This window comes from Rhodoferax koreense (genome assembly GCF_001955695.1).
Classification (GTDB): Bacteria; Pseudomonadota; Gammaproteobacteria; order Burkholderiales; family Burkholderiaceae_C; genus Rhodoferax_B; species Rhodoferax_B koreensis.
Genome location: NZ_CP019236.1, coordinates 5366891 through 5594092, shown reverse-complemented (window position 1 = coordinate 5594092; position 227202 = coordinate 5366891). Strand labels below are relative to the sequence as shown.

200 protein-coding genes, 1 tRNA gene and 1 pseudogene (2 of these 202 only partly in view) are annotated in these 227202 nt (G+C 67.4%); 104 read left to right on the top strand and 98 right to left on the bottom strand.

Annotated features, from left to right (window positions below; genetic code table 11):
- Positions 1-1020, bottom strand: the 5' portion of a protein-coding gene (locus tag RD110_RS25850) for a mechanosensitive ion channel family protein (RefSeq protein ID WP_076203671.1). 69 nt of this gene lie to the left of the window's left edge; the window shows 1020 of its 1089 coding nt (coding positions 1-1020); its start codon is at positions 1018-1020; the stop codon falls past the left edge of the window.
- Positions 1021-1068: 48 nt separating this feature from the next.
- Positions 1069-2271: a formate-dependent phosphoribosylglycinamide formyltransferase gene (purT, locus tag RD110_RS25845; protein WP_076203668.1), complete on the bottom strand. Its 1203-nt coding sequence runs from the start codon at positions 2269-2271 to the stop codon at positions 1069-1071.
- A 112-nt stretch (positions 2272-2383) separates the two neighbouring features.
- Between purT and RD110_RS25840 the strand changes: the two genes are divergently transcribed.
- The 4 genes from RD110_RS25840 to RD110_RS25825 all read left to right on the top strand — a co-directional run bounded on the left by RD110_RS25840 (position 2384) and on the right by RD110_RS25825 (position 6848).
- Positions 2384-3229, top strand: coding sequence for a DUF72 domain-containing protein (locus RD110_RS25840; RefSeq protein ID WP_239467127.1), 846 nt, complete (start codon positions 2384-2386; stop codon positions 3227-3229).
- Positions 3230-3307: 78 nt separating this feature from the next.
- On the top strand, positions 3308-5032 hold the full coding sequence (locus RD110_RS25835) for a tannase/feruloyl esterase family alpha/beta hydrolase (RefSeq protein WP_394329428.1): 1725 nt from the start codon (positions 3308-3310) through the stop codon (positions 5030-5032).
- 62 nt (positions 5033-5094) lie between these two features.
- Positions 5095-6039: an ATP-binding cassette domain-containing protein gene (locus tag RD110_RS25830; protein WP_076205713.1), complete on the top strand. Its 945-nt coding sequence runs from the start codon at positions 5095-5097 to the stop codon at positions 6037-6039.
- Positions 6036-6848 (top strand): ABC transporter permease, encoded by an 813-nt coding sequence (locus tag RD110_RS25825; protein WP_076203664.1) that lies wholly within the window; start codon positions 6036-6038, stop codon positions 6846-6848. Before RD110_RS25830 ends, RD110_RS25825 begins: the two co-directional genes overlap by 4 nt.
- A gap of 67 nt (positions 6849-6915) precedes the next feature.
- On the opposite strand, the gene RD110_RS25820 is transcribed toward RD110_RS25825, so the two are convergent.
- Positions 6916-8307, bottom strand: a complete 1392-nt coding sequence (locus RD110_RS25820; RefSeq protein WP_076203662.1) for an aminotransferase-like domain-containing protein — start codon at positions 8305-8307, stop codon at positions 6916-6918.
- Between the two features lie 399 nt (positions 8308-8706).
- Here RD110_RS25820 and RD110_RS25815 point away from each other — a divergent pair, with 399 nt between their 5' ends.
- Genes RD110_RS25815 through RD110_RS25780 form a run of 8 tightly spaced genes read left to right on the top strand, consistent with a single transcriptional unit; the run spans position 8707 to position 15631 of the window.
- Entirely contained in the window at positions 8707-9189 is a 483-nt protein-coding gene (locus RD110_RS25815) for an MSMEG_0572/Sll0783 family nitrogen starvation response protein (RefSeq protein ID WP_076203660.1), read from the top strand.
- Positions 9189-10241: a Nit6803 family nitrilase gene (locus tag RD110_RS25810; protein WP_076203657.1), complete on the top strand. Its 1053-nt coding sequence runs from the start codon at positions 9189-9191 to the stop codon at positions 10239-10241. The genes RD110_RS25815 and RD110_RS25810 overlap by 1 nt, the downstream gene beginning before the upstream one ends.
- Positions 10204-11274 carry an MSMEG_0568 family radical SAM protein gene (locus tag RD110_RS25805; RefSeq protein WP_076203654.1) on the top strand — a complete coding sequence of 357 codons (1071 nt, stop codon included), beginning with the start codon at positions 10204-10206 and terminating at the stop codon, positions 11272-11274. Before RD110_RS25810 ends, RD110_RS25805 begins: the two co-directional genes overlap by 38 nt.
- A 10-nt stretch (positions 11275-11284) precedes the next feature.
- Positions 11285-11842, top strand: coding sequence for an MSMEG_0567/Sll0786 family nitrogen starvation N-acetyltransferase (locus tag RD110_RS25800; protein ID WP_076205711.1), 558 nt, complete (start codon positions 11285-11287; stop codon positions 11840-11842).
- Positions 11839-12840, top strand: coding sequence for a sll0787 family AIR synthase-like protein (locus tag RD110_RS25795; protein WP_076203652.1), 1002 nt, complete (start codon positions 11839-11841; stop codon positions 12838-12840). The genes RD110_RS25800 and RD110_RS25795 overlap by 4 nt, the downstream gene beginning before the upstream one ends.
- Positions 12833-13990 carry an MSMEG_0565 family glycosyltransferase gene (locus RD110_RS25790; protein WP_076203650.1) on the top strand — a complete coding sequence of 386 codons (1158 nt, stop codon included), beginning with the start codon at positions 12833-12835 and terminating at the stop codon, positions 13988-13990. Before RD110_RS25795 ends, RD110_RS25790 begins: the two co-directional genes overlap by 8 nt.
- A 13-nt stretch (positions 13991-14003) precedes the next feature.
- Complete coding sequence (locus tag RD110_RS25785) at positions 14004-14288, top strand: MSMEG_0570 family nitrogen starvation response protein (protein WP_076203648.1); 285 nt, start codon at positions 14004-14006, stop codon at positions 14286-14288.
- A gap of 29 nt (positions 14289-14317) precedes the next feature.
- Positions 14318-15631 carry an MSMEG_0569 family flavin-dependent oxidoreductase gene (locus RD110_RS25780; protein WP_076205708.1) on the top strand — a complete coding sequence of 438 codons (1314 nt, stop codon included), beginning with the start codon at positions 14318-14320 and terminating at the stop codon, positions 15629-15631.
- A gap of 12 nt (positions 15632-15643) precedes the next feature.
- On the opposite strand, the gene RD110_RS25775 is transcribed toward RD110_RS25780, so the two are convergent.
- From RD110_RS25775 to RD110_RS25740, 8 genes are all read right to left on the bottom strand, one after another.
- The gene (locus RD110_RS25775; protein ID WP_076203646.1) at positions 15644-17116 is read right to left on the bottom strand and encodes an aldehyde dehydrogenase family protein; all 1473 of its coding nucleotides are present in this window, start codon (positions 17114-17116) and stop codon (positions 15644-15646) included.
- Between the two features lie 10 nt (positions 17117-17126).
- A complete protein-coding gene (locus tag RD110_RS25770; RefSeq protein ID WP_076203644.1) occupies positions 17127-18911 on the bottom strand; it encodes a thiamine pyrophosphate-binding protein in 1785 nt (594 codons plus the stop codon).
- A 38-nt stretch (positions 18912-18949) separates the two neighbouring features.
- Positions 18950-19927, bottom strand: a complete 978-nt coding sequence (locus RD110_RS25765; protein WP_076203641.1) for a Bug family tripartite tricarboxylate transporter substrate binding protein — start codon at positions 19925-19927, stop codon at positions 18950-18952.
- A 90-nt stretch (positions 19928-20017) separates the two neighbouring features.
- The gene (locus RD110_RS25760) at positions 20018-21304 is read right to left on the bottom strand and encodes a citrate/2-methylcitrate synthase (protein WP_239467126.1); all 1287 of its coding nucleotides are present in this window, start codon (positions 21302-21304) and stop codon (positions 20018-20020) included.
- A 37-nt stretch (positions 21305-21341) separates the two neighbouring features.
- On the bottom strand, positions 21342-22286 hold the full coding sequence (locus tag RD110_RS25755) for a DMT family transporter (RefSeq protein WP_076203638.1): 945 nt from the start codon (positions 22284-22286) through the stop codon (positions 21342-21344).
- A gap of 10 nt (positions 22287-22296) precedes the next feature.
- Positions 22297-23289 (bottom strand): substrate-binding domain-containing protein, encoded by a 993-nt coding sequence (locus RD110_RS25750; protein ID WP_076205703.1) that lies wholly within the window; start codon positions 23287-23289, stop codon positions 22297-22299.
- Positions 23290-23297: 8 nt separating this feature from the next.
- Entirely contained in the window at positions 23298-24287 is a 990-nt protein-coding gene (locus RD110_RS25745) for a Bug family tripartite tricarboxylate transporter substrate binding protein (RefSeq protein ID WP_076203636.1), read from the bottom strand.
- Positions 24288-24330: 43 nt separating this feature from the next.
- Complete coding sequence (locus RD110_RS25740; RefSeq protein ID WP_076203633.1) at positions 24331-25692, bottom strand: Rieske 2Fe-2S domain-containing protein; 1362 nt, start codon at positions 25690-25692, stop codon at positions 24331-24333.
- A 165-nt stretch (positions 25693-25857) separates the two neighbouring features.
- Between RD110_RS25740 and RD110_RS25735 the strand changes: the two genes are divergently transcribed.
- Genes RD110_RS25735 through RD110_RS25725 form a run of 3 tightly spaced genes read left to right on the top strand, consistent with a single transcriptional unit; the run spans position 25858 to position 28606 of the window.
- Positions 25858-26868 (top strand): PDR/VanB family oxidoreductase, encoded by a 1011-nt coding sequence (locus tag RD110_RS25735; RefSeq protein WP_083686594.1) that lies wholly within the window; start codon positions 25858-25860, stop codon positions 26866-26868.
- On the top strand, positions 26868-28067 hold the full coding sequence (locus RD110_RS25730) for a Gfo/Idh/MocA family protein (RefSeq protein WP_076203631.1): 1200 nt from the start codon (positions 26868-26870) through the stop codon (positions 28065-28067). Before RD110_RS25735 ends, RD110_RS25730 begins: the two co-directional genes overlap by 1 nt.
- Entirely contained in the window at positions 28067-28606 is a 540-nt protein-coding gene (locus RD110_RS25725; protein WP_076203628.1) for a MarR family winged helix-turn-helix transcriptional regulator, read from the top strand. The genes RD110_RS25730 and RD110_RS25725 overlap by 1 nt, the downstream gene beginning before the upstream one ends.
- Before the next feature lie 34 nt (positions 28607-28640).
- On the opposite strand, the gene RD110_RS25720 is transcribed toward RD110_RS25725, so the two are convergent.
- Entirely contained in the window at positions 28641-29798 is a 1158-nt protein-coding gene (locus tag RD110_RS25720; RefSeq protein ID WP_076203625.1) for a hypothetical protein, read from the bottom strand.
- Positions 29799-29810: 12 nt separating this feature from the next.
- On the bottom strand, positions 29811-30815 hold the full coding sequence (locus RD110_RS25715; RefSeq protein WP_076203623.1) for a Bug family tripartite tricarboxylate transporter substrate binding protein: 1005 nt from the start codon (positions 30813-30815) through the stop codon (positions 29811-29813).
- Between the two features lie 181 nt (positions 30816-30996).
- Here RD110_RS25715 and RD110_RS25710 point away from each other — a divergent pair, with 181 nt between their 5' ends.
- Positions 30997-31755 (top strand): GntR family transcriptional regulator, encoded by a 759-nt coding sequence (locus tag RD110_RS25710; RefSeq protein WP_076203620.1) that lies wholly within the window; start codon positions 30997-30999, stop codon positions 31753-31755.
- On the opposite strand, the gene RD110_RS25705 is transcribed toward RD110_RS25710, so the two are convergent.
- On the bottom strand, positions 31756-32703 hold the full coding sequence (locus tag RD110_RS25705) for a LysR family transcriptional regulator (RefSeq protein ID WP_076203618.1): 948 nt from the start codon (positions 32701-32703) through the stop codon (positions 31756-31758).
- Between the two features lie 164 nt (positions 32704-32867).
- Between RD110_RS25705 and RD110_RS25700 the strand changes: the two genes are divergently transcribed.
- The 3 genes from RD110_RS25700 to RD110_RS25690 are packed head-to-tail and all read left to right on the top strand — an operon-like array spanning position 32868 to position 36548.
- Positions 32868-33593 (top strand): class II aldolase/adducin family protein, encoded by a 726-nt coding sequence (locus RD110_RS25700; RefSeq protein ID WP_076203615.1) that lies wholly within the window; start codon positions 32868-32870, stop codon positions 33591-33593.
- A gap of 20 nt (positions 33594-33613) precedes the next feature.
- Positions 33614-34585: a Bug family tripartite tricarboxylate transporter substrate binding protein gene (locus RD110_RS25695; protein WP_076203612.1), complete on the top strand. Its 972-nt coding sequence runs from the start codon at positions 33614-33616 to the stop codon at positions 34583-34585.
- 28 nt (positions 34586-34613) lie between these two features.
- Positions 34614-36548, top strand: a complete 1935-nt coding sequence (locus tag RD110_RS25690) for an FAD-binding monooxygenase (RefSeq protein ID WP_076203609.1) — start codon at positions 34614-34616, stop codon at positions 36546-36548.
- 18 nt (positions 36549-36566) lie between these two features.
- Here RD110_RS25690 and RD110_RS25685 read toward each other — a convergent pair whose 3' ends face one another.
- From RD110_RS25685 to RD110_RS25635, 11 genes are all read right to left on the bottom strand, one after another.
- The gene (locus RD110_RS25685) at positions 36567-37085 is read right to left on the bottom strand and encodes a hypothetical protein (protein WP_157900330.1); all 519 of its coding nucleotides are present in this window, start codon (positions 37083-37085) and stop codon (positions 36567-36569) included.
- Between the two features lie 86 nt (positions 37086-37171).
- Positions 37172-37837: an outer membrane beta-barrel protein gene (locus RD110_RS25680; RefSeq protein WP_076203603.1), complete on the bottom strand. Its 666-nt coding sequence runs from the start codon at positions 37835-37837 to the stop codon at positions 37172-37174.
- Positions 37838-38094: 257 nt separating this feature from the next.
- Positions 38095-38451 carry a RidA family protein gene (locus RD110_RS25675; RefSeq protein ID WP_076203601.1) on the bottom strand — a complete coding sequence of 119 codons (357 nt, stop codon included), beginning with the start codon at positions 38449-38451 and terminating at the stop codon, positions 38095-38097.
- Positions 38452-38507: 56 nt separating this feature from the next.
- On the bottom strand, positions 38508-39665 hold the full coding sequence (locus tag RD110_RS25670; protein ID WP_076203598.1) for an NAD(P)/FAD-dependent oxidoreductase: 1158 nt from the start codon (positions 39663-39665) through the stop codon (positions 38508-38510).
- Positions 39655-41070: an FAD/NAD(P)-dependent oxidoreductase gene (locus RD110_RS25665; RefSeq protein ID WP_076203596.1), complete on the bottom strand. Its 1416-nt coding sequence runs from the start codon at positions 41068-41070 to the stop codon at positions 39655-39657. Before RD110_RS25665 ends, RD110_RS25670 begins: the two co-directional genes overlap by 11 nt.
- Entirely contained in the window at positions 41060-41437 is a 378-nt protein-coding gene (locus RD110_RS25660; protein ID WP_076203593.1) for a (2Fe-2S)-binding protein, read from the bottom strand. Before RD110_RS25660 ends, RD110_RS25665 begins: the two co-directional genes overlap by 11 nt.
- On the bottom strand, positions 41427-42572 hold the full coding sequence (locus RD110_RS25655) for an NAD(P)/FAD-dependent oxidoreductase (protein ID WP_076203590.1): 1146 nt from the start codon (positions 42570-42572) through the stop codon (positions 41427-41429). The genes RD110_RS25660 and RD110_RS25655 overlap by 11 nt, the downstream gene beginning before the upstream one ends.
- A gap of 11 nt (positions 42573-42583) precedes the next feature.
- Positions 42584-43381 carry an ABC transporter permease gene (locus RD110_RS25650; protein WP_076203588.1) on the bottom strand — a complete coding sequence of 266 codons (798 nt, stop codon included), beginning with the start codon at positions 43379-43381 and terminating at the stop codon, positions 42584-42586.
- A gap of 25 nt (positions 43382-43406) precedes the next feature.
- Positions 43407-44327 (bottom strand): ABC transporter permease, encoded by a 921-nt coding sequence (locus RD110_RS25645; protein WP_239467125.1) that lies wholly within the window; start codon positions 44325-44327, stop codon positions 43407-43409.
- Positions 44320-45387, bottom strand: a complete 1068-nt coding sequence (locus RD110_RS25640) for an ABC transporter ATP-binding protein (protein ID WP_076205698.1) — start codon at positions 45385-45387, stop codon at positions 44320-44322. The genes RD110_RS25645 and RD110_RS25640 overlap by 8 nt, the downstream gene beginning before the upstream one ends.
- Before the next feature lie 79 nt (positions 45388-45466).
- Positions 45467-46510: an ABC transporter substrate-binding protein gene (locus RD110_RS25635; RefSeq protein ID WP_076203585.1), complete on the bottom strand. Its 1044-nt coding sequence runs from the start codon at positions 46508-46510 to the stop codon at positions 45467-45469.
- Positions 46511-46712: 202 nt separating this feature from the next.
- Here RD110_RS25635 and RD110_RS25630 point away from each other — a divergent pair, with 202 nt between their 5' ends.
- From RD110_RS25630 to RD110_RS25610, 5 genes are all read left to right on the top strand, one after another.
- Complete coding sequence (locus tag RD110_RS25630) at positions 46713-47624, top strand: LysR substrate-binding domain-containing protein (protein ID WP_076203582.1); 912 nt, start codon at positions 46713-46715, stop codon at positions 47622-47624.
- A gap of 90 nt (positions 47625-47714) precedes the next feature.
- Positions 47715-48422, top strand: coding sequence for a TetR/AcrR family transcriptional regulator (locus RD110_RS25625; RefSeq protein WP_076203579.1), 708 nt, complete (start codon positions 47715-47717; stop codon positions 48420-48422).
- Positions 48419-49816, top strand: coding sequence for an efflux transporter outer membrane subunit (locus tag RD110_RS25620; protein ID WP_076203559.1), 1398 nt, complete (start codon positions 48419-48421; stop codon positions 49814-49816). Before RD110_RS25625 ends, RD110_RS25620 begins: the two co-directional genes overlap by 4 nt.
- Before the next feature lie 13 nt (positions 49817-49829).
- Positions 49830-51011 (top strand): efflux RND transporter periplasmic adaptor subunit, encoded by a 1182-nt coding sequence (locus RD110_RS25615; RefSeq protein ID WP_076203556.1) that lies wholly within the window; start codon positions 49830-49832, stop codon positions 51009-51011.
- Between the two features lie 9 nt (positions 51012-51020).
- Positions 51021-54149 carry an efflux RND transporter permease subunit gene (locus RD110_RS25610; RefSeq protein ID WP_076203553.1) on the top strand — a complete coding sequence of 1043 codons (3129 nt, stop codon included), beginning with the start codon at positions 51021-51023 and terminating at the stop codon, positions 54147-54149.
- A 5-nt stretch (positions 54150-54154) separates the two neighbouring features.
- Here RD110_RS25610 and rfaE2 read toward each other — a convergent pair whose 3' ends face one another.
- Complete coding sequence (rfaE2, locus tag RD110_RS25605; protein ID WP_076203550.1) at positions 54155-54661, bottom strand: D-glycero-beta-D-manno-heptose 1-phosphate adenylyltransferase; 507 nt, start codon at positions 54659-54661, stop codon at positions 54155-54157.
- Positions 54662-54760: 99 nt separating this feature from the next.
- Here rfaE2 and RD110_RS25600 point away from each other — a divergent pair, with 99 nt between their 5' ends.
- Positions 54761-55966, top strand: a complete 1206-nt coding sequence (locus RD110_RS25600) for an HD-GYP domain-containing protein (protein WP_076203548.1) — start codon at positions 54761-54763, stop codon at positions 55964-55966.
- A gap of 7 nt (positions 55967-55973) precedes the next feature.
- Here RD110_RS25600 and RD110_RS25595 read toward each other — a convergent pair whose 3' ends face one another.
- On the bottom strand, positions 55974-56846 hold the full coding sequence (locus tag RD110_RS25595) for a ferritin family protein (RefSeq protein ID WP_076205693.1): 873 nt from the start codon (positions 56844-56846) through the stop codon (positions 55974-55976).
- 142 nt (positions 56847-56988) lie between these two features.
- On the opposite strand from RD110_RS25595, the gene RD110_RS25590 reads away from it, so the two are divergent.
- From RD110_RS25590 to RD110_RS25555, 8 genes are all read left to right on the top strand, one after another.
- Positions 56989-57525 (top strand): glutathione peroxidase, encoded by a 537-nt coding sequence (locus RD110_RS25590; protein WP_076205690.1) that lies wholly within the window; start codon positions 56989-56991, stop codon positions 57523-57525.
- A 313-nt stretch (positions 57526-57838) separates the two neighbouring features.
- Positions 57839-59170, top strand: a complete 1332-nt coding sequence (locus RD110_RS25585) for an NAD(P)/FAD-dependent oxidoreductase (RefSeq protein ID WP_239467124.1) — start codon at positions 57839-57841, stop codon at positions 59168-59170.
- On the top strand, positions 59167-59940 hold the full coding sequence (locus tag RD110_RS25580; RefSeq protein WP_076203545.1) for a DUF1365 domain-containing protein: 774 nt from the start codon (positions 59167-59169) through the stop codon (positions 59938-59940). The genes RD110_RS25585 and RD110_RS25580 overlap by 4 nt, the downstream gene beginning before the upstream one ends.
- A 16-nt stretch (positions 59941-59956) precedes the next feature.
- Positions 59957-61216: an SAM-dependent methyltransferase gene (locus tag RD110_RS25575; protein WP_076203543.1), complete on the top strand. Its 1260-nt coding sequence runs from the start codon at positions 59957-59959 to the stop codon at positions 61214-61216.
- Positions 61217-61272: 56 nt separating this feature from the next.
- Positions 61273-61779 carry a chalcone isomerase family protein gene (locus tag RD110_RS25570; protein ID WP_239467123.1) on the top strand — a complete coding sequence of 169 codons (507 nt, stop codon included), beginning with the start codon at positions 61273-61275 and terminating at the stop codon, positions 61777-61779.
- The gene (locus RD110_RS25565) at positions 61776-63110 is read left to right on the top strand and encodes an MFS transporter (RefSeq protein ID WP_076203540.1); all 1335 of its coding nucleotides are present in this window, start codon (positions 61776-61778) and stop codon (positions 63108-63110) included. The genes RD110_RS25570 and RD110_RS25565 overlap by 4 nt, the downstream gene beginning before the upstream one ends.
- The gene (locus RD110_RS25560) at positions 63107-63634 is read left to right on the top strand and encodes a DUF3833 domain-containing protein (RefSeq protein ID WP_076203537.1); all 528 of its coding nucleotides are present in this window, start codon (positions 63107-63109) and stop codon (positions 63632-63634) included. The genes RD110_RS25565 and RD110_RS25560 overlap by 4 nt, the downstream gene beginning before the upstream one ends.
- Before the next feature lie 6 nt (positions 63635-63640).
- The gene (locus RD110_RS25555; protein ID WP_076203534.1) at positions 63641-64423 is read left to right on the top strand and encodes an SDR family NAD(P)-dependent oxidoreductase; all 783 of its coding nucleotides are present in this window, start codon (positions 63641-63643) and stop codon (positions 64421-64423) included.
- A gap of 1 nt (position 64424) precedes the next feature.
- Here RD110_RS25555 and RD110_RS25550 read toward each other — a convergent pair whose 3' ends face one another.
- From RD110_RS25550 to RD110_RS25540, 3 genes are all read right to left on the bottom strand, one after another.
- Positions 64425-65051, bottom strand: a complete 627-nt coding sequence (locus RD110_RS25550) for an ABC transporter ATP-binding protein (protein ID WP_076203531.1) — start codon at positions 65049-65051, stop codon at positions 64425-64427.
- 354 nt (positions 65052-65405) lie between these two features.
- Positions 65406-65672, bottom strand: coding sequence for a hypothetical protein (locus RD110_RS25545; protein WP_076203528.1), 267 nt, complete (start codon positions 65670-65672; stop codon positions 65406-65408).
- 105 nt (positions 65673-65777) lie between these two features.
- Positions 65778-66257, bottom strand: a complete 480-nt coding sequence (locus tag RD110_RS25540; protein ID WP_076203525.1) for a hypothetical protein — start codon at positions 66255-66257, stop codon at positions 65778-65780.
- A gap of 545 nt (positions 66258-66802) precedes the next feature.
- Between RD110_RS25540 and RD110_RS25535 the strand changes: the two genes are divergently transcribed.
- Positions 66803-69622: a TrlF family AAA-like ATPase gene (locus tag RD110_RS25535; RefSeq protein WP_083686586.1), complete on the top strand. Its 2820-nt coding sequence runs from the start codon at positions 66803-66805 to the stop codon at positions 69620-69622.
- 419 nt (positions 69623-70041) lie between these two features.
- On the opposite strand, the gene RD110_RS25530 is transcribed toward RD110_RS25535, so the two are convergent.
- Entirely contained in the window at positions 70042-78747 is an 8706-nt protein-coding gene (locus RD110_RS25530) for a glycoside hydrolase family 94 protein (RefSeq protein ID WP_239467122.1), read from the bottom strand.
- A 3-nt stretch (positions 78748-78750) separates the two neighbouring features.
- Positions 78751-78993 carry a hypothetical protein gene (locus tag RD110_RS25525; RefSeq protein WP_076203522.1) on the bottom strand — a complete coding sequence of 81 codons (243 nt, stop codon included), beginning with the start codon at positions 78991-78993 and terminating at the stop codon, positions 78751-78753.
- A 370-nt stretch (positions 78994-79363) separates the two neighbouring features.
- On the opposite strand from RD110_RS25525, the gene RD110_RS25520 reads away from it, so the two are divergent.
- The 4 genes from RD110_RS25520 (at position 79364) to RD110_RS25505 (ending at position 84832) form a co-directional block, all read left to right on the top strand.
- Entirely contained in the window at positions 79364-80089 is a 726-nt protein-coding gene (locus RD110_RS25520) for a Crp/Fnr family transcriptional regulator (RefSeq protein ID WP_076205677.1), read from the top strand.
- A gap of 238 nt (positions 80090-80327) precedes the next feature.
- Complete coding sequence (kaiC, locus tag RD110_RS25515) at positions 80328-82070, top strand: circadian clock protein KaiC (RefSeq protein ID WP_076203520.1); 1743 nt, start codon at positions 80328-80330, stop codon at positions 82068-82070.
- Entirely contained in the window at positions 82071-82364 is a 294-nt protein-coding gene (locus tag RD110_RS25510) for a circadian clock KaiB family protein (RefSeq protein ID WP_076203517.1), read from the top strand.
- Positions 82361-84832, top strand: coding sequence for a sensor domain-containing protein (locus tag RD110_RS25505; protein WP_076203515.1), 2472 nt, complete (start codon positions 82361-82363; stop codon positions 84830-84832). The genes RD110_RS25510 and RD110_RS25505 overlap by 4 nt, the downstream gene beginning before the upstream one ends.
- On the opposite strand, the gene RD110_RS25500 is transcribed toward RD110_RS25505, so the two are convergent.
- Positions 84790-85599, bottom strand: coding sequence for a ProQ/FINO family protein (locus RD110_RS25500; RefSeq protein ID WP_076205674.1), 810 nt, complete (start codon positions 85597-85599; stop codon positions 84790-84792). The genes RD110_RS25505 and RD110_RS25500 overlap by 43 nt on opposite strands.
- A 215-nt stretch (positions 85600-85814) precedes the next feature.
- Between RD110_RS25500 and RD110_RS28200 the strand changes: the two genes are divergently transcribed.
- Positions 85815-85976: a hypothetical protein gene (locus RD110_RS28200; RefSeq protein ID WP_157900327.1), complete on the top strand. Its 162-nt coding sequence runs from the start codon at positions 85815-85817 to the stop codon at positions 85974-85976.
- Between the two features lie 73 nt (positions 85977-86049).
- Here RD110_RS28200 and RD110_RS25495 read toward each other — a convergent pair whose 3' ends face one another.
- Both RD110_RS25495 and argE read right to left on the bottom strand, forming a co-directional pair.
- Positions 86050-88113: a molybdopterin-containing oxidoreductase family protein gene (locus RD110_RS25495; protein ID WP_076203512.1), complete on the bottom strand. Its 2064-nt coding sequence runs from the start codon at positions 88111-88113 to the stop codon at positions 86050-86052.
- 30 nt (positions 88114-88143) lie between these two features.
- Positions 88144-89301, bottom strand: a complete 1158-nt coding sequence (gene argE, locus RD110_RS25490) for an acetylornithine deacetylase (RefSeq protein ID WP_076205671.1) — start codon at positions 89299-89301, stop codon at positions 88144-88146.
- A 148-nt stretch (positions 89302-89449) separates the two neighbouring features.
- Here argE and RD110_RS25485 point away from each other — a divergent pair, with 148 nt between their 5' ends.
- Both RD110_RS25485 and RD110_RS25480 read left to right on the top strand, forming a co-directional pair.
- On the top strand, positions 89450-90640 hold the full coding sequence (locus tag RD110_RS25485) for a M20 aminoacylase family protein (protein ID WP_076203510.1): 1191 nt from the start codon (positions 89450-89452) through the stop codon (positions 90638-90640).
- Between the two features lie 19 nt (positions 90641-90659).
- Positions 90660-91751, top strand: a complete 1092-nt coding sequence (locus RD110_RS25480; RefSeq protein WP_076203507.1) for a M14 family metallopeptidase — start codon at positions 90660-90662, stop codon at positions 91749-91751.
- A 115-nt stretch (positions 91752-91866) separates the two neighbouring features.
- Here RD110_RS25480 and RD110_RS25475 read toward each other — a convergent pair whose 3' ends face one another.
- Entirely contained in the window at positions 91867-92634 is a 768-nt protein-coding gene (locus RD110_RS25475) for a type III pantothenate kinase (protein ID WP_076203504.1), read from the bottom strand.
- Between the two features lie 236 nt (positions 92635-92870).
- On the opposite strand from RD110_RS25475, the gene RD110_RS25470 reads away from it, so the two are divergent.
- Both RD110_RS25470 and RD110_RS25465 read left to right on the top strand, forming a co-directional pair.
- On the top strand, positions 92871-93635 hold the full coding sequence (locus tag RD110_RS25470) for an SDR family oxidoreductase (RefSeq protein ID WP_076203502.1): 765 nt from the start codon (positions 92871-92873) through the stop codon (positions 93633-93635).
- A gap of 6 nt (positions 93636-93641) precedes the next feature.
- Positions 93642-94925 carry an MFS transporter gene (locus RD110_RS25465; RefSeq protein WP_083686582.1) on the top strand — a complete coding sequence of 428 codons (1284 nt, stop codon included), beginning with the start codon at positions 93642-93644 and terminating at the stop codon, positions 94923-94925.
- A 7-nt stretch (positions 94926-94932) separates the two neighbouring features.
- On the opposite strand, the gene RD110_RS25460 is transcribed toward RD110_RS25465, so the two are convergent.
- On the bottom strand, positions 94933-98001 hold the full coding sequence (locus RD110_RS25460; protein ID WP_076203499.1) for a response regulator: 3069 nt from the start codon (positions 97999-98001) through the stop codon (positions 94933-94935).
- A gap of 368 nt (positions 98002-98369) precedes the next feature.
- On the opposite strand from RD110_RS25460, the gene RD110_RS25455 reads away from it, so the two are divergent.
- Together RD110_RS25455 and RD110_RS25450 are read left to right on the top strand one after the other, a co-directional pair.
- Positions 98370-98840, top strand: coding sequence for a (2Fe-2S)-binding protein (locus tag RD110_RS25455; protein ID WP_076203496.1), 471 nt, complete (start codon positions 98370-98372; stop codon positions 98838-98840).
- Between the two features lie 17 nt (positions 98841-98857).
- Positions 98858-101041: a xanthine dehydrogenase family protein molybdopterin-binding subunit gene (locus RD110_RS25450; protein WP_239467121.1), complete on the top strand. Its 2184-nt coding sequence runs from the start codon at positions 98858-98860 to the stop codon at positions 101039-101041.
- 27 nt (positions 101042-101068) lie between these two features.
- Here RD110_RS25450 and RD110_RS25445 read toward each other — a convergent pair whose 3' ends face one another.
- The 5 genes from RD110_RS25445 to RD110_RS25425 all read right to left on the bottom strand — a co-directional run bounded on the left by RD110_RS25445 (position 101069) and on the right by RD110_RS25425 (position 106766).
- Positions 101069-101671: a TetR/AcrR family transcriptional regulator gene (locus RD110_RS25445; RefSeq protein WP_157900326.1), complete on the bottom strand. Its 603-nt coding sequence runs from the start codon at positions 101669-101671 to the stop codon at positions 101069-101071.
- A 92-nt stretch (positions 101672-101763) separates the two neighbouring features.
- Positions 101764-102735, bottom strand: coding sequence for a response regulator (locus RD110_RS25440; RefSeq protein ID WP_083686580.1), 972 nt, complete (start codon positions 102733-102735; stop codon positions 101764-101766).
- Complete coding sequence (locus RD110_RS25435) at positions 102732-104000, bottom strand: hybrid sensor histidine kinase/response regulator (protein WP_083686578.1); 1269 nt, start codon at positions 103998-104000, stop codon at positions 102732-102734. Before RD110_RS25435 ends, RD110_RS25440 begins: the two co-directional genes overlap by 4 nt.
- On the bottom strand, positions 103993-105330 hold the full coding sequence (locus RD110_RS25430) for a sensor histidine kinase (protein ID WP_076205666.1): 1338 nt from the start codon (positions 105328-105330) through the stop codon (positions 103993-103995). Before RD110_RS25430 ends, RD110_RS25435 begins: the two co-directional genes overlap by 8 nt.
- Before the next feature lie 11 nt (positions 105331-105341).
- Positions 105342-106766, bottom strand: coding sequence for a methyltransferase domain-containing protein (locus tag RD110_RS25425; protein ID WP_338053070.1), 1425 nt, complete (start codon positions 106764-106766; stop codon positions 105342-105344).
- A gap of 257 nt (positions 106767-107023) precedes the next feature.
- Here RD110_RS25425 and RD110_RS25420 point away from each other — a divergent pair, with 257 nt between their 5' ends.
- Positions 107024-107506 (top strand): nuclear transport factor 2 family protein, encoded by a 483-nt coding sequence (locus RD110_RS25420; protein ID WP_076203486.1) that lies wholly within the window; start codon positions 107024-107026, stop codon positions 107504-107506.
- Between the two features lie 17 nt (positions 107507-107523).
- Here the strand turns inward: RD110_RS25420 and RD110_RS25415 are convergent, their stop codons facing one another.
- Complete coding sequence (locus RD110_RS25415; RefSeq protein ID WP_076203483.1) at positions 107524-108372, bottom strand: UPF0149 family protein; 849 nt, start codon at positions 108370-108372, stop codon at positions 107524-107526.
- 105 nt (positions 108373-108477) lie between these two features.
- Between RD110_RS25415 and RD110_RS25410 the strand changes: the two genes are divergently transcribed.
- Positions 108478-110136, top strand: a complete 1659-nt coding sequence (locus tag RD110_RS25410) for an FMN-binding glutamate synthase family protein (protein WP_076203481.1) — start codon at positions 108478-108480, stop codon at positions 110134-110136.
- On the opposite strand, the gene RD110_RS25405 is transcribed toward RD110_RS25410, so the two are convergent.
- From RD110_RS25405 to argS, 8 genes are all read right to left on the bottom strand, one after another.
- On the bottom strand, positions 110117-110530 hold the full coding sequence (locus tag RD110_RS25405; protein ID WP_239467120.1) for a putative toxin-antitoxin system toxin component, PIN family: 414 nt from the start codon (positions 110528-110530) through the stop codon (positions 110117-110119). The two genes, RD110_RS25410 and RD110_RS25405, sit on opposite strands and share 20 nt — an antisense overlap.
- Complete coding sequence (locus tag RD110_RS25400) at positions 110527-111771, bottom strand: THUMP domain-containing class I SAM-dependent RNA methyltransferase (RefSeq protein WP_076203475.1); 1245 nt, start codon at positions 111769-111771, stop codon at positions 110527-110529. The genes RD110_RS25405 and RD110_RS25400 overlap by 4 nt, the downstream gene beginning before the upstream one ends.
- Positions 111772-111798: 27 nt before the next feature.
- Positions 111799-113391, bottom strand: a complete 1593-nt coding sequence (gene rpoN, locus RD110_RS25395) for an RNA polymerase factor sigma-54 (protein ID WP_076203473.1) — start codon at positions 113389-113391, stop codon at positions 111799-111801.
- Positions 113392-114183: an LPS export ABC transporter ATP-binding protein gene (lptB, locus tag RD110_RS25390; RefSeq protein ID WP_076203470.1), complete on the bottom strand. Its 792-nt coding sequence runs from the start codon at positions 114181-114183 to the stop codon at positions 113392-113394. It lies immediately after the preceding gene.
- Positions 114183-114806 carry a lipopolysaccharide transport periplasmic protein LptA gene (gene lptA, locus RD110_RS25385; RefSeq protein ID WP_076203469.1) on the bottom strand — a complete coding sequence of 208 codons (624 nt, stop codon included), beginning with the start codon at positions 114804-114806 and terminating at the stop codon, positions 114183-114185. Before lptA ends, lptB begins: the two co-directional genes overlap by 1 nt.
- A gap of 98 nt (positions 114807-114904) precedes the next feature.
- Entirely contained in the window at positions 114905-115573 is a 669-nt protein-coding gene (locus RD110_RS25380; RefSeq protein ID WP_076203450.1) for a thiol:disulfide interchange protein DsbA/DsbL, read from the bottom strand.
- A 69-nt stretch (positions 115574-115642) separates the two neighbouring features.
- Entirely contained in the window at positions 115643-116359 is a 717-nt protein-coding gene (locus RD110_RS25375; protein ID WP_076203447.1) for an SPOR domain-containing protein, read from the bottom strand.
- Between the two features lie 7 nt (positions 116360-116366).
- Entirely contained in the window at positions 116367-118064 is a 1698-nt protein-coding gene (argS, locus tag RD110_RS25370) for an arginine--tRNA ligase (protein ID WP_076203444.1), read from the bottom strand.
- 128 nt (positions 118065-118192) lie between these two features.
- On the opposite strand from argS, the gene RD110_RS25365 reads away from it, so the two are divergent.
- A complete protein-coding gene (locus RD110_RS25365; protein ID WP_076203442.1) occupies positions 118193-118495 on the top strand; it encodes a PsiF family protein in 303 nt (100 codons plus the stop codon).
- 82 nt (positions 118496-118577) lie between these two features.
- On the opposite strand, the gene RD110_RS25360 is transcribed toward RD110_RS25365, so the two are convergent.
- From RD110_RS25360 to RD110_RS25345, 4 genes are all read right to left on the bottom strand, one after another.
- Positions 118578-119030 (bottom strand): DUF2214 family protein, encoded by a 453-nt coding sequence (locus RD110_RS25360; RefSeq protein WP_076203439.1) that lies wholly within the window; start codon positions 119028-119030, stop codon positions 118578-118580.
- A 23-nt stretch (positions 119031-119053) separates the two neighbouring features.
- Positions 119054-119989 carry a LysR family transcriptional regulator gene (locus RD110_RS25355; protein WP_076203437.1) on the bottom strand — a complete coding sequence of 312 codons (936 nt, stop codon included), beginning with the start codon at positions 119987-119989 and terminating at the stop codon, positions 119054-119056.
- 79 nt (positions 119990-120068) lie between these two features.
- Positions 120069-121259: a CaiB/BaiF CoA transferase family protein gene (locus tag RD110_RS25350; protein WP_076203434.1), complete on the bottom strand. Its 1191-nt coding sequence runs from the start codon at positions 121257-121259 to the stop codon at positions 120069-120071.
- The gene (locus RD110_RS25345; RefSeq protein WP_076203431.1) at positions 121252-122184 is read right to left on the bottom strand and encodes a hydroxymethylglutaryl-CoA lyase; all 933 of its coding nucleotides are present in this window, start codon (positions 122182-122184) and stop codon (positions 121252-121254) included. Before RD110_RS25345 ends, RD110_RS25350 begins: the two co-directional genes overlap by 8 nt.
- Before the next feature lie 175 nt (positions 122185-122359).
- Between RD110_RS25345 and RD110_RS25340 the strand changes: the two genes are divergently transcribed.
- The 8 genes from RD110_RS25340 (at position 122360) to RD110_RS25305 (ending at position 133503) form a co-directional block, all read left to right on the top strand.
- Complete coding sequence (locus RD110_RS25340) at positions 122360-123112, top strand: FadR/GntR family transcriptional regulator (protein WP_239467119.1); 753 nt, start codon at positions 122360-122362, stop codon at positions 123110-123112.
- 675 nt (positions 123113-123787) lie between these two features.
- A complete protein-coding gene (locus RD110_RS25335; RefSeq protein WP_076203429.1) occupies positions 123788-125683 on the top strand; it encodes an ABC transporter substrate-binding protein in 1896 nt (631 codons plus the stop codon).
- 18 nt (positions 125684-125701) lie between these two features.
- Positions 125702-126706 (top strand): ABC transporter permease, encoded by a 1005-nt coding sequence (locus RD110_RS25330; protein WP_076203426.1) that lies wholly within the window; start codon positions 125702-125704, stop codon positions 126704-126706.
- Between the two features lie 4 nt (positions 126707-126710).
- A complete protein-coding gene (locus RD110_RS25325) occupies positions 126711-127568 on the top strand; it encodes an ABC transporter permease (protein WP_076203423.1) in 858 nt (285 codons plus the stop codon).
- The gene (locus tag RD110_RS25320; RefSeq protein ID WP_076203420.1) at positions 127565-128596 is read left to right on the top strand and encodes an ABC transporter ATP-binding protein; all 1032 of its coding nucleotides are present in this window, start codon (positions 127565-127567) and stop codon (positions 128594-128596) included. Before RD110_RS25325 ends, RD110_RS25320 begins: the two co-directional genes overlap by 4 nt.
- The gene (locus RD110_RS25315; RefSeq protein ID WP_076203417.1) at positions 128593-129432 is read left to right on the top strand and encodes an ABC transporter ATP-binding protein; all 840 of its coding nucleotides are present in this window, start codon (positions 128593-128595) and stop codon (positions 129430-129432) included. Before RD110_RS25320 ends, RD110_RS25315 begins: the two co-directional genes overlap by 4 nt.
- 25 nt (positions 129433-129457) lie before the next feature.
- Positions 129458-131005, top strand: coding sequence for an arabinosylfuranosidase ArfA (gene arfA / locus RD110_RS25310; protein ID WP_076203414.1), 1548 nt, complete (start codon positions 129458-129460; stop codon positions 131003-131005).
- 323 nt (positions 131006-131328) lie between these two features.
- Complete coding sequence (locus RD110_RS25305) at positions 131329-133503, top strand: malate synthase G (RefSeq protein WP_076203412.1); 2175 nt, start codon at positions 131329-131331, stop codon at positions 133501-133503.
- A gap of 51 nt (positions 133504-133554) precedes the next feature.
- Here RD110_RS25305 and RD110_RS25300 read toward each other — a convergent pair whose 3' ends face one another.
- Positions 133555-134259 (bottom strand): hypothetical protein, encoded by a 705-nt coding sequence (locus tag RD110_RS25300; RefSeq protein ID WP_076203409.1) that lies wholly within the window; start codon positions 134257-134259, stop codon positions 133555-133557.
- A 244-nt stretch (positions 134260-134503) separates the two neighbouring features.
- Here RD110_RS25300 and RD110_RS25295 point away from each other — a divergent pair, with 244 nt between their 5' ends.
- The 5 genes from RD110_RS25295 to RD110_RS25275 all read left to right on the top strand — a co-directional run bounded on the left by RD110_RS25295 (position 134504) and on the right by RD110_RS25275 (position 139017).
- Positions 134504-134743, top strand: coding sequence for a cysteine-rich CWC family protein (locus RD110_RS25295; RefSeq protein WP_076203406.1), 240 nt, complete (start codon positions 134504-134506; stop codon positions 134741-134743).
- 36 nt (positions 134744-134779) lie between these two features.
- The gene (locus RD110_RS25290; protein ID WP_076203403.1) at positions 134780-134977 is read left to right on the top strand and encodes a 4-oxalocrotonate tautomerase; all 198 of its coding nucleotides are present in this window, start codon (positions 134780-134782) and stop codon (positions 134975-134977) included.
- A 33-nt stretch (positions 134978-135010) separates the two neighbouring features.
- Positions 135011-135772, top strand: a complete 762-nt coding sequence (locus tag RD110_RS25285; RefSeq protein ID WP_076203400.1) for a class II glutamine amidotransferase — start codon at positions 135011-135013, stop codon at positions 135770-135772.
- A 156-nt stretch (positions 135773-135928) separates the two neighbouring features.
- Complete coding sequence (locus RD110_RS25280; protein WP_076203397.1) at positions 135929-137674, top strand: ABC transporter permease; 1746 nt, start codon at positions 135929-135931, stop codon at positions 137672-137674.
- Positions 137675-137682: 8 nt separating this feature from the next.
- Positions 137683-139017: an ABC transporter ATP-binding protein gene (locus RD110_RS25275; protein ID WP_076203393.1), complete on the top strand. Its 1335-nt coding sequence runs from the start codon at positions 137683-137685 to the stop codon at positions 139015-139017.
- Positions 139018-139032: 15 nt separating this feature from the next.
- Here the strand turns inward: RD110_RS25275 and RD110_RS25270 are convergent, their stop codons facing one another.
- Genes RD110_RS25270 through RD110_RS25260 form a run of 3 tightly spaced genes read right to left on the bottom strand, consistent with a single transcriptional unit; the run spans position 139033 to position 141834 of the window.
- Positions 139033-139641 (bottom strand): glutathione S-transferase, encoded by a 609-nt coding sequence (locus RD110_RS25270; RefSeq protein ID WP_076203390.1) that lies wholly within the window; start codon positions 139639-139641, stop codon positions 139033-139035.
- A gap of 9 nt (positions 139642-139650) precedes the next feature.
- The gene (gene gshB / locus RD110_RS25265; protein WP_076203387.1) at positions 139651-140619 is read right to left on the bottom strand and encodes a glutathione synthase; all 969 of its coding nucleotides are present in this window, start codon (positions 140617-140619) and stop codon (positions 139651-139653) included.
- Positions 140620-140643: 24 nt separating this feature from the next.
- Positions 140644-141834 (bottom strand): benzoate/H(+) symporter BenE family transporter, encoded by a 1191-nt coding sequence (locus tag RD110_RS25260; RefSeq protein ID WP_076205659.1) that lies wholly within the window; start codon positions 141832-141834, stop codon positions 140644-140646.
- 173 nt (positions 141835-142007) lie between these two features.
- Between RD110_RS25260 and katG the strand changes: the two genes are divergently transcribed.
- Positions 142008-144245 carry a catalase/peroxidase HPI gene (gene katG / locus RD110_RS25255; RefSeq protein ID WP_076203384.1) on the top strand — a complete coding sequence of 746 codons (2238 nt, stop codon included), beginning with the start codon at positions 142008-142010 and terminating at the stop codon, positions 144243-144245.
- A gap of 80 nt (positions 144246-144325) precedes the next feature.
- On the opposite strand, the gene ssb is transcribed toward katG, so the two are convergent.
- Entirely contained in the window at positions 144326-144862 is a 537-nt protein-coding gene (gene ssb / locus RD110_RS25250; RefSeq protein WP_076203381.1) for a single-stranded DNA-binding protein, read from the bottom strand.
- Between the two features lie 114 nt (positions 144863-144976).
- On the opposite strand from ssb, the gene RD110_RS25245 reads away from it, so the two are divergent.
- Positions 144977-146314, top strand: a complete 1338-nt coding sequence (locus RD110_RS25245) for a chloride channel protein (protein WP_076203378.1) — start codon at positions 144977-144979, stop codon at positions 146312-146314.
- 1 nt (position 146315) lies between these two features.
- On the opposite strand, the gene RD110_RS25240 is transcribed toward RD110_RS25245, so the two are convergent.
- Complete coding sequence (locus RD110_RS25240; protein ID WP_076205656.1) at positions 146316-147521, bottom strand: MFS transporter; 1206 nt, start codon at positions 147519-147521, stop codon at positions 146316-146318.
- Positions 147522-147737: 216 nt separating this feature from the next.
- On the opposite strand from RD110_RS25240, the gene uvrA reads away from it, so the two are divergent.
- Complete coding sequence (gene uvrA / locus RD110_RS25235) at positions 147738-150773, top strand: excinuclease ABC subunit UvrA (protein ID WP_076203375.1); 3036 nt, start codon at positions 147738-147740, stop codon at positions 150771-150773.
- Positions 150774-150813: 40 nt separating this feature from the next.
- Here the strand turns inward: uvrA and RD110_RS25230 are convergent, their stop codons facing one another.
- The 3 genes from RD110_RS25230 to RD110_RS25220 all read right to left on the bottom strand — a co-directional run bounded on the left by RD110_RS25230 (position 150814) and on the right by RD110_RS25220 (position 151905).
- Positions 150814-151143 (bottom strand): YqjK family protein, encoded by a 330-nt coding sequence (locus tag RD110_RS25230; RefSeq protein ID WP_076203373.1) that lies wholly within the window; start codon positions 151141-151143, stop codon positions 150814-150816.
- Entirely contained in the window at positions 151124-151498 is a 375-nt protein-coding gene (locus RD110_RS25225) for a phage holin family protein (protein ID WP_076203370.1), read from the bottom strand. Before RD110_RS25225 ends, RD110_RS25230 begins: the two co-directional genes overlap by 20 nt.
- Positions 151499-151587: 89 nt before the next feature.
- Positions 151588-151905 (bottom strand): ElaB/YgaM/YqjD family protein, encoded by a 318-nt coding sequence (locus tag RD110_RS25220; protein ID WP_076203367.1) that lies wholly within the window; start codon positions 151903-151905, stop codon positions 151588-151590.
- 220 nt (positions 151906-152125) lie between these two features.
- Here RD110_RS25220 and RD110_RS25215 point away from each other — a divergent pair, with 220 nt between their 5' ends.
- Positions 152126-152578, top strand: coding sequence for an acyl-CoA thioesterase (locus RD110_RS25215; RefSeq protein WP_076203366.1), 453 nt, complete (start codon positions 152126-152128; stop codon positions 152576-152578).
- Between the two features lie 51 nt (positions 152579-152629).
- On the opposite strand, the gene RD110_RS25210 is transcribed toward RD110_RS25215, so the two are convergent.
- Genes RD110_RS25210 through RD110_RS25190 form a run of 5 tightly spaced genes read right to left on the bottom strand, consistent with a single transcriptional unit; the run spans position 152630 to position 157957 of the window.
- Positions 152630-153391 (bottom strand): 5'-methylthioadenosine/adenosylhomocysteine nucleosidase, encoded by a 762-nt coding sequence (locus RD110_RS25210; RefSeq protein ID WP_076203363.1) that lies wholly within the window; start codon positions 153389-153391, stop codon positions 152630-152632.
- Positions 153392-153393: 2 nt separating this feature from the next.
- The gene (locus RD110_RS25205; protein ID WP_076203361.1) at positions 153394-155070 is read right to left on the bottom strand and encodes a long-chain-fatty-acid--CoA ligase; all 1677 of its coding nucleotides are present in this window, start codon (positions 155068-155070) and stop codon (positions 153394-153396) included.
- Complete coding sequence (locus tag RD110_RS25200; protein ID WP_076203358.1) at positions 155067-156494, bottom strand: NAD(P)(+) transhydrogenase (Re/Si-specific) subunit beta; 1428 nt, start codon at positions 156492-156494, stop codon at positions 155067-155069. The genes RD110_RS25205 and RD110_RS25200 overlap by 4 nt, the downstream gene beginning before the upstream one ends.
- A complete protein-coding gene (locus tag RD110_RS25195) occupies positions 156491-156811 on the bottom strand; it encodes an NAD(P) transhydrogenase subunit alpha part 2 (RefSeq protein WP_076203356.1) in 321 nt (106 codons plus the stop codon). Before RD110_RS25195 ends, RD110_RS25200 begins: the two co-directional genes overlap by 4 nt.
- Positions 156812-156826: 15 nt before the next feature.
- Positions 156827-157957, bottom strand: coding sequence for a Re/Si-specific NAD(P)(+) transhydrogenase subunit alpha (locus RD110_RS25190; protein WP_076203353.1), 1131 nt, complete (start codon positions 157955-157957; stop codon positions 156827-156829).
- 137 nt (positions 157958-158094) lie between these two features.
- Between RD110_RS25190 and RD110_RS25185 the strand changes: the two genes are divergently transcribed.
- Positions 158095-158595, top strand: coding sequence for an NUDIX hydrolase (locus tag RD110_RS25185; RefSeq protein WP_076203350.1), 501 nt, complete (start codon positions 158095-158097; stop codon positions 158593-158595).
- Here RD110_RS25185 and RD110_RS25180 read toward each other — a convergent pair.
- On the bottom strand, positions 158589-160190 hold the full coding sequence (locus RD110_RS25180; protein WP_394329427.1) for an OpgD/OpgG family glucan biosynthesis protein: 1602 nt from the start codon (positions 160188-160190) through the stop codon (positions 158589-158591). The two genes, RD110_RS25185 and RD110_RS25180, sit on opposite strands and share 7 nt — an antisense overlap.
- 127 nt (positions 160191-160317) lie before the next feature.
- On the opposite strand from RD110_RS25180, the gene mnmA reads away from it, so the two are divergent.
- Together mnmA and RD110_RS25170 are read left to right on the top strand one after the other, a co-directional pair.
- Entirely contained in the window at positions 160318-161463 is a 1146-nt protein-coding gene (gene mnmA / locus RD110_RS25175; protein WP_275425858.1) for a tRNA 2-thiouridine(34) synthase MnmA, read from the top strand.
- A 21-nt stretch (positions 161464-161484) separates the two neighbouring features.
- On the top strand, positions 161485-162645 hold the full coding sequence (locus RD110_RS25170) for an alginate lyase family protein (protein ID WP_157900325.1): 1161 nt from the start codon (positions 161485-161487) through the stop codon (positions 162643-162645).
- A gap of 82 nt (positions 162646-162727) precedes the next feature.
- Here the strand turns inward: RD110_RS25170 and RD110_RS25165 are convergent, their stop codons facing one another.
- The 4 genes and pseudogenes from RD110_RS25165 to RD110_RS25150 form a co-directional block, all read right to left on the bottom strand.
- Positions 162728-163786 carry an ABC transporter ATP-binding protein gene (locus RD110_RS25165; RefSeq protein ID WP_076203323.1) on the bottom strand — a complete coding sequence of 353 codons (1059 nt, stop codon included), beginning with the start codon at positions 163784-163786 and terminating at the stop codon, positions 162728-162730.
- On the bottom strand, positions 163783-165342 hold the full coding sequence (locus RD110_RS25160) for an ABC transporter permease (RefSeq protein WP_076203320.1): 1560 nt from the start codon (positions 165340-165342) through the stop codon (positions 163783-163785). The genes RD110_RS25165 and RD110_RS25160 overlap by 4 nt, the downstream gene beginning before the upstream one ends.
- Positions 165343-165560: 218 nt before the next feature.
- Positions 165561-166382: pseudogene (locus RD110_RS25155) on the bottom strand (iron ABC transporter substrate-binding protein); the annotation flags it as partial.
- Between the two features lie 176 nt (positions 166383-166558).
- Positions 166559-166915: a hypothetical protein gene (locus RD110_RS25150; RefSeq protein ID WP_076203315.1), complete on the bottom strand. Its 357-nt coding sequence runs from the start codon at positions 166913-166915 to the stop codon at positions 166559-166561.
- 60 nt (positions 166916-166975) lie between these two features.
- Between RD110_RS25150 and pyrF the strand changes: the two genes are divergently transcribed.
- Positions 166976-167803, top strand: coding sequence for an orotidine-5'-phosphate decarboxylase (gene pyrF, locus RD110_RS25145; RefSeq protein ID WP_076203314.1), 828 nt, complete (start codon positions 166976-166978; stop codon positions 167801-167803).
- 15 nt (positions 167804-167818) lie between these two features.
- On the opposite strand, the gene RD110_RS25140 is transcribed toward pyrF, so the two are convergent.
- Positions 167819-168019, bottom strand: coding sequence for a hypothetical protein (locus RD110_RS25140; RefSeq protein ID WP_157900324.1), 201 nt, complete (start codon positions 168017-168019; stop codon positions 167819-167821).
- A 152-nt stretch (positions 168020-168171) separates the two neighbouring features.
- Between RD110_RS25140 and RD110_RS25135 the strand changes: the two genes are divergently transcribed.
- From RD110_RS25135 to RD110_RS25120, 4 genes are all read left to right on the top strand, one after another.
- Complete coding sequence (locus tag RD110_RS25135; RefSeq protein ID WP_076203309.1) at positions 168172-169074, top strand: LysR family transcriptional regulator; 903 nt, start codon at positions 168172-168174, stop codon at positions 169072-169074.
- A 118-nt stretch (positions 169075-169192) separates the two neighbouring features.
- A complete protein-coding gene (locus tag RD110_RS25130) occupies positions 169193-170179 on the top strand; it encodes a Bug family tripartite tricarboxylate transporter substrate binding protein (RefSeq protein WP_076203306.1) in 987 nt (328 codons plus the stop codon).
- Positions 170176-171168 carry a M14 family metallopeptidase gene (locus RD110_RS25125; RefSeq protein ID WP_076203304.1) on the top strand — a complete coding sequence of 331 codons (993 nt, stop codon included), beginning with the start codon at positions 170176-170178 and terminating at the stop codon, positions 171166-171168. Before RD110_RS25130 ends, RD110_RS25125 begins: the two co-directional genes overlap by 4 nt.
- Before the next feature lie 62 nt (positions 171169-171230).
- Positions 171231-173003 (top strand): sensor histidine kinase, encoded by a 1773-nt coding sequence (locus RD110_RS25120; protein WP_083686573.1) that lies wholly within the window; start codon positions 171231-171233, stop codon positions 173001-173003.
- Here RD110_RS25120 and RD110_RS25115 read toward each other — a convergent pair.
- Complete coding sequence (locus RD110_RS25115) at positions 172949-173929, bottom strand: LysR family transcriptional regulator (protein ID WP_076205650.1); 981 nt, start codon at positions 173927-173929, stop codon at positions 172949-172951. The two genes, RD110_RS25120 and RD110_RS25115, sit on opposite strands and share 55 nt — an antisense overlap.
- A 128-nt stretch (positions 173930-174057) precedes the next feature.
- Between RD110_RS25115 and RD110_RS25110 the strand changes: the two genes are divergently transcribed.
- Positions 174058-175092: a Gfo/Idh/MocA family protein gene (locus RD110_RS25110; protein WP_157900323.1), complete on the top strand. Its 1035-nt coding sequence runs from the start codon at positions 174058-174060 to the stop codon at positions 175090-175092.
- On the opposite strand, the gene RD110_RS25105 is transcribed toward RD110_RS25110, so the two are convergent.
- Positions 175089-175931 (bottom strand): amidohydrolase family protein, encoded by an 843-nt coding sequence (locus tag RD110_RS25105; RefSeq protein WP_076203299.1) that lies wholly within the window; start codon positions 175929-175931, stop codon positions 175089-175091. The genes RD110_RS25110 and RD110_RS25105 overlap by 4 nt on opposite strands.
- A gap of 170 nt (positions 175932-176101) precedes the next feature.
- On the opposite strand from RD110_RS25105, the gene RD110_RS25100 reads away from it, so the two are divergent.
- From RD110_RS25100 to RD110_RS25055, 10 genes are all read left to right on the top strand, one after another.
- Entirely contained in the window at positions 176102-177031 is a 930-nt protein-coding gene (locus RD110_RS25100) for a ketopantoate reductase family protein (RefSeq protein ID WP_076203296.1), read from the top strand.
- 17 nt (positions 177032-177048) lie between these two features.
- A complete protein-coding gene (locus RD110_RS25095) occupies positions 177049-177462 on the top strand; it encodes a VOC family protein (protein WP_204250007.1) in 414 nt (137 codons plus the stop codon).
- Between the two features lie 4 nt (positions 177463-177466).
- Positions 177467-178249 carry a sugar phosphate isomerase/epimerase family protein gene (locus tag RD110_RS25090; protein ID WP_076203294.1) on the top strand — a complete coding sequence of 261 codons (783 nt, stop codon included), beginning with the start codon at positions 177467-177469 and terminating at the stop codon, positions 178247-178249.
- A gap of 19 nt (positions 178250-178268) precedes the next feature.
- Positions 178269-178748, top strand: coding sequence for a MaoC family dehydratase (locus RD110_RS25085; protein WP_076203291.1), 480 nt, complete (start codon positions 178269-178271; stop codon positions 178746-178748).
- Between the two features lie 192 nt (positions 178749-178940).
- Positions 178941-179762 (top strand): shikimate dehydrogenase, encoded by an 822-nt coding sequence (aroE, locus tag RD110_RS25080; RefSeq protein WP_076203288.1) that lies wholly within the window; start codon positions 178941-178943, stop codon positions 179760-179762.
- Between the two features lie 73 nt (positions 179763-179835).
- Positions 179836-180888, top strand: a complete 1053-nt coding sequence (locus RD110_RS25075; protein ID WP_076203285.1) for a Gfo/Idh/MocA family protein — start codon at positions 179836-179838, stop codon at positions 180886-180888.
- A 31-nt stretch (positions 180889-180919) separates the two neighbouring features.
- A complete protein-coding gene (aroQ, locus tag RD110_RS25070; protein ID WP_076203283.1) occupies positions 180920-181366 on the top strand; it encodes a type II 3-dehydroquinate dehydratase in 447 nt (148 codons plus the stop codon).
- 20 nt (positions 181367-181386) lie between these two features.
- Positions 181387-183297, top strand: a complete 1911-nt coding sequence (locus tag RD110_RS25065) for a bifunctional sugar phosphate isomerase/epimerase/4-hydroxyphenylpyruvate dioxygenase family protein (RefSeq protein WP_076203280.1) — start codon at positions 181387-181389, stop codon at positions 183295-183297.
- 28 nt (positions 183298-183325) lie between these two features.
- Positions 183326-184159, top strand: coding sequence for a shikimate dehydrogenase family protein (locus RD110_RS25060; protein ID WP_076203278.1), 834 nt, complete (start codon positions 183326-183328; stop codon positions 184157-184159).
- Positions 184160-184279: 120 nt separating this feature from the next.
- A complete protein-coding gene (locus tag RD110_RS25055; RefSeq protein WP_076203275.1) occupies positions 184280-185242 on the top strand; it encodes an AEC family transporter in 963 nt (320 codons plus the stop codon).
- Positions 185243-185255: 13 nt separating this feature from the next.
- On the opposite strand, the gene RD110_RS25050 is transcribed toward RD110_RS25055, so the two are convergent.
- Together RD110_RS25050 and RD110_RS25045 are read right to left on the bottom strand one after the other, a co-directional pair.
- The gene (locus RD110_RS25050; RefSeq protein WP_076203274.1) at positions 185256-186710 is read right to left on the bottom strand and encodes a GGDEF domain-containing protein; all 1455 of its coding nucleotides are present in this window, start codon (positions 186708-186710) and stop codon (positions 185256-185258) included.
- Between the two features lie 82 nt (positions 186711-186792).
- Complete coding sequence (locus RD110_RS25045; protein ID WP_076203271.1) at positions 186793-188223, bottom strand: MFS transporter; 1431 nt, start codon at positions 188221-188223, stop codon at positions 186793-186795.
- Between the two features lie 162 nt (positions 188224-188385).
- Here RD110_RS25045 and RD110_RS25040 point away from each other — a divergent pair, with 162 nt between their 5' ends.
- Positions 188386-189165: a ParA family protein gene (locus RD110_RS25040; protein WP_076203269.1), complete on the top strand. Its 780-nt coding sequence runs from the start codon at positions 188386-188388 to the stop codon at positions 189163-189165.
- Between the two features lie 62 nt (positions 189166-189227).
- On the opposite strand, the gene RD110_RS25035 is transcribed toward RD110_RS25040, so the two are convergent.
- On the bottom strand, positions 189228-189542 hold the full coding sequence (locus RD110_RS25035) for a hypothetical protein (protein WP_076203266.1): 315 nt from the start codon (positions 189540-189542) through the stop codon (positions 189228-189230).
- A 119-nt stretch (positions 189543-189661) separates the two neighbouring features.
- Here RD110_RS25035 and RD110_RS25030 point away from each other — a divergent pair, with 119 nt between their 5' ends.
- The 4 genes from RD110_RS25030 (at position 189662) to RD110_RS25015 (ending at position 193811) form a co-directional block, all read left to right on the top strand.
- A complete protein-coding gene (locus RD110_RS25030) occupies positions 189662-190414 on the top strand; it encodes an SDR family NAD(P)-dependent oxidoreductase (RefSeq protein ID WP_076203264.1) in 753 nt (250 codons plus the stop codon).
- Positions 190415-190522: 108 nt separating this feature from the next.
- Positions 190523-191554: a ligase-associated DNA damage response exonuclease gene (locus tag RD110_RS25025; protein ID WP_204250006.1), complete on the top strand. Its 1032-nt coding sequence runs from the start codon at positions 190523-190525 to the stop codon at positions 191552-191554.
- The gene (locus RD110_RS25020; protein WP_076203261.1) at positions 191551-193224 is read left to right on the top strand and encodes an ATP-dependent DNA ligase; all 1674 of its coding nucleotides are present in this window, start codon (positions 191551-191553) and stop codon (positions 193222-193224) included. The genes RD110_RS25025 and RD110_RS25020 overlap by 4 nt, the downstream gene beginning before the upstream one ends.
- 200 nt (positions 193225-193424) lie before the next feature.
- Positions 193425-193811, top strand: coding sequence for a response regulator (locus RD110_RS25015; RefSeq protein WP_076203258.1), 387 nt, complete (start codon positions 193425-193427; stop codon positions 193809-193811).
- Between the two features lie 2 nt (positions 193812-193813).
- Here the strand turns inward: RD110_RS25015 and RD110_RS25010 are convergent, their stop codons facing one another.
- The 3 genes from RD110_RS25010 to RD110_RS25000 all read right to left on the bottom strand — a co-directional run bounded on the left by RD110_RS25010 (position 193814) and on the right by RD110_RS25000 (position 195986).
- Complete coding sequence (locus RD110_RS25010) at positions 193814-194344, bottom strand: TPM domain-containing protein (protein ID WP_076203256.1); 531 nt, start codon at positions 194342-194344, stop codon at positions 193814-193816.
- Positions 194345-194346: 2 nt separating this feature from the next.
- Positions 194347-195303 carry a TPM domain-containing protein gene (locus RD110_RS25005; RefSeq protein WP_076203253.1) on the bottom strand — a complete coding sequence of 319 codons (957 nt, stop codon included), beginning with the start codon at positions 195301-195303 and terminating at the stop codon, positions 194347-194349.
- 83 nt (positions 195304-195386) lie between these two features.
- The gene (locus RD110_RS25000; RefSeq protein WP_076203251.1) at positions 195387-195986 is read right to left on the bottom strand and encodes a LemA family protein; all 600 of its coding nucleotides are present in this window, start codon (positions 195984-195986) and stop codon (positions 195387-195389) included.
- A 150-nt stretch (positions 195987-196136) separates the two neighbouring features.
- Between RD110_RS25000 and RD110_RS24995 the strand changes: the two genes are divergently transcribed.
- The 4 genes from RD110_RS24995 to RD110_RS24980 all read left to right on the top strand — a co-directional run bounded on the left by RD110_RS24995 (position 196137) and on the right by RD110_RS24980 (position 200125).
- Positions 196137-196583: a YybH family protein gene (locus RD110_RS24995; RefSeq protein ID WP_076203249.1), complete on the top strand. Its 447-nt coding sequence runs from the start codon at positions 196137-196139 to the stop codon at positions 196581-196583.
- A gap of 2 nt (positions 196584-196585) precedes the next feature.
- On the top strand, positions 196586-197581 hold the full coding sequence (locus tag RD110_RS24990; RefSeq protein WP_076203246.1) for a YheT family hydrolase: 996 nt from the start codon (positions 196586-196588) through the stop codon (positions 197579-197581).
- A gap of 130 nt (positions 197582-197711) precedes the next feature.
- Positions 197712-199496: a methyl-accepting chemotaxis protein gene (locus RD110_RS24985; protein WP_076203243.1), complete on the top strand. Its 1785-nt coding sequence runs from the start codon at positions 197712-197714 to the stop codon at positions 199494-199496.
- Positions 199497-199570: 74 nt separating this feature from the next.
- Entirely contained in the window at positions 199571-200125 is a 555-nt protein-coding gene (locus RD110_RS24980) for a DUF2946 family protein (protein ID WP_076203241.1), read from the top strand.
- Positions 200126-200183: 58 nt separating this feature from the next.
- On the opposite strand, the gene RD110_RS24975 is transcribed toward RD110_RS24980, so the two are convergent.
- The 4 genes from RD110_RS24975 to RD110_RS24960 all read right to left on the bottom strand — a co-directional run bounded on the left by RD110_RS24975 (position 200184) and on the right by RD110_RS24960 (position 206839).
- Complete coding sequence (locus RD110_RS24975) at positions 200184-200825, bottom strand: c-type cytochrome (RefSeq protein ID WP_076203238.1); 642 nt, start codon at positions 200823-200825, stop codon at positions 200184-200186.
- A gap of 127 nt (positions 200826-200952) precedes the next feature.
- The gene (locus RD110_RS24970) at positions 200953-202395 is read right to left on the bottom strand and encodes an efflux transporter outer membrane subunit (protein WP_076203235.1); all 1443 of its coding nucleotides are present in this window, start codon (positions 202393-202395) and stop codon (positions 200953-200955) included.
- A complete protein-coding gene (locus RD110_RS24965) occupies positions 202388-205555 on the bottom strand; it encodes an efflux RND transporter permease subunit (protein ID WP_076203232.1) in 3168 nt (1055 codons plus the stop codon). Before RD110_RS24965 ends, RD110_RS24970 begins: the two co-directional genes overlap by 8 nt.
- 12 nt (positions 205556-205567) lie before the next feature.
- Positions 205568-206839 (bottom strand): efflux RND transporter periplasmic adaptor subunit, encoded by a 1272-nt coding sequence (locus tag RD110_RS24960; RefSeq protein WP_076203230.1) that lies wholly within the window; start codon positions 206837-206839, stop codon positions 205568-205570.
- Between the two features lie 168 nt (positions 206840-207007).
- On the opposite strand from RD110_RS24960, the gene RD110_RS24955 reads away from it, so the two are divergent.
- On the top strand, positions 207008-207667 hold the full coding sequence (locus RD110_RS24955; protein ID WP_076203227.1) for a TetR family transcriptional regulator: 660 nt from the start codon (positions 207008-207010) through the stop codon (positions 207665-207667).
- A gap of 82 nt (positions 207668-207749) precedes the next feature.
- Here the strand turns inward: RD110_RS24955 and RD110_RS24950 are convergent, their stop codons facing one another.
- A complete protein-coding gene (locus RD110_RS24950; protein WP_076203225.1) occupies positions 207750-208232 on the bottom strand; it encodes an Lrp/AsnC family transcriptional regulator in 483 nt (160 codons plus the stop codon).
- 118 nt (positions 208233-208350) lie between these two features.
- Here RD110_RS24950 and hppD point away from each other — a divergent pair, with 118 nt between their 5' ends.
- From hppD to phhA, 4 genes are read left to right on the top strand one after another with little or no spacing between them, the layout of a single operon-like run.
- Positions 208351-209436: a 4-hydroxyphenylpyruvate dioxygenase gene (gene hppD, locus RD110_RS24945; RefSeq protein WP_076203222.1), complete on the top strand. Its 1086-nt coding sequence runs from the start codon at positions 208351-208353 to the stop codon at positions 209434-209436.
- A 9-nt stretch (positions 209437-209445) separates the two neighbouring features.
- The gene (gene hmgA, locus RD110_RS24940) at positions 209446-210753 is read left to right on the top strand and encodes a homogentisate 1,2-dioxygenase (protein WP_394329426.1); all 1308 of its coding nucleotides are present in this window, start codon (positions 209446-209448) and stop codon (positions 210751-210753) included.
- Positions 210750-212024 carry a fumarylacetoacetase gene (fahA, locus tag RD110_RS24935; RefSeq protein ID WP_076203217.1) on the top strand — a complete coding sequence of 425 codons (1275 nt, stop codon included), beginning with the start codon at positions 210750-210752 and terminating at the stop codon, positions 212022-212024. Before hmgA ends, fahA begins: the two co-directional genes overlap by 4 nt.
- 25 nt (positions 212025-212049) lie before the next feature.
- The gene (phhA, locus tag RD110_RS24930; RefSeq protein WP_076203214.1) at positions 212050-212949 is read left to right on the top strand and encodes a phenylalanine 4-monooxygenase; all 900 of its coding nucleotides are present in this window, start codon (positions 212050-212052) and stop codon (positions 212947-212949) included.
- Here the strand turns inward: phhA and RD110_RS24925 are convergent.
- The 3 genes from RD110_RS24925 to RD110_RS24915 all read right to left on the bottom strand — a co-directional run bounded on the left by RD110_RS24925 (position 212935) and on the right by RD110_RS24915 (position 216504).
- On the bottom strand, positions 212935-214050 hold the full coding sequence (locus RD110_RS24925) for a YihY/virulence factor BrkB family protein (protein ID WP_083686567.1): 1116 nt from the start codon (positions 214048-214050) through the stop codon (positions 212935-212937). The two genes, phhA and RD110_RS24925, sit on opposite strands and share 15 nt — an antisense overlap.
- 129 nt (positions 214051-214179) lie before the next feature.
- Complete coding sequence (locus RD110_RS24920; protein WP_076203211.1) at positions 214180-215334, bottom strand: iron-containing alcohol dehydrogenase; 1155 nt, start codon at positions 215332-215334, stop codon at positions 214180-214182.
- Positions 215335-215412: 78 nt separating this feature from the next.
- A complete protein-coding gene (locus tag RD110_RS24915) occupies positions 215413-216504 on the bottom strand; it encodes an alkene reductase (RefSeq protein WP_076203209.1) in 1092 nt (363 codons plus the stop codon).
- A 164-nt stretch (positions 216505-216668) separates the two neighbouring features.
- On the opposite strand from RD110_RS24915, the gene RD110_RS24910 reads away from it, so the two are divergent.
- Positions 216669-217577 carry a LysR family transcriptional regulator gene (locus RD110_RS24910; protein WP_076203206.1) on the top strand — a complete coding sequence of 303 codons (909 nt, stop codon included), beginning with the start codon at positions 216669-216671 and terminating at the stop codon, positions 217575-217577.
- Between the two features lie 36 nt (positions 217578-217613).
- On the opposite strand, the gene RD110_RS24905 is transcribed toward RD110_RS24910, so the two are convergent.
- Both RD110_RS24905 and RD110_RS28195 read right to left on the bottom strand, forming a co-directional pair.
- Positions 217614-217689, bottom strand: a tRNA-Arg gene (locus tag RD110_RS24905).
- 45 nt (positions 217690-217734) lie between these two features.
- A complete protein-coding gene (locus tag RD110_RS28195) occupies positions 217735-218406 on the bottom strand; it encodes a helix-turn-helix domain-containing protein (RefSeq protein WP_076203204.1) in 672 nt (223 codons plus the stop codon).
- Between the two features lie 153 nt (positions 218407-218559).
- Here RD110_RS28195 and RD110_RS27635 point away from each other — a divergent pair, with 153 nt between their 5' ends.
- Positions 218560-219744: an NAD(P)/FAD-dependent oxidoreductase gene (locus RD110_RS27635; protein WP_076203201.1), complete on the top strand. Its 1185-nt coding sequence runs from the start codon at positions 218560-218562 to the stop codon at positions 219742-219744.
- Between the two features lie 13 nt (positions 219745-219757).
- Here the strand turns inward: RD110_RS27635 and rsmI are convergent, their stop codons facing one another.
- On the bottom strand, positions 219758-220678 hold the full coding sequence (gene rsmI, locus RD110_RS24890; RefSeq protein WP_076203198.1) for a 16S rRNA (cytidine(1402)-2'-O)-methyltransferase: 921 nt from the start codon (positions 220676-220678) through the stop codon (positions 219758-219760).
- Between the two features lie 85 nt (positions 220679-220763).
- Here rsmI and RD110_RS24885 point away from each other — a divergent pair, with 85 nt between their 5' ends.
- From RD110_RS24885 to RD110_RS24875, 3 genes are all read left to right on the top strand, one after another.
- Entirely contained in the window at positions 220764-221159 is a 396-nt protein-coding gene (locus RD110_RS24885) for a YraN family protein (protein ID WP_076203196.1), read from the top strand.
- A gap of 86 nt (positions 221160-221245) precedes the next feature.
- Positions 221246-221845 carry a phosphoheptose isomerase gene (locus RD110_RS24880; protein WP_076203193.1) on the top strand — a complete coding sequence of 200 codons (600 nt, stop codon included), beginning with the start codon at positions 221246-221248 and terminating at the stop codon, positions 221843-221845.
- Positions 221842-222471 carry a BON domain-containing protein gene (locus tag RD110_RS24875; RefSeq protein WP_076203191.1) on the top strand — a complete coding sequence of 210 codons (630 nt, stop codon included), beginning with the start codon at positions 221842-221844 and terminating at the stop codon, positions 222469-222471. The genes RD110_RS24880 and RD110_RS24875 overlap by 4 nt, the downstream gene beginning before the upstream one ends.
- Before the next feature lie 43 nt (positions 222472-222514).
- Here the strand turns inward: RD110_RS24875 and RD110_RS24870 are convergent, their stop codons facing one another.
- The 4 genes from RD110_RS24870 to RD110_RS24855 form a co-directional block, all read right to left on the bottom strand.
- Positions 222515-223429 carry an NAD(P)-dependent oxidoreductase gene (locus RD110_RS24870; protein ID WP_076203188.1) on the bottom strand — a complete coding sequence of 305 codons (915 nt, stop codon included), beginning with the start codon at positions 223427-223429 and terminating at the stop codon, positions 222515-222517.
- Positions 223430-223610: 181 nt separating this feature from the next.
- On the bottom strand, positions 223611-224747 hold the full coding sequence (locus tag RD110_RS24865) for a PilT/PilU family type 4a pilus ATPase (RefSeq protein ID WP_076203185.1): 1137 nt from the start codon (positions 224745-224747) through the stop codon (positions 223611-223613).
- 17 nt (positions 224748-224764) lie between these two features.
- Complete coding sequence (locus RD110_RS24860; RefSeq protein ID WP_076203182.1) at positions 224765-225397, bottom strand: cyclic nucleotide-binding domain-containing protein; 633 nt, start codon at positions 225395-225397, stop codon at positions 224765-224767.
- Between the two features lie 40 nt (positions 225398-225437).
- Entirely contained in the window at positions 225438-226481 is a 1044-nt protein-coding gene (locus RD110_RS24855; RefSeq protein ID WP_076203180.1) for a type IV pilus twitching motility protein PilT, read from the bottom strand.
- 35 nt (positions 226482-226516) lie between these two features.
- On the opposite strand from RD110_RS24855, the gene RD110_RS24850 reads away from it, so the two are divergent.
- Positions 226517-227202, top strand: partial view of a YggS family pyridoxal phosphate-dependent enzyme gene (locus RD110_RS24850; protein ID WP_076203178.1) — the 5' portion only. It continues 34 nt past the right edge of the window; 686 of the gene's 720 nt are visible here — the first part of the coding sequence; its start codon is at positions 226517-226519; its stop codon lies beyond the right edge, outside the window.

The following is a 227202-nucleotide window of genomic DNA, read 5'->3' as shown; positions in this document are numbered from 1 at the left end:
GTACTGCGGGTATTCGCGCTGCACGAAGTCCACCATCGCCTCGCGCACTTCGCAGCGCAGGTCCCAGCTCTGGCCGGAACTGGCCGAAGTGACGAGCCAGCGCAGCTGCATCGCGCGTTCACCGGCCTCCACCACCTGCAGCAGGCACAGCCGGCCATCCCAGTGCCGCGACGCCTGGCACGCGGCCAGCGCGGCCTCGCGCAGCGGCGCCAGCGGCATGCGGTAGTCGACCCACATGAACACCGTGCCGATGATCTCGGCGCTCTTGCGCGTCCAGTTCTGGAACGGGTTTTCGATGAACCACTGCAGCGGAATGATGAGCCGGCGCTGGTCCCAGATCGCCAGCACCACATAGGTGCCGGTGATCTCCTCCACGCGGCCCCATTCGCCCTGCACGATGAGCACGTCGTCCAGCCGGATCGGCTGCGCCAGCGCGATCTGCAGACCCGCGATCAGGTTGCTGAACACCGGCCGTGCGGCGATGCCGGCCACCAGGCCCACCACACCGGCCGAGGCCAGCAGGCTTGCGCCGAACTGGCGCGCGCCGGGAAAGGTCATCAGCATCAGCGCCAGGCCGGCCAGCAGCACGATGAACATCGCCGTGCGCGCCAGCAACTGCGTCTGCGTCTGGATGCGGCGTGCGTTGAGGTTGTCTTCCACCGTGACCGGATAACGGCTCATCACACCCCGGGCCGCGCCGCGCACCGCGCGCACGCCGAGCCAGGTCAGCGCCGCCAGCAGCAACAGGCCGCTGGTGTGGCGGATGCCGCCGATCATCGGAAACGTGTCCGGCGCCGCCTGCCACACCGCCTGCAGCGCCACCAGCGGCAGCAGGAACTGCGCGGGCGAGCGGCACTGCTCGACCACGGCCGAGGCCACCGGCGAAGACCGCGTCAAGCGCCGCAGCACGATCGTGCCCGCGCGGTGCAGCACCAGTGACAGCAATACCGCCACCGCGGCCGCGATCAAGATGCGGGAGGCCGATTCGTCGGCCCAGTTCACCCAGTCGAAATTGTGCATGTGAGCCATCCTAACGGGATGGCCAACGCCCGCACAGGCGATCCGGCCTTAAGCCAGGCGCGGCTTCACCTTCGATGCCGCGAGCTTGGCGTTCTTGCGCGCCACTTCCACGTCCGCATCGAAGGCCAGCGCCACGCCCATGCGGCGCTTGACGAAGCTCTCGGGTTTGCCGAACAGGCGGATGTCGGTGTTGGGCACCCGCAGCGCCTCGTCCACACCGTCGAAGACCAGGCCCTTGGCGTCCGCGCCGCCATAGATCACGGCGCTTGCGCCGGGGCTCTTGAGCGCGGTGTTGACCGGCAGGCCGAGGATGGCGCGGGCGTGCAGTTCGAATTCGTTCTGCCATTGCGTGGCCATGGTCACCATGCCGGTGTCGTGCGGGCGCGGGCTGACTTCGCTGAACCACACGTTTTCGCCCTTCACGAACAGCTCCACGCCGAACAAGCCCTGGCCGCCGAGGTTGTCGGTCACGGCCTTGCAGATCTGGCGGCATTTCTCGAGCGCGGCCGGGTGCATCGGGTGCGGCTGCCAGCTTTCCACGTAGTCGCCGCTGACCTGGATGTGGCCGATCGGCTCGCAGAAATGGGTTTCGATCTCGCCGTTGGCGCCCAAGGCACGCACGGTGAGCTGGGTGATCTCGTAGTCGAAGTCGATGAAGCCTTCGACGATGACGCGCCCGTGGCTCACGCGGCCGCCGGCCATGGCGTAGTCCCAGGCCTTCTGCACGTCGGCCGGGCCGTCGATCTTGCTCTGGCCCTTGCCCGAAGAACTCATCACCGGCTTGACCACACAGGGGTAACCGGTGGTGCTGTCGATGGCGGCCTGCAGCTCGGCCAGCGAATCGCAGAACACGTAGGGGCTGGTCGGCAGGCCCAGGGTTTCGGCGGCCAGGCGGCGGATACCTTCGCGGTCCATGGTCAGGCGCGCGGCGCGGGCCGTGGGGATGACGCGCACCGTGCCGGCGGCCTCAAGTTCTTCGAGCATCGGCGTGGCGATGGCTTCGATCTCGGGCACGACCAGCATCGGCCGCTCGGCTTCGATCAGCGCCTTGAGCTGGGCCGGGTCGCTCATGGTGATGGTGCGCGCGTGGTGCGCCACCTGCTGGCCGGGCGCGTTGTCGTAGCGGTCGACGGCGATGGTCTCCACGCCCAGGCGCTGCAGCGCGATCAGCACCTCCTTGCCCAGCTCGCCGGAGCCGAGCAGCATGACTTTGGTTGCATGGGGGGAGAGGGGGGTGCCGAGGGTGGTCATGACGATTTGCCGAAAAAAAGGAAGACCGGGCACTGTAATCCATTGCCGCGACTTGCTGCGGCGGGCCATGCCGCTGGTTAAAGTGTGCCCTGGTGACTTCGAGGAGATGGGCATGGCGGCGGCTTCCAAAAAACGGGCGGCGGGCATTCGGGTCGGCGTGGGCGGCTGGACCTTCGCGCCGTGGCGCGACAACTTCTACCCCAAGGGCCTGGTGCAGAGCAAGGAGCTGGTCTATGCGAGCCGCCAGCTCAGCGCCATCGAGATCAACGGCACCTACTACAGCACGCAGAAGCCGGAAAGCTTCGCCAAGTGGCGCGACGAGACGCCGGACGATTTCGTGTTCTCGCTCAAGGCCACGCGTTACGCGACGAACCGGCGTGTGCTGGCCGAGGCGGGCGAGTCGGTGCATCGCTTCATCCACAGCGGCATTGCTGAGCTCGGGCCGAAGCTCGGCCCCATCGTCTGGCAGTTCATGCCGACCAAGGTATTCGATGCCGAGGACTTCGAGGCTTTCCTGCAGCTGTTGCCGGACAAGATCGACGGCCTGCCGCTGCGCCACGTGATGGACGTGCGCCACGAGAGTTTCATGGTGCCCGAATACCTGGCGCTGGCGCGCCAATACGGCTGTGCCAGCGTGTTCACCGATTCCGAGAAATTCCCGTCCTTTGCCGACCCCAGCGCCGACTTCATCTACGCCCGGCTGATGCGCAGCCGGGAAGACCTTCAAGCCGGCTACCCGCCGAAGGAGCTTGCACAGTGGGCGGCGCATGCGCAGACCTGGGCCGCAGGCGCCACGCCCGAGGGTCTGCCGCTGATCGAAGCCAAGCCGCCGGCGAAATTCGCCAAGGCCGCTCCGCGCGACGTTTTCATGTTCTTCATCAACGGCGCCAAGGAGCGCGCGCCGGCGGCTGCCCAGGCGGTGCTGAAGAAGCTCGGCTTCGTGCCGGAGGCGATCTAGGTGCACAGGTATTCCAGCTTGACCATGCGGCGCACGGCCCGGAAACTGACCCACGCAAAAAACAAAGAGGAGACCATCTTGCCCATCGAATTCCCAGTTTCCCCGCAGCCCACCCGCCACGGCACGGCCTGGGCCGCGTGCATCGCCCTGGCCGCCACCGCGCTGCTGGCCGGCTGCGCCAGCGCTCCCAAACCGGTGGCCTGCGCCGACCTGAAAGGCGCGACCGTACCGGCCTCCGCCATCGGCCTGCCGACCCAGGGGGCCGCGGTCGTGACGGCCGAAGTCGTGGCACCCGCCGGCAGCGGCATGGCCGCCACGGGCGCCTATTGCAAGCTCAGCGCCGACATCCTGGCCGCCGACCCGCAGGCGCCGCGCATCAATCTGGTGCTGAACCTGCCGGTGGACTGGAACCGCAAGGGCCTGATGTTCGGTGGCGGCGGCTTCAACGGCACGGTGCCGCCGACCAACGGCAACATCCCCGCCGGTCCGGACAACGTGCCCGTGCCGCTGGCGCGCGGTTACGCCACCTTCTCCAGCGACTCGGGCCACCAGGCCAACGCGCTCGCGAGCCAGGACGGCGCCTTCGGCATGAACGACGAAGCCGTGCGTAACTTCTCGGGCGACGCGTTGAAGAAGGTGCACGAAGTGGCCATGGCCCTCATCACCCGGCACTATGGCGTGAAGAAGCCGGAACGCATGTACTTCGTCGGCGGCTCCACCGGCGGGCGCGAGGCCCTGGCCGTGGCGCAGAAATGGCCCGACGACTGGGATGGCGTGGTCGCGCTCTACCCGGCCTGGAACGCCGCCAGCCTGGGCCTTCAGTTCGGCCGCATCACGCGGGCCTTCGCCGCGCCCGGTGCCTATCCGAACCAGGCCAAGCGCCGGCAGCTGTATGACGCGGCCATGCAGGCCTGCGACGGGCTCGATGGCGTGGCGGACGGCCTGATCAGCAACCCGCGCGCCTGCAACGCGCGCTTCGATCCCGCCACGGCCACGGTGCGTGGCCAGCCGCTGCGCTGCCCCGGCGGCGCCGAGTCGGGCGACACCTGCCTGTCGGACGCGCAGATCGCCGCGCTGAACGTCTTCAACACGCCGATCGCCTTCGGCTATCCGCTGGCCAGCGGCGAAACCCAATACCCCGGCTTCAACACCTGGGGCTCGGACCTCGGCATGGCCGGCAGCCAGCCGCTGCAGGCGCGCGTGACCTTCCTCGCCCTGGGCACGGCGCAACCGGCCCAGCCCATGCCCACCGGCGCCAACACGGCACCTTACGGCAGCGTGTTCTGGGACCAATGGGTGAAGTATTTCGTGACCCGCACGCCGGGCTACGACAGCCTGAGCCTGGACCCGCAGAACCCCGGCCCGTGGCAGGCGCGCATCAGCACGCTCACCGGCTTGCAGGACATCAACCGCACCGACCTCTCGGCGTTCCAGGCGCGCGGCGGCAAGCTGCTGATGGCCCATGGCGCGGCCGACGTGCTGGTCAGCACGCGCGCCACCGCGCAGTATTACGAGCGCCTGCAGGCCACCATGGGCGCAGCCCGGGTGCGCGAATTCGCGCGGTATTACGAGATCCCCGGCTACGGCCATGCCGCGAGCACGGTGTTCAACGCCGCCTGGGATTCGCTGGGCGCACTCGAGGCCTGGGTCGAGCGCGGCCAGCCGCCGCAGGCGCCGGTGGTGGCCGACAGCATCGGCGTGCCCGGCCGCACCCGGCCGCTGTGCGACTACCCGGCCTGGCCGCGTTACAGCGGGAGTGGCGACGTGAACCAGGCCGCCAGCTTCGCCTGCGCCGCGCCTTGAGCACGGCGATCGACATGGCCCCGCCAGGCGCGGGGCTGGCGCCGGGCCAGCACAATGACCCCATGCAAGCCCCACTCTTCGAAGCCCGGCACCTGTTCAAGCGCTACGGCGATAACACCGTGGTGGACGATCTCTCCTTCGCCATCGCTCCCGGCGAATGCCTGGGCGTGATCGGCCCCAACGGCGCGGGCAAAACCACCACCATCCGCATGTGCCTGGGCCAGACCGTGCCCGACCGCGGCGAAGTGCAGGCCTTCGGCCTGGCCATGCCGCAGGACGAACTGGCCATCAAGGCCCGGCTCGGCGTGGTCACGCAATTCGACACGCTCGATCCCGACTTCACCTGCACCGAGAACCTGCGTGTGTTCGGCAGCTACTTCGGCCTGCGCGACGCCGATGTGCGTGCGCGCATTCCGCAACTGCTCGAATTCGCTGCCCTGTCCAGCAAGCACAACGCCAAGCCCGGCGAACTCTCGGGCGGCATGCGCCGACGCCTGAGCCTGGCGCGCGCGCTGGTCAACGATCCGCAACTGCTGCTGCTCGACGAACCCACCACCGGCCTCGACCCACAGGCGCGCCACCTGATGTGGGAGCGGCTGCAGCGCCTTTTGCAGCAGGGCAAGGCCATCCTGCTCACCACGCATTTCATGGACGAGGCCGAGCGCCTGTGCTCGCGCCTGCTGGTGTTGGACCACGGCAAGAAGATCGCCGAGGGCAAACCGCGCGAACTCATCGAAGAACACCTCGAGCCCGAGGTCGTCGAGGTCTACGGCCAGGGCGCGCTGGCGCTGGCCAACGACGCGGAACACGAGGCGCTGCGCACACTCGCGGCACGTGTCGAGGTGAGTGGCGAAACCGTGTTCTTCTACACCCGTTCGGCGCGAGAAGTCCTGGCCGCACTCACCGGTGCCGCCACGCTCGGCCACCTGCGCACGCTGCACCGGCCGGCCAACCTGGAAGACCTGTTCCTCAAACTCACGGGCCGGCAGATCCGGGAAGACGCATGACCAAGGCCGCATCGGTATGGAGAAGACCTTCGTTGTCGGGACGCTGGTGGCCCGTCTTCATGCGCAACCTGCTGGTCTGGCGCAAGCTCGCCATCCCGAGCCTGGTCGGCAATATCGCCGAGCCCTTGATGTGGCTGGTGGCCTTCGGCTACGGCATGGGCGCGCTGGTGGGCCAAGTCAGCGTGGGTGGCGACGCAGGCACCAAGGTGCCCTACATCCTGTTCCTCGCCAGCGGCTCGATCTGCATGAGCGCGATGAACGCCGCCTCGTTCGAAGCCCTGTACTCCGCCTTCTCGCGCATGCACGTGCAGAAGACCTGGGACGGCATCATGAACGCGCCGGTGAGCCTGGACAACGTGGTGCTGGCCGAGATGCTCTGGGCCGCGTTCAAGGCGCTGTTCACCGTGAGCGCCATCCTGTGCGTGATGCTGGCCCTGGGCATCAGCCACAGCTGGAAACTGCTCGTGGCCTGGCCGGTGCTGCTCGGCGTGGGCATCATGTTCTCCAGCATCGCGCTGATCTTCAACGCGCTGGCCAAGGGCTACGACTTCTTCACCTACTACTTCACCCTGGTGCTCACGCCGATGATGTTCCTCTCCGGCGTGTTCTTCCCGCGCGAACAGCTGCCGCCGGTGGTGCGCGCCATCTCGGACTGGCTGCCGCTGACCAACGCCGTGGAGCTGGTGCGGCCCTTGTTCATGGACCAGTGGCCGGCGCATCCTTGGCGGCATGGGGTGGTGCTGGTGGTGACGACGGTGGTGGCGTTCTGGGTGGCATTGGCGTTGACGCGGAAGCGGTTTCGGAGCTGATGCTGCGCCCTGGATCAAATCCCCGTTCGCCCTGAGCCCGTCGAAGGGCCGTCAGATGTGATGCCCTTCACCGCACCGTCGCATGCGGATGCTGCGGATGGTCCAGCGTATCGCGCACCAACCGCAGCGCCGCATCGCATTCGTCGCGCGACATCGGCCCGCCCAGGCAGATGCGCACCGCGTCCGGCGGCGCGCCGTCCGTCGAGAATGCCGCGCTCGCCACCACCCCCACGCCTTGCGTGCGCAGGTAGCCCGCGAACTCGACCACGCTCCAGTCCGAATCCAGCGGCAGCCACAGGTGAAAGCCCTCGGGCTGGGGCGCGGGTGCGTGGTGGCCGAGGTGTCTGGCCGCGAGCGTCTGCCGCGCCAGCGATTCCTGCCGGACCGCCTGCACCATGGCGTCGGCCATGCCGTTCAAGGTCCAGCAGGTGGCCAGCGCATTGGTCACGGGGGAGGACATCACGGTGGTGGCGCGTAGCGCGCCGGCCAGGCGCTGGGCCTGGCGCGCGCCCGGGGCGTGCACATAGGCCGTGCGCAGGCCGGCGCCGATGCATTTCGAAAGTCCCGTGACGTAGTAGGTGAGCTCGGGCGCGAGCGTGGCCAGCGGCGGCGGCGCCTGGCGCGACAACATGCCGTAGGCGTCGTCCTCGATGATGGGCACGCTGTAGCGCAGCGCCACGTCGGCCAGCGCTTCGCGGCGCGCGCGCGACACGGTGGCGGTGGTCGGGTTCAGCAGCGTCGGGTTGCAGTACAGCGCCTTGGGCTGCAGGGTGCGGCAGGCGTGTTCGAAAGCTTCGGCGTCCGGTCCTTCGTCGTCGAGCAGCAGGGCGTGCAGTTGCACGCCGAGTTGCGCGGCGATCGCTTTCAGCCCCGGGTAGGTGAGCGACTCCACGCAGATCAGTTCACCCGGCCGCGCGAGCAGCGAGAACAAGGCCGTCAGCACGCTGTGGATGCCGGGGCAGACCAGCACCTGGTCCATGCGGCAGTCTGGCAGGTGCGGGCGCAGCCAGCGGAGGGCGGCCTCGCGGTCCTGGGGGGCGCCACCGAAGTCCTGGTAGCGCATCAGGTCGTAGAGGCTGGCGTCGGCCATCAGGCGCGCGGCGCTGTCGCGCAGGCCCGCCAGCAGGTTGATGTCTTCGGGCTCGGGCGGCATGTTCATGGTCATTTCGGCGCCGCTGCCGCCGCGCAGCTGGATGGCCGGGCTGCTGCCGCGCACGTAGGTGCCCATGCCGGTGTGCGAGTCGATCAGCCCGCGCTTGCGCGCCTCGGCATAGGCGCGCGCCACGGTGGTGTAGTTGAGCTGCAGGTCGGCCGCGAGGTCGCGCAGCGTGGGCATGCGGTCGCGCGGTGAAAGGCGGCCCACGCGCAGGTCTTCCGCGATCAGGTCGGGCAGCAGCAGATAGGCCGGCTTGGTGCTGGCGGCGAGGCGCTTGGCCCATTGGCGCGTGAGGGGTGTCATGTGGGAAACCGTTCTCCTGATCGCATGGATTGATCGCATCGGATGATTGCATCGAGGCCTTGGATGACGTGCACGAAGCGTGCCCGCCACGGACGGCCGCGTCGGGCGGGTCGGCATGCCGATGGTGCGTGGCCTGCGGTTTATCGGGTGCATTGATCGCACGTGCAGTGCTTCATTGCGGTGCAGAGGTGGTCCCGGCCGGCCACCTGGCCTCGCCTTGGCGAAGCTTCGAAATTTTTTTGAACGCCCGGATCGCAGCACCGCATTGCTTGATCGGGTCTTGATCGCATGGCAGGCCGTTCCCTGTGGCACGTTGCGTGCGAAACACAGCGGGTGCAGCCGATCAAGCCTTGACCGACCGCACCGCAGGCCATCCGTTCAACCCCATTGGAGTACCCCATGCCCAAAGTCACCAAGCCCGCCAACGCCAAGGGCGACTACCTCGTCGATTACGAAGAAAAGGTTTTCGAGGACGTGCAGGCCGAGCCCGGCGAGAAGGCGCTGGTCACCTTCCACACCGTGGCCTTCGAGGGCTCGATCGGTTTCGTCAACCTGCTGCAGGCCACGCGTCTGCAGCGAAAGGGTTTCGAGACCTCGATCCTGCTGTACGGCCCAGGCGTCACGCTCGGCGTGCAGCGCGGTTTCCCGACGCTCGGCGACGAAGCCTTTCCCGGCCACCAGAACTTCAACAACCAGATCACCAAGTTCATGGCCGAGGGCGGCAAGGTCTACGCGTGCCGCTTCGCACTGCAGGCGCTGTATGGCCACGGCGAAGGCTCGCTGATCCCCGGCATCCGCCCGATCGCGCCGCAGGATGTACTGGACATCGTGCTGCTGCACCGCAAGGCCAACGGCTTCATCCTGGACACCTGGACGTTGTAATGAACGCCGCCCGCACCACCAACACCGTGCGCGCCGCAGCGGTCCAGATCAGCCCGGACTTCGACAACCCCGAAGGCACGCTGATCAAGGTCTGCGCGGCGATCGACGAAGCCGCGGCGCGCGGCGCGCAGATCGCCGTGTTCCCCGAGACCTTTGTGCCCTACTACCCGTACTTCTCGTTCGTGCTGCCGCCGGTGCTGCAGGGCGAGCCGCACATGCGGTTGATCGAACGCGCGGTGGTGGTGCCCGGCCCGGTCACGGAGGCGGTGAGCGCGAAGGCGCGCGAACGCGGCGTGGTGGTGGTGCTCGGCGTGAACGAGCGCGACCACGGCAGCCTTTACAACACCCAGCTGGTCTTCGATGCCGACGGCAGCCTGCTGCTCAAGCGGCGCAAGATCACGCCCACCTACCACGAACGCATGGTCTGGGGCCAGGGCGACGGCGCGGGCCTGAAGGTGGTGGACACGGCGGTGGGCCGCGTCGGCGCGCTCGCCTGCTGGGAACACTACAACCCGTTGGCGCGCTACAGCCTGATGGCGCAGCATGAGGAGATCCACTGCGCGCAGTTCCCGGGTTCGCTGGTCGGGCCGATCTTCGCCGAGCAGATGGAAGTCACGATCCGCCACCACGCACTCGAATCCGGCTGTTTCGTCATCAATGCCACGGGCTGGCTCACCGATGCGCAGATCGCTGCCGTCACGCCGGATGTGGGCCTGCAGAAGGCACTGCGTGGCGGCTGCCACACGGCCATCATTTCGCCAGAGGGCAAACACCTCGCGCCGCCGCTCACCGAAGGCGAAGGCCTGGTGGTGGCCGACCTGGACATGCGCCTCATCACCAAGCGCAAACGCATGATGGATTCGGTGGGCCACTACGCGCGGCCCGAGCTGCTGAGCCTGGCCCTGAACGACGCGCCCGCCACCACCACCCGGCCGATGTTCGCCCCTGCCATTCAAGCCTCCACCCCAAGGACCCAAGATGACCACGACCGAAACACTCTCCAGCCGCCAGTTGATGACCGAGTTGCAGTCCTCCGGGTTGCGGCTGGCTGACACCACGGCGGGGGCGTCAAGCCGTCGCGGTGGCGCCGGGCCTTCCGACCACAAGGCCGTGACGGTGGACGGCCACACCATCATGGTGCCGGTGCACACCTCCGGCGCCTGGAGTTCGCCCTTCGTGGCGCAGGCGCCCGACGCCTCGGGCCGCAGCACGGTGATGCGCGGCAGCATCCCGATCGCCAGCATCAGCTTTCCCAGGCAGCCGCGCTTCTACGGCATGCAGACCTTCGACGGCGTGCCGTACTCGCACATCGCCACCCTGCACGGCAGCGACGTGCTGGCTACCACCGTGCTGCAGACCTGCATCCGCTACGAGAGCCGCAAGAAGACCTGCCAGTTCTGCGCCATCGGCCAGTCGCTCGCGGCCGGCCGCACCGTGGCCCGCAAGACGCCCGAGCAACTCGCAGAAGTGGCGCGCGCCGCCGTGCTGCTCGACGGCGTGAAACACATGGTGCTCACCACCGGCACGCCCAACGCCACCGACCGAGGCGCGCAAATACTTTGCGAAAGCGCGTTCGCCATCAAGGCCGCGGTGGACCTGCCGATCCAGGGCCAGTGTGAACCGCCCGACGACGACCGCTGGTTCGAGCGCATGAAGGCCGCCGGCATCGACACGCTGGGCATGCATCTGGAAGCCGTGACGCCGACCGTGCGTGCGCAGATCATGCCGGGCAAGGCCACGGTGCCGATCAGCCGCTACATGGAAGCCTTCGAAGCCTCGGTGCGCGTCTTCGGCCGCGGCCAGGTCAGCACCTACATCCTGGCCGGCCTGGGCGACACGCGCGAGGCCATCCTCGCCATGTGCGAACGCGTGCTGGCGCTCGGCGTGTACCCGTTCGTCGTGCCCTTCGTGCCGATCAGTGGCACGCCGCTCGAAGACCATCCGGCGCCATCGGCCACGTTCATGCGCGAACTGCTCGAGCCGCTGAGCGTGATGGTGGCCGCGGCCGGGCTGCGCTCTACCGACATCAAGGCCGGCTGCGGCAAGTGCGGTGCCTGTTCCACCCTGTCTGTCTACGAAAACTGAGGTGCCCGCCATGCATGCCGTTGAAGCCTACTGCGACCTGCCGCAAGATTTCGTGCCCAGCGAGTTCCGCATCAAGTGGGCCGATGGCACCTGGGAGCGGCAGGAAGCGCATCGCCTGCGCCGCGACGTGTTCTGCACCGAGCAGCGCTTGTTCGACGGTGACGACATCGACGTGATCGATGCCAGCGCCCAGCCGATCGTGGCCCGTGCCTGCATCGGCGGCATGGCCGACCAGGTGGTGGGCTGCGTGCGGATCCATGAGGCCGAGCCGGGCTTGTGGTGGGGCTCGCGACTCGCGGTGGACGCCGGCTTTCGCCGCAACGTGGGCCTGGCCACCACCTTGATCCGCCTGGCCGTGAGCAGCGCCCATGCCCGCGGCGCACAGATCTTCCTGGCCCATGTACAGAGCCAGAACCTCGCGCTGTTCGAACACCTGCACTGGTCCGCGCTGAAGCAGGAAATGCTGCATGGCCGCTCGCACCACCTGATGCAGGCCGACCTGGCGTTCTACCCGCCGTGTTACGACGTGATGACCGGCTACGTCGTGCGGCCGAAGGTCAAGGCATGAACGCCGCTGCATTGGCCGAAGCCCTGCGCGCGAGCCGCGGCTTCGCGCACAAGACCGACATCGCCGACGTGGTCTCGGCACTCGCCAGCTACCAGCCCGCCGCCGCCACGACCGCGGTGGCCGTCGGGGACGACTGCGCGGCGATTCCGTTCAACGACGCCGATGGCGAAGGCTACCTGCTGTTCGCCATCGAAGGCCTGGTCGAGGACTTCATCGCCCGCATGCCGTGGTTCGCCGGCTACTGCAGCGTGATGGTCAACGTGAGCGACATCTACGCCATGGGCGGCCGGCCGCTGGCCGTGGTCGATGCGCTGTGGAGCAAAGGCATGGACCCGGCCGCGCAGGTGCTCGAAGGCATGGCGACGGCTTCGCAACGCTACGGCGTGCCCATCGTCGGCGGCCACAGCAACAACCGCGCGATGCACGGGCAGCTTGCAGTCGCCATCCTCGGCCGCGCCCGTCGCCTGCTCACGAGCTTCAACGCGCGGCCTGGCGACCGGTTGGTGATGGCGGTGGATCTGCGAGGCGCGTACCAGGAGCCCTATCCGTACTGGAACGCATCGACAAGCGCGCCCGCCAGCCGCCTGCGTGCCGACCTGGAACTGCTGCCCGAGTTGGCCGAAACCGGCCTGTGCGATGCGGCCAAGGACATCAGCATGGCGGGTGTGGTCGGCACGGCGCTGATGCTGCTCGAATGTTCGAAGGTCGGCGCGCGCATCGACATCGGCGCGGTGCCGCGGCCGGCCGAGGTGCAGACCGAAGCGGAGTTGCTGCGCTGGCTCTGCGCGTTCCCGAGCTACGGCTTCGTCCTGAGCGTGCGGCCTGAACACACAGCGCAAGTGCTCGCGCGGTTCACCTCGCGCGGGCTGGCTTGCGCGGTGATCGGCGAAGTCACCGAAACCCCCGAGGTGTTGTTGACTCACGAAGGCGAACACGCCTTGTTGTGGAACGTGGCCGAACAAACCTTCATCACCGCGCGCGAGGCCTTGCATGCCTGAATCACTGCGCATTGCTTTGCTCACCCATTCCGTGAATCCACGCGGCGGCGTGGTCCATACGCTGGAGCTGGCCGAGGCGCTGCAGGCCGCAGGCCACGTGGTCACGGTGTTCGCGCCGGCCACGGCCGGCCAGCGGATGTTCCGTCCGGTGGCGTGCGAGCTGGTGCTCGTGCCCACGGCCCAGACCCTGCCCGGCGTGGAGGCCATGGTGGCGTCGCGCATCGCGGCTTTCGTCGCTTATTTCAGCGAACTGCTGCAGCACCGCAGCTTCGACCTGTTCCATGCGCAGGACAGCATCAGCGGCAACGCGTTGGCCAACCTGCGCGACCAGGGCCTGATCGAGGGCTTCGTGCGCACCGTGCACCACCTCGACGTGTTCGACAACCCGCGCCTCACGGCTTGGCAGCACCGGGCGTTCGCCGAGGCGCGGCAGGTCCTGTGTGTGAGCCGGGTCTGGCAGGACTTCCTGCGCGATGAACACGGCATCGAGGCCGGCCTGGTGCACAACGGCGTCAACCTGCGGCGCTACAGCCCGCGGCCCGAGCCCGGCGATGCGCGGGTGGCGGTGCGGCACGGCCTGCGTCCCGGGGGCGCCGTGGTGCTGGCCGTGGGTGGGGTGGAAGAGCGCAAGAACACCCGGCGCCTGCTCGCGGCCTTCGCCGCGCTGCAAGTGCGCCGGCCCGACACCCAGCTCGTGATCGCCGGCGGCGCCAGCCTGCTCGACCACGACGCTTATGCCCGGGCCTTCCAGGCCGACCTCGCCGCCAGCGGCTTGCGCCAGGGAACTGGCGAAGACGTCGTCCTGACGGGCCCGGTGCGCGATGCCGACATGCCGGCGCTGTTCCGCCTCGCCCGTGTGGTCGCCATGCCTTCTTTGCGCGAGGGCTTCGGCCTGGTGGTGCTGGAGGCGCTGGCCAGCGGCACACCGGTGGTCGTCTCCAACATCGCGCCGTTCACCGAATACCTGGGCGATGCGCCGGTCGCCTGGGCCGACCCGCTGGACGTGCCGTCCATCACGGCTGCGCTGGACACCGCGCTGCAGCGTGCGCCTTTCGCGCTGCCCGCCGTGTGCCGCCGCTTCTCGTGGCCGGCCAGCGCCGCCCAGCATCTCGCGCACTACCGCGCCCAACCTGTCCATTGCCAAGCCTGAACCGAGGAGCCCCATGCCTTCCATGCACTACATCCTGCGCTGGCCCGACCAGACCGAGACCACCTGTTATTCGCCTTCACTGGTGATCAAGGACTTCTTCACCACCGGCACGGCGTATCCGCTCGCCGAATTTTTGCCGCGTATCCGCCAGGCCACGCAGATCGCGTCCGACCGCGTCGAGGCCAAGTTCGGCTTCGCCTGTTCGCGCGCCAACGACCAACTGGCCGACATCGAACAACGCGCCGCGCGGTTCGACCCGCTGGCACCGGTCGAGATGCTGGCGTTCGAAGACGCCTGACCCCCCAATCCATCTTGAAGGACTTCGCCATGCCGACCCTCTCGCCCTCCCAACTCCCCAGCCACAGCAGCGTCGCCATCGTGGGCGGCGGCCAGGCCGGCCTGTCGCTGAGCTACCACCTGCAGCAGCGCGGCATCGACCATGTCGTGCTCGAAAAGCACCATGCCATGCATGCTTGGCAGAACCAGCGCTGGGACAACTTCTGCCTGGTCACGCCGAATTGGCAGTGCAAGCTGCCGGGCCATGAATACAGCGGTAGCGACCCGCACGGCTTCATGAAGAAGGACGAGATCAACGCCTACCTGGCCGGCTTCCGTGCCAAGGTGGATGCGCCGCTCATCGAAGGCGTCACCGTGCGCCGTGTCGCGCCTCGCGCGCAGCAGGCGGGCGGCGGCTTCGGTGTCTCCACATCGGCCGGCGACTTCACGGCCGACCAGGTGGTGGTGGCCAGCGGTGGTTACCACCTGCCGATCATTCCGCGCCTGGCCGAACGGCTGCCGGCCGGCATCACACAAGTCCACTCTGAGCAATACCGCAATGCGGCCTCGCTGCCCGAAGGCGCGGTGCTGGTCGTGGGCTCGGGCCAGTCGGGCTCGCAGATCGCCGAAGACCTGCACCTGGCCGGCCGCAAGGTCTTTCTTGCCGTCGGCAATGCGCCGCGCTGTGCCCGCTTCTACCGCGGCAAGGACGTGGTCGACTGGCTGGCCGACATGCACTACTACGACATGCCGGTGCACGAACATCCGCTGCGCGAAGGCGTGCGCGACAACACCAACCACTACGTGACCGGCCGCGACGGCGGGCGCGACATCGACCTGCGCCGCTTTGCCAGCGAAGGCATGGAGCTCTATGGCGTTTTGAAGGGCCTCGAGGGCACGACGCTGCAGTTCGCCTGCGACCTCGCGCGGAGCCTGGACCAGGCCGACCAGGTCTACAACGGCATCAATGCCTCCATTGATAAATACATCGAGAAGAATGGCATCGCGACCACCGAGCCAGCTTCCGTCTACCAGGCTACCTGGGTACCCGCGCAGGAGCGCGCCACGCTGGACCTGGCGGCGGCCGGCATCACGGCCATCGTCTGGTGCATCGGCTTTCAGCCCGACTTCCGCTGGGTCGAGGCGCCGGTGTTCGATGGCCGCGGCCATCCGGGCCATGTGCGTGGCGTGACGCAGCAGCCGGGCCTGTATTTCCTTGGCCTGCCCTGGCTCTACACCTGGGGCTCGGGCCGCTTCTCGGGTGTGGCGCGCGACGCGCTGTACCTGGCGGAGAAGATCGACGCACTGCGGCTCAGGGAGGAAGAGCCGAATGAAAGCGCAGAGGACATGCCGGCCTATTCGTGATCGGCGCGCACTTCAACCAAGCTTCAGGTTTACGTTCTTGGTGTAGGTGAACTCCAGCAACTCGGCGAAACACTCCTCGCGGCCGATGCCCGACTGCTTCACGCCGCCGAACGGCGCGCCCATGAAGTGCTGGCTCGCGTTATTGATCCACACATAACCCGTCAGGATGCGTTTGGCCGCGCGGTGGGCGGTGTTGAGATCCCGCGTCCAGATCGAGCCGGTGAGGCCGAAGTCCACACCGTTGACCTGGTCGAACAAGGCGTCCTCGTCGCGCCACTTGAAGACCGACATCACCGGGCCGAACACCTCTTCGCGCGCGAGCCGCATGTGCGGCTGCATGTCGGCGAAGACAGTGGCCTCGTAGAAGAAGCCGTCCTTCAGCGCCGGGTCATCCGGTTGCCGGCCACCGCAAACCAGGCGGCCGCCGTCCTCCAGGCCGGCGGCCACGTAGCGCTGCACCTTCTCGAGCTGCGCCCGGCTCACGAGCGAGCCCATGGTGGTTTTCGGGTCCGTGGGAATGCCGGGCCGGTGCCGCTCGGGCAGCAGCTTCACCACGCGGGCCAGCACTTCGTCGTGCAGTGACTCGTGCAGGAAGACGCGGCTGGTGGAGCCGCAGCTCTGGCCCGACCAGGTGAAGTTCATGCCAGCGATGATGCCGTTCACGAGCTTGTCGATGTCGGCGTCCGGATATGCAATGAGCGCGTTTTTGCCGCCAAGCTCGAGCAGCACCGGCTTCAGGCTGTCGGCCGCGGTCTTCATCACCGCCTTGCCCGTGGGCACGCCGCCGATGAGCGTGATCTTGCGCACCAGCGGATGGCGTCCCAGCGCTTCGCCGCAATCGCGGCCGCCGCACAGGAAGTTGGCCACGCCGGGCGGGAACACATGCCCCACCAGCTCGGCCAGCCGCAGCGTGGACAGCGGAGCCTGGTCGGGCGCCTTCACCACCACGGTATTGCCCGCCGCCAAAGGCGCGGCCAGGCGGGCCGCGGCGAACATCAGCGGGTGGTTGTAGGCCACGATGCGGGCGACCACGCCCAGCGGCTCCTGCAGCGTGTAGTTGAAGTTGCCGTCGCCCATCGGAATGGTTTCGCCCTTGATCTCGGTGGCCAGGCCGGCGAAGTACTCCAGGCAATCTGCCGCGAAGCCCGCGTCCATGGCCAGCGCCGAAACGGGGTTGCCGTTGTTCAACGCATCGAGCTGGGCCAGGGGCTGGCCATGTTCGCGCAGGATGGCGGCGGCGCGGCGCAGGTAGCGGCCGCGCTCCACCGGCGGTGTCGCGGCCCAGGCGGGAAACGCGGTATGCGCGGCCTGCACCGCAGCGTCCACGTCGTCGGCATCGGCCAGCGGGGCCTGGGTGATGGCTTCGTCGTAGCAGGGGTTGATGGTGTCGGCAAAGGCGCCGGCCTTGGGGGCGTGCCAGGCGCCGCCGTAGTACAGGCCGCGCTGCGTGGGCAGGATGCCATCGGGAATTTCGTGTCTGCGCATCGTGGGCTCCTCAATCCTTGGAACGTGTCATGCCGGCGGTCATGGCCGGGCTGTAGCCGGTCTGCACCACCACGTCGATCACCACCGTCTCGCCCTGTTGCACGGCGGCGATGGCACCGGGCAGCAGGCTGGCGAGTTCGGCCGCGTCCTGCACCGGGCCGAAGCCGGTGAGGCCCTGGCCGCGCGCCATCATGGCGAGATCGGGCGCCGGGTCGCTGATGCGCTGGCCGATCCAGCGGTTTTCCACCGGCCGGTGGCGCTGGCGCGCCACGCGTTCCTGGTGCAGCTCGTCGTTGAAGAAGGAGCGGTTGTTGCACACGATCACCAGCATCGGGATGCGCGCGTTGGCCGCCGTCCACAGCGCGTTCACGCCCATCATGTAGTCGCCGTCGCCGATGATGGCCACCGGCAGCCGGTCGCTGCCCTTGAGCGCCAGCGCCGAGCCGATGGCCATGCCCGGGCCGGAACCGATGCCGCCGCCGCCGTCGTAGCCGAGGAAGTCCAGCGGGTGCCGGAAGTCCCACATCTCGCCGCTCCAGCTCAGCGGCAGGCGCATCAGGCAGACCTTGCGCTCGCCCACGGCCTCGCGCACCGTGGCGGCCAGTGTGGCCACCGACATCAGGCCCGGCCCGGCCGCCGGTGCCGCGAGTGCAGGGCGTGGGCTCACTTCGAGCCTGGGCCTTGGCTGGACCAGCGGGTTCAGCAAGGCCACGGCCGGCTCCGGCTCGCACAGCAGGAACAGGTCCACCGGCGGCAGCCCCTGGTGGTCCATGCTCCAGCCGTTGTGGATGTAGTGGTCGACCGACACCTGGATGACCTTGCTGCCCACGGGCTCGTCGCCCCAGGCCTGTTTGAGCGTGCCGGCCAGGTCGAGCCAGTCCAGGCTCAGCACCACGTCGGCGCGGCGCAGAACTTCCTGCGACGTCGGGTTCAGGAACGCCCCGCTGGGCGCGGCGTGCAGGGGATGGTCGGTCGGGAAGGCCGCGCCGACCTTCAGGTCGGTGAGCACCTCGGCCTGCAGCGTCTCGGCCAGTTGCACACGCTGTGCCCAGGCCTGCTCGTCGCGGTTGACGCGGCCCATCAGGATCACCGGACGGCGCGCGCCGGACAACCAGTCCGCGGCTTGTTTCAGCAGCTCGTCCGAAGGCCGGGCAGGTGGCGGCGCGAGATAACGCGAGGGCGCTGGCAGCGCCGCCTTGCCGGGCAGCCTGGATTCCTGCAGCGCCGCGTCGAAACACACATAGACGGGGCCCTGCGGCGCGGTGGTGGCGATCTGACGCGCGCGCAGCAGGGCTTCTTGCGCCGCCGGGATGGACGCGGGCTGCGCGTCCCATTTGGTGAAGTTGCGCACCAGCGCGCCCTGGTCCTGCGCGGTGTGGATCCAGTCGATCCAGGGGCGCCGCTTGTGCGCGTCCACCGGGCCGGTGGCGCCGAGCACGATCACCGGCACACGGTCGGCCCAGGCGTCGAAGATGGCCATGCTGCCGTGCATCAGGCCCACGTTGCTGTGCAGGATGGCGATCAGCGGCTTGCCGGTCACCTTGGTGTAGCCGTGGGCGATGGCCACGGCGTGTTCCTCGTGCAGCACCACCACCATCTGCGGCTTCTCGTTGCCGAGGTGGTTGACCAGGCTGTCGTGCAGGCCGCGGAAGCTGGCCCCCGGGTTGAGCAGCACGTAGGGAATGTCCATCGCGCGCAGCATCTCGGCGATGGCGTCGCTGCCCCAGACGGTGTCGTCCGGCTCGGAGGGGTGCGGGATGTCGCGGCGCACGGCCGGCGTGGAAAGAGACGTCATGGTGTTCCTGAAGGGAAGGTGAGGAAAGGGCGCCGCGCTTATTCGGGCACGATGTTGGCGGCCTTGATCACGGCGGCCCAGCGCTTCTGGTCGCTGGCGATCAGGGCGCTGAATTCGGCTGGCGTGCTGGTCTCGGCATAGATGCCCTGCTCTGCCAGCTTGGCGCGCACGTCGGGCAAGGCCAGTGAGCGGCGCAACTCGGCGTTGAGCTTGGCGATGATGGGCTGCGGCGTCTTCGCCGGTGCCACCATGCCGATCCAGATGTCGCTCTCGTAGTTGGGCACGGTCTCGGCGATGGTCGGCACGCCGGGCAGCAGGGCTTCGAGCCGCTGGGTGCCGGTGGTGCCGAGCGCGCGGATCTTGCCGCTGCGGATGTGCGGCAGCGCGGAGTTGATCGGGCAGAACATCACGTCCACCGTGCCGCCGAGCACATCCACCAGCGCCGGCGCGGAGCCCTTGTAGGGAATCTGCGTGAGCCGCGTGCCGGTCATCGACTTGAACACCTCCGCCGCCATGTGCTGCGGGCTGCCCGCGCCGGCCGAGGCATAGGTGAACTTGTCGGGTGCGGCCTTGGCCTGGGTGATCAGGTCGGCCACCGAGGTCGCGCTGACCTTGCTCGACACCACCAGCACCATCGGGACGCGGCCCATCATCGAGATGCCCTGCAGGTCACGCTGCACGTCGAATGGCAGCTTGGGGTAGAGCACGGGGTTCACCGCCACCGTCTGGTTCGGCGCCACCGCGATGGTGTAGCCGTCGGCCTCGACACGCGACATGAATTCGGTGGCGATGTTGCCGGCCGCGCCTGGCTTGTTGTCCACCACCACGGGCTGCCCGAAGGCCTCGGCCATCTTTTGGCCCAGCACGCGCGCGAGCACGTCGTTGGAGCCGCCCGGCGGCAGCGGCACGACGATGTGGATGGGCTTGTTCGGAAAGTCCTGCGGCTGGGCCTGGACAGCCGTCGCCGTGGCGAACACACAGGCCGCGATGGCCCATGCGCGATGGTTGAGTTTCATGTCTGTCTCCGATGTTTTGACGAGCGCCAGCGCATCCTAGGGAGACGTTCAAGAACATTCAATCTTGAACTTTGAATCAATGTGACCGTTCTACGGCGACGCTGGTTCCTCCACGAACTTGGCGCGGGGGCGCAGCAACGTGCCGGAGGCGCGCTGCTCCTGCACGTGCGCCACCCATCCTGCGATGCGGCCCAGCGCGAAGAGCGCGGCCGGGGCCTGCGGCGGCAGTTCCATGGCGCGGGCCAGCACCACCAGCGCGAACTCCTGCCGCGGCAGCAAGCCCGTGCTGGCGTGGATGTCTTCGAGGAAGCGGAAGATGGAACGCAGCTCCCGCGTCTGCTGGCCGCGTGCGCGCGCGAGGGCCAGCAGCTGCGCCGCGCGCGGGTCGCCCTGCGGGTAGAGCGGGTGGTCGAAACCCGGCACGCTCTGCCCTTGCGCATGCAGCCGCAGTGCGCGGTTGAGCAGCACGGTGCGCGTCTGCGGGCGGCCGAGGAAGGCCTCCACGCGTTCGTACATCCGTCCCACTTCGACACCCGAGGTGGCGCACAGCGCCGAGGCCAGGCAACTGTGCAGCGTACCGCCGGCCGAGGCCACCACCCGCGCGCCCAGGGTGCCGGGTGGCAGTTCGTGGTCGGCCATCAGGATCAGGATGTGGCGCAGTGCCGCGCGGTTCTCATCGGTCGAAGACATGCCGAGCGCGGCGATCAGCCCTTCGACGATGTCCTCGCCGGCCTGCATCGGCCGGTAGCGGCGCGCGGGCCCGAGGAAGCCGCAACTGGCGACCACCGCCTGCATGATTTCGCGCGCCGCGGGCAGCGTGCGTCCTTGCTGCAGCCGTTCCGCCACCGGGCCGCGGCGCATGCCCAGCATCAACACCACCAGGGCGAAGGTCTCGAGGATGTTGTCGCGCGCCTGCAGCGCGCCCAGTGTCTCGGTGAGGCCCAGCAGTTCCGCGCCGGGCGGCTGCACCGGCCATGGCGGCCGTTCGTGCAGGACACCCGACCACAACAGTTCGGCCACCGTCTCGAACGACGCCGTGCTGCGCGCCAGGTCGGCGGCGAGGTGGCCGCGGTAGCGCGGCCCCTGCGGCGTGATCTCGGTGATCGAGGTGGGAAAGATCGGCTCGCCCCAGTTCATGGCCGCGGCGGCCACCGCACCATGTCCGGCGCGCGCGGCCGAGCGCATGCCCACGCGGGCGATGTCGTCGCGCAGGTAGAGGTGCGACTTCTGGCCCTTCTGCGGCACGCTGCGGATCCAGCCCCGGCTGACGTAGGCGTACAGCGTCTGCTGCCGCACGTTCAGCAGTTGCATCGCTTCGGCCGCGCTGGCATAGGCGCTGCGCGGCTCGGGCGGGGGCTGTGGCTTGTCGGACTTCACTTCATGGCAAAAGCAGCGGGCGGCCGGTGACGGCACTTCAGCGCAACACGATCACGCCGATGCCCAGCAGGGTCATGCCGCAGCCGGCCAACGTGCGCGGCGTGATCGGGTCATGATTCTGCCGCAGCCAGTGGCTCAGCGGGAACACCAGCAGCGGCGTGCACAGCGTGATCAGCGTGGCAATGGACAAGGGGATGTAGCGCATCGAGGCGATGCTGCACATCTGGGCCGAGATGGTGGTCACGCCCAGCAGCGCGAAACAGCCCAGGCCGCCGCGGCTGGCGGTGCAGAGGCGGCGCAGCAGGCCGGCCTTGTCGCGCATGAACAGCAGGTGCAGCGCCAGCCCGCACAGGGCGCCGACGAGCGCACCGAGCACCGGCTCGTTCCATCGGCGGATGCCCATGCCGCGCAACACATTGCCTGCCGCGTAGGCCAGCGAACTGCACAGGCCCAGGAACAGCACCGACTGCAGCAGGCGCGTGCGCCGGTCCAGGGGCGGCGAGGCGGGTGCGTCGGCTTCGGCCACGATCGCTTTCGCCACGCCGGGCTTGAGGCTGACCAGCACCAGGCCGGCCACCGTCAGCAGCATGCCGGTGGCCACGGCGGGGCTGAGCGATTCGCCCAGCAAGGCCCAGGCGATCAGTGCCGTGAACAACGGGCTGCTGACCTGGAACACGCTGGCCTTGGCCGGGCCGAAGCGCACGACCGATTCGTAGAAGAACCAGCGCCCCAGGTAGGTGGCGAAGAAGCCGGCCAGTGCGAACAGCCAGAAAGCCATGGCGTTCCAGGTGACGGCCTCGCCGCGCAGCAGCCACTGCACGCCCAGCACCGCGGCGGAGAACACCACGTTGACGAAAGTGGCCACCACGAAGCCCAGCCCGAGGTCGAGCCGCTTCGCGGCGGCCTTGGTGACCAGTGTCCCGGCGGTGAAGAGCAGCAGCGCGGCGCTGGCGAGCGCGAGGCCCAGCGTGGTGTCGGACATCGGCGCGCGCTCAGATCTTGAACGACTCCAGCGACTCCGGCGCAAACAGCTCTTTCGGCTCCAGCAGCCGTTTCGACAGTCCCTGCTCGAAGTGGTAGCGCAGGAAGGTGCGCAGGGTCGCCTCGTTCTTCTCGAAGCCATAGGGCCAGAAGTCGGCGCCCATTTCACGCTTGACCTGTTCGACATGCGAGGTGAGCCAGGGCAGCATGGCTTTCAGCGCGGCGGTCTCATACAGGTCCTCGTAGGTGCGGCGCTGCGATTCCTCCAGCGCCTTCATGAGCGAACGCGCGATCCAGCGGTTGGCCTCGTACACGTCGCGGCGCATGGCGATGGTGTGCATGATCGGGAACATCTTCGTTTCCTGGAAGTAGTTGCGCTCGACCTGCTCGTAGTCCTCGAACAGGCGTTTCACGCGGCCGCCCCCCTTGAGGAAGCTCGACGGCATGCGGGCCGTGTAGAGCGCGTCGATCTCGCCGTCCAGCAGCATCTGCGCCAGCGTCTGGTCGGGGCCGATGCTCTGCACCTTGATGTTGGGCGGCAGGTCGAGCTTGACCTTCTCGGAACGGCCGGGCTCTTCCTCGCCGCCGGTGAAGTAGGTGACGCTGTCCACCGGCACGCCGTAGTGGTCAGACAGGATGCCGCGGATCCAGACCGGCGCGGTCATCTGGTACTCGGGGTTGCCCACGCGTTTGCCGATCAGGTCCTTCGCCTCGCGGATGCCCGCGTTGGCGTTGACGTAGATGCACGAGTGCCGGAAGAAGCGCGAGGGGAACACCGGGATGGCGACGAAGGGCCGCTCGGGCTTGTGCATCTGCACCGAGAATGACGACAGCGACATCTCGGCCACGTCGAATTCCTGGTGCCGCAGCATGCGGAAGAAGGTTTCCTCCACCGGCATGTTGAGGTAGTTGAGGTCGATGCCGTCGGGCACGACGCTGCCGTCCATGAGCGCACGCGTGCGGTCGTAGTTCCAGCAGCCGAAGGTGAGTTTCAGTTTGGACATGGTGGGGTTCATTCGGTCTTGATGCCGGCCGCGGCGATGGCTTTGGCCAGACGTTCGTTTTCGCCAAGAATGGCCTTGTTGTATTCGGCCGGCGTGCCGCCGATCGGGTCGATGCCGGCGTTGTTCAGCGTCGTCACCACGTCGGGCAGCTTCGCGATCTGCGCCATCTCGCTGCTGATGCGCTCGATGGCCTCGGCCGGCGTGCCCACGGCGGCCAGCACGCCCACGATGGGCGCGAAGTCGAAGCCGGGGATGATTTCGGCGATGGCCGGCACGTTCGGCGCCTGGGCCGAGCGCTGCGCGGCGTTGGTGGCGAGCAGCTTCACCTGGCCGCTCTTCACGAAACCCGACAGCGAGGGCAGGGCCGAGAACAACACGTCGACCTGGCCGCCGATCAGCGCCGGCACCGACTGCCCCGAGCCCTTGAACGGCACGTGGGTGAGCTCGATGCCGAGCGTGTGTTTCATGGCCTCCATGGTGAGGTGGTGCGTGCTGCCGATGCCGGACGAACCGTAGTTCAGCGCGCCGGGCTTGGCCTTGGCCAGCGCCACGAATTCCTGCAGCGTGTTGGCTGGCACCTTGGGATTGACCGCCAGGTACAGCGGTGCGCGCGCGGCCAGCGACACGGGCAGCAGGTCGCGCTTGTAGTCGTAGCCGAGGTTCTTGTACATCGCGGGGTTGATCGAGAACATCGAGCCGTCGGTGACCAGGAAGGTATACCCGTCGTGCGGCGCCGTGGCAATGGCCTGCGCCGCCACCACGCCGTTGGCGCCGGGCTTGTTGTCGACGACGACGGCCTGGCCCAGGCGTTCGCCCAGGCGCTGCGCGAAGATGCGGGCCACCGTGTCGGGCAGGCCACCGGCCGAATACGGCACGACAAAGCGGATCGCACGGTTCGGATAACCGGATGCGGCGCCCTGGGCCTGGGCCGGCAGGGCGATGAGGAAGCTGCTGGCGGCGAGCGCTGCGGCGGCGATGAGCGTGGTGCGACGGTTCATGGGGTTGTCTCTTCGTTGTGTTTGGGGACGCTCTCACACCTTCTCAGGCGGAGGTGGCCACCGGTGGTGGTACCGGCTGCGGCGACTCGGCGGGGGCGCCGGTGGAATAGGACGGCTCGAGTTCGGGCTCCTTGCCGTCCCAGACGTAGTGGGCCTTGTAGGCCCGCCAGTCGGTGGTCTTGGGCACGATCGCCTGAAACGCCACCACCTCGGCGGGGATGCGCGCGTCGCCGGTGCCGATGGCCGGGGCGCCGGCCTGGAAGGCCTTCACCGCCTCCAGCATCTGTTTCCTGAACTCGACCACGGCGATGTCGCTCGCGCCCAGGCGCTCGTGCGTGCGGTCGGCGATCGGGCCCATGGTCACCCACATGGCGATGTCCTGGTTCGGAAAGCCGGTGATGCCGGTGAAGTTGCCGGCCTTCATCGCGCCACGGTCCTGCCAGAACATGTTGGCGCGGCTGCGCAGCGGCACGTAGCCGGGCGCGAGGTCCACGCCGGGCTGCTGGCCCAGGAACTTGCGCCAGGTGGCGGTGTCCGGGGTCTGGTCCTTGTGTCCCCAGGCGATGAAGTAGAACGCCGTATTGGTGTCGTCCATCGGCACGTTGATGTTGGCTACGTTGTAGAGGTTGTTGGGTGGGATCAGCGCCGTGGCCGGCGCCACGAACACGGTCGAGCGCACGTAGTCGTTCGCGGCGGCGTTGGCGATGGGCCGCCGGATCGCCGCATAACGGAAGCCGTAGCCGCCGCGCTCCACCTGCATGCGCGGCGCCTTGTCGGTGGACGGGCGCAGCCAGGTCGTGTCGGTGGCCTCGGCGCCGGCCACGCGGGCCGGGACCATGTCCGACGAATGCAGGCTCGAACTGTGGGCCGAGTCGATCGCCCCCTCCAGGATCTGCGCCCAGTTGCAGGGGATCACGGCCTTGGCGATGGTGACCTGCGCGTCGGCCGTGGGCGCCCAGGCCGGCGGCACGAACGCCGGCTTTGTGTCCGCAGGCCCCATATAGGCCCAGACGAAGCCGCCCCATTCCTGCGTGGGATAGGCCAGGTGTTTCGTCTTCTGGGCCATGCCGCTGGCAGCGGGCTCGGACACCATCTCCACCACGTTGCCGTCCACGTCCATCTTCCAGCCGTGGTAGAGGCAGCGCAGGCCGCAGTTCTCGTTGCGCCCGAACACCAGCGACACGCGGCGGTGCGGGCAGTACTCGTCCATCACGCCGACGCGTCCGTTGGTGTCGCGGAACACCACCAGGTCTTCGCCGAAGACACGCGCCTTCACCGGCGTGCCGTCGGGTTCGCTCACCTCTTCGATCAGGCAGACAGGGGTCCAGTGGCGGCGCATGAGCTGGCCCATCGGGGCCTGGCCTTCGACGCGGCACAACAGTTCATTTTCCTCGGCAGTCAACATTTCGGGGCCTCCTGGGGCGGTGAGTTTCGGGTGGGGATCGGACAACCGGGCGGCGTTTGCAAGCCGGTTCGAAATCGCTTGCCAATTGCGCTTGGAACAATTATTCTTAGATGACTAAGATTATCCCGAATTTGACATTTGTCAAGAATTTCAACGGAGACACGAATGAGCGTTTACCCTGAGGATGGAGTACCGAACACGACCGTGGCGCCCGAACACGCCGCCGGCAGCGATCCCGATTTCTTCGAGGTGGAGGTGGTGCGCAAGGAAGCGGTGGCCCAGGGCATCTATCTCTTCGAGCTGCGCCGTCCCGACGGTGCGGCGCTGCCCGCCTTCACGGCCGGCTCGCACCTCACGGTGCAGGTGCCCGTCGGTGTGCGGCGCAACTACTCGCTGTGCAGCGACCCGGCCGACACCAGTCGCTACGAGATCGCGGTCAAACGTGACGAACGCGGCCGTGGCGGCTCGCTGAGCATGGCCGACGAGGTGCACGCGGGGCAGCGGCTGCTGGTGAGCGCGCCGCGCAACAACTTCGAGCTCGACGAACGCGCGAGCGATTTCATCTTCATCGCCGGTGGCATCGGCATCACGCCGATCCTGTCGATGATGCGGCAGCTGAAGCGGCTTGGCCGCGGCTTCCATCTCTACTACTGCACGCGCGACCCGGGCACGACCGCCTTCATGGCGCAGCTCGAGTCTGACTTCCCCGGCCAGGTGCAGATCCACCACGACCACGGCGACATGGCGCAGGCGCTCGACCTCTGGCCGATGTTCGAAAAGCCTGGAGCAGCCCATGTCTACTGCTGTGGACCGCGCGGGCTGATGGACAGCGTGGCCGACATGTCGGGCCACTGGCCATCGGGCACAGTGCACTTCGAGAGCTTCGGCGTGGACGCCAGCCTTCAGTCCGAGAACAAGCCCTTCCAGGTGCGCCTGGCCCGGACCGGCAAGACGCTGGAAGTGCCGGCCGAGCAGACCCTCCTCGAGGCCCTGCGCGCGCAAGGCCTGCGAGTGGCGAGTTCGTGCGAGAGCGGCACCTGCGGATCGTGCAAGACGCGGCTGCTCGCCGGCGAGGCCGAGCACCGCGACATGGTGCTTTCCATTGAGGAGAAGACCGACCACATCATGGTCTGCGTCTCGCGCGCAGTGTCCCCCGAACTGGTGCTGGACCTGTGATGGCCGGGGCACGAACCCTGCGCATCGGGGTGGCCGGCCTGGGCCGTGCATTCACGCTGATGCTGCCGACCTTTCTCGCCGACAGTCGCGTGCGCCTGGTCGCCGCCTGCGATCCCATCGCCAGCGCCCGGGCCCGGTTCGAGAGCGATTTCGGCATGCCGGCTTACACCACGGTCGAAACCCTGTGCGCCGATCCCGCCGTGGACTTGGTCTACGTGGCCACGCCGCACCAGTTCCACGCCGCGCACGTGGGCGTGGCGGCGGCCTTCGGCAAACACGCCATGGTGGAAAAGCCGATGGCGCTTTCGCTCGACGAATGCACGGCGATGATCGACGCCACCCGCAAGGCGGGCGTGCACCTCATCGTCGGCCACAGCCACAGCTTCAATACGCCGGTGCGGCGCACGCGGGAACTCATCGACAGCGGCGCTTACGGCGCGGTGAAGATGATCACGGCCCTGAATTTCACCGACTTCCTGTACCGCCCGCGCCGACCCGAAGAGCTCGTCACCGATGCCGGTGGCGGCGTCATCCACAGCCAGGCCACGCACCAGATCGACGTCGTGCGCCTGCTCGGCGGCGGCCTGGTGCAGAGCGTGCGCGCCCATACCGGCGCCTGGGACCCGCAACGCCCCACCGAGGGCGCCTACAGTGCACTGCTGGGCTTCGAGGGCGGCGCCTTCGCATCGGCCACCTACAGTGGCTACGGCCACTTCGATTCCGACGAGTTCATGGGCTATGTCGGTGAGATGGGGCAGGCCAAGAACCCGGCCGACCATGGTGCCGCGCGCAAGCGCCTGGCCACCGCCGCTTCGGCCGCGGAAGAAGCTGCGCTGAAGGCCGCGCGCAACTACGGCGGGGCGCTCTACCAGGCGCCTTCCGCACCGGCCGTGCCCTTGGCCCATCAGCACTTCGGCCCGTTGATCGTGGGCTGCGAAAAGGCGGACCTGCGACCCGTGGCCGATGGCATCCATGTCTATGCCGATGGCGAACGCAGCTTCCTGCCGCTGCCGCCTCCACCCGTGCCCCGGCAGGAGGTGATCGACGAGCTGATCGCCACCGTCGTCGATGGCCGACCGGCCAGCCACAGCGGCGAATGGGCGCGCGCCACCACGGCGGTCTGCCTGGCCGTCCTCGAGTCGGCGCGTAACGGCCGGGAGTGCCGGCCGGCGCACCAGGTCGGTCACAATCCGGCGTGATGAAAAACGACACCCAATCGATCATTCGCCACTGGCGCGAGGCCGTGCCCAACGACCGGCTGGCTCATCTGGTGCGCGATGCCGCGCGGGCCTTCCACAAGGCGCTGCAGGTGCGGCTGGCGGAGCATGGCGTGCCCTTCGGCCAGTGGACCTTCCTGCGCATCCTGTGGGAGGCCGACGGCCTCACGCAGAAGGAGCTCAGCGAACGCGCCGGCGTGATGGAGCCCACCACCTTCGCCGCGATGAAGGCCATGGAGGCGCAGGGCTACATCGAACGCCGCCAGTTGCCGACCAACAAGAAGAACATGTACGTGCACCTCACCGACGCGGGCCGTGCGCTCAAGGAAAAGCTGGTGCCGCTGGCCGAGGAAACCAACCACGTGAGCGTGAACGGCATTTCGCCGGCCGATGTGCGCACCACGCGGCGCGTGCTGCTGGCCATGATCGAAAACCTGGCGCAGGACGAACTGCTGCTGGACGCGCGGGATGCGCCGGTGGCGAAGGCTGGGCCACGAAGCCGGGCCAAGTCGCGTCCCTGAGCCGAAGCGAAGCGCCTGGCGCGGCGCCGAGGCGTTACAGCACCACGGCTTCGAGCAATTCGACCGGGTCGCCGTAGCGGCTGGCCAGTTCCACTACGCGGGCATCGCGCAGCGCGCACAGGAAACCGCGGTCCACCAGCAGCTTGTCGCCGGCGGTCACGGTCGCGTCCAGCGTGATCAGGTCCATGTGCACCGGCGGTTCTTCCCAATCGGGCATCACGCGGCGGATGTAGTCCGAGGGCTTGGCCAGGTCGATGCCGAAATGCATCGCACCGGGTGCATTCGAGCCTGCGGGGTAGACCGTGTGGCGCGGCGCCTTGGGATTGAAGCCGCAGCCGCCGCCTTCGATCATGCGACCTCCCACCAGCATCTCGCGCAGGATGCTGGCCTCCTCCGACTCGCCGTGCACCGCGCTGATGTATTCGCCTTCGAACACCACGCCGATTTTTTCCTCGAAGGGGCGCGCGAAGCCGACCGCCCACTGCGGATACAGCACGCCGGACATGTCCACCTTGACCCGCATGTCGTTCTTCACCGAGTTGTGGTCCCACAGGTTGGGGCCGTGCGTGGCCAGGTAGTGCACGTAGCAGCCGTCTTCCTCGGCCGTCATCTTGCCGCGCCAACGGTTGGTGGCGAGCTGGTTCTCGCGCATCTCGGGTGTGAAGCCGATGCGGAAGTCGCTGCCGCGCGTATCGGTGAAGCGCAGGTCGAAGGCCTCGCCCTTGGGGAAGCGCTCGGCGGTGGCGCGGATGATCTCGCCGATGACCTCGATCGGGAAGCGTGCCTGCGGTGTGTGCAGCAGGTCCAGGTCGCGGAAGTAGGTGATCTTCACCCAGCGCTGGCCTTCGCGGCGCAGCTGGATGCACAGCGGGTCCAGGATCGAGCAGAACCAGGTCGAGACCACGAAGCTGGCCTTCTTCAGCAGGCCGTGGATGGCCTCGGGGATTGCCGTCACCTGCGTGCTGGGCTCCATGTACACCCGCACCTGCGCGCCGCGCGAACGCGCGATGCCGATCACGGCGTCGATCACACGCGGGTCGAGCAAAGGATCGGCCAGGAACAGCACCTCGTCGCCGGGGCGGATCGCGAACACGCGCGAGAAGTTGTCCAGCGCCTGGAAGAAATATTTGGTCTGGGTCAGCGCGGGCGCCAGGGGCGGCGGCAGGCCGACGTAATGTTCGGGAGGGTTCATCACCAGGCTTTCTTATTCGATGGAGGCACCTGAGCGTTTGACGGCCTCGCCCCAGCGCACGATTTCGGACTTCACGAATTGGCCCAGTTCGGCCGGCGTGCCGGGCGCGGCTTCGGCGCCACGCTCGATCAGTTGCGCGCGCAGCTCGGGGTCGTTCACGGCCTTGCGGATGGCTTCGTTGAGCTGGGCCACGATGGTGGCCGGCGTGTGGGCCGGCGCGAAGACGGCGTCCCAGGCGCTCACGTCGAAGCCGGGCACGCCGGACTCGGCGATGGTCGGCACCTCGGGCATGGCCGGCACGCGTTTGGCCGTGGTGACGGCCAGCCCGCGCAGCTTGCCCGCGCGCACCTGGGGCGCGGTGCTCGGCATCACGTCGATCAGCAGGTCGACCTGCCCGCCGAGCAGGTCGGTCATGGCCGGGCCGCCGCCGCGGTAGGGAATGTGCACGATGGACAGGCCGGTGCGGCTCTTGAGGATTTCGCCAGCCAGGTGCGAGGTCGTGCCGTTGCCGGCCGACGCGAAGGTGTAGCGGCCCGGCGAGGCCTTGAGCAGCTTGAGCAGTTCCGGCATGGTGTTGGCCGGCAGGCCCGGGCGGACCACCACCATCGCGGCAATGCGCGTCAACTGGCTCACGGGTTCGAAATCGCGCACCGCGTCGAAGCCGCTGTTCCTGTAGAGCGTCTGGTTGATGGCGTGTGTGCCGTTCGTGCCGTACAGCAGGGTGTAGCCGTCGGCCGCCGCGCGCGTGGCGGTCTGCGAGCCGATGTTGCCGCCCGCGCCGGCCAGGTTCTCGATGACGATGGGCTGGCCGAGCTCCTTGGCGGCTCGTGTCATGACCAGGCGGGCCAGGGTGTCGCCGCCACCGCCAGGCGGAAAAGGCACGATCAGCTTGATGGGCTTGGCCGGATAGGTCTGCGCCAAGGCCAGCGGACTACGGGCCAGCATGGCCAATCCGCCCAGTGCCAGAAGGGTGCGGCGATCACGGCGCACCGTGGGAGCAAAAACGGACCGGGTCATGAAAACCTCGCGTGGTGTTGATCAGGCGCAAAGACAAATGCATGCATTTGATATTCTCGGTCGAGAAAATTCACGCATAAATCCGGGTAAACCCGTTTGAAGCATTAAAAATGCATGCATTTTTGGTTTGGATCGATTGCTCAGTCGCTCGCTAAACTGGGGCGCTTCCAAAGGACAACGCATGGCTTCCCAGATCGAGAGGGTGATCAACGAACTTCGCCGGCGCGTGCTTGCCGGTCAACTCGCGCCCGGGGAACGCCTGGTGGAAGTGCAGTACTCTGCGGAGCTCGGTGTTTCCCGCACGCCGCTGCGCATCGCGCTCGGAGAACTGGAGAAGGAAGGCCTGCTCGAACGGCTTCCGAAACGCGGCTTTCAGGTGCGGCGCTTCAGCATCGACGCGATCGCGCAGGCGGTGGACGTGCGCGGCGTCCTGGAAGGCATGGCGGCCCGCAGCGTGGCCGAGGCGGGCGCCAACGCGCACACCCTGCAGACCCTGGAAACCTGCGTGCGCGAGGGCGAGCTGGTGCTGCAGGAGGCGGCGGCGGGGGCCGGCATCGATGCCATGCGCTGGGTGGCCATGAACGCCCTGTTCCACCGCACGTTGGTCGTTGCGGCCGACAACGCCGCGCTCGCCACGGCCCTGGAGGCCGTGAGCCGCACGCCGATGGCCGGTGCCGGCGCCCTCGGGCTCAACGGCTCCCTGCCCCGGCTCGAGTACAAGCTGCTGCTGCGCGCCCAGCACGACCATGCCGACGTCCTGCATGCCATCGTGGCCCGGGAAGGCAGCCGCGCCGAGGCCATCATGCGCGAGCATGCCCGCCGAAGCCGCGACAACAAGCGCGAGATGATGCTGCGCCTGCAACAGGAGGGTGGACAAGGTCCGGCGGCCGACGACACCCCTAACGCAGCCTCCGACGGTGTGCCGGCCACGGCCGGCTGATCAGCGGTTCGTCGGCGCCGGCCTTGCGCCCTGGCCACCTGCTGCGGGCAAGGCGCCATCGCCCATCAACTCGGCGATGGTACGCCGCAGCCAGGCGTTGCCGGGGTCGGTGTGGAACCGCGCGTGCCAGTGCTGCTTGACGTCGTAGCGGGGCACGGGATGCGGCACGGGCAGCACGCGGACCTGCTCGCGCTGGGCCATGAGTTCACCGTAGAGCACGGGCACGGTGGCGATGAGTTCGGTCTCGGCCACGATGCGCGCCACGCCCAGGAAGCTGGGCACGCGCAGCACCACCTGGCGCGGCACGCCGGCACGCTCGAGCACCTTGTCGACGATGGCGTGGCCCGTGCCCGAGGAGCCGACGACGACATGGCCCTCGCGGCTGAAGGCGGCCTTGCTGAGCCTGGCGGCGATGCGCGGGTGGCCGGTCGCGACCAGGCACACGAAGTTCTGCGCGAACAGCACCTGCTGGTAGAAGCCCGCGTCGAGCTGCGGCATGAAGCCCACGGCCAGGTCCACATCGCCGTCCTGCAGGCGCCGCACGCTGTCGGTCGAGATCTTCTCGATGTCGACCTGGATGCCGGGCGCCACCCGGCGCAGGTGGTTGAGCAGGGTCGGCACCAGCACGATCTCGCTGATGTCGGTCATGCTGATGCGAAACGTGCGCCGCGCCTCGCCCGGCTCGAAACCGCCGTGGCTGGCGCGCGCCTGCTCCAGATGGGCCAGCACCGCGCGCAGCGAGGGCTGGATGGCCTGGGCATAGGGCGTGGGCAGCATGCCCCGTGCGGTGCGGCTGAAGAGCGCGTCCCCGAAATGCGCACGCAGCTTGATCAGCGCCGTGCTGGCCGCGGCCTGCGGCATGCCCAGCCGCTCGGCGGCCTTGGAGACGCTGGCCGTCTTGAACACCTCTTCGAACACAGTCAGCCATTCCAGATCGAGCTTGGCCACCGTCGGTCTCCTTCGTTGCGCGAGCCCATTATTGGAAATCGCGATACCGATTATCCGGTGGCGTGCTTGCCAACATAGTGGCTGGGGCCAAGAATACGTCGGCTAGCCGCATGGCCCCGGCGACATCCCGCGGCCTGCAACACCTTCCACAGGAGACAAATCCGATGCCCATCCAGTCACCCGCTGCCGACCTCGTCGATCGCCTGGTCTACGCCAACCGCATCCTCTACGACCAGAACATCGTCGACGGCCTGGGCCACGTCAGCGTGCGCCACGACAGCGTGCCCGGCGCCTTCCTGCTGTCGTGCAACCGCGCGCCGGGCATGGTGCGCCGCCAGGACATCACGGTCTACGACTACGACGGCAACACCCTGTCGGACCAGAAGGAGCGCCCCTACCTGGAGCGCTTCATCCATGGCGAGATCTACCGCGCCAGGCCCGACGTGGTGGCCGTGGTGCACAGCCATTCGCAGAGCGTGATTCCCTTCGCCATCACCAAGAATGCGCTGAAGCCCGTGTTCCACATGTCCGGCTTCCTGAGCGAAGGCTCGGCGCATTTCGAGATCCGCGAGGCCGGCGGCAACACCGACATGCTGATCCGCAGTTCCTACCTCGGCGAGGCGCTGGCCAGATCGCTCGGCCAGCACAGCTGCGTGTTGATGCGTGGCCATGGCTCCACCGTGGTCGGCACCTCGCTCGAGCAGGCGGTCTACCGCGCGATCTATGCCGAAGTCAACGCCAAGCTGCAGCTCGCGGCCAACGGCCTGGGCGAGATCACCTTCCTCAACAAGGAGGAGGCACAGCTTTCCTCCGACATGAACGACGGGCAGATCCCGCGCTCGTGGAACCTGTGGATCAAGCGGCTCGGCCAGGTCGATCTCGACCAATGACACCCATCAAGAGACATCCCATGCGAATCAAATCATCCTTCGGTGCGTTCTGCGCGGCCGCCTTGGTCATGGTCGGCGCCGCGGCGCAGGCCGACACCTATCCTTCCAAATCCGTGCGCATCGTCGTGCCTTACGCCACGGGCGGCGGCTCCGACATCCTCGCGCGCCAGATCGGCGCCGGCCTGCAGCAGATGTGGGGCCAGGGCGTGGTGGTGGACAACAAGGCCGGCGCCTCCGGCAACATCGGCAGCGCGGAAGTGGTGCGTGCGCCTGCCGACGGCTACACGCTCCTGCTGCAGAACAGCACCATGGTCACCAACCTCGGCGTGATGGGCAAGCTGCCCTACGACCCGGAAAAAGACCTCACGCCGATCATGCTGCTGGGCGTGACACCGATCGCCCTGGCCGCCCATCCTTCGCTCAACGTGGGCAACGTGAAGGAACTTATGGCCGCCTCCAAGGCCAAACCGGACGCGCTGAGCTACGGCTCCTGTGGCATCGGCACGCCGCAGCATTTCGTGATGGAGCTCGTCAAGCAGCAGACCGGCGTGGCCGCCGCGCACGCGGGCTACAAGGGTTGCGCACCCGCGGTGACCGACGTGCTCGGCGGGCAAATCCCGCTGGCCATCGTCAGTGCCAACCTGGTCGCGCCCTATGCGAAGAATGGGCGGCTGAAGGTGGTGGGCGTCTCCACCGCGCAGCGCTACGCCCAGTTGCCCGACACGCCCACCTTCGAGGAGCAGGGCTTGAAGCCGTTCGACTTCTCCATCTGGTTCGCGCTCATGGGCCCGAAGAACCTGCCGCCTGCCGTCGTCATGAAGCTGGTGGCCGACATCTCGACCATCCTGGCCCAACCCGCAGTGGTCGCCAACCTGTCCAACGCCGGCGTTGAACCTTACAGGGGCACGGGCGAGGACCTGGCGCGCCTCATCAAGGCCGACACCAAGCGCTACACCGACCTCGCCAAGAGCGCCAACATCAAGGCCGAGTAGCAGGCCGGCCAGAAGAGAGAAACGCCCCATGCAATTTCATCTGAACGGTTTCAGGCCGGGCAATCCCGAGATCCTGGAAGCCGCGGCCCAGCTTGGTCCGCGCACGGATGCGCTGCCCGAGGCGGTCGACGTGCTGATCGTCGGTTGCGGGCCGGCCGGCCTGACGCTGGCCGCCCAGCTGGCCGTCTTTCCGCACATCCGCACCTGCATCGTCGACCAGAAGGAAGGCCCGCTGCAACTGGGCCAGGCCGACGGCATCGCCTGCCGCACGATGGAGATGTTCGAGGCCTTCAGCTTCAGCGACCGGGTGCTGAAGGAGGCCTGCTGGATCAACGAAGTGACCTTCTGGAAGCCGGACGAGCGGCAGCCGGAGCACATCGTGCGCCACGGGCGGGTGCAGGACACGGAGGACGGCTTGTCGGAGTTCCCGCACGTGGTCCTGAACCAGGCGCGGGTGCACGACTTCTATCTCGAGTTCATGCGCAACGCGCCGACGCGGCTGGAGCCGCACTACCACCGCAGCTTCCTGGACCTGACCATCGATCCGGGCGCGACGGACCACCCTGTCACGGCGCGCCTGACGCGCACCGACGCGGGCCATGCCGGCCAGGTCGAGACCATCAAGGCGCGTTATGTGGTGGGCTGCGACGGCGCGCGCAGCGGCGTGCGCAAGGCCATCGGCCGCACCCTGGTCGGCGATTCCGCCAACCACGCCTGGGGCGTGATGGACATGCTCGCGGTGACCGATTTCCCCGACATCCGCTTCAAGGTGGCCGTCCAGTCGGCCAACGGCAACCTGCTGGTCATTCCGCGCGAGGGCGGCTACCTGGTGCGCTGCTATGTCGAGATGGACAAGCTCGGCGAAGAGGAGCGTGTGGCCGAGCGCGGCATCACGCTCGAGCAGCTGATCGCCGCGGCGCAGCGCATCTTCCATCCCTACAAGCTCGATGTGAAGGAAGTCCCATGGTGGTCGGTGTACGAGATCGGCCAGCGCATCTGCGACAAGTACGACGAGGTCCCCGCGCATGAAGCCGGTACGCGGCTGCCGCATGTGTTCATCGCCGGCGACGCGTGCCATACGCACAGCCCCAAGGCCGGGCAAGGGATGAATTTCTCGATGCAGGACACCTTCAACCTCGGGTGGAAGCTGGCGGCCGTGCTCTCCGGGCAGTGCGGGCCGGAACTGCTGCGGACCTATTCGGAAGAGCGGCAGGTCGTCGCCCAGGAACTGATCGACTTCGACCGCGAGTGGGCGAAGATGTTCAGCGACCGGCTGCAGAAGGATGCCGATGGCGCCTCCCATGGCGTGGACCCCAAGGCCTTCCAGGAATACTTCGAACGCCACGGGCGCTTCACCGCCGGCATGGGCACGCACTACCGGCCCTCGCCCATCCGCGGCCCCGACACCCACCAGGCGCTCGCGACGGGCTTCGTGGTCGGCACCCGCTTCCATTCGGCGCCGGTGCTGCGCGCGTTCGACGCCCGGCCCGTCGAGCTCGGGCATGTGGCGAAGGCGGACGGCCGCTGGCGCCTCTACGCCTTCGCGGCCGCGGCGGATGGCCGGGGCGACGCGGGCCCGCGACTCGGCGAGTTGTGCCGGTTTCTCGATGAGTCTCCGGCGTCGCCGGTGCGCAGGTACACGCGGGCGAGGCAGGACGTCGATGCCGTGTTCGACCTCCGCGCGATCTTCCAGCAGGGGCACCGCGAGCTGGACGTCACGTCCTGGCCGCCGCTACTGCTGCCGCGCAAGGGGCGCTACGGCCTGCAGGACCACGAGAAGGTCTTCTGCGCGCATGCAAGGGCCGATGCCGACATCTTTGCGTTGCGCGGCATCGACCGCGCGCTAGGCGCGCTGGTGGTGGTGCGCCCCGACCAGTACATCGCGCACGTGTTGCCGCTGGACGCGCACCAGGCGCTGGCCGACTTCTTCGCCGGCATCATGCGGGCGGATGCGGCGCGCTAGTTCAGTCTGCCATGCGTCCTACAGGGTGGAGGCATCCCGCAACACCGTGGGCTTGTAGACGACACGAATCGAACACATCGCCGCGCTGACCTGCAGGTGCGCCGAGACATCGGCGTCGCCCACGGTGCCGAACGCGTCCACGCCGGTCGACGCAAAGCCGGTCACCCCGCCACCGTATTGCAGGCCGGTGGCGTGGACCACGGCGCTGAACTCATCCTGCTGCGCGCATGGCTGGCTCGTGTCGATGCGCAGTTGTTCGATGCGCTGCACGCGCTGGCCCTGCATGAAGAAGGTGGTCTCGAAAGGCAGGCCAGCGATCTGGCGATCGTCCAGCCGCCACTGCCCGCGCAGGCCGTGCGGTGCTACCACCGGGCGTGCCACACGTTGCAGCGTCGGATAGGCCGCCTGCAACTCCGCGAGGGTCATGCCGAGTGCGGCGGCGTCCGCTGCGGGCTGCGCACGCGCCATCGACCAGGCGGTCGTAGCGGACAGGAAAACAGCCAGCGCGCAGGCGCCGGCCGATGTCGATCGAAGCATCAAGTCGTTGTGGGCCAACGCCCGTGGAAGGAAAGCGCGGAATGATAAGCCGCCGACTTTCCCGACCCGGGCGCAGGGATGTTCGGCTACATGAAGTGGTAGCGCAGCCCGACGTTGAACTGGTTGACCGCGCTGCGGCCTGTGTCGGCATCGCCCACGTGGTTGAAGCGGTTGTATTCGACCACCGTGTCCACGTTCTTGTTGATCGCGTAGCTCAGCCCGGCACCGAGCACGAGCGAGGTGTTGTGGCCGGAGTTCGACAGGGCCGTGCTGCCGCCCGCGGTCGAGGCCAGATCGAACTTGGTGTGGAACTGCTCCACGCCGACACGGCCGTAGACCGAGAAGTTCTGGTCGATGGGTACGATGCCGACGGCATGCAGGCCCAGGCCGTCGGCCTTCCAGTGGCCGCTGGCGGTGTCGGCGGTCGGCGACGAGATGTTCGAGTTCACGTCGTGCGAGGAGAGGTGGTCGTAGCTGGCCTCCACCGCGAAGTTTGGCGTGAGCTTGTAGCCCAGCCGCAGGCTCGGGTCGGTGCTCGATTTGTCGGCCGAGCTGTTGGCGGCGATGCCCTGGCTGGCCAGGCCGGAATCGATCTTGCCGCCCAGGTCGGAGGCGCGGTTCATCGAGATGTTGCCGCCGATGTAGAGGTCGGGCGCGTCCGGGCCGGCGGCGAAGGCCGCGGGGGCGAAAGCACCGAGGCCGAGGGTCAGGATACCTGCTGAGGAGATCACCCAGCTCAGTTTCTTCGTCATGAAAAGCTCCTTGCGCGGTTCGCGCAGATGGGACGCGCCGATGAAGCGACATGGGGTTCATCGCCGCGCCATTCCGGTCGGCGCTGGCCGGGGTTCGACCGAAGAAATCAACCGGTCTTTACAGACGATGCCGCAAAGCCGCCAGCGCCCCGCCATTACAGGAGCGCTGCGCGAAGCCGGGGTAGCGCGGCGGTAAAGCGGCCGTAAAGAGCGCCACGGCGTGTATCGCCCGAGGCGACGGCCGCCCGCCGCCCGCGTCAGCCGGCTGCGGCGACGACGATGATCTCGATCAGCAGGTTGGGCGCGGCCAGCTTGGCTTCGCAGGTGGCGCGGGCGGGGCTGCCGCTGGCGGGCACCCAGGCTTCCCAGACGGCGTTCATCGCAGCGAAGTCGGCGTCGATGTCCTTGAGCCAGATCTGCGCGCTCAGGATGCGCTCCTTGCTGCTGCCGACGCTGGCCAGCCGCGCATCGATGGTGTCGAGCACGCTTTTCGTCTGCACGGTGATGTCGCCGTCGCGCACGGCGGAGGTGATGCCGGCCAGATGCACAAGGCCGTTGTGCACCACGGCACGGGAGAGACGAGGGGTGGATTCGTAACGTTGGATGTCGGACATCGAATGGTCTTTCTGGGTGGTTGGTGAAAAGGAAAGGAGCGGCTGCGGCGCGCGGCTCAATGCAGGTGCGCGGTGGCGAAACGGTCCACGGCGAAAGGTGCGATCGGCAGGCTGCTGGATCCGTCGAGCACCAGCTCGGAGACGATCTGCCCGCCGATGGGTCCGAGCTCGAAGCCGTGGGCCGAGAAGCCGAACGCATGCACCAGCTGCGGTGCGTGGCGGCTCGGGCCGATGACGGGAATGTCGTCGGGCATGAAGGCCTCGACGCCGGCCCAGGCGCGCACGATGTTGATCGGGCCGAGATGCGGGAACAGGTCGGTAACAGTCTGCGCGCTCGACGAGAGCTTCATGAAATCGACCTCGCCGTGGCGGCGCACCACGTCGGCGCCGCAGCGCAGGCCGCCGCCGATGAGCACCGTGCCATTGGCGAATTGCTTGAAGGACAGCGGCCTGCCCGCAGCCCCCAGCACCGGGTCGACGAAGTGCGGCACACGCTGCGTGATCATCAACATCAGGCCGCCTGGCTGCATCGGCACCACGTCGCCCGCCTGCGCGGCGAAGTCGCCCGACCACGCGCCGGCCGCGTTCACCAGCCACGGTGCGACAAAGCTACCCCGATGGGTGGTGACTTTCCACCGGTCGCCGATGCGTTCGATGGTCTGCGCCGGTGTGGCTTCATGGAACTGTGCGCCCAGGCGCTGCGCCGCATGGCGGAACGCGGTGACGGCGCGGTAGGGCACGGCATGGCCGTCGTCCCGGACCCAGATGCCGCCGACCACATGGTGCGCCAGGCGCGGCGCGATCTCGCGCACCTGCTGGGCATCGACGATGACCTCGTGCGTGAAGCCGAGCGCGTGGAGTTCGGCCACGCGGTGGCGCAGCTTGTCCAGCTCCTGGGGTGTCTCCGCGATCTGCAGCTGGCCGCTGGCGACGAAGCTCGCATCGGCGGCGAGGTCCGCGCCGAGGAGTTCGGGCAGGTCGTGCCACAGGCCCAGCGAGGCGCGCGCCAGCGGCACTTCGGCGAAGTGGCGGCCCAGCGTGCGCACGCCGCCCGCGTTCACGCCGGAGGCATGGCGCGCGCAATACTCCGACTCCAGCAGCGTCACCTTCGCGCCGCGGCGTGCCAGGTGGAACGCGCTCGAGGTGCCGTGGAAACCGCCGCCGATGACGATGACATCGCTGCCCCGCGGCAAGCCTGCGTTGTCAGGCTTCACGCGCCAGTTCTCCGAGCGTGATCGGCTTGATCGGCGGGCGGATGCGGAAGTAGCCGATCTGCTCCGGCGTCATGCCACGCGCGTCGGCGATGACTTCGGTCACCGTCAGGCCGCATTGCCGGCCCTGGCACGGGCCCATGCCGCAACGGCCGAAGCTCTTGGCCTGGTTGGGGCCGGTGCAGCCCAGTTCGACATAGCTGCGGATGTCACCGGCGGTGACCTCCTCGCAGCGGCAGACGATGGTGCCATCGGCCGGAATGCGGTTGGCCTTTTTCGGCCGGTACAGCGCGTCGAGGAAGGGGCGGATGAACAGGTGTTCACGCATCTCGGCCTGCAGCGGTGCGGCAAGACCGTCGCGCGTCGCGGCGGCGAGCTTGCCGTTCTGCGTGACGGCCGCCAGGCCAGCGAGCTCGCCCTGCAGCGCGGCCACGCGGGCGCCACCGATGCCGCCGCTGTCCCCCGCGACGAAGATGCCCGGCACGTCGAGTTCACCCCAGGCATCGGTCACGGGCGACCAGCACAGCTGGGCCTCGTCCCACGCGTGTTTGGCACGCAGCGACCAGGAGAATTGCGTGTTCGGCACCACGCCCTGGTGCAGCAGCACGAGCGGACTGTCCACCGTGCGCAGCGTGCCGCCGCTGACGAAGCCCAGGCCGCTGGCCTGGCCAACGCCTAGCACGTGCAGTTCGGTCGCGCCCTTGTAGAACGGTACCTTGGCCTGCTTCAGCGCGGCCATCAGCGACAGGCCCTTCTTGAGGTAACGCCAGCCGGCCAGCGCGCCGCCCGCATGGCGGATGGCACGGCGGTAGTCGCTGCCGTCGGTGGTATCCACGATGGCCGCGATCGGCACGCCGGCGCGCACGTACTGCCAGCCGAGCAGGTAGAGCAACGGGCCGCAGCCGGCCAGCACTACAGGCTGCGTCGGCGCCATGCCCGAGCCCTTGAGCAGGATCTGCGCGGCGCCGGCCGTCAACACGCCAGGCAGCGTCCAGCCTGGGATCGGGAACGGCCGCTCCATGGCGCCGGTGCACAGCAGCACGCGGTCGGCCTGCAGCGAGCGCACGCCGCCGCCCTGCAGGTAATGCACCTGGCGCTCGGCGGTGACCTGCCAGACCGCGGCGCCGGTGATGTGGCGCGCGCCGCTGGCGGCGAAGTCCTTCGCGAGCGATGCGCCCGCGCCGTAGTCGGGGCCGAGCACGTCCAGGCGCTGGGTGGGTGCGGTGGTGATGCCGCGGTAGATCTGGCCACCGGCGGCGGCCTGCTCATCGAGCAGCACGACGCTGGCGCCGTGCCGTCGCGCCGCGATGGCCGCGGCCATGCCGGCCGGGCCGGCGCCGACGATGGCGATGTCCACCGTTTCAGCCGGCCGGCCGGCGGCCGCCGGGGGCGATGCTTCAAAGGCCATGGGGTGCCTCCATGGCCTGGGCGAGTGCAACCGCCGGGTCCTTGGATTCCGCAAGCAGGTCGCGCATGCCGTCCTGCGTGCGGATGGCCATGCCGGCCTCCAGCGCCACCAGGCAGCCCTGGCGGTTCGGTACGCCGTCGATCTCCAGCAGGCATTCGAAGCACACGCCCATCATGCAGTACGGTGCGCGGCCTTCGCCGGAGACCGGTGAATTGCGGAAGCGTTGCACGCCTGCGCTCAGCAGCGCGGCCGCCACGCTGGTGCCGGAAGGCAACTGCAGCGGTGCGCCGTTGAGGGTGACGGAGACCGTCTTGGCGGTGCTGGCGCCGGCCTGGGCCAGCGGTCGGAACAAGGAATCAGTGGGCATGGGCGGGGCGGTAGTTGGGGTTCAAAAAACGGTCGCCCTGGAAGACGCCGATCTCTTCGGGCCGCGGCGCGCCGGCGACCCAGGGTGCGACGCGGAAGGCGTGGGCCGCGGCCAGCGTCACACCGCTGTGGCAGGTGGTGACGAAGGCGCCGGGGTGCTTCGGCGACTCCTGGTAGATCGGGAAGCCGTCGGGGCTCATGACACGCAGCGCGCCCCAGGCGCGCACCAACCGCAGGCCGGCCAGGACCGGGAAGGTGCGCACGCCGCGCCGGGCGATGTTGGCCAGCACGTCGGTCGTGACGTTGTCGTTGAAGCCGACCTCTTCCATCGAGTCGCCGAGCTGGATCGTGCCCTCGTCGGTCTGGCGCACGTTGAGCGTGGGGTAGTCGAGGAAGCGGCTCGTGCGCTCGCCGATCAACACCTGGCCCCGGTTGGGCACCACGGGTGCATGCAGGCCCAGCATCTCCGCCAGGCCCCGGTTGCCAAGGCCCGCGGCCAGCACCACGCGCGGGGCCTGCCAGCGGCCTTCCACGGTGAAGAGGCTGCCGCCTGCACGGGGCTCGGCCTGGACCTGCTTCACCGGCTGGCCACTGACGTAATGGACGCCACGCTTCAGGTTGGCCGCATGCAGGGCGCGCAGCAGCTTCAGCGGGTTGGTGTGGCCGTCCATCGGCGTGTAGCTCGCACCGGTCACGGCGGGGCCGAGGGCGGGCACGCGGGCGATCACGTCCTGGCGGTCGAGCATCTCGAACGGATAGTCGCCACCAAGTTCGTCCTGGATGGCCTGCATGCGTTGGCGGCGGTCCTCCTTTTCCTCATCGGAGAAGGTGAAGCAGAAGCCACCGGGTTGCTGCAGATGGACATCGACGCCGGTGTCGTCCAGCAGCGCTTGCGCGAGCCGCGGCCAGAGACCGGAGGACGAGCGTGTCCAGCTGGCATAAGGTGTCATGCCGAAGCCCTTGCCCTGCACCCAGACGAGGCCGAAGTTGCCGCGCGAGGCGCGGAAAGCCTGGTCGCCTTCGTCGAGCAGGGTGACTTTCACGCCCTGGCGTGCGAGGCCGTAGGACACGGCGCTGCCGACCAGGCCGCCGCCGATGACGATGACGTCGCTGGTATTGGAGTTGGTGTGGTTCATTCTTGCGGGGTTCAGTTCTTGCCGATCAGCACGCGGTCCAGGCCGACGAGGCGGTCCATGATGAGCATCACAGCCAGCGTGCCGACGATGAGCACCGTGGCCACGGCGGCGACCAGCGGATCGATGGTCTGGGCGATCTGGTTGTACATGGCCACCGGCAGGGTGGTGGTGCCCGGCGTGGCGACGAAGACGGTCATGGTGAGCTCGTCGAAACTCTGGATGAACGCCAGCATCCAGCCGCCGGCCACGCCAGGCAGGATGAGCGGCAGCACCACGCGCCGGAATGCCGTGAAGCGCGAGGCACCCAGCGACAATGCGGCCCGCTCGGCATCGCGGTCCAGCCCGGTCGCCGACGACAGCACCAGGCGCAATGCGTAGGGAATGATCACGATGACGTGGGTCGCGGCCAGCCAGATGAAGGAGCCGGTGACGTTGATCGTCGTGAAGAACCGCAGGAAGGCTACGCCCAGCACCACGTGCGGAATCATCAGCGGCGACATGAAGAAGCCCATCAGCACGCCGCGGCCGGGAAACTTGTAGCGGGTCAGCGCCAGGGCGCCCGGCACGGCCAGCAGGACGGCGATGCTCGCCGAGGCCAGGCCGAGCCACAGCGAGAACCAGAAGGCGCGGATGATCTCGGTGGACTCGAGGATGGCACGGAACCAGCGCAGCGAGAAACCTTCGGCGAAGGGCATCGAGATGAAGCCCTTGCTGGTGAAGGAGACCAGCACCACCACCACCAGCGGCGCGATGATGAAGCCGATGAAGATGGCGTGGTAGAGCAGCGAGAAGAAACCGTTCTTGCGCATGGGAAGTCCTTTGATTTCTTGCGGCTCAGGCGTCGAAGACCTGGCTGAAGCGCTTTTCGACCCAGCGGTTGGCGCCGAGGATGATGACCACGTTGGCCAGCAGCAGCAGCATGGCGATCGTCGCGCCCAGCGGCCAGTTCAGCGTGTTGAGGAACTCGTCGTAGGCGGCGGTGGCCACCACCTTGAGCTTGCGGCCGCCCAGGAGCGCCGGCGTGGCGAAGGCCGAGGCCGACAGCGCGAAGACGATGATGCCGCCCGAAAGGATGCCGGGCAGCAATTGGGGCAGCATCACGCGCCAGAACACCTTGAGCGGCGGCGCGCCCAGCGACAGGCCGGCGTTCTCGACCTGCGGATCGAGCTTTTGCAGGTTGGCCCAGACCGAGATCACCATGAACGGGATCAGCACATGGGTCAGCGCGATGGCCACGCCGGTCATGCTGAACAACAGGCGCACCGGTTCGCTGGTGATGCCCAGCGACATCAGCGTGTTGTTGATCAGGCCGTTGTTGCCGAACAGGATCGCCCAGCCCAGCGTGCGCACCACCACCGAGATCAGCAGCGGCCCGAGGATGACGATGAGAAACAGCGCGCGCCACGGGCTCTTCATGCGCGCCAGGATCAAGGTTTCCGGCACGCCGAAAACGATGCACAACAGCGTCACGCCGAGTGCCAGTCCGCCGGTGCGCAGGAAGATCTCGTGGTAGTAGCCATCGGAGAAGACTTCGATGTAGTTGCGCCAGGTGGTGTCGGGCAGCACGCCGCGCGCGCCGTCGAACGCATGAAAGGACAGCAGCACCGTCAGCAGCAGCGGCACCAGCAGCAGGCCGATGAACAGCAGCAGCGCGGGCGAGGCCAGCAGCCAGGGCGCGGCGCCCGCACCCTCGCCCGACGTGCGGCGTGGCTCGGCCGTGCTGGTGGCGGCCAAGGCGACGGTTGCATCAGCCATGCGCCATCTCCTGTTGTGGCAACACGCGCAGGTCGTCGTCCGACCAGACCAGGCTGACGACGCTGCCTTCGGCCGGCGGTACCTCGCCGATGTTGGGCAGGCTCACGCTCATCAGGCCGAGTGTGGTGTCGACCTGCAGCATCCAGTGATTGCCCAGGAACACGCGTGTCTTGACCTGGCCCGGCAGGCCTTCGCCGGCCACGCCCAGGCGCAGTTTCTCGGGCCGCACGAAGACGTGCACCTCCCCGTCCAGGCTGCGGCCGCCATGCGGGATGTGCAGCTGGCGTTGGTTCACGTCCACGATGGCGCAGCGCTGGTTGTTGGAGACGATGCGGCCGCGCAGCGCGTTGGTCTTGCCGAGGAAGGCCGAGGCGAAGGGCGAGCCCGGCTGCTCGTAGGCTTCGAAAGGCATGGCCAGCTGCACGATCTTGCCGCCGTGCATGACGGCGATGCGGTCGCTCATGGTCATGGCCTCGACCTGGTCGTGCGTGACCAGCAGCGTGGTGATGCCCAGGTGGCGCTGGATCGCACGCAACTCGATGTGCATGTCCTCGCGCAGCTTGGCGTCGAGGTTGGACATCGGCTCGTCGAGCAGCAGCAACTGCGGGCGGATCGCCAGCGCCCGCGCGATGGCCACGCGCTGGCGCTGCCCACCCGAGAGTTCACGCGTGAAGCGCTTGCCCAGGCCGCCAAGTCGCACCAGCTCCAGCGTCTCACCGATGCGCTGGGCGCGCTCGCTGCGGCCCATGCCGCGCATCTCCAGGCCGAAGCCGACATTGGCCTCGACCGTCATGTGCGGGAACAGCGCGTAACTCTGGAACACCACGCCCATGCCGCGTTTCTCGGGGCGCAACGCGGTGATGTCCCGGCCTTCGAGCACGATGCTGCCGCGCGTGGGGTTCACGAAGCCGGCGATCATCTGCAGCGTGGTGGTCTTGCCGCAACCCGAAGGGCCGAGCAGCGAGATGAATTCGCCACGCTCGATGTCCAGGTCCAGCGACTCGACCGCAACGAAATCGTCGAAGTGCTTGGTGAGCTTCTTGAGGGAGAGGAAGGTCATGGTGTTCAGGTGGCTGTGGGCTGCCGAAGGGAAAAACATGAGCCCCGCGGCAGGCGCCGCGGAGCTCGAGAGCGAAGGCTCAACGCTCGATCGTGCGGTTCCAGCGGTTGGTCCACTCGCCGCGTTTCTCGTTGACCACCGTCCAGTTGGTCGGCAGCAGCTTGCCGATCTGCGCGGGTCCGTACGGCACCTTGGCAGCGACAGCCGGCTCAAGCTTGGTGTTGCTGTTGACCGGGCCGAAGCCTTGCGTGTCGGCCAGCCAGGCCTGCACCTCGGGCGTCAGCAGGTACTGGAGCAGGGCTTGCGCGGGCTCGGGCACGTCGCTCTGTACAACAGGGCAGGCCGCGATCATCAGCGCCATCGCGCCTTCCTTGGGATAGACGAATTCGATGGGGAAACCGGTCGCCTTGAAGGACTCGACACGGCCGCTGCCCCAGACGGCCAGGTTGATGTCGCCGTTCTGGAACAGTTCGGTCATCTTGCCCGGTGACGGCTCCCAGGCCAGCACGTTGGGCGCGACTTCCTTGGTCATGGCCGTGAAGCCGGAGTCGATGCTGGTTTCGCCGCCGCCGCGCATCTTGGCGTACATGATCAGCGTCTGCAGGCCGTAGGTGTTGGAGATCGGCGGAATGGCCAGCTTCTGCTTGAACTTCTTGTCGGTGAGGATTTCCCAAGAATCGGGCTTGGGCAGGCCGGCCTTCTTGAAGGCTTCGGTGTTGTAGGCGAGGCCTGTGGCCACGGCGCCGATGGCCACCGAGCGGTCGCTGATGCGGGCCAGCGGATACAGGTCCTTGTAGACGGGGGCGTCCTTGATCTTTTCGCAGAAGCCGAACTGCACGGCCTGCTGCATCGGGCCGTCGTCCATGATCACCAGATCGAGTTCCTGCTTGTCCTTCTGCGCCTGCAGCTTGGCCAGCGTGTCGGTGGAGTTGCCGGCGACGTAGACGATCTTGACCTTGTGTGCGGCCTCGAAGGCCGGGATGATCTTTTCCTTGAACAGCTTCTCGCTGGAGCCGCCGTAAGAGCCGACATACAAGGTGGGTACGGACTGCGCATGGCCCAGACCCGTACAGGCGAGGGTGATGGCCGCTGCGAGCGACGTGCTCAAGAGGTTGACTTTCACGAGGGTTCTCCAAAACGGTGCATCCGACCCAAGTTGGGGCAAGAAATGCACGAATTTCACACATCAGGTTATGGGAGCTATGCGCCCCTGAAACCCGCAACTACACTGGCGAAATGGATGTTAGTTGGCCGTTTTGGCTTGAACAAATACAATTTTTTCGGAGTTCTATAATGTCTCGTTATGGAATTCTCAGGGCTTACCCTTGCGCCTCCGCCAGCTTGAAGCCTTTCGCGCCATCATGTTGTGCCAGACCGTCACGCGGGCGGCCGACATGCTGTTCATATCCCAGCCGGCGGTGACACGGCTGCTGGCGGACCTAGAGGAAAGCGTCGGTTTCCCGCTCTTCGAACGCACGCGCGGGCGGCTGCACCCGACCGCGGAAGCGCAGTTGCTGTACGAAGAGGTGGACCGCTCGCTGATCGGCGTGGAGCGCATCGCCCGCGCTGCCCACGCGATCAAGACGCAGCAGCGCGGCTCCCTGCACGTCGCGGCGCCGCCATCGATGGCGCTGTCTTTCCTGCCGCGGGCCATTGCCGCGTTTGTGGCAGACCATGGCGAGACCAAGATCATGCTGGGCGTGTACGACTCGCGCAGCATCGTGGACATGGTGATCGGCCAACGCTGCGACCTGGGCATCGTCAACCTGTCGATCAGCCACACCGGCACCCACGGCGACAGCCTGTTGTCGGCCGCCCATGTCTGCGCCATGCCGGTCGGCCATCGCCTGGCCAGCAAGGAACTCATCGTTCCGACCGACATCGAGGGAGAGCTGTTCATCTGCCAACCTTCGCACCTCGGCACGCGTCTGCTGATCGACGCGATGTTCGCCGCCTACGGCGTGAAGTACCGGGCGGCCCCGGTGGAGAGCCCGGTCGCCTTCACGCTGTGCTCGCTGGTGGCGGCGGGCCAGGGCATCTCGCTGGTGGATGCGGTGACGGCCATGGAGTACAAGGGGCAAGATTTGCGCTTCATCCCCTTCGAGCCGCCAGTTCCGCTGGAGTTTTCGGTGTTGACACCGTTGCAGCGCAAGCCACCGAAACTGGTCGAGGCGTTCCTGGCGCATCTGCGCAAGTTCGCCATCGCCGAACTCGACCCGCGGCTGGTGCTGAAATAGCGCGCCTGTGCAGGCCGCGGACCGAGGGCCGGTCAGACCCCGCCTTCACAATTCAATCAATCGTTTGATGTTGTGCTGTAATGCGCAGCCATGGCCACCATCACCCGCCGCCCGTCGACCCCGTCTCCCCGCACGCCGCGCAGCGATGGCGAGCAGGCGCGCCGACGGCTGCTGCACGCCGCGCTGAGGCTGTTCGCCGACAAGGGTTTCGCCAAGACCTCGACGCGCGAGATCGCGCAGGCGGCCGGGGTCAACATCGCGGCCATCAGTTACTACTTCGGCGACAAGACCGGCCTGTACCGCGCCACCTTCACCGAGCCGCTGGGCAGTCCGCGCGACATGATGCCGGTGTTCAGGCAGGCCGGGCTCACCACGCGCGGCGCGATCGAGGCCTTCTTCACCCATTTCCTCGAGCCGATGAAGCAGGGCGAGCTGGTGCAGCAGTGCCTGCGCCTGCACCTGCGCGAAATGCTCGAGCCTTCGAGCCAGTGGGCCGAGGAACTGCGGCGCGACATCCAGCAGCCGCATGCGGCCATCGTGGCGGTGTTGTGCCGCCACTTCGGCCTGGCGCGCGCCGACGACGACGTGCACCGACTGGCGTTTTCCATCTCCTCGCTGGCGGTGATGCTGTTCGTCAACCAGGAGGTGATCCAGGCGATCCGGCCCGCGCTGATCAAGACGGCCAAGGCCGTCGATGCCTGGACGCCGCGGCTCATCGAGGACGCGATGGCGCTGATCGACCTGGAGACGCGGCGGCGTGGCACGCAGCGGCCCGGGGCCGTGAAAGTCAAGACATGAAGACCAATAGATCCATTCCAATCGCGGCACTGGCGCTGCTGCTGGCCGCCTGCGCCACGCCCGCGCGTCCGCCCGCCGTGGCCTTGCCTTCGCCCACCCAGTGGCAGGCGCCGCTGCCGCACCAGGGCTCGGTCGAAGGGCTCAACCGCTGGTGGCAACAGCTCGACGATCCGCTGCTGGCGGAGCTGATCGACGCCGCGCAGGCCGTGAGCCCGACACTGGCTTCGGCACGTTCGCGCGTGCTGCAGGCGCGCGCCACACGCACCACGGCCAACGCCGCCCTCCTGCCCAGCGTGGACGCGAGCGCCAACGCCAGCCGCGGCTTCAACGAATCGGCCGGCGGCCTGGCCGGCACCGCCCAGGGCGCCTTGCAGGCGAGCTGGGAGGCCGATCTGTTCGGCGCCAACCGCGCCACGCGGGATGCCGCCCAGGCCCGGGCCGACGGCGCCGAGGCTGGCTGGCACGATGCGCGGGTGTCGGTCACGGCCGAAGTGGCGAACGCCTATTTCAGCCTGCGCAGTTGTAACCGGCAACTGGCGGTGACGCAGTCCGACGCGGGCTCGCGCGCCGAGACCTCGCGCCTCACCGGCCTCGCGGCGGATGCCGGCTTCCAGGCGCCGGCCACGGCCGCGCTGGCCCGCGCCAGCAGTGCCGAGGCTTCGGCGCGCGTGACGCAACAGCGCGCCCTGTGCGACGTCGATGTGAAGGCCCTGGTGGCGTTGACGGGCCTGGACGAGCCGGTGCTGCGCCGCCGGCTCGTGGAAGTGTCGGAGCCGGCCATGCCGCCCGCGCTGTTCACCATCACCAGCCTGCCCGCCGGCCTGCTCGCGCAGCGCCCCGACGTGTTCACCGCCGAGCGTGAAGTGGCCGCGGCCAGCGCCGAGGTCGACAACGCGCAGGCGCAGCGTTATCCCAAGCTCTCGCTCACCGGCTCGATCGGCACCGCCTACCTGCGCATGAACGGCGTGGGCACCAGCTTCAACACCTGGTCGATCGGCCCGGTCGCCTTGAGCCTGCCGATCTTCGACGGCGGCCGGCGCGCGGCGGGCGAGGCGGCGGCCGAAGCGCGTTACGACGAGGCCGCAGCACTCTACCGCGCCAAGGCGCGCCAGGCCGTGCGCGAAGTGGAGGAGGCCCTCGTCAACCTGGACAGCGCGGCCCGTCGCTTCGCCGACGCGAACGCCGCGGTCGAGGGCTACCGCGTGTCCTTCAACGCCACGCAGGCGCGTTACCAGGGCGGCCTGGCCAGCCTGGTCGAGTTGGAGGACGCGCGCCGCCAGCAACTGGCCTCGCAGACCGCCTTGCTTTCGCTGGAGCGCGAACGCTGGCTGGCCTGGGTCGCGCTCTACCGCGCGGCCGGTGGCGGCTGGTCCGTGGCCAGCGCCCAACCCTGATTCCGGAGACACCATGAACCCCATCCGCCGACCCGCTTTTGCTATCTCGTTGATAGCAATCTGCGCAGGTACACTCTGCGCTGCAGGCCTTTTTTCTTTGAACTCACGTGCAGCGGACAACAAGCCCGCGAACGCACCCAAGCCGGCCATGACCGTCACGACCACGCTGCCGCAGTCCGGCGCCTGGCCGCTGCAGCTCGATGCCAACGGCAACATCGCGGCCTGGCAGGAAGCCGTGATCGGCTCCGAGGCCAGCGGCCTGCGCCTGACCGAAGTGCGCGTCAACGTCGGCGACGCGGTGAAGAAGGGCCAGGTGCTGGCCACGTTCGCGCCCGAGCCGGTGCAGGCCGACGTGGCCCAGGCGCGCGCCAACCTGGTCGAGGCCGAGGCCAACGCCAGCGATGCCAGCGGCAATGCCGAACGCGCACGCACGCTGCAGGCCACGGGCGCGCTCAGCACGCAGCAGATCAACCAGTACCTGACCACCGCCGAGACCGCCAAGGCCCGTGTCGAGGCCGCGCGGGCCACGCTCGCCGCGCAGCAACTGCGGCTGCGCCAGACCCAGGTGCTCGCGCCCGATGCCGGCGTCATTTCGGCGCGCAACGCCACCGTGGGCGCGGTGCTGGCCAGCGGCACGGAACTGTTCCGCCTGATCCGCGGCGGCCGGCTCGAATGGCGGGCCGAGGTCACGTCGAGCGAGCTCGGTCGCATCCAGCCCGGCGGCGTGGCCTTGGTCACCACGCCCGGCGGCACCCAGCTGCGGGGCAAGGTGCGCATGATCGCGCCCACGGTCGATGCGCAGACGCGCAATGCCCTGGTCTACGTCGACCTGCCGCCGGTCAACAGCGCGGCCGCGGCATCGGCCCGCCCGGGCATGTTCGCGCGCGGCGCATTCCAGTTGGGCAGCAGCCCGGCGTTGACGGTGCCGCAACTGGCCGTGGTGGCGCGCGACGGATTCAACTACGTGTTCCGCGTGACGCCGCAGTCCGACAACCCTGGCCTGGGCCGCGTGCAGCAGCTCAAGATCCAGACCGGCCGGCAGGCCGGCGACCGCACCGAGGTGACGGGCGGCCTGCCGGCCGATGCGCGGCTGGTGGTCACCGGCGCGGGCTTCCTCAACGACGGCGACCTGGTGCGCATCAACGACGGCGGCACCGCCGCGCCCGCGCAGGCCGCCGCCTCGGCAGCAAGGTAGGGCCAGGCCATGAACGTTTCCTCCTGGTCCATCAAGAACCCGATTCCGGCGGTGATGCTGTTCGTGCTGCTCACCTTCGCCGGCCTGCTGTCCTTCAACGCGATGAAGGTGCAGAACTTCCCCGACATCGACCTGCCCACGGTCACCGTCACGGCCTCGCTGCCGGGCGCCGCGCCAGCACAACTGGAAACCGAGGTGGCGCGCAAGCTGGAGAATTCCATCGCCACGGTGCAGGGCATCAAGCACATCTACACCAAGGTGCAGGACGGCGGCGTCACCGTCACCGTCGAATTCCGCCTCGAGAAACCCGTGCAGGAAGCCGTGGACGACGTGCGCTCCGCCGTGGCACGCGTGCGCAGCGACCTGCCCGGCGACGTGCGCGACCCGATCGTCAACAAGGTCGACATGGCAGCGCAGCCGGTGCTGGCCTTCACCATCAGCTCCACCGCGATGGACGACGAAGCCCTGTCCTGGTTCGTCGACAACGACGTCACGCGCAAGCTGCTGGCCGTGCGGGGCGTGGGGGCGGTGAACCGCGTGGGCGGCGTCACGCGCGAGGTCCGCGTCGCGCTCGATCCGCTGAAGCTGCAGGCCTTGAACGCCACGGCCGCCGACATCTCGCGCCAGTTGCGCCAGGTGCAGGGCGAAAGCGCGGGCGGCCGCACCGACATCGGCATCGGCGAACAACCCGTGCGCACGCTGGCCACGGTGCAATCGGCGCAACAGCTCGCGGCGCTGCGCGTGTCGCTCTCGGACGGCCGGCAGGTGCGGCTCGACGAGGTGGCCACGGTGAGCGACACCATCGCCGAACAACGTTCGGCGGCGCTGCTCGACGGCAAGCCGGTGGTCGGCTTCGAGGTGTCGCGCAGCCGCGGCGAAAGCGAAGTCGCCGTGGGCGCGGCCGTGCAGGCGGCGCTGGCCGAGATGCGCGCGCAGCACCCGGACATCGCGCTCACCGAGGCCTTCAACTTCGTGGCCCCGGTGGAGGAGGAATACGCCGGCTCGATGCACCTGCTGTACGAGGGCGCGATCCTGGCCGTGGTGGTGGTGTGGCTGTTCCTGCGCGACTGGCGCGCCACGCTGGTCTCGGCCGTGGCGCTGCCGCTGTCGGTGATTCCGGCCTTCATCGGCATGGACCTGCTCGGCTTCTCGGTCAACGTGATCACGCTGCTGGCGCTGTCGCTGGTGGTCGGCATCCTGGTGGACGACGCCATCGTCGAGGTGGAGAACATCGTGCGCCACCTGCGCATGGGCAAGACGCCCTACCAGGCGGCGATGGAGGCGGCCGACGAGATCGGCCTGGCCGTCATCGCGACCACCTTCACGCTGGTGGCGGTGTTCCTGCCCACGGCCTTCATGAGCGGCGTGGCCGGCAAGTTCTTCAAGCAGTTCGGCTGGACGGCGGCGCTGGCCGTGGTCGCCTCGCTGCTGGTGGCGCGGGTGCTCACGCCGATGATGGCGGCCTACATCCTGAAGCCCATCGTCACCGGCGAGAAGGAGGCCGGCTGGCTGCGCATCTACATGCGCTGGGCTGCCGCCTGCCTGAAGCACCGCGTGTTGACCATGGTGGCGGCCACGGTGTTCTTCTTCGGCTCGGTGGCGCTGATCCCGCTGTTGCCCACCGGTTTCATTCCGCCCGACGACAACTCGCAGACCCAGGTCTACCTCGAGTTGCCGCCCGGCTCGACGCTGGCGCAGACGAAGGCAGCGGCCGAGCAGGCGCGGCAGATGGTGGCCCGCGTGCCGCATGTGAAGAGCGTTTACACCACCATCGGCGGCGGCAGTGCGGGCGGCGATCCGTTCGCCATGGCCGGGGCGTCCGAAACCCGCAAGGCCACGCTCACGCTGCAACTCGACCCGCGTGGCGACCGGCCGAAGAAGCAGGGCATCGAGAACCAGATCCGCGCCGCGCTCGAGCCGCTGCCCGGCGTGCGCAGCAAGGTCGGCCTGGGCGGGTCGGGCGAGAAATACATCCTGGTGCTGACCGGCGAAGACCCGGTGGCGCTGCAGACGGCGGCACTCGCCGTCGAGAAGGACCTGCGCACCGTGCAGGGCCTGGGCAGCGTGGCGTCCAGCGCCAGCCTGGTGCGGCCCGAGATCGCGGTGCGGCCCGACTTCGCGCGCGCCGCCGATCTGGGCGTGACGAGTGCGGCCATCGGTGAGACGCTGCGCATCGCCACCGTGGGCGACTACGACGTGTCCCTGCCCAAGCTCAACCTGTCACAGCGCCAGGTGCCCATCGTCGTCAAGCTGGAGGATGGCGCGCGCAAGGACCTCGGCCTGCTCGGGCGGCTGGCCGTGCCCGGCGCGCGCGGGCCGGTGATGCTGGGCCAGGTGGCCACGCTGGAGATGGCCAGCGGCCCGGCCGTGATCGACCGCTACGACCGCTCGCGCAACGTGAACTTCGAGATCGAACTCTCCGGCCTGCCGCTGGGCGATGTGAAGGAGGCCGTGCAGAAGCTGCCCGCGGTGCAGAGCCTGCCGCCCGGTGTGAAGGTGGTGGAGATCGGCGACGCCGAAGTCATGGGCGAGCTGTTCGCCAGTTTCGGCCTGGCCATGCTCACCGGCGTGTTGTGCATCTACATCGTGCTGGTGCTGCTGTTCAAGGATTTCCTGCACCCCGTCACCATCCTGTGCGCCTTGCCGCTGTCGCTGGGCGGGGCTTTCGTCGGCCTGCTGATCGCGCAGAAGAGCTTCTCGATGCCCTCGCTGATCGGCCTGATCATGCTGATGGGCATCGCCACCAAGAACTCGATCCTGCTCGTCGAATACGCGATCGAGGCGCGCCGCGGCCACCCCGCGCGCGACGGCCACCCCGCCGTGCCCGGCATGAGCCGCTGGGATGCGTTGCTCGACGCCTGCCACAAGCGCGCCCGGCCGATCATCATGACCACGCTGGCCATGGGCGCCGGCATGCTGCCGATCGCGCTCGGCCTGGGCGCGGCCGACCCGAGCTTCCGCTCGCCGATGTCAATCGCGGTGATCGGCGGGCTGATCACCTCCACGGTGCTGAGTTTGCTGGTGGTGCCGGTGGTGTTCACCTATGTCGACGATCTGGAGCAGTGGCTGCGCCGGATGGCGCGCAAGCTGCGGCGGGAACCACCCAGCCCGGCTTCCACGGCGGCGACCAAAGGCTGAGCCGTTCAGCCCTTGATCCTGCGCACCAGCGCCGTCGTCGAATAACCATCGACGAACGGGATCGCCAGCGCCCGGCCGCCGTAGGCTTCGACCACCTTGGTTTCGGCGAGTTTGGCCATGTCGTAGTCGCCGCCCTTGACCAGGATGTCGGGCTTTAGCTCGGTGATGAGTTCGAGCGGCGTGTCCTCGTCGAACCAGGTCACCAGGCTCACCGATTCGAGGGCGGCCATCATGATGGCGCGGTCCTGCTCCGCGTTCAGCGGGCGGTCCGGGCCCTTGCCCAGGCGGCGCGCTGACGCGTCGCTGTTCAAGGCCACGATCAGGCTGGCGCCGAGCGCGCGGGCCTGCGCTAGGTAGGTGACGTGGCCGCGGTGCAGGATGTCGAACACGCCGTTGGTGAACACCCAGGGCCGCGGCAGCCGTGCAAGGCGGCCTGGCGCGTCGGCGCGTGCGGCAATTTTCTGCAGGAAAAAGGGGGCGGACGGGGGCTTGGGTGCGGCGGCGTCGGTCATGGCGCGGATGCTAGCTCAAGCTGCACCGATTTACGCCGACAATAAACGATAAGAATTTGCGCCAATCGGCACCGCTTGCTCCCATAATCCGCGCTGAACATGAATCTGGTCGCCGTCAACATCGATTCCATCCGCATCGGGCAGCCGCTGCCCTTCGCGCTGCGCACCGAGCGTGGTGTGCTGCTGGCGCACAAGGGTTATGTGATCACCGAGCGTTCCGAGATCACCTACTGGACCTCGCGCGGCATGACGCTGTGTGTCGATGTGGATGCCTCCGACGACCACCACCGCGCCTACGTCGGCAAGCTGCACGAGATGGTGCGTTCCGAACGGCCGCTCGGCGACATCGTGAACGTGCAGATCGCGCCGAGCGACGTGGCCCGCGCCGAGGCGCCGGAGCGGCCCGACGTGCCCGACTGGACGGCGCTGCAGCTCAAGGCCAATGCCCTGCTGCGCGACACCGGCAGCGAGCAGTTCCTGCCGCGCCTGGACAAGCTCTATGCCGAGCTGCACCAGCTGGTGCAGCACCACCCCGATGCCACGCTGTTCGCGCTGATCCACCTTTCGGCCACCGAGATGCGCATCTACAGCGCCACCCACGCCATGCTGGTGTACGTGGTCTGCAGCCTGGCCGCGCGCGAGGTGCTGAACTGGTCGCCCGAGCTCGATGCCAAGCTCGGCAAGGCCGCGTTGACCATGAACATCAGCATGACCGCGCTGCAGGACCAGCTCGCCATGCAGGCCAAGCCGCTGACGGTCACGCAGATCGAGGCCGTGGAACAGCATGCGCAGCGCTCGTTCGCGATGCTGCTGGCCATGGGCGTCGATGACGAGGACTGGCTGCTGGCGGTGCGCCATCACCACGACCGCGCACCCGGCGCCCTGGCGCCCAAGACCGACGCGATGCGCATCGCCCGGCTGATCCAGCGCGCCGACATGTTCGCCGCGCGCCTGTCGCCGCGGCTCGGCCGGCTGTGCATGGCGCCGTCGGCGGCGATGCAGGCCGCGTATTTCGACGAGGAGAAGAAGGTCGACGAGGCCGGTGCCGCGCTGATCAAGGCGGTCGGCGTCTACACACCGGGAACCCTCGTGAAGCTGGCCAGCAACGAGATCGCCGCCGTGATCCGCCGCGGCCTGAACACCACCACGCCGCACGTGGCTGTGCTGATCAACCGCCAGGGCATGCCCACCGGCGAATGGATGATCCGCGACACCAGCCAGCCCAGCTACAAGATCACCGGCTACGTCGCCCACCGCGACGTCAAGGTGCAGATCAAGCTCGACAGCCTGCTGGCGCTGATCTGACGGCCGGTCAGGCCTTCGCGCCCTCGGCCGGCGGGGGCGCCAGGCCGTCGGCCAGTTCGCGCGAAATCTCCTTGCGGTAGCGGTTCAGTTCCTGCACCGTCTTGAAGCTGCGGTCCATCAGCAGGCTGGTGTTGTGCAGGATGCGTTCCACCACCTTGTTTTCCCACACGGCGTCGAAGTTGATCTGCTTGTCCAGCCAATGTTCCAGCCATTCGGGATCGGGCAGGCGCGACTGGATGGTGTCGCGCGGAAACAGGCTTTCGTTCACGTGCAGGTTGGTCGGGTGCAGCGCCTGCGCGGTGCGGCGGGCGCTGGCCATCAGCACGCCGACCTTGGTGAAGGCCGCGCGCGCTTCGTTGCCGACGCTGCTGATGGCACGCTTCATGTAGCGCAGGTAGGCGCCGCCGTGGCGCGCCTCGTCCTGGCTGAGCTTGGTGTAGATGTCCTTGATGACCGGCTCGGTGTGCCATTCGCTGGCGCGGCGGTACCAGTGGTTGAGCCGGATCTCGCCGCAGAAATGCAGCATCAGCGTCTCCAGCGCGGGCGCCTTGTCGAATTCGAAGCGCACGTCGTGCAGTTCCGCCTCGGTGGGCAGCAGGTCGGGCCGGAAGCGGCGCAGGTATTCCATCAGCACCAGCGAATGTTTCTGCTCCTCGAAGAACCAGATCGACATGAAGGCCGAGAAGTCGCTATCGTGCTGGTTGTCGCGCAGGAACATTTCGGTGGCCGGCAGGGCCGACCACTCGGTGATGGCGTTCATCTTGATGGTCTGCGCCTGTTCGTCCGACAGCTTTGCAGCGTCGAACGAAGCCCATGGAACGTCTTTTTCCATGTTCCAACGCACGGCTTCGAGTTGTTTGAAAAGTTCGGGGTACAACATGGCAAATCCTTCGGTAGCGGCGTCCATTCTAGAGTCGCTGAATGAAAATACAGTCATCCGCGCGGGCCAGGGATTACCTTCTCCTTCTCTCCTACAAAGGTATTCCATGATCATCCGCTCCAGCATCCTGCGCAATGGCCTGATGTCCCTTTGTCTTGTGGGGCCGGGCGCCGTGTTTGCCGCAGCCGATGCGCCGGCCTGCCCGGCGATGCTGCAGCACACCTTCCCGCGGCTGCAGGACGAAAAGCCGCAGTCGCTGTGCCAGTACGCGGGAAAGGTGGTGCTGGTTGTGAACACCGCCAGCTTCTGCGGCTTCACCCCGCAGTACAAGGGGCTGGAGGCGCTGCATGCCAAGTACCAGGCGCGCGGCCTGGTGGTGCTCGGTTTCCCGTCGAACGACTTCTCGCAGGAGCCCGCCGCCAACGCGCAGATCGCCGACTTCTGCGAAAACACCTTCGGCGTGAAGTTTCCGATGTTCGGCAAGACCACGGTCTCGGGCGCCGGGGCGGTGCCGCTGTACAAGCAGCTGGCGAAGGCCACCGGCAGCGCGCCGGCGTGGAATTTCCACAAGTACCTCCTGGCGCGCGACGGCCACGTGGTGGCCAGCTACGGCAGCCAGACCGAGCCCGACGATCCGAAGCTCGTGAATGAGCTCGAAAAGCAGCTGAAATTGAAATAATTACCAATCGGTATTTTTTATACTATTTGGTATAAGATCGCACGATGCGATCTGCAACTCTGCGCGGCCCACACCTCGGCTTCACATTAATTTACCCACCGGGCCCACGGCGCGCCGGGAACTTTGCCCGCGCGCGGCGGGTCCATGAAAGCGTTGCGCCGCCATCGTTGCGGCCCTTTTTCTGGCAGCGGAGCCTTCCCCACGCAAGTGGCATGGAAGTCCCCCCGGGGCGGTTCTCCTCCTCCCTCCCTCCCTCGTTCGCGTCGGGGTGCTCCGTAGCCATTTTCCTTTCCCAGCCGGCGCGAGGCTTGCCATGCCAGCGCGGCTGAAACTGGCGGTCGTCGGCTCCGGCATCGCCGGTTTGGCGGTGGCCCATCGCCTGCGCCATGACGCCGACATCACCCTCTTCGAAGCCGGCGACTACTTCGGAGGCCATACCCATACCGTTGCCGTCACGCTGCCCACCGCGCAGGGGATGACTACACACGGCGTCGACACCGGCTTCCTGGTGTTCAATGAGCGCACCTATCCCGAGTTGATCCGCCTGCTGGCCGAGCTCGGCGTCGCCACCGCCGCCTCCGACATGTCCTTCTCGGCGCAGATCGCCGAAGCCTTGCCGGGACGGCCCCCGCTCGAATGGAGCGGCTCCAACCTGGACACCGTGTTCGCCCAACGCGCGAACCTGCTCAATCCGCGCTTCTGGGGCATGCTGCGCGACCTGCTGCGGTTCAACCGCCTGTGCACCACGCTCGCCCGGCAGGGCCGCGACGCGGAGCTGATGCAGCCGCTGGGCGACTTCCTGCAGGCGCATGACTTCGGCACGGCCTTCCGCGACTGGTATTTCCTGCCCATGATGGCCTGCATCTGGAGCTGCCCCACCGCGCAGATGTTGCAGTTCCCCGTGGCCACCATGGTCCGCTTCTGCCACAACCACGGCCTGATCCAGGTCACCGGCCGGCCGCAGTGGCACACCGTGGCCGGCGGCGCGCGGCGCTATGTGGACAAGATCGTCGCGGGCATCGAGGACAAGCGCCTCTCCAGTCCGGTGCTGCAGATCGGCCGGACCCCTGGCGCGGTGCATGTCACCAGCCGCCGACAAGGCCGCACCATCACCGAGCGGTTCGACAAGGTCGTGCTGGCCACCCACTCCGACCAGGCGCTGGCCCTACTCGATGCGCCAACCCCGGCCGAGCGCGAAACGCTGGGCGCGATCCGCTACCACCCCAACCGCGCTGTGCTGCACACCGATGCCTCGGTGCTGCCGCGCCATCCCAAGGCCTGGGCCGCTTGGAACTACGAAAGTACCCCGGCCGCCGGCGGCGAGGCGCCGCGCGTGTGCCTGCATTACCTGATCAACCGGCTGCAGCCCGTGCCATGGCCGCAACCCGTGATCGTCTCGCTGAATCCGATCCGCGAGATCCCGCGTAACCAGACCATGGAAAGTTTCGACTACGCGCACCCGGTCTTCGACCTGCCGGCGATCCGCGCGCAGGCGCGCATGCCGGCGCTGCAAGGCGAGCAGGGCACCTATTTCTGCGGCGCCTGGATGGGCTACGGCTTCCACGAGGACGGCCTGAAGGCCGGCTTGGCCGTCGCCGACCAATTGCTCGCCCTGGCCCAGGCACCGCAAAGGCTCGCGGCATGACAGCCGCCGCGCCCCTGATCGGCTTCGGCCAGGTGCGCCACACGCGGCTGCGGCCCACGCCGCACGCCTTCCAGTACCCCACGTACTTCCTGATGCTGCCGCTGCGGGCCATGGCGCGCCAGGGCGCGGGCGCGCTGGCCGTCAACCGCCGCGCGCTGTTGAGCTTTCACGACAGCGACCACGGCGACGGCCGCGGCCCGGCGCAGGGCGGCGCCCTGGGCTGGATCGAATCGCTGCTGCAGGACCACGGCATCACCGACGCCGATGGCGAAATCTGGCTGCACTGTTATCCGCGTGTGCTCGGCTACTGCTTCAAACCCGTGAGCTTCTGGCATTGCCATGCGGCGGACGGCAGCCTGCGCGCCATCGTCGCCGAGGTCAACAACACCTTCGGCGAACGCCATTGCTACCTGCTCGATCGGCCAAAGCTCGGCGCCGAACTCGTGGCCGACAAGGTGTTCCACGTCTCGCCGTTCTGCGACGTCGTTGGGCGCTACCGCTTCCGCTTCATGCGCCGCGAACACGACGGCGCCGAGCAGCTCGTGGCGCGGGTGGAGCACGACGACGCGAGCGGCCCGCTGATCCTCACCAGCGTCAGCGGCCGGCTCGAGCCGATCACGCCCGCCAGCCTGCGCCACGCGTTCTGGCGCTACCCCGCCATGAGCTTCGGCGTGATGGCCCGCATCCACTGGCAGGCCTTCGCGCTGTGGCGCAAGCGGCTGCCTTTCTTCCGCAAGCCCGCCCTGCCCGAATCCTTCGTGACGCGATAGAGAGACCCAGCCGCCCATGCCTTCATCCACCACCATCGCCCGCACCGCACACGGCCTGCAGATTCCGTCCAGCGCGCCCGCGGCCGCCCGCACGGCGCTCAAGCTGATGCAGCGCCTCAAACACGGCAGCCTCACGCTGCAGTTGCCCGACGGCTCGATGCAGGTCTTCGGCGAGCATGGCGACAGCCCATCTGCCGCCATGACGCTGCGCAACTGGAACGTCTGCGCGGCTGCGCTGCGCTCGGGCGACATCGGCGTGGCCGAGAGCTACATCGCCGGCGACTGGAGCACGCCCAACCTCACCGACCTGCTCACGCTGTTCATCGCCAACCGGCAGGACATCGAAGCCGTCATCTACGGCAGCTGGGCCGGCCGGCTCTGGTACCGCGTCAAGCACCTGCTCAACCGCAACACGCGCAGCAACAGCCAGAAGAACATCCACGCGCACTACGACCTCGGCAACGCCTTCTACAGCCTGTGGCTGGACGAATCGATGAACTATTCATCGGCCTGGTTCCAGGGCCGCCGCGACCAGCCCATGCGCGCCGCGCAGGACGCCAAGGTGCGCCGCGCGCTGCAGATGGTGCAGGCGAAAGAGGGCGACCGCGTGCTCGAGATCGGCTGCGGCTGGGGCGCGCTGGCCGAGATGGCCACCACCGAATTCAAGGCGTTGCTGACGGGCGTGACGCTCAGCACCGAGCAACTGGCTTTTGCCCAGGCGCGCATGCAACGCCTCGGCGTGCCGCAAGGCCCTGGCCGCCAGGCCGATCTGCGGCTGCAGGACTACCGCGACATCGGCGCCACCACGCCGGATGCGCCCTTCGACGCCATCTGCTCGATCGAAATGGTCGAGGCCGTGGGCCGCGAATACTGGCCGACCTACTTCCAGGCGGTGCACCGGCTGCTCAAGCCCGGCGGGCGCGCCTGCATCCAGAGCATCGTGATCGACGACGCGCTGTTCGAGCGCTACGTCAGCTCCACCGACTTCATCCAGCAGTACATCTTCCCCGGCGGCTGCCTGCCGTGCCCGCGCGAATTCCGCCGCGAGGCCGCGGCCGCGGGGCTGGAGGTCGTCGATGAATTCGCCTTCGGCGCGGACTACGCCGAAACCCTGCGCCGCTGGCGCGAGAAATTCCTGGCCTCGCGCCAGCAGGTGCTGCAGCTCGGTTTCGACGAAAGGTTCATGCGCGTATGGGAGTTCTACCTGGCCTATTGCGAAGCGGCCTTTGCCAAGGCCAACATCGACCTGGTGCAGTACACGCTGGTGCGGCCGTAGCTATCAAAAGCGTAGCGGCCTGCGCAGGTCTGGTCTGCGCCGCGGTCCTTTTTCCTTTGAACCTGCTGGCGCAGCCGGCGCCCGCTGAAGTCCGGGCCGCGCTGCCCGATGCCGTGGCCGTGGGAAGCACCCGGCTGCGCGTGTGGGGCTTTGCCGTCTACGACGCCACGTTGTGGGCCGCGCCCGGCTTCCGGCCCGAGGCTTATGCCACGCAAGCCTTCGCGTTGGAGCTGCGTTACCTGCGTGACTTCGCCAGCGCCGACATCGCGCGCCGCTCCATCGACGAAATGCGCCGCAGCGCCAGCATCGACGAGGCCCGTTCGCAGCGCTGGCAGGCGGCCATGCGCGCCGCGTTCCCCGATGTGAAGGCCGGCGACCGTATCACCGGCTTCTACCGGCCCGCGGGCGCCGAGGCGGCCGTTGCGCGCTTCACCTTCAACGGCCAGCCCGCCGGCGAGATCCGCGACGGCGATTTCGCGCCGCTGTTCTTCGGCATCTGGCTGTCGGCCAAGACCTCCGAGCCGGCGATGCGCGAAGCCCTGATCGGGGGCGACAAGCCGTGACGCACCGCAGCACCCTCACGGCCCGCGACGGTCTCTGCTACGGTCTGCTGGGCCTGCCGCTGGCCTTCGTCGCCTTGCCGCTGTACGTGCTGCTGCCCAACCACTACGCGCGTGAATTCGGCGTGCCGCTGGCCACGCTGGGCTGGCTGCTGCTCGGCGCGCGCCTGTTCGATGCCTTCATCGACCCGCTGATCGGGCGCGCCAGCGACCGGCTGTTCGTCCGTTCCACGCGGGCCGTGCTGGCCGTCGGCGCGGTGGCGGCCGTGGCGCTGGCCGCGGGTTTCACCGGCCTGTTCTTCCCGGCCACACGTTCGCCCGACGGCCTGCTGCTCTGGGCCGCGGCCATGCTGCTGCTCACCTACACCGCCTACAGCACCCTGAGCGTGTCGCACCAGGCCTGGGGCGCGATGCTCGGCGGCGACGAGGCCCGGCGCAGCCGCATCGTGGCCTGGCGCGAAGGCCTGGGCCTGGTGGGCGTGGTGGCGGCCTCGGTGCTGCCGCTGGCGCTGGGCCTGCGCGCGACCACGGCCATCTTCTTCGGCCTGCTGGCGCTGGGCTGGCTGGCCTGGCGCCTCGCGCCGCGGCCGGCGGGCGCACCCACGGCCGCGCCGGCCGCCGCCCGCATCCACCCTTTGCGCCAGCCGGCCTTCCGCCGGCTGCTTGCGGTGTTCGTGCTCAACGGCATCGCCAGCGCGGTGCCGGCCACGCTCGTGCTGTTCTTCGTGCAGGACCGGCTGCAGGCCCCGGCGCAGATGCAGCCGGCCTTCCTCGGCGTCTATTTCGTCTGCGCCGCCGCGGCGATGCCGCTGTGGCTGCGGCTGGTGGGGCGGATCGGCCTGGCGCGCACCTGGCTTTGCGGCATGGGCCTGGCCATCGCGGTGTTCGTCTGGGCCAGCCTGCTCGGCCCAGGGCAGACGGGGGCCTTCCTGCTGGTGTGCGCGCTGTCGGGCGCCGCGCTCGGCACCGACCTGGCGCTGCCCGGTGCACTGCTGGCGGGCCTGATTGCGGCGCAGCATCCCGATAGTCTCAATACAAACCCCGTTTCAGCCCGAACGGATTCGGCCCCCACCGCCGGCCCCGCCGGCGCGTACTTCGGCTGGTGGAACTTCGCGACCAAGCTCAACCTCGCGCTGGCCGCGGGCCTGGCGCTGCCGCTGCTGGCCCTGTTCGGCTACAGCCCCGGCAGCCGCGACCCCGACGCCTTGCGCGCGCTGAGCCTGGCCTACGGCGTGCTGCCCTGCGGGCTCAAGCTCGCCGCAGCGGCCGCCCTGGCCATGCTCGTCATCCGGCCCGCTCGCCCATCTTCATTCCAACCGGAGCCTTCCCCATGAAACGACGTCTCTTGCTGCTCGTGGCCGGCGCCGCCGCGCTCGCCGGTTGCGCCGGCCCCAAGGTCGAGGACTACAGCGGCCAGCAGCCGGTGCTGGACCTGCGCACCTATTTCGACGGCGTGCTCGATGCCTACGGCGTCTTCACCGACCGCAGCGGCAAGGTCGTCAAACGCTTCACCGTGGTGATGCGCTGCAGCTGGACCGGCGACCAGGGCGTGCTCGACGAAAGCTTCAGCTACAGCGATGGCACCACCCAAAAACGCATCTGGCACCTCACCAAGCTGCCCGACGGGCGCTACACCGGCCGGGCCGACGACGTGGTCGGCGAGGCCGCGGGCCGGGAAAGCGGCAATGCCTTCAACTGGCGCTACACGCTGTCGCTGCCCGTGGACGGCAAGGTCTACGCCGTGCAGTTCGACGACTGGATGTACCTGATGAACGACCAGGTGATGCTGAACAAGGCCGCGATGTCGAAGTGGGGCTTCCACCTCGGCGACGTGACCCTGACCTTCGTCAAACGTTAGAAAAAGATGCCATTGAATCCCCCCATCGAAGACTGGCGCGGCAAGACCGTGTGGCTGGTCGGCGCCTCCAGCGGCATCGGCCTGGCCACGGCGCATGCGCTGCACGCCGAGGGGGCGCGGGTGGTGGTGTCGGCGCGCGACGCGGGGGCGCTGGACGACTTCGTCGCGGCACACGGGGGCAAGGGTGCCGGCGCCGTGGCGCTGCCGCTGGACGTCACCGATGGCGACGCCGTGTGCCGCGCCGGGCAGACCGTGCTGGCCGGCGGCCGGCTCGACGCCGTGGTCTATTGCGCCGGCACCTACGCGCCGATGCGCGCCACCGCCTTCGACCTGCCCAAGTTGATGCAACACCTGGCGGTGAACTACGCCGGCGCGCTGCAGGTGATCGACGCGGTGCTGCCACATTTCCTGGCCAACCGGCGCGGCCACATCAGCCTCATCGCCAGCGTGGCCGGTTACGGCGGCCTGCCGCAAAGCCTGGCCTACGGGCCGACCAAGGCCGCGCTGATCAACCTCGCCGAAACCCTGTACCTCGACCTGCACGGCGAAGGCATCGGCGTGCACCTGATCTGCCCCGGCTTCGTGAAGACGCCGCTCACCGCGCAAAACGGCTTCAAGATGCCGGCCCTCATCACGCCCGAACAGGCCGCCCAGGCCATGCTGCGCGGCTGGGCCGCGGGGGACTTCGAAACCCACTTCCCCAAACGCTTCACACGCTGGATGAAGGCCCTGCGCCTGCTGCCCTACAGCCTGTACTTTCGGGCCGTAAGCCGCTTCACGGGCTTGTGACTCAAATCAGATCGATCGTGGCCGCCAGCGGCACACGTTCGATGCGTTCGCTGCTGGCCACCACCACGGCGCGGTCGGCACTCTCGGCCAAGGCCCCCAGGCTGGCCCACAGCGCCCGCACCGAAGGGCCGTCGAGCCCGCCCGTGGGCTCGTCGAGCAGGATCAGCCGGCGCCCGCTGGCCAGCGCTGCCGCCAGCCACACCTTGCGCTTGCTGCCGGTGGAGAGCATGTACATCGGCTTGGCGATGTGCTCGGCAAGGTTGAAGGTGCCGACCAGCGCCTGCCAGCGCGCGGCGTCGAAACCCGCATCGCCTGCGCGCAAGGTCTCGGTGCAGGCGTGGCCCGTCACCTGGTCGAAACGGTCGGTGCCCGGGTCGACGTATAAGAGGTTCTGCAAGTAGGCCTCGCGCGCCGTGTCCAGATCCGCGCCGCAAAGCACCAGCCGGCCCCGAACCTTGAGCCCGCCAGCCATCACCCGCAGCAGGGTGGACTTGCCGCTGCCTGTGTCGCCGAACAACTGCGTCACGCCGGGGCCGATGCTGGCCGACCAGTCGCGCAGCAGCGGCGGCTCGCCGGGGTAGGCGAAGTTGAGTTTTTCGATGTGCAGAAGAGGGCGGCCGATGTTCATGCCCCGACTTTAATGCGCCGGCCCCTTTCGCACTGAGGCCCCGCCACCATTCGCACTGAGACCCCACTCCCATCCGCACTGAACCCCCACTCCCGTTCGCACTGAAACCCCCACTCCCGTTCGCACTGAGCTTGTCGAAGTGCATCGCACCCCGCACGAAGCCCCCAGCAGTTCACACTGAGCCGAGCCCTCCCGTTCGCACGGAGATCACCCGCCCCCGTCGGCACTGAGCCCGTCGAAGTGCATAGCCCCCCGCACCGCGCCCCACCTCCGTTCGCGCTGAGCCTGTCGAAGTGCATTGCCCCCCACTCCGTTCGCACTGAGCTTGTCGAAGTGCATCACCCCCATGCAGCTTCAGCCCTTCAGCACCTCACGCACATCCCCGTCCCGCAACATCACCGGCTCCACCGACCCCGTGGCCACCCGGCGGCGCACAGCCGCGTCGATCTCGGCGGCGTTGGCGATATAGGTGGCCAGCGGCTCGTCGTCGCTGCGGTTCGGCTGGTAGCGGTAGTGCAAGGTGGCCTTGCCGATGGTGGCGCCGACCCAGTCGGATTCGACCAACACCCAGAAGCGCACCGTGTTCGATGCTTCATGGAAAAACGGTTCTGGATTGGACATGCGGCAGGCCTCGGAAAAGCGGAATGGACGCCGAGCCTGCGCGCTTTGGAGGGGGGCGTCTGTGCGTTGGCGCACACCGGTTTTCCCTGTCCGATCACCAACCGATCACCACCACCCGTTTTTCGGCCTCACCGCCAGCGCCACGATGGCCACACCCGCGGTCACGATCAGCGCATCCTCGATCAAGCCGCTGCGGGTCTGGCCGATGCGCGCCATGGCCCGTTTGCGGCCGGCCAGCGTCAGGTAGGCCAGCGGCACGGCGGTCGCCACCGCGGCGGCAGCGCCGGCCGGCTCCCGATCACGCGGCGCCAGTGCCGCGCCCGCGATGCCCGCGCTCATCACGCGCGCCAGCAGGCCCAGGAAAACAGTGCGGTCAGGCGCCGTCTTCATCTTGTCGCCGAACAATTCGCCAACTCCCATCGCCAGGGCGCCATAAGTGAACAGAGGGCGGTCCAGCAGCACGAGGCGCCCCGGCGTGCGCTGGCCCAGGAGCCGCGCTGCCGCGAGGCTGGCCATCGGTGTCATGGACCGCGCACTGGCGACGGCGCCGATCAGGGCGGAGAAGAGCAGTCCGGGATGTTTCATGTTGGATTCCTTGGGTGTTACCGAGGAATGCATCGTGACTGGGCTCACTTGCGGCAGGCAGGAGAAAAACACACGGTTAGCTGTAGGAGGTGGGCGGAGACTCGCCCCACGGAGGCCGGGTTTCATCGAGGCCCTCTGTCCTGCCGCGCGTATGCCGGATGCATCTAACCGAACGAGGTCTGATACGGTGGCTCCTTTCGTTCAGATGCGACCGTCCAGAGCCTAAGCTGACCGTCTGCTTCAGGCTGGGTGGAGTCACTCGCTGCAAGATGTATGAGAGTCCGCTGCGTTCGTCAGCGGACATTCATCGAGCAGTAACTCGTATGACCGCTGCATATCAACGACCGTCCGCTTGTTATTATTGGTGGGCGATCCAATTCTGGATGACCGGCCCCGACACTGGCGAACTGGCACTGCGGCCCCTTGCTGTAAATCAACGACTTCGTCGAAGAGCTTGGCTACGCCGGTCCCTAGTGGAATCTTTAGTCGCTATGCACGCATAGCTCTGACATCATCAAAGAACAACAAGGGGAGGGGAAGCACTCATGGCAGACTTTGCACATTGGCGGAAGTGCGACTTCCAGGTTCATACGCCGCGCGATCCGAACTGGGTCGGTGCACGACCACTCGGAGCCGACGAAATTGATCCTGCGACAGGTGCCGATGCCACGAGGGAAGCGCTCGAGGCGTCCCGCAGGCAGTGGGCCGAGATCTTCGTCGACACCTGTGTGGCCAAGGGCCTACAAGCCGTCGCCATCACAGACCACCACGAGGCGGTGATGCTCCCATATGTGCGCTCCGCTGCCGAGCAGCGTCGGGAGAACGATCCGACCTTCGATCTTTGGGTCTTTCCAGGCATGGAACTGACGGCTGTCGGCGGTGTCCAGTGTTTGCTAATCTTCGATACCGACCTGTCGGAGGATTGGTGCAGACAGGCTCAGGGACGACTCGGCATCGAGTACGCAGGTGTCGACGAAAGCAAAAGCAAATCGCTCAGGGTCACACAACTGAAATTACCGTATCCGGAGATCGGCGCAGCGCTGGACGAGCTGCAGGGCATCCGGGGCCGATACATCGTGCTCCCGAACGTTTCTGAAGGGAACTTCAGCGTCCTGTCCAGTGGCAACCATGGCGAGTTTCTTCGCATGCCGTATGTCGGCGGGTACCTTGATCGGGGTAAGACGATCGACTCACTCGGTCACAAGAGCCGGACGAGACTGTCTGGCACAGACAAGATGTGGTCGACTAGGGAGATCTACCCCATCCCAACTTCGGACAGCCGCTCCAGCGACTATGGACCGCTCGGCGCCAACGAGACCTGGATCAAGCTCGCCGCGCCGACTGCGGAAGCCATCCGTCAGGCTTTCCTATGCCACAGGTCTCGGATTCATCTTGGTCCGCCGCAGATGGCATCTCCGACGATCGTTGAAGTCAAGATCAGCGGCTCCCACATCCTCGAGGAGGATACCTTCACCTTGAGCCCGGAGCTCAACTCGATCATTGGAGGTCGTGGCAGCGGCAAGAGCTCGCTCCTCGAGTACATCGCTTTTGCGATGGGCCGCAGCTGTTTCGACATGCCCCGCGACCAATACAGTGGGAACGAGCGGCTGCAGGGCCTGATCAAGGACACACTTGTGGCGGCCGGCGGCCAGGTTGCGGTGACGATTGAACAGGACGGTGCCGAGTTTGTCGTCACGCGTTCGCCCGCGACGAAACATCAGCCGCAGATCCGGTACCCGAACGGCGCAGTTAATCCGATTTCGGTAGAGGAGCTCCGGGCTCTATTTCCAGGCGTCGTTTACAGCCAGGGCGAACTCGCGGAGGTCGGAAAGCACGCGAGCGCCCAGACCCAACTGACTGACTTGTTGCAGTTCGTTAGCCCGGCTTTCAAGGCAGAAGCGGATGAGATCAACCGGACGATTGTCAGTCGTAAGCAGGTCGTCAGGGCGACAATTCAAGCGCTGATCGCGCATTGGGACAAGCAGACTGCACGACACCGCCTGGCCACGAATCGCGACACTCTACAGCAACGCATCGCAGCGCTGGAGAAGACGCTTCCTGCGCTCAGCGGCGAAGATCAGGCGGTGGTAGACGGGTTTGCAAAGGCCGATGCCTTCGAGTCACAGCGGATTCTCGCGACGACGCATGCCGATGAACTGATGACGCTTCTGGACAATGCAGTCGGCGATCAGGCGAAGGCTTGGGAACTCCCGAAGGATTTGCTAGAGACCGAAACGCTGCGTAGCCAGTACAAGGCCCTGGTTGAGACCTTTGCCGCAGGCATCGCAGACCTTCGAAGCAAGATGCAGCCTCTTCGCGGTGCGCTGACTGAAGCAGAGACGGCTTGGAAAGGCAAGCTAACGGAAATGCGCAAGGCGCGCGATGACACCTTGGCCAAGATCGGTAGTCACAAGAGCGTGACCGACCAGATCATCAAGCTGCGCGGGGAACTGAGCGAGCACCTACAGAAGCTCGCGGTACTGGATGCTGAGCTTGCAGAAGGGGGTGACCCTGCCGCCGCCCTAAAGGCAGCGCTTGAGGCGTTGCGTGAGGCGAACAAGACGCGCGCCGAACGTACGCAGTCCTGGGCGGCCGATATCGAAGAGCTTTCTGCGAACATGATCAGGGCCACCATTGCCCTGGATGGTGACGCGTCGGAAGTGGTCGAAGCCCTGGACCTCCTCGCTGCGAGGACGGGATCGCAGCAGGCGACACGCCTACAGGCTTGGAACACTGCGTCGATCGTCGAGTCATCAGATGAGATTGTCAGCCTTCTGCGGGTGAATTGCGAGGCGCTGCTGCAATGGCGCATCGCCGGAGAGCCGCGTGGCGAGGAGCTTCCGCAATGCCGTAAGCTGTGGCAATTTCTCGGTGACACGGAGAACATTCGCGGCGCGATGCTGAAGCTCATCGACGCGACCCGCCTGGAGGCGATTTCGACGGCACTTGCCAAGCCTCAGATCTCGCTGTTCTATCTTGACGGCCAGCGCGAAGTGACATTTGACAAGGCGTCTGAAGGACAGCGTGCTGCGGCGCTTCTGCTCATGCTACTCCGCCAGCCGGGCGGCCCGCTGATCGTGGATCAGCCCGAAGGAGATCTGGACAACAAGGTGATCTCAAAGCTGACCGACAAGTTGCATGCGGCGAAGCGATTCCGTCAGCTGATATTCGCGAGCCACAACGCCAACATCGTCGTCAATGGCTCCTCGGAGCTTGTCGCCTACATGGACGTGGCCGAGACCGGCGCGCGCAAGGCCGCACAGCGCGGAGCGATCGATTCGCAAACCATCCGCTCGGTGATCACCGAGACAATGGAAGGCGGTGAGAAGGCTTTCAAGGACCGATACGATAAATACGGCTATTAGGGCAGTTCTTGGCGCATCTGAAGCCGCGCGCGATTTCGTGGACGTTCCGCGGACAACGATCTGCTTTGGGTCGCGCTATGTGTTCAAGATTTGGCACTGGAGCAGCTGTCTATCGATGAATTTGCCGAGGCGATCGCTATGGCTATGCCTACTCGCCTTCAGCGCACACATATAGGGATCGCTGATGGCAATTCCGTATTAAACCCGATGACGGCTACAGGTCTCAAAGCGTGAGCCCGACTTCATGACTCGGACGACGGCAATCGCTGCGAGGCGGACATCCGGAACGGATGCGCAGATGACGGCTTCGTGTCCAGAGCCTTCGCAGTTACTTCTGCTGCATAGCCAAAAGATCGATTTGCGGGTTGACGACCACGGTCTCGGAATCCGTCGCCGCCCAATCCAACACTGGAAGGCTCTCACGCCAACGGCACCACAAAACAGCTCTGCCCAGCCAACTCCCGCCACCGCAGCATCTCCCCCGCCTTAAGCACCCGCACCGCCACATCCGGCGACATCCGCCCCGCCGCGGCCAATGCCGTCTCCGGCGCCGCCCGCACCAGGATGAACCGCATGCTCCGCTCCCCCCGCCGCAGCGTCAATTCCGCCTGCGGCCAATGGCTCGGCAAACACGGTTCGAAATGCAGTTCCTCCGCCGTCTGCTTCAACCCGAAGATCGCCTCGATCGCCGCGCGGTGCATCCAGGCGGCGGAGCCGGTGTACCAGCTCCACCCACCGCGGCCCACGTAGGGCGGCTGGGTGTAGACGTCGCCGGCCATCACATAGGGTTCGATGGCGTAGGCCGCACCAAAGGTCGGGTGGCGCGCGCGGTGCGCGGGGCTCAGGTGGGTGAAGGTGCGGTAGGCCGCATCCGCATTGTCCGTAGCCCTCTCCGGTGTCTGCGGCGTCTGCTGCGCCAGCTCGGCCTGGGCCATCAGGGCCCATACCGCGCCGTGCGAATACTGGCCGCCGTTCTCGCGCACGCCGGGTGGGTAGGCCTGGATGTAGCCCGCGCTGGGCACGGCTTTGTCCAGCGGCGGGTCGAGCAGGCGCACCAGGCCGGCCTCGTGGTCCACCAGGTGGGATTCCACGGCCGCCATGGCGGTGTGTTGCTGCTCAGGCGTGGCGGCATTGGACAACACGGCCCAGGCCTGGGCGATGAGGTCGATCCTGGCCTCGGCGTTGCTGTGCGAGCCGAGCGGCGTGCCGTCGTCGAAGAAGGCGCGTTTGAACCATGCGCCGTCCCAGGCCGTGCCTTGCAGCGCGGCCTTCCAGCCGGCGGCGGCGTGTTGCCAGCGCTGTGCGCGTTCATGTTCGCCACGCGCAGCGGCCACGGGCGCGAAGTCGTCTACCAGCTTGCACAGGAACCAGCCGAGCCACACCGATTCGCCCTTGCCTTCGATGCCCACGCGGTTCATGCCGTCGTTCCAGTCGCCGCTGCCCATGAGCGGCAGGCCGTGCACGCCCACGGCCAGGCTGCGGTCGATGGCGCGTGCCGCGTGTTCGAACACCGAGGCGCGTTGCATGTTCACGCTCGGCGTGTAGTAGGCGTCTTCCGCATGTTCGGGAATGCCGGCACCTTCGAGGAAGGCCACCTCTTCGTCGAGCAGTGAGGCATCGCCCGTGGCCTGAAGGTAGTGGTGCGTGGCATGGGCCAGCCACAACAGGTCGTCCGAGAAATGCGTGCGCACGCCCGCGCCGGTGGGCGCATGCCACCAATGCTGCACGTCGCCCTCGGGGAACTGGCGCGAGGCGCACAGCACGATCTGCGCGCGCAGCGTGGCCGGTTCGGCCCAGGCCAGGGCCATGGCGTCCTGCAACTGGTCGCGGAAACCGGTGGCGCCGCCGGCCTGGTAGAAGCCGGCCTTGGCCCAGAGGCGGCAGGTCACGGTCTGGTACAGCAGCCAGCGGTTCACCAGAGCGTCGAACAACGGGTCGGGCGTCTTCACCGTGGTGGCGCCCAGCAGCGTGTTCCACTGGCTGCGCACCGTCTCCAGCCGTGTGGCCGCGCTGGTGGCCGCAGCGCGCTGGGCCAGTGCACGGGCCGCGGCCGGGTTGTCGCCGTAGCCGAGCAGGAACACGCGTTCCACGGTTTCGCCGGTGGCGATGGTCACCGTGGTGGACAGCGCGGCGCAGGGGTCAAGGCCGGTGCCGGCCTGCTGGCCGAAGCGGTCGGGCAATTGCAGCCGGCCGAAGGTGTCGAAGACTTCGCGCCGGTCGCAGGTCCAGTCGCGGTCGGCGGCATCGGTGGCCTCGTCCGCGGCCGCTAGTGCCAGGAAGGCCGTGCCGTCGCCGAAGCCGGCGGAGCGGTCGCGCTGGGTGCACAGCAGCGCCGTGAGGGGGCGTTCGCCGGCGTCGGCCCGGTGCGCGGCGGTGTGCGTGCTGCCGCGGTCCGAGCGGTTGGCGCCCATGATCCATTCGGCGATGCCCACGAGGCGCAGCTGCTGCGTGCGGTGGCCGCGGTTCACGAGCCGGATGCGCACCTGCTTCACCGAGGACTCGGCGTCCACGCACCACGACGCGCTGACCTCCACGTCGCCGCGCCGGTGGCCGATGCTGGTGTAGCCCTGGCCGTGCGTCACGCGGTAGCGGACCGGCTCGCCGCCGGCCTCGGCGCCCGGTGTGCCCCAGGCCGATGGTGCCACGTTCCAGATCTCGCGTGTTTTGCGGTCCTGCAGCAGGAACCATTCCGAAGGGCTGTCGGCGACCGGGTCGTTGGACCAGGCCGTGAGCTGGTTCAGCCGGCTGTTCACCGCCCAGGTGTAGCCGCCACCGGCTTCCGAGATCTGCGCGCCGAAGCCGCGGTTGGACAACACGTTGATCCACGGCCGCTGCGGCCGTTCGTCGCGCGCCACCTGGAAGCGGAACTCGCCCGAGCCGGGGGTGAAGTCGCCATGGCTCGGCGTGGCCGCCTGGGCGGTGCGCGGCGCGAAGGCGATGGTCCTGGCCTCGCGCGTGGCGCGCTCGGCATCGGCCGCCGCGTGCTGTTGCCGCCATTCGTCGACGTGGTGCAGCAGCGGCCGGCCGTCGGCGTTGAGCCGCACGCGGGCCAGGCATTGCAGCGTGCCGATCTCGTCGCGCGAGAGTTCTTCCGTGCGCAGCAGGTAGAAGCCGATCTGGGCCGAGCCGGGCTCGCCGCTGATCTCGGCCAGGGTGCGTTCGCGCAGCGCGGCGATCTCGCGGTGCAGCGCCATCAGGTAGGACGCCGGTTCGGCGTTCAGCACCACCAGGTCGCAGGCCGTGCCGCTCCAGGACCACATCCGCAGCGCCTGCGCCAGCGAACGCAGCAGGCCCAGGCCTTCGGCGACGCCGGCGGACACGAGGATGATGGGGCGGTCGCCCGAGATGCCGAAGCGCCACAGCAGGCGGCGGTCGCAGCCCTCGAAGGCCGGCTCGTTCGGACCGGGCGCGCCGGATGTACCTGGTGGGCCGAAGCGCGGCCGGGTCAGGCTCAGCAGCAGCGCGGTGGTCAGGCTCTGCGCGGCGGCGAAGTTGTCGCTGCCGATGCCCAGGCTGCGCAGCCGGATGCCGGTGAGCGTGGCCGACATCAGCGAAGCGCGCTGCACATGGCTGTGCTGGCTGTATTTGTCGATCACCGCGCGCAGCGTGGCGGCGTCGTCGGAAGCGGCGGTGGCGAAGGTCAGCCGCGCCTTGCCCTGCGGCGCAATGCGCAGGCGCACGGCCAGCACGGACACCGGGTCGAGCCCGGTGTCCAGCACCACGCCGGCCGCCGTGTCGCCAGCGGTGGGCAGGCCCGGCGCGTCGTCGAGTTCGGCGCGCGGCTGGCCGCTGGCCTGGTTGCGGCCCTGCCAGCGGTTGCGGTCGGTCTGTACGCGCAGGCCCACGATCTGCGGGTCCGCATCGGTGAGGAAGTGCGCGGCGCGCAGCGCGTGTTCGGTGGGCAGCCGGGGCTTGCGCTCGAACAGCAGCGCCTGCTGCGAGGCCAGCCATTCGGCGCGCACGAAGAGGTTGGTGAAGGCCGGATGCGCCTCGTCGGCACGCGGGTCGGACAGCGTGACCTCGAAGGCCGAGATGAGCTCGATGTCCAGCGGCGTGTCGCCGAGGTTGCGCAGTTCGACCCGGCGGAACTCGATGTCGTCCTCGGGGCTGACCCACACCGTGGTGTGGGCCTGCAGCAGCGGCCAGGCGGCGTCGAAACACACGCGGTCGGCGTGGTAGGTGCTGCGGTACTGCGCGGCCGCGTCCGGCGCGGGGTGCTGCGTGATCGAGACCGGCGCGGTGACGTCGCCGGGCCGGCGCAGGTAGAAGAAACTGCCGAAGGCGTCGCGCAGCGCATCGTCGCGCCAGCGCGTGATGCCGGTCTGGCCCCAGCGGCTCCAGCCTGCGCCGTTGGGGCGCAGCGAGACGTTGTAGCGGCCGTTGGACAACACGTGCGTGGGCTCCACCGCCGCCGCGCCGGGCGTCACCTCGCGCAGCAGGCCGGGCGCGCGGTTCAGCAGGGCCAGCGCCGGCGGCGTGGTCGATGGTGCGTACAGCTTCGACACCTCGCGCGGCGCGCGTTCGTGCAGCAGCGAGGCCACGGCTTCGATGCTCGGGTTGGCCATGCCCCAGCGCTGCGCCGGCCCGCCGAGCAGCACATTGGCCAGCGCCACGATGCTCATGCCCTGGTGGTGGGCCATGAAGGTATCCACCGGCGTGAACGGGCCGCCGCCGGTCTGCCGTGCGCGCGAGAAGTCGAGCGCCTCGATGAAACCGTAGCGCGCGCGCGGTGTCATCGATTCGATCCGGGCGTAGTTCTGCGCGGAGCGGTGCGGCGCAATCTGCGCGGCCAGCGCCGTGGCATACGGTGCGATCACCAGTTCGCCCGGTGGCGTGCGTCGCAGCGCGAGCCGCGGCACGCCTTGCGGCGCGTACTGGTAGGCCAGCGTGTGGTCGCTGCCGGCGTAGGCCGATTCGGAGATGCCCCAGGGCACCTGCTGCTCCACGCCGAAGGCAATCTGCTCGCGCAGCGCGGCGCGGCAGGCCTCGCGCAGCACGCTGCCGTGCGGTTCGTCGAGCACCAGCGTGGGCATCAGGTATTCGAACATCGAGCCCGACCACGAGCGCAGGCCGGCCACCGCGCCCACGGCGTAGAACGGTCGGCCGAGCGAGGCCCAGTGCGCCACCGGCACATCGCCCTTGGCGATGGCCAACAGGCTGGTGAGCCGTGACTCGGAAGCCAGCAGGTCGTAGAAGCCCGCGTCGCGCTGCTGCTCGGCCACGCGGTAGCCGATGTGCAGCAGGTGCCGCTTGGGGTGGTAGAGGAAGGCGAAGTCGGCCTGCCAGGCGAGCTTCTCGCAATCGTGCGCCACGCTGCGCAGCCGGGATTCCGTCTCGCGGCGCATCTCGGCGATGTTGGCGCGGCGGTCCTGCCAGGCCGAACGCAGGGTGGCGAGGTGGTCGGCCAGGCGCCAGGCGAGAACGTCCTCCTGCGTCGCCGCCTCGGCCACGGCCGTCGGTTCGGCCGGTGGCTTCTGGCGCGCGGCGAGTTCGGCCCCGGCCTCGTCGAGCAGCGCACCGAAAGAAAGCTCCGCCGGCACTTCTTCCGCGGGCAAGGCCAGCAGCGTGGCCCAGGCGGCACGGGCACGCAAGGCGGGCAGCAGCGGCGGCGAGACGGCCAGCAGGCCGGCCATGCGCTGCTTCGACATCGCCAGGCCACGGATGGCGGCGGCCGTGTCGAACGGTGCATGGGCGAGCTCGCGGCAGGCCTGGGCCACGGCGAGCAGGTGGCCGCTGAGGTTGCCGCTGTCCACGGTGGAGACGTACATCGGCATCAGGGCTTCGCAGCGCTCGGTGTCGTACCAGTTGAGGAAGTGACCGCGATGGCGGGGCAGCCGGTGCAGCGTGGCCAGCGTGGCTTCGAGCCGCGTCAGCAGGTCCTGCGTGCCGATCCAGCCGAACTGGCGCGCGCAGGCTGCGGCCAGCAGGTACAGGCCGATGTTGGTCGGCGAGGTGCGGTGCGCCACCATGTCGTAGGGCGAGGTCTGCAGGTTGTCGGGCGGCAGGTGGTTTTCGGCCGGACCGACGCAGCGCTCGAACAGGCGCCAGGTGTCGCGCGCGATGCCTTCGAGGTAGGCCTGGTCTTCGGCCGGCAACGCATCGACCTGCCGCCACGGGTTGGGCCGGCTGACCCACCAGGTCCACACCGGCGCCGCGGCCCAGACGGCGCACAGCAGCGCGGCCAGGAGCGGCGACGGCATGGTCTGCGGCGTTAGCCAGATGGCGCCGAACACCAGGACGGCCGCGACCGGCTCGGCCCAGTGGCGCCGCGCCAGCGCGGGCAGGCGCGTCTGCGCCGCGGCCTGCGCGGCGGCGGCCGTGGTCCATTGCAGCAAATGGCGCCGGCTGACCAGCATGCGGTAGAGCGCACGCCCGATGGCATCGGCGGTGAGCAAGGCGTTCTGCAGCAGTTGCGCCAGTTGCCACAGCCCGCCGGCCAGCGTGCGGCCCAGGTCGGTGGCGGCCTGGCGGTAGAAGTGTTCCCGCGCCAGGTCGTCCCGGCTGGGCGAGAAGCCGGCCACGGCGCCCATCAGCGGGCCGGCCAGGAAGGCGGCGGCCACCAGCGCCAGTGCACTCCAGGGCGCGAGGCCGCCGCCGCCGAGCACCACCAGCAGCAGGAGCAGGGACATCGGCGCCACCAGCGAGCGGCGCAGGTTGTCGAACAGCTTCCAGCGGTGGATGGCGCGCATCGGATACGCCTTGAAGTCGAGCAGGAACGGCAGCAACTGCCAGTCGCCACGCGTCCAGCGGTGCACGCGCGAGGCGGCCACGTCGGCGTGGAACGGCGCGTCTTCGATGATGGTGATGTCCGTCACCGCGGCGCAGCGTGCGAGCGAGCCTTCGAGCAGATCGTGGCTCAGCACGCGGCCCTCGGGCAGGCGGCGGTCGAGCACGGCGTACATGGCCTGCACGTGCAGCAGACCCTTGCCGCTGAAGCTGCCTTCACCGAAAAGATCCTGGTAGACCTCGGAGCTGGCGGCGCTGTATGGGTCGATGCCGCACTGGCCGGCGAAGAGCCAGTGGTAGGGCGTGAAGTCGCGCGGCGCGGGCAGCGGCGTGACCACGCGGGGCTGCAGGATGCCGTAGCCGCTGACCACGCGGCGCAGCCGGGTGTCCACGCGCGGCCAATTCTGCGGATGGGCGGCCACGCCCACCAGTTCGCGCAGCCGCGCGGGCGGCAACTGGGTATCGCTGTCGAGCGTGACGATGTAGGGCGTGCCGGGGGCGATGCGCGAGGCGTCGCCCAGATCGAGGAAAGCCGAAGTGTCGCCGGTGGCGAGTGCGGCGATGAGCTGCTCGAGCTTGCCGCGCTTGCGTTCCCAGCCGATCCAGCGTTGTTCGGTCTCGCTGAAGCTGCGCGGCCGGTGCAGCAGGATGAAGCGCGGCACGTCTTCCATGGCGTTGCCTGCGTAGCGCGCATCGAGCGCGCGGATGTGGGCCGTGGCACAGGCGAGCAGGGGCTCGTCGGTCGGGCGCGTGGCGGTGTCGGCGTCGGCCCAGTCGGTCAGCAGCGCGAACTGCGCATTGCGTTCGGCATTCGCCAGGTAGTGCAGCTGCAGGCGGTGCATGAGCGCGGCGATCGAGGCCTCGTCGGTCAGCATCGCCGGGATCACCACCATCACGCGGTGTTCGGGTGCGATGCCGTCGGCCAGCGCCAGGCGCGGCAGATGGCGCGGCCGGGCCGATTCGCTGATGAGCCGGTTGACCAGCGCCACCACGGCCTCGGAAGCGGGAAACAGCATCAGGAAGGCCAGCAGCCACAGCGGCCAGCCGCCCGCCGGGCTGGCGCCGGGCGCGTTCAGGTGGTGCAGCACCATCCAGGCCACCAGGCCCAGCGTGAAGCACACCAGCGCGCCCAGGTACACCGGCAAGGTAAGCCGCCGGGCCACGGCCCGCCATGCGGCGGCCATCGGTTCGCGCAGGCCGAGCGACTGCATCAGCCGGGCCCGGCCGTCGCCGCGCAGCCAGTAGCTGGCGCTGGTGGTGGCCGGGTCGCCGGACGCGGGGCGGGCGGTGTCGCCCGGCCCGGAGCGCATCAGCGCCAGCAGCTTCTGCGCCACCTCGACTTCGTCGCGTCCGTGCCGCCGCGCCAGCAGTTCGATGCCGTGCAGCGTCTGGTCGCGCGTGCCCGCGTGTTCGGCGGCGAACAGCGGTGAGGTGAGCATGGCGCGCATCAGGCCGCTGGTGCTGCCGATCAGGTCTGGCCAGTCGGCGTCGCCGATGGCGCGCAGCGAGGTCAGCGCATTGCTCACGCTGAGGTTGTCCGCCGCCTGGTCGGCCGCGTGCTGGGCCTGGGCCGCGGCTAGGTCGGGCAACGCGCGCTGCAGCCAGTCGCGCACCGCCATGCGCAGGTTTTCCGGGTCGCGGCCGAGGTCCTGCTGGCGCTGGCCGAGCTGGGCCAGGAACACCCGGCCCACGCCGCGCAGGTTCATCAACGCGAGCAGTTGGTCGAGTTCGTCGAGGCTGTAGCGCTCGATGTGGTCCCAGCACAGGTTAGCGACTTCGCGCGCGGCCTTGTGGGTGGCCACGCGTTCGGCCAGGCGGCGCAGGTTCTCCACCAGCACGACCCGCAGCGTGGTGGGCAGGGCCCACAACTCGTTGAGCTGCAGCTTGCGTGTTTCCTGGTAGGCGTTGAGGAACTGCACCAGCAACTCTTCGTTGAAGGCGCCATCGGTGTGCGCGACGAAGGCCCACGCCACGCCATAGATGCGCGGCAGGCCGGCCAGCGGCTCGTCGATCAGCACCGGCAGGGCGCGGAAATAGCTGCGCGGCAGGCCTTCCTGGATTTCCTTGAGCTGGGCTTCGATCAGGTGGAAGTTGTCGAGCAGCCACTCGGCGGCCGGGCTGATGTCATAACCGGTGCTGGCCTGCTCCCCGATGTAGGCATGCGCCTGCCGCAGGGCACGGATGTTGTCCTTGAGCCGCGGCACGAAGGTGGCGGCGCGTGCGCTGGTGGTGGCGGCCTGGTGGGTCAGGCCCAGGCTCCTGCCGTGTTGCGCAAAGCGCTGCAGGCCGAAGATCTCCGAACGGATCGGCGGCTGGACCGCGCCCAGGGCGCCGTTCAGGATGGCGCGCAGCGCGGCGGGGGCTTCCGGGACGAGTGCGCCGAGTTCCGTGGGCGTCACGCCTTACAGGACCGCTGCGCACACGCCGATCACCACCGTGGCGACGGCCAGCGTGGTGACGAAGCGCGAGACGACGAAGCCATTCATGCGCTCGGCCAGGCAGCGCAGCGCGAACAGGCTGCCACGGCTGCCGCGGCAGTGATGCAGGTGTTCGCCCAGCGCGGCCAGTTCCATCGGCGAGGTGTCGGCGTCGCGGCCGAAGGAAGCAGTGCTCCAGTTGGGGGAAGTGATGGCGTCGATCTTCATGGTGGTGCTCCGCCCGCGAGGCTGTTCGGCTTTGCGGAAAAAATGGGGTGGAACGGTGTGCCTGCGGGGTAGGACCCTGGCTCCGGGGTCGTTGGCAACGCCATGCTGGCCTTGCCGCATCGGACCGTCTGTCGGCCAAAGGACGCGGCCGCCTGTAGGACGACCACGCGGCAGGTCCGTGGGCGTGGCAGGCGCGCATCGAAAGGGCGCGCCATGCCTCCCGCCGGGCGCATGGGCCCAGGCGTCTGGAGCGCCTCATCCGTATCTGTTACAACGTGCAGACGATCATGCCTGCCGCCACCGTGGCTGGTCTGTGCGCCAGCGCACGCTGGGTGCAAGATGTGGGCGTCTTTCTCAACCGGAAAAAATCATTCCTTCCATCGACTTCACCGATCCGCGCAGCAACCGTCTGCTGGCGGCACTGCCCGACGCGGAATGGGCGCGCTGGGAGCCCGAGCTCGAGCTGGTGAAACTGGCGCACGGCGAGGTGCTGTACGCCTCGGGCAGCACGCTGAGCCATGTGTATTTCCCAACCTCGGCGATCGCCTCGCTGTTCTACGTGATGCAGGACGGCGCCTCGGCCGAAACCGCCGTGGTCGGCAACGAAGGCCTGGTCGGCATCTCGCTGTTCATGGGCGGAGAGTCGACACCCAGCCGCGCCGAAGTGCAGAACGCCGGGCTGGGCTGCCGGCTCGCGGCGCAGCGCCTGAAAGACGAGTTCAACCGGGCCGGGCCGGTGCAGCACCTGCTGCTGCGCTACACCCAGGCCCTGATCACGCAGATGGCGCAGACGTCGGTCTGCAACCGCCACCACACGCTCGACCAGCAGCTCTGCCGCTGGCTGCTGCTGCGCCTGGACCGGCTGCAGGGACTGGAGCTGAAGGTCACCCAGGAGTCCATCGCCGGCATGCTGGGCGTGCGCCGCGAAGGGGTCACCCAGGCCGCCATCAAGCTGCAGGAGGCCGGCCTCATCCGTTATGCGCGTGGCCGCATCTCGGTGCTCGACCGCGCGGGCCTGATGGCCCGCACCTGCGAATGTTATGCCGTGGTCAAGACCGAATACGACCGCTTGCTGCCCGATCGACTGGCCACCTGAGCCGGGGGCTGGGCGCGCGTGCTCCTGCACCTCGGGATGCGTCGACCGCGGCGGCATCCTCTAGCTGCGTGACCATATACGCCCTGCTGCTGGCGAGGTCCCGACGGAGCACCGCCTGTGGTGGCCGGTCAGCCAGGGTGAATGCGCACTATGTGATGTATCGCACAGACGGGTGCAGATTACATCTTGACACTGGCTGGCAATTTATCTGCCCGTCGCGTCCGCCGCGGCATTTGCCATGACCATCGCCCGATCGCCCGCCGAGAAAGTCCCGGCCAAGGCACCGACCGGCATCACCGGTTTCGACGACATTACCGGCGGCGGACTTCCGCGCGGGCGCACCAGCCTGCTGATCGGCGGGCCGGGCTCCGGCAAGACCATCCTGGCCCTGCAGTTCCTGGTGCACGGCGCGCAGCATCAACGCGCGCCGGGCATCTTCGTGGCCTTCGAGGAGCGGTCGGAGCGCATCACCGGCAACGCCAGCAGTTTCGGCTGGAAGCTCGCCGAGCTGCAGCAGCGCAAGAAACTGTTCTTCATCGATGCCCAGCCGCGGCCGGACCTGATCCAGTCCGGCAGCTTCGATCTCGGTGGCCTGCTCGCCGCGCTGGAGAGCCAGACCAAGGCCATGGGCGCGCGGCGCATCGTGTTCGACGCGCTCGACATCGTGCTGGCCCTGCTGCCCGACCAGGCGACCCGCCGCCGCGAGATCTACCGCCTGCACGAATGGCTGCTGGCGCGCGAGCTCACGGGTCTGGTCACCTCCAAGGCCGGCGGCGACGAGCAGCCGTTTGGCTTCATGCAGTTCATGGTCGATTGCGCGGTGATCCTCAATCACCGCGTCGTGCAGGGCGTGTCGCAGCGCAACCTGCGGGTGCAGAAATACCGCGGCTCGGCATTCGACGAAAACGAGGCGCCGTTCCTCATCGGCAGCACAGGCGTCGACGTGGCGGTGGCGCGCATGCCGGCCAAGGCTGGCGCCAACAATTCGCAGGAACGCGTCTCCAGCGGTGTGGCACGGCTCGACACCATGCTCGGCGGCGGCTACTACCGTGGCGCCACGGTGCTGATCACCGGCTTTCCCGGCACGGCGAAAACCACGCTGAGCGGCGCCTTCGCCGAAGCCGCCTGCCGTCGCGGCGAGCGGACCATGTTCGTGAGCTTCGACTCCGACGGCGCGGAGGTCGTGCGCAACCTCGCCTCGGTCGGCATCCGGCTCGCGCGCTATGTGAAGAGCGGCCGGCTGCGCATGATCTCGGCGCGCACGCTCAGCGGCAGCGCCGAAACCTACCTCATGCGCATCAAGACCCTGGCCATGGAGCATGGCGCGCGTTGCCTGGTCATCGACCCGGTGTCCACGCTGGCCAAGTCGGGCAACGAACTCACGGCGCACGGCGTGGTCGAGCGGCTGGTGGACTGGTGCAAGGCCGATGGCATGACGCTGTTCTGCACCAGCCTGCTCGACGAGATCGCCGGGCAGACCGAGGGCGGCTCGCCGCTGCAGATCTCCACGCTGGCCGACACCTGGATCCACCTCAACTACCTGGTGCAGGCCGGCGAACGCAACCGCGGCATGTCGATCATCAAGTCGCGCGGCATGGCGCATTCGAATCAGGTGCGCGAACTCATCCTCAGCGACGCCGGCGTGACGCTGGCCGACACCTACACGGCCGGCGGCGAGGTGCTGATGGGCACGCTGCGCTGGGAAAAGGAGAGCGCCGACCGTGTGGCCAACGAGGTGGCCGAGGTCGCGGGCAAGCTCAAGCGCGTGCGGCTCGATGCGGAGGAGGCCGAACTCGAGGTGCGCGTGAAATCGCTGCAGGTCGAGCTGGTGGCCAAACAGGTCGAGAAGGCGCTGCTGGCGCGCACCACCGAGAGCCGCGAGCGCGAGCTCAGCCGCCGCAGGAGCCACATGCGCGAGCTGCGCGGCGCCGACGCGACCGGCGCCCCCGGTACATCCACCGCGCCCGAACGGAAGGCCTGAATGTCGACGCGCCAACCGGTCTTCAAGTTCCGCCTCTACGTGGCCGACGATTCGCTCAATTCTGCCCAGGCGCAAGCCAACCTGCGCGCCCTCTGCCGCGACCGGCTGCCCGGCCGGCATGAGGTGGAGGTGGTCGACGTGTTCGTGCAGCCCCAGCGCGCGCTGTCCGACGGCGTCTTCCTCACGCCGACGCTGGTCAAGCTGGCGCCGCTGCCGCAGCAGGTCATCGTCGGCACGCTGAGCCACACCGAAACGGTGCTGCAGGCGCTCGGCCTGGAAAGTCCCGAGCCATGACCGCGCCCGCACCGCCGGTGGTGCCGGCCAACAGCAGCGAAATTTCCGGGCTCATCGAGACCCTGCACGCGGCGGGGCAGCGGCTCGAGGAGCTGACCGCCGGCGAGGTCGATTCGGTGACGAACCGGCAGGGCCGCACCTTCCTGCTGCGGCGCTCGCAGGACCAGTTGCGCCAGAGCGAGGCGGCGAAGCAGGCCGCCATCCTCAACTCGCTGCCCGCCCACGTGGCGCTGCTCGACACCTACGGCCGCATCCTGTCGGTCAACGACGCCTGGCGGCGCTTCGCGAGTCCGCATGTGCTGCATGGCCATGGCTACGAGGTCGGGTTGAACTATCTCGACCTCTGCGACGGCGTCGGCGGCGGCGAGGCCGGGGAACACGATGGCCAGCCAGATGCCCGTCACGCGGCCCGCGGCATCCGCGCCGTGGTGAATGCCGAGATCGCGCAGTTCTCCCTCGAATACGCGTGCCTCGTGGCGGGCGCGCGGCGCTGGTTCCTCATGACGGTCACGCCGCTGACCAGCGCGCTGCCCAACGGCGCCGTGGTCATGCATCTGGACGTGACCGAGCGGCACGTCGCGAACGACCGCATCGCCTACCTGAACCGCGTGTACGCGGTGCTCAGCGGCATCAACACGCTGATCGTGCGCGTGCGCCAGCGCGACGAGCTGTTCAAGGAGGCCTGCCGCATCGCGGTGGCCGATGGCGGCTTCCGCATGGCCATGGTTGCCCTGGCCGATCCCGTCACCGGCTGCATGCAGCCGGCCATGGCGGCCGGCGCGGAAGGGACCGACGCGGCATCGCTGGCCCAGGTCCGGCACGGCTTCGCCGCGACCGAGGGTGCGCTGGTCGGCGACACCATGAGCGCCCGGGCCATCGCCCAGCGCAAGGCGGTGGTGTGCCACGGCTCGCTCGAGGGCGTCGGTGGCATGACGGCCGCGGCATATGCAGAGGCCAGAATCGGCGCGGTGGTGGTGTTGCCCTTGTTCGTCGCCGAAGGGGCCGTGGGCGTGCTGGTGCTGTACGCCTGCGAGGCGGAGTTCTTCCACGCCGAGGAGCTCAAGCTGCTGAGCGAGCTGGCCGGCGACATCGCCTTCGCCATCGACCACATCGACAAGCAGGAGCGGCTCGACTACCTGGCCTATTACGACGTGCTGACCGGCCTGGCCAACCGCAGTCTGTTCCTCGAACGCATGGCCCAGGTGCTGCGCGGCGCCACGGCGGGCCGGCACCGGGTGGCGCTGTACCTCATCGACCTCGAGCGCTTCAAGAACATCAACGACAGCCTGGGCCGGCCGGCCGGCGACAAGCTGCTGCGCCAGGTGGCGCAGTGGATCACGGTGTTCCTGCGCGACGCCAACCTGGTGGCGCGGGTCGGGCCGGACCTTTTCGCCGTGATGCTGCCCCAGGTGCGGCAGGAAGGCGACGTGGCCCGGCTGCTCGAGAAGACCATGAAGGCTTTTGTCGAGCACAGCTTCCATCTCGGGCCCAACGAGCTGCGGCTGGCCGCCAAGGTCGGCATCGCCGTGTTTCCCGACGACGCCTCGGACGCCGACGCCCTGTTCAAGAACGCCGAAGCCGCACTCAAGAAAGCCAAGAACGGCGGCGACCGCTACCTGTTCTACACACAGCGCATGAACGACTCGGTGGCCGGACGGCTCACGCTGGAGAGCCAGTTGCGCCGGGCGCTGGAGCGCCAGGAATACGTGCTGCACTACCAGCCCAAGATCCACCTCGCCACAGGCCAGCTCACCGGCGTGGAGGCGCTGATCCGCTGGCAGAACCCGCGCACCGGCCTCGTGCCGCCGGGCGATTTCATCCCCGTGCTCGAGGAGACCGGCTTGATCTGCGAGGTCGGCCGCTGGGCGCTCCAGCAGGCCATTGCCGACCATCTGCGCTGGCGCACCATGGGACTGACGGCGGTGCGCATCGCCGTCAACGTGTCGGCGCTCCAGCTGCGTGACCGCGGCTTCATCGCTCAGGTGCAGGCGGCCGTGGGGGTCGATGCGCTGGCTTCCTCGGGCCTGGAAATCGAGATCACCGAGAGCCTGGCGATGGACAACGTCGCGGCCAGCATCGGCAGCCTGCTGGCCCTGCGGGCGATGGGCATCACGGTGGCCATCGACGATTTCGGCACAGGTTTTTCTTCGCTGAGCTACCTGGCCAAGCTGCCGGTCGACACGCTGAAGATCGACCGCGCGTTCGTGATCGACATGACCTCGGGCGCGCAAGGCCTGGCGCTGGTGTCGACCATCATTGAACTCGCGCACTCGCTCAAGCTCAAGGTGGTGGCCGAGGGGGTGGAAACCGCGCAGCAGCAAAGCCTGCTGCGCGCCATGGGCTGCGACGAGATGCAGGGCTACCTGTTCAGCCGACCCGTGCCGCGGGAATTGCTGGAGTCGCAATTCCTCGCGCCGGCGGCGACTCAGCCGATGGCGGCCTTCACCGCGTCCACCGTCAGGCCGTAGTCGCTGGCAAACTGCTCGGGCGTCTGGCCGCTGGCCGCGTAGGCACGGCGCAGCGCTTCGCGTTTGGCACCGCTGTCGCCGTGTTCGGCATAGGCGTGGTCGAGCAGCGCGTTCCATTCCTCGATCGGCGGCTTGACGCGTTCGGCGTATTCGCTGCGGCTCAGGCCCGAGGCTTCGAAGGCATTGCGCAGGCGCAGGCGGACCTTGGCCTGCGCGGCTTCGCGCGAGCCAGAGCGGTCGCGGCGCGACATCTCCATGATGGCCTGGTGCACGTGTTCGGGCGCCAGGTCTTCGACCGGGTTGCCCTGCAGGTCGCAACGCTTGTGGCCGGTGGCTACCTGTTCGAGGTAGCGGCTCGAACGCGTGTGCTGGCCCAGTGCTTCGCGCAGTGCCTTGGCGTCGAAGGCGTCGGGATGCGCCGCCACGATGTCGTGGAAGCTGCCCAGCTTCAGCGGCAGCGGCTTGGGGCCGAACACCGCCGGGTACAGCTCGCGCAGGCGCAGCAGCACAGGGTGGAGCTGCTGCTGCGGCCGGGCGGGCGCCTGGGCCCGGTTCGGCCGCGGGCCGCGTCGGCCGCCTTGTGCATCAGGGCCTTCGTTGCGCGCTGGTCCACCCGGGCCGCGCGGCCCGCGTGCCTTCGCGGAGCGGCCGCCTTCACCGGGTGCGCGCGGGGGCCGGGCCGGCCGGGCTTCGGGCGCAGCATCCGCCTGCACGGGCGCGGCGGCGGTGTGGGTGGTGTCGGCTTCGACGGGGATGGTTTCGGTCATGTTCGTGTCGTGCATGTCGGGTGTCTTGCCGAAAGGCGGGGCCGGACGGTGCCAGGTTGCAAAGGGCGCATTGTGCCCGCATGCGCGCGAAGGCCTGTGCGGGCGGCCTGGCCGGGTGTCGTCATGCAGGCGTGTTCCAGGGGCAAAGCTGCGCAAAAACCGTCGGGTTTTCCGATGCTGCGACAATCGCATCCTTCAGAACCCCAGAATATTCCATGACCAAGAAAGTTGCCACCGTTCCCGCTCCCCGTGTCGAGACCCCGCGTACCCAGCCCTTGCCGATTCCCGAAACCAAGTTCAAGACCATCTGGCAGGTCGTCAACCCGATCGAACCCGTCGGCAAGACCAAGGCCACCAAGAAGTCGGTCGCTGCCTGAAGCCCTTCCGGCCATCTGGCCGACTTCACCCCGGGGCCGCTCGCAACAGCCGGCCCCGAATGGCCCAGCCGCTTCAGGCCTGGTCCACCTCCACCTCCACCAGACAGTCGTAGAACGTCGGCGCCCGGCCCATGTCGGTGAGCCGCTGGCTGGTGAGCTGGTTGACGTTGGTTCCATCCATCCCGAGTTTGCGCCACCAGATGCCCATGCCGTGCACCACGCCGTCGCGCGCGCGTGCGGTCACCTTCGCCTTGCAGCGGTAGCTGCCGCGGCCGTTGAAGACCCGCACCACGCTGCCGGTGGCGATGCCGCGCGCCAGCGCGTCGGCTTCGCTGATCTCCAGCAGCGGCTCGACCTCGATGTCGCGCAGGCTGGTGACGTTGACGAAGGTCGAGTTCAGGAAATTGCGCGCCGGCGGTGAAATCATCGCCAGCGGGTAGTCGGCCGAGCCGCCGATCGGCTCGTGGTTCGGCAGGTGGTCGGGCAGGCCGTCCTGGCCCTGCGCGGCCAGCCGCGCGCTGAAGAATTCGCAGCGGCCCGAAGGCGTGGGAAAGCCGCCTTCGGCAAACGGCGCATCGGGAATCGCCAAGGTGGCGAAGCCGTGGGCCAGCAGCGTCTCGAAGTCCACGCGCTCGCCGAAGGCCGCGCGGCACAGGGCCTCGTCGCTGTCCTGGAAACAGGGCTCGGTAAAGCCCATGCGCGCGGCCAGTTCGCGGAAGATCTGCGTGTTGGGCAAGCTCTGGCCCAGTGGGGCGATGGCCGGCCGGTTCAACAGCACATCGGTGTGGCCGTAGGAGCTGTGCACGTCCCAGTGTTCGAGCTGCGTGGTGGCCGGCAGCACGTAGTCGGCGTAGTCGGCGGTGTCGGTCTGGAAGTGCTCCAGCACCACGGTGAACAGGTCTTCGCGCGCGAAACCCCGCACCACCTTGCCCGACTCGGGCGCCACGGCCACGGGGTTGCTGTTGTAGACGACCACGGCTTCGATCTTCGGCCCGGCTTCGTCCAGCAGCGCGTCGCCGATGGTGCTCATGTTGACGGTGCGCGGCTGGCGGCCAGCCAGCAGATCGGGCCGCTGCAGCGCGGCGCGGTCCACCGGGTATTGGCCCGAACTAGAAAGCAACAAGCCGCCCGCGCGGTGGCGCCATGCGCCAATCAGCGCCGGCAGGCTGGCCACGGCGCGCGTGGCATTGCCGCCGCCGCGCGTGCGCTGCATGCCGTAGTTCAGGCGGATCGCCGCAGGCTCGCCGCGCAGGAAGCAGGCACCGTAGTCCTGCGCCAGTTGGCGGATCTGCGCCGCGGGCACGCCGCAGATGTCGGCCGCGCGTTCGGGCGTCCAGGCCAGGGCGCGTTCGCGCAATGCGTCCCAGCCCAGCGTGTAGCGCGCCAGGTAGTCGTGGTCGAGCCAGTCGTTGGTGACGAGTTCGTGCATCAGCGCCAGGGCCAGCGCGGCGTCGGTGCCGGGGCGCAGCGCGATGTGCTCGTGGCATTTCTCGGCGGTCTCGGTGCGGCGCGGGTCGATGCACACCAGCCGCGCGCCGGCGCGCTTGGCCTGCTGCGCGTAACGCCAGAAATGCAGGTTGCTGCCGATGGAGTTGCTGCCCCAGATGAGGATGAGTTTGGCCTCGGCGAAGAACTCCACCTTCATGCCGACCTTGCCGCCCAGCGTCTGCACCAGGCCTTCGCCGCCGGCCGACGAGCAGATGGTGCGGTCCAGCAGCGAGGCGCCGATCTTGTGGAAGAACCGCGCGGCGATGCTTTCGCCCTGCACCTGGCCCATGGTGCCGGCATAGCTGTAGGGCAGGATGGCCTCGGGGTTGCGTGCGGCGATGGCCTGGAGCCGGCCGGCGATGTCGTCCAGCGCCACGTCCCAGCCCACGGGCTCGAAGCGGCCCGAGCCCTTCGGCCCCACGCGTTTCATCGGCGTGAGCAAACGCTCGGGGTGGTAGCTGCGCTCGGTGTAGCGCGACACCTTGGCGCACAGCACGCCGTCGGTGTGGCCGTGGGCCGGGTTGCCCTGCACCTTGAGCGCCACGCCGTTGTCCACGGTGGTGACGAGGGAGCAGGTGTCGGGGCAGTCGTGCGGGCAGGCGCCGAGTACTTGGGCCGGTTCGGCGTGGATGGCGATGGTGTCGTTCATGGTGGCTGGCCCGAAGGCGGGCTGGATGGATTAGGCGAGCGAGCGCGTGGCGGCCAGGCCGCGCATGAAGTCTTCGCAGCGTTCGAGTTGCGCCAGGCTCACGAACTCGTCGGGCTGGTGCGCCTGGTTGATGCTGCCGGGCCCGCACACCACGGTGGGGATGCCCGAGTTCTTGAACAGCCCCGCCTCGGTGCCGAAGGCCACCAGGGTGGTGCCGGCTTCGCCCGACAGGCGCTGCGCCAGACGGGTGACGGCATCGCCCGCCGAGCCGAGGAAGCTCGGGATCTCGCAGATCGTCTCGAAGCGGAAGCCGGCCTCGGGTGCTACCGTTTTCATAGCTATCTGCGCTTGATCCGCGTACGCCAGAACCTGTTTTTGCATCGCTACCGCGTCGGCGGTCGGCAGATCGCGGAATTCGTAGCGGAACTCGGCGTCGCGCGGCACGACGTTGTCGGCGATGCCGCCGTGGAACTGGCCCACGCTGGCGGTGGAGAACGGCACGTCGAAACCCTCGAAGCGCGGTTCGTTGGCCTGCATGTCCTCGGCCATGTCGCGGATCTTGCCCACCACGCGGGCCGCCATCTCGATGGCGTTGACCGACATCGGCGTGAGCGAGGAATGCGCCTCCTTGCCGCGCACGCAGCACTTGTAGCGGTAGACGCCCTTGTGCGCGATGGCCGGCACCATGCTCGTGGGTTCGCCGACGATGCAGGCCAGCGGCTGGATGCCGGCCTCGCGCATGTCGGCGATCAGTTCCTTCACGCCGAAGCAGCCGACTTCCTCGTCGAAACTGAACGCCAGATGCACGGCGAAAGGTGCGGGGCTGTGCAGGAAATTCTCGGCGTGGGCCAGCGCGATGCCGATGAAGCTTTTCATGTCGCAGCTGCCGCGGCCGTAGAGCCTGTCGCCCTGCACCAGGGCGGCCAGCGGGTCCATGGTCCAATCCTGGCCGTCCCAGGGCACGGTGTCGGTGTGGCCCGAGAGGATGATGCCGGCCGGCTTGCCCTCGCCCAGCGTGGCGAACAGGTTGGCCTTGGTCTTGTCGGCGTTGTAGCTGAGGCGGCTCTGCACGCCCAGCCGGCGCAGTTCGTCGCGCACAAAGTGGATGAGTTCGAGGTTGGAGTTGCGGCTGACGGTGTTCATGCGAACCAGCGTCTGGGCCAGTTCGAGGGCTTTGGTGGAGATCATGGCATCATTTTGAGCCATACCGGCGCGCCGCGCCGGCCACCGCTCAAACGGCGGACTGGTTGCTGGCCCGAAGCGTGCATGCACGGCGCATGCCATCGGCCGGCCGTCCGGATGCCCGGTTCTGGTTCATCGCCATAGGAAGATCCCCATGAAAGTCATCGATTCCATCGTCACCGAGGCCGCCGCCATCAAGGCCGTGCGCCGCGACATCCATGCCCACCCCGAACTCTGCTTCGAAGAGGTGCGCACGGCCGACGTGGTGGCCGGCAAGCTCACCGAATGGGGCGTTCCCATCCACCGAGGACTCGGCACGACGGGCGTGATCGGCATCATCCAAAACGGCAGCAGCACCCGCGCCGTCGGCCTGCGCGCCGACATGGACGCGCTGCCGCTGCAGGAGTTCAACACCTTTGCACACAAGAGCCAACATGACGGCAAGATGCACGCCTGTGGCCACGACGGCCACACCGCCATGCTCCTGGCCGCGGCCCAGCACCTGGCGAAGCACCGCAACTTCGACGGCACGGTCTACCTGATCTTCCAGCCGGCCGAAGAGGGCGGCGGCGGTGCGCGCGAGATGATCAAGGAAGGCCTGTTCGAACAGTTCCCGATGGAGGCCGTGTTCGGCATGCACAACTGGCCGGGCATGAAGCTGGGCCAGTTCGCGGTCAGCCCCGGCCCGGTGATGGCGTCGAGCAACGAATTCAAGATCACCATCCATGGCAAGGGCAGCCACGCGGCCATGCCGCATTTCGGCGTCGACCCGGTGCCGATCGCCTGCCAGATCGTGCAGGGTTTCCAGACCATCATCACGCGCAACAAGAAGCCGATGGACGCGGGCGTGATCTCGGTGACCATGATCCACGCCGGCTCGGCCACCAACGTGTTGCCCGACAGCTGCGAGCTGCAGGGCACGGTGCGCACCTTCTCTCTGGAGGTGCTGGACCTGATCGAGGAACGCATGCGGCAGGTGGCCGAGAACATCGTCGCCGCCTTCGGCGCGCGCTGCGAGTTCGCGTTCAAGCGCAACTACCCGCCGACGGTGAACGATCCCGCGCAGGCCGCGTTCGCCCGCGAGGTGATGGCCGGCATCGTCGGCGCCGACAACGTGGTGGCGCAGGAGCCGACCATGGGCGCCGAGGATTTTGCGTTCATGCTGCAGGCCAAGCCCGGTGCCTATGTGTTCATCGCCAACGGCGACGGCACGCACCGCGACATGGGCCACGGCGGCGGGCCGTGCACGCTGCACAACCCGAGTTACGATTTCAACGACGACCTGATTCCGCTGGGCGCCACCTACTGGGTGCAGCTGGCCGAGGCCTTCCTGGCCAAGGCCTGAGACCGGCGCACGAACCGCCATGATCGGTGTCATCGATGCCTTCTCCGCGCGCTACGCCCAGGCGCGGCTCAAATTCCTCGAAGCGGCGGCCAGCGCCGGTCTGGCCGTCGTGTCGCACGTGCATCCGGCGCTGGGCCGCGACGGCGAAGCCCTGGCCGTGGACGCGGCGCTCGATGGCGCGCACGACGCCGAGCGGCTGTTGATCGTCACCAGTGCCTGCCACGGTGTGGAGGGCCACGCGGGCAGCGGCGTGCAGGTGTTCGCGCTGCACGACGAGGAATGGCGCGACAAGGCGCACGCCGCGGGTGTGGCGGTGTTGTATGTGCATGCGCTCAACCCCTACGGCTTTTCGCACACGCGGCGGGTGACCCAGGAAAACGTCGACCTGAACCGCAATTTCCAGGATTTCTCGCAGCCGCTGCCCGTCAATGCGGCCTACCGCGAAGTGCATGCGTTGCTGCTGCCCGACGAATGGCCGCCGAGCCTGGCCAACACCGCGTCCATCGCGCTGTATGTGGCGACACACGGCCCGAAGGCGCTGCAGGCCGCGATCTCGCAGGGCCAGCACGAGTACGCCGACGGCCTGTTCTACGGCGGCGTGGCGCCGACCTGGAGCAACCTCGCCTGGCGCAGGTTGCTGCAGGCCTATGCCAGCCGTGCGCGCCGGCTGGCCTGGATCGACCTGCACACGGGCCTGGGCACGAGCGGCATCGGCGAACGCATCTTCGCCGGCCGTAACGAGCCCGCTGCGCTGCAACGCGCCAGGGACTGGTGGGGCCAGGAGGTGACTTCGATCTACGACGGATCTTCGAGCTCGGCTTTTCTCACTGGCCTGGCGTTCAACGCCGTCCACGACGAATGCCCGCACGCCGAATACACCGGCATCGCGCTCGAATACGGCACGCTGCCGCTGCTGCAGATGATGCAGGCGCTGCGTGGCGACCATTGGCTACACCAGCACCCCGAGGCGCCGCCCGCGCTGGCGGCCGACATCAAGCGGCATCTGCTGGAGGCGTTCTACACCGACACCGACGCCTGGAAAGGCCAGGTGATCAGCCAGGCACGGCAGGCGATGTTCCAGGCGGTGGACGGTTTATCCCGTTCGGGCTGAGCCTGTCGACGCCGGTGAGTTGACTATCTGCCCTTCGATAGGCTCAGGCCCTTCGACAGGCTCAGGATGATCGGGCCCTTCGACAGGCTCAGGGCGAGCGGGGGGGGGGGTGACGTCAGGCTGCGAAGCGCAGCTTCGCCATCTCCAGCAGTCCATCGAAGATCAGGTTGTCCACCAGTTCGAAGGCCACCGACATGCTCGGCGCCATCTTCCAGCCCGCGCCGCCGGTCATGGTGCACACCGGTTCGGCGCCGCAGTGCATGCGCACGTGCTGCACCATGCGTTCCACCGCGCCGGCAATCGCATAGGTGCCGCCGCTGGTCAGCGCGTCGCTGGTGTTGGTGGGGAATTCGCGCACTTCGCCGGTGGGCACGTGCAGGCCGGCCGTGCCGGACTCGAGCGCGCGCAGCATGATGCCGTGGCCGGGCAGGATCAGGCCGCCGAGGAATTTGCCTTCGGCGTCGATGGCCTCCACGGTCACCGCGGTGCCGACCATCACCACCACCATCGGCCGCGCCGGGCCGCGCGCGAGCATGCGGTGACGCGCGCCGATCATGGCCACCCAGCGGTCGGCGCCGAGCCGCGTGGGGTGGTCGTAGCCGTTGACCAGGCCCGCCTCGGCGGCGCTGGAGACCACCCATTGCGGCGCAACGTCCCAGATTTCCATCTGCTCGTGCACGCGCCGCTTCACCGCGTCGCCGGCCACGATGCAGCCCAGCATGTGGGTCGGGGTGGACAACGCGCTCCACGGGCCGTCGGCGAGTTTGTCGATGTTCTCGAGGAACTCCGCGCCATGCGCCAACAGCTTCGCTCCGGGCCTCGGCTCGGAGTATTGCGACCATTTCAGCCGCGTGTTGCCAATGTCGATTGCGAGGAAGCTCATCCTTTGTCTCCGTATTGGCGTGTGCGCATTATCATCAAACCGGCAGGCCCACCCGCCGGTGCGCCGCGACGCCGCCTTCACCGGCGTTCCCGGCTCTGGCCGGTGGCCGCCCCCCGGATTGTTGGCGCACGGGAATAAATGAATTCCCGAAAGGCGGATTTATCCCGCGGCGCATCGCACCTACATTCTTTCCATCGCGGCGCCCTCCTGGTGCCGCTCCGTCAAAGGAAAGAACCATGGCCACCATCTCCCCACCGTCGCTCCAGAAGATCGCCTTCATCACCGGGGGCAACCGCGGCATCGGTTTCGAAACGGCGAAGCAGCTCGGCCAGCTCGGCATCCTGCCGGTGATCGGCGTGCGCAATGCCGAAGCCGGTCAGCAGGCGTTGACGCAATTGCGCGAGGCCGGCGTCGAGGCCGAAGCCATCGTGTTCGATGCCACCAAGCGCGCCGACCGGGAAAAGGCCTTCGCCTATTTCGAGTCCCGTGCCGGCAGGCTCGACATCCTGATCAACAACGCGGGCGTCTACCTCGAAGGCGAACCAGGGGTGGCGCAGGCCCACACGGCCTCGAACGTGCCCGAACACGTGTTGCGCGACACGCTGGAGACCAATTTCTTCGCCCCGGTGGCACTGACCCAGTTGCTGCTGCCGCTGCTGCGCAAATCGGCGGCCGGGCGCATCGTCAACCTGTCGAGCATCCTCGGTTCGCTCACGCTGCATTCCGATCCCACCTCGCCCATCTATGAGGCCAAGGCCACGGCGTACGACAGCTCGAAGACCGCGCTCAACGCCTACACGGTGCATCTGGGCTACGAGCTCAAGGACAGCGCGGTCAAGGTCAATTCGGCGCATCCGGGCTGGGTGCAGACCTCGATGGGCGGCAGCGCCGCGCCGATGAGCGTCGTCGATGGCGCGCGGACCAGCGTGATCCTGGCCACCTTGCCGGCCGATGGGCCCAACGGTGGCTTCTTCCACATGAACGATCCATTGCCCTGGTAGGTCGAGATGCACACTGCAACTTCCGAAGGTGCCGCACCAGCCGGCACCGGTGACGCCCTTTTCGCGCGATCGCCGCGCGCCGCCTGGCTGGCCGTGGCTTCCATGGCGGTCGGGACCTTCGCCACCGTCACCACCGAATTCATGCCGATCGGGCTGTTGACCAACATCGCCGAGGGGCTGAACGTGTCCGAGGGCACGGCCGGCCTGATGGTGACGATTCCCGGCATCTTCGCGGCGCTGGCCGGGCCGGCGCTGATCGTGCTGTCGGGCCGGCTCGACCGCCGCGCCGTGCTGGTCGCTTTGTCGGCGCTCCTGGTGGTGTCGAACCTGCTCGCGGCCTTCGCGCCGAACTTCGGTACGATGCTGGTGGCACGCTTCTTCCTCGGCCTGTGTGTGGGCGGCTTCTGGACTTTTGCGCCCAGCGCCACCTCGCACCTGGTACCGGCGGCGCTGCTGCCGCGCGCCATGTCGATCGTGCTGGCCGGCATTTCGGCAGCCACCGTGTTCGGCGTGCCGGCCGGCGCCCTGCTCGGCAACCTGGCCGGCTGGCGCGCTGCCTTCGGCGTGACGGCGGCGCTGGCCGCGGGCGTGCTGATGTTCCAGATGTGGCTGTTGCCGCGCATGCCGCCGGCGCGCGCGATCCGTCCGCGCGACCTGCTCACGCCGCTGATGCGGCCGATGGCCCAGGTCGGGCTGCTCACCGTGCTGTTCCTCATTGCCGGCCATTTCGCGGCGTTCACCTACCTCAAGCCTTTGCTGCTGCAAGTGTTCGGCCTGGCGCCGGACGCGGTCACCGTGCTGCTGCTGGTCTATGGCGTTGCGGGATTCGTCGGTACCTTCGTCGGCGGCAGCCTCGTGGCCCGCAGCGTGCGCGGGACGACACTGTCCGCGGCCCTGTTGATCGCCGGCGTGCTGGGGCTGGCGGTGCTCACTGGCGGCGCCGGCGGCCTGGCGATGGGTGCGGCGGTGGTCGTGGTCTGGGGCCTGGGTTTCGGCCTGATCCCGGTGGCGTTCACCAGCTGGATGCTGGAAGCCGTGCCCGACGCGCCGGAGGCTGGACAGGCGCTGCTGGTCAGCGGCTTCCAGGTGGCGATCGCATTGGGCGCCGCGCTCGGCGGCATCGCGGTCGACAGCCACGGGGTGACGAGCGCCATCGGCCTGGGTGGTGCCGCTGCCCTGCTCGCGGCCATCGTGGTGGCCACGCTGGGCCATGTGAAGACGCGCAAGCCGGCACTGCCGCAAAAACCGCGCTTCACCGTCAAGGGCCAGCCGCCGCTGCCACTGCCCTGACAGGTGGCTAGGAGGCACCGCCCCATTGATCGAGTGCCTCCAGGGCCTCGTCGAAGCGGAAGTCGTCCACGGCCTGGGTGATCGCGTGGATCGGCTGCTGGGCCGCGCTGCCGGCGGCGGCGCGGCGCAAGGCCGCCACCAGCGCCACGGCTTCCGGGTCGGATTCGACGAGCAGGGTGCGCAGTCGCTGCGTGAGGCGCGCCAGTTCGGCTTTCGCCTCGGCCGCACCACCCGCGGGCGGTGTCGCCGGTCCATTGGCCGCTGTCCACGTGCGCAGTTCCTCGAGCACTGGCCCGAGTTCGCGCTGTACCACCGCCAGCAGTGCAAGTTGCGCCGCACGGGGGCGGCCCTGGTCGCAGGCCAGTTCCAGCTCGGTGGCGGCCTGCCACACGGCGTTGGCGCCGATGGTGCCGGCCGTGCCGCGCAGCGTGTGGGCCATGCGCGTGGCCAGCGCCATGTCGCCGCGTTCGACCGCCGCCGCGAAGCCGGTGCCGAAGTCGCGATGCCCTTCGGCGAACTTGATCAACATGCGGCGGTATAGGCCTTGGTTCTGCTGGGTGCGGCGCAGGCCGGCCGCCGTGTCGATGGTGCGCAGTGCGTCCAGCGGCCGGCCATCGACGGGGGCGGCGGATGTGGCGGGTGCGGCAGGCACAGGTGGTGCTGCGGCCGGTGCCGGCGAGGGCGCCATGCCGAGCGCGGCGCGCTGGCGCTGCCGCGGTTTGATCCAGCGCGCGAGCACGTTGAACATCTCGTCCACATCGATGGGTTTGGAGATGTGGTCGTTCATGCCCACGGCCAGCACGCGTTCGCGGTCGCCGGCCATGGCGTTGGCGGTCATGGCCAGCACCGGCATGGTGGTCAGGCGTGGGTCGTCGCGGATGGCGCGCGTGGCCTCGAAGCCGTCCATCACGGGCATCTGGCAATCCATGAGGATGCCGTCGAAGGCGATGTCATCTTGCAGCACGTGCAGCGCGTCGCGGCCATTCTGGGCCAGCACCACCTGCATGCCCGCGTCGCTCAGCAATTCCATGGCCAGTTCCTGGTTCAGCAGGTTGTCCTCCACCAACAGCACCCTGGCGCCGACCAGGCTGCGCGGCGCGCCCGGGGCGGGCGACCGTTCGCCGCCGCGCGCCTTGCCCGGTTGGCAGCGCCCCAGCACTTCCGCCACCGTCTCGAGCAGCGTCGAAGGGGTCACCGGCTTGGTCAGCACGGCCTGCAGCGACACGCCGGCGGCATGGGCCGAGTCCATCACGTCATCGCGTTCATAGGCCGTGACCATGATGCTGGCCGCGTCGATGCGCACGCGCTGGTTCTGCAACTGACGCAAGGCCTCGACGCCGTTCATGCCGGGCATCTTCCAATCGACAAAAAGCAGCTCGTAGGGCGTCCCCGCGCGGGCCGCGTCGCTGGCCATCCTGACCGCCACGGCGCCGCTGTCGGCGAGTTCCACGGCCAGGCCCATGTCGCGCGCCAGGGCCGCGGTGACGGTGCGCGCGATTTCGTTGTCGTCCACCACGAGTGCGCGCCGGCCCCTGAGTTCGTCGGCCTGCAGCATGCGTGCCGGGCCGGCCTGGGACGTTGCTTCCTGCAGGCCGAAGGGCAGCTCGAAACGGAAACTCGAGCCCTTGCCGGGCAGGCTGGAGGCCTCGATCCGGCCGTGCATGAGTTCCACCAGGCTCTTGCAGATCGCCAGGCCCAGCCCGGTGCCGCCGTATTTGCGCGAAGTCGAGCTGTCCGCCTGGCTGAACGAGGCGAACAACCGCTCGAGCTGAGGCGGCGACATGCCGATGCCGGTGTCCTTCACCTGGAACGACAGTGTCGCATCCGCGCCGGGCCCGCCCAGCTTGCGCACGGCGACGGTGATCTCGCCCTGGTCGGTGAACTTGACAGCGTTGTTGCCCAGGTTGATCAGCACCTGGCCGAGCCGCAGTGGGTCGCCGACCAGCGCGTCGGGGACGTCGCGGGCCACGTCGAAGACCAGCTCCAGCCCTTTGTCCTCGGCCTTGTAGCCGACCTGGTTGGCCAGGTTGTCCAGCACCTCCGCGAGGCTGAACGGAATGTTTTCCACCGCCAGCTTGCCGGCGTCGATCTTCGAGAAATCGAGGATGTCGTTGATGATGCCAAGCAGGCCCTTCGCCGATCGATGGACCTTATCCACGTAGTTGCGCTGGCGCGGGTTGAGGTCGGTCTTCAGCGCCAGCATCGACATGCCGATGATGGCGTTCATCGGCGTGCGGATCTCATGGCTCATGTTGGCCAGGAAGTCGCTCTTGGCGCGCGCCGCTTCCTCGGCCTGTTCCTTGGCCGCGCGCAGGTCCTGCATGAGGCGCGAATTCTGCTCGCCGAGCCGCGCGTCCATCACGGTGATCAGGATGGTGAAGCCGAGGATCAGGAACGCGCCGGCACTCACCGCCGTGGCCAGGCCGTCGGAAGGCAGGCTCCAGGCGCTGGACACGCTCACGCAGTTGTCGGCGAAATGAGCGGCCTCCATGCCGGTGTAGTGCATGGCCGCCACCGCGCAGCCCATCACCGCTGCGCCCAGCACCTGCGTGCGGTGCGAGGCCCGTGCGCCGGCCTGGCGGAAGGCGAGCCAAACGCCGACGCTGGCGAACGACACCGCCACCACCACGGACAGCGCCACCATGCCGACGTCGAAGCGCAGCACCGGCGCGATTTCGATCGCCGCCATGCCCGCGTAGTGCATGCCGCCGATGCCGGCGCCCAGGATCAGTGAGCCGAGCGCGATGTGGACGGCATGGGGCTGGCGCACGCGCCGGATCATGTAGAGCAAGAGCCCGAAAGCCGCGGTAGACGGCAGCATCGAGGCCAAGGTCAGCGGCGCGCTGTAGCTCAGGCTCAGGCCGGGATTCAGCGGCAGCCGCAGCGCCAGCATGCCGATGAAATGCATGGCCCAGATGCCGAAGCCCATGGCCAGCGCACCGCCGGCCAGCCACGGGCGCCATGTGGCCTCTTCGTTGGTAACCACGCGCCTGGCCAGGCCGAGCGCCGCGTAGGAAGCCACGATGGCGATGGCCACCGACAGCAGCACGAGCCAGGGGTTGTAGCTGCTAGCCAATCGAAGGGCCTCCGTGGCCGCGCGCCCTGCAAATCTCAGCTTGCACCGTGGTATTCATGCCGCGACCACCTTTTTTGGAGAAGTCCCGATCGGTAGGGCAGGGCCTTGGAATGCCGTGCCTAACACCGATTGTTTCGAATGTTTCAAAAGTATAGGGCAGGGTGTTACATGTCGCAATGACCGTGCGCTCGCCCTTTGGGGTGCCGGGGCTTTGTGTAGCTTGCACCAGTGCAAGCGGCATGTCGCCCGTTCGATTGACAAAATAATGCGTACACTCATACTCAAAAGAGACGGCAGCCGAGCGTCAGTCGCCCGCGGAAAATGTGTTTCGCCGGGCATTTCCTCTCCCCCACGAACAGGTTGAAAAAATGGTGAAACTTGAAATCAACGGTCGAATGCAGGACTTCGACGTGACGGATGACGTGCCCCTGCTTTGGGTGCTGCGCGACGTGGCCCACATGACGGGCACGAAGTTCGGCTGCGGCATGGCGCTGTGCGGCGCCTGCACCGTGCATGTGGACGGTGAGGCCACGCGTTCCTGCGTGCTGCCGGTGTCGGCCGTGGTCGGCCGCAAGATCACCACCATCGAGGGTGTGTCGGCCACGCCGGCCGGGCGTGCCACGCAGGCGGCCTGGATCGCCAGCGAAGTCGTGCAGTGCGGCTACTGCCAGTCGGGTCAGATCATGTCGGCGGCGGCGCTGCTGGCCAAGAACAAGAACCCGAGCGACGCCGACATCGACGGCGCCATGGCCGGCAACATCTGCCGCTGCGGCACCTATCCGCGCATCCGTGCCGCGATCAAGGTCGCCGCGCAGTCGCCATTGGTCAAGGGGGCATGACCATGGGATTGCGCGACATGCTCGATTTATCCGCGCCCGGCGCATCGCCCTCGCGGCGTGGCTTCCTCAAGGTCTCCGGCGCGGTCGGCGGCGGCCTGATGGTCGGCTGGTGGCCCCTGGCGGATGCTGCGGATGCCGCGGCGGCCAGCGCCGCCCGGCCAGGCTACGAGGCCAATGCCTTCATCACCATCGGCGCCGACGACAGTGTCACGCTGACCATGGCCAAGGTCGAGATGGGCCAGGGCATCTACACCGCCCTGGCCACGCTGATGGCCGAGGAACTGGAGGTGGACATGAACCGGGTGGTGCTGCGTGCCGCACCGCCCGATGCCAAGGCCTACGGCGCGCCGTTCGGCGACCAGTTCACCGGCGGCTCGCTGAGCATCCGCACCATGTGGGAGCCGATGCGCCAGACCGGCGCGGCCACGCGCATGGTGCTGGTCCAGGCCGCGGCGGATGGCTGGAAGGTCCCGGTGGCGGCCTGCCATGCCGAACATGGCGAGGTGGTGCATGCGGCCAGCGGCCGGCGCATCCGTTACGGCCAGCTCGTGGCCGCGGCCTCGCGCCTGCCGGCGCCGCAGAAGGTCGCCCTCAAGCCGGCCAGCGCCTTCAAGCTGATCGGCAAGCCGCTCAAGCGCCTGGACACGCAGGCCAAGACCAATGGCACGGCGCGCTTCGGCATCGACGCCGTGTTGCCCGGCATGCTGTTCGCATCGGTGGCGGCGTCACCGGTGTTCGGCGGCCGGCTCCAGTCGGTGAACGATGCCAAGGCGCTGGCCTTGCCTGGCGTGCGCCAGGTGGTGAAGCTACCCAACGCCGTCGCGGTGGTGGCCGACAACACCTGGTACGCGCGCCAGGGCGTGGCTGCGCTCGAGATCGTCTGGGACGAGGGCGCCAACGCCGCGCTCACCACGGCCGCGATGCAGGCCACCGTGTCGGCCGCGCTGTTGCGCCCCGGTGCGGTGGCGCGCAACCAGGGTGATGCGCAGAAGATGGTCGATGCCGATCCGAAGAAGGTCGAGGCCACCTATTTCAATCCGCTGCTCGCGCACGCGCCGATGGAGCCGATGAATTGCACCGTGCACGTGCGCGCGGACAGCGCCGACATCTGGGTCGGCACCCAGGTGCCGGCCCGCGCGCGTGATGCGGCGGCGAAGATCCTCGGCCTCGCCCCCGAGAAGGTCACGCTGCACAACCATCTGCTCGGCGGCGGCTTCGGCCGCCGCCTGGAGCACGACTACATCGACCAGGCCGTGGCCATCGCACGGCAGGTGCCGGTGCCGCTGAAGGTGACCTGGACGCGCGAGGAGGACATCCAGCACGACATCTTCCGCGGCATGTATGCGCACAAGGTGTCCGCCACGCTCGACACCCAGGGTTTCCCGTTGGCGCTGGTGCACAAGCTGTCGGGCCCGTCCACGCTGGCCACGTTTGCGCCGGGCTGGATCAAGGCCGACCAGGTCGACATCGACGCGGTGGACGGCTCGGTGGGCTACCCGTACGAGATCGCCAACATGCGCACCGAACACACGCGCGAGGACGGCGCCATCCCCACCGGCTTCTGGCGCGGCGTCGGCCCCACGCGCAACCTGCTGGTGCTCGAGAGCTTCATGGACGAACTGGCTTTCAAGGCCGGCAAGGATCCGCTGGCCTACCGGCTGGCCATGCTGTCGAAGAACCCGCGCGCCACCAAGGTGCTGAAGACCGCGGCCGAACGCGCGGGCTGGGGGGCGCCGCTGCCGGCGCGTTCAGGCCGCGGCATCGCGCTGATGTTCGCGTGGGATACCTACCTGGCGCAAGTGGTCGACGTGGCGGTGGACGACGACGGCACGGTCAAGGTGCAGCGCGTGGTGTGCGTGGTCGACTGCGGTACGGTCGTCAATCCGGACACGGTGGCCGCGCAGATCCAGGGTGGCATCAACTTCGGATTGACGGCCGCGCTGTATGGCGAGATCACCATCGACAAGGGGCGCGCCGTGCAGAGCAATTTCCACGACTACCCGATGCTGCGCATGAACGAGGCGCCGCGCATCGATGTGGAGATCGTGCCCAGCACCGAGCCGCCGGGGGGCATCGGCGAGCCTGGCACGGCGGGTGTGGGGGCCGCGTTCGTGAATGCGGTGTTCGCGGCCACCGGCAAGCGTCTGTACAGCCTGCCGGCCAAGCCCGAGCAACTGGCCAAGGCGGCCAAGGCGGTCTGAAGACCGCGCGGCGTTACGGTCCGGCCGTCAGTGCACGCAGGCCTGGATGGCCGCCGCCACGCGGGTGGCGGCTTTCTTTCGCGCCGGGCCGCTCAACACCGCCGAGCCCAGGCCGTGGCGCATCGTGGCCAGGCCGATCACATGGGAGGCGATCAGCGTGGCGCGCAACTCGGCGTCGCGCCCGCCGATCAACCGGGCCAGAGGGCGCACAAACTCGGCGTGGAAGCGCTCGGCCACCATGGCCGCGATCGGCGGATTCCCGGTGGCGCGCAGCAGCACGCTCAGCCCGTCGAAGCGTGGCGGCTCGCCGCCCTTGCCGCGTGCCGACGGCGGCTCGAGGACCTGCCGTACCAGGGTTTCGCCGATCGCGTCGACATCGGCGCTCACGGCTTCGCTCAATACGAATCCGCCTTCGATGACTTCGGCGAACAGGTTTTCCTTGCCGCCGAAATAGCGGTTGACCAGCGCGGCATCGACGCCGGCATCGCCCGCGATCTCGCGGGTGCCGACGTTCTCGAAACTGTTCTGTGAAAACCGCATGCGCGCGGCGGCGAGGATGCGCTCACGGGTGTTGGCCGCGTTGCGTGTCGGGACGGCCTCGACGGGTGGTGGACTGCTTTTTTTTCTCACCGGGGGCTCCTGTAGACGAAAGTTCAACGCATTTTTTCATCGGATGTTGACCAAGACAAGCCACTCCGCGTCTCAGCCGGTAACAGGTCGCGTCAGAGCCCTTGCAGCAGTTCTTCGATGTCTCTCGCCAGCCAGTCCGGGCCGAGCGCGGGAGGCGGGCTTTCATCGAGGTGAATCGTCCAGTTGCTTTCGTTACTTTTTTCAATTCGCACGGGCCTGCCCCAGGCCAGCAACCAGGCCAGCCAGGCGACCTGTCCCGGCTGCGGCAACTCGCCGGCGGCACCTTCAAGGGGCCAGACGAACGGATTGCGGCCATTTATCACCGGGCGGCCTTCCTGCAGCGTCACCTGCTCGGGCATCGCCTGCGCCAGTGACGCGGCGGCTGCGGCCGGCGTATCGAGTGGCTGCTGGAAACGCGGCTTCCAGGCGGCCAGAGCCTGGCCGATGGCCACGTTGCGCCGCGTCTCGCCCTGCATCAGGTCGGCGTGGTCCATCGTGCGCCAGTCGATAGCCGGCGCCAGGCATTCGGCCGTGCTGGCGGCGGCGAGGAATGCATGCAGGCCGGCGTCGAAGTCGGGCTGCACGAAGCCGGCGCACACGGTGGCCAGCTGCGAGACCCGGCTGGCCAGCAGTTGCTGCTGCTGCACTGCCAGCTTCTCGCGCAGCATCTCGTCGCGTTCGCTGCGCAGCGTGGACAGCTCCAGCGCGTTGCGCAGGTCGGCGCGCAGGTTTTCCAGGTCCCACGGCTTGGTGATGTAGCGGTAGATCTCGCCGGTGTTGATCGCCTCGATGGCTTCGCCGAGTTCGGAATACGCGGTGGTCAGCATGCGCACCATGCTGGGATGGTGGTCGCGGGCGTAGCGCAGCAACTCGTTGCCATAGGCCGTGGGCATGCGCTGGTCGGAGATCAGCACCGCGATTTCGTCGCCACGCTCGCGCAGGATGGCCTGGCCCTCCTCGACGGACAGCGCCGTCAGCACCGGTGCGATGGGGCTGACCAGACGCTCGAAGTACTTGAGGGCCATCGGCTCGTCGTCGACATACAAAATTTTGTCAGGTCTCATACACGGTTCCCACCAGGGTTAGCAATATTGGAAGGCTGGAAATACAGGGTGACCGCGGCCCCCTGCCCAGCATGCGAAACGATCTCGATGGAGCCGCCAATGGACTGCACGACACGGCGGCAGAATATCAGCCCCATGCCGTTGCCGCCATGGCCGTCGTGCGCATCACCGGCCAGGCCAGCCTTGGTGGTGACCGGCTCCAGCGTGAGGCGGCTCAGGATTTCGGGGGCGATGCCCGGCCCATTGTCGGCCAGGCGAATCCATGGCCGGCCCATGGCGGCGGCGCCGTCCGCGCCGGCGCCATCGGCGCGGCCCAGCTCGATGCGCAGCGAAGGGCGCGGCTGTCCGCGCAAGGCATACAGCGCGTTCTTGGTCAGGGTGCACAGCACCAGGTACAGCAGGTCGCGCCGGCCGGGCAGCACGAAGTCGTTGCCGAGGCGGCAGCTGACCCAAGACGCCTCGTCGTCCTCGAACGGGTATTCGTCGAGCAATGCCTCGACCAGGCTGCTGGCCGTCACGCGCTGCACCGACGCTCCGGGATAGGCGTCGCGTGCCGACTGCACGAAGGTGGCCACCAGCGACTGGCAGTACAGCGCGCGGCGTTCGGCGGATTCGATGGCGGCCAGTACCTCGCCCGGCGTGCCTTCGGTGAAATGCACCGTGCCGGCGGCGGTGTCCGGCGCGGGCGGCTGGTGGCGGTGTCTCAGCGCTTCCATGTAGCCGCGCACCGTGGCCAGCGGGGTGTTGAGTTCATGCGCCAGGAAGCCCAGGGTTTCGCGCATGGCGGCGACGCGCTGCTCGTGCACCGCACGCTCGGTTGCGCGCAGTGCGTGCAAGCTCAGCGCCTCGCGCAGCGCTTCGCGGGTGCGCTGTTCGTCCAGGGGCTTCTCCAGGATGCGGAACACCTGGCCCTCGTTGATCGCGGCGATGGCCACTTCCTTTTCGGCATAGGCCGTGACCAGCAGTCGCACCAGGTGGCGGAAATCGCGCTGCACGATCCCCAGCAGCTCCATGCCGCTGCGCTGAGGCATGCGGTAGTCGGTGAGCAGCACGGCGATCTCGTTCGGGTGTTCGCGCAACAGCACCAGCGCCTCATCCACGCCTTGCGCGGTGAGGATCCTGAATTCGTTGGCGAACATGCGCGCAAACCATTTGCAGGCCTGCGGCTCGTCGTCCACGTACAGGCAGGTGGTGGCCTCCGGGCCGGGGGGCGCGGCAGGTACGGGGGGGGCGGTGAGAGGGGCCACGGTGACGTTGTCAGGCATTGTCGGTGGCCAGTTTGAGGTCGAAGCTGAATTCCGTCCAGGCGCCGTCTTCACTGGCCACGCGCAGTTCGCCACCGTGCCGGTGCACGATTGCGTAACTCACGCTCAGCCCCAGCCCCAGGCCCTTGCCCACGTCGCGCGTGGTGAAGAAAGGCTCGAACACCCGCTGCAGGTTCGCCGGGCTGATGCCGGTACCGTTGTCCCGCACGGCGACCTGCAGCCGGCCGTCCAGGCGCTTGGCGCGCACTTCGATCAGCGGCTTGGCGCGGGCCGACTTCTGCAATGCCAGCGCGGCGTTGCCGAGCAGGTTGATCAGCACGCCGATCAACGCCGGTTCGTCGCCGCGCACGTGGGTGTCCATGGGCAGATCGACCGTCACCTCGATGCCCTTGAGCTCGAAGCCGGTGAGCCGCAGCGCCGACTTCAGCGCTTTCTCGAAGAGGAAGATGCGGCTCGCGTCGTCGCCCGGCTTCTGGTAGGCGAAGGTCTTCAGGTCGGAGACGATGCCCTGCACGCGCTGCATGCCTTCCTTGGCATCCGCCAGGCTTTCCTTGAGGTCGGCACTGGCCATCACCGCCTTGTCCATCTGCGCCATGTTGAGCGCCATGAGGCTGTAGTTGACCGGGTTGTTCACCTCGTGCAGCAGGCCCGCAGCCAACGTGCCCAGCGCGGCCATTTTTTCCTGCTGCATCATGTGGCCCTTGATTTCGGCGAGGGCCTGGTTGGTGCTTTGCAGCGCCAGGTTTTTTTCCGATACTTCGTGCTGCAACTGGAACAACTGGAGTCGGGCTCTTTCGTTGAACCAGGTGCAGCCCGCCGAAATGGTGGCCGAGAACAAAAGGAACAACGAATTCCCCGCCAGCATCGACGCATTGTCCGACCCGCCTGAGGCATGGGCAACGCAGGCGAAGATGTAGACCATGCAAGTGAAAACACCGAGAGCAATGCCCTGCAAGAAGCCGATGGGCATGATGATCCCGGCGGCATACAGGGCTAGACTCAGGCCGAACACGTAGGGTGAGCTGGCGCCCTGCGTGTGGTAGATCATCCAACTGATCATGATCTGCGGCAGGGTCAGCCAAGATAAAGTGATTGCGCGTACATACCGGCCCGCGAGTGGGCTGAATAGTGCAATCAGTGCCAGCGTCAGAAAGCCGCTGGCTAGCAATCGCGCAAGACCCAGTATCCCTGCCTGTTCGGGATAGAACGCTTGGTCGAGAGCCACTCCGCCGAGCACCAGCACGACGGCCAACGCGCAGCCAACGCGGCTGTATCCAAGGCGAAAATTGGCCAGTTGTGCCTGATATCCAAGATGGATTTGTGGCTCCACGGTGGATGCGGTCAAACGGCTGCCGCCCGTGAAGGCGTGGAATTTTGCAGTTCGAGAAATATGTTGACTCCAGTTTCGTCGGTGTAGATCTTCTCCAGCGTGGCCGATTCAGGGGCAATACGCCGCATGTCGTTCTCATCCCGATAAATCAAATGCCACTCGAGCAGATGCTCCATGGTATTTCGTTCCGGATTGCTGCGGTGAACGTTTGTGACCAAAATCGTGCCGCCCGCTTTTGTTCGCGCGAGGAAATATTGCAACAGGCGTTGACATACCTTGTCGGACAAATAGTCGAACAAGCCCGCGCAGTACACGAACTCGAACTGCTTTTCGTCCAATTGGCGGGCGGCACCGCTGGCAGCACGCTTGATCAGGTTATGCACGGATTCGTTCACCCATTCGACGTTGATTCGCACACCTCGTTTCGCACATGCTTCGTCGATGCGAGACTGTGTATAGGCCAAAGTTTCCTCGCTGAAATCCATCAGCGTGAATGAGAGCCGCTCGGGGGTTGGATGCGTGGTGATCAGGCGCTGTACCTCGATGGCAGGACCACATCCCACGTTGAGAACGCGTATAGGCTCAGTCGAGTCGTCGGCTTGCCGGGGGAAACGCGCCAGGTAGGTTTCGAGGATGTCAATGCGATTGCGATGCGCACGGGCAACCGCCGCCTGGAGAAACAGCGTGTTGACAATCTGGAAATAGGTGCTCGTGCCCTCCCGTGGATCTGACAGCATCTGATTCACCATCTCGTAGTCGCCTGCATAACCCATGGGTTTGGCGAAAGTACGATAGACAAATGGGGCGCGCAGGATCAAGGGATGGATGGCGGCCTGCGCAAACACCCGGTGTGCGGACTGCAATTCGGGATCGACGACGTTAGCTTCCGCTTCGAAGCGATCGAAGTAGTCTCTCGCCTTCGACATCAGCGGTTGGGCCAGCCCCATGAACACGTCGTTGCGCAGACGTCCCGAACTCTCACGAGGCAACGTGGTGACCAGATCGGCTTGGTCAACCCAGCGGGCGACATCGCCGAGGTAGGCTCGCAATTCACTGACGGCCACCTGATAGCCTTGTCCAATGCTGAAACGGGAATTCCAGTCATCGACAAACGCGTTGGCCTGGTAGGCGAAGGAGGCCGGATCAGCCTGGATGCCGAAAATGTCGTTCCACTCTTCGGTCAAAGTCACCGACACCACGGTCATGAGCCCGGTATTCACCAGACTGACCACCACCGCTTTCCCCTTGTAGATGTTCCTTTCTCCCGCGCGAACCGTGAGGTCGTGGACCACTTCGCTGACTTGCACGATCGAGTTGGGGTTGTAGACCTCCATGACCAAGGCACGTCGCTGATAACTCGTCAGCGTGCCGCGCATGGTTTCGCCATGGCTGTTGCGAAACGAGACGACCGGGTCGATGGATCTGAGAGGCTGCACGGGATTTGAGACTCACTGTGAGGCGAAACGAAAACAATACAACACACAATGAACCGTGCTATTGGCGCACGGCCCGGGTGTGGGGCTTGCACGCTCTACGGTGAAAGCCACAATGGACAACAGCTTCACATTCTGGCACTGTTGAGTGGCGTTTGTAGCCACATCGCCGCAGGAAAACTTTGTCCGATGCATGGCCCGTCAGGACAGGTCGGGTCTGGTCATCAGATGAAAATTTTCGTAAAGATCCCCGCCCGCGCATGCATCCCAACCAACGAACCCTTTTGGATTTCTACGACGCGTTCGCGCGACTCGATGCCGATGCCATGGGGCGTTGTTACGCCGAGGATGCGCGCTTTGAGGACGAAGTGTTCTCGTTGCGCGGCAGGCGCGAGGTGGCCGGCATGTGGCGCATGTTATGTGCGGCGACGGCGGCCAAGGGGCGGGACGTCTGGCGGCTCGAGGCCAGCGACGTGTGGGCCGATGCGCACACCGGCCGCGCGCACTGGGAGGCGCATTACCGCTTCAGTGCCACCGGGCGCCTGGTGCACAACCGCATCGACGGGGCTTTCGATTTCGATGCCCAGGGCCTGATCGTCCGCCACCGCGATCGTTTCGATTTCTGGCACTGGTCGCGGCAGGCGCTCGGCACGCCGGCCCTTCTGCTGGGCTGGACGCCGTTCCTGAAGGCCAAGGTGCGTGCAAAGGCTGCCGCCAACCTGGCCAGGTTCCTGGCGACCTGAAGGCCGTGGCCGGCGGTTCAGGCGCCGTGGCACTTCTTGTATTTTTTCCCGCTGCCGCAGGGGCAAGGGTCGTTGCGTCCCGGCGTGGGCTCGGCGTGCACCACCTGCGCCACGCGCGGGCCGATCGACCGCCAGAGATCGCGCAATTCGTACACCGCCCACAGCGCTTCGCCGAAAGCCTCGAGGCGTGCGTGCGACATGCTGGGCGGCGGCGCTGCCTCGTCGTCCTCGCCCGTCGAATCATGGGCATAGGGCGAGACCTCCGCCGGGCCGGTGTCGTCTTCGCTGAGCGCGACGATGGCGTCGAGCGCGTTGTCCAGCACCTTCGCGGCTTCCTTATCCTTGCCCGGCGCGGTCCATTCCTCGGGCCAGGCTTCGACGGCGAACATGAAGCCCAGCGCCCAGACCTGGGCGAACGCGGGCAGTTCCTCGTCTTCACCCTTGAGGGCCTCCGCGCGCTCCTCGGGCGAGAGTGCGGCCATCATGCCGCGGATGTCCATCACCTCGGGCATGTAGGCGCGCTCGTCCTCGAGGTTCTCCACCGGCGCGTCGAGCGCTTCGACGATCTGGTTCCAGCGCCGCATCCACAGCGCCATGAACTGCTCGGCCTGCGCGGCGTTGGCGAACGCGTCTTCGCCCTGGTTCTCGCCGTCGCCGCCGATGTCGAGCAGCACCGGCAGGTATTCGCTGGGCGGGATCACCCGGCGGCTGCAGATCAGCGCCGCCATGAAGCCTTCGCAGAACTCCCACTGCGGGGTTTCGTCGTAACGCGTGCGCAGGTCTTCGAGCAGGTCTTCGAGCGTGTCGAAGTCCTCGGGTTGCAAGGGGCCGGCAGACAGGGCGGAATCGGGTGTGGTGGTATTCATGAAGGTCGGCCCCGTGCGGGCGAACGATGTAACAACACCGCAGTTTAGCCAGTAGCATCCCCCGGGCCAGGTTCACCGTTCGACAACCGACAGAAAAAAGCCGCCATGCTGAAGTACCTCAATTCCGTCTATCCCATTCGCTACACCGTTTTCGGCCTGTGCTGCTTCGGCCTGTTGCTGAGCCTGTTCAGCCTGGTGGCGCTCGGCGCGGGCGGCTGGTTCTTGCTGGGCTTCGGGGCGCTGGTGGTGCTCGGGGTGTTCGACATGCGCCAGAGCAAGAAGTCGGTGCTGCGCAACTACCCGGTGATCGGCCACATGCGCTACATGCTCGAATTCGTGCGGCCCGAGATCCGCCAGTACTTCATCGAGGCCGACAACGACGCCACGCCGTTCTCACGGGCCCAGCGTTCGCTGGTCTACCAGCGCGCCAAGAGCGAGCCGGACAATCGGCCGTTCGGCACCCAACTCGACGTGCTGGCCGAAGGTTACGAATGGATCAACCACTCGGTGGCGCCCACGCACCTGGCCACGCACGACTTCCGCATCACGATCGGCCATGTACCGGCCGCGGGCGAGCCCGCCGCTCCGGGCGGCTGCACGCAGCCCTACGAGGCGAGCGTCTTCAACATCTCCGCCATGAGCTTCGGCGCGTTGTCGGCCAATGCCATCCTGGCGCTGAACGCCGGCGCGCAGCGTGGCCGCTTCGCACACGACACCGGCGAGGGCTCGATCTCGGTGCACCACACGGTCAACGGTGGTGACCTGATCTGGGAGATCGGCTCGGGCTACTTCGGCTGCCGCAACGACGATGGCACGTTCAGCGCCGAGCGGTTCGAGAAAGCCGCGCTGAACCCGCAGGTGAAGATGATCGAGATCAAGATGAGCCAGGGCGCCAAGCCCGGCCACGGCGGGGTGCTGCCCGGCCCCAAGGTGTCGCCCGAGATCGCCGCGGCACGCGGCGTGCCGATCGGGCTGGACTGCATTTCTCCGGCCTCCCACAGCGCGTTTCGCACGCCGATCGAGATGATGCAGTTCATCGCGCGGCTGCGCACGCTCTCGGGCGGCAAGCCCACGGGCTTCAAGTTCTGCCTGGGCCATCCCTGGGAATGGTTCGCCATGGTCAAGGCCATGCAGGTCACGGGCATCACGCCCGACTTCATCGTGGTCGACGGCGCGGAAGGCGGCACGGGCGCGGCGCCGCTCGAATTCACCGACCACGTGGGCGCGCCGCTGCAGGAAGGCCTGCAACTGGTGCACAACACGCTCATCGGCGTGGGGCTGCGCGACCGCATCAAGCTGGGCTGCGCGGGCAAGGTGATCAGCGCCTTCGACATCGCGCGCATGATGGCGCTGGGCGCCGACTGGTGCAATTCGGCACGCGGCTTCATGTTCGCCCTGGGCTGCCTGCAGGCCCAGGCCTGCCATACCGGCCATTGCCCGACCGGCGTGACCACGCAGGACCCGGTGCGGCAGAAGGCGCTGATCGTGCCCGACAAGGCCGACCGCGTGTTCAGCTTCCACCAGAACACGCTCAAGGCCCTGCAGGAGATGGTGCAGGCCGCCGGGCTGCACCATCCGAACGAGATCACGCTGCACCACATCGTGCGGCGCATGAACGAAACCGGCGTGAAACTCCTGGTGACGGTGATGCCGCCGCTGAAGGCGGGTGCCTTGCTGGACCACGACATCAGCGCCTTGCCCAACGTCTTCAAGTTCTACTGGGGGCACGCCAGTGCCGACAGCTTCAAGCTACAGATTCAATAGCACGCTGCGCAGGTACTCCTAGCGCCAGCAGCCTTTTTTTCATGGAAAGTACGGCCTTGTCCTTGCTCAGCAGCAGCGCCTGGTGCGCTACGGCCAGGTCGATGAAACACTGGTCGTCCGGGTCCTTGCAGACGGCGGAGACACGTGGCGCGACTTCGACCAGGTTGGCATGCCGGTCGAACGCGGCCAGGACGTCGGCCGCCGTCACCTGGTAGAACGCCATGCGCGGCACGAGGTGTTCGTAGTCGAGCACCCGTTCGAGTTCGTTGCGCATGTGCTGCGTGGCCAGCCAGCGCAGGTTGCCGGCCACGAGCGCGGGCTTCAGCGGTTTGGCGGCCGCGTCGTCGAACAGGAAGATGTCGAGGACGATGTTCGTGTCGAGGACGACGTTCATTTCCGGGCCGAACCGGCAACCATCTCGAACTTGAACAGCCGGCATTCGATCGGCCCGTTCCACATCGGCACGCGGCGCGATTCCTTCAGGCGCATGCGGCCCGGCAGCTTGAGGTCGGGTGTCAGCACCCAGGCGGTCCAGCCGGCGTAGTTCTTCTTCCAGTGCGTGGCGAGCTTGGGGAAGAAGTCGCCGCCGTCGTCGGTCTGGGCGACTTCGCGGCTTGGCACGTTTTCCATTGGCGGCGGAGGTGCATTTCGACCGCCTTGCCGTCCGGCATGGGCACCCGCCACGCCAGCGACCGCGATACGTTCGCCATACGGCGGGTTCACCAGCATCACGCCGCTGGCCACGGGCGGCATGCGCTGCAGGGCATCGCCGCCGCGGAACTGCACCGCGCCGGCCACGCCCGCGCGCTCGGCGTTGCGCATCGCGAAGTCGACCATGCGGTGGGCCACGTCGCTGCCGAAGATTTCAGCGGTCGGCGCATGTTCGGCAGCGCGCGCCTGCTCCAGCAGCCCGGTCCAGACGTGGGGCTGGAACGGCAGCAACTTTTCGAACGCGAAGCGGCGCCGGCTGCCGGCCGCGATGTTGCAGGCGATCTGCGCCGCCTCGATGGCGATGGTGCCGCTGCCGCAGCAGGGGTCGTACAGCGGGGTGGTGCCGTCCCAGTCGCTCGCGGCGATCATCGCGGCGGCCAGCGTTTCCTTCAGCGGCGCCTCGCCCTTGTCTTCGCGCCAGCCGCGCTTGAACAGCGGCTCGCCCGAGGTGTCCATGTACAGCGTGGCGTGTTCGGTCGTCAGGTGGGCGTAGATGCGGATGTCGGGCCAGCGCGTGTCGACGTCGGGGCGCACGCCCTGCTTGTGGCGGAAGCGGTCGGCGATTGCGTCCTTGATCTTGAGCGCCGCGAAGTTCAGCGAGGTCAGCGGGCTGTGCTGCGCGGTGATCTCGACCTTGAAGCTCTGTTTGGGCGTGAACCAGATCTCCCACGCGACCTGGCTGGCCGCGTCGTAGAGGTTTTGTTCGCTGCGGTACTCGGTGTGCGACAGCTCGATCAACACGCGTTGGGCGAGGCGGCTGTGCAGGTTCAGCAGTTGCGCATCGCGCCAGGAAGCGCGCATCAGCACGCCGCCGCGCAACACGCGCAAGTCCTCGCCCTGCAGCCCGGTGAGGCGGTGCGCCTCTTCGGCCAGGAAGTCCTCCACGCCAGCGGCGCAGGGCAGGAAAAGCTTGAGTTGGTTCATAAAGACTGACGTGGCGCCATCACGGCGTTAAAGGGATTTCCGGAGGTTCGTTGGCGCGATGCGCAAGGCTTCGCGGTATTTGGCCACCGTGCGCCGCGCACATTCGATGCCTTGCTCCTTCAGCATGTCGGAGAGCTGGCTGTCCGACAACGGCTTCTTCGGGTCTTCGGACGAGACGAACTGCTTGATCAACGCGCGCACGGCGGTGCTCGACGCGTTGCCGCCCGTCTCGGTGCCGAGCGACGAGCCGAAAAAATACTTCAGTTCGAAAGTGCCGTGCGGCGTGGCCATGTACTTGGCCGTGGTGACGCGGCTGATGGTCGATTCGTGCAGGCCGAGTTCATCGGCGATCTCGCGCAGCACCAGCGGGCGCATGGCCAGCTCGCCGTGGCTGAAGAAATTCTTCTGCCGTTCGACGATGGCGTTCGATACCCGCAGGATGGTGTCGAAGCGTTGCTGGATGTTCTTGATGAACCAGCGCGCCTCCTGCAGCCGCTGCTGCAGCGCGGCGTTGTTCGAAGAATCCTTGCCACCGCCCTTGTGTTGCTTGAGCGCGTTGGCGTAGATGTCGTGCACGCGCAGCCTGGGCATCACGTCGGCATTGAGCTGCACGCGGAAGCGCGCCTGCGCGCCGCGGCCGATCTTGACCACGATCACGTCGGGCACGACGATGTTGCGCTCCACGTCGACGAAACGGCGGCCCGGCTTGGGTTCCAGCCGGGCGATCAGGCCCATCGCCGCCTTGATCACGGTGTCGGGCTGGTTGCACAAGTGCGACAGCCGTTTCACATCGCGCCGCGCCAGCAGGTCCATCGACAGGCCGCACATGCGTAGCGCGGCGCGGCGCACCTGTTCCTCCTCTTCGCCGGCATCCTCGTCGAACATCGCGCGCAACTGGATCGACAGGCATTCCTCCAGCGTTCGTGCGCCTACGCCCACCGGTTCCAGGCTCTGCAGCAGGCCCAGCGCCACGGTGAAGCGGTGCACCAGTTCATCGACGTCCTCACCGTCTTCCGCGCCCGCCAGGCCCTGCGCCAGGGCGAGCAGGCTGTCTTCGAGGTAGCCGTCGTCGTTCAGCGACTCGATGAGGAAACGCAGCGCCGCGCTGTCTTCTTCGCCCAGGCGCAGGGCCAGCGCCTGGCGGTGCAGGAACGAGGTCAGCGATTCCTGGCTGCGCGCGAGTTCGGTGGCATCGACCTCGCCGTCTTCGCCGAGGTTGTTCTGCCGCGCCGGTGCGTCGCCACCCCATTCGCTGTCGTCGGGGGCGATCTCGGAAGTGCCGTCCCCATCCCAGCTCTGGCTGTCGTCCTGGCCGGTCAGCGGACTCTCGGATTCGGCGGGGGTCTCCACCGTTGCGGTCTCGGTCGCCGTGGCGGCGGTGCTGCTCGAGAACTCGGATTCGCGGTCGTCCGTGTTCACCTGCGCATCGGCCTGCGCCAGCCCGAACTCCTCGCGCGGCGCCTCGTCCATGTTGACTTCGAGGAAGGGGTTGTCGTCGAGCATCTGCTCGACTTCCGCGCTCAATTCGAGCGTGGACAATTGCAACAGCCGGATCGACTGCTGCAGCTGCGGCGTCAACGCCAGATGCTGCGAAACGCGGAGGGAAAGGCCTTGCTTCATCTACATCTTGAAGTGCTCGCCGAGGTAGACCCGGCGCACTTCGGCGTTGTTGACGATGTCCGACGGCGTGCCCTGGGCGAGCACATGGCCGTCGCTGATGATGTAGGCGTGGTCGCAGATGCCGAGCGTTTCGCGCACGTTGTGGTCGGTGATGAGCACGCCGATGCCGCGTGACTTGAGGAAGCTGATGATGCGCTGGATCTCGATCACGGCGATCGGGTCGATGCCGGCGAAGGGTTCGTCGAGCAGGATGAAGCGCGGCTGGGTCGCCAGTGCCCGCGCGATCTCCACGCGGCGTCGCTCCCCGCCGGACAGCGACAGCGCCGACGAACTGCGCAGGTGCTCCACGCGCAGGTCCTGCAGCAGCGCGGTCAGGCGCTCCTCGATCTCGGCCTTGGTGAAGGCGCGGCCGGTGGCATCGAGCTGCAGCTCGAGCACGGCGCGCACGTTTTCTTCCACCGTGAGCTTGCGGAAGATCGAGGCTTCCTGCGGCAGATAGCTCAGGCCGAGCCGCGAGCGGCGGTGGATCGGCATGTGCTCGACGGACTGGCCGTCGATGGCAATGCTGCCGCCGTCGGAGCGCACCAGGCCGACGATCATGTAGAACGAGGTGGTCTTGCCCGCGCCGTTGGGCCCGAGCAGGCCCACGACCTCGCCCTTCCTCACGGTCATGCTCACGTCCTTGACCACCTTGCGGCTGCCGTAGGACTTCTGCAGATGGCGCGCCTCGAGCCGGCTTTCGCCCTCGGGCAGGGCGTCGGCCGCCGCGGCCGTGCTCACCGCCGTGTCCATCACTTGGCCACCCCGTCGAGCCGCAGGCTCGGGCGCAGGGCCGGACCGGGGGTGGCGGGCGGTGTGGGAGCCGAGGCCGCCGGCTTGGGCGACAGCATGGCGCGGACGCGCCCGCCACCGCCGCCATTGGCCTGGCCCGCGGGCGCGGCATTGCCGTCCACGGTGTAGACGCCCGTGGTGTTCTCGTAGACGATCACGGCACCGGTGGTTTCGTCGCCAAGGGTCGCGCCGATGTAGCGGCGCATCACCGCACGCTTGATCAACTTGACGTTGTCGGCCTTGCTGTCGTATTCGATGGTCTCGGCTTCACCCTCGATGAACTCGTCGACGTTGTCGCGCTTCTGCCGGAAATAGGCGAGTTTGCCCGGCTCGGCCGTGACCACGCCGTACTGGTAACCCGCCGCGTCCTGGCGCACGTCGATGCGCGCGCCACGGACGATGATGGTGCCCTTGGTCATCACCACCCGGCCGGTGAAAACGTTGGTCTGCTTCAGGTCGTCGTAACGCATGTTGTCGGCTTCGACGTTCATGGGCTTGTCGCGGTCGGCTTTTTCAGCGTTGGCAAAGCCTCCTGTCAAGGCCAAAACCAGGCACAAAAGTAAGTAAAAGTAATTTTTTTTCATAAGGGCATGAATCTTGCTCGCCATTGTAGCGGTCACACTCAGACCCCCGCAAAAAAGCCCGCGCGAAGCGGGCTTTTTTGCGGATGAGGTGTACGGCTTCAGGCCTTGGGCTTGGCCGTGCGTTCCGTGGCGATGAGGTAGTCGGTGACCATCAGCGCGCGCGGCATGCTCTGCGCCTGCGAACCGTCGGTATAGAACTTGCCCGCAATGCCCAGCGCCGGCACGCCCGCCACCTGGTAGGCTTCCTGCAGCTGGGTTGCCTTGCGCACCTTCGCGGCCACGCTGAACGAGTTGTAGATTTCGGTGAACTTGGCCTTGTCCAGCCCCTGTTTCGCGGCCCAGTCGATCACGGCCGCGTCCTTGTTGAGCTGCTCGTGCTGCACGTGGATCGCGTAGAACACCTTGCGGTGCATCTGTTCGAGCTGGTTCATGGCTTCGAGCGTGTAGTAGAGCTTCTGCGGGGGAATGAAGCTGTCCTGGAACATCACCGGCACGCGCTTGAAAGACACGTCCTTGGGCAGGCGCTTGAGCCATTCCTCGAGCGTGGGCTCGAAGGCATTGCAATGCGGGCAGGCGTACCAGAAGAATTCGATGACCTCGATCTTGCCCGGCCCGGCTTCGGTGGCGACAGGCTTCTTCAGCGTCAGGTAATCCGTGCCGTCCTGCGGCTTCTGGCCCTGGGCCTGCGCCACGGAGAACGGACCCAGCGCCAGCGCGGAGCCGGCCAACACACTCGCTGAGGTCAGCGAAAACTCACGACGTTTCATTTCTAAATCACTCCTTGTGCGGTTCAGACAGGGCCGGCGCCTAAAAGTTCAGCGTCGGCCGGGGGTGTTCTATCGCTGCACGCGCACCAGCGCGGTTTCGGTGCCGATGTTGTCCAGCCGATCCTTGGTGTGTTCGGCATCTTCCTTCTTGTTGAAGGGCCCCATGCGCACGCGGTAGACGGTGCGGCCGGACTGTTCGCGTTCGGTCACGCGCGCCTCCATGCCCATCATCGCGAGCTTGGCGCGCTGGGCCTCGGCATCTTCCGGCGTGCGGAAAGCGCCGGCCTGTACGAAGTATTCGAACGGGTCGGTCGCGGCGCCCAGGCTCGGCGGTGCGACGGCCACCGCTGTGGCGGCTGCTGGCACCTTGGCCTTGGCGCGCGCCAGGTCGCCGAGCGGATCGGCGGAGGCGGCCGGTGCCATGGTCTTGGGGGGCGTCGTGGCGGCCACCGGCGCCGTGGCCGGTGGGGGCGGCGGGGAGATGCCGGTGGCCGCGCCCGGCACGGCACCGGCGGCGGGCTCGGGATTGCCGAGCACGCCGGTCACCACGGGGGCCACTGGCTTGGCCGGGTTCTTGCCGTGCAGCGGGGTGTTCGGATCCCAGTCCTTGTTCTTCTTGCTCTCGGCCGCGTCGGAGTCGACCGAGCGGCTCTGCGCCTTGCTGGTCATGAACGGCACCGGCACCTTGGTCACGTATACCGCCACGGCCAGCGCCGAGCCCAGGCCGACCACCACGCCGATGATGAAGCCGAGAATCGTGCCGCCGCGCTGTTTATGTTGTTTCATGAAGTCTTCACATCCTGTCCGGGGCGCTCACGCCGAGCACCGCCAAGCCATTGTGCAATACCTGGGCGCAGGCAGCCACGAGCGCCAGCCGCGCTTTCCTGAGCGGCTCGTCGTCGACCAGCACGCGTTCGGCGTCGTAGTAGCTGTGCAGGTTGGCGGCGAGCTCGCGCAGGTAGAAGGTCACGTCGTGCGGTGCGAAGGTTTCCGAGGCCGAGGTCAGCATCTCGGGGTACTTGGCCAGCTGCAGCATCAGCGTCTGCGCCTGCGGCACCAGGAGCGAAGACAGATCGGCGTCCGCCAGCGCGGCCACGTCGCCGCCCCAGTCGCGCAGCATCTTCTGGATGCGCGCATGGGCGTACTGCACGTAGTAGACCGGGTTGTCGTTGCTTTGCGCCACGGCCAGGTCGATGTCGAAGGTGTATTCGGTGTCGGGCTTGCGGCTGAGCAGGAAGAAGCGCACCGCATCCTTGCTGGTCCAGTCGATGATGTCGCGCAGCGTCACGTAGCTGCCCGCGCGCTTGGAGATCTTCACCTCCTCGCCGCCCTTCACCACCCGCACCATGGTGTGCAGCACGTAGTCGGGATAGCCCTGCGGAATGCCCACGTTGGCGGCCTGCAGCCCGGCGCGCACGCGGGCGATGGTGCCGTGGTGGTCCGTGCCCTGGATGTTCACCACCTTGGTGAAACCGCGCTCCCACTTGGCGATGTGGTAGGCCACGTCGGGCACGAAGTAGGTGTAGCTGCCGTCCTGCTTGCGCATGACGCGGTCCTTGTCGTCGCCGTAGTCGGTGGACTTGAGCCACAAGGCGCCGTCCTTCTCGTAGGTCTTGCCGGCTTCCTGCAGCTTCTTCACGGCGGCTTCCACCTTGCCGCTCGTGTACAGGCTCGACTCGAGGTAGAAGTTGTCGAACTTCACCGAAAAAGCCTTCAGGTCCAGATCCTGCTCGCGGCGCAGGTAGGCCACGGCGAAGTTGCGGATCGATTCCAGGTCGTCCACGTCGCCCGAGGCCGTGACCTCGCGGTCGTCGGACTTCACCGTCTTCTGCGCCTTGAAATCGGCGGCGATATCGGCGATGTATTCGCCGTTGTAGAAGTTCTTGGAAAGCGGGTTGTCCGCGTCGGTCGGCCACTGGGCGTCGCCCGGCTTCACGCCCTTGGCGCGCAACTGCGTGCTGGTCGCCAGCGTGCCGATCTGCACACCCGCGTCGTTGTAATAGAACTCGCGGTAGACGTCCCAGCCCTGTGTCTGGTAGAGGTTGCAGATCGCATCGCCCAGGGCGGCCTGGCGGCCGTGGCCCACGTGCAGCGGGCCGGTCGGGTTCGCCGAGACGAATTCCACGAGCACCCGCTTCCCGTTGGCCGGTTGCACGCCGAACTGCGCGCCCGCCGTCAGCACTTCGCGTACCACCTGCTGCTTGGCTTCGGGCTTGAGTTTGATGTTGATGAAACCCGGGCCGGCGATGTCGATCGCCTCCACCCAGCGCTGGAACGCGGGCTGGGCCAGCAGTTCGGTGCGCAGGTTCTCGCCGACCTGGCGCGGATTGAGCTTGAGCGGCTTGGCCAGCTGCATGGCGGCCGTACAGGCGAAATCGCCATGGGCCGCGACCTTGGGCGACTCGAACGCGGCCTTTTCGCCGGCACCGGGGGTGATCTTTTCCAGCCCGGCGGCCAGGGCCGAGAGCAAATCTTGTTTGACTGAGAGCATCGTGCGATTTTACGGGGGCGGGTCGGTCGGCCGTCATCCGGCTGGCGCCGTGCGGCGTTATGAGCCAATCCTGCGCTCCACCGCCTGGACGCAGGATTCAACCCCTTACTTCCTTTTCAGGAGTTCACATGAAAAAGATCCTTCCCCTGATCGCCGCCCTCAGCCTGAGTTGCTCCCTGGGTTTCGTCCACGCGGCCGAAGCCGTCGTCAAGACGCCGCAGCAGAACAAGATGACCGCCTGCAACGCCGACGCCAAGGACAAGAAGGGCGACGAGCGCAAGGCCTTCATGAAGGAATGCCTGAGCGCGAAGAAGGAAACCCAGCAAAGCAAAATGACCAGTTGCAATGCCGACGCCAAGGCCAAGACCCTCAAGGGCGACGAACGCAAGGCCTTCATGAAGGAATGCCTGAGCGCCAAGCCGGCCGCCTGAAGACGGCGCGCACTGCGCGCTCCACCGAGCCCCGCCCACCCCCGGTGCGCGGGGTTTTTCACGTCCGCACCGAGCCCCCCGGCTATTTGCCGAAGCCGCGCGCCAGGAACACCGCCGCCAGCGGAATCACGGCCAACAGATGCGCCTCGATCATCACCAGGCGGCGCGTGCTGCGGATTTCGGTCGCGTCCGGCAAGGCGCCGCTGGCGCGCAGCCGCTTGCGCCAGCGCAGGAAACGCAGCGTGGGTGCGATGGAGAGCAGGCCGATCACCAGGAACAGCCCGAGCTTGAGGTGCAGCAAAGGCTGCGTCCAGTACCAGGCCGAGCCCTTGATGCCCCACCAGGTGCGGGCCAAGCCCGTCGCCAGCACCAGCACGGCGGCGATGCCGTAGATGGCGTCCAGCCGCGCCAGCCGTTCCACCACGGCGGCGTTGAGCCATTCCTTGCGGCACAGCGCGGCCTCGCTGGCCAGAAAGACCACCATGGTCAGGATGGCGAGGAAATGGGCGTAGGCCAGCAGGGCTTCGAGGGTCATTGGGGTTTCCTTTGCGATGTAGCTTAAGCCGAGGCGGCACCACGCCAGAACTCGGGGCGACCATAGTGCTGGCGCAGGTGCTCGATCCACAGGCGCACGCGCAGCGGCAGGTGTTTGCGCTGCGGGAACACCACGTAGATGCCGTTGGGCGGCGCGGCGAAGTCCTCGAGTACGGCCACCAGCCGGCCGGCGGTGATTTCCGCCTCCACCTCCCAGGTGCTGCGCCAGGCGATGCCGCGCCCGGCGATGCACCAGTCGTGCAGCACCTGACCGTCTGTGCAGTCGAGCGGGCCGCCGGGTTTGAGGTGTACGACCTCCGAACCGCCTTCGGCCGAGGTGGGAATGCGAAACGCCCAGCCGCGCGTCTGCGAGGCGTCACTGGTCAGCGCCAGGCAGGCGAATTTCGAGAGTTCGTTCGGATGCTGCGGCGTGCCGTGGCGGCGCAGGAACTCCGGCGTGGCCACGCACAGGCGGCGGTTGTCGGCCAGCCGCACGCTCACCAGGGATGAATCGGGCAGGTCGCCGACGCGCACCGCGCAGTCGAAACCCTCGCCGGCCAGGTCGATGACGCGGTCGCTGAGATTCAGCGAAATCGTCACCTCCGGGTGCGCATCCCGGAACGGCGGCACCAGCGGCGCCACGTGCCGGCGGCCGAATCCGCCGGGCGCGGTGATGCGCAGATGGCCGCTGGCCTTCACGCCGCCCGCGCTCACGCTGGCCTCGGCGTTGGCCATGTCGGCCAGCAGGCGCTGGCAATCCTCCAGAAAGGCGCTGCCTTCGTGCGTCAGGCTCATGCGGCGCGTGGTGCGCAGCAGCAGGCGTACGCCCAGCCGCTCCTCCAGCGCGTCGAGCCGTCGGCCGATGATGGCCGGCGCCACGCCCTCGGCCTTGGCCGCGGCGGTGAGGCTGCCGCGCGTGGCCACGGCGACGAAGGATTCGAGCTGCTTGAGTTTGTCCATGGCGGCGGATGATACGCAGCCGTATCAGGGGTGGCGCATGGTGGCGCAGGTCGCGGCCGTCAGGCCGGGGCCGCCAGCGTCAATCTCCGGCCGTGACCTGGCGGGCCTTGAGGGCGGCGATCTCGGCTTCGCCGTAGCCGACTTCGCGCAACAGGGCGCTGGTGTGTTCACCCAGCAGCGGCGGCTGCAGGCGGATGCCGGGGCGCTCGCCGTCGAGGGTCAGCGGCATCAACGGCGCCTTCGAGGCGCTGCCGTCGTTCATGCGGATCGGCGCCAGGCCGCCGGTGGCATTGAGGTGCGGGTCGTCGAAGAGTTCGTGCGGCCGGGTGATCGGAGCGAACGGCAGTTCGTTGGCCTCGAACACGGCGCTGAGCTCGGCCGCGCTGCGCCCGGCCAAGTGCGAGCGCAGGAGCGGCATCATCCATTCGCGCGCCAGCACGCGGTCGTTGTTGGTCTTGAGGCGCGGGTCGGCCAGCAGTTCTTCCAGGCCGAAGGCCTTGCAGAAGATGGCCCATTGCTTGTCGCTCACCGCGGCCAGGAAGATCTGTTCGCCGTCCTTCACCGTGAACACGTCGTACACCGCCCAGGCCGAGATGCGGCTGGGCATCGGGTCGGCGGCGCGGCCGGTGGCGGCGAACTGCATCATGTGCTGCGCCACGAGGAAGACGTTGTTCTCGAACAGCGCCGACTGCACTTCGCATCCCTTGCCGGTGATTTCGCGCTGGCGCAGCGCGGCCATGGCGCCGATGGCGCCGAACATGCCGCCCATGATGTCGTTGACGCTGGCGCCCGCGCGCAGCGGATCGCCCTGGCGGCCGGTCATGTAGGCCAGGCCGCCCATCATCTGCACCACCTCGTCGAGCGCGGTGCGGTGGTCGTAAGGGCCGGGCAGGAAACCCTTGTGGCTCACGTAGATCAGGCTTGGGTTCAGCGCCTTCAGGCTGTCGTAGTCCAGGCCGAGCTTTTTCATCGTGCCGGGCTTGAAGTTCTCGCTCACGATGTCGGCCGTGGCGATGAGGCGCAGCGCGGCCTCCACACCATCGGGCTGCTTCAGGTCCAGCGCGATGCTCTTCTTGTTGCGGTTGAACATCGGAAAGAAACCCGAGCCCGAGCCGAGCAGGCGGCGTGTGTTGTCGCCTTCGATGGGTTCGATCTTGATGACCTCCGCACCCAGGTCGCCGAGCAGCATGCCGCATGTCGGGCCCATGACCATGTGGGTGAATTCGATGACACGGATACCGGCGTAGGGCAGCGCGTTGGGCTCAGACATGGGTTTTTCCTTGAACGAATCCTTTGGGCAGGCCGGCTTCGGGCGTCATGCCATAGACCGGTTCGCCGGGCAGGCCGGCCATCAATGGCGCACGCGCGGCGAGGAGCTTTTCAAGATCGATGCCGGTGGAAATCCCCATGGCCTCGAACATGAACACCAGGTCTTCGGTCACGACATTGCCCGAGGCGCCAGGCGCGTACGGGCAGCCGCCCAGGCCACCGAGCGAGGCGTCGAAGGTGCGCACGCCTTCCTCGATAGCCGCGAGGCAATTGGCCAGGCCCAGGCCGCGTGTGTTGTGCATGTGGGCCGCGCCGGCCCGGTCGCCGAGCTCCGCGCGCAGGCGGCGGAACAGCCGGCGCACCTGGGCCGGGTTGGCGTAGCCCACGGTGTCGGACAGGCCGGCTTCGTCGGCGCCCGCGGCCACGCATTGCGCGGCGAGCCAGATCACCTCGTCCTCGGGCACATCGCCCTGCAGCGTGCAGCCGAAGGCGGTGGAGATGCCGGCTTCCAGCTTGACGTGTGGTGCGAGGTCGCGGCGCAACTCGGCGATGGCGCGCACTTCGTCGATCATCTCCTCGCGCGTCTTGCGGACGTTGGCCAGCGAATGCGCGGCGCTGGCCGAGACCGGCATGGTGAGCTTGTGCACGCCGGACGCAAGCGCGGCCTCGGCGCCGCGCCGGTTCGGCACCAGCGCCATCACGGTGAGGCCCGGCAGGGTGACGGCATGGCGCACCACCTCGGCGGCATCGGCCATCTGCGGCAGCAGGCGCGCCGGCACGAAAGAGGCGACCTCGATCTCGCGGATTCCGGCGCGGTGCAGCGCATCGATCCAGCGCAGTTTGTCGGCGGTCGGCATGGTGGCCTTCACCGATTGCAGGCCGTCGCGCGGGCCGACCTCGCTGACGAGAATGTCGGGAGTTGTCATCCCGGGATTCTGACCGATGGCGCCTATCCGGCGCCGCGGTGCGGATTGGTTCATTCTTGTCGCCAATGACATCCTGCTTCGTTTTATCGCCGAAACGTCACAACCAATAATCGGCTGGTTGATCATTTATAGTATGACTAAATAGGGTCATGCTTCACAAAGCGAGGGGGTCGTGATGTTTGCGACAGGCAATGGCGTCGAGCTCATCAGTTACCGGCAACCGCAACCGGCCGAGCGCAAGAGCCAGCATGCGCGCATCGTGCGGGAACTCGGGGTGCAGATCGTCTCGGGGGCGTGCAGGCCCGGCGACAAACTCCCTGCCGAAGCGCTGCTCTGCGCCCAGTACAAGGTGAGCCGACCGGTGTTGCGCGAGGCCAAGCGTGTGCTCGTGGCCAAGGGGCTGGTCAAGTCCAGGCAGCGCTCTGGCGTCATCGTGCGGCCACAGTCCGACTGGCATCTGCTGGACCCGGATGTCCTGTATTGGTTCATCCAATCGAAACCGCGCCATGAGTTCGTCGGCAAGCTCCTGGAGGTCCGGCGCATCTTCGAGCCTGCGGCAGCGGGCTTGGCCGCGCGCGTGGCCAGTGCCTCTTCCTTGCAGGCGATCTCGCGCGCCTACGAGCAGATGGAGGCGGCCACCACCCCCGAGGCGCTGCTGGAGCCCGATCTCGCGTTCCACCGCTTGATTGCGGAGGCCACCGGCAACGAGTTGATCGCCTACATCGGCAACATGCTGTCGTTGGCACTGCGTGAATCGATCAAGCTCAGCAGCCAGCACCCGAACACGCATGCGCTGTCGCTGCCCAGGCACAAGGCCATCCTCACGGCTTTGCTCAATCATGATGCGCTGGCCGCGCGTCAGGCCACCCTGGTCCAGCTCAAGGGCACTCAGGACGACTTGAACGATGTGATCGAGAGCGACATCTAGCGGGGCCGTCCGCTGCCGTCGCAGGAAATCGGGCAACGCGCCACGTGCCGGGCGCGAAAAAAATGGATGTCTGAGTCCGCCGTGGGACCTTGCAATAAGTAAGTCCTTAGTTACCTCAGAAGTAGTGCTTTCCCTATATGGCCGACGTCTTGTTTTTTTATAGTATGACTACAAGGCCGAATGCAGTGATACGTGGTGACGACCTGTCCCACCTCCTACAGCACCATCTTGAATGAACAACTTACACAGCCATCGCGAAGTCGTTGCGCCGAGGCTGTGGGGTTCAGGCGATGGTGTCCAACTCGGCCGACCGGCACCTGCAGGCCAGCAGGGCGCGCATTTCCGGCTTCGACACAGCGCGCGCCGGGCGTTTGAATCTCGGCAGTCGCAGGCGTCTCAAGGCTGGGTGTGGCCACATCGATCCCGGCAAGAAAAAATGGACTCATCACCGTGCTGCGCGTGCCAGCCGGATGAAAGCGACATGCGTCAGTGCCACCATTCGCGATGCGGCAGAACAAGGAGGCAACCACCGCGCGCGCTGTGACGTCGTTTGCGTCGGCTCCCCGAAACAGAGGCCGCGCGGCGGAGCGTCATCCCGTTCAGTCGTCATGCGGCTTGTCCACGGCCGCACCACTGAAGTTTGAGCGATCCGAAAAATACAAGGAGACAAAGTCGATGAGAAGCATTTTGAAGAACGCACTGCTCGCGGCAGCCGCGGCGTTGCAGATGTTCGGCGGCGCCCATTCCCAGGAGCTGATCTCCAACGTCCCCCGCAAGGAGACGCTGATCATCGAGAACCCGGAGGGCACGATCAAGAACGCCGGCTGGTTCAACATCTGGGCCATCAACGCGGGCGGGCAATCGAACGGCCTGCACCAGCTCGCGACGGACACCTTCTGGTACATCGATCCGAACAAGGGCATCGATGGCGTGTGGGACAACTCGCTTGCGTCGGACAAGCCGATCTACAACGCGGATTTCACCGAGATGACGGTGAAGCTGCGCAAGGGCATCTTCTGGAGCGATGGCGTGGAGTTCACCTCTGCCGACGTGTTGTACACGGTGGAGACGCACATGAACACCAAGGGTCTGCGCTGGAGCGCGCCGATCCAGATCAACGTGGCCAGCATCACCGCGCCTGACCCTTACACCGCGGTGTTCAAGCTGAAGAAGCCGAACTCGCGCTTTCACGCGCTCTTCACGGTGCGCTGGAACGCGATGTGGATGATGCCCAAGCACATCTTCGAGAAGGCCGGCGATCCGCAGAAGTTCGCTTTCAATCCGCCGGTGTCGCTGGGTTCGTACACGCTCAACAGCTTCGATCCGAACGGCAAGTGGTTCATCTGGCAAAAGCGCGAAGACTGGAAGCGCACGACGCTCGCGCGGTTCGGCGAACCGGGGCCGAAGTACGTCGCCTATGTCGATGCCGGCCCACCGGACAAGCGCGTCATTGCGCAGATGAACCACCAGCTCGACATCATTCACGACACCTCGCCCGAGGGCATGTTCACCATGGCCAAGCAGGCGAAGTTCTCGCACGGCTGGTTCAATACCTTTCCGTACGCGCATCCTGATCCCACCTTGGCGGCGGTGATCTTCAACAACCAGAACGAACTGTTGAAGAACCGCGACGTGCGCTGGGCGCTGGCGCTTCTCGTCGACATCAAGGCGGTGTCGATGGCGTCGTACCGAGGTGCTGCGAGCATCTCGGCGATCGGTGTGCCGCCGACCGGCTCGCACCCCGAGAATTACCACATACCGATGGAGTCGTGGCTCAAGACCTTCGAAATCGACACCGGCAAGCGCAAGATCAAGCCATACGATCCCGGCGTGGGCAAGCAGATCGCCGAGATGCTGCGGCCGTCGCTCAAGGATCAGATCCCGAGCACGCCGGCCGACATCGCCAAGGGCTTCGGCATGGGCTGGTGGAAGCCTGACCCGGTGGCGGCCGCGGAGCTGCTCGAGCGCGCCGGCTTCAAGAAGGTCGGGGCACAGTGGATGACGCCGGACGGCAAGCCTTTCACCATCAAGATCACCGTCGAAGGCGAGGCCCGCCCGGTGATGACACGCGCAGGCTCGATGGTGGCGCAGCAGTGGCGGCAGTTCGGCATCGACGCCGCCATCACCGTGGCGCAGGGCACGCTGAACGACCGCCGTGCCGCCGGGGACTTCGACGCGATCATCAGCTGGAGCGTGGAAACCTGGGGTGGTCACCCCGACCTTTCGTTCTTCCTGGACAGCTGGCATTCGCAGTTCGTCGCGGCACCTGGCCAACCGCAGCCGCCGCGCAACTGGCAACGCTGGTCGAGCCCCGAACTCGACAAGGTCATCGAAGAAATCCGCACGGTCGGCTTCGACGATCCGCGCGGCGTGGAACTTGGCCGCGAATACGTCAAGCTGGCGGTGCGCGACATGCCCTCGATTCCGCTGATGGCCTACAACGTGTTCACGGTGATGGACGACACCTACTGGACGGGTTATCCCAATGCCGTCACCGCGCCCTATACCGATCCAGTACCCAACTGGGGCAACACCAAGTACATGATGGTCAAGCTCAAGCCAAAGCAGTAAGCGGCAGCAGGCCATCCCATGAAGAGTTACGCAGCGTACCTGCTACGCAGGTTTGGACAGTTCGTGCTCGTGATGTTCATCGGCATGAACGTCGCCTTCGTGGTGACCCATGCGACACCCATCGATCCGGTCGAGCAGTCCATTGCGGCAGCCACGTCCTTCGGCAGCACCAGTCCGGAGGCGATTGCCATGATGCGCGAATCGCTGCGCGAGCTGTATGGACTGCAGGGCGGCATCTGGGAGCAGTATGTCGGCTTCTGGAAACGCGTGGTGGTGCTCGACTTCGGGCCGTCGCTTTCGGCATTTCCCACGCCGGTGTCGACTTTGATCTGGCGCGCCCTGCCCTGGACGGTCGGGCTGCTGCTGGTATCGACCGCGATCACCTGGGTCCTCGGGAATCTGCTGGGTGGCCTGGCCGGCTATCTGCACAACAACCGCACGCTGAACGTCACCGGCCTGCTGGTGATGGGGTTTCATCCCATCCCTTACTACATCGTGGCGCTTCTGCTGCTGATCGTGTTCGGCTACGTCTGGCCGGTGCTGCCCATCACGGGCGGCGCGCAGATGAACATGGCGCGCGGCTGGAATTTCGACTTCGTGGTCAGCGTGGTCAAGCACTCGGTATTGCCGGTGCTCTCGCTGGTCATGGTCGGGCTGGGCGGCTGGTTCATGGGCATGCGCTCGCTGGTGTCGAACATCGTCAGCGAGGACTACGTGGTGTATGCCGAACTCGGCGGCGTGGCGAAGAGCCGCATCCTGCGCTCGTACGTGATGCGCAATGCGCTGGTGCCGCAGGTCACCGGCCTCGCGATGTCGCTCGGTGGCATTTTCAACGGCGCCATCATCACCGAGCAGGTTTTCGGCTACCCCGGCATCGGCGCGTTGATGATCGACGCCGTGCATGCCGGCGACTACAGCCTCGTGCTCGGGCTGACGTCGGTCTCGATCGTCGCGGTGTCGGCCGCCGTATTGCTGATCGACATGTTGTATCCGCTGCTTGATCCACGGGTGAAACTGGCGTGACCCTATGCTGAAGATTCTGCGTGACTTATTGCGGCACAACCGGGGCTTCGCCGGGGGCGTATTTCTGCTTGGCTTCGTGCTGTCGATCGCGGCGCTGTCGTTCGTGTCGCCCTACAACCCGCTCGACAGCTATGTGGTGCCGCCGGACATGCCACCCGGCTGGCCACACGTTCTGGGCACCACCTCGCGCGGGCAGGACGTTTTCTGGATGCTGACCTTCGCCATCCGCAACACGCTGGCCTTCGGCCTGCTGGTCGCGCTGATCAGCCGGGTGCTGTCGCTGGTCATCGGTCTCGTCGCGGGTTATGCGGGCGGCTGGGTCGACCGCTTGCTGATGTCCATCAACGACACCTTCATCGTGATCCCGCTGTTCCCGATCCTGGTGCTGTTCTATTTCGTGATGCGCGACAAGATGTCATGGGTGGCGTTGGCTGGTGTGATGGCGTGCCTGGGTTGGGCTTACGACGCGCGCCTGATCCGCTCCGTGGCCATGAGCCTGCGCACGCGCGAGTTCACGGAGACCAGCATTTTCTCGGGCATGAGCGTGCCGCAGATCCTGGTGAAGGAGCATTTGCCGTACGTCTTGCCGATCGTGTTTTCGACCACGATGAACAACATCAACTGGTCGATCGGCCTGGAGGTCACGCTGTCGGTGCTCGGGTTCACCGACATCAACACGCCGACCATCGGTTCGATGATCTACTGGGCCAACCAGCACACCGCGATGGTGGCCGGCGTGTGGTGGTGGATCGCCTTTCCGGTGGCCTTGGTCATCATGACCTTCCTCGGCCTGTTCCTGCTGGCCGTCTCGATGAACGAATTCATCGACCCGCGCAGCCGTCTCGGAAGGGGGAAGGAATGACGACCGTTTCGCAAGCCAGGCCGGTGGTCGAAGTCAGCCGCCTGCGCGCCTACTACCAGACGCACCAGTTCGGCGTGCAGCGCGACGTGCGCGCGGTCGACGACGTCAGCCTCAAAGTGATGCCCAACGAGATCTACGGCCTGGCCGGCGAATCGAGCTGCGGCAAGAGCACGCTGATCAAGACGATCGCAGGCGCGATCCGCCCGCCGCTCAAGGTCCAGGGCGGCCATGTCGTCTTCAACTTCGGCGGGCGCGAGATGGACCTGTACCAGTCCACACCCGAGGCCCTCGACGCGATCCGGTGGAAGCATCTGTCTTACGTGATGCAGGGCTCGATGGGCGTGCTGAACCCGGTGCGCCGCGTGAAGCATTCCTTCGTCGACTTCGCCTACCGGCACATCCACAAACCGATGCCCGAATTCATGGCGCTGGTGCGCCACCACCTCGGCCGCGTGCACCTCGGCCCGGAAGTGCTGGAAGCCTTCCCGCATGAGCTCTCGGGCGGCATGCGCCAGCGCCTGGCGATCGCACTGGCAACGGTGTGCAAGCCCGAACTCATCATCGCCGACGAGCCCACCACGGCCCTCGACGTCATCGTTCAGAAGGGCGTGCTCGGCATGATCCGCGAGGTGCAGCGCGAGCTCAAGACCTCGATGATCTTCGTCACCCACGACATGGCGGTGCACGCGCACTTGTGCGACCGTCTCGGCGTGATGTACGCCGGACGCCTGATCGAAGAAGGCGCCACCCGGGACATCTTCAACCACCCGCGCCACCCGTACACCACACACCTGATCGCAAGCCTGCCGCGCATCGGCAGCACGGTCGCGATCAAGGCGCTCGAAGGTGCGCCGCCCAATCTGGCCGACCCGCCCAAGGGCTGCCGGTTCCATCCGCGCTGCCCGCTGGCCATGGACATCTGCCAGCAGCAGGTGCCGGCCTTTGCCGAAGTCGCGCCGGGGCATCGGGTGGCCTGTTTCGCGGTGAATCCGGTTGCGGTTGCCGAGCCGGTGGAGGTGGCCGCGTGACGGCGGCCCTGCTCGAGTTGCGCAACGTGGTGCGCAGCTATTCCAAGGGTGGCCTGTTCGGCCGCAGCGCGCGTGCCGTCGACGACGTGAGCTTCGAAGTCGGCGCCAACGGGCCCGAAATCCTGGCCATCATCGGGGAGTCGGGCAGTGGCAAGACCACGCTGGCCCGCATGATTCTCGGCACGGTGCGCGCCACCAGCGGCCTGATCCGCTTCAAGGACTTCGACCTGGCGCGGGTCCGAAATCGCAAACAGCGCATGGACTTCATGCGGCAGGTTCAGCCCATCTTCCAGAACCCGTTCGAGGCGTTCAATCCGTTGACCCGGCTCGATCGTTATCTGCTCTCGACGGCGCGTCACTTCGCCGATGCGCGCACCGACGAGGCGGCCGCTGCGGCCAGCGACGCCGCATTGCGCAAGGTGGGCCTGTCGCTTGCCGAAGTCAAGGGCCGCTTTCCGCACGAGATGTCGGGTGGCCAGCTGCAACGCGTGGCCATCGCGCGCGCGCTGATCGGGTCCCCTTCGCTGCTGGTGGCCGACGAGCCGGTGTCGATGGTCGACGCGTCCTTGCGCACCGCCATCGTCGATCTTTTCAGGAAGCTGCGCGACGAGCTCGGCGTGTCGATCATCTACATCACGCATGACCTGGCCACGGCGTACAGCATCAGCGACCGCGTCGTCATCATGCGACGCGGCGTGGTGGTGGAGGCTGGCGAGGCACGCGCCACGCTCGATCATCCGCAGCATCCGTATTCGATAGAACTGAAGGCGGCTGTCCTGTCGCCGGACGTGTTCCCGGTCGTGGCACCCGAACTGGCGTCTCCCGACCCTCTTTGATCTTCATCCACAGGAGTATCACGTCATGCGCAAGGTATCCGTTGTTTTGAATTCCCAAGCGGTGATCGGCGACACCGATCCGCGCCTGTTCGGCGCATTCGTCGAGCATCTGGGCCGCTGCGTGTACGGTGGCATCTACGAGCCGGGCCATCCCACCGCCGACGAGCAAGGCTTCCGGCACGACGTACTGGAACTGGTGCGCGAGCTCGCGCCGACGATCATGCGGTACCCCGGCGGCAACTTCGTGAGCGGCTACAACTGGGAAGACGCCGTCGGCCCCGTCGACAAGCGCCCGCGCCGGCTCGACCTCGCGTGGATGTCGACCGAGCCGAACACCTTCGGCACCAACGAGTTCATCGACTGGTGCCGGCTGGCCGACATCGAGCCGATGCTGGCCGTGAACCTGGGCACGCGGGCCGGGGATGCGGCGCGCAACCTGGTCGAATACTGCAACCATCCAGGCGGCACGGCCTGGTCGGACCTGCGCAAGGAACACGGTTGGGAGAAGCCGCACAACGTCAAATTCTGGTGCCTCGGCAACGAGATGGACGGCCCCTGGCAGATGGAGATGAAGACGGCCGAGGAATACGGCCGGATCGCCACCGAGGCCGCCAAGATGATGAAGTGGATCGACCCGAGCATCGAGCTGGCCGCCTGCGGCTCTTCCGGCCGCAACATGCCGACGTTCGGCGCGTGGGAGGACACGGTGCTGCAGCACACTTTCCCGCATGTGGAGTGGATCTCGCTGCACACCTACGTCAACAACTACGCCGGCGACACACCGGCCATGCTGGCCAGCCCCGACTTGATGGACGGCTTCATCGAGGAAGTGGTCGCCATCGCCGATTCGGTGGCGGCGCGCGCGCATTCGAGCAAGCGGATCATGCTCAGCTTCGACGAGTGGAACGTGTGGTACCGCACCCGCCGCAACAAAGCCGAGCGCGTTAAGCCGGGCTGGCCCGTCGCCCCTGAGATCCTGGAGGAGATCTACACGATGGAAGACGCGCTGGCCTTCGGCGGCATGTGTCTTTCGCTGCTCAACCACGCGGACCGCGTCAAGTGCGCCTGCCTGGCGCAACTCGTGAACGTGATTGCGCCGATCATGACGGAAACAGGCGGACCCGCCTGGCGCCAGACGATCTTCTTCCCGTTCGCGCAAATGAGCCACTTCGGTCGCGGTCGTGTGCTGCGCGCGGAAGTCGATTCGCCGACCTACGCGGCCAGCTACTTCGACCCGCGGGGCAAGGACGATCTCTATTTCCCGATGCCGGCGGTGCCCTACCTGAAGATGGCCGCGGTGGAAGACCCGGAAACCGGCGCCGTGACGATCTTTGCGTTGAACCGGCACTTGGAGGAATCGATGCCGCTGGACGTGGCGCTCAAGGACTTCGGCACGCCGAGCCTCATCGAGGCGCTGCAACTGCGCCACGACGATCTGAAGGCGACCAACACCAAGGCGCATCCGGATGAGGTGGCGCCGACCGCCTTGACGGGGGTGTCGCTGTCGGCCGATCGCATCCAGGCGACCTTGGCGCCTGCCTCCTGGAACATGATCCGCGTTGGCAAGCCCTGAGGGCGGTACGGCGGGTGATGCTATTTTTTTGGTAGCAACCAGCGCAGATACTACATGCGCTAAAGGCTGAAAATTCACATCTGAAGCTTCGTTCGGAGGCAGAATACTGCCCTCCGCATGGTGACCAATCCGGCGGCCCAGGGGGCTGATTCCGTGCATTTTGGTCACTTATCAACGCCTGATTCTGCAATTGATGCGTGTCCAGGGTTCGAATACAGTCGAACCATGACCCGTGCCGAATTTCTGCCAATGCCCAAGGGCGTCTGAGCGCCGGCGCCTCCTTTTCCGCATTCTTTTTTCAACCTTCCTCAGAGGCCCCCACCATGACCGATCGCACCACCACCGGCGAACTGCAAGTCGCCACCAACCTCTACCGCTTCGTCGAAGACCAGGTGCTGCCCGGTACCGGCGTGGAACCGGCGAAGTTCTGGCAGGGCTTCGATGCCATCGTGCGGGATCTCGCGCCCAAGAACATCGCGCTGCTGGCCGAGCGCGACCGGCTGCAGACCGAGCTCGATGCCTGGCACAAGGCGCATCCCGGCCCGATCACCGACATGCCGGCCTACCGCGCCTTCTTGGAGGGCATCGGCTACCTCGTGCCGCCGCCGGCCAAGGTGACGGCGACCACGGCCAATGTCGATGCCGAGCTCGCGCTGCAGGCCGGCCCGCAACTGGTGGTGCCGGTGCTGAACGCGCGCTACGCGCTCAACGCGGCCAATGCACGCTGGGGCTCGCTGTACGACGCGTTGTATGGCACGGACGCGATTTCCGAGGCCGACGGTGCCGAAAAGGGCAAGGGCTACAACCCGGTGCGCGGTGCCAAGGTCATTGCCTTCGCGCGCGACGTGCTGGACCACGCCGCACCGCTGGAGAACGGCTCGCACACCCAGGTCACTGGGTACAGCGTGAAAGACGGCCAGCTCGTGGCGACTCTGCACAGCAGCAGCACGGGCCTGGCCGATCCGACGGTCTTCGTCGGCTACCAGGGTGACGCAGCCGCGCCGACCTCGATCCTGCTGCGCCACAACGGCATCCACATCGACATCCAGATCGACCGCACCACCACCATCGGCAAGACCGACCCCGCCGGCATCAGCGACGTGGTGCTCGAGGCCGCGCTCTCCACCATCCTCGACCTGGAAGACTCCGTGGCCGTGGTCGACGCCGACGACAAGGTGCAGGCCTATGGCAACTGGCTCGGCATCCAGCTCGGCACGCTGACCGAGGAAGTGCAGAAGGGCGGCTCCACGTTCACGCGCCGCCTCAACGCCGACCGCCAATACACCGCACCCAACGGCGGCGAACTCACGCTGCACGGCCGTTCGCTCATGTTCGTGCGCAACGTCGGCCACCTGATGACGAACCCGGCCATCCTCTATGCGGGCGGCAAGGAGATTCCGGAAGGCATCATGGACGCGATGGTCACCGTCACCATCGCCATGCATGATTTGAAGCGCAAGGGCAATTCGCGCACCGGCTCGGTCTACATCGTCAAGCCGAAGATGCACGGCCCGGCCGAAGTGGCCTTCGCGTGCGAACTGTTCAGCCGCGTGGAAGCGGTGCTCGGCCTGCCGGAGAACACCGTGAAGCTCGGCATCATGGATGAGGAGCGCCGCACCAGCGTCAACCTCAAGGCCTGCATCGCCGCCGCCAGCGCGCGCGTGGCCTTCATCAACACCGGCTTCCTGGACCGCACGGGCGACGAGATGCACACCGCCATGCAGGCCGGCCCGATGATCCGCAAGGGCGACATGAAGGCCAGCGCCTGGATTGCCGCCTACGAGAAGAGCAACGTGCTCACCGGCCTCTCGTGCGGCCTGCGCGGTCGCGCCCAGATCGGCAAGGGCATGTGGGCCATGCCCGACCTGATGCACGCCATGCTGGAGCAGAAGATCGCCCACCCCAAGGCCGGCGCCAACACCGCCTGGGTGCCGAGCCCCACCGCCGCGACCCTGCACGCGCTGCACTACCACCAGGTCAACGTGGCCGAGGTGCAGAAGGAGCTGGAGAAGATCGACGCCAATGCCGAGTACGACAAGCTGCTGAACGCGCTGCTGCAGATCCCGGTGACGGCCACGCCGAACTGGACCGATGCCGAAAAGCAGCAGGAGCTGGACAACAATGCCCAGGGCATCCTTGGCTACGTGGTGCGCTGGGTCGATCAGGGCGTGGGCTGCTCCAAGGTCCCCGACATCCACAACGTCGGCCTGATGGAAGACCGCGCCACGCTGCGCATCAGCAGCCAGCACATCGCCAACTGGCTGCTGCATGGCGTGGTCAGCGAGGCGCAGGTGAAGGAAACCTTCGAGCGCATGGCCGCGGTGGTCGATGGCCAGAACGCAGGGGATCCGCTGTACAAGAACATGGCCGGCCACTTCACCACCTCGGCGGCTTACCAAGCGGCCTGCGACCTGGTGTTCAAGGGCCTGGTGCAACCGAGCGGCTACACCGAGCCGCTGCTGCATGCCTGGCGGTTGAGGGTGAAGGCGGGCGCCTGAGCGCCACACCTGACGACCGGCGTCCGGCCGGTCGCCTCGCACGGCTGCCGTTCAGGGGCGGCCGTGCTGGCTGTTCTGGCTGTGTTGACTGTTCGGGTCGCCCGTCGTGCGCCGGTGGTACCGGCGCCGCTCCGCGCGGCGCTGCACCGTCCGACGGCGCGCAGCGAGGCTGAACTTGGCGATTTGCGCCAAGACATACAGCACGACCGCGCCGAGGGCCCAGGGCTTGATCTCGTTGATCAAGCCGCTGAGGAGCAGGGCGGCGCGTGCCTTGTCGCGCTCCTGGTCGCGCGGCGCGTTTTGCATCTGGAGATTGTTTTCCCGAGCTTGCTGCTGGCCGGTGCCGTCCCAGTTGCGCTTGCGCACGCCGGGGTCGCCGCTGTCTGCGGCCTGGTTGCCGTCGACGAGGGCGGTATCGACGGCGCTGCCCTTGGTGTCGAGCGCCCGCACCGCGTCGGCCACGTCGGAATGGGCCAGCTCCTCAAGCACGGGTTTGGACACCTCTCGGATGGAGCGCCCGAAATCGCGCTCCACTGCGGCGGGCGCCGGCAAGCTGGCCGTGCCCGGGGAAGACGCGGGTTTGGCGCCGGGAATGGCAGTTGCCGCAGCGACCAGGGCGGCATTCGTCGGCGATGCGGTGCCGGGGTTCGCGCTGGCGGTGCCGGCGTCAGGCGCGTCGTCCGCGGTGCTGCCGGCGTCGGTGGAGGCCGTATCCTCGCGGCTCAGTGGCGCGGCCTGGGCAGGCGGGAGCGACAATGCAGCCAGCAAGGCGCAAGCCGCCCAAATGCTTCGATCCAAAGCGCCCACCTGCATCTCGATTCCCCTGACTGACCCCGGCCACATTGACCTTCCGTGTAGGACTGGTCCGACGAAAACACGAGTTTAGCGTTTGACTTGGTGAATTTGCTCACGATTTACCCGAACAAAACACGGATTGCGCGCCAAAATCGTTAATTGGCTTCAATTCGTGAAACTGTGCACAATCCAACGCGGTCTTTTCATGCCTCTGAACAAATCATCCCTCGATCCTGGCCTGTGCCCCCTGTGTGGCGGTCCGAATCGCTGCGCGTCGGAAACAGGGCGACTCACCGGTCAGGCGCAGCCGCCGTGCTGGTGCATGGCCACACCGATTCCGGCCGATGTGCTGGCGCGGATCCCGGCCCCGGCGCGGGGGCTGGCCTGTGTGTGCCGGCGTTGCGCGCAGGCGGGCCAGGCGGCGCCGGCCGGCGGGCTTCTATGATTGCGGACTGATTGCAACCCAACCTGGAGAAATGTCATGCCCACGTACCACATCGAAATGATGGAAGGCCGCACGGTCGAACAGAAGAAGAAACTGGTGGCCGAGATCACCCGCGTGTCGGTGGAGATCCTCGGCGGCTCGCCGGAATCCGTCGACATCCTGATCACCGACATCCCGCGCCACAACTGGGCCACGGGCGGAGTGCTCTGGTCGGAGCCACGACCGGCCGGCTGAACCCGACGCGTGGGCACGCGGTAAAGTGCAGGCATGTGCCAACTGCTTGGAATGAACTGCAATACGCCCACCGACGTGGTGTTCAGCTTTACCGGTTTCGCCGAGCGCGGCGGGCGCACCGACCACCATGCGGACGGCTGGGGCATCGCGTTCTTCGAGGGGCGCGGGCTGCGGCATTTCGTGGACCATGAGCCGGCCTGCGCCTCGCCGGTGGCGGAGCTGATCCGCCATTACCCGATCAAGAGCAAGAATGTCATCTCCCACATCCGCAAGGCCACGCAGGGCGTGGTGGCGCTGGAGAACTGCCATCCTTTCGTGCGCGAGCTGTGGGGCCGTTATTGGGTCTTCGCGCACAACGGCGACCTGAAGGATTTCCATCCGCGGCTGCATGCCGCCTTCCAGCCCGTGGGCAGCACCGACAGCGAACGCGCGTTCTGCTGGATCATGCAGGAGATGGCCAAGTCGCATGCCGGCGTGCCCTCGGTCGCCGAGCTCACCATCACGCTGCGCGAACTGGCCGCGCGCGTCGCCAGCCACGGCACCTTCAACTTCATGTTGTCCAATGGCCAGGCCCTGTGGGCGCATGCGTCCACGCACCTGCACTACGTGGAGCGAAAACATCCCTTCGCCGATGCGCAGCTGGCCGACGAAGACCTCCACATCGATTTCGCGCGCACCACCACGCCGGACGACCGCGTGGCCGTGGTGGTGACTGCGCCGCTCACCACCAATGAAGCCTGGACCGCTTTTGCGCCGGGCGAACTGAAGGTGTTCGTGGACGGCCGGGCCGTGTGATCCCGGGGTGAGGCTGCGCGCGGGCGAAATGCACACGCGCCGCGCACGCGCCGTTCACGTGAAGTTCACAATCCCGGGCCAGAATCCCGGCTTTGGTGGCATCGCGGGTCTTTTTTCGTCCCGGCCGCCGCTACTCTCTTCCGCGCGCTGCCCACCATGAAAAGCACTTCCCCCCAACTGGCGGTGGACCACCACCCGTCAGGCTTCACCTGGGTGGATGGCGTCGTCCTGCTGACGCTGCTCGGCCTGTTCTGGAGCGCGCTGCACTTCGGCCACGGCATGCTGGTGGCTTTCGATCCGGCCAGCGTGCCGGAGCTCGATTTCGACACCGCCCAGATTCCCTATTACGCCGGCCGCACCTTGCTGCGCATGTGGATCGCCTTCGGCTTCTCGCTGCTGTTCGCCATCTCGCTGGGTTACCTGGCGGCGAAGCACAAGGCCGCGCGGGCGGTGATCCTGCCGGCGCTGGACATCCTGCAGTCGGTGCCGGTGCTGGGCTTCCTGTCGGCCACGGTAGCCGGCTTCATGGCGCTGTTCCCGGGCAGCCTGCTCGGCGTGGAATGCGCGGCAATCTTCGCCATCTTCACCGGCCAGGTGTGGAACATGGCCTTCGGCTTCTACCATTCCATGGTCACCGTGCCCATCGACATGCAGGAGGCCGCCTCCACCTACGGCCTGAGCCGCTGGCAGCGCTTTCGCGTCGTCGAATTGCCGGCTTCGGCGCACAGCCTGATCTGGAATTCCATGATGTCGTTCGGCGGCGGCTGGTTCTTCGTGGCGCAGAGCGAGGCCATCAGCGTGATGAACAAGGACATCAAGCTGCCCGGCCTGGGCTCCTACATGGCCATGGCCATCGAGAAGGGGGACAACCGGGCCGCGGCATGGGCGGTTCTGGCCATGCTGGCGCTGATCCTGGCGAGCGACCAGCTGGTGTGGCGCCCGCTGTTGGTCTGGGCCGACAAGTTCAAGATCGAACTCACCGAGTCCAGCGTGGCACCGACCTCCTGGGTCCATGCCTTGCTGCGTGGCACCTACGTATTCACCTGGCTGGGCCGGCGCGTCGTGCAGCCGGTGCAGGATGCGATGGATCGGCTGTGGCGACGCGCAAGACCCTCCACCGGCGCAAGGCGCCCGCAGGAGAGCGCCGGCTGGCCGTTGCGCGTCGCTGGCCTGGCGGTCGCGGCATGGCTGGGCTATGAGGTGATCCTTGGCGTGTTCGCAGGCATCGCGGCGCTGCACGGCGCGCTCACCCTCGGCCTGTTCGGGCATATCGCGTGGCTGGGTTGGCTGACCCTGCTGCGGGTGCTGGCCATGACGGTGCTGGCCACGCTGGTCTGGACGCCGGTGGGCGTGTGGATCGGCTCCCACCCCAAGGTGGCCCGCTACGCGCAGCCGCTGGCGCAGATCGGCGCCTCCTTCCCGGTGAACATGACCTTTCCCATCGTGGTGGGGCTGTTCGTCGCCACCCACACGCCGATGAACTGGGGCAGCATCCTGCTGATCGCCATGGGCACGCAGTGGTACATCCTGTTCAACGTGATCGCCGGCGCCATGGCGATCCCGAACGAGATGAAGGAAGTCGCCAGCATCTACGGCCTGCGCCGCTGGCAGCGGTGGCGCACGCTGATCCTGCCGGCGATCTTCCCGTTCTGGGTAACGGGGGCCTGCACCGCCGCCGGCGGCGCCTGGAACGCCAGCATCGTCGCCGAACTCGCCACCTGGGGCGACACCACGCTCAAAGCCGATGGCCTGGGTGCCTTCATCGCCGAGGTCACCAAGAGCGGCAACACGCCGCTGATCATCACCAGCATCGGCGTGATGTCGCTCTACGTCGTGGCCATGAACAAGCTGGTCTGGCGCCGGCTCTACGGTTTTGCAGAACGCCGCTTCCGGCTTGATTGACTTTGCCCATGAACACCAAGAGCCATTCCACACCGCCCATCGCCGAACTGTGCGCGGTCACCAAATCCTTCACCACCGGCGGTGGCCATCCGCTCAAGGTGCTCGACCAGATCGACGTGGCCGTGCACGAGGGCGAGCTGCTGGCCCTGCTGGGCCAGTCCGGCTCGGGCAAGTCGACCATCCTGCGTTGCCTCACCGGGCTGATCGAGCCGACCTCGGGGCGGGTGCTGCACCGGGGCGCGCCGCTGCACGGCATCAACGAGGAAGCCTCGGTGGTGTTCCAGACCTTCGCGCTCTATCCGTGGCTCACGGTGGAGCAGAACGTGGCCGTCGGCCTGATGTCCCGCACCATCGGCCGCGCGGAGCGCGACGCCGCGGTGAACCGCGCCATCGAACTCATCGGCCTGGGCAACTACCACGCGGCCTACCCGCGCGAGTTGTCGGGCGGCATGCGCCAGCGCGTGGGCATTGCCCGCGCACTGGTTTCGCAGCCGCGGCTGCTGTGCCTGGACGAGGCCTTCAGCGCGCTGGACGTGCTCACCGGCGAAAACCTGCGCCAGGAGCTGCTGAACCTGTGGCGCAACCCGGCCACCGGGCTGAGCGCGATCTTCATGGTCACGCACAACATCGAGGAAGCGGTGGAGATGGCCACGCGCATCGTGGTGCTGTTCCCGCGGCCGGGCCGGCTCGGCCTGGTGCTGGACAACCCGCTGCCCTATCCGCGCGACACCAAGAGCCCCGAATTCCAGCGGCTGGTGAGCCTGATCCACGAATGCATCACCACCACCACGCTGCCCGACATCCCGGCCGAGGTGGCGGTGGCGGGGCAGCCGGTGTCGCGGGCCAGGGCGCGCATGGAATCGATACCGCTGGTGCCGGTCGGCCAGATCCTCGGCCTGCTGAGCATCCTGGCCGATTCGCCCGAGCTGTCCAACATCTACGACATCTCCGACGAGATCGGCCGGGAGTTCGGCGAAACGATCTCGCTGGTCAAGGCGGCCGAAATCCTGGAGCTGATCGACACGCCGAAGGACACGGTGTGCTTCACCGAGCTGGGCCGCCGTTTCGTGGCATCGGACTCGAAGGCGCGCCGCGCCATCTTCGCCGAGCAGGTGTTCAAGCTGCGGCTGTTCCACATCATCCTCGCGCTGCTGCACGAATACCACGAGGTGCCGTCCGAGCGCGTGATCAAGGACATCGCCAGCGCCTTGCCCTACGACAACCCCGAGCGCATCTTCCAGACCATGATCGCCTGGGGGCGCTACGCCGGCCTGATGGACTTCAACACCAAGACCGGCATGGTGTTCGTGCCGGAGGGCGAGGTTTCCGACGAAACGGCGTGAGGCGCCAGCGCCTTCTCAGACCCCTGGGAAAGTGGCCTTCATCGATGGCCGCTCGCTGAATTCCGCGAACCACGCGGCGGTGGCGGGCGCACCCTCGCGCCAGTCGAACTCGGCGAAACGGAAATCCAGGTAACCCAGCGCACAGCCGAAAGTGATGGTGGCAATGTCCACGCGGTTGCCGAAGCCGGGTGCGGCCTGCTCCAGCCAGCGCAAGCCTGCCCAGACCTTGTCCAACTGGCCGTCCGTCCAGGCGGTCCAGCGCAGCGGCTCGGGCCGCACGGCCATTTCGTAACGTGCGAGCAGCGTGGCCCCGAGCATGCCGTCGGCCAGGGCATGTTCGGTCAGCACGTTCCAGCGCGCCGGGCCGGCGGGCGGCAGCAGCTTGCCGCCGAATTCGGCATTCAGGTACTCGACGATGACATGGCTGTCGAACAGCACCGTGCCGTCGTCGGTGAAAAACGTGGGCACCTGGCCCAGCGGATTGCTCTCGACGATGACCGGATTGCGGTTCACCGGGTGGGCCGCGCTGGGCATCTTCTCGATGCGATCGGCCACGCCGAGTTCATGGGCCGCGACCAGGCACTTGCGCACGAAGGGCGAAGCGGGGGAAAAGTGGATCTTCATGGCGGTCTTTCAGGCGGGGTGGGTGGTCAGCGCGGCTTCGAGCGCGTCGATGAACAGCGCGGCCACGTCGCAGCCGGTCTGGTCGAAGATTTCCTGGAAGCAGGTGGGGCTGGTGACGTTGATCTCGGTGATGCTGTCGCCGATCACGTCGATGCCGGCCAAAAGCAGGCCGCGCGCGGCGAGGATCGGGCCGAGCGTCTCGGCGATCTCGCGGTCGCGCGCCGACAGCGGCTGGGCCACGCCCTTGCCGCCCGCGGCCAGGTTGCCGCGCACCTCGCCGCCTTGGGGAATCCGCGCCAGGCAATACGGCACGGGCTTGCCGCCGATGACCAGCACGCGCTTGTCGCCGGCCGCGATCTCGGGCAGGAACTTCTGCACCATCACGCTCTGCGCGCCGAACCTGTTCAGCGTCTCGATGATGCCGCCCAGGTTCAGCCCGTCTTCCTTCACGCGGAAGATGCCGGTGCCGCCCATGCCGTCGAGCGGCTTGAGGATGATGTCCTTGTGTTCGGCGTGGAAGCGGCGCACGTCGTCGGCGCTGCGCGTCACGATGGTCGGGCCGATGAACTGCGGGAACTCCATGATGGCCAGCTTTTCCGGGTGGTCGCGCAGCGCGGCCGGCTTGTTGAACACCCGTGCGCCTTCGCGTTCGGCCTGGCCGAGCAGGTGCGTGGCGTAGAAGAATTCGGAGTCGAAGGGCGGGTCCTTGCGCATGATGACCGCGCCGAAATCCTTGAGCGGGCGCGGGCTGTCGGCAAACAGCGGTTGGCTGGTGCTGAACCAGTCGGTCTTGTCGCCGGTGAGGTGGATGTCGCGCACCTGCGCCGTCACCACGCCGCCGCGCTGCCACTGCATGTGGCGCGGCTCGCAGGCCGAGATGGTGTGGCCGCGGCGCTGCGCCTCGCGCATCATGACGAAGGTGGTGTCCTTGTAGATCTTGAAGGATTCGAGGGGGTCGGCGACAAAAAGAATATTCATGGCTTGGAGATCTTGAAAGGAAGGCTAGGCCGTGCGGCGACCGTACTGTTGCACAAATAAGGCGAGCGCGCCGGCCACCACCCCCCAGAAGGCCGAGCCGATGCCGGCGATCGCCACGCCGCTGAGCGTGACCAGGAAGGTGATCAGCGCCGCCTCGCGCGTGGCGTCGTCGCGCACGGCCGCGGCCAGGCCGTTGCCGATGGTGCCCAGCAGCGCCAGGCCGGCGATGGCGATCACCAGTTCCTTGGGGAAGGCCGTCAGCAAACCCGTCACGGCCGCGCCGAAGGTGCCGATCACCACGAAGATCGCGCCGCAGGACACGGCCGCCGTGTAGCGCCGGGCCGGGTCTTCGTGGGCCTCGCGGCCCATGCAGATGGCCGCCGTGATGGCGCCCAGGTTCAGCGCGAACGCGCCGAAAGGCGCCAGCAGCAGGCCGGCCACGCCGGTCAGCGTGATCACCTTCGACACCGGAATGCCGTCCGGCCCGCCATAACCCGCGGCCTGGATCGCGGCCACGCCGGGCAGGTTCTGCGAGGCCATGGTCACCACGAACAGCGGCAGCGCCAGGCTCACCGTGCCGGCGAGGGTGAAGCGTGGCATGGTGAACACTGGAACTGCATAGTCAAATGTGATGCTGGCGCCAGACATCTCTCCACGTGCTGCTACGTAAAGAATAGCGACCAGCAGCGTGGCCACCACCGCATAACGTGGCGCGATGCGTTTGCCCAGCAGGTACACGGCCAGCATCAGCAGCACCAGCGGCAGCGCCGTCTGCGCCGCGGCAAAGGCCTGCAGGCCGAAGCGCGCCAGCACGCCAGCCAGCAGCGCCGAGGCGATCGCCACCGGGATGCGCTGCATGATCCTCTCGAACCAGCCGGTCACGCCGCACAGCGTGATCAGCGCCGAAGACACCAGGAACGCGCCGACGGCGTCGGCCATGTCGAAACCACCGGCCAGGCCGGCCGTGGCCAGCACCGCCGCGCCCGGCGTGGACCAGGCCACCATCACCGGCTTGCGCAGCCACAGCGAGGGCACGATGGAACACAGGCCCATGCCCAGGCCCAGCGCCCACATCCACGAACTGGTCTGCGCGGGTGTGGCGTGAAAGCCCTGCGCGGCCTGGAACACGATGGCCACCGAACTGGTGAAGCCGACCAGCACCGATACGAAGCCGGCCGTGAAGGCCGAAAGGCTGATGTCTTTGAAAAAACGCATGGCCGCGATTGTGCCGGGCGCGACGGGCGCAGCATCGCGCAAGGGGGGCCGGCAAGGCGACGGCGACCCCGCGCGCTATCACCGGCATATAGGGGTTCTATTGGCGTCGGGGCGGCTTCTGCTTGAGAATTTGCCATCCCTTCACCTCACCCAGAAAACCAGGAGTCTTCCCCATGGAAAATGAAAAGAGCCAGGCCAAGTGCCCGTTCAGCCAGGCGGCCGGCGACGGCACGACCAACCGCGATTGGTGGCCCAAACAGTTGCGTGTGGACCTGTTGCATCAGCACTCGAGCAAGTCCGACCCGCTGGGCGCCGACTTCGACTATGCGGCGGCGTTCAAGAGCCTCGACCTGGCCGCCGTGAAGAAGGACCTCGCCGCCTTGATGACGGATTCGCAGGATTGGTGGCCGGCCGACTTCGGTCACTACGGCGGCTTGTTCGTCCGCATGGCCTGGCACAGCGCCGGCACCTACCGCATCGGCGACGGGCGCGGCGGCGCTGGCCGCGGCCAGCAGCGTTTTGCCCCCCTCAACAGCTGGCCCGACAACGTGAGCCTGGACAAGGCACGCCGCCTGCTGTGGCCGATCAAGCAGAAGTACGGCCAGAAGATTTCCTGGGCCGACCTGATGATCCTCACCGGCAACGTGGCCCTGGAGACCATGGGCTTCAAGACCTTCGGCTTCGCCGGTGGCCGTCCCGACGTCTGGGAACCCGACCAGGACGTCTACTGGGGCCGTGAGACCAAGTGGCTCGGCGGCGACATCCGTTACACGCAGGGCTCCCCCGGTGTCGACAAGGACCACGGCGTGCTGGTGAAGGACGACGACAGCAAGGCACCGCACACCCGCGACCTGGAAAACCCGCTGGCCGCCGTGCAGATGGGGCTGATCTACGTCAACCCCGAAGGCCCGGACGGCAAGCCCGATCCGATCGCCTCGGCCCGCGACATCCGCGACACCTTCGCCCGCATGGCCATGAACGACGAGGAAACCGTGGCGCTGATCGCCGGCGGCCACACCTTCGGCAAGACGCACGGCGCCGGCTCTGCGGACCACGTCGGGCACGAGCCCGAAGCCGCCGGCATCGAGGACCAGGGCTTCGGCTGGAAGAACAGCTTCGGCTCGGGCAAGGGCGGCGACGCGATCACCAGCGGCCTGGAAGTGACCTGGACCACCACGCCCACGCAGTGGAGCAACGACTACTTCAAGCACCTGTTCGGTTTCGAGTGGGAATTGACGAAGAGCCCGGCGGGTGCCCACCAGTGGACCGCCAAGGGCGCCGAAGCCACGATCCCGCACGCACACGATGCATCGAAGAAACTGGTGCCGACCATGCTCACCAGCGACCTCGCGCTGCGCTTCGACCCGGCGTACGAAAAGATTTCGCGGCGCTTCTTCGAGAACCCCGACCAGTTCGCCGATGCCTTCGCGCGTGCCTGGTTCAAGCTCACGCACCGCGACATGGGGCCGCGTGTGCGCTACCTCGGCCCCGAGGTGCCGGCCGAAGAGCTGATCTGGCAAGACCCGGTGCCCGCCGTCGACCACCCGCTGGTCGATGCACAGGACGTCGAGGCGCTGAAGAAAAAGGTGCTGGCCTCCGGGCTCACCACGGCGCAGCTCGTGTCCACGGCCTGGGCTTCAGCCTCCACCTTCCGCGGCTCGGACAAGCGTGGCGGCGCCAACGGCGCGCGCATCCGCCTCGCGCCGCAGAAGGACTGGGCCGTCAACCAGCCCGCGCAGCTGGCCCAGGTACTGCAGAAGCTCGAAGCCATCCAAGGCGAATTCAACGCCGCGCAGACCGGCGGCAAGCGGATCTCCATCGCCGACCTGATCGTGCTCGCCGGCAGTGCGGGCGTGGAACAGGCGGCCGGTGGCAAGGTGAAGGTGCCGTTCACACCCGGCCGCACCGACGCTTCGCAGGCCCAGACCGATGTAGAGTCCTTCGCCCCGCTGGAGCCCGTGGCCGATGGCTTCCGCAACTTCGTGAAAGGGCGCTACAGCGTGCCGGCCGAGGTCTTCCTCGTCGACCGGGCCCAGCTGCTGACGTTGACCGGGCCCGAGCTCGCCGTGCTCGTCGGTGGCCTGCGCGTGCTCGACGTGAATGTCGGCGGTGCGAAACACGGCGTCTTCACGCAGAAACCGGGCAGCCTGAGCAACGACTTCTTCGTGAACCTGCTCGACATGGGCACGGAATGGAAGCCGGTCGCCAGCGACCAGTACGAAGGACGCGACCGCAAGACCGGCGAGCTCAAGTGGACGGCGACGCGGGCCGACCTGGTCTTCGGCTCGAACGCGCAACTGCGCGCCGTGGCCGAGGTCTATGCCAGCGCGGATGCGCAGGACAAGTTCGTCGCCGACTTCGTGGCGGCCTGGACCAAGGTGATGAACCTCGATCGCTTCGACATCGCCTGAGCGGCCGCTTCTGCGCCCCAAAGTGAAAGGGCCTCCAGCATGGTGCTGGAGGCCCTTTTTGTTGGGCGCGAGAAACCGGCTCAGAACGGAATATCGTCGTCCATGTCGTCGAAACCGCTCGATGCACGCGGCGCCGGTGCCGGGGCCTGTGGACGCGCGGCGGGGGCCGGGCGAGCGGCAGCCGGTGCCGCGGCGGGCCGGCGCGCCGGTGGCGGGCTGTTGTCGTAGCCGCCGCCATCGTCGTAGCCACCGTCGCTGCCGCCTTGCGGGCCGCCCTGGCCCTGGCGGCTGCCGAGCATGGTCATTTCATTGGCCATGATCTCGGTGATCGACTTTTCGACACCCGAGGCGTCGTTGTACTTACGGCTGCGGATCGAGCCTTCGACATAGACCTGCGAGCCCTTGCGCAGGTATTGCTCGACGATGCCGGCCAGGCCGCCGCGGAACACCACGCGGTGCCATTCGGTGGCTTCGCGCCGTTCGCCGGTCTGCTTGTCCTTCCAGGTTTCGGTGGTGGCGATGGTGACGTTGGCCACGCGGTCGCCGCTGGGGAAGGTGCGCACTTCGGGGTCGCGGCCCAGGTTGCCGATGAGGATGACTTTGTTGACGGATGCCATGTTCGCTTGCCTGTAGATGAGTCTGAAATGGCGCGCCCGGCGCCAGACCACTGATTGTGCCGCATCCCGCGGGACGCTCATAGCCGCGGCGCTGCCGTGCCAAAATGTGCCTGTATGCACCGCGAGCCCGATTTCCTGCAGAACCTGCGTGGCGAGCTGTCCAATGGCCGTTTGTGGCTGGAACGCGCGATCGTGCTGGCCTACGCGGTGGCCGCCGGGCTGTTCGTGGTGGGCTTCACCCTGCTCAGCGACCGGACTTTCGGCCTGTTCGAGGCGCTGTACCACGCCCATCCCTGGGCGGTGTTCCTGTGGACGCCGGCGCTGACCGCCGCCATCGCCTGGCTCACGCGGCGCTATTTCCCGGGCGCGGGCGGCTCCGGCATTCCGCAGGTGATGGCCGCGCTCGATCCCGGCCTGCCACCCGAGGCGCGCGGGCGTTTCGTGTCATTGAAGCTCACGCTGGCCAAGATCGGCCTTTCTTCGGCGGGGCTGCTGGCCGGCCTGTCGATCGGCCGCGAGGGGCCTTCGGTGCAGGTGGCGGCCGGCGTGATGCAGCATGCGCAGCGCTGGCTGCGGCTGGGTTCGGGCCTCAATGCCCATGCGCTGCTGGTGGCCGGCGGCGCGGCCGGCATCGCCGCGGCCTTCAACGCGCCGCTGGCTGGCGTGGTGTTCGCCATCGAGGAATTGTCGCGCAAGCTCGAATCGCGCAGCAGCGGGCTGATCATCACCGCCATCGTCCTGGCCGGCCTGGTGGCGGTGTCCACCTTCGGGAACCTGAGCTACTTCGGCGTGATCAAGGTGCCGCGCCTGGGCTGGGACGCCTTGTTGCCCGGTCTGGTCGTCACCCTGAGCTGCGGCGTGCTCGGCGGGTTGTTCGCGCGGCTGCTGCTGGCCTCGCTCACCGGTTCGCCGGACCGCATCAGCCGCTGGCGCGGCCGTTACCCGGTGCGGTTTGCGGCGGCGGGCGGCCTGGCCATCGCGCTGATCGGCACCGTGACCGGTGGCGCCACCTTCGGCGCGGGCTCGCACGCGGTGCGTGACATGCTGGCCGGCGATTTCGACCTGCCGGCCTTCTATGTGACGCTCAAGTTCGCCGCCACCTGGCTCACCGCCTGGTGCGGCGTGCCCGGCGGCATCTTCGCGCCTTCGCTGTCGATCGGCGCGGGCGTGGGGCACAACGTGGCGGTGCTGATGGGCGGCGACATCTCGGCGGCGCTGATCGCCATGGGCATGGCGGCGTTCCTCGCGGCCGTCACGCAGGCGCCGCTGACCGCGTTCATCATCGTCATGGAGATGGTGGACGGCCATGCCATGGTGCTGAGTCTGATGTCGGCGGCGATGCTGGCCAGCCTGGTGTCGCGCATGGTGAGCCGGCCGCTGTACGGCAGCCTGGCCGAGTTCATGACCCGGCCCTTCGTGGCCGAACGGGATCGGAGCCCAGCCGCGCACTGATTCAGTGGCTGCCGCTGTGTGGCGTCGATGGTGCGACACCGATCGGCCGCAGGCCCCAGGTGATGCCCAGCCAGAACACGCACAGCCCGAGCGTGGCCGCGAACAGCACCGGTGCCCCCGCGAGCTTGACCAAGGCGCCACCGAGCGCGCCGCCGGCGAACAGGCCGAGCGACTGCAAGGTGTTGTAGAGGCCGAGCGCGGCGCCGCGCAGCGCCGGGGGCGCGAGTTTGGACACCAGGCTCGGCTGGCTGGCCTCGAGCGCGTTGAAGGCGCAGAAGAACAGGAACAGCAGGCCGGCCAGCGGCCAGAGCCCGCTGGCCGGCTCCCCGTGCCAGGCGATCAGGCCGAAGCCGCACTGCACCAGCACGAGCAGGGCCACCGCCCCGCGCAGCGCACCGCGCAGGAAGCCGCGCCGCTCCAGCGGAAACAGCACGCCTCCCATGGCCACGAAGGAAGCGAGGACGGCCGGCAGGTAGACCTGCCAGTGGTGGTCCTTGGCCAGCCCGGCTTGCACCAGCAGCGCCGGCACCGCCACCCACATGGCCATCTGCACCGTGTGCAGGACGAACACCCCGGCATTGAGCCGGCGCAGGTCGGCATGGGCCAGCACGTCGCTCAGCCGGCCGCGCGGCGCCTGCGGATGCCGCGCCGGCTCGGCCGGCACCTGCCACAGCAAGAGCGCGATGGCGCCCAGGGCCAGCGCGCCGGTCAGCCCGAAAAGGCCGGCCAGGCCGACGCGGGCCGCCAGCGGCGGCGCGATCACCAGCGCCAGCGCGAACATCAGCCCGATGCTGCCGCCCACCAGCGCCATGGCCTTGGTGCGCACGGCGTCGCGGGTCAGGTCGGCCAGCAACGCGGTCACGGCGGCGGACACCGCACCCGCGCCCTGCAGTGCGCGGCCGAGCAGCAGGCCGCCGAGGCTGTCGGCCGCGGCGGCCACGAAGCTGCCAGCGGCGAACACCAGCAGGCCCGCGACGATGACGCGCTTGCGGCCGAGCCGGTCGGAGGCCAGGCCGAACGGCATCTGCAGGAACGCCTGGGTCAGGCCGTAGATGCCCATGGCCAGGCCGACCAGCGCCGGATCGTCGCCGCCCGGGTATTTGCGCGCTTCCAGCGCAAACACCGGCAGCACCAGGAACAACCCGAGCATGCGCAGCGCGAAGATGGCCGCCAGCGACAGGCTGGCACGCCGCTCGGGCGGCGTCATGGCGCCGGCAGACGCCAGCGGGGGCAGGGCGGGGCCGGCGGGCGAATAGGTGGAATCGGACACGGGCGTTGGTGGAAAAAAGGGGCGGATCGGTTACATGCAGGTCCGGCCAAGGACCGGAACAACCCTCGATTGTCCCCGATCACCCGACGCCCCGTCAGCCGGCGCGGCCGGCTTTAACTATCATGGAGGGTTACCCGCCAGCGTCTGCCCACTTTGAATTCACCCGCCACCGACCACCTCGACCCCGCCCGCGACGCCATCCTCCAGCGCCTGGCGTTGCAGCAGCAGCGCATCAGCGTGCGCGGCGCCCGCACGCACAACCTGAAGAACATCGACCTCGACATCCCGCGCAACCAGCTGGTGGTGATCACCGGACTGTCGGGTTCGGGCAAGTCGAGCCTGGCCTTCGACACCCTGTATGCCGAGGGCCAGCGGCGCTATGTGGAAAGCCTGTCCACCTATGCGCGGCAGTTCCTGCAGCTGATGGACAAGCCCGACGTGGACATGATCGAGGGCCTCTCCCCGGCGATTTCCATCGAGCAGAAGGCCACCAGCCACAACCCGCGCTCCACCGTGGGCACGGTGACCGAGATCCACGACTACCTGCGCCTGCTGTTCGCGCGCGCGGGCACGCCCTACTGCCCCGACCACGACCTGCCGCTGCAGGCCCAGACCGTGAGCCAGATGGTCGACACCGTGCTGGCGCTGCCCGAGGACACCCGGCTGATGGTGCTGGCGCCGATCGCGCGCGAGAAGAAGGGCGAATTCATCGACACCTTCGCCGAATTGCAGGCCCAGGGTTACGTGCGCTTCCGCATCGACGGCGAATCCTTCGAGTTCGACAACCTGCCCAAGCTCAAGAAGACCGAGAAGCACAACATCGACGTGGTGATCGACCGCATCAAGGTGCGTGGTGAGTCGGACATGGCCGCGCGCGACCAGGTGCGCCAGCGGCTGGCCGAAAGCTTCGAGGCCGCGCTGCGACTGGCCGACGGCCGCGCGCTGGCCATCGAGATGGACCACCAGCACGAGCATTTCTTCAACGCGAAATTCTCCTGCCCGGTGTGCAACTACTCGATCAGCGAGCTGGAGCCGCGGCTGTTCTCGTTCAATTCGCCCGTGGGCGCCTGCCCCACCTGCGACGGCTTGGGCCAGCAGGAATTCTTCGACCCGGCGCGGGTCGTGGCCTTTCCCACCTTGAGCCTGGCCAGCGGCGCCATCAAGGGCTGGGACCGGCGCAACGGCTACTATTTCGCGCTGCTCGAGAGTCTGGCCAAACACTACAGGTTCGACATCGAGCAGGCTTTCGAGAAACTCCCCGAGACGGTGCAACAAGCCTTGCTGCATGGCTCGGGCGAAGAGGAAATCAAGTTCAGCTACGTGATGGAGTCCGGTGCCTCGCAGGGCAAGAAGGTCACCAGGAAGCACCCTTTCGAGGGCATCATCCCCAACATGCAGCGGCGTTACCGCGAGACGGATTCGGTGCTGGTGCGCGAAGACCTGGCGCGCTACCGCAGCACCCAGCCGTGCCCGGACTGCGGCGGCTCCCGCCTCCGGCGCGAGGCGCGCCACGTGAAGATCGGCGAGGGGGCGCAGGCGCGCGCCATCTTCGAGATCAGCCGCGTCACGCTGCGCGAGAGCTTCGCGTATTTCGGCGCGCTGACCATGCACGGCGCCAAGGGCGAAATCGCCGAGAAGGTGGTGCGCGAGATCGGCCTGCGTCTGAAATTCCTCAACGACGTGGGCCTGAACTACCTGAGCCTGGACCGCAGCGCCGAGACGCTCTCGGGCGGCGAATCGCAGCGCATCCGCCTGGCCTCGCAGATCGGCTCGGGCCTGACCGGCGTGATGTACGTGCTCGACGAGCCCAGCATCGGCCTGCACCAGCGCGACAACGACCGCCTGATCGACACGCTGAAACACCTGCGCGACATCGGCAACAGCGTGCTCGTGGTCGAGCATGACGAAGACATGATGCGCGCGGCCGACCACATCATCGACATGGGCCTGGGCGCGGGCGTGCATGGCGGCAAGGTGATCGCCCAGGGCACGTTCGAGCAGGTGCGCGACACGCCGGCATCGCTCACCGGCCAGTACCTGGCGCACACGCTGCAGATCGCCGTGCCGCGGCGGCGCACGCCCTGGCTGCCGGAGATGCAGGACGCGGCGCTTCCTGGCGCAGGGAAGGCGTCGAAAGTCGCCAAGGAAGCGCCCAAGCTGCAGGCGCTGCGCATCGTCGGCGCCACGGGCCACAACCTCAAGAACGTGAGCGTCGACTTGCCCGTAGGCCTGTTCACCTGCGTGACCGGCGTGTCAGGCTCCGGCAAATCCACGCTGGTCAACGACACGCTCTATGCGGCCGTGGCGCGCCAGATCTACCGCGCGCACGACGAGCCGGCGCCCCACGAGGAAATCGTCGGCATCGAACATTTCGACAAGGTGATCAACGTCGACCAGTCGCCGATCGGCCGCACGCCGCGCAGCAACCCGGCCACCTACACCGGCCTGTTCACGCCGATCCGCGAGCTCATGGCCGAGGTGCCCACGGCGCGCGAACGCGGCTACGGGCCGGGCCGCTTCAGCTTCAACGTGGCCGGCGGCCGCTGCGAGGCGTGCCAGGGCGACGGCATGGTCAAGGTGGAGATGCACTTCCTGCCCGACGTCTACGTGCCCTGCGATGTGTGCAAGGGCCAGCGCTACAACCGGGAAACGCTGGAGGTGCTCTACAAGGGCAAGAACATCGCGCAGATCCTGGAGTTGACGGTCGAGGCCGCGTTCGACTTCCTCAAGGCCGTGCCCAACATCGCGCGCAAGCTGCAGACCCTGCTCGACGTGGGCCTGTCCTACATCAAGCTCGGCCAGGCCGCGACCACCCTGTCCGGCGGCGAGGCGCAGCGCGTGAAGCTGGCGCTGGAGTTGAGCAAACGCGACACCGGCCGCACCCTGTACATCCTGGACGAGCCGACCACCGGCCTGCACTTCGCCGACATCGACCTGCTGCTCAAGGTGCTGCACCAGCTGCGCGATGCCGGCAACACCATCGTGGTGATCGAGCACAACCTCGATGTGATCAAGACCGCCGACTGGCTGATCGACATGGGCCCCGAAGGCGGCGCGGGTGGCGGCACCGTGGTGGGCGTGGGCACGCCGGAGGACATTGCCGCGAATCCGGCCAGCCACACGGGCCGGTACCTGCAGCGCATCCTGCAGGCGCCAGCAGTGGCGGCCGGCGGTCAACGCGCCGCGTAGGCTGCGTGGGCAGGGAACCAGCGGTCGGGCCGGCCGGCGGTCAGAGGAAGCGGCGCAGCTTCTGCAGCAGGCCCACGGGCTGCCAGGCGCGCAGCACGCGCCAGCTGCGCCACAGCATGAAACCACGCTGCGCCCAGCGCAGGCTGCTGCGCGGCTTGAGCAGGGCCAGCAGGCCCAGTGCCGCGGCCATGGTCAGTGGATGCTCGCGCACGTAGGCCGTGATCCGGGCCACGAAGGCCGACACCTTGTCGGAAGTTTCTGCCGCGCGCTGGAAAGGCGCGAGTTGGCGCGCGAGCACGGTGCGCTCCGCGGCGATGCGCTCGATGAGCAGCGCCCGCTCCAGCTGCAGTTCAGCCAGGGTTTTTTTCATGGGCGGCAGGTGCCGGGGTTGCGGCAGCCGATTTGAGCTGGCGCAGGTCTTCCTGCAGCTCGGCCAGGCTGGCCGCGAACAGGTTTTCGGCGTCCTCGCTCGAGCGCCTGAGCGAGGTGTAGAAGAAGATGCCGAGTGCGGCAAACAACAGAGTGAGCCCGGCCAGCAAGGCCACGCGCTGGTCCCAGAACAGCACCACGAGCAGGGCTACGGCCAGCAGGATCGCCAGGCCCGCGCAGAAGATCATGCCGGCGGCGAAGCCCAGTTGGCGCAGGATGCGCAGCTTCTCGGTGTGGATTTCGTTGCCGAGCAGTTTCAGCCGGGTATGGCCGGTGCCCAGCAGGGACACCGCCATGCCCCGCAGGGCACCGAAAGGGCCGCCAGGTCCACGCAAGCCGGCCATGGCGCTACGCATTCAACAGGCTGTGCCGGTGCATGCAGCGTTCAGCGGCGGTTGCTGCCGATGAGCAGGCCCACCACCACGCCGACCGCGCAGCCCACGCCGATGGCCGTCCATGGCGACTCGTGCACGTAGACGTCGGTGGCCTTGGCCGCAGCCTTGGTCTTGGCGATGAGCAGCTCTTCGGCTTCGATGAGGCGGGCCTTGGCGTCGAGCAGGCGGGCCTGCACGCGCGCGCGCAGCTTGGTGACCTTTTCGCCCGCCTGGTCGGCGGTGGCAGACAACATGTCTTCCGCATCGGAGATGGTCGCCTTGATTTCGTCGACCAATTGTTCCTGGGACTCGATACTGGTTCTTGCCATGGTGCGCCTTTCAAAGCTGAGTGGATGTTGAAGGGAAAGGTTAGCAGAAACGTTTGCACGTTTTGGTCCTGCGGATCACCGTATGACACTTTGACACACTTGGCCCGCCGGGGGAATGGGAATGTCCGGTGGCCTGTCTTCTGGTGAGGACAAAAGCGCGGCGGGATTTGTGGCCGAAGCCCGGATAATCGCCGGCACCGATCTTCCCCGCGAGAAAAAAATGTCTGCAATCACCCTGCGTTTCCTGGCCGAACCCAACACCGTCAACTTCGGCGGCAAGGTGCACGGCGGCACCGTCATGAAATGGATCGACGAAGCCGGTTATGCCTGCGCCACGAGCTGGGCCAAGCGCTACTGCATCACGGTCTACGTGGGCGGCATCCGGTTCCACCATCCGATCATGATCGGCGACCTGGTGGAGGTGGAGGCGCGCATGGCCTACACCGGCAACACCAGCATGAACATCTCGGTGGAGGTGCGCAGCGGCGACATGAAGGGCGGCCAGATGCAGACCACCACCGAATGCCTGATCGTGTTCGTCTCGGTGGATTCGCACGGACGGCCCATGCCGGTGCCGGCGTGGAACCCCGAAACCCCGGGCGACATCGCCCTGGCCCAGCGCGCCAAGGCGCAACTCGACGCCTCGCGCTCGACGGCATCACCCAGGCCTTGAGGCCCTGGCCCGCTAACCCGCTGACAGCGCGGCCGGCGCTGACCGCCCGGTTCAGGGCCGTTGCGCCTGCGCCGAAAGAAAGCGGGTGATCACCGCCCTGGCCTGCAGCGCGGCCACCGCCTTCAGATAGGCCGGAAAGTCCACGTGCGCCGCATCGTCCGCGCGGTCGGAAATATGGCGCACCGCCGCGAAGGGGATGCCGTAGTCGTGGCAGACCTGGGCCACGGCCGCACCCTCCATGTCCACGGCCAGGGCATCCGGCAGGGCCTCGCGCAGGGCCCGGGCCTCCCCGGCGGACGACACGAAACGGTCGCCGCTGACCAGCAGGCCGCGGTGCACACGCATCGCCTGCAAGCCGAAACGACGGATGGTTTCGGCATCGAAAGTGCCTCCGACGCCCGTTTTATCTGCAGTGGCTGCTTCAAAAATGGTAGCAGATAGCGCCATGTCCGCACCAAACCGGCTGCGGGCGTAGAGCGGGATCTCGTGGCGCGGGAACAGCGGCGTCGCGTCCATGTCGTGCTGCAGGAATTCGCCGGCGATCACCGTGTCGCCGACCCGCACCTCGGGGTGCAGGCCACCGGCCACGCCGGTAAACACGATGCGCTGCACACCGAAACGCTCGATCAGCGCCGCCGCGGTCGTCGCCGCCGCGACCTTGCCGATGCGCGACAGCGCGAACACCACCGGCGCACCCTGCCAACGCCCCCGATGGAACTCGCGCCCGGCATGCCGTACGGTTTCGGTGTCCGTCATCAGGGCGGCCAGGCCTTCCTGCTCCTCGGGCAGGGCGCTGAGGATGGCGGTGGCCACTTCTATTTCTTGTCGCGCAGCTCGCGCCGCAGGATCTTGCCCACCGGCGTCTTCGGCAGGTCGGCACGGAACTCGATGGTCTTCGGCTGTTTGTAGCCGGTGAGATTGGCCTTGCAGTAGGCGCGCACCTGGGCTTCGCTGAGGTCGGGGTTCTTCTTCACGATCACGAGCTTCACCGCCTCGCCCGACTTCTCGTCGGCCACGCCCACGCAGGCGCATTCGAGCACGCCTTCGAGCCGGCCCACCACGTCTTCGATCTCGTTCGGATAGACGTTGAAGCCGCTGACCAGGATCATGTCCTTCTTGCGGTCCACGATCCTGAAGTAGCCGCGCTCGTCCATCGTGCCGATGTCGCCGGATTTGAAGAACCCGTCCGGCGTCATCACCTTGGCGGTTTCGTCCGGGCGCTGCCAGTAGCCGGCCATCACCTGCGGCCCCTTGATGGCGATTTCGCCGGGCTGGCCCGGGGGCACGTCATGGCCGTCGTCGTCGAGCAGGCGGAAGATCGTGCTCGGGATCGGAACGCCGATGGACGCACTGAACCCCTTGTCCGTCGGTGGGTTGCAGGCGGCCGACGGCGAGGTTTCGGACAGGCCGTAACCCTCGCAGATCGGGCAACCGGTCTTCTCCAGCCAGAGCTTGGCGACGGCGCCCTGCACCGCGGTGCCGCCGCCCAGCGACAGCTTCAGGTGGCTCCAGTCCACGGTGTTGAAGTCGGGGTGGTTGGCCAGCGCGTTGAACAGCGTGTTCACCGCCGGCAGGCTGTGCACGGTGTGTTTGGACAACTCCTTGAGCACCGCCGGAATGTCGCGCGGGTTCGGGATCAGGAGCAGCTTGCCGCCGGTGCGCATCGACAGCATCATGCCCACGGTGAAGGCGAAGATGTGGTACAGCGGCAGCGCGCACACCGTGGTGGCCTGCTCGCTCTTCGGCACGGCGTCCATCACCGGCTGGTTCCAGGCTTCGGACTGCAAGGTGTTGGCGATCACGTTGCGGTGCAGCAGCACGGCACCCTTGGCGACCCCGGTGGTGCCGCCGGTGTATTGCAGCACGGCCACGTCGTCGGCTTGCAGCGTCTGGGGCTTGAACCCGCTGCGCCCGCCTTTGGCCACGGCATCGTTGAAACGCACGGCGGCCGGCAGTTCGAAGGCCGGCACCATCTTCTTGACGTTGCGCACCACGTAATTGACGATCGTGCCCTTGAGCAGCCCCAACTGGTCGCCCATGGCGCACAGCACCACATGCTCGACCGGCGTGGCCTTGATGCACTGCGACAGCACGGCGGCGAAATTCTCCAGGATCACGATGGCCTTGGCGCCCGAATCCTTGAGCTGGTGCTCGAGTTCGCGCGGGGTGTACAGCGGATTCACGTTCACCACCACCATGCCCGCGCGCAGGATGGCCGCCACCGCCACCGGATACTGCGGCACGTTGGGCATCATGATCGCCACGCGGTCACCCTTGACCAGTCCCAGGCCTTGCAGATAGCCGGCCAGGCTGCGGCTCAGCGCATCGGTCTGCGCATAGCTGAGATCCCGCCCCATGAAGCTGTAGGCCGTGCGGTCGGCGTATTTGCTGAAGCTTTCCTCCAGCAGGGCCACCAGCGACGGATACAACGTCGGATCGATGTCCGCCGGCACGCCCGGCGGGTAACTCTTGAGCCAGATACGCTCTGTCATTCAATCGCCTTTCCCATGTCTTCCACGACTTTCTTCGCATCCCCAAAGACCATCATGGTCTTGTTCATGTAGAACAGCTCGTTATCGAGCCCGGCATAACCCGCGGCCATGGAGCGCTTGTTCACGATCACCGTCTTGGCCTTGTAGGCCTCCAGGATCGGCATGCCGTAGATCGGGCTGCCCTTGGTGTGCGCGGCCGGGTTCACCACGTCGTTGGCGCCCAGGATGATCGCCACGTCCACCTGGCCGAACTCGCCGTTGATGTCTTCCATCTCGAACACCTGGTCGTACGGCACCTCGGCCTCGGCCAATAGCACGTTCATGTGGCCCGGCATGCGGCCGGCCACCGGGTGGATCGCGTACTTGACGGTCACGCCGTGTTCGGTGAGCTTGGCCGCGAGCTCCTTCACCGCGTGCTGCGCGCGCGCCACGGCCAGTCCGTAGCCGGGCACGATGACCACGGTCTCGGCATTGGCCAGCACGAAGGCCGCGTCGTCGGCGCTGCCGCTTTTGACCGGGCGTTGCTCGGCCGCACCGCCGGCGCTGCCGCCTGCCGCATCGCCGCCGAAGCCGCCGCCGATCACGTTGAAGAACGAGCGGTTCATCGCCTTGCACATGATGTAGGAAAGGATCGCCCCGGAGCTGCCCACCAGGCTGCCGGCGATGATCAGCATGCTGTTGTTCAGGCTGAAGCCGATGCCGGCGGCCGCCCAGCCCGAATAGCTGTTGAGCATGGAGACGACCACCGGCATGTCGGCGCCGCCGATCGGGATGATCAGCAGCACGCCGAGTGCGAAGCCGAGCGCAATCACCAGCAGGATGTCCATCCAGCTCTGGCTGTGCCAGAAGCCGAAGCAGAAGAAGGCCGCGGCCAGGCCGAGCACCAGGTTGAGCTTGTGCTGCCCGCTGAACTGCACCGGCTTGCCCTGGAACAGGCGGAACTTGTATTTGCCCGAGAGCTTGCCGAAGGCGATCACCGAGCCGCTGAAGGTCACTGCGCCGATGAAGGCGCCCAGGGCCAGTTCCACGCGGTTGCCGCCGGGAATCGGCTCGCCGAGCGCCGCGATGTTGAACGCATGCGGTTCGGCCACGGCGGCCACGGCGATGAAGACCGCGGCCAGGCCGATCATGCTGTGCATGAAGGCGACCAGTTCGGGCATCTTCGTCATCTCGACCTTGTTGGCCATGGTGGCACCGATGCCGCCACCCACCACCAGCGCCGCCAGCACATAGCCCAGGCCCGCGACCTTGCCGGCCGAGAGCTCGTAGATGAGCGCGGCCGTGGTCAGCACGGCAATCGCCATGCCGGTCATGCCGAAGGCGTTGCCGCGGATCGAGGTGGTGGGATGGGACAGGCCTTTCAAGGCCTGGATGAAACAGACGCTGGCAACGAGGTACAGCAGCGTGACGAGGTTCATGCTCATTCAGCGGCTCCCTTGGTGGCGGGGCTCTTCTTGTCCTTCTTCTTGAACATCTCCAGCATGCGCCGCGTGACGAGGAAACCGCCGAAGACGTTGACCGCGGCCAGCGCCACGGCCAGCACGCCCATGGTCTTGCCGAGCGTGGTCTCGGTCAGGGCGGCGGCCAGCATGGCGCCGACGATGACGATGGCGGAGATGGCGTTGGTGACGGCCATGAGCGGCGTGTGCAGCGCCGGGGTGACGGTCCAGACCACGTGGTAGCCGACGTAGATGGCCAGCACGAAGATGATCAGGTTGGTGAGCGTGTGGGAGACTTCCATTTCGTTTCCTCTTCTTTACTTTCTTTTGACTTCGCCGGCATGGGTCATCAGGCACGCGGCCACGATGTCGTCGTTCAAATCCTGGTGCAGCGCGCCTTCCTTGGTGATGATCAGCTTCAGGAAGTCGAGCACGTTGCGCGCATACAGCGACGACGCGTCGGCCGCCACCAGGCCGGCCAGGTTGGTTTCGCCGATCAGGGTCACACCGTGCTGGACGACCGTCTGGTCGGCCACCGTCAGCGGGCAGTTGCCGCCCACACCACCAGGGCCCTTGCCCGCGGCCAGATCGACCAGCACCGAGCCGGGCTTCATCGCCTTGACCATGTCTTCGGTCACCAGTGTCGGCGCGGCGCGGCCGGGGATCAGCGCGGTGGTGATGACCACGTCCGCCTGGGCCACGCGTTTGGCGACTTCGAGTTTCTGCCGCTCCAGCCAGCTCGGCGGCATGGGCCGGGCGTAGCCACCCACGCCTTCGGCAGCTTCTTTCTCTTCCGCCGTCTCGAACGGCACGTCGATGAACTTGGCGCCAAGCGATTCGACCTGCTCCTTCACGCTGGGCCGCACGTCGCTGGCTTCGATCACCGCGCCCAGCCGCTTGGCGGTGGCGATGGCCTGCAGACCGGCGACGCCGACGCCGAGGATGACGACGCGCGCAGCCTTCACCGTGCCGGCGGCGGTCATGAGCATGGGGAAGAAACGCTGGTAGGCGTTGGCCGCGACCATCACGGCCTTGTAGCCGGCGATGTTGGCCTGGCTGGAGAGCACGTCCATGCTCTGGGCGCGGGTGGTGCGCGGGGCGGCTTCCAGCGCGTAACCCGTCAGGCCCGCGGTGGCCAGGCGCTGCAGGCCTTCGGCATCGAAGGGGTTGAGCATGCCGACCAGGGTGGCCGCCGGTTTCATCTGCGCGATCTCGGCCTCGGACGGCGCCCGCACCTTGAGCACCAGATCGCAATGCAGCGCGCCGGCGGCGTCGGTGATCTCGGCACCGACCGCCTCGTAGGCGGCATCCGGCGCACTGGCGGCCAGCCCGGCGCCGCTTTGCAGCCGCACCGTGTGGCCCTGGGCCTTGAGTTTCTTCGCGGTCTCGGGCGTCACCGCCACCCGTCGCTCGCCAGCCGCGGTTTCCGCGGGCACGCCTATCAGCATGTCGTCTCCTCGTCTCTTGGTTTTATGGATAAAGCCGCCACTTTTCGTTACTTTGAAGAAAAATCACAGCTCTTACACCAAGCTTACCCGAGTTTGACAGCTACCCCCGACGCGCTGGCGCGCTGGATAATCCGCCGATGAACACGCCCCGATGGAAACCCAGCGTCACCGTGGCCGCGGTGATCGAAAAAGATGGACGCTTCCTGCTGGTCGAGGAACACACGCCCGATGGCCTGCGGCTGAACAACCCGGCGGGCCACCTCGATCCGGGCGAGTCGCCGGCCGAAGGCTGCGCCCGCGAGGCACGCGAGGAAACCACCTGTCGTTTTGCGCCCACCGCGCTGGTGGGCATCTACCTGTCGCGGTTCCAGCGGCCGGTGCGCGATGGTGCGGACGGGGCGATCGACGACGTCACCTACGTCCGCTTCGCGTTCTGCGGCGAGGTGGGCGACCCCGATCCATCGCTCAGGCTGGACACCGGCATCGTGCGCACGCTCTGGCTCACGCCCGACGAGATCCGCGCCAGCGTGGACCGCCACCGCAGCCCGCTGCTGCTGCGCTGCATGGAGGACTACCTCGCGGGCCAGCGGTTTCCGCTGGAAGCTGTGGTGACCGATTCGTCGGTGCGAAGTCAGTAGACGATCCGCTCGGCGACGGGCGGCGGCGCCCACTGGTAGAGCCAGGTTTCCGTGAGCGGCTGGCCATCGGCCTGCAGGTACATGCGTAGATCGATGGGTGCGGTGCTGTCGCCGTCGGGACGGATGTCGAACATCGCCCGCCAGCCCTGGATGGCGGCGAGCGGGCGGGCCGAGGTCAGTTCGATCTTGCCGCGCGAGGCGGTGATTACGGCTTCGACCTTGGTCTTCTCGTTCAGCAGTGCGAAATCGCCGCCCGCGAAGTCCACGGCGAAGCGCCGCGAATAACCTGTGCGCTTCTGTCCCACCACGCCGCCCAGGCCGGTGCGCGTGGCCACGCAGCGCGCCAGCGGCATGCGCACGGCCGGCGGGTTGCCGCCCCAGTGCAGGCGGTAGGCGAACAGCAGCTCCTGGCCGGCCTGCGGCTTTTCGGCCGGGTTCCAGAAGGCGACGATGTTGTCGAAGGTTTCGTCCACGGTGGGGATTTCCACCAGTTGCACCGAACCCGCGCCCCAGCCGGCCTTGGGTTCGACCCACAGGCTCGGGCGCTTGTCGTAGAACACGCCGTCGTCCTGGTAGTGGTCGAAGTTGCGGTCGCGCTGCATCAGGCCGAAGCCGCGCGGGTTGTTGTCCTGGAAGGCGTTGAACTGCAGCTGGGCCGGGTTGGTGAGCGGTCGCCACACCCATTCGCCTCTGCCGGTGTGCATGGCCAGGCCGTCGGTGTCGTGGATCTCGCCGCGCCAGTCCCAGCCCATGCGGCGGTCGTTCTCGCCGGTCTGGTACATGCTGGTGCACGGCGCGATGCCCATGCGTTCGATGGTCTTGCGCGGGTACAGCGCCACGTCCAGGTCCATGATCTGCGTGTCGCCGGGGGTGATCACGAAGCGGTAGGCACCGCTGATGCTCGGTGAATCGAGCAGCGCATAGACGGTGAGGGAGGGCGACTTCGGATCGGGTTTTTCCAACCAGTAGCCGATGAAGTCGGGAAATTCTTCCGGATAGGGTTGTGCCGTATTGATGGCCAGACCGCGCGCCGACTGGCCGTATTGCCATTCGCCGCCCACGGCGCGGAAGTAGCTGGCGCCGAGGAAGGCCGCCACGTCGCGCACCGGGTCGGTGTGGTAGTTGAGCCGGAAGCCGGCGAAGCCCAGGTCGGCCGGCAGCTTCGTGCCGTCCACGCCGCTCTGGCCGTAGTCGAACATGGCCGGGTCGTAGGCGAGTTCCGTGGCCTGGCCGCCGCTGACCTCGTACATGCGCACCGGCGACTTGAAGAACAGGCCGAGGTGGAAGAACTTGGCCACGAAACGCAGCTTGTCGTCGCCCCACAGCGCATGGTCGTCGCGGAAACGGATGCCCTGGTGCTGGTCCCAGTTCAGGTTCGAGATGCCGGCCGGCAGCGTGGTCGACCGCGCTGCGTAAGGCTTGGCGGCGAGGTCGCGCGCGCGGCCCTTGAGCATGGCGTAGTCGAAGGCCTGCGGCGCGCCCACGGGCTTGAGGCCCGCGGCCTGGGCCACAGCCGAAAGCCAGGGCAGGCCGGCGGCGAGACCGGTGGCGGCGAGGGTGCTGCCGCTGCGGGATAGGAATTGGCGACGTTGCAAAGTGGCGGCTCCTGCAAAAAAGATGGAGGGCATTGTGCGGGAGAGCCCTGTTTCGCCTGTAACTACCCGCATTGGCCCCTGGGCGCATGCGGAAGCCATTGCTTTTTACAATCGAGGCATGGGCAATGTGCAAATCAGAAATCAACGCGTCGACATCACAGGAGGCAAGCCGCAACGCGTCGTGGTCGGCCTGAGCGGCGGTGTGGACTCGGCCGTCACCGCGTGGCTGCTGAAGCAGCAGGGTTATGAGGTGGTCGGCATCTTCATGAAGAACTGGGAGGATGACGACGACAGCGAATACTGCTCGTCGAACATCGACTTCGTGGACGCCGCCGCCGTGGCCGACGTGATCGGCATCGAGATCGAACACGTGAACTTCGCCGCCGAATACAAGGACCGCGTGTTCGCCGAATTCCTGCGCGAGTACCAGGCCGGCCGCACGCCGAATCCCGACGTGTTGTGCAACGCCGAGATCAAGTTCAAGGCCTTCCTCGACCACGCGCTGCGCCTCGGTGCGGAAAAGATCGCGACGGGGCACTATGCGCGCGTGCGGCACAACGCCGAGACGGATCGCTACGAATTGCTCAAGGGCCTGGACGCTTCGAAAGACCAGAGCTACTTCCTGCACCGGCTGAACCAGGCGCAGCTGAGCAAGACGCTGTTTCCCGTGGGTGAACTGCACAAGACCGAGGTGCGCCGCATCGCCGCCGAAATCGGCCTGCCCAACGCGAAAAAGAAGGATTCGACCGGCATCTGCTTCATCGGCGAGCGGCCGTTCCGTGATTTCCTGAACCGCTACATCGCCAAGGAACCGGGCCCGATCAAGGACGAGCGCGGCCGCGTGCTGGGCCGGCACCAGGGCCTGAGCTTCTACACGCTGGGCCAGCGCCAGGGGCTGGGCATCGGCGGCGTGAAGGAAAAAGGCGCGCAGCGCGGCGGCGGCGAACACGAACCCTGGTTCGTGGCGCGCAAGGACGTCGAGCGAAACACGCTGTGGGTGGTGCAGGGACATGACCACCCCTGGCTGCAGTCGCTGGCCCTGGCGGCTGACGATGCGAGCTGGGTGGCTGGCGTTGCCCCGGCGCCGGGCGCCTATGCTGCCAAGAGCCGTTACCGGCAGGCCGACGCGGCCTGTTCCCTGGAGGCCTCGGATGCGCGGCATTTCAACCTGGATTTTCCGCATGCCCAGTGGGCCGTCACCCCCGGCCAGTCCGCGGTGGTGTACGACGGTGAGGTGTGCCTCGGGGGCGGGGTGATCGCGGCGCCGGCCTGACAGTTGCCGATGGTCGAGCGGATGCGGTCCTGGCACTTGCTCACGGCGGGGTTGGTCCTGGCCGTTGTTCAGGTCTTGGCCGCCCCTGCGCCGCAGGCGCAGACCTTCGAGACGGCCACCGTGCGCGACAGCCGCGCCTCGTTCATCGACGTTCCCGCCCGCATGCGGTGGCTGCAGGCGGCCGCGCCCGATGCACGGCTGACGGCCAGCCTGCCGGCCGCGCAGGACTGCGCCCGCGCCGCCCCCGTGGCGCCGCCAGCGGGCCGGATGGCCATTCCCTCCCACTATGCTCGTGGCGACCACGGTCCGCTGAACCCGGCTTACGAAGCCTCGGTGGCCCTTTACCGGCGTTTCGAGGCCACCGCCGCCACCCTGGCCAACCTGTACGTGGCCACGGGACAGGCCACGTACGCGCAGTGCCTGCTCGACCACCTCGGGCGCTGGGCCAAGGCCGAGGCGCTCACCGGCTACACCGTCTCCACCGCCCCCGGTGCCTCGAACCAGGCCTGGTACCAGGCCGAGTGGTCGACCGCCGCCGCAGCACTTGCGCTGTCGCAGGTGGTCCATGAGCCCACGTTGGCACCGGCCCAGGTGGACGCAGTCATCGCCTGGCTGCACCGTGTCTCGCTGCAGCAGATCGGCCATGCCGGCGGCGACCACACCTGCTGCAACAACCACGCCTACTGGCGCGGGCTGCATGCCACGATGGTGGGCGTGCTGGCCAACGACGCGGCCCTGTTCCGCTGGGGCCTGGGCCGCTACGCCGTGGCCATGGCACAGCTCGGTGCGGACGGCCGGTGGCCCCTGGAGATGGCCCGCGGCGAGCTCGCCATGCACTACCAGAATTTCGCGCTGCTGCCGCTGGTGCTGACGGCCGAGATCGCCGCCCAGCAGGGTGTGGACCTGTACGCCTACCGGGTCCATGGCCGCGACTTGCACAGCGCCGTGTATTTTCTGGCCCGCACGTACCGGTCGGACGCTGCACAGCACGCGCTGGGCCTGCCGCACCAGGATCTGCGCGCGTTCCAGCCCGGCCGCGGTGACTTGGCCTGGGCCGAGTTCTACCGCGCCCGCTTCGGCACCGATCCGCTGGCGTTGCTGGCCTCGCGGCCGGTCTTCAATGCCCGCACGGGCGGGAGCGCGACGCTGCTCGCCTACCGGCCGCCCGCAGTGGGCCGGTGAGCGCAAAAAATCACGTAAAAATATGGCTCCAGCGCAGTCTGTGTCTGCGTAGAGTGCTCCCTAATGAGGAGCGAACAAGCAATCAACGGTCAAACACGTGGGCCGAGCCGGCCACGGCCACGCGCACGGTGGCCCCCACCGGCGGCACATGGATACCCGGGCTGCGCACCTGCAGCGGCGCCGTCGACGACGAGGCCCCCAGCAGACGCACCGACACCACGCACACCGGGCCGCCGAAATCGATGTCGGTGACTTCACCGAAACAGGCCGTGGCATCCACGCTTTCCACCGGCACCTCGGCCAGCTGCAGTTGCTCGGGTCGCAGCATGATCTGTGCGGCGCCGCTGCGGTCGGCCTGGTTGACGGCGATGCGGCCGAGCGCGCAGTCGGCCCAGCCCGCGCCCACCTGCGCCGGCAGCACGATGGTGTCGCCGAGAAAGCCCGCAGTGGCCGGGTCCCGGGGCCGCAGGTACAGCGCCATCGGCGTGCCGACCTGCACCAGCTGCCCGGCGCGCATCACCGCCACCTGGTCGGCGAACGAAAGCGCCTCGCTCTGGTCGTGGGTGACGAGGATGGTGGTGATGCCGGCGCTGGTCAGCAACTGCGCCACGGCCTTGCGGGTGGCCGCGCGCAGGCCGGTGTCGAGCGCGGAAAACGGCTCGTCGAGCAGCATCAGCCGGGGCCGCTGGGCCAGCGCGCGCGCCAGGGCCACGCGTTGCTGCTGGCCGCCGGAGAGTTCGTGCGGCCGGCGCTGCAGCATGGCCGTGTCGAGAGAGACCATGTCCATCAGCTCGGCGATGCGGTCGGCGCGGCCGGGCATGTTGCGCGCCAGGCCGAAGCCGACGTTGTCGGCCACATTCAGGTGCGGGAAGAGGGCGCCGTCCTGCGGCACGAAACCGATGCCGCGCTTGTGGGCCGGCACGGCGTCGGGCCCGTCGGCCAGGCGTTGGCCGCCGAAGGTGACGGTGCCGCTGTCGGGGAATTCGAAGCCGGCGATGATGCGCAGCAACGTGGTCTTGCCCGAGCCTGAAGGGCCGACGATGGCGGTGCGGCTGCCGGCCGGCACCTCGAGGTCGATGCCGTCCAGAACGGTCACCGCGCCATAGGACTTGCGCACGGCGCTGATTTCAAGGAGCTTCATCTTCCGGCGGTCTTCTTCGATTGTTGGTAGAGCAGCCAGGTCATCGGCAGCGACAGCAGCACCATGATCAAGGCGTAGGGCGCGGCGCCCGCGTAATCGATCTCGCTGCTCATCGCCCAGAAGCCGGTGGCCAGCGTCTGGGTGCCATTGGGCGCGAGCAGCAGCGTGGCGGTGAGTTCGTTGGCAATGCCCAGCGACACCATGGCCACGCCGGCGGCGGCGGCCGGCGCGGTGAGCCGGAGCGTCACGCCCCACACCGCCCGCAGCGGCGAATGGCCCAGGCTGCGCGCCGCGTGTTCGAGCTCGACCGGCGCCTGCGCGATGCCGGCGCGCAGGCTCACCAGCGCGCGCGGCAGGAACATCAGCACATAGGCGGCGAGCACCGTCACCACGGTCTGGTACAGCGGCAGGGCCACACGCACGGTGACGGTGACCAGTGCCAGCGCGATCACCACGCCGGGCAGCGAGCCGACCATGTAGTTGCACGATTCCAGCAGGCGCTGCAGCCGGCCCGGCGCTCGGATCGACAGCCAGGCCATCGGCAGCGCCACGAGCGTGGTCAACAGCGCGCCGGCCAGCGCCAGCGCAATGGTCTGCCAGATCGCCGGGCCGATGTAGCGCATCGGCCAGACGCCGGCGCCGCCCGACACCAGCCAGCGCGTGAGCGTGACCATCGGCACGCCGAGCGACAGCAGTGCGGTGACCAGCGGAAGCGCCACGGCCAGCGGTGTCCATCGGCCCAGCGCGCGGCGCGAGACGTCGCGCGCGGCGCCGGTGCCCACGCGGGCGTAGCGTTCGTCGCCGCGCGTGCCGGCCTCCAGCGCCAGCAGCGCGAAGCAGCAGACCACCAGCACGCCGGCCAGCATGTTCGCCGCCGGGCCGTTGTAGCTCGACTGGAACTGGTCGACGATGGCCGTGGTGAAGGTGTCGAAGCGGATCATCACGAACAGGCCGTACTCGGCCAGCAGGTGCAGGCCGACCAGCAGTGCGCCGCCCCAGATCGGCAGGCGCAGCTGCGGCAGCACGACGCGGCGGAACACCTGCCACGGGCCGAGGCCGAGCGAGGCCGCCGTGTCCTCGATGGCCGGATCGAGCCGGCGCAGCGCGGCCGAGATCGGCAGGTACATGAACGGAAAGTACGCCAGCACCGACACCAGCACGCCGGCGGGCAGGCCATGCAGGCCGGGCGTGAGGCTGATCCAGGCGTAGCTGTGCACGAAGGCCGGCACGGCCAGCGGCGCCACGGCCAGCCACGACCACCAGCGCGCGCCGGGCAGGTCGCAGCGTTCGGTGAGCCAGGCCAGCGCCGTGGCCAGCACCGTGCACAGCGGGATCACCAGTGCCACCAGCCACAGCGTGTTGACCAGCAGGTCGTAGACGCGCGGGCGGAAGATCATCGCCGAGGCGGTTTCCCAGCCGGTCTGCCAGCCGACCCAGAAGACGAAGCCCAGCGGCAGCAGGGCGAAAAGCGAAACCAGCAGCGCGGCGACGGTCACCCAGGAAAAAGACCAGGCGCGCCGGGGCGCGGGCCTGGCGGTCAAGATGGGGCGCGGCATCGCGGCCGCTGGATGCACGGCGGACAAGGTGTTTACAGCAGGCCGGCCTGCGTCATGAGCTCGCTGACCTTCTTGCTGTTGAGCTTGGAAGGCTCGACCGCCGGTGGCTGCAGGTCGGCCAGCGGCACGAGCTTGGCGTTCGAAGCTTCGCCCTTGCCCACCGCGTATTCATAGGCGTTGCCGGTGCGCAGGATCTCCTGCCCGCCCTTGCCCGCGACCCACTTCACGAAGGCCTGGGCCTGCGCAGGGCGTTTGCTCGACGCCAGCACGCCGCCGCCGGAGATGCTGACGAAGGCGCCCGGGTCCTGGTTGCGGAAGTAGTGCAGGCCGACGTTCTTGCTGTTCTCACCGGTCTTGGCCTGGTCGCCGAAGTAGTAATAGTGGTAGATGACGCCGCCGTCGATCTCGCCGGCGTTGACCGCCTTCATCACCGTGCTGTTGCCCTTGTAGGCGGTGGCGTTCGCCTTCATGCCCTTGAGCCAGGCCACGGTAGCCGGTTCGCCCTTGAGCTCGAGCAGTGCGCTGACGATGGCCTGGAAGTCCGCACCCGTGGGCGAGGCGGCCCAGCGGCCCTTCCAGCCCGCGTCGGCCAAATCGAGCATGGATTTGGGCAGTTGCGCGCTGGTGAGCTTGCTCTTGTTGTAGACGAACACCGTGCTGCGCGCGGCGATGCCGACCCAGCGGCCGTGCGCGGGCTGGAAGTTGGCGGGTACTTCGGCCAGCGTGGCCGCGTCCAGCGGTGCAAAGAGTTTGGCGTTGTCGACCAGCACCATGGCCGGCGAGTTTTCGGTGAGGAACACGTCGGCCGGCGAGGCCGCGCCTTCCTGCAGGATCTGGTTGCCGAGTTCGGTGTCGCCGCCGTTGCGCAGCGTGACCTTGATGCCGGTTTCCTTGGTGAAACCGTCGGCCCAGGCCTGGGTCAGCGTGACGTGCTGGGCGTTGTAGACGACGATGCCGTCGGCGGAAGACTGCGCCAGGGCAACCAGCGGCGCGACCAGCGCAGAAATTGCCAGAGCAATGCCCGGAAGGGAAAATTTCATGAACACACCTCGAAAAAATGCCGGTGGGCGCGCCTCAGTACTTGCGCCCGGCCAAAGCCGTCAAATGACAAATAGAAATTATTTGCATCTGGAATTTTAGGGCGGATTCATAACCGCTTCGAAATGCGGTGTTTTGGCGCTCACCGGTGGTCGTGCTCCTGGGGCAACAGCGCGGTTCAAGCCTGCCAGACACCGTAGCCCCGCGCGCGCAACACCATGCCCAGTTCGATCTCCATGTCGCGCGCCGCGGCGTAGGGCATGGGGTTGTAACGCTCGGACAGCGTTGGCAGCAGGCGCAAACCGAAATCGCGCACGAAGCTGTTGGCCTGGATGCCGGCCTTGTGTTTGTCGAAACGGATGTCCGGGTCCAGCCCGGTCATGCCGACATACACGAAGGGTCTGCCGAGTTGGTAGCCGGGATTGGCCTTGCGGAAGCGCGCGCTGTTCCATACCTCGTCCGACAGCAGCACCACGTAGACATGGTAGTGGTGGCTGCGCGGCGGCTTCGGCTCGGGGGCGGCAGGTCTGGGCATGATGGGCAGGGATCGGGACGGCCGATTCTCGCTGCCCGGGCCGTCACCTAAAATCGGGCCATGACCTTTCTCGACATGCTCCGCCAAGCCGAGCAAACCAACGGCTCCATGCTGTGCGTGGGCCTGGACCCCGATCCGGCGCGTTTTCCGGCCTCGCTCAAGGGCGATGCCGGCCGGATCTTCGATTTCTGCGCCCGCATCGTCGACGCCACGGCCGACCTGGCCATGGCCTTCAAGCCGCAGATCGCGTATTTCGCGGCGCACCGCGCCGAGGAACAGCTCGAAAAGCTGATGCGCCACATGCGCAGTGCCGCACCCCACGTGCCGGTGATCCTGGACGCGAAACGCGGCGACATCGGCTCCACCGCCGAGCAATATGCGATCGAGGCCTTTGAGCGCTACGGTGCCGACGCGGTCACGCTGTCGCCGTTCATGGGTTTCGACTCGGTCGCACCCTACCTGCAATACCACGGCAAGGGTGCTTTCCTGCTGTGCCGCACCTCGAACCCGGGCGGCGACGACCTGCAGAACCAGCGGCTGTCCAGCGTGCCCGGCGAACCGCTGCTGTACGAACATGTGGCGCGGCTCGCGCAGGGCCCGTGGAACCTCAACGGCCAGCTCGGCCTGGTGGTGGGCGCGACCTACCCCGCCGAGATCGAGCGCGTGCGCGCGCTGGCGCCGACGTTGCCGCTGCTGATTCCCGGCGTGGGTGCGCAAGGCGGCGACGCGCTGGCCACCGTCAAGGCCGGCTGGCGGCCGGAGGGGCAGATCATCGTGAATTCTTCGCGGGCGATCCTGTACGCGTCGGCCGGCGACGATTTCGCCGATGCGGCGCGGCGCGAGGCGATCAAGACGCGCGATACGCTGCGCGCCGCCCGCGCGGCTTAGGCCGAGTCGATAGCATCACGGGGGCAGGGTCATCCCCCCGTTGATGGTGAAGTTGATCGACAACAGGAACCACATGATCAGTGCCGGGATGATCACCGGCAGTGCCAGCACCACGAAGGTCAGCGCGGTGGCCACGAAGATGGCGATGTCCTTCCACCACTGAACCAGCAGCGCGACGAGGTCTACTTCCCAAAAGCGTTCCTGTTCCGGTTTCATGGCAGTCTCCTTTCGCGCCCGTCTGCCATCATGCGCCGGATTCCGCCCGAAAACCACGTCCAGCATGAAACCACCCCCACGCTCATCGCTTTGCGTATCGCTGCCCCCTGCGGGGGCGCGTCCGTGCCTGCGGGCGGCCGGGCGCCACTGACATGCAACTCAAATGGCTTGAAGACTTCACCGCGCTGGCCGAGACGCGCAGCTTCACGCGCGCGGCCGAACTGCGCCATGTGACGCATCCGGCGTTCGGCCGCCGCATCCGTGCGCTCGAAACCTGGGCCGGCACGCCGCTGGTGGACCGCAGCGCCGGCGCGGGCGGCCCGGTGCTGTTGACGGCGGCCGGCACGCGGTTCCTGGAGACGGCGCAGCAGATGGCACGCGACCTCGACGGCTCGCGCGTGGAGCTGCATGGCCTGGCTGGCCGGCAGGCGCGCAGCGCCACGTTGACCACCGGCCGCACCCTGGCGCGCACCCTGGTGGCCGACTGGCTGGTGCAATTGAAGCCCGTGCTCAAGGACGGCGAATTGCGCATCACCACCCGTGCACTGGCCGAAACCGTGCGCCTGCTCGAGCAGAGCGAAGCCGATTTTTCCCTGGTCTACCACCACCCGGCGCTGGCCGTGACACTCGATGCCCGCCGGTTCACCCACGTCACCGTGGCCAGCGACCGGCTGGTGCCGGTTGCGCGCGCCGACGTGCAGGGCCGGCCCCTGCACACCTTCGCCGATGCGGCGCCGGTGCCCTACCTGGCCTATGCGCAGTCACTGGCGCTGGGCCGGCTGGTGGCCGACCACCTGGCCAACAACCGCCTCGCGCCACGGCTGCTGCGCCAGGTGGAGAGCGATTCGGCCGACGCCACCTACGAATACGCGCTCAAAGGCATCGGGGTGGCCTGGTTGCCATGGTCGATGGTGCACGCCGACTGCAAGGCGGGCCGGCTCGCGCATGCGGGCGACAAAGGTATGGAGGTGGGCTACGACGTCTGGCTGTACCGGCCCAAGCGCCGGCTCGGACCGTTTGCCGAAGCGGTCTGGGAAGTGCTGACGGATCGCTGAGACGGGTTTCCTTTGGCACGATACCGTGCCGTTTCGGCACGCCGGAGCGGCGCGGGAACGCCAACAATGGCCGAGGATTCGCTTCCGCCCACGTTGCCCGCACCCAAGGACCCACGCCATGCGCCTTTCTTCTTTGAGCATCCAAGCCGCCCTCGCGGCGGTGACGTTTCTCGCCGGCCCTTGCGCCAACGCCCAGGCCCCGGCCTGGCCGACGCGGCCGATCACCATCGTCGTCGGCTACCCGCCCGGCGGCTCCACCGACCTCACCGGCCGCTCCGTGGCGCTCGAACTCTCCACCCGCCTCGGCGTGCCGGTGGTGATCGAGAACATCGGCGGCGCCGGCGGCGCGATCGGCGCGCAGAAGGTGGCCAATGCCGCACCCGACGGCTACACCCTGCTCGTCGGCGCGAGCAACGAGGTGGCCATCAGCCGGCTGGTGACGCCGGCCACCAAATACGACATCAAGGACTTCACCCCGATCGGCCTGATCGCCTCGCAGCCGCTGGTGTTGGTGGCTTCCACGGGTTCGGGCGTGAAGACGGTGGCGCAATTCATCGATCTGGTGAAGAGGAACCCGGGCAAATACAGCTATGGCAGCTCCGGCGTCGGCACCTCGCTGCATTTGGCCGGCGAGATGATCAAGCAGCAGGCCGGCGTGTTCATGACCCACATCCCCTACCGCGGCGTGGCGCCGTTGACCAACGACCTGCTCGGCAACAACCTCGACTTCGGCGTGTTCGTGTTGTCCAGCGGCTTGCCGCACATCAAGAGCGGCAAGGTCGTGGCGCTCGGTACCACCGAGGCCAAGCGATCCGCCGTGACGCCCGACATCCCGGCGCTGGCCGAAACGCCGCAACTCAAGGGCATGGACATCGGCGTGTGGTTCGCGCTGCTCGGCCCGGCCAAACTGCCCGAGCCGATCGCGGCCAAGTTGCGCAAGGCGCTCGACGAAACCCTGCAGTCGCCGGATTTCCGCAAGAAGATGGAGGCCTCGAGCTCCACCGTGGCCGCCGGCAGTGGCGGCAAGCCCGACGTGGCGCGTTTCCTGCAGGACGAGGTTGCGAAGTACAAGAAGATCGTCGAATTCGCCAACATCAAGGAATGAAGCCAGTGAACGGAGCCAGAGTGTCCTTGTCTTTCGAATTGCCCGCGCCCGACATCACCCGCTGGCGCGCCGGCAACACCGGCACCGAGGGTGTGTGGCGCTCCGATTCGGGCCAGCCCGGACGCACGGTGATGGTGACCGCGCTGATCCACGGCAACGAACTGTGCGGCGCCTGGGCACTCAAGGGCCTGCTCGAAGCCGGCGTGCGCCCGCGCCGTGGCGTGCTGATGTTGGCCTTCTGCAACTTGGCCGCGTTCGACCGCTTCGACCCGGCCCGCCACGACGCCGCGCGCTTCGTCGATGAAGACATGAACCGCCAATGGATCCCGGAGCGCCTGCTGGACGCCAACACCCAGGAACGCCGCCGCGCCGCGGCCCTGCGGCCCTTCGTCGAGGCGGCCGACTGGCTGCTCGACCTGCACTCCATGCACGAGCCGAGCGCGCCGCTGTCGCTCACCGGCCCGTCGATGCGCAACGTGGCGCTGGCGCGGCAGATGCGCGCACCCGAGCACGTGGTGATCGACGCTGGCCACAAGGACGGCGTGCGCATGCGCGACTTCGGCCGTTTCGCCCATGCCGATGCGGTGGAGGACAACGGCACGCGTTCCCTGCTGATCGAATGCGGTTTCCATGGCGAGCACGCCAGCCGGACCGTGGCGCAGGATCAGTGCGTGCGTTTCCTGGAGGCGGCCGGTACCCTGGACGAGGGTGATGCCGCCTCGCTGCTGCCCGGCTGGCGCCAGCCCGATGCGCCGCGCCAGTGGGCCCTCGAAGTGACCGGCCCGGTCGTCGCCCGGAGTGCGAACTTCCGGTTCAAGGAAGCCTATACCGGCCTGGAGGTGATCGCCAAGGCTGGCACCGTGATCGGCGACAACGACGGCGAGCCGGTGTGCACGCCTTACGACGACTGTGTGCTGGTGATGCCTTCTACACGCCAGGCCCGCGCGGGCGTGACCGTGGTGCGATTCGCCACGCGCCGGGCACTCTAGCGGCACGGTGCACGGCACGGGCGCCACCACCCGGCTACGCGCCGGCATTGGCACAATGGCCCATGCCCCGCGCCATGCCGTTCCGCTTCATCTTCGATCCCCGACGCAGCTTTGCCACCTCCATCGGCTGGCTGATCTCGCTGCTGCTGATCGGCCTGGCGGGGATGACCGGCTGGTGGGAGGGCGACCTGGCCCGCGATTCGCTGCTGGAGCAGCGCAGCGAACGTGCGGCCAATGCGGCGCAGCAGTGGTCCAGCGGTCTCGATGCGGCGCTGGCGCAACGGCGACAGCCGCTGCGCACCGCGGCGGCGATGGTGCCGCGTGCCCTGTTGCGGCAGGACGCGGAGCGGCTGTCCGTGGTGTTCGGCGATCTGCAGGCCGGTTATCCCGAACTGGCCTGGATCGGCCTGGCCGATGCGACCGGGCGCTTGCTGACTTCGACCTCCACGGCACCGGCGTCGGACGCGCCGCCCGGTGACGTTGCGGGCCGGGCCTGGTTTCGGGAGGGCCTGCACGGCGCCTGGATCGGGGTCGACCCGTCCGATACGGTGCCGGCGCGTTTCATCGCGCTGGCGATGCCGGTGCGGGATGCCGAGGGGCGCGCCATCGGCGTGATCGGCGCCCGCCTCGAATGGCGCTGGCTGGTGGACGCCGCGGCGCAACTGCGCCAGCGTGTGCCGCTGCTGGAGGGCAGCAGCGCATTGCTGCTCGACGCGGCGGGCCGCGTGCTGATCGGCCCGCCGGCCCTGCTCGGCCGGCCCGCGCCACCGGAGGAAGCCGCGGCCTCGGCCAGCGTGCCGCCCGGCGCCGGCGGCAGCCTGCAGACCCTGGGCTGGCGCGTGCTGCTGCAATGGCCCGAGGCCGAGGTCACACGCCGCGCCGATGCCGAACGCAGCCGCATCTTCTGGTGGTCGCTCGGCCTGGGCGGCGTGGCGGCACTGGCCGGCATCGCACTGGCCGACCGGGTGACGCGCCGGCTGACGCGGCTCACGGCATCGGTTCAGGCCGTCGATCCGCAGGCCGAACAGGGCATCGCGGTGCCGCGCGGCAACGACGAGGTGAGCCACCTGGGGCGGGCCTTCGACACCCTGCTGCAGTCGCTGCGCCGCGAGCGCGATGCTTTGGCCCGGCTGACCGCCGAACTCGAACAGCGTGTGCAGGCGCGCACCCGCGAGGTCGAGCGGCTGGCCGAGGAGACGCGCTACGCCGCCGTGGTGCGCGAACGCCTGCGCATCGCGCGTGACCTGCACGACACGCTGGCGCATTCGATGATGGCCATGCTGGCGGAGGTGCGCATCCTGAGGAGGCTGCACCAGCACGACCCCGGGGCGCTGGCCGACGAACTTGCCCGCGCCGAGGAGGCGGCCCAGCAAGGGCTGAACGAAGCCCGCGCCGCCATCCTGCGCATGCGTTTCAACGGGGTGCGCGACCTCGGCCTGGGCCCCGCGCTGGCCGATGCCATCGCCCGGTTCACCAGCCGTACCGGCCTGGCCGTGGCCTACGGCGCCGACCCCAATGCAGCCGTGTTCGCCGACACCCGCGCCGAGACCGTCTTCCGCATCGCCGAGGAAGCCTTGCGCAACATCGAGCGGCATGCGGCCGCCACCGAGGTCAGTGTGCAACTGCGGGACGAAGACGGCGGCCAACTCGTGCTCGACATTGCCGACAACGGCGTCGGCTTCGACGCCGACGCGCCCCATCCCGGCCACTACGGCCTGGTCGGGCTGCGCGAGCAGGCGCAACTGGTGGGCGCCCGGTTGTCCATCACCAGTGCGCCGGGTCAGGGCACGCGGCTGCGGCTGAGCCTGGGCACCGGGCCCGACCTGGTTTCCTGAGGCGGATCGCGCCGCATGAACAACTCGGCGCAGATGCCGCGCAGCCACTGGTTGGCCACATCGTGGTGGTAGCGCGCATGCCAGTATTGCTTCACCGAAAACGACGGGATCTGCAGGGGGCACGGCAGTTGGCGCAGGCCCGCGCTTTCGGCGAGCGTGCGGCCGATCTGGCGCGGCAGCGTGGCCACGAGGTCGCTGCTCGACAGGATGGCCGCCAGGCCGAGGAAGCCCGGCAGTTCGAGCATCACGCGCCGCTCCGCGCCGAGGCCCTTGAGGGCGGCGTCGAGCAGCTGGTAGCCCGTGCCCGAGACGATGCCGACATGGGCCTCGGCCAGGTAGTCGTCGAGCGTGAAGCCATCTCCGATGCGCGGATGGCGCGCATGGCACAGGCAGATCCAGTCCTGCTCGAACAGGGTCTGCTGGTAGAAGCCGGCCTCGATGCCGGCTTCGAGCGGTTGCACCAGGCCGAGCGCCAGATCGGCTTCGCCCGACTGCAGCGCCGGCACCAGCCGCGCATCCATGGTGGCGGCTTCGAGCCGCACATGCGGTGCGAGCGCGCGCACGTGGGCGTAGAGCCGCGGCAACAAGGTGATGTGGCTCGCGTCGGTCATGAAGATGCGGAACTCGCGCGTCGACGCCGCGGGGTCGAACAAGGCCTGCGATTCGGCGAGCCGGCGCAGGCCCTCCAGCACCTCGCGCACGGTGACGATCAACGCGTCGGTGCGCGGGGTGGGCTGCATGCCTTCGGGTGTGCGCACGAACAGCGGATCGTTGAGCTGGCGGCGCAGCCGGCCGAGCCAGATGCTCACGGTCGGTTGACTTTGCCCCAACTGCTCGGCGGCACGGGTCACGCTGCGCGTGGTGTAGAGCAGGTCGAGCAGGCGCAGCAGCTTGGGATCGAGCAGGTTGGGGTCGTTGTCGGTCATGGGCGGCGCCTGCCAGGCAGGCGGCATCAGGAAACGAAATGCAGTGTATTGCAGCCATCGCATGGGCGGCAGGTCCGGTCTGGCCTAGGATGCGGGCGACGCGAGTTCCACCACCTGACGGAGACACCATGGCCAGAACCACGATTCACTGGGGCGTGCTCGGCGCCGCCGCCATCGCCACCCAGCGCACCATGCCCGCGCTGCAACTTGCGCCGAGCGCCACGCTGATGGCGTTGGCTTCGCGCGACCTGGCCAAGGGACAGGCCGCGGCGCAGGCGCTCGGCATTCCCAAGGTCTACGCCAGCTACGACGCCTTGCTGGACGACCCGGAGATCGACGCCGTCTACGTGCCGCTGCCCAACCAGTTGCATTTCGAATGGTCGGTGCGCGCCCTTGAGGCGGGCAAACATGTGTTGTGCGAAAAGCCGCTGTGCCTCACCGCCGACCAGGTGCAGCAGCTTTGCGAAGTGCGCGACCGCACCGGCAAACACATCGAGGAAGGCTTCGGCTTTCGCAACCATCCGCAGTGGGCCCGCTTCGACGAGCTGCTGGCCGCCGATGCCATCGGCCCGGTGCGCGCCGCGCACGCCACGCTGGCCAAGCAGTTCCTCGATCCCAAGGACGTGCGCAACGATCCCAACGCCGGTGGCGGCGCGCTCTATGACCTTGGCTCCTATGCCGTGAGCGCCTGCAACCTGGTGTTCAAGCGCCCGCCGCTGCGCGTGGTGGCGGCGCTCGAATACGACCCGGTGTTCCGCATCGACCGGGTCAGCAGCGCGCTGCTCGACTACGGCGACGCCCATGCGGCCCTCACCGTGGCCACGCAAGCCGGGCCGGACGGCTGGGGCACGCACCAGCAACTTTCGGTGTTGGGCGGCCACGGCTGGCTGCGTTTTGATTTTCCGTATGCGCAGGCGCGGCCCACGGCCTGCCACATCGAGGTGGGCGACCACACCAGCGTGGGTTATTTTCCCAACCAAAGCCTCGAATTCGAGCCGGTCAACCAGTACGTGCTGCAAGTCGAACGCTTCTCGCGCCTGCTGCTGGGCCAAGCGGTGCCGAGCTGGCCGATCGAGGACGCGCTGGGCACGCTGCGCACCATCGAGGCGCTGTTTGCGTCCAGCCGCAGCGGCGGCTGGGTCGCGCTGCCTACCGGCGGCTAGAACCCGAACAGGCGCTTCGGTGTGTCCCACAGGATCGCCTGGCGCGCGGCGGCATCCGGCACGAGTTGGCCGAACAGGTCGAGCAGCGGACCGTAGTCGATGCGGGCCGGCGCGCGCAGGAACGGCCAGTCCGAGCCCCACACCAGCGCCTGCGGCGTGTAGGCCTCGAGGAGCGCCTGCACATACGGCCAAGCGTCCCGGTGCGGGAACGGCTGTGTTGAGGTTTTCACCAGGCTCGACAGCTTGACCGCTGCGCGGCCCGTCCCGGCCAGCTGCAGCAGCGCCGCGAAGCCCGGCTGGCCCACGCCGGCCTGCGGGTCGGGCCGGCCCAGGTGGTCGAACACCAGCTGCACGCCGCTGTCCACCAGCATCGGCTGCATGGCGACCAGCTGGTCATGCTGCACCTGCACCGCGGCCCACAGGCCGAGGTCGCGCAGGTGCTGCAGCAGGGGCGCGGCGTCAAGGAAGAAGTCGGTGCCGAGCAATGCGGCGTTCAGCGTCACCCCGATCACGCCCTGCGCCTGCAGGTCCTGCAGCTCACCGCGGCCGATGTCGTTGCGCACCACGGCGGCGCCCTTGAACTTGCCGGCGCCGCGCTTGAGCGCATCGAGGAGGCAGCGGTTGTCCAGGTTGTAGCCCGAGTTGGGGCCGACGATCATCGCGTGCTGCACGCCGTGCGAGGCCATCACATGTTCGAGCGCATCGGTCGTTGCCAGCTCGTGGCCGCTGGGGCGGTAGAACGTGTCTTCCGCATATGGGAAGTTCACGGGATCGAACACGTGCACGTGGCAGTCGATTTTCGGCTGGGCGATCGGAATCTGGGTGGCGGGGCCGGTCATCACATTTCTCCTCGGAGGGGAAGGGTTCGCGAAGGCGAGTGCGCCCGATTGTCGCGGCAAGCCCGCATTGCCGAATGCAATGCGCACATTGCGGGCCCCGCATTTACAGCCCGATGTGCGCCTCCTACGATCCGCCTCCATTGCCGGCGTGTTGCCAGCGGGAGAATCGTTTGAAGATCTGTGTATTGGGCGCGGGTGCGCTCGGCTGTGCCATCGGCGGGGTGCTGACCGAAGCCGGGCACGAAGTGTGGCTCGTGAACCGCGGGCAGGCGCATGTGGATGCGATGCTGCAGCGCGGCCTGCTGATGCGCGAAGCCGGCGTGGACCGCACCGTTCCGGTCCGCGCGGCGACGAACTGCGACGCCATCGGCGTGGTCGATCTCGTCATCGTGCTGGTGAAGTCCTTCCACACCCGCACGGTGATCGAATCCGCGCGCGGCATCGTCGGCCCGGACACCGTCGTGCTGTCGCTGCAGAACGGCCTGGGCCACGAGGACATCCTGGCCGAGGTGGTGGGCCGCGAACATGTGCTGGCCGGCAAGACCTATGCTGGCGGCGTGATGCTCGCGCCCGGCCACATCATTGCCGGCACCAAGGGCAAGGAAACCATCATCGGCGAGCTCGACGGCCACCTCAGCGAACGCGCACAAGCCATCGCCGCCGCGTTCAACCAGGCTGGCCTGGCCTGCGAGGTCAGCGAAAACATCCTCGGCACCATGTGGGACAAGCTGCTGGTCAACGTGGCCACCGGTGCGCTCGGCGCCGTCACGCACCTGACCTACGGCGACCTCTACGACGTGCCCGAGATCGAGGATTGCGCCGTGGCCGCCGTGGCCGAGGCCATGGCCGTGGCGCGCGCGGCCGGCGTGCGGCTCAGCACCACCGAGCCGCGCCAGGCCTGGGTCAAGGCCTCGGCCGGCCTGCCGCCCGAATTCAAGGTGTCGATGCTGCAGAGCCTGGAGAAAGGCTCGGTCACCGAAGTCGATTACGTGAACGGTGCCGTGGTGCGCTGGGGCCGCAAGCACGGCGTGCCGACGCCCACCAATCTGGCCCTGGTGGCCTGTGTCAAGGGCGTCGAGCGCAAGCTGCTCGGCAAGTAGAAACCGAAGGAGACAAGTTGGAAACCAAGGCAAAACCTGACGTGCAGAAGTCCTACGTCGAACACGTCGCCGTGCGCGTGAAAGACATCCAGTGGCACATCGACTTCTTCTACGAAGTGCTCGGCATGGACGTGCGCGAGATCGACGGCCCCACAGAAGCCCCGCGCCAGTACTGGACCATCGGCGGCATGCAACTCATGAGCACGCCCGATTTCGAAGCGCCGCCCAGCAACGATGCGGGCTGGCTGGCCCACCTCGGCATCATGGTGCAGGACCTGCCCGGCGCGCTCGAAGCCGCGAAAAGCTGGGGCGTGACGACGTTGCCCCAGGGCCACAACTGGCTGCAGTTGCCCGATGGCCTGGCTGTGGAGCTGATCCAGGCCAGCGGCAATGCGGTGGCCGAGGTGCTGGCCGTGAACCCTCGGGCCTGACGCGATGTCGCACAAGACACCTTGGAAGATTGGCTGGTGCGGCCCCATCGACCGGGCGGCCGACATGCAGGCGGCCGGGCTCGACTACATCGAGGTCCAACTGGTCCCGCTGGGGCTGGAGGACGACGCGGCCTTTGCGCAAGCCAAGGCCCAGGTGCGCGAGCTGCCATTGCCGGCGCTGGCCATGAGCTACCTGTTCCCGCATGATTTCCGGCTGGTGGGCACCCAGGTGGACGAAAGGCGCATCCGCAGCTACTTCGACCGCGTGGTCGAAATCCTGGCGCTGGCCAAGGCGCGGACCGTGGTGCTGGGCAGCGGCTGGACGCGCAACGTGCCCGAAGGCGGCAGCCGTGCGCGCACCGAGGCGCAGTTCCTCGAAGCCTTGTCGTGGTGCGCCGATGCGCTCAAGGGCGGCGGCACCACGCTCGTGATCGAGCCGCTGAACCGCAAGGAATCGAACTTCATCAACAGCGTGACCGAAGGCGTGGCACTGGCGAAAAAGCTCAGCCGCCCGGAGGTACGCGGCCTGGCGGACTTCTATCACATGCACGAGGAAGACGAGCCGCTGTCGACCCTCTCCCGCAACGCCGGCTGGGTGCGGCACATCCATCTGGCGGACACCGGCCGGCTCAACCCGGGTACCGGCGACTACGACTATCCCGAATTCATGCGCCAGCTCAAGGCCAGCGGCTACGACGGACTGCTGTCCGGCGAATGCGGCTTCCAGGGCGAGCCGATGGCCGCCATGCGGCACAGCCTGGCCTTCCTGCGCAGCTTCGACCTCTGACATCCACAGGAGACACACCATGATCATTCCGAAATTCAACTTCACCACCCCCGAGCGCTACTGGGACGACGCGCGGGAGGGCGACAGCTGCACCAGCCCGACCTACGAGGTGACCGGCGCGCGCATCGACGCCTACGCCGAACTCACCGGTGACTACACGCCGGTGCATGTGGACGAGGCCTATGCCAACGCCTCGCACTTCGGCTGCCGCGTGGCCCACGGCCTGATGGGCCTGTCGGTGGCCGACGGGTTGAAGACGCAGTGCGAATACCGCTTCCTGCCGGGCATGTCGCTGGGCTGGACCTGGGACTTCCTGCTGCCGATCAAGATCGGCGACGTGCTGCAGGTGCGCTTCACCGTGGGCAGCATGCGGGCGAGCAAGAGCAAGCCGGGATGGGGCATCGTGGTGCTGCCGTCGGAACTGTTCAACCAGCACGGCCAGGTGGTGCAGAAGGGCGAACACCGGCTGATGATTCCGCGCCGCCCAGGAACGTACTAACTAGTAAAAACCCGTGTAATGCGCGATAGTCGATCGATTGCGATCGTTAATCGCGCATTCAACCGTGAGAATGCTTCATTTGTGCCGGATAAATCGCTAGAGTCCCGTCCGGCGTCGGCGCTTTGAGCGATCAGCGTGCAGCAACCGCCTCCAGCAGGGGCCGTGCGCGACGAAGCCCATCAAGAGACACACATGACCGACCGTTACGCCGTCATCGGCAATCCCATCGCCCAAAGCAAGTCGCCCCTGATCCACGGCATGTACGCCGAAGTCACGGGGCAGGACATCGAATACACCAAGATCGAAGGCCCGCTCGGCGGCTTCAAGGCGGCCGTGGATGCATTCCGCGCCGCCGGTGGCCGCGGCCTCAACATCACCGCGCCCTTCAAGCTCGACGCCTTCGCCTATGCGACGGAACATTCTGAACGTGCCCGGCTCGCCGGCGCGGTGAATGCAATGAAGTTCGAAGGCGACCGCGTAATGGCCGAAAACTTCGACGGCGTGGGCCTGGTGCGCGACGTGGTGCACAACCTGGGTTGCGCCCTGGCTGGCAAGCGTGTGCTGGTGCTCGGTGCCGGCGGTGCCACGCGCGGCGCGCTGCTGCCTTTCCTCGCCGAGAAGCCGGCGGCGCTTTTCATCGCCAACCGCACCGTGGCCAAGGCGGGTGAACTCGCGGCCGCCGTCGCGGGGCAGGGTGCCGTGGGCTTTGGTGACTACGCCGACCTGGAAGGCCGGCAGTTCGACATCGTGTTCAACGCCACCTCGGCCAGCTTGCGTGCCGAACTGCCGCCGGTGCCGGCCAGCGTCTTCGCCTCGAGCGAGCTGGCTTATGAACTGGCCTACGGCAAGGGGCTGACGCCTTTCCTGCGGCTGGCGCAGAACGCCGGTGTGAAGCAACTCGCCGACGGCGTCGGCATGCTGGCCGAGCAGGCGGCCGAGGCCTTCGAATGGTGGCGTGGCATGCGGCCCGATACGCGCGCCGTGATCGAGAAGCTGACCGTGCCGCTGGTCTGAACCCAGGCTGACGACCCCGCGACACAACCCGGTCGGCGCCGCCCGGCCTGCCCTCCCAGGAGAGTTTTCCCACATGCCCAAGCTCAGAATTGCCGTAGCCGGGGCCGGCTACATCGGCCAGGCCCACATGGATGTGGCGCGGCGAAGCCCCACCTGCACCCTTTCGGCAGTCGTCGATCCGTCGCCCGCAGCCGTGGCGCTCGCGGCGGCGGCGGGCGTGCCCTTGTACGCCTCGCTCGAAGAACTGTTCGCCAAGGACCGTCCCGACGGGGTGATCCTGGCCACGCCCAACCAGTTGCACGTGCCGCAGGCGCTGGCCTGCATCGCGGCGGGCTTGCCGGTGCTGCTCGAAAAACCCATCGCACCCAGCGTGGCCGAAGGCACGACGCTGGTCGACGCGGTGAAGCGAAGCGGCGCCAAGCTGCTGATCGGCCACCACCGGGCGCACAGCCCCATCATGGCCAAGGCGCGTGAGGTCGTGGCTTCGGGCCAGCTCGGCCGCCTGGTGGCGGTGGTGGGCAGCGCCACCTTCTTCAAGCCCGACCAGTACTACAGCGACGGCCCCTGGCGACGCGAGCCCGGCGCCGGCCCCATCCTGCTCAACATGATCCACGAGGTGCACAACCTGCGCATGCTGTGCGGCGACATTGTGGCGGTGCAGGCCTTCGCCTCCAGCGCCACGCGCAGCTTCGCGGTGGAAGACACGGTGGCCATCAACCTGCGGTTCTCCAATGGCGCGCTCGGCACCTTCATGCTTTCCGACACCGCGGCCAGCGCGCGCAGCTGGGAGCAGACCTCGCAGGAGAACAAGGCCTATCCGAGCTACGACGACGAGGACTGCTACGTCATCAGTGGCACCAACGGCAGCCTGTCGGTGCCGACCATGCGGCTCAAGACCTATCCACGTCCGGAAGACCGCTCGTGGTGGAAACCCTTCGAGGTCGGCACTGTGGGCATGGTGCGCGACGACCCCCTGAAACACCAGATCGAGCACTTCGGCGCGGTGATCCGCGGCGAGGCCGAGCCGCTGGTCAGCGCCCGCGACGGCCTGCTCAACCTGAACGTCACCGAGGCCATCGTCGAAGCCGCCAGGACTGGCCGCGTCGTCGAACTGGCCACACAATGAACATCCACCCCCATCCGACAAGGAATACACCATGAAGATCCTCACGCTGCACGGCATCAACCTCAACATGTTCGGCAAACGCGATCCCAAGCAGTACGGCACGATCACGCTCGCGGAAATCGACGCCCAGCTCAAGGCGCTCGGCAAGGAACTCGGCGCCGAAGTTGATGCCTTCCAGACCAACATCGAAGGCGAGATGGCCTCGCGCATCCACCAGGCGCACAGCGACGGCACGGCCGCGGTGATCATCAACGCCGGCGCCTGGACGCACTACAGCTACGGCATCCGCGATGCGCTGGCCATCCTGTCGATCCCGATCATCGAGGTCCACATGTCCAACATCCACGCGCGCGAGGAATTCCGCCACAAGTCGGTGATCGCCGAACTCGCCAAGGGCCAGATCGCCGGCTTCGGCGTGGACAGCTACCTGCTGGGCCTGCGCGCGGCGGTCTCGGCGGTCCAGGCCGCCAAGGCTTGAACACGACCGGAGTCTCCCGCATGCGCCGTTGTATCGCCACCGTTTCGCTGTCCGGCATGTTGCGCGAGAAACTGCAGGCCGCGGCCGCAGCGCGCTTCGACGGCGTCGAGATCTTCGAGAACGATCTGCTCCAGTTCCCCGGCACCCCGCGCGACGTGCGCCGCATTGCCGACGACCTGGGCCTGACGATCGACCTGTTCCAGCCCTTTCGTGATTTCGATGGCGTGAGCCCGGCGCAACTGCTGCGCAATCTGGAGCGCGCCGAGCGCAAGTTCGACGTGATGCAGGAGCTCGGCGCGCCGCTGATCCTGGTGTGCACCAATGCCCAGCCGTCGGCGTCGGGCGACATCGCGTTGCTGGCCGAGCAGATGCACCAGCTTGCCGAACGCGCCGCCCTGCGTGGCCTGCGTATCGGCTACGAGGCCCTGGCCTGGGCGCCGAAGATCAACCACTACTGGCAGGCCTGGGAAGTGGTCCAGAAGGCCGACCATCCGCACCTGGGCCTGGTGCTCGACAGTTTCCACACCCTGGCGCTGCGCGACGACCCACTGCCCATCGCCCAGTTGCCCGGCGAGAAGATCTTCTTCCTGCAACTTGCCGACGCGCCCTGGATCGACACCGACGTGCTGAGCCACAGCCGCCACTACCGCTGTTTCCCCGGCCAGGGCGAGTTCGAGATGGCCAAGTTCACCGCCGCCGTGATCGATGCCGGCTACACCGGCCCGCTGTCGCTGGAAATCTTCAACGACGAATTCCGCGCCGCGCCGGCCCGTCCCACGGCTGCCGATGCGATGCGTTCGCTGCGCTGGCTGGAGGAACAGGTGCGCGGCGTAACCTCGCTCAAGACCGGCTTGCCGCTGGCCGAGAACCGCCGCGTGTCGCTGTTCGATCCGCCGGCGCCGCCCCAGCTGCAGGGCTGGTCGTTCGTCGAGTTCGCGGTGGATGCGGCCAGCGCCGAGCGCCTGGCCGCGATGCTGCACACCATCGGCTTCCAGAAGATCGGCCGGCACCGCTCCAAGGCGGTCGACCTGTACGGCCAGGGCGAAGTCCGCGTGGTGCTGAACCTCGAAGAGGATTCATTCGCGCGTTCGTATTTCGAAACGCACGGCGTGTCGGCCTGCGCCACGGCGCTGGCCACGACCGACGCGCTGGCCGCGCTCGGCCGCGCCGAGGCGTTGGGCTGCACCCGCATGGCCGGCCGCGTGGGGCAGAACGAACTGACCATTCCCGCCGTGCGCGCGCCCGACGGCAGCCTGCTGTATTTCTTTGACGTGCACAGCGGCGGCGAACACGGCTTCGAAGCCGACTTCGTGCTGGAGGAGAACCGCAGCGCCGACACCGCCTTCGGCGACAAGGCCCGCATCGACCACATCGTGCAGGTGCTGCCGACCGGCCAGGTCGAGCCCTGGACGCTGTTCTACCGCGCCGTGCTCGGCCTGCAGCCGACGCCGGCGGTGGTGATGAACGACCCCTACGGCATCATCAAGAGCCGCGTGGTCGCCTCGCGCGAGCGCGAGGTCCGGTATGCGCTCAACGTGTCCGAACGCGCCAGCACCTCGACGGCCCGCACCGTGTCGCAGTTCGGCGGCGCAGGGGTGCAGCAGATCGCCGTGGCCGTGCCCGACCTGGTGGCCACGGCGCGGCGACTCAAGCGCCAGGGGGCGAGCCTGTTGCCGGTGCCCGGCAACTACTACGACGACCTCGTCGCCAAATACGACATCGAGCCCGCACTGCTGGCCGCGATGCGCGAGTTCGGCATCTTCTACGACCGCACGGCCGACGGTGAGCTGCTGCAGCTCTACACCACGCCGTTCGACGACCGCTTCTTCTTCGGCATCATCGAGCGGCGCGGCAACTACCAGGACTACGGTGTGGCGAATGCGCCCTTTTCGCTGGCGGCGCTAGCACAATGGCGAGACAGCCAGCACTGAAATCACACATCCACAGGCAGAACCCATCATGATCCGCGGCACCACTTCCGTCATCGCCCACATCGGCTTTCCCACCTTCGCCTTCAAGGCACCGATGATCTACAACCCCTATTTCGAACACGCCGGCATCGACGCCGTGGTGGTGCCCATGGGCTGCCAGGCGGAGGACTTCCCGACGTTCCTGCGCTCGGTGTTCAAGCTCACCAACATCGGCGGCGCGCTGATCACCATGCCGCACAAGGTCACCACCGTGGCTTTGCTCGACGAAGCCTCGCCTACGGTGCAGATTGCGGGCTCGTGCAACGCCGTGCGCCGCGGGCCGGGCGGCCAGTTGCAGGGCGACATGTTCGACGGCGAAGGCTTCGTGCGCGGCGTGCTGCGCAAGGGTTTTGCCCTCCAGGGCAAGCGCGCGCTGGTGGTGGGCAGCGGCGGCGTGGGCTCGGCCATTGCCGCGTCGTTGGCCGGCGCGGGCCTGGGCGGCATCGCCCTGTTCGACATGCACGACGCTTCCGCGCAGGCGCTCGGCGGCCGGCTCAAGCAGCATTACCCCGACATGGAAGTCACCACCGGCTCGAACGATCCGGCCGGCTTCGACATCGTGGTCAATGCCACGCCGATGGGCATGAACGAAGGCGACGCGCTGCCCATGGACGTGTCGCGCATCGCACCGACCACCTTCGTCGGCGAAGTGGTGATGAAGAGCGAGATGACGGCCTTCCTCGCGGCAGCCAAGGCCCGTGGCTGCCCGACCCAGATCGGCACCGACATGTTGTTCGAGCAGATCCCGGCCTACCTGGAGTTCTTCGGCCTGCCGACGACCACGCCGGAAGTGCTGCGCTCCGTCGCGAAATTGAGCTACTGAACTGCTGCCTCGCCCCTGCGGGGAGAGGGTCGGCGTGAGGGGGCGGCGGCGCTCGCCTCCCGCATGGCACGCCCCGTGCATGCCACGGGGCCATAGACTCCAAAGGCTACGGCCGCCTGCATGTTCCAAATCCTCAACCTCACCGCCCCGATCTACCTGATCATCGCCGTCGGCTTCCTGGCCGTGCGCCACGGCCTGTTCAGCAAGGACGACACCCGGGTCATGGGCCGCTTCGTGATCCAGTTCTGCGTGCCCGCGCTGATCTTTCGCGCCCTGTCGCAGCGTTCGCTGCACGACGTGCTGAACGCGCCGTACCTCATCGCCTATGCGCTCGGCTCGGTGGGTGTCTCGCTCGGCATGATGGCCTACGCGTACAAGCGCCGCGGCCATGCGATGCCGATGGCGGCGATGCAGGGCCTGGGCGTGTCGGCGTCGAACAGCGCCTTCATCGGCTACCCCATCCTGACGCAGACCATCGGCCCGGCCATGGCTGGCGTGGGCCTGGCCTTGTCGATGATCATCGAGAACCTGGTGGCGCTGCCGCTCGCGCTGGCCATGGCCGACAGCGGCGGCCACGACGGAAGCGGCCGGCAGCGCTGGCACCAGACGCTGGCGCGCACCTTGAGGGGCTTGCTGAAGAACCCGATGATCATCGCCATCCTGGCCGGCTTCGCGTTCGCCATGCTCAATGTGCAACTGCCAGAGGTGCTGAGCCGTACCGTGCAGATCGTGGCCACGGCGGCGAGCCCGGTGGCGCTGTTCGTGATCGGCGGCTCGCTGGTCGGACTGAAGCTCGGCGGCGTGCGGCGCGACATCGCCAACGTCGCCGTGGGCAAGCTCGTGCTGCACCCATTGGCCGTGTTCTGTGTGCTGTGGCTGCTGCCGCCGCTCGATCCGCAACTGCGTATCGCCGCCGTGGTGCTGGCTGGCATGCCGATGCTCAGCATGTACCCGGTGGTGGCGCAGCGTTACCACGGCGAGGGCTTCTGCGCGGCGGCGCTGCTGGTGACGACGGTGGCGTCCTTCGTGTCGATCAGCCTGCTGCTCTGGGGCATGCATGCGGTGTTGGGGTGGACGCCGTAAAACTGTCGGACTTTTACTGGCTCGTGCGATTGCGCCCCTGGGCCTTGGCCTGGTAGAGGGCTTGGTCGGCCCGCCGGAGCAGCACATCCACCGATTCGCCCACGACGGGCACGTGCATGGCCACACCCAGGCTGGCTGTGACCGTGCCGAAAGGCGACATCGCGTGCGGCAACGCCATCGTCTGCAGCGACTGGCGCGCGGTTTCGGCGATCAGCCATGCATCGGCGGCGTCGTGGGCAGACGTCAACAGCACGAATTCCTCGCCACCGTACCGTGCCAGCACGTCGCCCGTGCGGCGGAACTGGGCCGACAGCAGGGCGGCGATCCTGCGCAAGCAGTCGTCCCCCGCAAGGTGGCCGTAGTGGTCGTTGTAGGCCTTGAAGAAATCCACGTCCAGCATCACCAGCGTCAACGCCTGGCCGCTGCGCGCGGCGCGGCGCCATTCGCCGGCCAGCACCTCGTCGAAGCGGCGCCGATTGGCGATGCCGGTCAGGCCATCGGTGGCGCTCAGCGTGGCCAGCCGGGTGTTGGAGCTTTCCAGCGCCTGCGTGCGCTCGCGCACTTTGTGCTCCAGCTCGCGTTCGTGGGCCGTCAACTGGGCCAGCACGATGGCGAAGCCAATGCCGATGGTGCACAGGGTGAAGATGAATTCCTGCGCGCGCACGATCTCGAGATGGATGTCCACGGCGCCGAATGGCTGGTGCCCGTGGCTCAGCACCCAGGCCAGCAAGAGCGAGATCAGCGCCACGCCCAAGGCGGTCCAGCGCAGGCCGAAACGCACCGCCAGGAACAGGGTGGAGGGCAGCAGAAGCGTCGGCGTGACCGAGACCTCGCCGATCTGGCCGCCACGGCTGGTGAACACCACGACAGCGAGTCCCAGGCTCAACAGCAGGATGGCGATGTCCAGTCGGTGCAGCCTCGGCATGGTGGGTGCAGGCTGGGTGAAGGCCAGCAGCAACGGCGTGTAGATCAGCAGGCCCAGCCCGTCGCCGAACCACCACAGCCTGACCAAGGTCAGATAGGGCGTAGCCGTGCCTTGCATGACCTTCAATACGGCCGCACCCATCAGGCCGGCCATCAGCGCGCCGGCCAGGGGGCCGGCCACGATGAACTTGCCGAAATCCTGGATGCGCTCCAGGCGCGGCGAGGTCTGTGCCCGGCGCATGAGGCTGTAGGTGACGAAGACTTCGGCCAGGTTCACGCCGCTGAGCAGCACGGCCTCCTGCCAGGAAAACGCGCCCAGGTTGGCGGTGACGTCGGAGCAGAAAGTCAGCGCCGCCATGACGACGCCACGCTGGCCCCGAAAGTGCAGCAGCGCGGCCAGCAGCACGGCATTCGGCAACCACACCACCACCTCGTTTTCAGGGGTGACGGCGCACAGGAAAGTCAGCTTCACGCTGGCGAAATGCAGCAGCGGCAACAACGCATAGACCAGCCCACGCGGGCGTTCCGGTACAGCAAAATTCACGGTGAAGCGGGTCGGGTGGAGGGTTGCGCGAGCGGGCCTGCATCATATAAGAGCCGCGTGACCCTGTGAGACCCTGCGAAGGCTACCCTTTCCCCGAAACCTCGATGCCCGCATCCGGCGCCAGCCGAAGCGAGTAGAGCGCCGCCAGCGCCATCAGCGCCGCGCCGGCCAGCAAGGCACGCTGAAAGTCGGCCAGCGATAGCGCGGACGCGCCGCGCAGGTTCTGGAAAAACGCCAGCGCCAGCACCGCGAACGCCACACCCAGCGTGGCCGCCACCTGCTGGGCCATGGCGCTGATCGTGCTGGCGCCGGCGCGCTGGTCGGCGGCGATGTCGGCGAAGGCCAGGGAGCTGACGGTGGTGAAGTGCATCGAGCGGCTCATGCCCGCAATGAACAGCACCGGGTAGATGACGGCCAGCGACAGGCCCGGCGTGAGCAGGCCGCAGGCCGCCATGGCCGCGGCGCAGAGCAGGCCGTTCAGGGTCAACACGCGGCGAAAGCCGAAGCGGCGCAGCACCGGCGTGGTGGCGCTCTTCATCGCCAGGTTGCCGCCCATGTAGACCAGCAGCATCAGCCCGGCCCGGAACGCGTCGAGGCCGAAGCCGATCTGGAACATCAGCGGCAGCAGGAAGGGCGTGGCGCTGATGGCGATGCGCGCCATCATGCCGGCGGTGAGCATGCTGATGGCAAAGGTCGGCACGCGTGCGGCGCGCAGGTCCAGCATCGGCGTGGGGTGTCGCAGCGCATGGCGGATCGCCAGTGCACCCGACATGCACGCCGCCGTCAGCCACACCAATGCCGTGCTGGCTGCGCCCTGCGCTTCGCCGAGCAGCGCCAGGCCGTGCACCAGCGCCGCCAGCGCCAGCGCGGTGAGCCCGAAGCCGCGCACGTCGAACGGTGTGCGCCTGCCCGTCACCTCGTCGGGCACATGGCGCAGCACCATCCAGACGCCAGCGATGCCCAGCGGGATGTTGATCAGGAAGATCCAGTGCCACGAGGCATAGGTGCTGATCAGCCCACCCAGCGGCGGCCCGAGCACCGGGCCGATCAGGCCGGGCCAGGTGATCAGGCCGATGGCTTCGATGAGCCGCTGCTTCGGCGTGCTGCGCAGGACCACCAGCCGGCCCACCGGCGACATGAAGGCGGCGGCCACGCCTTGCAGCGTGCGTGCGGCGATGAAGCTCCACAGGTTCGGGCTCAGCGCGCACAGCAGCGAAGACAGCGTGAACAACGCGATCGCACCCGCGAACAGCCGGCGGGCACCGAAACGGTCGCTGGCCCAGCCCGCCGTGGGTACGAACACCGCCAGCGCCACCAGGTAGGCCGAGATGCTCAGGCTCAGGCTCAGCGTGGTCGCGTTGAAGCTTTTGGCAATGGCCGGCAGCGCGGTGGTGACGATGGTGCTGTCCAGCGTTTCCATGAAGAAGGCTGCGGCCACGATCAGCGGGATGCGGCGCGAGAACGGCGCGATGGCCGGTTCGGAGGAGGACAGAGGAGGGGAAGGCGCGGACAAAACGAATCCTGGGTAGCGGCGGCGTGGCGCGCCGGCATCGGCCGCCAATATAGCGCCTTGCCGGCGCACGCGTCTGGTGCGGTTTTTGCAAGCCTTGCGGCCAAAGCGCGGACAATACCGTCGAACCCGCCCGCCCCGTCAACCTCTACCTGGAAGCCTCCCATGCCGCTTGTCGTCTTCAACCAAAAAGGGGGAGTGGGCAAATCCACCATCACCTGCAACCTGGCCGCCATCAGCGCCAGCGAAGGCCTGCGCACGCTGGTGATCGACCTCGATCCGCAGGGCAACTCCAGCGCCTACCTGCTGGGTGAAACGGCCAGTGAAGAGCATCCGAGCGTGGCCGGCTTCTTCGAGCATTGCCTGAGCTACAGCCTGCGCACCGTGCCGCCCACCGAGTTCATCGTGGCCACGCCGCACGAAAACCTGGACCTCATGCCCTCGAGCCCGCTGCTCGGCGAGATGGAGGGTAAACTCGAATCGCGCCACAAGCTGTACAAGCTACGCGAGGCACTGCAGCAGCTGGGTGCGACCTACGACCGCATCTACATCGACACGCCGCCGGCACTGAACTTCTACACCCGCTCGGCCCTGATGGGCGCGCGCGCCTGCCTGATCCCGTTCGACTGCGACGAGTTCGCCCGCAAGGCGCTGTACACCCTGCTCGACAACGTGGCCGAGATCCGCGCCGACCACAATCCCGGTCTGGTCGTCGAAGGCATCGTCGTCAACCAGTTCCAGCCGCGCGCCAACCTGCCCCAGCGCATGGTCGACGAACTCGTGGCCGAAGGCCTGCCGGTGCTGCAGCCCTACCTCACCTCGTCGGTGAAGGTGCGCGAATCGCACGAACAGTCGCTGCCGATGATCTACCTCGACCCGCAACACAAGCTGACGCAGGCGATGGTGGCGCTGCACGGGGTGTTGCAGGGGCTGCGGGCGGCGTAGAGACGTGTCGCGCGGTGTTCTGGCTTCATTGCGCAAGTCTGACGGAACACCGGAACGGCGGCCTACCAGTGGCCCGGCCCGCCGCCCGGTTTGGCGGCCGAGCGGAGGATCTCGCGCCACGACTTTCCCGCAGCTCTGAGCTGCTCGACCGTCGGCCCCAGCACATGGCCGTATTGCGCCAGCGAACGGGCTTCGATGCGAGCCAGCACCTCCGGTGGCGTGTGGTCGCGCCATTGTTGTTTCAGCAGGTTGCGTCGGGCGACGGCCAGGCGTGCAGCCTGCTCTTCGCTGGCGCCGTCCGCCAGCATGGCCGCGACCTCGTCGCCGAGCGCGGCGACCGCAGCTTCATAGGCCTGGCGTAGATCGGACTGGGGCATCGCTTGGCGGAATGTCTTATTGGATGCGGTAATTTCGCCTATTCGAAACGCCGCATGGACACCGTTCGATTCTCTGCCTAAAGTGCCCGTTTCCACAACGAGACGAGACCCGACCCGACATGACGACGAACACTCCCCGTGAAATGAAAGGCCAGGTCGCCATCGTGACCGGTGCCGTGCGTGGCATCGGCCTGGCCATCGCCCGCCGGCTGGCCCGCGAAGGCTGCCGCGTGGTGGTGTGGGACCGCGACATCGCGCCGTTCGATGCCGAAACCGCCGGCTTCAGGCCCGCCAGCCTGCACACGGTGGACGTGGCCGACTACGCCTCGGTCGAGGCGGCGCTGGCGGCCACCATCGCCGCAGAGGGCCGGGTCGACATCATGGTCAACAACGCCGGCATCAATGGCCCGGTGACGCCGCTGGCCGCCTATCCGCTGGACGCCTGGGCGCGTGTCATCGCCGTGAACCTCACCGGCGTGTTCAACTGCTGCCGCGCCGTCGTGCCGCATCTGAGTGCGGCGGGTTACGGCCGCATCGTCAACGTGGCCTCCGCCGCGGGCAAGGAGGGCATTCCCAACATCGCCCCGTATGCCGCGGCCAAGCACGGCGTGCTCGGGCTGACCAAGTCGCTGGCGCGCGAACTCGCCGAGACCGGCGTGCTGGTGAACTGCGTGGCGCCGGTGATGGCCGAGACCGACCTGCTGAAGGAGATGACCGAGGAGCACATCCGCCTGACGAAGGCGAAGATTCCGATGGGTCGGCTGGTGCAGACCGACGAGATCGCCGCGATGGTGGCCTGGATCGCGAGCCCGGAGTGCAGCTTCACGACCGGCTTCACCTTCGACATCTCCGGCGGCCGGGCGAACTATTGAGAAGCCCGCCACCGTGTGAAGCCGGGGCGGGGGTACACGTCTTGTAGGCCGCGGCCCACAGGGCATTGCGGCCGGCCTGCGCGGCAAGTGTGGTGCGAGGTGGCTAGGATGGCCACCATGGACCTCATCGTCGCCCGGCCCGAAGGCCTGTATTGCCCGCCCGGCGATTTCTACATCGACCCGTGGCGCCCCGTGCCGCGCGCCGTCATCACCCACGCGCATTCCGACCACGCCCGCACCGGCCACGGCCACTATCTGGCGCATACCCTCAGCGAGGGTACGTTGCGTACCCGGCTGGGCGCGGACATCGACCTGCAGACCCTGGACTATGGCCAGGCCATCGAGCACCATGGCGTGAAGCTGTCGCTCCACCCGGCCGGCCACGTGCTGGGCTCGGCCCAGGTGCGGCTCGAACACCGCGGCGAGGTGTGGGTCGCATCGGGCGACTACAAGACGGAGGCGGATGGCACCTGCGCGCCGTTCGAGCCGGTGCGCTGCCACACCTTCATCACCGAATCGACATTCGGCCTGCCGATCTACCGCTGGCCCGCGCAGCCGGTGCTGTTCGCCGAAATCGATGCCTGGTGGCGCCGCAATGCGGACGAAGGCCGTGCTTCCGTGCTGCTGTGTTATGCCTTCGGCAAGGCCCAGCGCATCCTGCACAACGTGGACGCGTCGATCGGGCCGATCGTGGTGCACGGTGCGGTCGAGCCGCTGAACGCGGTGTATCGCGCGGCCGGTGTGGCGTTGCCACCCACACTGCGCGTGAGCGACCCGGAGGTCAACCCGCAGTTGCTCAAGCGCGCCCTGGTGCTGGCACCGCCGTCGGCACAGGGCACCCCGTGGATGAAGCGCTTCGGCAACTACGCGGATGCGTTCGCCAGTGGCTGGATGCAATTGCGCGGCACACGCCGCCGCCGTGGCGTGGACCGCGGCTTCGTGATGAGCGACCATGCCGATTGGCCGGGTTTGCAGAAGGCGATCAAAGGGACGGGCGCGGAGCGGGTCTTCGTGACCCACGGCAGCGTGGCCGTGCTGGTGCGCTGGCTGACCGAGAATGGCCTGGCGGCGCAGGGGTTCAAGACGGAATATGGGGACGAGGATGTGGCCGACGGTGCCAGCCCCGTGGGGCCACCGTGAAAGCCTTTGCCGCGCTCTACCGCGAATTGGATGCCACCACCTCCAGCCTGGCCAAACAGGCCGCGCTGCAGCGCTACCTGCGCGACGCCGACGCTGCGGACGCGGCATGGGCCGTGTACTTCCTGGCCGGCGGCAAGCCGCGCCAGCTGGTGCCGACAAAGACCTTGCGCGCCCTGGCGCAGCAGGAGGCCGGCCTGCCCGAATGGCTGTTCGAGGAAAGTTACCAGGCCGTGGGCGACCTGGCCGAAACCATTGCGCTGCTGTTGCCGCCACCGACCGAGCAGCACGCGCTGGGGCTGGCGGTGTGGATCGAAAAGCACCTGCTGCCGCTGCGCAAGACCTTGCCGGATGCGCTGGCGCACGCCCTGCGCACGCAGTGGCGCCAACTCGCCGCCGACGAGCGCCTGGTCTACTTCAAGCTCATGACCGGCAGCTTCCGCGTCGGCGTGTCAAGGCTGCAGGTGACGCAGGCGCTGGCGGCCGTGGGCGGCATCGATGCCAAGCGCGTGGCGCAACGGCTCATGGGCTACACGCACATCAGCGGCCAACCCACGGCCGATGACTATGCGGCGCTGATCGCCCCCGAAAGCGCTGGCGAGCAGAACCAGCAGACCAGCGGCCAGCCGTATCCCTTTTTCCTGGCGCATCCCTTCAACCAACCGCTGGAGACGTTCGACGGCTTGCTCGGTCCGCCGTCCGACTGGCTCGTCGAGTGGAAGTGGGACGGCATCCGCGCCCAGGTGGTGCGGCGCGCCGGGCAGGGCTGGGTCTGGTCGCGCGGCGAGGAGCTCGTGACCGACCGTTTCCCCGAGCTGCAGGCCATGGCCGATGCCTTGCCCGACGGCACGGTGATCGACGGCGAGATCGTGGTCTGGCGCGATGACAAGGTTCAGCCCTTCGCCGACCTGCAGACGCGCATCGGCCGCAAGACGCTCGGCCCGAAGATCCTGAAGGACATGCCGGTGGTGCTGCTCGCCTACGACCTGCTCGAATGGCAGGGCCGGGACCTGCGCGCCGAACCCCAGTCCCTGCGGCGCGCCCACCTGGACGCGCTGCTCGAGGCGATGAACCATCCGACCCTGCGCGGCAGCCCGGTGCTGCAGGGCGACGGCTGGGCCGATCTGGCACGCCAGCGCGAAGCCGCCCGCGGCCTGGGCGTGGAGGGCATGATGCTCAAGGCGCGCGGCGCGCAGTACGGCGTCGGTCGCACGAAGGATGTGGGAGTCTGGTGGAAGTGGAAGATCGATCCGCTCTCCATCGACGCCGTGCTGATCTACGCCCAGCGCGGCCACGGCCGACGCGCCAGCCTGTACAGCGACTACACCTTCGCGGTGTGGGACCGGCCGGCGGAAGCGGCGGGTGACGCGCCGCGCCAGCTGGTGCCGTTCGCCAAAGCCTATTCCGGCCTGACCGATGCCGAGATGGCCAGGGTCGATGCGGTCATCCGAAAGACCACCGTGGAGAGTTTCGGCCCGGTGCGCAGCGTGAGGCCGACCCTGGTGTTCGAGCTCGGCTTTGAGGGCATCGCGCGCAGCAAACGCCACAAGAGCGGCATCGCCGTGCGTTTCCCGCGCATGCTGCGCTGGCGCGAAGACAAGCCCGTGGCCGAAGCCGACAGCCTGCAGACGCTGGCGGCGCTGCTGCCGAAGGCAGATGCAATCCCGCCCTGAGCCCGTGGGGCGTCTAGGTGAAATCCGGGCGGCGGGTGGGGCGGGGGTGTCGGCATGGGACTACAGGCAAGCTGCCCGCGTCCCTGCATCGCGCTGCAGCGCCACTGCGCACAATCTACGCAAGAAGCGGAAGGTGCGGCGACCCTGAAGTTCTCAACCTCGAACACAAGGCGCGCCAGATGCACCCAACGGAGAGCCACATGGTACTCAGAACATATCTTGTAGAAGACAACCCCGTCATCCGGGAGAACCTCATCGACACATTGGCCGAACTGGCCAATGTCAAGACCGTGGGCGCCGCCGGCAGTGAAGGTGAGGGTTGCCGTTGGCTGACGCGCAACGGCGACAAGTGGGACTTGGCCATCGTGGATCTGTTCCTCAAGGAAGGCAACGGCCTCGGGGTGCTGGCTTCGTGCATGGACCGAAGACCGCAGCAGAAGGTGGTGGTGCTGAGCAACTACGCCACGCCGGAGATGCGCAGCCGCTGCATGGCGCTGAAGGCCGATGCGGTGTTCGACAAATCCAACGAGATCGACGCCTTGCTCGATTACTGCGTGCTGCACGCGTCGGGCACCGCCAGGCACTGAGCTCAGTCGTCGTCCCTGGGTGCGAACACGGGCGCATCGGGCAACTCGTTCGGCCGCTGCACATCCGGCGCCAGCGGAAAATATTCGGCCAGCACGGCCGACACCTCCTCCAGCGCCTGCGTCAGGCCATCCTCGAACCGGCCTTCTTGAAAGGGCTTGCGCATGCGGCCGACCATGGCCTGCCACTGCGCGGGCGTGACGTGGCGGTTCAGGCCCCGGTCCGCCACGAGTTCGATCGCGTGGTCCGCCAGCAGCAGGTAGATCAGCACGCCGTTGTTGTGTTCCGTGTCCCACACGCCGAGCTTGCCGAACAGCGTCACCGCGCGTTCGCGGGCGGTGGCCCCACGCCAGAGGTAGCTCAGCGGCAGGCCGGCCTCCACGCAGATGCGGATCTCGCCGGTATGGCGGCGTTCACTGGCGCCCACGCGGCGCATGAGGCGCTCTTGCATGGCGGCCGGAATCGCGCGTTCCGCATCGGCCTGGTCGAGCCAGCGATGGCACATCACACGGCGGAGTCGGTTGAATAGCTTCATCGTCACCAGCCACCGGAGGCACCGCCCCCGCCAAAGTTGCCACCGCCACCCGAACCGAAGCCGCCACCACCGCCACCGCCGCCGAAGCCGCCGCCGCGGCCGGAGCTCCAGCCGCCCATGCCGCCGCCCAGACCTCCGAGGCCGCCCATGCCGCCGCGTCCTGGCGAGGTTCTTCCGCCGGTCGCGGCCGCGATCAACGTGAACAACAGGGCCAGCAGGCCGGCGATGCCGGCGAGCACCACGCTGGCGGTGATGAACCAGGCCAGCGCACCGACGGCGCCGCCGGTGGCGAGCGAACCCAGCTTGTTGCCGAGGATGCTCCGTGCGATGGCGCCGACCACCGGCACCGCGATGAACAGGAAGATCGCCAGGTCCATCCACTGGAAACCTTGGTCGCCGAGTGGGCGCTGGTTTCCAGAGGTTGTGGGCGCTGGCAGCGCCTCGCCCTTGATGCGGACCATGATGCGGTCCACCCCCGCGTCTACGCCACCGGCGAAGTCGCCCTGCTTGAAGCGCGGCGTGATGGCCTCGTCGATGATCTGCGATGCCGCCAGGTCGGGGATCGCGCCTTCCAGCGACTTCGCGACTTCGATGCGCAGCCGGCGATCGTTCTTCGCCACCACGAGCAGCAGGCCGTCGCCGATGTCCTTGCGGCCGATCTTCCACACGTTGGCCACGCGGTTGGCATAGCCGAAGATGTCCTCGGGCTGGGTGGTCGGCACCATCAGCACCACCACCTGCGCACCGCTGGCGGCTTCGAACGCGGCGAGCTTGGCTTCGAGCGCCTGGCGTTGCGGCTCGGAGAACGTGCCGGTCTGGTCGACCACGTGGGCTGTAAGCGGCGGCACGGGCAGCACGCTTTGCGCCTGTACCGCGGCGCAGGCCAAGGTCAAGGCCAGGCACAGCAGCACAAGGTACAGCTGCCGCACCGCCACCCCTGTCTTCGCCAGGGGCACCATGGAACCGGCTTTGCCGGGCCACACGTGTCGCCCCCTCCAAGGGGTTGGGCGCGACACGCAGTGCGCAACCTGGGGGTGTGCCATTACTTCTTGTTGAAATCGACGACGGGCGGGGTCGAGATCGTCGATTCATTCTGCACCGTGAAGCTGGGCTTGGGCTGGTAGCCGAAGATCTTGGCCGTGATCACGCTCGGAAAGCTGCGTGCGAGCACGTTGTATTCCTGCACGGTCTGGATGAAGCGGTTGCGCGCCACGGTGATGCGGTTTTCCGTGCCTTCGAGCTGCACGCGCAGGTCGCTGAATCCCTTGTTGGCCTTGAGATCGGGGTACCGCTCGCTGACCACCATCAGCCGGCTCAGCGCGCTGCCGAGTTCGCCTTGGGCGGCCTGGAACTTCTGGAAGGCTTCGGGGTTGTTCAGCGTCTCGGGCGTGACCTGGATCGAGGTGGCCTTGGCGCGCGCCTCGATCACCTTGGTCAAGGTGTCCTGCTCGAAGGCGGCCTCGCCCTTGACGGTGGCGACGATGTTGGGCACCAGATCGGCGCGGCGCTGGTACTGGTTCAGCACCTCGCTCCAGGCCGCCTTGCTTTGTTCGTCGAGCCGCTGGAAATCGTTGTAGCCGCAGCCGCTGAGCGCCAGGCTCAGGCCGAGCACGGAAAGAATTTGGAAGAACCAGCGTTTCATGAAGTCTCCTGCAGAAAGGGCATGCGGGCCCGGTGTTGGGTGCCGCGCCGACGTTAGCATACGCCTGCGCCGGAGCCTGGCAGAAGCAGGGCAGAATCAGGCTTTCGGCCCGGTTGCTCACAGTCTTTTACAGCCTTCACCGTTTCTCCTATGCCCAAAGCCAAACTCCAGGCCGCCACCGTGGGCGGCCGTGCCGACGACATCGAAGCCGCCTTCTACGAGGCGCTGCAGAACGGCGATATCGACCGGCTCATGGCCTGTTGGGCCGACGAGGACGACATCCTGTGCGTGCACCCTGGCGGGCCGCGCCTGGTCGGGGCCGGCGCGATCCGCGCCAGCTTCGACGCCATGTTGGTCAACGGCCGCATCCGCGCCTGGCCCGAGCGTGTGCGCAAGACCGAGTCAATGGCCAGCAGCGTGCACAGCGTGATCGAACGCATCGAGGTGCTGACGGCCGAGGGGCCGCGCGAAGCATTCGTCACCGCCACCAACGTCTACCACAAGACCGCGCAAGGCTGGCGCCTGGTGGCCCACCACGCGAGCCCGGGCACGGCCGAGGAACCGCACGAGGCCGGCGCCGCCCAGGTGCTGCACTAGCGATGAACTACGTCGCGCCCTGGTGGTTGCCTGGCGGCAATCTGCAGACGATCTGGCCGGCGCTGTATTCGACGCGGGTGTTCGGTCCGAAGCCCGAGTTCCGGCGCGAGCGATGGATCACGCCCGACCTGGATTTCGTCGATGTCGACTTCGCCGACCCGGCGGGGTTGGTGGCCGACCCGGTGGCGCACCCCAGCGCCCGGCCGCTGCTGGTGCTGTTCCACGGGCTCGAAGGCTCGTCGGCCAGCCACTATGCCGAGGCGTTCGCCGACTTTGCGCGGGCCCACGGCATGGCTTATGCCGTGCCGCATTTCCGCGGCTGCAGCGGCGAGATCAACCTGGCACCGCGGGCCTACCATTCGGGCGATTTCGAAGAGGTCGGCTGGGTGCTGAAGCGGCTCCATACGTGGCACCAGGGCCCGGTGATCGCCGTGGGGGTGTCGCTCGGCGGCAACGCGCTGCTGCGCTGGGCCGAGGAAATGGGCGAACAGGCCGGCCGCGTGGTGCGGGCCGTGGCCGCGGTGAGTTCGCCGATCGACCTGGCCGCCGGTGGCCATGCCATCGGCCGCGGCTTCAACCGGCTGGTCTACACCCGCATGTTTTTGCGCAGCATGAAGCCCAAGGCGCTGCAGAAGCTCGCGCAGTTCCCGGGCCTGTTCGACCGCGAGGCGCTGCTGGCCGCGCGCGACCTCTATGAGTTCGACAACATCTTCACCGCGCCGCTGCACGGTTTCAAGAACACCGAGGATTATTGGGGCCGCGCGTCGGCCAAGCCGCATTTGGCCAGCATCCGCATTCCCGCGCTGGTGGTGAACGCAAGCAACGATCCGTTCGTGCCGGCCTGGAGCCTGCCGCACCAGAATGAGGTCGGCGAGTACGTCACGCTGTGGCAACCCGCCCACGGCGGCCATGTGGGGTTTCCGCAGGGCCCGGTGCCTGGCCACGTGCGCACCATGCCCGACGCCGTGGGGGGATGGCTGGCCAGGGCGGCACGGTAAATCCGGTCAAGTGATCGGTGCGGATGCCGATAAATGTTTATAAGTGTTTATAAATGTATATTGGACGGCGACGGTCTAGGCGGGCTGGTCCCTCCGTTCTTTCTTCCAACTCATCCTTCAGGAATTCCACATGCAATTCAGCGATCTCAAGATCGGCACCCGTCTTGGTGCCGGCATCGTGCTGGCCGCGGCGCTTTTGGCCAAGATGGTCTGGATCGGCGTGGCGAACATGGCGGCCCTCCAGCGCGAACTGGAGATGGCCAACGGCGACCGCCTGCCCAAGATCATCGCGGCCAAGGACATCAAGGACAACTTGCGCGCGCGCGCCATCCTGACCCGCAACATCGTGCTGGTCGACGATATCGATGCCAACCGGAAGACCGTCGAGCGGCTGGCGGAGGTGCGCAACCAGTACGCCAGGATCGACAAGCAACTGCAGGAAACGGTGGTGCATCCGGACGGCAAGGCCGCGCTGTCCAAGCTGGAGGCGGCGGTGGCCGCGCTGCGTGAACCGACCGATCGGGTGGTGCAGCTCGGCGTCGCCGACAAGAACGCCGAAGCCACCGACGTGCTGCTGAAGGTGGTGGCCCCGCTGCAGGCAACCGCCACCGATGCCGCCGACGCGTTCGCCGAGATGCAGATCAAGCTTGGCAAGGCGGCCGAAGAGCAGGCCAGGGCCGCGTACAACACCGCGTTCACGTTCCTGATCCTGCTGGGTCTGGCCGCCGTGGCCCTGCTGTGCGGGCTGGGCTGGCTGCTGGTGCGCTCCATCACGCGTCCATTGAACCAGGCCGTGGAGGTGTCGCGGGCCGTCGCAGCGGGCGACCTGAGCCTGCAGTTCGAGGCCACGGGCCGGAACGAAACCTCGCAATTGCTGTTGGCGCTCAAGGCCATGCAGGCCAGCCTGGCCCAGGTGGTCGGCAATGTGCGCCAGAACGCCGAAGGCGTGGCCACGGCAAGCGCGCAGATTTCGCACGGCAACAACGACCTCTCCGCACGCACCGAGCAGCAGGCCAGTGCGCTGCAGCAGACGGCCGCCTCGATGGAAGAGCTCAGCTCCACCGTGAAGCAGAACGCCGACAACGCGCGTCAGGCGAACCAGCTCGCGCAGAGCGCTTCCACCGTGGCCGTGCGCGGCGGCGACGTGGTCGGCCAGGTGGTGGAGACCATGAAGGGCATCAACGACAGCTCGAAGAAGATCGCCGACATCATCAGCGTGATCGACGGCATCGCGTTCCAGACCAACATCCTGGCGCTCAATGCCGCGGTGGAAGCGGCCCGCGCGGGCGAACAGGGCCGGGGCTTCGCCGTGGTGGCCAGCGAAGTGCGCAGCCTGGCCCAGCGCAGCGCGGACGCCGCCAAGGAAATCAAGAACCTGATCTCGGCCAGCGTCGAACGCGTGGACCAGGGCACGACGTTGGTCGATCAGGCCGGCGTGACGATGCAGGAGGTGGTGACCGCCATTCGCCGGGTAACCGACATCATGGGCGAGATCAGCGCGGCCAGCACCGAGCAGAGCCAGGGCGTGAGCCAGGTCGGCGAGGCCGTGACTCAGATGGACCAGGCCACGCAGCAGAACGCCGCGCTGGTCGAGGAAAGTGCGGCTGCGGCGGACAGCCTGTCGCTGCAGGCCCAGCAATTGGTCCAGGCCGTGGCCGTGTTCAAGCTGATCCACGGCCCTGCCGTGGCGGCACCGCAGCTGGCGCGGCCGCCGGCCGCGGCCAAACCGGCCAACCCCGCCGTGCCGGCACCGAACCGCGTGCCTGTCTCGAAAAAGGCTTTGCCCAAAGCCGCACCCGCGCGTCCCACCAAGGCCGCCGCGGGCACGCCGCTGCTCCAGCCCGCTTCCACCAAGGCCAAGGCCGCCGCCACGGCCACCGCGCCGGGCGGTGAGGGCGACTGGGAATCCTTCTAGCCGCCCGGCACCGTCAGACCGAACGCGGCCCTGGCTGACAACGACGGCGCGCCGCTGCGCCGTATCATCCGGCCATGGACGACATCGTCAGACAAGCCATCGCCAAATGGCCGAACGTGCCCGATTGCTATGGTTGGCTCGGTCTTGATGCGCGCGGCAACTGGTACATGCGCGACGACCGCGTACAGGCGCTCGGCCCGTTCGCCGCGGCGGCCGGTGGCAGCCCCGCCAGCAAGGGCTCGCGGCTGCAACATGAAAAACTGATCGACTTCATCCAGCGCAACTACGAAAGCGATGCGCGCGGCTGCTGGTTTTTCCAGAACGGGCCGCAGCGCGTCTACGTGGAACTCGAGACCACACCTTTCGTCTGGCGGGTCCATCCCGATCTGTCGGTGGTGGCGCACAGCAGCGAGCCGGCCCAGGTGCGCACCTGCGTGCTCGACGAGACCGGTCGGGTTTACCTCGAGACGAACCTCGGATTCGGCCTGGTGCACACGCTCGACACCGGCTGGGCGGCAGAAGCCGTCGAGCGTGCCTTATGGATGCCGCAGGAGATTGAGGCCCAGGCCTTGCCGGCGCGGTTCGGCTACGTGGTCAGCCCACAGTCGCTGGCCCGGAAAGCGGGCTGAGCCCGGACGTGAAAAAGCCGGTCAGGGACCGGCTCTTACATGGTTGCGGAAAAACCTTTTATTTGGAGGCAGCCGCCGCAGGTGCCGATGCGGCTTCGGCCGGGGCAGCGGACGCCACAGCCGCCGAGGCACCTTCGGCAGGGGCTGCCGCTGCACCGGGCTTGGCCGGCTCAGGGAACTTGCCACCGCCCGCATTCGCCATGTAGACCACGGCGCGTGCGATTTCGAGGTCTTCGAAGTCGCCGCCGCCCTGAGCACCCATGGCACCCTTGCCGTGCAGCGCGGAGTTCAGCAGGGTTTCGAACGGATTCTTGATGCGTGGCGCCCAGGCGGCGGCATCGCCGAACTTGGGTGCGCCGGCAACGCCCGCGGTATGGCAGGCCGTGCACTGGGCCTTGAAGACTTCTTCGCCGCTCTTGAGTTCGCGGTTGGCGTCGCGGATCTCCACGAAGCCTACCTTCTGGATGCGTTCAGCCACAGCCTTTTTCTGGTCCGATTCCGTCATGCCGCCGAGCAGCATGCTCTCGCCCGAATTGGCACCGGCCGGCTTGTTGGCCGAGACGACGTAGTAGACCAGGCCGATGATGGCGAAGATCGGCACGACGAATGAGAAGAACACGGCCACCAGCAGTTGCTTGGGGTTCTTGATCGGGCCTGAATGGGCTTCTTCGGCCGCATGATCGTGGGGGTTGGCGCTCATGATGTCCTCAAAAAATCGGGGCTTTATGGGTGTCTCTATCGTCGGCTCTCGCAACCCGCGAGTATAACGGCCGCCCCGATCGGGCCAGGGCGGCCGAAACCGCCCCGATCCACCCACCGTTGGGCTCCTATGGCTTGATCGACGCGGTCGAGGCCTTGGCCGGCTCGGTCCAGCCGCCGCCCAGGGCCTTGTACAGGAGCACCTGGTTCTGCAACTGCAGCAGTCGGATCTGCACCACCGCCTGCTGCGCGGTGAACAAGGAACGTTGGGCGTCGAGCAGGTCGAGGTAACTCGCCACCCCGTTCTTGTAGCGCAGATCCGACAGCTTGAACCGCACCGACTCCGCATCTGCCTGCGCCTGCTGCGCGCGCAGCTGCTCGCCGAGCGTAGCGCGGCCGGCCAGCGCGTCGGCCACCTCGCGGAACGCGGTCTGGATGGCTTTTTCGTACTGCGCCTGCGCGATGTCGCGACCGGCACGGGCCGAGTCGAGTCCGGCCTGGTTACGGCCCGCATCGAAGATCGGCAGCACGATCTGCGGCGCAAAGGTCCAGCCGTAGGAGCCGCTCTTGAACAGGTCGGACAAATGGGCGCCGCCCGTACCCGCACCCGCGGTCAGCGACACCTTCGGGAAGAAGTTGGCCCGCGCGGCGCCGATGTTGGCGTTGTTGGCCAGCAGCACCTGCTCGGCCTGGCGGATGTCTGGCCGGTTGATCAGCACCTCGGAGGGCAGGCCCACCGGCAGGTCGGTCATCACCAGCGTGCTGGCCAGTCCGGTGCCGGCCACGGCCGCGCCGGTGTCGTTCATCGTCGGCGGCTGGCCGACCAGGAGCGTGAGTGCGTTCACGTCGAGTGCGCGCTGGCGCAGCTGCTGCGCCAGCGTGGCCCGCGCCTGCTCGGTCAGGGACTGGGCCTGGCGCACGTCGAGTTCGGAGGCCACGCCGTTGTCGAAGCGCAGCTGGGACAACTTGCCGGAGTCTTCCCGCGTGACCAGCGTCTGGCGAGTGATGGCCAGCAGCTCGTCGTCGGCCAGCAGGTTCAGGTAGGCGTTGGCCACGCTGGCGATCAGGCTGATCTGCGTGGCCTTGCGGCCTTCCTCGGTGGCCAGGTATTCCGCCAGCGCCGATTCCTTCAGGCTCTGGATGCGGCCGAAGAAATCGAGCTCCCAGGCCGACACGGTGAAGCCGGCGGTGTAGGCGCTGGTGATGCCGCCCGAGGTGTTGGGCGTGCGTGAGCCGCTGGCGCCGATGCCCACCGTGGGGAACTGGTCGGCCCGCGTGATCTGGTATTGCGCGCGCGCCTGCTCGATGTTGAGCACCGCCACGCGCAGATCGCGGTTGTTGGCCAGCGCCGCGGCGATCAATTGCTGCAGCCGCGGATCGGTGAAGAAGTCCTGCCAGGGCACATCGGCCGCGGCTTTCTGGCCGGGCACTTCGGTGACCGGGCCGCCGGGCCACTGGCTGGCCACCGGTGCGGCGGGGCGTTCGTATTTCGGGATGAACGAGCAGCCCGACAACACGGCCAGTGCGGCCGCGGCAGCCACCGCTGCTTTCTGGAGACGGGGCTTATTCATGGGATTCGACTCCGGCTTTGTGCGCATGTTCTTTGTAAATTTCATTCTGGCGCGCGCTGCCCTTGAAGAAGCCGCGCACGATCACGAAGAAGATCGGCACGAAGAACACCGCCAGGCCTGTGCCGGTGATCATGCCGCCGAGCACACCGGTGCCGATGGCGCGCTGGCTGGCCGAGCCGGCGCCGCTGGCGATGAACAGCGGCACCACGCCGAGGCCGAAGGCCAGCGAGGTCATGATGATCGGGCGAAAGCGCAGATGGGCCGCGGCCAGCGCCGACTCGACCACGCCCTTGCCCGTGGCCTGCAGGTCTTTCGCAAACTCGATGATCAGGATCGCGTTCTTCGCCGACAGGCCGATGATGGTGATCAGCCCGACCTGGAAGTACACGTCGTTCGAGTACGAGCGCAGCAGCGTCGCCAGCAGCACGCCCAGCACACCGAGCGGCACCACGAGGATCACCGACAGCGGAATCGACCAGCTTTCGTACAACGCGGCCAGGCACAGGAACACCGCCAGGATCGCGAAGCCGTACAGGATGATGGCCTGCGAGCCGGCAATCTTCTCCTCGCGCGACTGGCCGGTCCACTCGAAACCGAAGCCGGCGGGCAACTGCCCTGCCAGTTTCTCCATCTCGGCAATCGCCGCGCCCGAGCTGTAGCCGGGGGCTGCGGCACCCGCGATGCGCACCGATGGATAACCGTTGTAGCGCACGGTTTGCTGCGCGCCCGAGATCCAGCGTGTGGTGGCGAAGGCCGACAGCGGCACCGGCTTGCCCTGCGCATTGCTGGCGTTGATCTTCAGCAGGTCGTCCGGCTGCATGCGCGATGGCGCATCGGCCTGGACCACCACACGCTGCAGGCGGCCGGCGTTCGGGAAGTCATTGACATAGCTCGAGCCGATGGCGGTGGACAGCGCGCTGTTGATGGCCGCGAAATTCACGCCCAGCGCGTTGGCCTTGTTGCGGTCGATCTCGAGCTGCAGCTGGGGCGCGTCCTCCAGCCCGTCGGGGCGCACCTGGGTGAGCACCGGGCTCTTGCCGGCCATGCCGAGCAACTGGTTGCGGGCGTTGATCAACGCTTCATGGCCCTGGCTGCCGCGGTCCTGCAGGCGGAAGGTGAAGCCGCTGGCGTTGCCGAGTTCGGGAATCGGCGGCGGCGACAACGGAAAGATGAAGGCGTCGCGCACCCCCATCAACGCCCCGAAGGCGCGACCGGCCAGCGAATCGGCCGAATGCTCCGGGCCATGGCGCGTTTCCCAGTCCTTCAACGGCACGAAGGTCAGCGCGGCGTTCTGGCCGGTGCCCGAGAAGCTGAAGCCCAGCACGGCCACCGTGCCTTCCACTTCGGGCTGTTTCAGCGCAAAGCCTTCGACCTTCTTCACCGCATCGAGCGTGCGTTCCTGCGTGGCGCCGGGCGGCAGTTGCACGTTGGCGATGATGTAGCCCAGGTCCTCCTGCGGCAGGAAGGAGGTCGGCAGACGCGAATACAGCACCACCACCGCGCCGATGATGGCCGCGTAGATGATCATGTAGCGCACGGCCCGCTTCAGCAGCCGCGCGACCATGCTTTCATAGCCCTTGGCCGTGCGCGTGAAAGCGCGGTTGAACCAGTTGAAGAAGCCGCCGAAGAAGCCCGTCTTGTTGTGGTGCTCGTGTTTGTCCACCGGCTTGAGCAAGGTGGCGCAAAGCGCCGGCGTGAGCGACAGCGCGAGGAAGGCGGAGAAGCCGATCGACACCACCATCACCGCCGAGAACTGGCGGTAGATGTTGCCCGTGGCGCCGGCGAAGAAGGCCAGTGGCACGAACACCGAGATCAGCACCACGGTCACGCCGATGATGGCGCCTGAGATCTGGCCCATGGCCTTGCGGGTGGCCTGCAGCGGGGGCAGACTTTCTTCCACCATGATGCGCTCGACGTTTTCCACCACCACGATCGCATCGTCCACCACGATGCCGATCACCAGCACCATGCCGAACATGGTTAGCACGTTGATCGAGAAGCCCAGCGCCAGCAGCGCGGCAAAGGTGCCCAGCAGCGCGATCGGCACGACGATGGTCGGGATGATGGTGTAGCGCCAGTTCTGCAGGAACAGGAACATCACCAGGAACACCAGGGCCACGGCTTCGAACAGCGTCTTCACCACTTCGGTGATCGAGATCTTCACGAAGCGCGAGGTGTCGTAGGGAATGGTCCACTTCACGCCCTTGGGGAAGTAGCGCTCGAGTTCGGTCATCTTGGCGCGCACCGCCTTGGCCACGGCCAGCGCATTGCCGCTCGGGGTGAGCTGCACGCCCATGCCGACCGCGGGCACGCCGTTCAGGCGGATCGAGGTGGCGTAGCTCTGGCCGCCGAGTTCGATGCGGGCCACGTCCTTGAGCCGCACGGTGGAGCCGTCGGTGTTGGCGCGCAGCACGATGTTGCCGAACTGTTCGATGGAGGTGAGCTGGCCGTTCACCACAACGGTGGCTGCGATGCCCTGGCCGGTGATGTTGGGCAGGTCGCCGATCGAGCCCGAAGACACCTGCGCGTTCTGCGCCTGGATCGCCGTGCTGACGTCGCTGGCCGACAGGTTGAGGCCCTGCAGCTTGGCCGGGTCGATCCAGACGCGCATGGCGCGCTCGGTGCCGAACAGCTGTACCTGGCCGACGCCGCTCAGGCGCTGCAGCTCGGGCAGCACGTTGCGCGAGGCGTAGTCACCCAGCGCGGTGGTGTCGATGCTCGGATCGTCCGACGACAGCAGGGTGAACAGCAGGAAGTTGTTGCGCGACTTGTCCACCCGCACGCCCTGCTGCGTCACCGTGGCCGGCAGGCGCGGCGTGGCGCGCGAGAGGCGGTTCTGCACGTCCACCTGCGCGAGATCCGGGTTGGTGTTGGTGTCGTAGCTGATGGTGATCGAGCCCGTGCCATCCGCCTGCGCCACCGACTCCATGTAGATGAGGCCGGGCGAGCCGTTCATTTCGCGCTCGATCACCGACAGCACGCTGTCCTCCAGCGTCTGTGCCGAGGCGCCCGGGTAAGCGACGTTCACGACGATGGCCGGCGGCGCCACGTTCGGGTATTGCGAGATCGGCAGCTGGGTGATGGAAATCGAGCCCATCACAATGATGAACAGCGCGATCACCCAGGCGAAGATCGGCCTGTCAATGAAAAATTTTGCCATGCTGGTCGTTCCTTACTTGGCGGCCGACGTGGCCGCCGATGCGGCGGCGGCCGGGGCTGCGGCCGAAGCTGGCGCCGCAGCAGCCGTGCCCGCCGGCTGCCATGGCACCGGCTTCACCGGGGCGTCGCCGCGCAGCTTCTGGAAGCCGTCGACCATCACCTGCTCACCGGCCTTCAGGCCGTCGAGCACGACCCAGCTCGTGCCCTTGGACGAGCCGATCTTGACCTTGCGCGGGCTGACCTTGCCGTCCGGACCGACCACCATCACGGTGTCGCCCTGGTTGTTGCGCGTCACGGCCTGCTGGGGCAGCGTGATGGCGTTGGCCGCCTGCGATTGCTCCAGGCGCACGCGCACGTACAGGCCCGGCAGCAGCTGGCCGTCAGGGTTCGGCACCTCGGCGCGCAGTGTGATCTGTCCGGTGGTGGCGTCCACCGTCAGGTCGGAAAACAGCAGCTTGCCGGCCTGCGCATATTCACCCAGGCCGTCGAGCACCACGCGTACGCTGGCCGCTTCGGAGCCCGGCGCGCGCTTGAGCTTGCCACTGGCCAGGCCCTGGCGCAGCGCCAGCACTTCGGCCGCCGACTGCGTGAAGTTGATGTACATCGGGTTGATCTGCTGGATCACGGCCAGCGGCGTGGGCGTGCCCTGGCCCACGAGGGCGCCTTCGGTGACCAGCGCGCGACCGATGCGGCCCGAGATGGGGGCCGTCACGGTGCTGTAGTCGAGGCTGATTTTCGCGGTCTGCACGGCTGCCTTGCCCACGGCCACGTCGGCCTGGGCCTGGGCCGCGGCCGCCACGGCGTTGGCATAGTCCTGCTTGCTCACGGCATTGGCTTCGACCAAGGGTTTGTAGCGGTCGGCCAGCGCCTGGGCCTGCTGCAGGTTGGCCTGTGCGCGGGCCAGCGAGGCCTGCGAGCTCTGGTAGGCAGCGGCATAGGGCGCGGGGTCGATGGTGAAGAGCAACTGGCCGGCCTTGACGTCGCTGCCTTCCTTGAACACCCGTTTTTGCAGGATGCCCGCGGCCCGCGCCTGCACCTCGGCGACGCGCGAGGCCTCGAGCCGGCCCGGCAGTTCGGTGACCAGGCCCACATCGCCCAGTGTCACCGTGACGACGCCCACCTCGGCCGGCGGCGGCGCGGCGGGCGCGGCACCTGCAGCCTTGCCGTCGCTCTTCCCGCAGCCGGCGAGCAGGCCGGCGACTACCAGGGCCATCGCGGTGGGAATGAAAAACTGGCGCGTGCGCACCAGGAGTGGATCACGTTGTTTGGGGCGCAAAGCGGACATGCGATTCCTTCCGGGAAATGGAAATGCGGGGATCTTGGGGAGAAAGAGATCGGGACGGTCGAGTGTAAGGACAGCCGACGGCAGCAGGGTTAATCCGCTTGCAGCCTAGTTTACATACACCGCTGCATGTATATTACACCTTTTCGCACCCACGCTACAGGAGAACACTTGGTCCGTCGCACGAAAGAAGAGGCCCTGGCGACGCGCCATCGGCTGCTCGATGCCGCCGAGCTGCTGTTTCACGCGCAGGGCGTCTCGCGCACTTCGCTCAATGAAATCGCCATCAAGGCGGGTGCGACGCGGGGCGCCATCTATTGGCACTTCAAGGACAAGGCCGACCTGTTCAACGCCATGATGGAGCGCGTCACTTTGCCGCTGGAGCAGGCGCTGCGGATCGGCTTGAACGAACAGGTTGGTGATGCGCTGGGCGGCCTGCGCGGCGCGATCGTGCATTCGTTGCGAATGATGACCACCGATGCGCAGCTGCGCCGTGTCTTCGAGGTTGCCATGCACCAGGTCGAGTACGTGAACGAACTGCAGGCGGTACGGGAGCGCCACCTGGCGACGCGCAAGCAGTGCGTGGCCGACATCGCGCTCGGCCTGCGCAGGGCCGCGCGCGACGAATCCGTGAAGCTGGCTGTTCCCGCGATGGGGGCGGCCTGGGGTCTGCATGGGTTGATCTGCGGCCTGATGCAGGACTGGCTGCTCGATCCCTCCGTGTTCGACCTGGTGGCGACAGGCGAGGCCGCACTCGATGCCTACCTGCGCGGCCTGGGTCTGCAGCCCGCGCCGTTGCCACAGGCGTCGATCCCGAACGCCTGCGGCTAGGGCCTTTGCTGTTTCTGCTGGCTGTGCGCTATTTCAAAAAGTTGCATTTCGGGGCCGGTCCATCCGAAGGCGCCGACTCCGGCTAGATCGGCAGTGCCGTCGTGGTCTTCACGCGGTCGAGCACGAAGCTGGTCTTGCAGTCCTGCACGCTGGGATGCTTGAGCAGGGTCTCCATGACGAAACGCGAGTAGTGCGCCATGTCGGCCACCACCACGCGCAGGAGGTAGTCCATGTCGCCGGTCAGTGAGGCGCATTCCACCACTTCGGGCCAGCCTTGGACCGAAGCGCGAAACAGGTCCATCGGGTTGCGCTTGTGGCTTTCCGTGTGTTTTTCGAGCCGCACATTGATGTACGCCGTGAGGGGCAGGCCCACGCTGTCGGCCCGCAGCAGGGCCACGTAGCCGACGATCACGCCTGCGTCCTCGAGCCGCTTGACGCGGCGCAAGGTCGCCGAAGGCGAAAGACTCACCTGTGCCGCGAGTTCGTCGTAGGTTGCGCGGGCGTTGGCCTGGAGTGCGCGAAGCACCCGCAGATCGATGGCATCAAGTTCGGGTGGTGCGCTCATCTGGCCAATTTTGCAGGAATTCAGCGTGATGAGGTCGGGAATTGCATCAAGTTGCAGGAATTCTGTGTGCCGCCTGCCTACCATGGCGACATCAACACTGCTTTTTGGAGACGACACGATGGCCGACCTGTTCGAGAACCCCATGGGCCTGATGGGCTTCGAGTTCGTGGAATTCGCTTCGCCCAGCCCGGGCGTGCTGGAGCCGATCTTCGAGAAGATGGGCTTCACGCTGGTGGCCAAGCACCGCTCCAAGAACGTGTTGCTGTACCGGCAGAACGACATCAACTTCATCGTCAACAACGAGCCCAAGAGCGAGGCCGGCTATTTCGCGGCCGAGCACGGCCCGTCGGCCTGCGGCTTGGCTTTCCGCGTGCGCGACTCGCACAAGGCCTACAACCGCGCCCTGGAGCTCGGCGCCCAGCCCATCGAGATCGGCACCGGCCCCATGGAGCTGCGCCTGCCGGCGATCAAGGGCATCGGCGGCGCGCCGCTGTACCTGATCGACCGTTTCGAGGACGGCAAGAGCATCTACGACATCGACTTCGAATTCCTGCCGGGCGTGGACCGCCGCCCCAAGGGGCACGGCTTCCAGGTGGTGGACCACCTCACGCACAACGTGTACCGCGGCCGCATGACGCACTGGGCCGACTTCTACGCGCGGCTGTTCAATTTCCGCGAGATCCGCTACTTCGACATCAAGGGCGAGTACACCGGCCTGACTTCCAAGGCCATGACGGCGCCGGACGGTCTGATCCGTATCCCGCTCAACGAGGAAGCCAAGAAGGGCGGTGGCCAGATCGAGGAGTTCCTGATGCAGTTCAACGGCGAAGGCATCCAGCACATCGCCCTGCTGACCGACAACCTGCTCGAATCCATCGACAGGCTGCAAATGGCCGGCATCCCCGTGCTGACCGCGCCCAACGACGTCTACTACCAGAACCTGGAAAAGCGCCTGCCCGGCCACGGCGAGTCGGTGGGCGAACTGCAGGCGCGCGGCATCCTGCTGGACGGCACGACGGAAGGAGGCCAGAAACGCCTGCTGCTGCAGATATTTTCCGAGCCGTTGCTGGGTCCGGTGTTCTTCGAGTTCATCCAGCGCAAGGGCGACTACCGCGAAGGCTTCGGTGAGGGCAACTTCAAGGCCCTGTTCGAGTCGCTGGAGCGCGACCAGATCAACCGCGGCGTGCTGGAAGTCGAAGCCTGAGGGATGCCCATGACCGAACTCGCTTACCAATCCGGCTTCGGCAACAGCTTCGCCACCGAGTCGCTGCCCGGTGCCTTGCCGGTCGGGCGCAACTCGCCGCAGCGGTGTCCCTACGGCCTCTATGCGGAGCAGTTGTCGGGCACGGCCTTCACGGCGCCGCGCGCCGACAACCGCCGTTCCTGGCTCTACCGCATCCGCCCTTCGGCGATGCACGCGCCTTTCCAGCGCATCGACGCCGGGCGCATCGTGAGCCGCTTCGGCAGCACGGAGGCCATGCCCACGACGCCGAACCAGTTGCGCTGGAGCCCGCTGCCGTTGCCCACCGAGCCGACCGACCTCCTGCAGGGCATGGTGACCATGGCCGGCAACGGCGACGTGCATGCGCAGACCGGTGCGGCCGCGCACCTCTACGCGGCCAACCGCTCGATGGCGCGCCGGGTGTTCTACAACGCCGACGGCGAGATGCTGTTCGTGCCGCAGCACGGGGCGCACCGCTTCGTCACCGAACTCGGCATCATCGAGGCCGGCCCGCAGGAGATCGTGGTGATCCCGCGGGGTGTGCGCTTCCGGCTGGAGCTGCCGGAGGGGCAGGTCCGGGGTTACATCTGCGAAAACTTCGGTGCCAGCTTCCGCCTGCCCGACCTGGGGCCGATCGGCTCGAACGGCCTGGCCAACCCGCGCGACTTCCTCACGCCCGTGGCGGCATATGAAGACATCGACGCGCCGCACGAGCTCGTCGCCAAGTTCCAGGGCCACCTGTGGTCGGCGGAAATGACGCATTCGCCGATCGACGTGGTCGCCTGGCACGGCAACCATGCGCCCTACAAGTACGATCTGCGCCGCTTCAACACCATCGGCTCGATCAGCTTCGACCATCCCGACCCGTCGATCTTCCTGGTGCTGCACAGCGCCTCCGACACGCCTGGCGTGAGCGGCATCGACTTCGTCATCTTCCCACCGCGCATCCTGGCCGCGCAGGACACGTTCCGTCCGCCATGGTTCCACCGCAACGTGGCCAGCGAATTCATGGGCCTGGTGCACGGGGCCTATGACGCCAAGGCCGAAGGCTTCTCGCCCGGCGGCGCCAGCCTGCACAACAGCATGTCCGGCCACGGCCCCGATGCTGGCACTTTCGAGAAGGCCAGCCATGCCGACACGACCAAGGTCGACGTGATCAAGGACACCATGGCCTTCATGTTCGAGACGCGTCTGGTCTGGCATCCGACCGCGTACGCGCTGGGCAGCGCCGAACTGCAGGACGATTACTACCGCTGCTGGCAAGGCCTGCAGAAACATTTCGACCCGGGCAAACCATGAGCACCATGATGGATTCGACGAATGACGCCGGCTTGCAAAGCTGGGTGAAATCGGCCAACGAGGCCGGCTGCGACTTTCCGATCCAGAACCTGCCCTATGGTCGATTCCAAAAAGGCGGCAGCGACGAATGGCGCATCGGCGTGGCCATCGGCGACCGGGTGCTCGACCTGCGCGCCGCCGGCCTGATCGACCATGCCGACATGCACCGGCTGATGGCCCAGCCGCGCGAGGCTCTGCGGGCTTTGCGGGGGGGCCTCTCGGAAGGCCTGCGCGAAGGCAGTCCCCATCAGATGCGCTGGCAGGCAGCCCTGTTGCCTCAGGCCGAAGTGAACCTGGGCCTGCCCTGCGAGGTCGGCGACTACACGGACTTCTATACCAGCATCCACCACGCCACCACCGTCGGCAAGCAGTTCAGGCCCGACAACCCGCTCCTGCCCAACTACAAATGGGTGCCCATCGGTTACCACGGCCGCGCCTCGTCGATCAGCGCGAGCGGCCAGGCCTTTCCGCGCCCACTGGGGCAGACCAAGGCCGCCGACGCGGAGGTGCCGACCTTCGGTCCGTGCCGCCGGCTCGACTACGAACTCGAGCTCGGCATCTTCATCGGCCGCCCGAACGCCGCGGGCAGCGGCATCGCCATCACCGAAGCCGAGGACCATGTGTTCGGCTTGGCGCTGTTCAACGACTGGAGTGCACGCGACATCCAGGCGTGGGAGTACCAGCCGCTCGGCCCCTTCCTGTCCAAGAATTTCGCCAGCACTGTGTCGCCCTGGGTGGTCACGCTGGAGGCGCTGGCGCCGTTTCGCCAGGCCTGGCAGCGCCCGGCGGGTGACCCGGCACCGCTGGCCTACCTGGATTCGCCGGCCAACCGGGCTGCGGGGGGCTTCGACATCACGCTCGAAGTCTGGCTGCAGACATCGGCCATGGCCGAGGCCGGCGCGAGCGGCGTCCGCCTGATGCGCGCCAACTACGGCGATGCCTATTGGACGGCCGCGCAACTCGTGGCGCACCACACCGTGAACGGCTGCAACCTGCGCGCGGGCGACCTGCTGGGCACCGGCACCCTGTCGGGCCCGGCGCCGGAGCAGGGCGGTTCGCTGCTGGAATTGAGCCAGGGGGGGAAACGGCCGATCGAGCTGCCCAACGGCGAGACCCGCACTTGGCTCGAGGACGGCGACACCGTGATCCTCAAGGGCTACTGCGAACGCGAGGGTTTTCGCCGCATCGGCTTCGGCGAATGCCGCGGCACGGTGTTGCCGGCGCTGGCGTAGAAGAAATCAACAGCAGGAGACAAACATGCTGACCGTCGAGAAACCCGCACCACAGAAACACGGCCTGGCGGCCGGCTCGGCTCCGCCTGCCGGCGCTGACTGGACGATCGACCAGGGTTGGAAGAACTACACGCCGCAGGAGCATGCCGTGTGGAAGACGCTGTTCGAGCGGCAATCCAGGCTGCTGCCGGGCCGCGCGTGCGACGCGTTCATCGAAGGCATGGGCAAGCTGCCCATCGGTGCCGAGCAGATTCCCGATTTCCGGGCGTTGAGCGAGGTGCTCATGCAGCGCACCGGCTGGAGCGTGGTGGCCGTGCCGGGGCTGGTGCCCGACGAGGTGTTCTTCGAGCACCTCGCGCACCGGCGCTTTCCCGCAGGGCACTTCATCCGCAAACCGCACGAGCTCGACTATCTGGAGGAGCCCGATGTGTTCCACGATGTCTTCGGCCATGTGCCGATGTTGATGAACCCGGCGATCGCCGACTACATCCAGGCCTATGGTGAAGGTGGCTTGCGCGCACAGAAGCTGGGCGTTCTGGAGCACCTGGCGCGCGTCTATTGGTACACGGTGGAGTTCGGCCTGGTGCAGCAGCCTGACGGTTTGCGCATCTATGGCGCGGGCATTGCCTCGTCCTACACGGAAACGGTTTTTGCGCTCGACGATCCGTCGCCCAATCGCATCGCGTTCGATCTCGCGCGCGTGATGCGCACCAACTACCGCATCGACGATTTCCAGGAAACCTATTTCGTGATCGATGGTCTGTCTGAGTTGCTCGAACTCGCGCGCATCGACTTCGCGCCGTTGTATGCGCAGGTGGCTGGCCAGCCGGCCCACGAACCCGGCACGGTGTTGCCTGGCGATCGGTTGCTCGCGCGCGGCAGCGGGGCTTACGCCGCGAAAAAACGCGGCCTACATCGTCCGTAGCAGCCGGCGCTGGCGCCTGCGTTGCCAGCGCAGCAGCGCCTGGCTGGCGAGGGCGGCGGCGCCGACGATTGCGATCTGTTTCACGAAAGTGGTCTTGTCGGTGCGCCGGGGTGGCACCACCGCTGGGGCGTCAACGTCGTCCGCCTTGGCATAGACCAGGGTCGGACGAGGTGCAATTTCGCCACCGTCGACAACTTCCGTGCCGGCCTTGTGCATGTCCGCAACGGCTTTCGTCGCCTCGACGGCCTTGTTGCCTTCGACCGAGCCACTCTCGCAGGCATAGACCTTGGTGAATTCCGCGCCCAGAAGGAAAATCTGCGCGGCGTAGTACACCCAGGCCAGCACCACCACCAGCGAGCCGGCGGCCGCGAAAGAGTCGCTCACGCCGCTCTTGCCCAGGTACAGCCCGATGCCGGCCTTGCCGACCTCGAACAGCACCGCAGTCACCGCCGCGCCGATCCACACGTCGTGCCAGCGGATCGCCACCGTGGGCATGAACTTGAAGATCATCGCGAACAGCAGCGTGCTGATGCCCAGCGAAATCGCGATGTTGATGATGAAAAGCAGCACCTCCCAGCCGGGCAACAAGCCTCCGGCCCAGCTGCCGAGTGCCGACACCACGGTGCTCACCATCAGCGACACCATCAGCAGGAAAGCCAGGCCCATGATCAGCCCGAAGGACAGCACACGTGCGCGCAGGATGGCCCAGACGCCAGTGGGCTTGGCCTTTTCCGGCACATGCCAGATCCGGTCCAGCGCGCTCTGCAGTTCCGCAAACACCGTGGTGGCACCGATGACCAGCAAGGCGATGCTGATGCTGCCGGCCACGATGCCCTTGGAGGGCTCGCGGGCGCTGGCGATCAGGCTTTGCACGGCCATCGCGCCCTCGCGGCCGATCAGGCCCTGCAACTGGCTGGTGAGTGCGCCGCGCACCGCCTCTTCGCCGAACAATGCGCCCGCCACGGCGATCACGATCACCAGCAGTGGCGCGAGTGAAAACATCGTGTAGTAGCTGATGGCCGCACCCATGCTGGGCGCGTAGTCGTCGATCCAGGCGATGACGGCCTTGCGCGACATGTCGAAGAGTTGGCGGAGGTTCATGGCGGCGGTTCGTGGGGCAGAACGCCATTGCAACCCTGCGGCCGGCACTTTCTCGCGGGAAAGCGCCGACCGCCGGTGTAGGCCGAAGCCGGTGTTGAGCTGCGCGTATTGCCGGGGCGGATCAGGTTTTCATACCGCCGCCTCGAGCACCGCGCGGCTCACGTCCAGCGTCACCTCGTCGCGCTCGCCCAGCGCGGTCATGCCATGCGCCTCGAGTTTGCCCAGGATCGCTTCCAGCCGCGGTTCCCGGATACCGTGGCCACTCAGGCGGGTCGGCACGCCCATGCGCTCGAAGAAGGCACGCGTCGCGTCGATGGCCGCGTCGATCCGGGCATCCTCGCTGCCCTCGCGCAGCCCCCAGACTCGCTCGGCATACTGGAGCAGCTTGGCCCGCTTGGGCGCGCGCCGCGCCGCCAGCATCGCGGGCAGCACGATGGCCAGCGTCTGGGCATGGTCGAGCCCGTGCACCGCCGTGATTTCGTGGCCCAGCATGTGGGTACTCCAGTCCTGCGGCACGCCGGCGCCGAGGTAGCCGTTCAAGGCCATCGTCGCCGCCCACATCACGTTGGCGCGGGCTTCGTAGTCCTCGGGGGCGGCCAGCAACCTGGGGCCTTCCTCGACCAGGGTCAGCAGCAGGCCCTCGGCCATGCGGTCCTGCACCTTGGCGTTGGCCGGGTAGGTGAGGTACTGCTCGATGGTGTGGACGAAGGCGTCCACCACGCCGTTGGCGGTCTGGCGTTGGGGCAGGCTGAACATCGTGCTCGGGTCCAGCACGGCGAAGCGCGGCAGCACGGCTTCCGACGAGAAGAACAGCTTGTCGCCGGTCTCGCGGCGGCTGATGACCGCGCCCGCGTTCATTTCCGAGCCGGTCGCCGCCAGCGTCAGCACCACGCCCAGCGGCACCGCCGATTCAACCTTGCCACCTGCGCTCAGGATGTCCCAGGGCTCGCCGCGGTAGTGCAGCGCCGCGGCGATGAACTTGCTGCCGTCGGCTACCGAGCCGCCGCCGACTGCGAGCAGGAAGTCGACGTGCTGCGCGCGGCCGGTCTCGACCGCCCGCATCAGCGTGGCGTAGTCGGGGTTGGGTTCGATGCCGCCGAATTCGGCGACCAGGCGCTCGCCCAGGGCCTGGCGGACCTGGTCCAGCACGCCGTTGCGCAGGATGCTGCCGCCGCCGTAGGTCACCATGACCCGGGCGCCCGCCGGCACGTGCTGGGAGATGGCGGCGATCTGCCCCTTGCCGAAAAGGATGCGGGTGGGGGCGTAGAGATTGAAGTTGTTCACGTTTTCAGTCCTTTGTCGAAGAAGTTGGTCGAGATGTCCGTAGGTCTCCAGCAGAAATCGGAAGTGGGGTCGACATGCTCAGGCCGCCTTCTGCAGCGAGAACTCGGTGTAGCCCTCGGCGCCGCCGCCGAAATAGGCCGAGGCCGGTGCGTCGAACAGCGGGCGGTTCTGGCGCAGGCGGGCCACCAGGTCCGGGTTGCCGATGAAGGCTTTGCCGAAAGCAACCATGTCGGCCCGGCCCGAGGCGGTCGCTTCGAGTGCCGTCGGGCGGTCGTAGCCGTTGTTGGCGATGTAGGCGCCGCCGAAGGCCGTGCGCAGCGCCTGGAAGTCGAAGTCGCCGGCGTCCTTGTCGCCATGCAGCTGGCCCTCGACGACGTGCAGATAGGCGATGCCGAGTTCGCCGAGGCGGCGCGCCAGGTAGATATGGGTCTGCATGGGGCTGCTGTCCAGCGGCGTATCGCCGATCGCCGTGGACAGCGGAGAAAGCCGCAGGCCGACGCGGTCCGCGCCCCAGACGCCAGCGACGGCCTCCACGACTTCGAGGATCAGGCGGGCGCGGTTTTCGATGGGGCCGCCGTAGCGGTCGTCCCGGTGGTTGGTGCTGTCGCGCAGGAACTGCTCCAGCAGGTAGCCGTTGGCGGCATGCACCTCGATGCCGTCGAAGCCCGCATCCTTGGCGCGCTGCGCGGCGTGGCGATAGTCCTCGATGAGGCCGGGAATCTCGTCGGTGGCGAGGGCGCGCGGCGTCGAGGGCGGCAGGAAGCCTTGTTCCGTGAACACGTTGCCGCCGGCCTGGATGGCGGAAGGTGCCACCGGTGCGGCGCCGTTCGCCTGCAGGCTGGCATGGGACATCCGGCCCACGTGCCAGAGCTGCAGCACGATCTTGCCACCGGCCTCGTGCACCGCATCGGTGACCGGCTTCCAGGCGGCGACGTGTGCGTCGGTGTAGATGCCGGGGGTGTAGGCATAACCGCGGCCCTGGCGCGAGATGTTGGTGGCCTCCGCGATGATCAGGCCCGCCGAGGCGCGTTGGCCGTAATACGTCACCGCCAGCGGCGTCTGCACGCCGTCGGTGTCGGCCCGCGAACGGGTCAGCGGCGCCATGGCGACGCGGTTGGCAACTTCGATGGCGCCCAGGCGGGCGGGGGAGAAAAGGGTTTCGTGGTTCATGGTGGCTCCGAGGTGCAACGTGGACGGTTGAGGGTTGAGGTTTCTTACCGGGCTGGCCGGGGCATTCGCCTCGCGCTTCGGTGTGAGGGGAATGATGGGTGCGGCTGTTAAATTCAACAAATTTATATGTTGAATTTAAGAAATTCACGGAGCAACATAACTGGATGCGCTACGACCTCAACCTGCTGCCAGTCTTCCTCGCGCTGATGGAGGAGCGCAGCGTGACCCGCGCCGCGGCGCGCCTTGGCATCACCCAGCCGGCGCTGTCCAATGCCTTGACCCGCCTACGCACCATGCTGATGGACCCGCTTTTCATCCGCGAGCGCTACGGCATGCATCCCACGCCGAAGGCGCAAGAACTCGCGCCGGTCATTGCCGCGGCACTGGCGGCACTGGACGGGGTCATCCTGGGCCAACAGGCCTTCGACCCGGCCAAGGCGGATCTGCTGCTCACCATCGCGCCCAACAGCTATGTCGAGTTCGTGCTGGTGCCGGCCATCGTGGCCCGCCTGCGCGAGCGCGCGCCCGGCATCCGCCTGCGGCTCACGCCCTATGGCAGCGACCTGGCCGAGACGGGCGTGATCTCCGGCTCAACTGCCATGGCGCTGGGCCGCTTCGTGGATCCGCCGGACAACCTGGTCGTGCAGCATCTGATGGACGACGGCCTGGCTTGCATCGTGCGCGCCGGCCATCCGCAGGTGGGTGAGGTGCTGTCCAAGGCGCAATACGAGCAGCTCAGGCATGTCAACATGCTGCCGCCGGGGCGCTTGCGCGTCGGCCTGTTCCAGGCGCTGGAGCGGCAGGGGCTGAAGCGCGAGGTGGCCGTGTCGGTCACGCATTTTCTCGCCATCCCCGAGATGGTCGCCGTGACGGACTATTGCGCGACGCTGCCGCGGCTGATCTGTCGCCACCTGGCCCACGATGCCCGGTTGAAGGTGCTGCCGCCGCCGGTCGACCTCGGCACCTTCCCGGTGCAGATGGCCTGGCATGTGCGCTACCGCGACGACCCCGCCCACCGGTGGCTGCGGTCGCTGTTCGACGAGGTGGCGAAAGAGGTGTCGGCGGGGGCCTGAGCGCAGATCGCTGCAAGGCCGTGCCTGGATGTGAAGTGGTGCGGCTGGCGGGGATCGAACCCACGACCCTTGGCTTCGGAGGCCAATACTCTATCCACTGAGCTACAGCCGCAACAGCGCGGATTGTAGCCGCTCGACCCGTGCGTTTCGGCCGGCCTCAGGCGAGTTTGTAGTGCCCCCTGTCGCCTTCGCTGAGCAGGCCCTTGTCGGTGAGCTGCTTCAGGGCCGCGCCGATCGAGCCGTTCGGAATGCCCGCGCCGCTGGCGATGTCGCTCTGCGTCACACGGGTAAAGCTTTTCGTGTCGAGCAAGCCACGCAAATGTTCGAGCACGAGGGCGGCGTTGCCCTTGAGCGGGCGCGGCGTGCGTGTTTTCGCTTTACCGACCTTGTTACCGACCTTGTTACCGGCTTTGTTTCCGGCCTTTGCCACGGCGGTCTTCCTGGATGCCTTTTTCGCTGCGCGCTGCGGCTTGGCCACCACGTCGCTCGGTGCGAGGTCGATGGTGCTCTGGCCGATCAGCGAAGGTTTGCCCTTGCGCATCGGCGCCGGATTGTCGCCTTCCGATGCCGTGTGCATGGCCAGTTCGGCCGCAGCGTGGAACACGACCTTGCACTGGGCTTCCATGTCCTGCACCGATTGCGAGATGCGGGCGATGGCTTTCCAGCGGTTGAACAGATGGTCGTTTTCGGCGCCGAAAGGGTTGGTCGCGACGGCCTGCATCACCAGGTCCGCATGGTCCTGCGTGGCGGCGGCGAGTTCGGCGCGGGCGGTATCGATGGCCTGGCCGGCGGCCTGGATGGCGGAAAGTGTCTTGGCGGAAATCGTCATGGGGGTCTTTCAGGGAAGTCGGCGGGCACGGTCATGACGAAGTGTATTCGGCACGCAGCCAGGGATCTCGCGGGGTTTTATCATCGCAGTTTGGCCCGGGCGGGGCGCGGAAGCCAGTTTTCCGTCAGGCCCGGGTTTACTTCTAGGAAAAACATGAGCCGGATCGTGATTGTGGGAGGCGGGCATGCGGCCGCCCAGTTGTGCGCGTCGCTGGTCGACGGGCAGTTCAGCGGGCAGATGACCTTGGTGAGCAGCGAGGCGCACGTGCCCTACCACCGGCCGCCGCTGTCGAAGGCCCTGGTGAAGGACGAGGTGGCCGTGTTGCCGGCCCTGCGTGCGGCCGCGTTCTACGAAGAGGCCGGCATCACGCTGCGGCTGTCCACCACGGTGACGGCCATCGACCGCGCCGCGAAGACCCTGGCGCTGCAGGACGCCAATGGCAAGCCCCTGGAAGACCTGGCCTACGATCACCTGGTGCTGGCCACCGGCGCGGGCCCGCGGTTGCTGCCGGGTGTGCCGCTGGGCGCGCCGGGGGTGTTCTACCTGCGCACCTTCGACGACGCGCTGGCTTTGCGCGCGGCTTTGCCCGCGGTGCAGCGCGCGCTGGTGCTGGGTGGCGGCTTCATCGGGCTGGAACTGGCCGCCACGCTGCACGGCCTGGGCAAACAGGTGACGGTGCTCGAGGCCGCGCCGAGGCTGCTGGCGCGGACCCTGTCGCCCGAAATGGCCACCCATCTGCTGCAGGCGCACCGCGACAACGGTCTGGACCTGCGGCTGAGCCAGTCGGTGCAGGAAGTGCTGTGGGACGCGCGCGAGAACGGCCGTTTCATCGGCGTGCAACTGCCCGGCGAGACCCTGCTGGCCGACGTGTTGCTGGTCGGCATCGGCGCCGAGCCCTCGACGGCGCTGGCGGTGGCGGCGGGCCTGACCTGCGACGACGGCGTGGTGGTCGACACGGCGCTCGTGACTTCGGATCCCGCCATCAGCGCCATCGGTGACTGCGCTTCGTTCCACTATGCGCTGTGGCAGCAGCCGGTACGGCTGGAGTCGGTGCAGAACGCCAACGAACAGGCGCGCGCCGTGGCGGCGCGGCTGTGCGGCCAGCCGGCCAGGGCCTATGCGTCCATGCCCTGGTTCTGGTCTGATCAAGGCGATCTGCGGCTGCAGGTCACCGGCCTGTGGCGGCCCGAGTACCAGAGTTCGCGCCAGCCCGGCACCAAGCCGGGCAGCCTGTCGGTGCTGCATTCCGAAAACGGCGAACTGCGTGCGATCGAATCGCTGAACTCGCCGGTGGACCACATGGCCGCGCGCAAGGTGCTGCAGAAGACGATCGCCTGAACTCCAGGCTCGCTCAGTCTTCCTCGCCGTCCTCGCTTGGCGGCCTGAGCGCAAGGGCTGCCGGGTACAGCACATTGCGGGGCTGGCCGGTGATCTCGGCCGCAAGCTTGACGGCGGTCTTCAGCGGTAGCTCTGCCAACAGCAACTGCAACACGCGCAGATCGGCGGGTGCGGCTTCCGAGGGTGCCGCCGGATGCACCACCACCACGAATTCCCCGCGTGTGCGCGAGGCCTGTGCACCCAGCCAGTCGGCCAGGCCGCTGGCGGCCACGGTGGCGACTTCCTCGAACTGCTTCGTCAGCTCGCGGCACAGCGTCACCGGGCGCTCGCCCAGGCCGGCCAGCGCGCGCGCCAGGGCCTCGATGCGGTGAGGGGCTTCCAGCAGCACCACAGCCCGTGCTTCGGCCAGCAAGGCCAGCACGGCCGTCTGGCGCTCGGCCGCCTTGCTCGGCAGGAAGCCGGCGAAGACGAAACCCGTGTCCTCCACGATGCCGGCCACGCTCAATGCGGCGGTGACGCTGCTCGCACCCGGCAGCGGCACCACGCTGCAGCCCGCGGCGCGCGCGGCGGCCACCAGGCGCGCACCGGGGTCGCTGATGGCCGGCGTGCCGGCATCGCTCGCATAGGCCACGCGCTGGCCCTGGCGCAGCCGCGCGATCACGGCTTCGGCGGCCTGGCTTTCGTTGTGCTGGTGCACGGCCAGCAGTTGCGCCGGCGCCTTGTCGATGCCGTAGGCGCGCAGCAGCGCCTGGGTGTGGCGCGTGTCCTCGCAGGCCACCGCATCGGCCAGGCCGAGCACATGCAGCGCGCGCAATGTGGTGTCGGCCAGGTTGCCGATCGGCGTGGCTACCACGTACAGGGTGCCAGGCGGATAATGCTGCGCGGAGGCGACGTCGGCGGCGGCCCGCAGGGCGGATGTGAAAGAAGCGCTCAACTGAACTCCGTCAACGGTGGATGAAAAAGGCAGGACGATCAACGAAGATCAACGAAGATCAACGAAGGATGAGCCGAGGCCGCGGATGCAGCTGTTCAAACCCAAGGGCGCCGCTGCCGCGTCGCCGACCACCAAGCAGGCTGGCGACGCCGCCGAAGACCTGGCCCTGCGGCACCTCGTCGCCAACGGCCTGCGGCTGCTGGAGCGCAATTATCGGACGCCCGGGCGCGGCGGCGGCGAAATCGACCTGGTGATGCGCGATGCCGACGGGACGCTGGTGTTCGTCGAGGTGCGCCGGCGCGCATCGGCCAGCCACGGTGGCGCGGCCGCCAGCATCGGCGCCACCAAGCGCCGACGCATCGTGTTCGCCGCAAACCTCTACCTGCTGCGCCTGCGCACGCCGCCGCCCTGCCGCTTCGACGTGGTGTTGCTCGAAGCCGGCCGCATCGAGTGGCTGAAGGCGGCTTTCGAAGCATTTTGATAGCGCCGGCGTGTGGGCGAGGGCCTTTACTTTTGGTTTCCCGCCCCCAGATGGGGTCGATATCCACACGGTTATCATCGGCGACCATGATCGAGCAACGCATTCAACAACACTTCATCGACAGCGCCGACCTGAAATACCAGGCCGCGCAGCCCCTGAGCAAGCCGATTGCGGCGGGCGTGCAGGCGATGCTGGCGTGCGTCACCAGTGGCGGCAAGGTGCTGGCCTGCGGCAATGGCGGCTCGGCGGCCGATGCGCAGCATTTCGCGGCCGAGTTCGTCGGCCGCTTCGAGCGCGAACGGCCCGAGCTCGGCGCCATCGCGCTGACCACCGACAGCTCGATCATCACCGCCATCGGCAACGACTACGATTTCAACGTCATCTTTTCCAAGCAGGTGCGCGCGCTGGGCCTGCCCGGCGACGTGCTGCTGGCCATTTCCACCAGCGGCAACTCGGCCAATGTGCTGGCCGCGGTCGAAGCCGCGCACCAGCGCGAGATGACCGTGGTGGCACTCACCGGCAAGGGCGGCGGCAAGATGGGCGCGGCCCTGCGCGAGACCGACGTGCACATCTGTGTGCCCCACGACCGCACCGCCCGCATCCAGGAAGTGCACCTGTTGGTGCTGCATTGCCTGTGTGACGGCGTCGATTCGCAATTGCTCGGAGAGCAGGAGGTACCTACATGAAGAAAACCACGATCCGTCTGACCTTGACTGTGCTCGCTGCTGCGGCTTTGGCCGGCGGGCTGTCCGGCTGTTTTCCGGTCGTTGTCGGCGGCGCGGCCGTCGGCGGCGCGATGGTGGCCACGGACCGCCGCACCTCTGGCACCCAGCTGGAAGACGAAGGCATCGAACTGCGCGCCAACAACCGCATCAGCGAGAACTTCGGGGACCGTGCGCATGTCAACGTGACCAGCTACAACCGCCAGGTGCTGTTGACCGGCGAGGTGCCCACGGCGGAGCAGCAGCAGCGCATTGCCGAACTCGTTTCCAAGGTCGAAAACGTGCGCTCGGTGGTCAATGAACTGGCCGTGCTCGGCACCTCGACGCTGGTGCAGCGCTCGAACGACAGCTACATCACCGGCAAGGTCAAGGCCACGCTGGTCGATGCGAAGGATGTGCAGGCCAACACCGTGAAGGTGGTGACCGAACGCGGCACGGTCTACCTGATGGGCCGCGTGACCCAGCGCGAAGCCACGCGTATTTCCGACCTGGCGCGCAGCGTCAGCGGTGTGCAGAAGGTGGTGCGGGTTTTCGAAATCCTGAGCGACCAGGAAGTGCAGAGCATCTCGACCAAGCCGCCAGCGCCCTGAGCGCACGGCGGCGAAATAGCCAACGGGCCCAAGGGCCTGTTTTTCATTTGAGCCGCGTGATGAGGCTGGAGGTGTCCCAGCGTCGGCCGCCGGCTTGCTGCACGTCGGCGTAGAACTGGTCGACCAGGGCCGTCACCGGCAGGCGCGCGCCGTTGCGCTTGGCCTCGTCGAGCACGAGCCCCAGGTCTTTGCGCATCCAGTCCACGGCAAAGCCGAAGTCGAACTTGCCCGCGACCATGGTCTTGCCGCGGTTGTCCATCTGCCAGCTTTGCGCCGCGCCCTTGCCGATCACGTCGAGCACCTGCGGCATGTCCAGGCCGGCCTTCATGCCGAAGGCCACGGCTTCGCTGAGGCCCTGGACCAGGCCGGCGATGCAGATCTGGTTGACCATCTTGGCCAACTGGCCCGCACCGCTGTCACCCATGCGCGCGAAGGCGCGCGAGAAGGCGCTGGCGGTGGGCGCCACCGCGTCGAAAGCCGCCTGTTCGCCGCCGCACATCACCGTGAGCACGCCGTTCTGGGCGCCGGCCTGGCCGCCGGAGACCGGCGCATCGACGAATTGCAGGCCGAGCGTCTTGGCGGCGGCGGCGAGTTCACGCGCCACGTCGGCCGAAGCCGTGGTGTGGTCCACGAAGATCGCCCCGGGTTGCATGCCGGCGAAGGCGCCATCCGCGCCCAGCGTGACCGAACGCAGGTCGTCGTCGTTGCCGACACAGCAGAACACGATGTCGGCGCCGGTCGCGGCCAGGCGCGGCGTTTCAGCATGTTTTGGGTCGCTCGTGCCCGCGTATTCGGCGCACCATGCTATTGATTTCGCAGCAGTTCGGTTGTAGACCGTGACCTCGTGCCCCGCCAGCGCCAGGTGTCCGGCCATGGGATAACCCATCACGCCCAGGCCCAGGAAGGCGACTTTGCGCGAGGGAACGGATTCGTAGGTTTTTGGGTTGGTGCTGGACATGGGTGTGTGAGATGAACGATTGAAAAGAGCCATCAGCTCGAACGGGTACGCCGGTATTCTTCCAGAAAACCCACGGAACCGGCTCCGCCGGGCCGTTGGGTTTGCCCCCTGCAAGCCTGTCCTGAGCTTGTCGAAGGAGGGGTGGGCGCGCGACACGAAGTGCGCGCAACCTGGGGGTGAGTCAAACTATAGCGAAATGCTCCGTCCCCGAGGCCAGGTCCTGCGTCTTGGCGCGCTGGCTGTTGAGCTTGATCTGCAGCCGCAGGTCGTTGAGCGAATCCGCGTTGCGCAGGGCGTCTTCGTAGGTGATGACGTTGTTCTCGAACGCGTCGAACAGCGCCTGGTCGAAAGTCTGCATGCCCAGGTTGCGGCTCTTCTTCATGATGTCCCTGATTTCGGCGACTTCGCCCTTGAAGATCAGGTCGGAGATCAGCGGCGTGTTGAGCAGGATCTCCACCGCCGCGGCGCGGCCCTTGCCGTCCTGCTTGGGCACCAGGCGTTGCGAGACGATGGACTTGAGGTTCAGCGACAGGTCCATCAGCAGCTGCGCGCGGCGTTCCTCGGGGAAGAAATTGATGATGCGGTCCAGCGCCTGGTTGGCGTTGTTGGCGTGCAGTGTCGCCAGACACAGGTGGCCGGTTTCGGCGAACTGCACCGCGTGTTCCATGGTTTCACGGTCGCGGATCTCGCCCATCAGGATCACGTCGGGCGCCTGGCGCAGGGTGTTCTTCAGCGCGTTCTCCCAGCTGTCGGTGTCCAGGCCGACCTCGCGCTGCGTCACCACGCAGTTCTTGTGCGGATGCACGAACTCGATAGGGTCTTCGATGGTGATGATGTGGCCGTAGGAGTTGTCGTTGCGCCAGTCGACCATGGCCGCCAGCGTGGTCGACTTGCCCGAGCCGGTGGCGCCCACCAGGATGCACAGGCCGCGTTTGGTCATCACCACGTCCTTCAGGATCTGCGGAACGCCGAGGCCGTCAATGGTGGGCAGCGTGAGCGGGATGACGCGCAGCACCATGCCGACCTTGCCCTGCTGCACGAAGGCATTGACCCGGAAGCGGCCGATACCGGCGGGGGAAATCGCGAAGTTGCACTCCTTGGTGCGTTCGAACTCGGCCGCCTGCTTGTCGCTCATGATGGCCCGCGCCAGTGCCAGCGTGTGGGCCGCGTTCAGCGGCTGCGGCGAGACCTTGGTGACCTTGCCATCGACCTTGATGCCGGGCGGAAACTCGGAGGTGATGAACAGGTCGCTGCCACCACGGCTCACCATCAGCTTGAGCAGGTCGTTGATGAATTTGCTGGCCTGGTCTCGTTCCATGATGCGGTCCTAGAAGGTCAATTGGGCCGGTCGCTGAAGCGCGCACTGACGGCGCGCAGGCGCAGCGACAGTTTGCGCGCCAGCAGGGCGATCAGCGCAGCGGCGAGCCGTGGGTCGGCATTCATCATGTCGTCCATCGATTCGGCGCTGAGCGCGGCGATTTCGCAGTCGTCCAGTGTGGTGCAGGCGGAGAAACGGATGCCGCTGTCGAGCAGCGACATCTCGCCGAGGATGTCGCCCGGCTTGGTCTCGGCCAGACGCAGATGCTCGCCCCAGGGCTGCAGCCGGTCCACCGCGATCGTGCCCTTGAGCAGCACGATCATGAAGTTGCCGTATTCACCCTGGCGGATCAGGTCGCGCCCGCCGGGCACGGTGGCGAAATAGAAGAAGCGTTCCATGCGCTCGATCGACCCCGCGTCGAGCAGTTCCATGTTCTTGTCCTTGGCCCACAGGGTCTGCAGCAGCTTCACCCCGGCGCTGGAGGACATGCGCCGCGCGCCCACTTCCACGGCACGCGCCTCCCATGGCACCATCATCGACGGGTCGATGCCCTGGCCATTGAAGGCGGTGGTGAACAGCACGGAGTCGGTCGGTGCGTCCCCGCCACGGTGCGCCGGCTTGGGGCGGAGGAAGTCCAGCAATCCCTTCATGCGGCACTCCAGAGCAGTGTCTTCATCGATGGCATCGGGTTCAGCCCGGGAAGTTTTCGGGGATCTTGGCCTTGCCGCGGGCTTCCGCGGGGCTGATGATGTTGCGCCGCACCAGGTCCGTCAGGTTCTGGTCCAGCGTCTGCATGCCCACGCTGTTGCCGGTCTGGATCGACGAATACATCTGCGCCACCTTGGCTTCGCGGATCAAATTGCGGATAGCGCTGGTGCCGAGCATGATCTCGTGCGCGGCCACGCGGCCCTGGCCGTCCTTGGTCTTGCACAGCGTCTGCGAAATCACCGCCTGCAGCGATTCGGACAGCATCGCACGGATCATTTCTTTTTCTTCGGCCGGGAACACGTCGATGATCCGGTCGATGGTCTTGGCCGCGCTGGAGGTGTGCAGCGTGCCAAACACGAGGTGGCCGGTTTCTGCGGCGGTCATCGCCAGGCGGATCGTCTCCAGGTCGCGCATTTCGCCGACCAGGATCGCGTCCGGATCCTCGCGCAGCGCCGATTTCAGCGCGGCGGCGAAGCTCAGCGTGTGCGGGCCGACCTCGCGCTGGTTGATCAGGCATTTCTTCGATTCGTGCACGAACTCGATCGGGTCTTCCACCGTGAGGATGTGGCCGTATTCGGTTTCGTTGAGGTAGTTGACCATGGCGGCCAGCGTGGTCGACTTGCCCGAACCGGTCGGGCCGGTCACCAGCACCATGCCGCGTGGCTTGAGCGCCAGGTCGCCGAAGATCTTCGGCGCGTTGAGCTGTTCCAGCGTGAGGATCTTGGAAGGAATCGTCCGCAGCACGGCACCCGCGCCGCGGTTGTGGTTGAACGCGTTCACCCGGAAGCGCGCCAGACCTTCGATCTCGAACGAGAAATCGACCTCGAGGAATTCCTCGTAGCTCTTGCGCTGGCTGTCGCTCATGATGTCGTAGACCATGGCATGCACCGTCTTGTGATCGAGCGGCTCCACATTGATGCGGCGCACGTCGCCGTGCACGCGGATCATCGGCGGCAGGCCAGCGGAAAGGTGGAGGTCGGAGGCCTTATTCTTGACGCTGAAAGCGAGCAGTTGGGTGATATCCACGGATCCCTCGGTGATTTGGTAGGCTTGGGCTGATTATGACTACCATTGGTAACGATCTCCAAGGCGTCCGTGAAAGGATCGCCACAGCCTGCGCCCAGGCCGGCCGCGATATCGGCAGCGTTTCCCTGCTGGCCGTGTCCAAAACCTTCGATGCCGGGGCCGTGCGCGAGGCCTATGCCGCCGGACAGACCGCGTTCGGCGAGAACTACCTGCAGGAAGCCGTGGAAAAGATCGCCGCGCTGCGGGATTTGCCGCTGACCTGGCACTGCATCGGCCCGATCCAGAGCAACAAGAGCCGGCTCGTCGCCGAACATTTCGACTGGGCCCACACCGTGGCCAGCCTTCGCCTGGCACAGCGCCTGAGCGACCAGCGGTCGCCGGCGTTGCCGCCGCTGCAGATCTGCCTGCAGGTGAACATCGACGGCGGGCCCAACAAGTCGGGGCTGGCGCCGGAAGAGGTGCAGGCCCTGGCGCTGCAGGTGGCGCGCCTGCCGCGGCTGCAACTGCGTGGCCTGATGACGATTCCCGAGCCGCAACCTGACTTTGCCAGCGCGTTGGCCGTGCACCAGCGCAGCCGGGCCCTGTTCGATACGGTGGCCGCTGCGGGGGGAGGGGACCCGGGGATGGCCCGGTTCGACACCTTGTCGATGGGCATGACGGGCGACCTGGAGGCGGCGATCCTGGCGGGCAGTACGATGGTGCGGGTCGGCTCGGCGATCTT

Bases quoted from the DNA above. Each gene is read 5' to 3' on its own strand.
- RD110_RS25780 (WP_076205708.1), top strand. From the start codon at position 14,318: ATGCCGACCCTCTCGCCCTCCCAACTCCCCAGCCACAGCAGCGTCGCC.
- rfaE2 (WP_076203550.1), bottom strand. From the start codon at position 54,661: ATGACCGACGCCGCCGCACCCAAGCCCCCGTCCGCCCCCTTTTTCCTG.
- RD110_RS25470 (WP_076203502.1), top strand. From the start codon at position 92,871: ATGGCCACCATCTCCCCACCGTCGCTCCAGAAGATCGCCTTCATCACC.
- RD110_RS25590 (WP_076205690.1), top strand. From the start codon at position 56,989: ATGTCCCTTTGTCTTGTGGGGCCGGGCGCCGTGTTTGCCGCAGCCGAT.
- RD110_RS25330 (WP_076203426.1), top strand. From the start codon at position 125,702: ATGAAGAGTTACGCAGCGTACCTGCTACGCAGGTTTGGACAGTTCGTG.
- aroE (WP_076203288.1), top strand. From the start codon at position 178,941: ATGACCGACCGTTACGCCGTCATCGGCAATCCCATCGCCCAAAGCAAG.
- RD110_RS25200 (WP_076203358.1), bottom strand. From the start codon at position 156,494: ATGAGCATGAACCTCGTCACGCTGCTGTACCTCGTTGCCAGCGTCTGT.
- RD110_RS25090 (WP_076203294.1), top strand. From the start codon at position 177,467: ATGTCGCACAAGACACCTTGGAAGATTGGCTGGTGCGGCCCCATCGAC.
- RD110_RS25810 (WP_076203657.1), top strand. From the start codon at position 9,189: ATGAACGCCGCCCGCACCACCAACACCGTGCGCGCCGCAGCGGTCCAG.
- RD110_RS25535 (WP_083686586.1), top strand. From the start codon at position 66,803: ATGGCAGACTTTGCACATTGGCGGAAGTGCGACTTCCAGGTTCATACG.
- lptA (WP_076203469.1), bottom strand. From the start codon at position 114,806: ATGAAAAAAAATTACTTTTACTTACTTTTGTGCCTGGTTTTGGCCTTG.
- RD110_RS25410 (WP_076203481.1), top strand. From the start codon at position 108,478: ATGCTGAAGTACCTCAATTCCGTCTATCCCATTCGCTACACCGTTTTC.
- RD110_RS25830 (WP_076205713.1), top strand. From the start codon at position 5,095: ATGCAAGCCCCACTCTTCGAAGCCCGGCACCTGTTCAAGCGCTACGGC.
- RD110_RS25345 (WP_076203431.1), bottom strand. From the start codon at position 122,184: ATGACAACTCCCGACATTCTCGTCAGCGAGGTCGGCCCGCGCGACGGC.
- RD110_RS25260 (WP_076205659.1), bottom strand. From the start codon at position 141,834: ATGCGTTTTTTCAAAGACATCAGCCTTTCGGCCTTCACGGCCGGCTTC.
- RD110_RS25555 (WP_076203534.1), top strand. From the start codon at position 63,641: ATGCCATTGAATCCCCCCATCGAAGACTGGCGCGGCAAGACCGTGTGG.
- RD110_RS25135 (WP_076203309.1), top strand. From the start codon at position 168,172: ATGCAACTCAAATGGCTTGAAGACTTCACCGCGCTGGCCGAGACGCGC.
- RD110_RS25480 (WP_076203507.1), top strand. From the start codon at position 90,660: ATGATCGGTGTCATCGATGCCTTCTCCGCGCGCTACGCCCAGGCGCGG.
- RD110_RS24860 (WP_076203182.1), bottom strand. From the start codon at position 225,397: ATGAAGGGATTGCTGGACTTCCTCCGCCCCAAGCCGGCGCACCGTGGC.
- hmgA (WP_394329426.1), top strand. From the start codon at position 209,446: ATGACCGAACTCGCTTACCAATCCGGCTTCGGCAACAGCTTCGCCACC.
- RD110_RS25055 (WP_076203275.1), top strand. From the start codon at position 184,280: ATGTTCCAAATCCTCAACCTCACCGCCCCGATCTACCTGATCATCGCC.
- RD110_RS24870 (WP_076203188.1), bottom strand. From the start codon at position 223,429: ATGTCCAGCACCAACCCAAAAACCTACGAATCCGTTCCCTCGCGCAAA.
- RD110_RS25280 (WP_076203397.1), top strand. From the start codon at position 135,929: ATGAAAAGCACTTCCCCCCAACTGGCGGTGGACCACCACCCGTCAGGC.
- RD110_RS25795 (WP_076203652.1), top strand. From the start codon at position 11,839: ATGAACGCCGCTGCATTGGCCGAAGCCCTGCGCGCGAGCCGCGGCTTC.
- RD110_RS25185 (WP_076203350.1), top strand. From the start codon at position 158,095: ATGAACACGCCCCGATGGAAACCCAGCGTCACCGTGGCCGCGGTGATC.
- RD110_RS25770 (WP_076203644.1), bottom strand. From the start codon at position 18,911: ATGACGTCTCTTTCCACGCCGGCCGTGCGCCGCGACATCCCGCACCCC.
- RD110_RS25350 (WP_076203434.1), bottom strand. From the start codon at position 121,259: ATGTCTGAGCCCAACGCGCTGCCCTACGCCGGTATCCGTGTCATCGAA.
- RD110_RS25750 (WP_076205703.1), bottom strand. From the start codon at position 23,289: ATGTCCAAACTGAAACTCACCTTCGGCTGCTGGAACTACGACCGCACG.
- RD110_RS25125 (WP_076203304.1), top strand. From the start codon at position 170,176: ATGAAGCCAGTGAACGGAGCCAGAGTGTCCTTGTCTTTCGAATTGCCC.
- RD110_RS25655 (WP_076203590.1), bottom strand. From the start codon at position 42,572: ATGAACCACACCAACTCCAATACCAGCGACGTCATCGTCATCGGCGGC.
- RD110_RS25745 (WP_076203636.1), bottom strand. From the start codon at position 24,287: ATGAACCGTCGCACCACGCTCATCGCCGCCGCAGCGCTCGCCGCCAGC.
- RD110_RS25355 (WP_076203437.1), bottom strand. From the start codon at position 119,989: ATGGACAAACTCAAGCAGCTCGAATCCTTCGTCGCCGTGGCCACGCGC.
- RD110_RS25650 (WP_076203588.1), bottom strand. From the start codon at position 43,381: ATGCGCAAGAACGGTTTCTTCTCGCTGCTCTACCACGCCATCTTCATC.
- RD110_RS25620 (WP_076203559.1), top strand. From the start codon at position 48,419: ATGAAGACCAATAGATCCATTCCAATCGCGGCACTGGCGCTGCTGCTG.
- RD110_RS25190 (WP_076203353.1), bottom strand. From the start codon at position 157,957: ATGCTGATAGGCGTGCCCGCGGAAACCGCGGCTGGCGAGCGACGGGTG.
- argE (WP_076205671.1), bottom strand. From the start codon at position 89,301: ATGATCTCCACCAAAGCCCTCGAACTGGCCCAGACGCTGGTTCGCATG.
- RD110_RS24990 (WP_076203246.1), top strand. From the start codon at position 196,586: ATGAACTACGTCGCGCCCTGGTGGTTGCCTGGCGGCAATCTGCAGACG.
- RD110_RS25485 (WP_076203510.1), top strand. From the start codon at position 89,450: ATGAAAGTCATCGATTCCATCGTCACCGAGGCCGCCGCCATCAAGGCC.
- RD110_RS25765 (WP_076203641.1), bottom strand. From the start codon at position 19,927: ATGAAACTCAACCATCGCGCATGGGCCATCGCGGCCTGTGTGTTCGCC.
- RD110_RS28195 (WP_076203204.1), bottom strand. From the start codon at position 218,406: ATGACGATTTCCGCCAAGACACTTTCCGCCATCCAGGCCGCCGGCCAG.
- RD110_RS25130 (WP_076203306.1), top strand. From the start codon at position 169,193: ATGCGCCTTTCTTCTTTGAGCATCCAAGCCGCCCTCGCGGCGGTGACG.
- RD110_RS24950 (WP_076203225.1), bottom strand. From the start codon at position 208,232: ATGAGCGCACCACCCGAACTTGATGCCATCGATCTGCGGGTGCTTCGC.
- RD110_RS25435 (WP_083686578.1), bottom strand. From the start codon at position 104,000: ATGCCTGACAACGTCACCGTGGCCCCTCTCACCGCCCCCCCCGTACCT.
- RD110_RS25440 (WP_083686580.1), bottom strand. From the start codon at position 102,735: ATGAGACCTGACAAAATTTTGTATGTCGACGACGAGCCGATGGCCCTC.
- RD110_RS25660 (WP_076203593.1), bottom strand. From the start codon at position 41,437: ATGCCCACTGATTCCTTGTTCCGACCGCTGGCCCAGGCCGGCGCCAGC.
- RD110_RS25105 (WP_076203299.1), bottom strand. From the start codon at position 175,931: ATGACCGGCCCCGCCACCCAGATTCCGATCGCCCAGCCGAAAATCGAC.
- RD110_RS25665 (WP_076203596.1), bottom strand. From the start codon at position 41,070: ATGGCCTTTGAAGCATCGCCCCCGGCGGCCGCCGGCCGGCCGGCTGAA.
- RD110_RS25015 (WP_076203258.1), top strand. From the start codon at position 193,425: ATGGTACTCAGAACATATCTTGTAGAAGACAACCCCGTCATCCGGGAG.
- RD110_RS25730 (WP_076203631.1), top strand. From the start codon at position 26,868: ATGGCCGGGGCACGAACCCTGCGCATCGGGGTGGCCGGCCTGGGCCGT.
- RD110_RS25775 (WP_076203646.1), bottom strand. From the start codon at position 17,116: ATGCGCAGACACGAAATTCCCGATGGCATCCTGCCCACGCAGCGCGGC.
- RD110_RS25285 (WP_076203400.1), top strand. From the start codon at position 135,011: ATGTGCCAACTGCTTGGAATGAACTGCAATACGCCCACCGACGTGGTG.
- RD110_RS25455 (WP_076203496.1), top strand. From the start codon at position 98,370: ATGGTGAAACTTGAAATCAACGGTCGAATGCAGGACTTCGACGTGACG.
- RD110_RS25715 (WP_076203623.1), bottom strand. From the start codon at position 30,815: ATGACCCGGTCCGTTTTTGCTCCCACGGTGCGCCGTGATCGCCGCACC.
- kaiC (WP_076203520.1), top strand. From the start codon at position 80,328: ATGACCATCGCCCGATCGCCCGCCGAGAAAGTCCCGGCCAAGGCACCG.
- RD110_RS25695 (WP_076203612.1), top strand. From the start codon at position 33,614: ATGCGAATCAAATCATCCTTCGGTGCGTTCTGCGCGGCCGCCTTGGTC.
- RD110_RS25205 (WP_076203361.1), bottom strand. From the start codon at position 155,070: ATGACAGAGCGTATCTGGCTCAAGAGTTACCCGCCGGGCGTGCCGGCG.
- RD110_RS25420 (WP_076203486.1), top strand. From the start codon at position 107,024: ATGCATCCCAACCAACGAACCCTTTTGGATTTCTACGACGCGTTCGCG.
- RD110_RS25575 (WP_076203543.1), top strand. From the start codon at position 59,957: ATGCCTTCATCCACCACCATCGCCCGCACCGCACACGGCCTGCAGATT.
- pyrF (WP_076203314.1), top strand. From the start codon at position 166,976: ATGACCTTTCTCGACATGCTCCGCCAAGCCGAGCAAACCAACGGCTCC.
- RD110_RS25275 (WP_076203393.1), top strand. From the start codon at position 137,683: ATGAACACCAAGAGCCATTCCACACCGCCCATCGCCGAACTGTGCGCG.
- RD110_RS25505 (WP_076203515.1), top strand. From the start codon at position 82,361: ATGACCGCGCCCGCACCGCCGGTGGTGCCGGCCAACAGCAGCGAAATT.
- RD110_RS25500 (WP_076205674.1), bottom strand. From the start codon at position 85,599: ATGACCGAAACCATCCCCGTCGAAGCCGACACCACCCACACCGCCGCC.
- RD110_RS25295 (WP_076203406.1), top strand. From the start codon at position 134,504: ATGCCTCTGAACAAATCATCCCTCGATCCTGGCCTGTGCCCCCTGTGT.
- RD110_RS24985 (WP_076203243.1), top strand. From the start codon at position 197,712: ATGCAATTCAGCGATCTCAAGATCGGCACCCGTCTTGGTGCCGGCATC.
- arfA (WP_076203414.1), top strand. From the start codon at position 129,458: ATGCGCAAGGTATCCGTTGTTTTGAATTCCCAAGCGGTGATCGGCGAC.
- RD110_RS25540 (WP_076203525.1), bottom strand. From the start codon at position 66,257: ATGAAACATCCCGGACTGCTCTTCTCCGCCCTGATCGGCGCCGTCGCC.
- RD110_RS25680 (WP_076203603.1), bottom strand. From the start codon at position 37,837: ATGACGAAGAAACTGAGCTGGGTGATCTCCTCAGCAGGTATCCTGACC.
- RD110_RS24975 (WP_076203238.1), bottom strand. From the start codon at position 200,825: ATGAGCGCCAACCCCCACGATCATGCGGCCGAAGAAGCCCATTCAGGC.
- RD110_RS25005 (WP_076203253.1), bottom strand. From the start codon at position 195,303: ATGGTGCCCCTGGCGAAGACAGGGGTGGCGGTGCGGCAGCTGTACCTT.
- RD110_RS25360 (WP_076203439.1), bottom strand. From the start codon at position 119,030: ATGACCCTCGAAGCCCTGCTGGCCTACGCCCATTTCCTCGCCATCCTG.
- RD110_RS25615 (WP_076203556.1), top strand. From the start codon at position 49,830: ATGAACCCCATCCGCCGACCCGCTTTTGCTATCTCGTTGATAGCAATC.
- RD110_RS24885 (WP_076203196.1), top strand. From the start codon at position 220,764: ATGCAGCTGTTCAAACCCAAGGGCGCCGCTGCCGCGTCGCCGACCACC.
- RD110_RS25815 (WP_076203660.1), top strand. From the start codon at position 8,707: ATGCCCAAAGTCACCAAGCCCGCCAACGCCAAGGGCGACTACCTCGTC.
- RD110_RS25785 (WP_076203648.1), top strand. From the start codon at position 14,004: ATGCCTTCCATGCACTACATCCTGCGCTGGCCCGACCAGACCGAGACC.
- RD110_RS24880 (WP_076203193.1), top strand. From the start codon at position 221,246: ATGATCGAGCAACGCATTCAACAACACTTCATCGACAGCGCCGACCTG.
- RD110_RS25740 (WP_076203633.1), bottom strand. From the start codon at position 25,692: ATGTTGACTGCCGAGGAAAATGAACTGTTGTGCCGCGTCGAAGGCCAG.
- RD110_RS25585 (WP_239467124.1), top strand. From the start codon at position 57,839: ATGCCAGCGCGGCTGAAACTGGCGGTCGTCGGCTCCGGCATCGCCGGT.
- RD110_RS25820 (WP_076203662.1), bottom strand. From the start codon at position 8,307: ATGACACCCCTCACGCGCCAATGGGCCAAGCGCCTCGCCGCCAGCACC.
- RD110_RS25170 (WP_157900325.1), top strand. From the start codon at position 161,485: ATGCGGTCCTGGCACTTGCTCACGGCGGGGTTGGTCCTGGCCGTTGTT.
- RD110_RS25545 (WP_076203528.1), bottom strand. From the start codon at position 65,672: ATGTCCAATCCAGAACCGTTTTTCCATGAAGCATCGAACACGGTGCGC.
- phhA (WP_076203214.1), top strand. From the start codon at position 212,050: ATGCTGACCGTCGAGAAACCCGCACCACAGAAACACGGCCTGGCGGCC.
- RD110_RS25160 (WP_076203320.1), bottom strand. From the start codon at position 165,342: ATGCCGCGCCCCATCTTGACCGCCAGGCCCGCGCCCCGGCGCGCCTGG.
- RD110_RS25325 (WP_076203423.1), top strand. From the start codon at position 126,711: ATGCTGAAGATTCTGCGTGACTTATTGCGGCACAACCGGGGCTTCGCC.
- RD110_RS25755 (WP_076203638.1), bottom strand. From the start codon at position 22,286: ATGTCCGACACCACGCTGGGCCTCGCGCTCGCCAGCGCCGCGCTGCTG.
- RD110_RS25450 (WP_239467121.1), top strand. From the start codon at position 98,858: ATGCTCGATTTATCCGCGCCCGGCGCATCGCCCTCGCGGCGTGGCTTC.
- RD110_RS25800 (WP_076205711.1), top strand. From the start codon at position 11,285: ATGCATGCCGTTGAAGCCTACTGCGACCTGCCGCAAGATTTCGTGCCC.
- RD110_RS25000 (WP_076203251.1), bottom strand. From the start codon at position 195,986: ATGAAACGCTGGTTCTTCCAAATTCTTTCCGTGCTCGGCCTGAGCCTG.
- RD110_RS24965 (WP_076203232.1), bottom strand. From the start codon at position 205,555: ATGGCAAAATTTTTCATTGACAGGCCGATCTTCGCCTGGGTGATCGCG.
- RD110_RS25840 (WP_239467127.1), top strand. From the start codon at position 2,384: ATGGCGGCGGCTTCCAAAAAACGGGCGGCGGGCATTCGGGTCGGCGTG.
- RD110_RS25640 (WP_076205698.1), bottom strand. From the start codon at position 45,387: ATGACCTTCCTCTCCCTCAAGAAGCTCACCAAGCACTTCGACGATTTC.
- RD110_RS24960 (WP_076203230.1), bottom strand. From the start codon at position 206,839: ATGTCCGCTTTGCGCCCCAAACAACGTGATCCACTCCTGGTGCGCACG.
- RD110_RS25625 (WP_076203579.1), top strand. From the start codon at position 47,715: ATGGCCACCATCACCCGCCGCCCGTCGACCCCGTCTCCCCGCACGCCG.
- RD110_RS24995 (WP_076203249.1), top strand. From the start codon at position 196,137: ATGCCCAAAGCCAAACTCCAGGCCGCCACCGTGGGCGGCCGTGCCGAC.
- RD110_RS25140 (WP_157900324.1), bottom strand. From the start codon at position 168,019: ATGAAACCGGAACAGGAACGCTTTTGGGAAGTAGACCTCGTCGCGCTG.
- RD110_RS25030 (WP_076203264.1), top strand. From the start codon at position 189,662: ATGACGACGAACACTCCCCGTGAAATGAAAGGCCAGGTCGCCATCGTG.
- RD110_RS24970 (WP_076203235.1), bottom strand. From the start codon at position 202,395: ATGAATAAGCCCCGTCTCCAGAAAGCAGCGGTGGCTGCCGCGGCCGCA.
- RD110_RS25550 (WP_076203531.1), bottom strand. From the start codon at position 65,051: ATGAACATCGGCCGCCCTCTTCTGCACATCGAAAAACTCAACTTCGCC.
- RD110_RS25165 (WP_076203323.1), bottom strand. From the start codon at position 163,786: ATGAAGCTCCTTGAAATCAGCGCCGTGCGCAAGTCCTATGGCGCGGTG.
- fahA (WP_076203217.1), top strand. From the start codon at position 210,750: ATGAGCACCATGATGGATTCGACGAATGACGCCGGCTTGCAAAGCTGG.
- aroQ (WP_076203283.1), top strand. From the start codon at position 180,920: ATGAAGATCCTCACGCTGCACGGCATCAACCTCAACATGTTCGGCAAA.
- rpoN (WP_076203473.1), bottom strand. From the start codon at position 113,391: ATGAAGCAAGGCCTTTCCCTCCGCGTTTCGCAGCATCTGGCGTTGACG.
- RD110_RS25510 (WP_076203517.1), top strand. From the start codon at position 82,071: ATGTCGACGCGCCAACCGGTCTTCAAGTTCCGCCTCTACGTGGCCGAC.
- RD110_RS25270 (WP_076203390.1), bottom strand. From the start codon at position 139,641: ATGAAGATCCACTTTTCCCCCGCTTCGCCCTTCGTGCGCAAGTGCCTG.
- RD110_RS25465 (WP_083686582.1), top strand. From the start codon at position 93,642: ATGCACACTGCAACTTCCGAAGGTGCCGCACCAGCCGGCACCGGTGAC.
- RD110_RS25495 (WP_076203512.1), bottom strand. From the start codon at position 88,113: ATGAACGACACCATCGCCATCCACGCCGAACCGGCCCAAGTACTCGGC.
- RD110_RS25340 (WP_239467119.1), top strand. From the start codon at position 122,360: ATGTTTGCGACAGGCAATGGCGTCGAGCTCATCAGTTACCGGCAACCG.
- RD110_RS25120 (WP_083686573.1), top strand. From the start codon at position 171,231: ATGCCCCGCGCCATGCCGTTCCGCTTCATCTTCGATCCCCGACGCAGC.
- RD110_RS25405 (WP_239467120.1), bottom strand. From the start codon at position 110,530: ATGAACGTCGTCCTCGACACGAACATCGTCCTCGACATCTTCCTGTTC.
- RD110_RS24865 (WP_076203185.1), bottom strand. From the start codon at position 224,747: ATGGAACGAGACCAGGCCAGCAAATTCATCAACGACCTGCTCAAGCTG.
- RD110_RS25305 (WP_076203412.1), top strand. From the start codon at position 131,329: ATGACCGATCGCACCACCACCGGCGAACTGCAAGTCGCCACCAACCTC.
- RD110_RS25230 (WP_076203373.1), bottom strand. From the start codon at position 151,143: ATGAAAAAAACCCTGGCTGAACTGCAGCTGGAGCGGGCGCTGCTCATC.
- RD110_RS25240 (WP_076205656.1), bottom strand. From the start codon at position 147,521: ATGACGCCGCCCGAGCGGCGTGCCAGCCTGTCGCTGGCGGCCATCTTC.
- RD110_RS25400 (WP_076203475.1), bottom strand. From the start codon at position 111,771: ATGAACCAACTCAAGCTTTTCCTGCCCTGCGCCGCTGGCGTGGAGGAC.
- RD110_RS25805 (WP_076203654.1), top strand. From the start codon at position 10,204: ATGACCGAGTTGCAGTCCTCCGGGTTGCGGCTGGCTGACACCACGGCG.
- RD110_RS25225 (WP_076203370.1), bottom strand. From the start codon at position 151,498: ATGGCGGTGTCCCTGCTGGGCACCGGCCATACCCGGCTGAAACTGCTC.
- RD110_RS24915 (WP_076203209.1), bottom strand. From the start codon at position 216,504: ATGAACCACGAAACCCTTTTCTCCCCCGCCCGCCTGGGCGCCATCGAA.
- hppD (WP_076203222.1), top strand. From the start codon at position 208,351: ATGGCCGACCTGTTCGAGAACCCCATGGGCCTGATGGGCTTCGAGTTC.
- RD110_RS25115 (WP_076205650.1), bottom strand. From the start codon at position 173,929: ATGACCGACAACGACCCCAACCTGCTCGATCCCAAGCTGCTGCGCCTG.
- RD110_RS25085 (WP_076203291.1), top strand. From the start codon at position 178,269: ATGATCATTCCGAAATTCAACTTCACCACCCCCGAGCGCTACTGGGAC.
- RD110_RS25675 (WP_076203601.1), bottom strand. From the start codon at position 38,451: ATGTCCGACATCCAACGTTACGAATCCACCCCTCGTCTCTCCCGTGCC.
- RD110_RS25560 (WP_076203537.1), top strand. From the start codon at position 63,107: ATGAAACGACGTCTCTTGCTGCTCGTGGCCGGCGCCGCCGCGCTCGCC.
- RD110_RS25475 (WP_076203504.1), bottom strand. From the start codon at position 92,634: ATGAGCTTCCTCGCAATCGACATTGGCAACACGCGGCTGAAATGGTCG.
- RD110_RS25010 (WP_076203256.1), bottom strand. From the start codon at position 194,344: ATGAAGCTATTCAACCGACTCCGCCGTGTGATGTGCCATCGCTGGCTC.
- RD110_RS25365 (WP_076203442.1), top strand. From the start codon at position 118,193: ATGAAAAAGATCCTTCCCCTGATCGCCGCCCTCAGCCTGAGTTGCTCC.
- RD110_RS25025 (WP_204250006.1), top strand. From the start codon at position 190,523: ATGGCCACCATGGACCTCATCGTCGCCCGGCCCGAAGGCCTGTATTGC.
- RD110_RS25825 (WP_076203664.1), top strand. From the start codon at position 6,036: ATGACCAAGGCCGCATCGGTATGGAGAAGACCTTCGTTGTCGGGACGC.
- RD110_RS25110 (WP_157900323.1), top strand. From the start codon at position 174,058: ATGGCCAGAACCACGATTCACTGGGGCGTGCTCGGCGCCGCCGCCATC.
- RD110_RS25150 (WP_076203315.1), bottom strand. From the start codon at position 166,915: ATGCCCAGACCTGCCGCCCCCGAGCCGAAGCCGCCGCGCAGCCACCAC.
- RD110_RS24875 (WP_076203191.1), top strand. From the start codon at position 221,842: ATGAAGAAAACCACGATCCGTCTGACCTTGACTGTGCTCGCTGCTGCG.
- RD110_RS25690 (WP_076203609.1), top strand. From the start codon at position 34,614: ATGCAATTTCATCTGAACGGTTTCAGGCCGGGCAATCCCGAGATCCTG.
- RD110_RS25415 (WP_076203483.1), bottom strand. From the start codon at position 108,372: ATGAATACCACCACACCCGATTCCGCCCTGTCTGCCGGCCCCTTGCAA.
- RD110_RS25290 (WP_076203403.1), top strand. From the start codon at position 134,780: ATGCCCACGTACCACATCGAAATGATGGAAGGCCGCACGGTCGAACAG.
- RD110_RS25375 (WP_076203447.1), bottom strand. From the start codon at position 116,359: ATGAAACAACATAAACAGCGCGGCGGCACGATTCTCGGCTTCATCATC.
- RD110_RS24925 (WP_083686567.1), bottom strand. From the start codon at position 214,050: ATGAACCTCCGCCAACTCTTCGACATGTCGCGCAAGGCCGTCATCGCC.
- RD110_RS25720 (WP_076203625.1), bottom strand. From the start codon at position 29,798: ATGAACCCTCCCGAACATTACGTCGGCCTGCCGCCGCCCCTGGCGCCC.
- argS (WP_076203444.1), bottom strand. From the start codon at position 118,064: ATGCTCTCAGTCAAACAAGATTTGCTCTCGGCCCTGGCCGCCGGGCTG.
- katG (WP_076203384.1), top strand. From the start codon at position 142,008: ATGGAAAATGAAAAGAGCCAGGCCAAGTGCCCGTTCAGCCAGGCGGCC.
- RD110_RS25685 (WP_157900330.1), bottom strand. From the start codon at position 37,085: ATGCTTCGATCGACATCGGCCGGCGCCTGCGCGCTGGCTGTTTTCCTG.
- RD110_RS25710 (WP_076203620.1), top strand. From the start codon at position 30,997: ATGGCTTCCCAGATCGAGAGGGTGATCAACGAACTTCGCCGGCGCGTG.
- RD110_RS25215 (WP_076203366.1), top strand. From the start codon at position 152,126: ATGTCTGCAATCACCCTGCGTTTCCTGGCCGAACCCAACACCGTCAAC.
- RD110_RS25525 (WP_076203522.1), bottom strand. From the start codon at position 78,993: ATGAAGATCGACGCCATCACTTCCCCCAACTGGAGCACTGCTTCCTTC.
- RD110_RS24980 (WP_076203241.1), top strand. From the start codon at position 199,571: ATGGACGACATCGTCAGACAAGCCATCGCCAAATGGCCGAACGTGCCC.
- RD110_RS25195 (WP_076203356.1), bottom strand. From the start codon at position 156,811: ATGGAAGTCTCCCACACGCTCACCAACCTGATCATCTTCGTGCTGGCC.
- RD110_RS27635 (WP_076203201.1), top strand. From the start codon at position 218,560: ATGAGCCGGATCGTGATTGTGGGAGGCGGGCATGCGGCCGCCCAGTTG.
- RD110_RS25245 (WP_076203378.1), top strand. From the start codon at position 144,977: ATGCACCGCGAGCCCGATTTCCTGCAGAACCTGCGTGGCGAGCTGTCC.
- RD110_RS25035 (WP_076203266.1), bottom strand. From the start codon at position 189,542: ATGCCCCAGTCCGATCTACGCCAGGCCTATGAAGCTGCGGTCGCCGCG.
- RD110_RS25600 (WP_076203548.1), top strand. From the start codon at position 54,761: ATGAATCTGGTCGCCGTCAACATCGATTCCATCCGCATCGGGCAGCCG.
- RD110_RS25040 (WP_076203269.1), top strand. From the start codon at position 188,386: ATGCCGCTTGTCGTCTTCAACCAAAAAGGGGGAGTGGGCAAATCCACC.
- RD110_RS25610 (WP_076203553.1), top strand. From the start codon at position 51,021: ATGAACGTTTCCTCCTGGTCCATCAAGAACCCGATTCCGGCGGTGATG.
- RD110_RS25725 (WP_076203628.1), top strand. From the start codon at position 28,067: ATGAAAAACGACACCCAATCGATCATTCGCCACTGGCGCGAGGCCGTG.
- RD110_RS25595 (WP_076205693.1), bottom strand. From the start codon at position 56,846: ATGTTGTACCCCGAACTTTTCAAACAACTCGAAGCCGTGCGTTGGAAC.
- RD110_RS25220 (WP_076203367.1), bottom strand. From the start codon at position 151,905: ATGGCAAGAACCAGTATCGAGTCCCAGGAACAATTGGTCGACGAAATC.
- RD110_RS25065 (WP_076203280.1), top strand. From the start codon at position 181,387: ATGCGCCGTTGTATCGCCACCGTTTCGCTGTCCGGCATGTTGCGCGAG.
- RD110_RS25380 (WP_076203450.1), bottom strand. From the start codon at position 115,573: ATGAAACGTCGTGAGTTTTCGCTGACCTCAGCGAGTGTGTTGGCCGGC.
- lptB (WP_076203470.1), bottom strand. From the start codon at position 114,183: ATGGACACGGCGGTGAGCACGGCCGCGGCGGCCGACGCCCTGCCCGAG.
- RD110_RS25580 (WP_076203545.1), top strand. From the start codon at position 59,167: ATGACAGCCGCCGCGCCCCTGATCGGCTTCGGCCAGGTGCGCCACACG.
- gshB (WP_076203387.1), bottom strand. From the start codon at position 140,619: ATGAATATTCTTTTTGTCGCCGACCCCCTCGAATCCTTCAAGATCTAC.
- RD110_RS25790 (WP_076203650.1), top strand. From the start codon at position 12,833: ATGCCTGAATCACTGCGCATTGCTTTGCTCACCCATTCCGTGAATCCA.
- purT (WP_076203668.1), bottom strand. From the start codon at position 2,271: ATGACCACCCTCGGCACCCCCCTCTCCCCCCATGCAACCAAAGTCATG.
- RD110_RS25645 (WP_239467125.1), bottom strand. From the start codon at position 44,327: ATGGCTGATGCAACCGTCGCCTTGGCCGCCACCAGCACGGCCGAGCCA.
- RD110_RS25060 (WP_076203278.1), top strand. From the start codon at position 183,326: ATGATCCGCGGCACCACTTCCGTCATCGCCCACATCGGCTTTCCCACC.
- ssb (WP_076203381.1), bottom strand. From the start codon at position 144,862: ATGGCATCCGTCAACAAAGTCATCCTCATCGGCAACCTGGGCCGCGAC.
- RD110_RS25335 (WP_076203429.1), top strand. From the start codon at position 123,788: ATGAGAAGCATTTTGAAGAACGCACTGCTCGCGGCAGCCGCGGCGTTG.
- RD110_RS25735 (WP_083686594.1), top strand. From the start codon at position 25,858: ATGAGCGTTTACCCTGAGGATGGAGTACCGAACACGACCGTGGCGCCC.
- RD110_RS25700 (WP_076203615.1), top strand. From the start codon at position 32,868: ATGCCCATCCAGTCACCCGCTGCCGACCTCGTCGATCGCCTGGTCTAC.
- RD110_RS24910 (WP_076203206.1), top strand. From the start codon at position 216,669: ATGCGCTACGACCTCAACCTGCTGCCAGTCTTCCTCGCGCTGATGGAG.
- RD110_RS28200 (WP_157900327.1), top strand. From the start codon at position 85,815: ATGACCAAGAAAGTTGCCACCGTTCCCGCTCCCCGTGTCGAGACCCCG.
- RD110_RS25075 (WP_076203285.1), top strand. From the start codon at position 179,836: ATGCCCAAGCTCAGAATTGCCGTAGCCGGGGCCGGCTACATCGGCCAG.
- RD110_RS25320 (WP_076203420.1), top strand. From the start codon at position 127,565: ATGACGACCGTTTCGCAAGCCAGGCCGGTGGTCGAAGTCAGCCGCCTG.